Here is a 226,564-nt window from a genome sequence, read left to right as displayed (position 1 = left end):
CGGTAATGCGCCCAGCCGAGCGAATCGATGATGTAGCCATCGCGCGGCCTGAGTTCGACGGCGCGGCGCAGCATACCGAGCGCCTCGTCGAGTTTCAGGTTCCGGTCGACCAGCGAATAGCCGAGATAGTTGAGCACGAGGGCACGCTCGCGGCCGAGCGCCTCCGGCATCAGCTCCAGCGCCTTGCGCAGGTCCGTCTCCGCCTCGGCCCAGCGCTTGGTGCGCTCATAGGCGATGCCGCGCGAGTAGAAGAGATCCCAGTTCGAACGTCCGGGCGAGGCGAGCTTCGCGATCGCCTTGTTGTAGGCTTCGGCCGCCTCCTCGAAACGCTTGCGCGAGCGATAGATGTTGCCGAGTGCCGAGAGCGCCTCGATATCGTCGGGACGCGCCGCGATCAGCATCTCCATCTGCTTCACGGCCTCGTCGGTCTTGCCGAGCGCCTCGAGACCGAGCCCGACCTGGATGTCAGCGACAGGGCGCAGCGCCGAAGTCTCGGGCATGCGACGATAGACGTCGACCGCGTCCTCGGTCTGCTTCGCACGCTCGAGGATGTCGCCCAGCGTCAGTACGGCGAGATCGTGGCCGGGATCGAGATAGACGGCGAGCCTGAGATAAAGCAGCGCGGTGGCCTCGTCGCCCTGGAGAATACCGGCGCTGGCAAGGCCATAGAGCACCTCGGCCGCGCCCTGCTGGGCGTTACCGACGATGCGGGACAGAGGGTCTTTGGCGGAGACCTTGGCGATCGCGTCGCGCACCACCGGATGGTTCGGGCGGACGCGCTGCTCGAACTCGTTGAGCGTCGCCAGCGCCGCGTCGCGGTCGCCGGCGCGCGCCTGGTGGCGAGCCCAGAGGTCGACCAGACGCAGATTGGTCTTCTCGGCGTCGTAGGCGGCCTTCAGCCGGCGGGTCGAATCGGCCTTGCGGCCGGCAATGTCGAGGATCAGGCCGGCGTGATAGTCGCGGAACCGGTCGAAGGTCGGTTCGCCGCGCAGCCGCTCCAGAGTTTCGAGCGCGCGCTTGGTGTCGCCCGAACCGGAATAGGCCCAGGCCGCCAGCAGCGTTGCCGTGATGTCCGCCGAGCGGCCGCGACCGCCGCGCTGGAGATGGTTGCGGGCGGAGGCGTAGGATTTCTGCTTCAGTGCCCGCACACCGAGCGCAAGCTGCGCCAGCCCATTCGAGGCATCGCGCTGCACCAGCTTCTCGGCGGCGCGGAACGTGTCGCCCATCGCGCCGTCGGCAAGGAAGGCGACGAAGCCACGCTCCAGCAATTCGCTGTTCTGCGGGTCATCCTTGATCGCCTCGCGCAGATAAACCGAGGCGGCTCCGAGATCGCGCCCCGAACCTGCGACCACGGCCGCGAGATAATTGCCCTCAAGGCTCTCTGCCGGCTCGAACTTCTCGATCGGGCGCGCTTCCGCGCGCGCCGAGATCGATGCGCCAGTCTGCAGAAAAGCCAGGAAAGCCAGCGCCAACACGGCGCCACGGCCGCGGCCGTCGCTCTGAAACGTCACGTTCGCCATTCTCCCTCGGTCCGCCCCTCGCCCGCCGCCGGGAGCCTGTCCGTGGACTGGACCGTGACCTGATCGGTTAAGCGCGCAACATGGCTGTTTCCGGGCGACCCGACAAGCCTGCCGCTGCATTGCAGAAGATGCGTCACGCTGTCGTGAAACGCCCGGTGCGAAGCGCTGTCGGTATTCCCGATAGATTTCGTGAAGAAGTCGGGCGTAGCCTCCAAACCGTCGCGGCCTTTCGCGACGATTCGTTTGGGATAGTTCAAATGAAGAAGGTCTCGCTTGCGCTTGCGGCCGTCCTCGCTCTCGCCAGCTTCGCTGGTGGCTGCGCGACGCCAGCCCCCGAAAAACCTGCTCCGGTCATCCGCAAGGGCTGATTCGCGGCGCCACCGTCGCTTCAAGGCCGCGCCGGTCCAGCCGGCGCGGCTTTTCTTATGTCGGGCGCAAACGCAAGGTTCTGCCCGGCGCAAACATCAGCCGCGCCGGAAATTGCGGTCCTTACATGTTGGAATAGTTCGGACCGCCCGCGCCTTCCGGCACCGTCCAGGTGATGTTCTGGGCGGGGTCCTTGATGTCGCAGGTCTTGCAGTGCACGCAGTTCTGCGCGTTGATCACGAAGCGCGGCTCCGTCTTCTTGTCGGGATCGGCGTAGACGACCTCGTAGACGCCGGCCGGGCAGTAGAGCCGCGCTGGCTCGCCATAGAGCGGCAGGTTCTGCAGCACCGGCACGTTCGGATCGGTCAGCTTCAGATGCGCCGGCTGATCCTCCTCGTGATTCGTCGCCGAGAGGAAGACCGAGGAGAGCTTGTCGAAGGAGATCTTGCCGTCCGGCTTCGGGTAGACGATCGGCGTGACGTCCCCGATCGGCTGCAGCGTGGCGAAATCAGGCTTGCCGTGCTTCATCGTGCCGAAAGGCGACCAGCCGAAGAGCTGGTTCAGCCACATGTCGACGGCACCGAAGGCCACGCCGCCGAGCGTGCCGAGCTTCGACCAGAGCGGCTTGACGTTGCGCACCGGCTTGAGGTCGCGACCGATCTCGGAGGCGCGCCAGCTGTCCTCGATGCCGTCGACCACGTCATGGGAGCGGCCCGCCGCCAGGGCCGGAACGAGATGCTCGGCCGCCAGCATGCCGGAGAGAATGGCGTTATGGCTGCCCTTGATGCGCGGCACGTTGACGAAGCCCGCCGAGCAGCCGATCAGCGCCCCGCCCGGGAAGGTCAGCTTCGGCACCGACTGCCAGCCGCCCTCGGTGATGGCGCGCGAGCCATAGGAGAGGCGCTTGGCGCCCTCGAAGACGTCGCGGATCATCGGATGGGTCTTGAAGCGCTGGAACTCGTCGAAGGGCGAGAGCGTCGGGTTCGTATAGTTGAGATGGACGACGAAGCCGACCGAAACCAGGTTGTCGTCGAAATGGTACAGGAAGGAGCCGCCGCCAGTCGACATGTCGAGCGGCCAGCCGAAGGAGTGCTGCACCAGGCCCTTCCTGAACTTCTCCGGCTTGACCTGCCAGATCTCCTTGAGGCCGATGCCGTATTTCTGCGGCTCGCGGCCCTCGTCGAGCGCGAAGCGCTTGATCGCGATCTTGGAGAGCGAGCCGCGGGCGCCTTCGCCCAGCAGCGTATAGCGGCCGCGCAGCTCCATGCCGCGGGTAAAGCGGTCCGAGACGCTGCCGTCCTTGGCGATACCCATGTCGCCGGTGGCGATGCCGGCGACCGAGCCATCCTCGTTATAGAGCAATTCGGCAGCGGCGAAGCCGGGATAGATCTCGACGCCGAGCGCTTCCGCGCGGGTCGCGAGATAGCGTGCGACCAGACCGAGCGAGCCGACGAAGTTGCCGTGATTGTTCATCAGCTTCGGCATGGCGAAGTTCGGCAGGCGGGCGCCGCCGGCCGGGCCGAGGAAGTAGAACACGTCCTCGCTGACCTGCGTATGCAGCGGGCGGGCCTCGTCCTCGCGCCAGTCGGGCAGGAGCTTGTCGAGGCCGATCGGATCGATCACCGCGCCGGAGAGGATATGGGCGCCGACCTCGGAGCCCTTCTCGACCACGACGACCGAGATGTTCTCGTCGAGCTGCTTCAGGCGGATCGCGGCGGCGAGTCCTGCGGGGCCGGCTCCGACGATGACGACGTCGTAGTCCATGCTCTCGCGCGGGGTGCTCTGTGCTTCCTCGAGTGTCATCCTGCCCTCCGCCAACGGCCCGCTCTGCCTCGATCCGCAGATTAGTTTATATATGAACTATCTGACGCGTCCGCTCAATACGGACCTTTATCGAGATTGGAACCCTTCTATCCGGGCGCATGCGTCAATTTGCAACTGCGAAAGCGGCAAATCCCGAATGCTGCGGCGCGTCCCAAAAGTCGCACCTCGGCAGATCGTCAGCCCCTGCCCGCCCGGCGGACAACGGCAGTTAGCCCTAGTCTGGATGCGGAGTGAGGCGACCATCGGATGGATTGAGGCAGACGGGTCGCCTGCGCCGCTGTTTCCGTGCTAGCTGACCCGATCATGTCGTCAGTCGAGCCACATCCCGCCGAGCTTATCGCCTGGTATGCCGAGATGGGCGTGACCGAGGCGCTCGACGAAACACCGCACGACCATTTCGCGGCGCCCCGTCCAGCCGCGCCGCCGCGCCCGGTGCTCGTGCCCGGGTCGGACCCGATACGCCGCGCCGCTCCCGGCGAGCTCGCCCCCCCGGACGAAGCGGCGGTCTCGGCCCGTGCTCTTGCGCGCGAGGCGACGACGCTCGACGAGCTCAAGGCCGCTATGGCGGGCTTCGAAGGCTGCGCGCTCAAGGCGACGGCCAAGAACCTCGTCTTCGCCGATGGAAACCCGGCCGCGCGGGTGATGCTGGTCGGCGAGGCGCCGGGGGCCGACGAGGACCGTGCCGGACTGCCCTTCGTCGGCCGCTCCGGGCAATTGCTGGACCGGATGTTGGCCGCGATCGGGCTGACGCGGGCCGAACATGTCTACATCGCCAATCTCCTGCCCTGGCGGCCGCCGGGCAACCGCACGCCGACGCCGCAGGAAGTGGCGATTTGCCAGCCCTTCATCGAACGCCAGATCGAACTCGTCGACCCCGATATCCTGGTCTGCGTCGGCCGGCCCTCGTCGATGGCGCTGCTCGACGTGAAGAGCATCATGGCCGCGCGCGGGCGCTGGCTCGAATACAACGGCCGGCGGACCATCCCCGCCCTGCCAATCCTGCACCCGGCCTATCTCTTGCGCAGCCCGCTCGACAAGCGCCTGGCCTGGCGCGACCTGCGCACGCTGAAGACGGCGATCGACGCGCTCTAAGCGGGAGCGGCATCACGCCGCTGCGTCATCGTCGGGCGCTGCCCTAGCCCCTCTCCTTGATTAATCAGCCTACAGAGTAGAACCTGTGGCCCGCAGGGTCTAACGGCCGTGATGCAGCTGGCCGGAATACCGGAGCGACGCGATGGAAATCGACGCCTTACTGCTGTCCCGCATTCAATTCGCCTTCACCATCTCCTTCCACATCGTCTTCCCCGCCTTCACCATCGGCCTGTCCGCCTATATCGCGACGCTGCTCGGCCTCTGGTTGAAGACGGGCGATGCCAAATTTCACCTGCTGGCGCGCTTCTGGACCAAGATCTTCGCGGTCTCCTTCGCCATGGGCGTGGTCTCCGGCATCGTGCTCTCCTATCAATTCGGCACGAACTGGAGCCGGTTCTCGGCCGTCACCGGCAATGTGCTGGGACCGCTGATCGGCTACGAAGTGCTGAGTGCCTTCTTCCTGGAGGCCTCCTTCCTCGGCGTCTTGCTCTTCGGCTGGAAGCGGGTGCCACCCTGGCTGCACTTCCTCTCGGCGGTGATCGTCGCCGGCGGCACGGCGCTGTCGGGCTTCTGGATTCTCTCTGCAAACAGCTGGATGCAGTATCCGGTCGGCCATGAGGTCCGCGACGGCATCGTCTACCCTGTAGACTGGATGAAGATCGTCTTCAGCCCGACCTTCCCGCTGCGTTACGCCCACATGATGACGGCGGCGTACCTCACCACCGCCTTCGTGGTGCTGGCGACCGGCGCGCGCCACCTCCTCGCCGGCCACCGCACCGAGTCGGCCAAGACCATGGTGCGGATGGCGATCCTGATGATCGCGCTGACCGCGCCGCTGCAGGCGCTGATCGGTGACTTCCACGGCAAGCAGACCGCTATCTACCAGCCGGCCAAGCTCGCGGCGATCGAGGCACATTGGGATTCGTCGAAGCCAGGCGCCCTCGTGCTCTTCGCCTGGCCCGACGAGAAAGCGGAGATGAACCGCTTCGAGATCTCGATCCCGGGCGTCGCCAGCCTGCTCACCCATGGCAGCATGGATGCGCTGTTCCCGAGCCTGAAAGACTTCAAGGTCGAGGACAGGCCACCGGTGCTGATCCCCTTCTTCGGCTTCCGGCTGATGGTCGGGCTCGGCGTCTGCATGATCCTGTTCGGCTGGGTCGGTGCCTGGCTCTGGTCGCGCGGCCGGATTTTCGAATCGCGGCGCTGGCTCTGGATCGCCCAGTACACCTGGCCCGCCGGCTTCGTCGCCATTCTCGCCGGCTGGTTCGTCACCGAGATCGGGCGCCAGCCCTGGGTCGCAACCGGCATCCTGCGCACCAAGGACGCGGTCTCGCCGGTGACCACGGCCGAGGTCGCGATCTCGCTGGCGCTGTTCGTCTTCGTCTATTGCGTGGTGTTCACGGCCGGCATCCTCCTGATCAACCGTCTGATCGCCAAGGGGCCGGACGAGATCAGTCATGAGGACCCGCCCGAGCAGCCCTCGAAGCGGACCTTGAAAGCCGCCCAGGCGCCGGCCTCCGAACTCTTCGGCGACGGCAAGCCCGGCGACGACAAGATCCAGCCGGCGCTCTGAGGAGAATCCAGATGGAATGGTATCTCCCCGTAATCTGGGCCGGACTGATCGGCACTGCCGTCATGCTCTATGTCGTGCTCGACGGCTTCGACCTCGGCATCGCGATCCTGTTCCCGACGACCGGAGACGAGGGCGAGCGCGACCAGATGATGAACTCGGTCGCTCCGTTCTGGGACGGCAACGAGACCTGGCTGGTGCTGGGTGGCGCCGGCCTCTGGGTTGCCTTCCCGCTGGCCTATGCGGTGATCATGCCGGCGCTCTATCTGCCGGTGACGCTGATGCTGCTGTCGCTGATCTTCCGCGGCGTCGCCTTCGAATTCCGCTGGGTCGCGAAGCCGAAGCACCGGATCTGGGACCTCGCCTTCTGGCTCGGCTCGACGCTCGCGGCCTTTTCGCAGGGCGTCATCCTCGGTGGGCTGATCCAGGGCATCAAGGTCGTCGACCGGCAGTTCGCCGGCGGCCCGTTCGACTGGCTGACACCTTTCACGCTGATGTGCGGGGCGGGGGTCGTGGTCGGCTATGCCCTGCTCGGCGCGACCTGGCTGGTCTTCAAGACCGAAGGGCCGGTCGCCGAGCGGGCGCGCCGTCAGGCCAAGGTGCTGTTGCTCGGCCTGCTCGCCTTTGCGGCGTTGGTCTCGCTGTGGACGCCCTTCGCCCATCCGCGGATCGCCGAGCGCTGGTTCACGCCCTCGAACCTCATGCTGCTCTGGCCGTTCCCGGTGCTCACCGCGTTCTGTGGCTACATGGTCTGGAAGCGACTGCACGGGAACCACGAGTTCACGCCCTTCGCCTTCACGATCGCGATCTTCGTGCTCTGTTTTCTCGGGCTTGCGATCTCAAACTATCCCTATCTCGTGCCGCCGGGGCTGACGATCTGGGATACGGCGGCAGCGCCGAGCTCGCACATCTTCGTGCTGATCGGCGTCAGCTTCCTCTTGCCGATGATCCTGTTCTACACCGCCTTCGTCTACTGGACCTTCCGCGGCAAGGTGAAGGCCGATAGCGGCTACCACTGAGCATAGCCGACGGGATCGGATTGGAGCCGGCGGCCGGCGCGGAATGAAGGCTTGAGTTCCGGCGCCGCCTCGCGGAAATTGGCAGCGCTGCAGCAAGGGCGTCGCGATGCGTTGGGAAGATTACCGCCAGTCCGAAAACCTCGAGGACAGGCGCGGCGGCGGCGGTGAGTTCGCCGGCCTCCCCGGCGGCCGCGGCGGCATCGGCATCGGCACCATGGTCGTGCTCGGGCTGGTCGGCTGGGCTCTCGGCATCGACCCGCGCATCCTGATCGGCGGCGCCGAGATGATCGGCGGCATTGGCGGGCGCAGTGCTCCGACGCAGGAGCAGCGCAAATCCGCCGGCCCGCCGAAGGACGATATGGGCCGCTTCATCTCGGCGGTGCTGGCGCAGAACGAGGACATCTGGTCGAAGGTTCTGCCGCAGCAGGCCAACCGGAAATACCAGCCGCCACGCCTCGTCGTCTTCGACGGCGTGACGCGCTCGGGCTGCGGCACCGCCCAGTCGGCGATGGGGCCGTTCTATTGCCCGAACGACCAGCGGGTCTATCTCGACACCTCCTTCTTCCAGGAGATGCAGCGCAAGCTCGGCGGCGGCGGCGACTTCGCCTACGCCTATGTGATCGGCCACGAGGTCGGTCACCACATCCAGAACCTGCTCGGCATCCTGCCCAAGGTGAACCAGATGCGCGAGCGGCTGTCCGAGCGCGAATCGAACCAGCTCTCGGTGCGTGTCGAATTGCAGGCAGACTGCTTCGCCGGCGTCTGGGCCTACAACATCAAGGCGATGGACCGTATCGAGCCCGGCGATGTCGAGGAGGCGATGCGCACAGCCGCCGCGATCGGCGACGACAAGCTGCAGCAGCAGGCCGGACGAGGCGCCGTGGTGCCGGATTCCTTCACCCATGGTTCGTCGGCACAGCGCATGCGCTGGTTCAATGCCGGCTTCAACTCGGGCTCGATGCAGGCCTGCAACACCTTCCAGACCGACCGGCTCTGACGAGCCGGTGCTGGCAGGTCCTACGCCTGCGCCCGCTCGCGGCGTACGGCGAGCCGGCGCGGCGAGGCCGGCAGGCGGCCGGAAAGCAGCTGCTTCTTCGGCGCGATCAACCCGGCCCTGACGCCGCGCGAGCGCAGCGAGACCGCACCCCATTCGCGTAGCGCGGCGATGCCGCGCAAGGGCATCAGCGCCGGCGTGGTCGCGGCCGTCATCAGATGCCGCTCGACGCCCTCGGCCCAATGCGGCTCCGGCAGATCGCCGGCTTCGAGCAGCAGCACCCAGTCGCCGCGCGCACGCTCGACGCCCGCGGCCCAGCTAGCGCCGTTGTGCGCCGCGACATAGCTCGCCCCGGTCACATCGGCGAGCCGCTCGGTCTCGGTATCGTCGCCAGCGCCTATCACGACGGCGTGGCCGATCGTGCCGCCCGCCACCGCGGGAATCAGAACCGACAAGGTCGCGGCGAGAGCTTCGGAACGGCCATTGGCGCGAATGACAGCTGTGAGCATGAGCCCAAGCCTATGACGCACCGCAACATGTCGCAATCCTGTCACTTGCCATATGTTCTCTTTTTGTTCACATTCATTCGTCGTGAAGCCGGCGATTCCGGCGAGGAGCCACCCGATGCGCCAAGCTCGACCTTCCGCACGGCCGCCGGCGACGCAGGCGCTGAAGCGCCGCGATGCCGAGCCGGCCTCGATCTCCGCCCGGATCGCACCGGTCGATCCGCTGGCCCATGCCGGCCACCGCATCGACCCGGAGCGGCGGCGCGGACGCGGCGCGACGATCAATCCCGGCGGGCGCTTCGAGGCCGAGCAGCGCTTCGACGAGGATGATGGCTGGGGCTCGCTCGGCGAATTGCCGCCCTTCAAGACCGAGGTCTCGATCGAGAAGCCGCGGACGATCATTACGCGCAATGACTCCCCGGATATCTCCTTCGACCGCTCGATCAATCCCTATCGCGGCTGCGAGCATGGCTGCGTCTACTGCTTCGCGAGGCCGAGCCATGCCTATCTCGGGCTCTCGCCCGGCCTCGACTTCGAGACCAAGCTGACGGCCAAGCCAGATGCGGCAGCGCTGCTCGAGAAGGAGCTCTCCTCGCCCAGCTACCAGCCGCGCACCATCGCGATCGGCACCAATACCGATGCCTACCAGCCGATCGAGAAGAAGCTGCGGATCATGCGCGGCATCCTGGAGGTGCTGGCGAAGTTCAACCACCCCGTCGGGATCGTCACCAAATCGGCGCTGGTGCAGCGAGACATCGATATCCTCGCGCCGATGGCCGAGAAGGGCCTGGTCAAGGTCGCGCTCTCGGTGACGACGCTCGACGCCAAGCTGTCGCGCGGCATGGAGCCCCGTGCCGCCTCTCCCGCCAAGCGCATCGAAACGATCCGCAAACTCTCGGAAGCCGGCATCCCGGTCACCGTGCTGGTCGCACCGATCATCCCGGCGGTGAACGAACACGAGATCGAGCGCATTCTCGACGCTGCCAAGGCGGCCGGCGCGCGCGAGGCCGGCTATGTGCTGCTGCGCCTGCCGCTCGAAGTGAAGGATCTGGTGCAGGACTGGCTCGTCACCCACCACCCCGACAAGATGCGCCATGTCGTCTCGCTGATCCGCTCGACGCGCGGAGGCAAGGACTATGATGCGGCCTGGGGCCAGCGGCAGGTCGGCTCCGGCCCCTATGCCTGGATGATCGGCCGGCGCTTCGAGATGGCGGCCGAGCGGCTCGGCTTCAACACGGCGCGGCTGCGGCTGCGCAGCGACCTCTTCGTCAAGCCGGAGAAGGAGAAGGCACAGCTCAGCCTGTTCTGAGCCCGCTTGCCGATACGGGCACTGTGGACGCCGGCAGTGCCGGGGCAGATTTCGTCGCCCCGATCTGGCATAGCCTGCCGCCATGTTCGCGGATTTCAGCCATGAGGCGCGCGCCATCGCGCAGGGATGCCAGCTCGTCGCCGGCGTCGACGAGGTCGGGCGCGGCCCGCTCGCCGGCCCGGTCGTGGCGGCAGCGGTCATTCTCGATCCCGGCGCGATCCCGGAGGGGCTCGCCGATTCAAAGCTCTTGAGCGCGGCCCGCCGCGATGCGCTGTTTGACATCATCCTCCAGCAGGGGCTCGGCATCGGTATCGGCAGCGCCTCGGCGCTGGAAATCGACCGGCTGAACATCCGGCAGGCGACGCTCCTGGCGATGCGGCGGGCGGTTGCGGCCCTGCCGCTTTCGCCCGGCCTCGTCTTCGTCGACGGCAACGACCCGCCCACCCTACCCTGCCCTTGCGAGGCGATCATCGGCGGCGACGCGCTGATCTCCTCGATCGCCGCCGCCTCGATCATCGCCAAGGTGACGCGCGACCGCATGATGGCGCGGCTCGGGCGGCATTACCCGGCCTATGGCTTTGCCGGCCATGCCGGCTACGGCACTGCCAAGCATCGCAGCGCCCTCAAGGAGCACGGCCCCTGCCCGGCGCATCGCTATTCCTTCGCACCGGTGAAGGGCGTCTGGACGCGGCCGGACTGAAGGCTTTCAGGCCACGCTCGGCCTACCCGGAACGGAGCGCGGTGAGGGCTCGGAACGCCCTCGAAGGCGGGCTGCCGGAAAGCCTCCTCCGGCGAGCGGCGACCCGCATGTCAAGCCCCAGCAGGGCGCTGTCCGCCGCGCCCCGGGGCGCTTACCCTTCCTTAACTTCCGTTACCGATTCATCAACACATTCAAAGGGCTAGGCAAAATCTGCAGCCCCAGAATGGGACGCATTTTTTTCAAGTCGGAAACCCGGTCTTTACCCTGACCGGCCCAAGATCATGACCGTTGAAGTTGCGTAACGGTCTGGGCGTCATGAGTATCTCGCGTACCGGGACCGCCAGTGCCGCCGTCCGGATTCAAGTCTCGCGTACCGGACGGCCCGCACTGGGGGCCCGGATGAAGGCCAAGAGCCTTCCATCCACAACGGGCCATTTCCCGGCACTACCCCTCGATCAGGTCATCGTCGGCGACTGCGTCGCGGCGATCGACTCGCTGCCTCCGGCCAGCGTCGACATGGTCTTTGCCGATCCGCCCTATAATCTCCAGCTCGGTGGCGATCTGCGCCGGCCCGACGACAGCCTCGTCGACGCCGTCGACGACGACTGGGACAAGTTCGCGTCCTTCGCCGAATATGACGCGTTCACGCGGGCATGGCTCACCGCCTGCCGCCGGGTGCTCAAGCCCGATGGCGCGCTCTGGGTGATCGGCTCCTATCACAACATCTTCCGCGTCGGCTCGATCCTGCAGGATCTCGGCTTCTGGATGCTGAACGACATTGTCTGGCGCAAGGCCAACCCGATGCCGAATTTCCGCGGCCGGCGCTTCACCAATGCGCATGAGACGCTGATTTGGGCGGCGCGTGGCGAAGCTTCGAAATACACCTTCCATTACGAAGCGCTGAAGGGCGGCAATGACGACCTTCAGATGCGCTCGGACTGGTATCTGCCGCTCTGCACCGGCGATGAGCGTCTGAAGGATGCGAGCGGCGCCAAGGTGCACCCGACCCAGAAACCCGAGGCGCTGCTGGCCCGGGTGATGCTGTCGGCCAGCAATCCCGGCGATGTCGTGCTCGACCCGTTCTTCGGCACCGGCACGACCGGGGCCGTCGCCAAGGCGCTCGGCCGGCGCTTCATCGGCATCGAGCGCGAGCAGTCCTATGCCAGGGCGGCGCGTGCCCGCATCGACGCGGTCGAGCCGCTGCCGCCGGCAGCCTTCGCCACGGCGCCGTCCAAGCGCAGCGAGCCGCGGGTGCCCTTCCTCAGCCTGGTCGAAGCCGGGCTGGTCAAGCCGGGCGAGCGGGTGTTCGACGTGAAGCGTCGCCACGAGGCGCTGATCCGCGCCGATGGCACGCTGCTGCTCGACCCGGTAGTTGGCTCGATCCACAAGGTCGGCGCGCTGGCGCAGGGCCTGCCGGCCTGCAATGGCTGGACCTTCTGGCATGTCGAACGCGAGGGCGCGCCGGTGCTGCTCGACTCGCTGCGCGGCGAGATCCGGGCGCAGCTCTCCGCAGCCTGACGGACTCCCCTAGCATCCGGCGCAGCAGCCAGCCGCGCCGGATGGCCGCCCATCAAGCTGGATCGGCGGACAGAGCACCGAGCCGTAAGAGCAGAACACGCAGCAATCGCCCGGCTTCGGCCGCAGCACCGCGCCGCAGCCCTCGCATTCGTAGAAGAACTGGCAGGCATCCTCCGGCATCGTCTCGATCTTCCGGTGGTTGCAGGCCGGGCAGACGATCTCGCTGCGAAGCTCAAGGCGCATGATCGGCTTGTCGGCTTCGGTCACCATGGTCTCCAGCATTTCGCCCGGCCGCGCCGGATAGCGCGCCCTGCCCTGCGGCAGCGATGCCGCCGCCGGAAGTAGAGCATGTGGTGACGGCACAGGCCACCGGCGGCTGCGCCATCAATGTCGCTGCAACCCTTCCAGCCCCGCCTCGAGCGCCTTGAGGAAGACGCTCGGAAAGGCTTCTTCCTTCAGCCTCGCGAAGGGGGTGAAGCGCATGCCCGCTGGCGCCTGCGCCTCCAATGGCAGCGCGGCGACGAAGATCGTCAATTCCAGCGGGAAATGCGTGAAGACGTGACGTACCGGCGCGATCAGCCGGCGCCACCCCGCCGGCAACGGCGCATCGCGCAGCGCCTCTCCCAGCGGATAGTCGGCCCGCCACTCGCCGCCGGGCACCTCGACCATGCCGCCGAGCAACCCCTTGGCCGGGCGGGTGCGCACCAGCACGGCGCCATCCTCGCGCTGCGCGACGAAGGCAGCGCCATAGCGGGTCTTGCCGGTCTTCTTCGCCGCCTTGCGCGGATAGGTCTCCTGCGTGCCGGCGATGCGTGCCCGGCAGGGCGCGCGCCAAGGACAGAGCCCGCAGGCCGGCGAGCGCGGCGTGCAGATCGTCGCGCCGAGATCCATCAAGGCTTGCGCGAAATCGCCGGGGCGATCCGGCATCAGCGCCAGCACGCGCTCGCGGACCAGCGGCTTGGCGCCGGGCATCTCCTCCTCGATCGCGAAGAGCCGCGTCATCACCCGCTCGACATTGCCGTCGACGGCCGCCGCCGGCCGGTCGAAGGCGATCGCGGCCACCGCGCCGGCCGTGTAGGCGCCGATGCCCGGCAGCTCCCGCAGGCTCTCCTCGGTGTCGGGGAAACGGCCGCCATGGTGCTCCGCGACAGCCTTGGCGCAGGCATGGAGATTGCGGGCGCGGGAATAATAGCCGAGCCCGGCCCAGGCTTGCATCACGCTTTCCGAAGGGGCGTCGGCAAGCGCCTCTACGGTCGGAAAGCGCGCCATGAAGCGCTCGAAATAGGGCTTCACCGCCGTGATGGTGGTCTGCTGCAGCATGATCTCGGAGGCCCAGACCCGGTAGGGATCGGCCTGTTCGCCCGGCAGGGCGCGCCAGGGCAGGACGCGGCGATGCCGGTCATACCAGGCGAGGAGATCGGCGGCCCTGGGTTGGGGAGCGGTGGCGTCCATGGCACCGGTTTAACGCGCCGCGGGCCGGCTGCAAGTGCGCGCACCGCTAGGGCTCAGCCGGAATTGCCAGTGGCGGCGCATTGCGCCGGCGCCCGGTCTGGTGAAATCTCCCGCTCCGGTTCCGAAGGGCGCGCCGACGCCCGCTCGTGGCGTCATGCAGCGGCACGGAACCGGCAGCGGGGCTTCCGGGCGAGCAGGGAGCAGCATGATGTCGTCGAGCTTCAATGTCCGCAGCGCCGCCGGCTATGACCGCCTCATGGGCCGCTGGAGTCGCTTGCTTGCCGAGCCTTTCATCCGCTTCGCCGGCCTCGAGGATGGCGAGCGGGTCATCGATGTCGGCTGCGGCACCGGCAGCCTCACCTTTACGCTGCCGCAGGCAGCCGAGATCGGCGAGATCGCGGCGATCGATTTCTCTCCGATCTTCGTCGAGGAGGCGCAGCGGCGCAACACCGACCCGCGCATCGCGATCAGGCAAGGCGATGCCACCGCCATTCCCTTCGAGGATGGGCGCTTCGACCGGGCGCTCTCGCTGCTGGTGCTGCATTTCGTGCCCGAGGCCGACAAGGCGGTGGCCGAGATGCGCCGCATCGTGCGGCCCGGCGGCGTCGTCGCCGCGGCGGTCTGGGACCATCTCGGCGGTATGGCCGTCATGCGCATGCTCTGGGATACGGCGGCAGCGATCGACGAAGGCGCAGGCGAGGCGCGCAGCGAGTACTGCTTCCGGCCGATGACCGGGCCGGGCGAGATGCGCCGGAGCTTCCTCGCCCAGGGCCTGCGCGACGTCACCGAAAGCTCGCTGACGATCCGGATGGATTACGAGAATTTCGCTGATTACTGGGAGCCGATTTCGGCCGGTGAGGGACCGATCGGCAAGTACGTCGCCGGGCTCGACGAGCCACGCCAGACCAAGCTTAGAGAGGCCGTCAGGGCCGCCTATGAAGCCGGAAAGCCGGACGGCCCTCGCTCGTTCGCATCCGTCGCCTGGGCCTGCCGCGGCGTCGTGCCCTGAGGCTGGTGAGAATGCGAAGTTCGCCGGCTCTGCACGCTTTGCAGGAAGCAGCGTCCTGCGCGTGGGGCGCGCTGGTTTCGCCAAGTGTCAGCCACTAGCGTCGCAGCAACGATTCGCCGAGGGAACGGCGACGTCGCGGCGAGGGGCAGTGACTATGATTCGGCTAAAAGGAACCCGGCGGAGAGCGCCCGGGTTGTGGGCAGCGCGGGCTCTTGCCGCGTTCGGCATTGCCGCTTGCGGCGTATTGAGCCCCGGAGCGGTGCAGGCAGCAGAGAACGGCACCGGCTTCTACCTGCTCGGCGGCCGCGGGCCGATGGCGGGGTTTCTTCCGCCGCCCGGCTTCTATTTCGAGAGCGACACCTACTCCTACGACGCGAAGCTCGATGCCCGGAAATCGCTTCCGGCGGGCGGCAGGGTCGTCGCGAATGTGCGAAGCCAGGCTCGCGCCGACTTCCTCAACGGGACATGGGTGACGCCCTGGGAGGTTTTCGGCGGCAATTTCGCGGTAGGCGCCGTCCTGCCGGTCGGCCGCGTCGCGGTCTCGGCCGGCGTCGAGCTCGACTCGCCACGCACGAACACCATCATCGGGCGCTCGCTCCGCGACAAGGCGACCATCGTCGGCGATCCCGTCCTGTCCGCCACCTTGGGCTGGCATTCGGGCAAATTCCATTGGAGCACGACCGCCTTGGTCAATGTCCCGGTCGGCGATTATCGCGACGGGCAGCTCGCCAACCTCGCCTTCCACCGCTGGGCGAGCGATCTCTCCGGCGCGCTGACCTGGTTCGACCCCGAAACGGGCATCGACCTTTCGACCGCAGTCGGCGTGACCTTCAACGGTATCAACCGCGCGACCGATTACCGGACAGGGACCGAATTCCATGTCGAATGGGCGGCCTCGAAGGCCCTGACCAGCGCTCTCTCGGCGGGGCTGATCGGCTATCACTACCAGCAGGTCACGGGCGACAGCGGCGCCGGCGCGCAGCTCGGTCCATATAAGGGCCGAACCACCGCCCTGGGCGGAACGGTCGCCTACAATTTCCAGGTCGGCAAGACGCCGATCTCCACCCGCATCAAGGTGCTGCGCGAATTCAGCGTCGAGAACCGCGCGCTCGGAACCGTGGGACTGCTCACGGTCTCGCTTCCCCTGTCGGCAACGCCATGACCGATTGACCAACGGCCGCGCTAATCTTGCCAGCGCGGCCGCTCAGAACGTCGGTTTCGCTTTGGCCCCGTCGGCCGGTGCCGCCGCCGCGCCCGAGCCGATGCGGCCCGCTACGGCTTGGCGAATTCCAGCGGCGGCGGTGTCAGATTGACCTTGAACGGCGCGACGCGCAGCCCCTTGGCATCGAGATCGAAGCTGGCGAGATCGACCATCCGCAGCACCTGATCCCTGTAGCCCTTGATGTAGTACTTCTTGGCCCGCAGATCGGCGACCGAGGTCCACTGCGTATATTCGAGCTCGCCGCCCTTCGCGGCCGAATCGATGAAGCCGATCGGGATGTCGAAATTGTTCATGATGTGCTCGACGAGGCGCACGGTCTGCGGGCCGTCGGGCTGCTGCTTGGCCGAGGCGGCATAGCCGAGGGCGCGAATGAAACGCGAAGGCGGCGTCGGATCGCCGGGGATGCCGAGCAGGCCCGAGCCCTGGCCGAACGGCGCGAAGGTCTGTCCACCGAGCTTCAGCGGATCGGCCGCGACCGGCGACATCTTCACGTAGTTGCGGATGTTGTTGAGATGCCAGTCGAAGGGCGGGGAATTGGTCAGGACACCGGTCGGGTTGTCATAGACCTTCAGCTTCCCGTCGATCGGCTCGATGACGATCGAGGCACCTGTCGCATCATGGATCGGGAAATGGAAAGGCAGGGTGAAGTTCACCATCGGCGCCGGCAGATCGACGATCACTGCCTTGTCGAGTGCGGCCTTCACCTCGGCGACGGTCGCGAAATTCGACAGGACCCAGCTCAGGAACTCCCAGGGGGCGAGCGCGGTATTCGGGTCGGCCTTGGCCGGCGGCGTGTAGCTGGCAAAATCGGGGAAATATAGCGCGCCGCCGGCCAGCCCCTTTTCGTTCATGCCATCCGACACGAAGGGCTGACCGAAGCTCATGACACCGACGAAAGCGTAGCGCGAGGTCCATTTGGCGCCCGGCCCATTGTTCGGGCGCGTGCCGACGAACTGGTGGTTGCGCGGCACGACGACGACGTCGGACTGGGTTTCGAGGGCGTATTCCAGCGTGCGGCCATAGACCGGCGTCCCATCCGCCGCCATCAGCAGAATATTGGTGCAGGCCTGAGCCGGCATGACGCCGGCCGCCCAGCCCGCCAAGACCACCGCGGTAGCCCGCTTGGCGAGGCCTCGAACCCATAGGCGCATACGATGTTTCTCCGTGTTTGATGCACGGCCATTTCCTAACGGCAACATCTGCAACAACCGTGAATGGCACGCCGCGGGGATCTGAAAGATGCGGCGAAAAGCGAAGCCTCGGTAAATTACCCTTTAATGGCTCGCGCCCAGGTCCTAAGCCACTCACCCGACGCGCTCCCGGTCGCCGCCGGAGGGTCGCTTAAACGGCCCGGTTGCTAACCGAGCGTTTGGATAGGGAGGCGCTACGAGCGCCCCTTCAAGCCAGCTTGCGGCTGAGGAAGAGCCCGGTCTGCTTTTCGGCATCGAGCACGCCGCCGCCCCGCCAAAACGCCTCGGCGATCGCATGGCGAAGACTGGCGAGCTTGGCCTCGCCGGCGATGTCGCCCGGTGGATAGGAGGTCAGCGCCAGAAACACATCCTCCGGATCAGTGATCCGCAGTCGCGCCGGGTGCTGCGCCATCGTTACATCGCCGAACCGCGCCGACATCAGCCGCTCAGCGGTGTCGTATCCGAAGGCGAGCGCCGAAGGGTCGGCAGGGGCCGAGCCGAGCGTCGTCGCAAGCTGATAGAAGTCGCGCATGTTGCCGATGCCGTTGGTGGTCACGGCGAGATGGCCGTCCGGCTTCAGCACACGATGCATCTCGGCGATCCCACGAGCCGGATCCGGCAGATGATAGAGCATGTGCATGGCGACGACCGTGTCGAAGCTGCCGTCTGCGAAAGGCAAGGCGATGGCGTCCGCCTGCTCGGCACGCAGGACTGCGAAGGGGCCGGCCCGGCAGCGCTCCTGCGCCTCCGCGACTATGCCCGGCGAGAAATCCACAAGCGTGAGATCCAGCCCTCGCGGCAGACTTTCGGCAACGGCAGCCCAGAACCAGCCGGGCCCGCAGCCGATATCGAGCACACGCTGGCCGGTCGCAAGCGGCAGGCGTTCGCCCACCCAGGGGAACCAAGCCTGCTCGGCGACCATGTACTGCGTATGCAGGCGCGCCCGCGCAGCCAGCTTGCGGCTATCGCCGTACTGGCTGGCATTATCCTGCGCCGACACCGGCATTCCGACCTGCTCCTTGCCCGAGGGCTACCCGGCTTGAGGACACTTGCCGGAGCTTGCCATGCCGGCGGCTGCTCGCGCAAAATAGGTGATGGCCGCAAAACCCCTCGCCGAACTGATCGATGACTGCCTTGCCCCGGCGCTGGCGGCGCAGGGCTTTGCCGGGCGCTCTGTCGTGACCTTCTGGCCGGAGATCGTCGGCGAGCGCCTGGCCGAGCGGACGCGGCCGCTCAAGATCGACTGGCCGCGCAGGCGCAACGCGCCAGGCGAAACGGCCGACCCGGCGACGCTGGTGGTGCGCGTCGAGGGGGCCTTCGCGCTGGAGATGCAGCAGCTCGGGCCGATCGTGCTGGAGCGGGTCAACACGCATCTCGGCTGGCGCGCCGTCGGCAAGCTCGTGCTGAAGCAGGGGCCAGTCGCCCCGCCGCCCCGCCCCAAACCTCCGGCGCCGCCGGACGCAGCCACCCTCGCCCGGATCGCGGCGCAGGTGGCAGGGGTCGAGGATGACGGCCTGCGCGAGGCGCTGGCGCGGCTGGGACAGGGAATCGCACAGCGCCGCCGGGACGCCCGCGACGACACGGCTTCGTGAGCGAAGCAACCGCAGCGTGAACCGGTCTTGCCACAATCCTCGTGGCCATTATGGTCCGCACCCTGTCATTGCCATCAAGGAATTACCCATGACCAGCCGCCGCCAAGTGATGCTCGGCACCGCCGCCTTGGCACTTTCTCCCCTCCTGGCCGGCCACGCTGCGCAGGCTCAGGACGTCGGTGTCGCAAGCCCTCTCGGCGATGTCTGGCTTGGCAAGCCCGACGCCAAGGTCTCGATCATCGAATACGCCTCGCTGACCTGCGGCCATTGCGCCACCTTCCACCGCGACACCTGGCCGGCGCTGAAGGCCAAGTACATCGACACCGGCAAGGTGCGCTTCCTGCTGCGCGAATTCCCGCTCGATCCGCTGGCCACCGCCGGCTTCATGCTGGCGCGCTGCAACGGCAACGACAAATACTACCCGATGACCGACCTGCTGTTCGCGCAGCAGCGCAACTGGGCCTTCACCGAGAAGCCGGTCGATGCGCTGTCGACCATGGTGAAGCAGGCCGGTTTCACACAGGAATCCTTCGAGGCCTGCCTGAAGCGGCAGGACATCTACGAAGCCGTCAATCAGGTTAAGGAGGGCGGCGCCAAGGCCGGCGTCGACTCAACCCCGACTTTCTTCATCAACGGGCAGAAGCGTTCCGGTGCACTCAGCATCGCCGAATTCGAGAAGATCATCGAGCCGCTGCTGGGCAGCTGATTTCCCGGCCAAGCCTGAGGCGCGCCAATGCATCTGACGCGCCTCAAGCTCGCCGGCTTCAAGACCTTCGTCGAGCCGACAGAGTTCCTGATCGAGCCGGGCCTGACCGGCGTCGTCGGGCCCAATGGCTGCGGCAAGTCCAATCTCGTCGAAGCCCTGCGCTGGGTGATGGGCGAAAGCTCGTTCAAGAACATGCGCGGCTCGGGCATGGACGACGTGATCTTCGCCGGCTCCTCAGAGCGGCCGGCGCGGAACATGGCCGAGGTCGCGCTCACCCTCGACAACAGCGACCGCAAGGCGCCAGCCGCCTTCAACGATGCCGAAGTGTTGGAAGTGACGCGCCGGATCGAGCGCGAGGAAGGCTCGACCTATCGCGTCAACGGCAAGGAGGTCCGGGCCCGCGACGTCCAGCTGCTCTTCGCCGACGCCGCAACCGGCGCGCGCTCGCCGGCCTTGGTCCGCCAGGGCCAGATCAGCGAGATCATCGCCGCCAAGCCGCAATCGCGCCGGCGCATCCTGGAGGACGCCGCCGGCATCGCGGGGCTGCACAGCCGCCGCCACGAGGCCGAGCTGCGCCTGCGTGGCGCCGAGGACAATCTCACCCGGCTGGAGGACGTGCTCGCCGCGATCGACGGCCAGGTCGACGCCCTGCAGAGGCAGGCGCGGCAGGCCTCGCGCTATCGCAGCCTCGCCGCCGACATCCGCCGTGCCGAGGCGGTGCTGGCGCTGATCGCCCATAGCGAGGCGCGCGAGCAGGATGCGCTCGCCGAACGCGCGCTCCAGGGGGCGGTGCGCGAAGTCGCCGAGCGCACCAGTGTCCAGGCCGAAGCCTCGCGCCTTCAGGCGATCGCCGCCCACGCCCTGCCGCAACTGCGCGAGAACGAGGCCGCGGCGGCCGCCGCCCTCGTCCGGTTGAAGCGGGGGCTCGACGAGCTCGAAGCCGAGAACCGCCGCGCCAAGCAGCGCAGCGAGGAGCTCGGCAGGCGCCTGACCGAATTGCAGGCAGATCTCGGCCGCCAGGAGAATCTCGGCAAGGACGCCACGCAGTCGCTGGCGCGCTTGACCGAAGAGGACGAAGCCCTGCGCCAAGAGACGGAGGCAGCCGCAACTGCCGGTCCATCGGCAGAGTCCGGGCTGACTGCTGCAGAGATGCGGCTGGGCGCAGCCGAAGCCGAACATGCCGCGGTCCAGCAGCGCCTGTCGGAACTGACGGCGCGGCGCGGCGCGCTCGAGCGCGCAATCCGCGAAGCCCGGGAGCGTGAGGCCCGCCATGCCGCCGAACGCGACCGGCTGCTGCGCGACCAGGCGGCGCTCGATGAGGACGGTACGGCGGCGACTCTGGACGGGCTGCGCCGCGAGGTCGCCACCGGCGAGACGGCGATGCGGGCTGCCGATCGCGCCGCCGCCGCGGCGCGCGCAACATTGGCAGCGGCGCGCGACGAGGAAGCGCGGCTGCGCACGCCTTTGGCTGACGCGGACCGTGCGGCGCAAAGGCTCGAGACCGAGACACGAACGCTCCAGAAGCTGCTCGCACCGGCGAGCGGCGGCAGATGGCCGGCGATCCTCGACGTGGTCACCGTGGCCAAGGGTTACGAGGCAGCCCTTGCCGCCGCTCTGGGCGACGACCTCGACGCCTCGGCCGACCCTGCGGCGCCGGCGCATTGGGACGATACCGGCGCCGGCGATTCCGACCCCGCCTTGCCCGACGGGGTGGAAAGCCTGAGCCGGCATGTTCGCGGCCCCGCCGCCCTGCTGCGCCGGCTGCGCCAGATCGGCCTCGCCACCGCGAGCGACGGAGCCCGCCTGCGCGCTCTGCTGCTGCCGGGTCAACGTCTGGTCTCGCGCCAAGGCGATGTCTGGCGCTGGGACGGGCTGACAAGCGCAGCGGAGGCCCCTTCGCCCGCAGCCCGCCGGCTCAGCGAGAAGAACCGGCTCGGCGACCTCGAAATCGAGGTGCAACGTGCCCGCGAAGCCGTCGAGCAGGCCCGCGCCGGGCTCGACGCCGCGACGGAACAGGCCCGCAGCGCCGGCCAAGCGGAGACGAAGGCGCTCGAATCGGTGCGCGAAGCCCGGCGCCGACTCGACCAGACGCGCGAGCGCGCCGCGGCGGCCGAGCGCAAGGCGAGCGAAACGGCTTCGCGCCGCTCGGCCTTGACCGAAGCCATAGGCCGGCTCGGCCAGAACATCGGTGATGTCGGCGCCCAGGCCGAAGCTGCGGCCAAGGACCTTGCCGCGCTGGCCCCGGCAGTTGAGCTGGAGAATGCCTTGCTGACGGCCCGGGCCGAGCTCGCCGAACGCCGCACCGCCGCGTCGGAAGCGCGCGCATTGGTGCAGACCCGGGCGCGCGAGGCGGAGCTGCGCGCCCGCCGACGCGAGACGATCGCACAGGATATCCGCGCCTGGCGCGAGCGGGCCGGTGCCAGCGCACAGACCGCCGCCGAGACCCGACGCCGAATCGCGGCGGCAACAGCCGAGCGCCAGACCCTGCTCGACGCTCCCGACACCTTCCTGGTCGAGCGCCGGCGCCTCCTCGCCGAGATCGAATCGGCGGAACAGGCGCGCAAGGCCGAAGCCGACAAGCTCGCAGCAGGCGAATCGGCGCTCGCCGAAGCTGACAGGCAGGCACGTGCAGCGCTCGAAGGTCTTGCAGGCGCCCGCGAAGGCCGGGCCAGCGCCGAAGCCCGGCTGGAAGCGGCCAGACAGCGCCTCGCCGACATCTCCCGCCAGATCGTCGAAGGGCTCGACACCGATATTCCCGGCCTGCGCGCTCTTGCGGGAATCGCGCCCGGTGGCGCCCTGCCCGAGGCGGAGGGCGTCGAGCGCCGGCTATCGGGTCTCAAGGCCGAGCGCGAGCGCCTCGGCGCCGTCAATCTGCGGGCCGAGGACGAGCTTTCGGAGGTCCAGGGCAAGCGTTCCGGCCTGGCGAGCGAACGCGACGACCTGACCGAAGCGATCAGGCGCCTGCGGCAGGCGATCGGCGCGCTCAACCGCGAAGGCAGGGAGCGGCTTCTTGCCGCATTCGAGGTCGTCAACGGCCATTTCCAGCATCTTTTCGGCGTGTTGTTCGGCGGCGGCATGGCCGAACTCTCGCTGGTCGATTCGGAAGACCCGCTCGAGGCCGGACTCGAGATCATCGCCCGGCCGCCCGGCAAAAAGCCGCAGGTCATGACCCTGCTCTCAGGCGGCGAGCAGGCGCTGACCGCGACCGCGCTGATCTTCGCGGTGTTCCTGACCAATCCCTCGCCGATCTGCGTACTCGACGAGGTCGACGCGCCGCTCGACGACGCTAATGTCGAGCGTTACTGCGACCTGCTCGACGAGATGGCGCGCAACACCGCGACGCGCTTCATCCTGATCACCCACAACCCGATAACCATGGCGCGGATGGACCGTTTGTTCGGCGTCACAATGGCCGAGCGCGGGGTCAGCCAGATGGTCTCGGTCGACCTCGATACCGCCGAGCGCATCCGCGAGGCCGTCTGAATTCGGGCAGAATCCGTGCCACAATGCAGCAAAAATGCCGCACCCCGGCAAAATATATAATTACTTCAATTAGTTGAATGCCAAAGCCCCGCCTTGACAGCGGTATGGGGGGCCAATAAAGGAGGCCGTGCTGACGACGGCTCGGTGATCGGGCCGGGAAGGGTGTGCGAAGGTTTTTGGCGTGACCGTGCCGAATTCACGGTCAAACGAAGAGGCCCGGCATGTCCGAACCGGACAAGACACCTGGTGATCCTGAGTTGCGCACGAGACTGGAATCGCTCTCCGCCGCCTTGCGGCAGACCGGCAAGGCCGAAGAGGCCAAGGTCGAAGCGGAGAACAGGGACAAGGTGCTTGCGGGCGCGATGTCCTCCGGCTTTCGCGCTGCGACGGATCTCATTGGCGGCGTCATCGCAGGTGGCCTGATCGGCTATCTGGGCGACCGGTGGCTGGGAACCTCGCCGTTCCTGCTGATTGCCTTCCTGGTAATCGGCACCATCGCCGGTTTCCGGTCAGTCTATCGACTGGGAGCGCGGCCGACCTCCGGACGGGCGCAGAACGCTCCCAAGGATTGAGTTTTTCGCGGCCCAGTGCCGCATTGAGAGGGTTGAGAGAATGGCGGCCGGCGGCGGTATCGATCCGATCCACCAATTCGAGATCAAGCCGATCGTCGGCCTGAAGCTCTTCGGACTCGACCTTTCCTTTACCAATTCCGCGCTGTTCATGGTGCTGACGGTCGCCGTCATCGCGCTGATCACGCTGTTCGGCTCGCGCCAGCGCGCCACCGTGCCCGGCCGGCTGCAGTCGCTCGCCGAGATGTCCTACGAGTTCGTCGCCTCGACGCTGACGGGCGTGATGGGCAAGGAAGGGATGCGCTTCTTCCCCTTCGTCTTCTCGCTGTTCATGTTCGTGCTGACCGCGAACCTGCTCGGCATGATCCCCGGCTCGTTCACCGTCACCAGCCATATCATCGTCACCGCCGCCTTTGCCTTCCTGGTGATCGGCGTGGTGCTGGTCTACGGCATCGTCAAGCATGGCAGCCACTTCTTCGGCCTGTTCGTGCCCAAGGGCGCACCGGGCTGGCTGCTGCCCTTCATGGTCCTGATCGAGGCCGTGTCCTTCGTTTCCCGCCCGATCTCGCTGTCGCTGCGTCTGTTCGGCAACATGCTGGCCGGCCACGTCGCGCTCAAGGTGTTCGGCGGCTTCGTGGTGATGATGACCGGCACGATCGGCGTCGGCATCGTGCTCGCCCCGCTGCCCATGCTCCTGGCGATCGCGCTCACTGCGTTCGAGTTCCTCGTCGCTTTCCTGCAGGCCTACGTCTTCACGATCCTGACCTGCGTCTATCTCAACGATGCCCTGCACCCCGGCCACTGAGGCCAGCAGGTATCGCGAGAGTTAAACACCCCCTACCGCCCTAAGTTCACTCGGAGAAAGACCATGGATTTCACTGCCGCCAAGTACCTCGCCGCCGGTATCGCCTGTCTCGGCATGGGCCTCGCGGCCATCGGCGTCGGCAACATCTTCGGTCAGTTCCTGTCGGGCGCCCTGCGCAACCCGTCGGCCGCTGACGGCCAGTTCGGCCGCGCCTTCATCGGCGCCGCGCTCGCCGAAGGTCTGGGCATCTTCGCGTTCGTCGTGGCCCTGATCCTGCTGTTCGTGGTCTGAGGACGACGACTTCATCCGCTCCCGCAGGGCCTTCGCGTCCGGCGGGAGCGTGTCTAATCCGATCAGCCTGAAAGGCGTCGTGATGCATATCGGCATTGCCACGAACCTCCTCCGGACGACGGCTGCGACGGCGCTGGTCGTTGCGGCTTTCGCCCTGCCGGAGGTCGCGCTCGCGGCGAGCGATACCGGCGCTGCCAAGGGCGCTTTCCCGCCCTTCGACAGCAAGACCTATCCCGGCCAGCTCTTCTGGCTCGCCGTTTCCTTCGGCGCGCTCTACTGGCTGATGTCCAGGGTGGCACTGCCGCGCATCGGCGGCATCCTCGCCGACCGCGCCGCGGCACTGTCGCGCGATCTCGACGAGGCCGCCGGCGCCCAGGCGAAGGCGGAAGCCAGCGCGAAGGCCTATGAGCAGGCTCTGGCGCAGGCCCAGTCGCGTGCGCAGGGCATCGCCCAGACCGCCCGCGAGACCAGCGCCAAGCAGTCGGACGAGCGCCGCAAGGCGGTCGAAGCCGAGCTCTCGGCGAAGGCCAGCCAGGCGGAGGCCTCGATCGCCGCCGCCAAGGCGAAGGCGATGGGAAGCGTCCGCGATCTCGGCGCCGAGACGGCGGCTGCGATCGTCGAGAAGCTGACCGGCAAGGCGCCCAGCGCGGCCGAGGCGGCCAAGGCCGTCGACACCGCTCTGGCGCGCTGAGGAGGAACAGATGGATACTTTCTGGGTAGGCATCGCGTTCTTCATCTTCATCGCGATCGTCGTCTATGTCGGCGGTCACAAGAAGATCCTCGCCGGGCTCGATGCCCGCGGCGAGCTGGTCGCCAAGGAACTGGCCGAGGCACGCCGCCTGCGGCACGAGGCCGAGCAGCTGCTCGCCGAGTACGAGTCCAAGCGCAAGGCCGCCGAGGCCGAGGCCGAGACCATCGTCGCCAACGCCAAGGAGGAGGCCGAGCGCCTCGCCAAGGACGCCGAGGCGAAGCTGGCGGAATTCGTGACCCGGCGGACCAAGTCTGCCGAGGACAAGATCGCCCAGGCCGAAAGCCAGGCGACCGCGGAAGTCCGCGCCGCTGCCGCCGAGGCCGCCACCCAGGCTGCCGAGGTCATCCTGCGCGGCCAGGTCGCAGGCAAGGCGGGCGCCGATCTCGTCGCCGCCGGTCTCAAGGACGTCAAGGCCAAGCTCAACTGAGCCAGCCTCGCGCAAGCGACTGAAAGAAAAGAGAACGCCGCGGTCCAAGGACCGCGGCGTTTTCGTTTGGGCAGGTGCTTTTCCTTGGCTCGGGCCTCGCTCGTCATCCGCCGGCGAGCGCGCGAAGCAACGCATCTTCAAACGTCCGCCGCAGGCGTTTGCTGCTGCGCTGGAAACGGAACTTCGTCCCAATGGGCCGTCATTCCGGACAAGCCGCAAAGTGACGCAGCTCCAGTATTCCATCCTGGAGCCGTGGAGCCAACGATAGCTTCCGGCATTCCGCTTCACTCCCGCCGAAATGACGAGCACTTAGCTCGAGCGGAGCGCAACTGGTTGGAAATGGAAGCCTTCCCACGCGGCGCGCAGGCGCCCTGCCCTTGCTCCTACTGGATCGCTACGGCCGTCGGCACGATCGGCCGGGGCGCCGGGATCGGCGTCACCGCCGGCCGCGGTGCGACGGGCTTTGCCGCGGCGGCAGGCACGGCCGCCGGCTTGGGCTTCGGCTTGCGCGGCTGGATCGTCGAGGTGACGATGCCTTGCGGGGTATCGAGCCCATAGATGTCGTCACGAAACTGCACCAGCCCCGCGGCATCCTGCCAGCCGGTCATGTAGACCCAGGCGACCGGCACCGGCTTCTTCAGCACGATGTTCTTGCGCTCGCCCTTGGCGATCTCGGCCTCGATCGCCGGCAGATTCCACTCCGTGCCCTCGAGCAGCCAGCTCGCGAGATCGCGCACGCCCTCGATGCGGGCGCAGCCCGAGGAGTTGAAACGGACATCGTTGCGGAACAGCGTCTTCTTCGGCGTGTCGTGCATGTAGACCGCCTCGCCATTCGGCATGTCGATCTTCATCTGGCCGAGCGAGTTGGTCGGGCCGGGCTCCTGCCGGACATAGAAATAGGGGTTGGTCAGGCTGGCCCAGTTGACGCTCGCCGGGTCGATCTCTCGGTTCTCGGCGCCGAGCAGCTTCATGTTCGACTTGGCGATGAAGCTCGGGTCCTTGCGCATATGCGGGATGATGTCGGCCTTCACGATCGACATCGGCACCGTCCAGTACGGATTGAGGTTGACCGAGGTGATGCTGGTCTGGAGCACCGGCGAAGGCCGGTCCGGCCGACCGACGATGGCCAGATGCCGGCGCTGGACGATGCCGCCCTCGACCGCCTCGGCGCTGGCGCCGGGGATGTTCACCACGACATAGCGCTCAGTGAAGTTGAACCCATTGCCCTTGAGGCGTTCCAGCGTCGCGGTGAGCTGGTTGAGGCGGACCTCGACCGGCACGTTCAGCGCCTTCAGAGTCAGCCGGCCGACGGTGCCGAGCTCCGAGAGCCCGTGGCGTTTCTGGAAGCGCTTCACCGCCGTGACCACCGCCTCGTCATAGATATCGCCCGGCAGCGAGGCGGGCGGCAGGTCGCCGCTCAGCATCAGGCGCTGCTTCAGCAGCGCGACATCGGGTCCTTGCGAATCCGGCTTCAGCGCGGTCGCAGCCCCGGGCACCTTCGGCCAGCCGCCGCGATTGGCGATGTCCTCATGGGTGATCAGAGCCTCAAGCGTGCGGTCATAGGTCTTCGGACCGTAGCCCGGCTCCTCGGCCCGCGAAGCCGTCAGCATCGCCGCAAAGGCAACGGCGGCGGCGAAAGAATGGCGAAGGCGAACGCACTGCATGAGCCGATCCCAGCGTGCGAGAATACGCACGGAACCAAGCATTCCTCGCACATGGTCAAGGAAGCCTTAAGGCAGGCGCAAACAGGTTACGAAAGGGCAGAGGCGGGAGCGCCTGGCCCCCGCCTCTGAAAAATCTACTCCGCGGCTTGCTTGACCGGCGCGGGCTTTTCCCATTTCAGCACCGGCTGGCGGGCGGCCCTGGTCTCGTCAAGACGGCGGATCGGGGCGTGGTGTGGCGCCGCGGTGAAGCGGCTCTTGTCGTTGCCCTTGGTCGCGATGGCGAGATCGCGCAGGGTTGCGACAAAGAGATCGAGCGCCGCCTTCGATTCCGACTCGGTCGGCTCGATCAGCATGGCGCCATGGACGACGAGCGGGAAATACACCGTCATCGGATGGTAGCCCTCGTCGATCATCGCCTTGGCGAAATCGAGCGTCGAGACGCCGGTGCCCTTCAGCCACTCATCGTCGAACAGCACCTCGTGCATCGAGGGGTGGTCCGGGAAGGGCAGCGACATCAGATCGGACAGGCTGGCGCGGATGTAGTTGGCGTTTAGCACGGCATCTTCCGAAGCCTGCTTCATGCCGTCGGCGCCATGGCTCAGCATATAGGCGAGCGCGCGGACATACATGCCCATCTGGCCGTGGAAGGCGGTCATCCGGCCGAACGGGTCGTTGCCTTCAGGCGCCTCCGACTTATGCTCGACCAGGCGCGGGCTGCCGCCCTCGACATGGATGAACGGCACGGGCGCGTAGGGCGCCAGCCGCTCCGAGAGCACGACCGGACCAGCGCCCGGTCCACCGCCGCCATGAGGGGTCGAGAAGGTCTTGTGCAGGTTGATGTGCATGGCGTCGACGCCGAGATCGCCCGGCCGCGCCTTGCCTACGATGGCGTTGAAGTTGGCGCCGTCGCAGTAGAAATAGGCGCCGGCATCGTGCAGCGCCGCGGCGATCTCGACGATCTCCGGCTCGAAGATGCCGCAGGTGTTCGGGTTGGTCAGCATGATCGCCGCGACCTCGGGGCCAAGCAGCGCCTTGACGTCCTCGACCGCGACGGTGCCGTCGGGACGGGCCGGCACAGCCTTGACCGAGAAGCCGATCAGCGCGGCCGTCGCCGGATTGGTGCCATGCGCCGATTCCGGCACGAGCACGACGTTGCGGGTCGCGCCCTCGCCCTTGGCCTCGATAGCGGCCTTGATCGCCATCATGCCGCAGGCCTCGCCATGGGCGCCGGCCTTCGGCGAGAGCGCCACCGCCGGCATGCCGGTCAGTGTCATCAGATAGCGGGCGAGCTCCAACATCAGCTCGAGCGCGCCGGGCACGGTCGAGGTCGGCTGCAGCGGGTGCACGTCGGAGAAGCCCGGCAGCCGCGCCACCTTCTCGTTGAGGCGGGCATTGTGCTTCATCGTGCAGGAGCCGAGCGGGAAGAGCCCGGTATCGATGCCGTAGTTCTTCTGGCTGAGGCGCACATAATGGCGCATCGCCTCGGGCTCGGAGAGACCAGGCAGACCGATCTCGCCCTGGCGAGCGTGCTTGCCAAGGCGGCTCTTGAACGGCGCCGGCTTCTCGATGTCGACGCCGGTCGACTCGTGATGGCCGATCTCGAAGATCAGCGGCTCGATCTGCTGCAGCGCGCGGTTGCCGGTGAAAGTCTCGTGGCTGCGGCTCTCGGCCTCGCCGGCGGCAGTCGGGCGTCCCTGACGGTTCAACATCACAGCACCTCCACGAGCGCCGCCACGAAGGCCGCCCGGTCCTCATCCGTATTCACTTCGGTATTGGCGACGATCAGGAGATCGTCGAGCCCGGCGCCCGGCAGCAGGCGCGAGGCCGGCACGCCGGCCAGGATGCCCTTGGCGGCGAGCGCCTCGACCACCTCGGCAGCTGGCTTGGCGAGCTTCAACGTGAACTCGTTGAAGAAGCTCTCGTTCAGGACCTCGACGCCCTTCACCTTGGCAAGCGCATCGGCGAGCTTCACGGCATTGGCGTGGTTGACCTCGGCCAGCCGGGTCAGGCCAGCCTGGCCGAGCAGCGTCATGTGGATGGTGAAGGCCAGCACGCAGAGGCCGGAATTGGTGCAGATGTTCGAGGTCGCCTTGTCGCGGCGGATGTGCTGCTCACGGGTCGAGAGCGTCAGCACGAAGCCGCGGCGGCCATCGGCGTCGACCGTCTCGCCGCAGAGCCGGCCAGGCATCTGGCGGACATATTTCGACTTGGCGGCGAAGAGGCCGACATAGGGACCGCCGAAGTTCAGGGCGTTGCCTATCGACTGGCCCTCGCCGACGACGATGTCGGCGTCCTGGGCGCCCGGCGGGACGACCGCACCGAGCGAGACGACCTCGGTGAAAACAGCGATCAGGAGCGCGCCATGGGCGTGGGCCTTGTCGGCGATCGGCTTGAGATCACGCAGGTTGCCGAAGACGTCGGGCGACTGGACGACGACGCAGGAGACGCTGTCGTCGATCGCAGCGAGAATGTCCTCGGTGGCGCGGACGTCGGGCTTCAGCGCCACGACCTCGTCATTGGCCATCTCGGAGAGCGTCTCGACGACCTGGGTGTAGTGCGGATGCAGGCCGCCCGAGAGCACCGCCTTGCGCCGCTTGGTGACACGATGCGCCATCAGCACCGCCTCGGCCGTGCCGGTCGAGCCATCATACATCGAGGCGTTGGCCACCTCCATGCCGGTCAGCGCCGCCACCTGCGTCTGGAACTCGAACAGGTATTGCAGCGTGCCCTGGGCGATCTCAGGCTGGTAGGGCGTGTAGCTGGTCAGGAATTCCGAACGCTGGATCAGATGGTCGACCGTCGCCGGGACGTGGTGCTTGTAGGCCCCTGCCCCGACGAAGAACGGCACCGCGCCGGCCGCCGTGTTCCTCGCCGACATCCTGCCAAGAATGCGCTCGACCTCGAGCTCGCCCTTGGCGCGCGGCAGGTCGAGCGGCTCCTTGAGCAGCTTGCCCTTGGGCACATCGGAGAAGAGCGCATCGACATCGGGCACGCCGATGCGCGCCAGCATGTCCTCGCGGTCGGTATCGGTCAGGGGCAGATAGCGCATGGAGGTTCCGTTCTCTACGGTCGGGGACCGTTCAAAACTGCGTGGTCGTCCCGGGCGACCGGAGGGAGACCTGGGACCCATGCCGGAATCGTTCAGGCATGGGCCCCGGATCGACGCCGCTACGCGGCTTGTCCGGGACGACTCGGTGAGGTTCAGAGCGTCTTGACGTAGTCCTGGTACTCGGCCTCGCTCAGCAGGCCCGCGAGCTCGGCCGGATCCTTGAGCTTGATCTTGACGAACCAGCCCTTGCCGGCGGGGTCCTCGTTGACCGTGCCGGGAGCGGCTTCGAGTTCGCTGTTGACCGCGACGATCTCGCCGGAGACCGGGGCATAGACCTCGGACGCCGCCTTGACGCTCTCGACGACCGCGGCCTCGGCACCCTTCGCCAGCGTCTTGCCGATCGCCGGCAGCTCGACGAAGACGACGTCGCCGAGCTGGCCCTGGGCGAAGTCGGAGATGCCGACCGTGCCGGTGTCGCCCTCGACGCGGATATATTCGTGGTCCTTGGTGTAACGGGTCTCGGCCATGGTTTCCTCCGGCGAAATGGTGTGAAGCTCAGCGCTTGTAGTGGTTGGGAACGAAGGGCATTGCGGCGACGGTGGCCGGCAGCGGCTTGCCGCGCACGATCAGATCGAGCCTGGTGCCGGGAGCCGAATGCTCCTTGGCGACATAGCCCATGGCGCAGGGGCCGTTCAGGGTCGGACCAAAGCCACCCGAGGTGACCTTGCCGACGATGGTGCCGTCGGCGAGCGCGATCTCGGCACCTTCACGGGCAGGAGCACGCCCTTCCGGCAGCAGGCCGACGCGAACGCGCGCCGTGCCTTCGGCGAATTCACGCTGGATGCGGGTCGCACCCGGAAAGCCGCCCTCCTCGCGCCTGCGCTTCTGGATCGACCAGTTCAGCCCGGCCTCGACCGGCGAGGTCTCGGTGTCGATGTCATGGCCGTAGAGGCACAGGCCCGCCTCGAGGCGCAGCGAATCGCGGGCGCCGAGGCCGACCGGCTTGACGCTGGCGTCGAGCAGGAGCGCGTCCCAGAGCTCGCCGATCCGATCAGCCGCAGCGGAGATCTCGTATCCGTCCTCGCCGGTATAGCCGGAGCGGGTGATGTTCGCCTTGACGCCCCCGAGCTTCAGGGTGCGCGCCGACATGAAGCTCATCTCGGCGACTTCGGGGTTGAGCGCCGCCAGTGCAGCCTCGGCCTTCGGCCCCTGGAGTGCGATCAGGCCGCGATGCTCGGCCCGGATCAGCTTCACATTGGCCGGCAGGCGCGCCTCGATATGAGGATAGTCGGTCAACTTGCAGGCGGCGTTGACGACGAGCAGCAGCGCACCATCCTCGTCGGAATCGGCCGAGCGCGTCACCATCAGGTCGTCGAGGATGCCGCCTTCCTCGTTCAGGAGCTGCGAATAGCGCTGCTTGCCGGGCTGGAGGTTGACGATATCGGCGGGGACCAGCGCTTCGAGCGCGCGCGCCGTGGTCTCGTGATCGGGCCCGATCAGGAAGGCCTGGCCCATATGGGAGACGTCGAAGAGCCCGGCATTCTCGCGAGTCCAGACATGCTCGGTCAGGATGCCGCTCGGATATTGCACCGGCATGTCGTAGCCGGCGAAAGGCACCATGCGGGCGCCGAGCGCGACATGGCGAGCATGAAGCGGCGTCCTGAGCAGCGGCTCGGTGCTTGCAGTCTCGGCTTCGGCAGCCATGGCATCCCCTCAACAGAATCGAGCGCGAGCCCCGGACGGAATCGTCCGGAGCGCGCCCCCTCTGTCTCGGGACCTGAGAGATTTCCCCGCCGGCATCAGGCCGGAAGGTTACCCCCGTCGGTGGGCGAGCCAAGTCGGCCCGCCGCTTTCCAGAGCGCCAATTCCCACGCGGTCCGTTTGCCTGAGCGTTTCCGGGGCGGTTGCGCCTTCGGCGCCGGGTCCGGACAAGTCCGATCCCGGTCTCTCCCGCGGGGATGATGCGGCTGAAGCAGCAATAGCCGAGAGCGCTTCTAAGTCAATCGAGACAAAGCGCGGCGGCCAGCCTGTCCACGATCGCGCTGAAGCACTGCCATACCGGCGAGAGTATCGGGCCGAGGCGTGGTAACCACGCCTCGGCCCGATATTTGAGCATAGTGATGGATCGTTTGCTCGCGCGCCCTACTGGACGCGCGGAGCCTAGCGGCGACGGCGGCGGACCGGATCGGCTCCACCCGTGCCGAGCGAGACGACGATCTCGGTCTCGCCGGAACCCGGCGGCACGACGATGTTGTCCTCGACATGTGTGAAATCAGCACCCGTCTGGTTGGACGAGAGCGTCGCGCCGACACGCGCGGCGCGCCGGGCCAGAACCTGGCCATTGCGGATCACCTGCGTCGTCAAGGTCGCACTATGGCTACCCGAACCGCCGGCCGGCCCCGCCAGCACGCGCCCCTCGACGCCGACCTTGAGGGTGAAGCCGCCGCCCGGACCCGTGGCCTTGCATTCGCGGGCGACCGTCTGGATCGAGATCTGATGGCGCAGGCTCCCGCTGTCGGGGCCGGACTGCGCCCGGATCGCAGCGCCGCCATCGGCAATGATGACGGCCGGGCAGATCAGCTCCTCTTCCGGATCGGTCGGAAGCTGGTTGACCGGCGGCGGCGTCGTCGACTGGAAGGCGATGATGTTGCCGAATTTCTGCATAGTACTCGGCTCGCCGGTGGAGCTCGACGAACCGCAGCCCGCCAGCGCGGCGGCAAGCACAGGCATAACAAGCCAGGCCTTGCGGCCAGAAAGCATATCAATCACGGCAGGGCCTCCACGCCGGGGCCGAATCCATTCAGCGAAACCGGGATACCGACGCCTTCCTCCGGCGTCTGGAAGACAATGAATGTCGCGCTCTTGCCGCCCTTGAGCTGGCCTAGCAGCGTATCGTCGATCACCACCTCGGCGACGCAGCCGGTGGTCAGGCAGCGCACGAAGCCGGCGCGGCCGATATCGTTGTTGTCGATCTTGAGGCCAAGGCCGGACGGCAGCAGCACGCCGAGCGGCGCGACGACGCGCAACAACCGGCTCTTCTGATCGGCGGTCTTGAGCACGATCACCAGCAGCGTCAGATTCGGCCGATCCTCGGCCGCGACGTTCTGGACCAGCGCGCATTGCTCGGTCTTGGCGCCCGGAGGCACCTCGCAACGCATCTGCCAGTCGCCATGCGTGGAGCGCACCGCGCCCTGCGCCTGCGCCGGCAGCGCCGTGGCGCATAGCCAGCCAGCGGCCGCCAGGGCTGCGGCGGCGAGGCCAAGAAATTGGCGCATCCCTGTCATTCCTCTCTATCGGGGCGCCGCGCGCGTAAGCGGCGACGGCGGCCGGGAGATCTCTTCAATGGCGACGTGCGTTGGGACCATGTGGCCCCTTCCCTGTCAAGAAGGAGCATGCTTTCGGCGGCCGAAGCCCACTGACGAAAGCGGATCTGAGCGATGACGGACGGGCCTGTGGCCCTGCGCCTCGCGTACTTATGCCGCACGGCCCTTGCACCAGCCTATCATTGCCCCACTGGCGCAAGCGTGATCTTTGATTTATCGCAATGCCGAAGAACAAGGGGCGGCCCGCAAGGGCTGCCTGTACGCGTGCAAGCCGACCCAGGCGGAACCGAGGGCCGGCACGGCATCACAGGAGCTATGTCGGACCGATGCGATTTGTGACCTCGACCCTCAGGGACGCTGCCGCGGCGCTCGCCGTGATGCTGATTGCGTTCTTCCCGGCCGCCGCATCGGCCCAGAACGGCATGCCGCAGCCCTGGCAGATGAATTTGCAGCCTGCCGCGACCGAGGTCGCGACCTACATTCATTGGTTCCACGACTGGATCAACGTCCTGATCTTCGTGATCTCGATCTTCGTCCTGGGGCTGCTGGTCTACGTCGCCTACCGCTTCAACGAGCGCCGCAATCCGGTGCCGGCCAAGACGACGCACCACGCTTTGCTCGAGGTGGCCTGGACCATCATCCCGGTCCTGATCCTGGTCGTGGTCGCGATTCCCTCCTTCCGCCTGCTGAAGCTGCAGCTCGAGGTTCCGAAGGCCGACATCACCGTGAAGGTCACCGGCAAGCAGTGGTACTGGTCCTATGAGTACCCGCAGGACGGCGGCGCCTTCGGCTTCGATTCGCTGATGCTCGACGAGAAGCAGCGCGCCGAGGCGATCCAGTCCAAGAAGATCGCCGAATCCGAGGCGCCTCGCCTGCTCGCCGTCGACAACGAGGCGGTGGTTCCGGTCGGCAAGATCGTTCGCGTGCAGGTCACCGCCGCCGACGTCATCCACAAGTTTACGGTTCCGGCCTTCGGCGTGAAGATCGACGCCATCCCGGGCCGCCTCAACGAAACCTGGTTCCGCGCCGATCGCGAAGGCATCTTCTACGGCCAGTGCTCGTTCATCTGCGGGCAGAACCACGCCTATATGCCGATCGCCTTCCGGGTCGTCAGCGCCGAGCGCTATGCCGCCTGGCTCGCCGAGTCGAAGCAGAAATTCGCCAATGCGGCCGACGCCGCCGGCAAGGTCGCCGACGCGACCCGCTGAACCCGATTGACTTGAACTCACGCGAACTTATTTCGCAGGAGGAGACGAACCTCATGGCCACCTCGGCTCCCCACGCCCAGGGTTACGGGCACGACGACGCCCACGCACACGCCCATCCGACCGGATGGCGGCGCTGGCTGCTCTCGACCAACCACAAGGATATCGGGACGCTCTACCTGATCTTCTCGATCTGCGCGGGTCTGATCGGCGGCTTCCTGTCGATCATGATGCGCATCGAGCTCCAGGAGCCGGGGCTGCAGATCTTCGCCAACGGTCAGAGCTACAACGTCTTCGTGACCGGCCACGGCCTGATCATGATCTTCTTCATGGTCATGCCCGCGGTCATCGGCGGCTTCGGCAACTGGTTCGTGCCGCTGATGATCGGCGCGCCGGACATGGCCTTCCCGCGGATGAACAACATCTCGTTCTGGCTCACGGTCTCCGGCCTGGTGCTGCTGCTGATCTCGCTCTTCGTCGAAGGCGCGCCCGGCGCGCGCGGCGCGGGCACCGGCTGGACGGTCTATCCGCCCTTCTCCTCCTCTGGCCATCCCGGCCCGTCGGTCGACTTCGCGATCCTATCGCTTCACCTCGCGGGTGCGGCTTCGATCCTCGGCGCGATCAACTTCATCACCACGATCCTCAACATGCGCGCTCCCGGCATGACGCTGCACAAGATGCCGCTCTTCGCCTGGGGCGTGCTGGTGACTGCGTTCCTGCTGCTGCTCGCCCTGCCGGTTCTGGCCGGCGCGATCACCATGCTGCTGACCGACCGTAACTTCGGCACGACCTTCTACGATCCGGCCGGCGGCGGCGACCCCGTGCTCTACCAGCACCTGTTCTGGTTCTTCGGTCACCCCGAGGTGTACATCATGATCCTGCCGGCCTTCGGCATGATCAGCCACATCATCTCGACCTTCTCGAAGAAGCCGATCTTCGGCTATCTCGGCATGGCCTACGCCATGGTCGCGATCGGCGTCGTCGGCTTCATCGTCTGGGCCCACCACATGTACACGGTCGGCCTGTCGCTCAACACGCAGCGCTACTTCGTCTTCGCGACGATGGTCATCGCGGTGCCGACGGGCGTGAAGATCTTCTCCTGGATCGCGACGATGTGGGGCGGCTCGATCCGCTTCACCGCCCCGATGGTCTGGGCGATCGGCTTCATCTTCCTGTTCACCGTCGGCGGCGTCACCGGCGTCGTGCTGGCCAATGCCGGCCTCGACCGCTCGCTGCATGCGACCTACTACGTGGTGGCCCACTTCCACTACGTGCTGTCGCTCGGCGCCGTGTTCGGCATCTTCGCGGGCTTCTACTACTGGTTCCCGAAGATGAGCGGCTACATGATGCCCGACTGGGTCGGCCATGTGCACTTCTGGATCGCCTTCATCGGCGCGAACCTGCTGTTCTTCCCGCAGCACTTCCTCGGGATCGCGGGCATGCCGCGGCACTATGTCGACTATCCCGATGCCTTCGCCGGCTGGCACTTCTGGTCGTCGATCGGTTCCTACATTTTCGCGGCCGGCCTGCTGGTCTGGATCTACGGCGTGATCGTCGCCTTCGCCCGGAAGGTTCCGGCCGGTGACAATCCGTGGGGCGAAGGTGCAACGACGCTGGAGTGGACCCTGTCCTCGCCGCCTCCGTTCCACCAGTTCGAGACCCTGCCGCGCATCACCGGCTCCGACCACTGAGAATAAAGCGGCGGCGGGCCAGTCCCGCCGCCGCCCTTCTCCCGAGCGCCTCGAGCGAGGCGTTCCGGAGGCGGGCGGCAAGCAGCCACCCCAACCTTTAGAGATCACCGTCCGCTGTTGCGGGCCTTCAGAAAGACGAAGACCGAGTATCGATGTCTGCTGCGTTCGATCAGATCGCCCCGCACCGTGACGGCGCCGCTCCGACCTCCACCGGCGAGGCCAGCGATTTCTTTGCGCTCTTGAAGCCGCGGGTGATGTTCCTCGTCATCGTGACGGCGCTCGGCGGCATGGTCGCGGCACCCGGCTCGGTCAATCCGATCATCGGCTTTGCCGCCCTCCTCGCCATCTCGGTCGGTGCCGGTGCTTCGGGCTGCCTCAACATGTGGTGGGACGCCGATATCGACGCGGTGATGACGCGCACCGCCAACCGGCCGATCCCGGCCGGGCGGATCCTGCCCTCGGAGGCGCTCGCCTTCGGGCTCACGCTCTCGGTCGGCTCGGTGCTGGTGCTCGGCCTCGTCGCCAACCTGCTTTCGGCGTCGATGCTCGCCTTCACGATCTTCTTCTACGCCGTGGTCTATTCGATGTGGCTGAAGCGGGCGACGCCGCAGAACATCGTGATCGGCGGCGCTGCCGGCGCTTTCCCGCCGATGATCGGCGAGGCCGTGGTGACAGGCGATTTCGGCATCACCTCGATCGTCCTCTTCGCCATCATCTTCCTGTGGACCCCGCCGCATTTCTGGGCGCTGGCCCTGGTCAAGTCGGGCGACTACGCCCGCGCAGGCATCCCGATGCTGCCGAATGTCGCCGGCCCGGCCGCGACCCGGCGCCAGATCGTCGCCTATACGCTGGTGCTCGCCCCGGTCGCGGTGCTGCCGGCACTGATGGGCTTCGGCGGGATGATCTACCTCGCCGTCTCGGTCGTCACCGGACTGATGATGATCGCGCTCTCGCTGCGCGTCCTCAAGGTCACCGAGGGCGACGCGGCCTACAAGGCGGCCTATCAGCTCTTCGGCTTCTCGATCCTCTACCTCTTCCTGCTCTTCGCCGTCCTGCTGGCGGAGAACGGACTCGGCCTGATGTGGGCCCTGCCGAAGGTGCTGTGATGAGCGAGAACCCGCAGCGCCAGGACCCACCGTCCAAGCCCCAGCCGCCCGCCGCCTTCTCGCCGGAGGATATGGCAAGGCGCAACCGCCGCTCGATCGCGCTGGCACTCGTGCTCGCCGGCCTCGTCCTGTTCTTCTTCGTGGTGACCCTGGCCAAGACCGGCCCGGCGATCCTCAACCGTCCCCTGTGATGCGATGACCGACGCAGCCGCCAAGAACCGCCGCATCGTGCTGATCTGCAGTGGCGTGGTGCTGGGCATGACCGGCCTCTCCTTCGCCGCCGTGCCGCTCTACGACATGTTCTGCAAGGCGACCGGCTTCGGCGGCACGCCGATGATCGGCACGGCCGGCGCGAGCCGCGTCATCGACCGGACGATCGCAGTGCGCTTCGACGCCAATGTCGCGCCGGCCCTGGGCTGGCGCTTCGAGGCCGAGCAGACCGAGGTCAACGCCCGCGTCGGCGAGACCCAGACGGTGTTCTACAAGATCACCAACACCTCCTCGCGGCCGGCCACCGGGATCGCGACGTACAACGTCCAGCCGTCCCAGGCGGCGGCGCATTTCGTCAAGATCCAGTGCTTCTGCTTCACGGAGAACACGCTGCAGCCCGGCGAGAGCATCGAGGCGCCGGTCGTGTTCTACATCGACCCCGAAATCGAGGCGAACCGCGAGCTCGCGAGCCTGAAGTCCATCACCCTGTCGTACACCTACTTCCCGTCGAAGTCCGGGCAACCGGTCGCGGAAAGCAAGGGTGACGCAGCCAAATCAAGCCTATAAGCAGCTAGCCAGCGCGCTGCACTTCTATCGGACGCGGAGACGACCACGATGGCCGAGGCCCATACCAAGAACCACGACTACCACCTGGTCGATCCGAGCCCGTGGCCGCTTGTCGGCTCCATGAGCGCGACGATCATGGCGATCGGCGCCGTGATGTGGATGAAGCACCTGCCGGTCGCCGGCATGCAGATCGGCCCGCTGGTCTTCGGCGCCGGCACGCTCGGCGTGCTCTACACCATGCTGGCCTGGTGGATGGACGTCGTCCGCGAAGCCGAGCATGAGGGCCACCACACCCGCGTCGTGCAGATCCATCACCGCTACGGCATGCTGATGTTCATCGCCTCCGAGGTGATGTTCTTCGTCGCCTGGTTCTGGGCCTTCTTCGACGCCAGCCTGTTCACCGGCGAGACCATCCAGTACGCCCGCGCCGAATTCACCGGCGGGCATTGGCCGCCGAAGGGCATCGAGACCTTCGATCCCTGGCACCTGCCGCTGCTCAACACACTGATCCTGCTGACCTCGGGCACCACCGTGACCTGGGCTCACTATGCGCTGATCCAGAACGATCGCGCCGGCCTGAAGCAGGCGCTCTGGCTGACCCTGATCCTCGGCGGCATGTTCACCATCGTCCAGGGCTATGAGTACGCGCACGCCTCCTTCGCCTTCGCCGGCAACATCTACGGCGCGACCTTCTACATGGCGACCGGCTTCCACGGCTTCCATGTCATTATCGGCACGATCTTCCTGGCGGTCTGCCTGTACCGGGTCTATCTCGGCCACTTCAAGCCGAACCAGCATCTCGGCTTCGAGTTCGCCGCCTGGTACTGGCACTTCGTCGACGTGGTCTGGCTGTTCCTGTTCGCCGCGATCTATGTCTGGGGCGCCGGCACGCCGGCCGCACACTGAGACGGGACCCTTCGCGGTCGCAGATCCCGAGGGCGGCCGCGAGGCCGCCCTTTCCGTTTGAGGAGAAGCGCATGACCGAGCAGCGGGCCCACCAGCCCTCGCCATTCTCGACCGGCCTCGCCGGCCGCTGCCCACGCTGCGGCGAAGGCAAGCTCTTCGACGGCTACCTGAAACTCCGGCCGCGCTGCGCCGCCTGCGGGCTCGACTTCGCCTTCGCCGATTCCGCCGACGGCCCGGCCGTGTTCATCATGCTGATCGCGGGCTTCTTCGTGCTCGGCCTCGCGCTCTATGTCGAGATCGCCTACGAACCGCCGATCTGGCTGCATCTCGCGCTTTGGCTGCCGCTGGCGCTCGTCACCTGCCTTGGCCTGTTGCGGCCGATGAAGGGCATCGCGGTCGCACTGCAATATGTGAACCGGGCGCAGGAAGGCAGGATGAAGAAGTGACCATGCCCACCACCGTCTCGCCGCCACGACAGAAACTGCTCCTGCCCACCCTGCTCACCGTCATCGGCGTCGGCGTGCTCTGCCTGCTCGGCAGCTGGCAGCTCCAGCGCATGGTCGAGAAGCACGCCTTCATCGAACGCCTGCAGGCGCAGGCCGGCGGGCCGCCTTCGGCCATCCCGCCTTCGGCCGAATGGCCGCGCCTTGATCCGAGCCGCCTCGACCTGCAGCGCGTCGAGGCCAGAGGCACCTATCTCGACAACGGTATCGCCGGCGTGCGCACGACCATCGCCGCCGGACCTCCGGGCACGCGCCAGCTCTCCGGCTTCGGCCGTTGGGTCTTCCAGGGTTTCCGCCTCGAGGATGGGGCGACGATCCTGGTCAATCGCGGCTTCGTGCCGGAAGGCCGCTATGCCAGCATCACGCCGGCCAGCGGCCCCGCGACCGTCGCGGGCTTCCTGCGCGCGCCGGAGGCGCGCAACAGCTTCACCCCGGCAGACCTTCCCGGACAGCGCGAGTTCTACACGCGCGACCCCGCCGCGATCGCCGCCTCGCTCGGCCTGCCGGGCGCGCCGTTCTATCTCGAGGCCGAGCGCAGCGGCGATGGCATGACCCCGCCGGCAGGCGTCGACGTCAAGGAGTTGATCGCCCGCATCCCCGACAACCACCTGCAATATGCCGTGACCTGGTTCGGGCTGGCGCTGACGCTTGTGGGTGTGTTCACCGTCTTCGCGTGGCAAAATCGCAGGCGGCGGCAAAGCGCCTGACCGCGCGCGCCCGGCGGCGGGGGGGAATTTTCCTGCGCCATGCTCCAATGCACTCCGGCAGCGCGGTCCTTTGCTTTTGCCCTCCCCCGCCAACGGGCCTATAGGATCAGGCACAACCTCGAAACGGAACCGTCGTGCTGCATATCTCGACCCGGGGCGATGCGCCCTCGCTCTCCTTTGCCGATGCTCTTCTCGCCGGGCTTGCCCGCGATGGCGGCCTTTACCTGCCGAAAGCCCTGCCGCGCCTTTCGACGGCGGAGATCGCAGGCTTCGCCGGCAAACCCTATGCGAGCGTCGCAGAGCAAGTCGTCGGTGCTCTCGCCGATGGTGACATCGAGAGCAGCGCACTGAAGGCGATGATCAGCGAGGCCTATGCCAGCTTCCGGCACCCGGCCGTCTGCCCGCTCGTCCAGCTCGGCGACAACCTGTTCTCGCTCGAACTCTTCCACGGTCCGACGCTCGCCTTCAAGGACGTGGCGATGCAACTGCTCGGGCGCCTGATGGACCATGTCCTCGCCCAGCGGGGCGAGCGCGCCACCATCGTCGGTGCCACCTCGGGCGACACCGGCGGCGCCGCGATCGACGCCTTCAAGGGCCTGGAGCGGGTCGACATCTTCATCCTCTATCCGGAAGGCCGCGTCTCGGACGTGCAGCGCCGGCAGATGACCACGGTCGATGCCGCCAACGTCCACGCCATTGCGGTCGAAGGCACGTTCGACGACTGCCAGAACCTGGTGAAGGCGCTGTTCAACCATCACCGCTTCCGCGACGAGCTGCGCCTCTCCGGCGTCAACTCGATCAACTGGGCAAGGATCGCGGCGCAGGTCGTCTATTACTTCACAGCCGCCAGCGCGCTCGGCAGCCCGCACCGGCCGGTTTCCTTCGCCGTGCCGACCGGTAATTTCGGCGACGTGCTCGCCGGCTGGATCGCCAAGCAGATGGGCCTGCCGATCGGCCGGCTGGCGATCGGCACCAACAGCAACGACATCCTGGCCCGGACGCTCGAGACCGGCGTCTACGAGATGCGCGGCGTCAGCGCCACGAGTTCGCCCTCGATGGACATCCAGATCTCCTCGAATTTCGAGCGCCTGCTGTTCGAGGCGCATGAGCGCGACAGCGAAGCGGTGCGCCGGCTGATGCAGTCGCTGCAGCAATCCGGCCGCTTCGAGATCGCCGCCGGCCCGCTCGCCCGGATCAGGGCCGATTTCGACGCGGCCGCGATCGACGAGGCGGCGGTCGCGGCCGAGATCGGCACGACCTGGCGCGGTGCCGGGTACCTGCTCGACCCGCACAGTGCCATTGGCGTCCAAGCGGCGCGTGCGGCGCTGAAGGCCGATCCGGCGACGCCGGTCGTCGCGCTCGGCACGGCGCATCCGGCCAAGTTCCCGGCCGCCGTCGAGGCGGCGAGCGGTGTGCGCCCGGCGCTCCCGGCCCATCTCGCCGATCTGATGGAGCGCAAGGAGCGCTCCAGCCTGTTGCCCAACGACCAGGGCAAGCTCGAACGCTTCATCGCCGAGCGTGCAAGAGCCGTACGGAGCGCCGCGGCATGAAGACGCTCAACGCCCGGACCGGCAAGCCGAAGCCAGCCAAGCGCGAGGAAGAAGCCCTCGCGCATGACCCGGCGGTCAGCCTGACCACGCTGCCGTCGGGCTTGCGCATCGTCTCCGAGCACATGGCCCATGCCGCGACCGTCTCGCTCGGCATCTGGATCGGCGCCGGCGCGCGCGACGAGCTGCCGCACGAGCACGGGCTCGCCCATCTGCTCGAGCATATGGCGTTCAAGGGCACGGCGCGGCGCTCGGCCCGCCAGATCGCCGAGGAGATCGAGAGCGTCGGCGGCGATCTCAATGCCGCGACATCGGTCGAGTACACCTGCTATACCGCCCGCGTCCTCGGCCAGGACCTGCCGCTGGCCGTCGACATCCTCGCCGACATCCTGACCGAGCCGGCCCTGACCGAGGAGGAGCTGGCGCGCGAGAAGGGCGTCATCCTGCAGGAGATCGGCGCCGTCCAGGATACGCCGGACGATCTGGTCTATGATCGCTTCCTGCAGGCCGCCTTCCCGGACCAGCCGCTCGGCCGGCCGATCCTCGGCACGGCGCAGACGGTAAACAGCTTCACGCCCGAGGCGATCCGCGCCTATCTCTCGCGGCATTATCATGCCGGCAACATGGTGCTGGCCGCCGCCGGCGCGGTCGACCATGCAGAGCTGGTGGCGCTCGCCGAGAAGGCGCTGGCCAAGCTGCCGGCCCGCCCGGCCGGTCCTGCGCCGGGCCGCGACCTCGCAGTGTACCGTGGCGGCGAGGCGCGCATCGACGGCGACGAGGAGCAGGTCCATGTCGTGCTCGGCTTCCCCGGCAAGCCGTTCAAGGATGGTGCGCATTATCCGCTGCAGATCTTCTCGGCCGTGCTCGGCGGCGGCCTGTCCTCGCGCCTCTTCCAGGAGGTTCGCGAGCGCCGCGGCCTCGCCTATGCGATCGACGCCTTCCACTGGCCCTTCTCCGATTGCGGCGTCTTCGGCATCAGTGCCGGCACCGCGCCGGAGGATGTCGGCGAGCTCGTCGACGTCGCCTTCGACTGCCTCAGGCAGGCGGTGCGCGATGTCAGCGAAGTCGAGATGGCGCGTGCCCGGGCGCAGATGAAGGTCGGCCTGCTGGCCTCGCTCGAAAGCCCCGGCGGCAAGCTAGAGCAGATGGCACGGCAGGTGCTGGTCTTCGGCCGCGCGATCCCACGCGAGGAGCTGGCGCGCCGGCTCGATGCGGTGAGCCTCGCCGATGTCCGGGCGGCCGGCCGCAGCCTGCTAAAGGGCCACGCCACGGTGGCGGCCGTCGGGCCGCTCGACGATCTTGCGCCGGCTGACGCCCTGCGCGCCGCCCTCGCCCGCCCGGCCTGACCGCCATGGCCCTGTTCCGCTTCGCGACCGACCCGCCGACGCGGCCGCTGATCCGGACCAAGAACCTCGTATTGCGCCCACCGCTGGCCAATGACTATTCCGCCTGGGCGGCGCTGCGGCTGGAAAGCCGCGAATTCCTGACCCCGTGGGAGCCGGTCTGGAGCGAGGACGACCTGACGCGGAACTCGTTCCGGCTGCGGGTGAAGCGCGCCGCCCGCGAGATCGCGACCGACGAAGCCTACTGCCTGTTCGTCCTCGATGCCGGTACCGAAACCCTGTTCGGCGGGCTGACCCTGGGCCTGGTGCGGCGCGGCGTGGCACAGGCCTGCACGCTCGGCTACTGGATGGGCGAGCGTCATGCCGGCAAGGGCCATATGACGGAAGCCGTGCGCGGGGCGCTCGGCTTCGCCTTTTCCGAACTTGCTTTGCACCGTGTCGAAGCCGCTTGCCTGCCGCACAATGCCCCATCCCGCCGGCTGCTGGAGCGCGTCGGCTTCCACCCCGAAGGCGAAGCGCGCGGCTATCTGCGGATCAACGGCGTCTGGGCCGACCACCTGCTCTACGGCATGCTCGCAGCCGATCTCCGCAAGGCTTGAGGAAGACGCCGACGGCTGCCTTGCCCTCGCCACGCCCGGCCGGTACGACTGACCGGACAATTTTAAACATTCAGACCCGCCCGAAAGACCGAGCCCACCTTGTCATCGACGCAGCGTTTCCTCCGGCTCGGCATCGCCATCTCTGGCCTCCTGGTGCTGACCCTGCTCTCGGCGCTGCGCCCGGCGCTGGCGGTCGAGGCGCAACGCGTCCCGGTCGATGTGCCGGTTCTCGACCTCACCGACGTGGTCGAACGCAACAAATCCGACGGCGACGTCATCCAGATCTCGACCGCGCCCGGGCCGGACGGCATCGTCCGGCGCATCGCGGTCAGGGCGCGTGAATCCGGTGCAAGGCCGGACTGGATCGTCTTCGCGCTGACCAATGATTCCGACGAGCAGATCGACCGGCTGCTGGTCGCCCCCTTTCACCGGCTGATCGGCTCCGGCGTGATCTGGCCCGATCTCGGCGACCGCCGGATCGAGGCGATCACCGCCAGCCAGGGCCTGCGGCCGGAGCGCGAGGATTCGCCCGACGCCGACGTCTTCCAGATCACGCTCGACCCCGGCACCACCGTCACCTTCGTCGCCGAGTTGAAATCGCCGAACCTGCCGCAGCTCTATCTCTACGAGCCGGAAGCCTATCGCCAGAAGACCAATGGCTTGACGCTCTACAAGGGCATCATCATCGGCATTGCCGGCCTGCTCGCGTTGTTCCTGACCATCATCTTCGTGGTCAAAGGCGCGGTTATCTTCCCGGCTGCGGCCGCACTCGCCTGGGCGGTCCTCGCCTATGCCGGGCTCGATTTCGGCTTCTTCCAGCGCATATTCCCGCTGACGCCGGCGATCGAGCGAATATATCGCGCCGGCGCCGAGGTGGTGCTGGCGGCGACCTTGCTGGTCTTCCTCTTCGCCTATCTCAATCTGTCGCGCTGGCATGTGCGCTACAGCCACATCACCCTGGTCTGGATGCTCGGGCTCGCCGGGCTCGTCGGTCTCGCCGTGATCGACGCGCCGATGGCGTCCGGCGTGGCGCGCATCTCCATCGCGGCGGTCGCCGCCGTCGGCTTCGTGCTGATCCTGCATCTCGCCACCCATGGCTATGAGCGGGCGGTGATGCTGATCCCGACCTGGTTCCTGCTGGCGGTCTGGGTCACTGCCGCCGGCTTCACGGTGACCGGCCAGCTGGCACGCGATCTCGTGCCTCCGGCGCTGATCGGCGGCCTCGTACTGATCGTGCTGCTGATCGGCTTCACCGTGGTGCAGCACGCCTTCGCAGGTGGCGCGCTGGCGCAGGGACTGGTGTCCGACACCGAGCGGCGGGCGCTCGCCCTCTCCGGCTCTGGCGATCTCGTCTTCGACTGGGACGTCACGGCCGACAAGATCTTCGTCTCGCCACAGACCGAGATCCTGCTCGGCCTGCCCAAGGGCGCGCTCGAAGGCTCGGCCGCGCGCTGGCTCGAATACATGCACGTCGCCGATCGCGACCGCTATCGCGTCACGCTCGATGCGGTGATCGAGCAACGCCGCGGCAAGCTGCAGCTTGATTTCCGGCTGCGGGCCGGCAATGGCGCCTATCACTGGTTCAGTCTGAAGGCGCGCCCGGTGATCGGATCCGATGGCGAGGTGATCCGGGTGATCGGCACGCTCGCGGATGTCACTGAGCAGCGCACCGCGCAGGAGCGCATGCTGCACGACGCCGTGCACGACAACCTGACCGGCCTACCCAATCGCGAGCTCTTCCAGGACCGGCTCGCCGCCGTGTTCGGCTTCTGCCGGGCTGATGAGAGCATCCGACCGACGGTGATCGTCATCGACATCGACCGCTTCAAGCAGGTCAACGAGTCCGTCGGCTTCTCGGCCGGCGATTCCATCCTGCTTACGCTGGCGCGGCGCCTCGGCCGCCTGCTGCGGGCGCAGGACACGCTGGCGCGCATCGGCGGCGACATCTTCGCTATGATCCTCGTTTCCGAGCGCGAGCCCGAGCGCATCCTGGCGCTGGCCGAGCTCGTACGCCGCGCCGTCTCCACGCCAGTCACCTTCGCCGAACGCGAAATCGTGCTGACGCCGTCGATCGGCCTCGCGCTGTTCGACGGCACGCCGACGGCGCGCAAGGACGACGCGCTGAAGAATGCCGAGCTCGCCATGGCCCATGCCAAGAACCAGGGCGGCAATCTCGTCGAGGTCTTCGTTCCGGCGATGCGCAACGACCGCAACGACCGGCTGGCGCTGGAGAGCGATCTGCGCCGGGCGATCGAGCGCGGCGAGATCCAGGTGATGTACCAGCCGATCGTGCGGCTGGAGGACCGGACCATCGCCGGGTTCGAGGCGCTGATGCGCTGGGACCATCCGCGCGAGGGCCGGCTGCTGCCGCAGGACTTCCTCTCGATTGCCGAGGAAACCGGGTTGATCGTCGATCTCGGCGTCTATGTGATGGACCGCACCGCGCGCGAGCTCGCGGCCTGGCAGGCGGCGCTCGAGGTCGAGCCGCCGATCTTCGCCAGCGTCAACGTCTCCAGCCGCCAGCTGCTGCGCCACGACCTGCTGCGCGACGTCAAATCCGTGCTGGCGCGCCGCCGGGTGCTGCCGGGCACGCTGAAGCTCGAGATCACCGAGAGCCTGGTGATGGAGAATCCGGAATACGCCGCGCAGATGCTGTCGCGCATCCGCGATCTCGGCGCCGGGCTCTCGCTCGACGATTTCGGCACCGGCTACTCCTCGCTCTCCTATCTGCAGCGCTTCCCCTTCGACACGATCAAGATCGACCAGAGCTTCGTGCGGCAGATGGGCAATGGCCGGCCGCCGGTGATCCTGCGCTCGATCGTCCAGCTCGCCGCCGACCTGCGCATGGATGTGGTGGCGGAAGGCGCCGAGACCGAGTCGGATGCGATCGAACTCTACCAGCTCGGCTGCCAGTACGCGCAGGGCTACACCTTCGGGCAGCCGATGACGGCAGCGGAAGCGCGGCGGCTGGTCGGCGCATCGAGCGCATCGACCGAGGCGGCGTAGTTACACGCATCTGCGGTCATTCCGGGGCGCTGCGAAGCAGCGAACCCGGAACCCATGACCACGACACAGCCGGACGCCGCGCCGGGACCCGCCAGTATTCTTCGCAATCACGGTGTTCATGGGTTCCGGGCTCAGGCCTGTCGGCCTGCTCCGGAAAGACGGCGCGGTTCGCCTTCAGGCGTGTCCGGCCTGGTTCGAGAGGAAGGCCGGATCAATGCCGAGCTTGCTCAGCGCCCGCGCGTATTTGGTGTCGAGCCCGTCATCGAAGAGCAGGTCGAAATCGGCCTCGCAATGCAACCAGCCATTGGACTGGATCTCGGCCTCGAGCTGGCCCGCCCCCCAGCCGGCATAGCCGAGCGCCAGCACAGCGTTCTCCGGCCCGCTGCCGAGCGCCATGGCCCGCAGAATGTCGAGCGTAGCCGTCAGGCAGATGCCGTCATCGATCGGCAACGTCGCCGATTCCAGGAAGAAGTCGGCGCTGTGCAGCACGAAGCCGCGCTTGGTCTCGACCGGGCCGCCGCGCAGCACCTGGACGCGCTCGACCTGGCTCGGCAGGAGGATCGCCTGGTCGGGCGGAATCACGTCGAGCTGCACCAGCAATTCGGGGAAGCGCGTATCGGCAGCCGGCTTGTTGACGATGATGCCCATCGCCCCATCCTCGGAATGGGCGCAGAGATAGACCACGGTCCGGGCGAAGCGCGCATCGCTCATCCCCGGCATCGCGATCAGGCACTGCCCGTCGAGATAGCTGCGGCCGCTGACGCGCTGGTTCGATCCGATCTTCATGGCGCCATGCTAAGCCTTTGCGGGCGCGCTGGGAACGGGGGTGCGCTGCCAAATTATCGCGTCCCGCTCGCGCCGCATTCGCCTGCCAGGGAGGGCCGGTTCCCGCCTAACGCAAATGTTTGAGGTCGCGACTGCGTGTTTCTCGCTATTCTCTCCCGGATCGCCTAAATCAGCTGTCGTGAAATTTCTCGCCGCCCTCTTTTCGGCTGCCCTGACGCTCGGCACTCCCGCCGGGGCGCAGGAAGCGGCCGTTTCGCTCTGGTCGAAAAGCACCCATTCCTCGATGCGGCTGATCGCCGGAGCCACGGCCGCCTCGGGCAAGCAGCGCGTCGGCGTCGAGATCGTGATGGCGCCCGGCTACAAGACCTATTGGCGCAGCCCAGGCGACTCCGGGGTTCCGCCGGTCTTCGACTGGAGCGGATCGGAGAATGTCGGCGGTCTCGACGTGCGCTGGCCGGCCCCCGAGCGCTTCGAGGACGCGAACGGCTTCGGCATCGGCTATGTCGGCGAGATCGTCGTGCCGGTCTCGGTCCAGCCTGTCGACCCGACGCGGCCGGTGACCGTGGCGCTGAAGCTCGACTATGCCGTCTGCGACAAGATCTGCGTGCCTGCCAGGGGCGAGGCCCGGCTCTGGCTCGAACCCGGCGTGACCTCGGTGACTTCGCCGCGGCTCGAGGAGTTCGAGGCGCGTATCCCGCAGCCCGTCAAGCTCGGCCTCGCACGCGACCGCCTCTCGATCGTCGAGGTCACGCGCGGCGAGAAGGAAAGCGAGCATGCGCTCAAGCTGATCCTGAAGGCTCCGGAAGGCGGCGCGATCGACGATGTCTTCGTCGAGGGCGCCGGACAATGGTCGTTCGGCCGCCCACAGCTCACCCCCCTCCCCGACGGCAGCATCTCGGCCAAGCTCAAGATCGTCGACCGCCCGAAGGGAGCCAGCGGCCTCACCCCCTTCATCGTGACGCTGAGCGGCAAGCCGGCCGCGGTCGAGACGCGGCTGGAACTCGACATCGGCGCCGGCAAGCCGTAACCCTGCCAGCGGGGCGGCCATCGGCCGCGAGCATGTTCCACGGAAGCGGACACCACTTTCGTGATCAGGACATGCTCCACCAATAGTCAGCTAGCGCGCATTCTGGTCGTTCGGCCATGCCCGGCCGAACGAAGAGCGCGAGGATGGAGAACGGCACGATGGCGATCAAGGTCGGTGACAAGCTTCCGCAGGCGACGTTTCGGGTGATGACGGCCGAAGGCCCGGCCGCGAAGACGACAGAAGACCTGTTCAAGGGCCGCAAGGTGGTGCTGTTCGCCGTGCCCGGCGCCTTCACGCCGACCTGCCACAAGAACCACCTGCCGGGCTTCCTCGCCAAGGCCGGCGAGATCAAGGCCAAGGGCGTCGAGGAGATCTTCGTCACGGGCGTCAACGACGTCTTCGTGATGGACGCCTGGGCGAAGGCCAGCGGCGGCGCCGGCGTGATCGGCTTCCTCTCCGACGGCAATGCCGATTTTGCCAAGGAGATCGGCCTGTCGATGGACGGCTCGGGCTTCGGCCTCGGCACGCGCTCGCAGCGCTATTCGATGGTCGTCGAGGACGGCGTGGTCACGGCGCTCAACGTCGAGGAGGCGCCCGGCAAGGCCGATGCCTCCGGCGCCGAGGCACTGCTCGCCCAGCTCTGAGCCGCAATCCCGGCCCAGCTGGCTTTTTAAGCCCGTGCCATCCCGGCGCGGGCTTTTTCTATTGGGCGGGAGGCATCCGGGCGCCTGATGTGGCGAATATTCGAGAGGGGTGATGCGCTGACCTCCCGGACCATCGCAACAAATCCCGCTTTCGGGACTCATAGCAGAGAACACCATAGGCGGCCACGAACGGCCCCTCTCAGTGCCCTCAAACGGTCAGCACGCTCCAGAAACCGAATTCGTTTCACATCGAATCCGGAGCGGCGTATAAGAAAATAGAGTTATTGACCGCCGATCCTGAAAAATATTCCCTGCGACAGCCTCCATAAATGCTGAGGTCAATCACTCACGCCTGCACCAACACGCTCAAGAAGCACAGTTGTCTTTTGGCAGATCAGATCAAGATCTGAACATGAAAGACTGCTTACTGACATCAGCAGATTGTCTTTCTCCATCAGATCTCAGATCAAGGCAATGTTGGAGATGACAATGGCACCTCAAAATGAGATGCGTGGCCTTACCGGCTTCAAGAACTTCTGCCGGCACGCGCTTTCTGGCTGGCATGAACAAGTCCGGGCAGCTCTGCTTGGCGCCACAGCGCTCATTGGCGCTGCGGCGCTTGCACCAGCCGAAGGACAGACGCCGCCCCCGGTACAGTCCCGCCCCAACATCCTCTTCATCATGGGCGACGACATCGGCTTGATGCAGACGAGCATCTACCACCGTGGCCTTATGGTCGGAGAGACGCCCAATATCGACCGCATCGGGCAGGAAGGCGCACTCTTCACGCACTACTACGCCGAACAGAGCTGCACGGCCGGCCGCAACGCCTTCTTCACCGGCATGCATCCGCTGCGGACGGGGATGATCCCGCCGCAATTGCCCGGCAGCCCATCTTATCTGCGGCCCGGAACCCCGTCGCTTGCGAAATTCCTGCTGGATCTCGGCTACAACACCGGCGAATTCGGCAAGAACCATCTCGGCGACCACACCGACGCGTTGCCGACCGCCCATGGCTTCCAGGAATTCTGGGGCTACCTGTACCACCTCGATGCGATGCAGGGCGTGAGCTTCCCAGACATCAATAGGAGCTCCACCCAGCAGACCGTCGCTCCGCCGTGCGCAAACACGCCCATTCCGGGTCTTCTCCCGGTGACCGGCGCGCTCGACCCGCAAACCACGGTTTGCCTGATGCCTCCACGACCCATGCTGGCCTGCAGCTCATCCAACGGCACCGCTGCCAACCAGACCTGCCGCGACGAAGGTCCGCTGACCCTGGAACGCTCGAAGACTGTGGATGAGGAAATCTCGGCCAAGGTTGTCGACTTCCTTGAGCGCAACGACCCGAGGCGGACCAACAAGCCGTTCTTCGCCTGGTACAATCCGGCGCGCATGCACATCACGACCGTCCTCTCGCCGAAATACGAGGCGATGATCGGGGAACCCGGCGGCAAGGACTGGGGCCTGAACGAAGCAGGCATGAAGCAGCTGGATGACAATGTCGGCCTCGTGCTGAAGAAACTCGAGGAGATGGGCCAGCTCAATAACACCATCGTCGTCTTCACCACCGATAACGGGGCCGAGACGATCACCTTCCCGGACGGCGGCACGACGCCCTTCAAGGGTGGCAAGCTGAGCACATGGGAGGGTGGCATGCGCGCACCGCTTCTGGTGCGCTGGCCGGCCGGCGGCATCCGCGCGGGCACCGTCAAGAACGAGATCTTCGCAGCGCTCGATTGGCTGCCCACGCTGGTCAACCTCGCGGGCGGAGACAAGGGCGACGCACTGAACCAGCGCATTATGGCGGGCAGCTATCCCGGCATCGTCAAGACCAAGCTCGACGGCGTCGACCAGGCCGAATACCTCCTCGGGCGGTCAGACAAATCGGCACGCGACACGTTCTTCTACTATTCCGGCAAGGACCCGTCGGCGGTTCGCTACAAGAACTGGAAGATCTACTTCGCGATGGTGTCGGACTCGCCGGCCGGCTTCATCTCGGGCGTCCTGCCCTTCCACTGGGCCCAGGTCGTCAATATCAAGCGCGATCCGTTCGAGACCTCGATCGGCTCGCAGTACAAGACGCTCATGGGCATGGGCGGCACGATCGGCTCGCCTTCCACCGCCTATGTCTACGATTGGAACATGCTGCCGATCGGTCAGGCGCTGTGGATGAAGGAGTTGTTGTCCTACAAAGACTTCCCGCCGATGCAGGATCCGGCCAGCTACAACCTCGATCAGGTCATCAATCAGATTAAGAACACCAAAGGCCGGTCCGACTGAGTGTTTTGACAGGCATTGAGGCGGGCACCGCGATCGCGGGGCCTGCCCTCTTCATCAGGCTTGCGACATACCCGCCGGCGGGCACCAGATGAACTTCGCTATGGACTAGGGGCCGAGGCCAACGCCCGCAACGGGTCGTGAGCGTCCCGTTCCACCGGTGCCTGGCTCCTCGCCGAAGTATGCGTGATGGCCGCCTCGTGGTTGGATGCGACCAGTGGCGGATAACTCTTTCCTTTGCGCCCGCCTCGTAACTCGCCCGCGCCGGCTCACGCCATCAGCCGATAGCCAAGCGCCCCGGAAAGGCGCAACATCCACGCGGAGCCGACGCTGCCGCCATGCCTCTGGGACGCCCGGGGACCATGGGCCCCGGCTCTCTGGACGAGCGCCCACCGTGAACAGGAACCGCGTCGCACAGGCGCAGCAGGTCGAACGCAAGCTCACCGCGATCCTTGCTGCCGATGTCGTCGGCTATTCGCGCCTGATGGGTGTGGACGAGGCCGGTACGGTCGCGCGACTCAAGGCGCTACGGGCCGAGGCGGTGGAGCCGTGCATCGCGCGGCGCGGCGGGCGGACCGTCAAGCTGATGGGGGACGGCGCGCTCGTCGCGTTCGCGAGCGTGGTCGAGGCGGTCGCCTGCGCCGTCGAGATCCAGCAGGCCATCGCGGCGCATCAGGGCGAGGTGGTGGCGGAACGGCGGTTCGCCTTCCGCCTCGGCGTCAATCTCGGCGACGTGATCCTCGACGAGGGCGAGTTCTACGGCGACGGCATCAACCTCGCCGCCCGGCTACAGGCCCTGGCGGAAGCCGGCGGGCTCTGCATTTCCGGGATGGTGCATGAGCAGGTCCGGGACAAGCTGCCCTATCCCTTCGAGGACATCGGCGAGCAGCAGCTGAAGAATCTGACGCGCCCGGTGCGCGCCTATGCGCTCTCGCCGGCCAGCATCGCGGCGCTCGCGCAGGGCGAGCCGGCACCGGGGCAGAGCTGCAATGCCCCGCCGCCCCTGCCCGACGCGCCCTCGATCGCCGTCCTCGCCTTCACCAATATGAGCGGCGGCCCCGAACAGAGCCATTTCGCCGACGGGATCAGCGAGGACATCATCACCGGCCTCTCGCGCCTGCGCTGGCTTTTCGTGATCGCCCGCAACTCCAGCTTCGTCTACCGGGACAAGGCGGTGGATGTGCGCCAGGTCGCCCGCGAATTGGGCGTGCGCTATGTGCTGGAAGGCAGCGTGCGGGCCGCCGGCGGGCGCATCCGCGTCGTCGTCCAGCTGATCGACGCCGGCACCGGCAAGCATATCTGGGCGGAAAAATACGACCGCGAACTTGCCGACATCTTCGCCGTTCAGGACGAGATCACCGAGCATGTCGTCGCGGCGATCGAGCCGCGTCTCTATGCCGAGGAGGGCGTGCGGGTTTCGGGCCGGCCGCCCGGCAGCGTCGATGCCTGGGGCCTGGTGGTGCGGGCGATGGGGCTGATCAGCAAGGTCGGGCGGCGCCAAAGCGATGAGGCGCAGGCGCTGCTGCACCAGGCCATCGCCATGGACCCTACCTATGCGCGAGCCCATGCGCTGCTGAGCTGGGCGCTCTGGTGGGCCTCGCTCTGCTACTGGGTGCCGGACACGCGCGAGGGCTACCGGCAGGCGGCGCAGCATGCCGAGGACGCGCTCGCGCACGATTCCAGCGATCCTTGTTCGCGGATGACTCGCGGCCTCAGCCTCAGCACGGCGGGACAGCACGACAGAGCGCTGGTCGAGCTCGAAGCGGCGCTGGCGCTCAATCCAAGCTTTGCGCTCGGCCGCTCTGCCCATGGCTGGGCGCTACTCCGGGCAGGACGATACGACGAGGCGATCGCCGAGACCGGCAAGGCGGTGCGCCTGAGCCCGGCCGACAGCTTCGCCGGGATCTACACCGCCATTCACGGCCTCGCTCTGCTCGGAGCAAGGCGCTTTGCGGAAGCACTGCCGCATCTGCGCGCCTCGGTCTCCGCCTTCGCGGAGTATTCCGGGCATTACAACACGCTGATCAGCTGCTGCGGCCATCTTGGCCTGATCGACGAGGCACAGGAGTTCATCGCCGCCCGCGCCCGCGTCGGCCCGCCCCTGCACCTCTCGGTGCTGCGCGAGAACCTGCGCCACTACGCGCATTGCGAGGTCTTCGTGGAAGGGATGCGCAAGGCCGGCGTTCCCGAGTAGCGCACGAGCCCGGCGCGGACGTCGACCCCACAGGGATGCTGATCGAAATCATGACGCTTGGTCATGAGACAGGCGCGCCCGGCTCGCGCTAGCCTCCGGCCCATTCATGGAGGAACCCTTGTCCGAGATCACCATCCGCCCGCTCGTTGCGAGCGACCGCGCCGCCTGGGAGCCACTCTGGCAGGGCTATCTGACCTTCTACAAGGCATCGCTCGCTCCCGAGACGACCGATACCACCTTCGCGCGCCTCACCGGCGGCAGCGAGCCGATGGGCGGCTTCATCGCCGAACGCGACGGCAAGGCGATCGGCATCGTCAACTATGTGCTCCACCGCACGACCTGGAGCCCGAAGGAAATCTGCTATCTGCAGGACCTGTTCACCAGCGAGGAGGCGCGCGGCGGTGGCGTCGGGCGCAAGCTGATCGAGGCCGTCCGGCAGATGGCGGAGAAGAAGGGCTGCTTCCGCGTCTACTGGCAGACACATGAGAGCAACGTGCAAGCGCAGGAGCTCTACGACAAGGTCGCGCAGAAATCGGGCTTCATCGTCTACCGGCAGCCGCTGGGCTGAGGTGGGCGCTGGTCGTGCCGGCGGCCGGCGGCGCTGCCAGAGCGGCGCAGTCATTCCTGAAAGCGACCACGACGATCAGGCGGGACGGCGCCTCAGCCGGCCCCGCATCTTCAGGCCATCGCGCATGTTCAGTCCGAGAAGCGCGATGTTGAGTGCTCCCGCGACCAATTCCAGCGCCTGAACCGCATAGAAGGCGCCGTCGAACTCGGCGCGCCCGGCCTTCTCGGCAAGGAACAGCGCCGCCGGGATGAGAATCAGGATTCCGTTCGCCGCGATGACCGGCATGCGCTTGATCTTGCCTCCGACCAGCCCGGCGCGGCGTCCTTTTGCCAATGCGAACCCCGATCCCCCTGCTGCGGCCAGCATCGGCACGAGGAGAAGCAAGCCCCAGGGAATGGCCATTTTGATCGCAACCAGGGTCGCCTCGGAAGCGAGCAGTTCGGCCAAGACTGTCGAGAGCCAGAAGGTCGAGATCGTCAGCAGCGCGACCGTACCTGCGACGGGGTGCATGATCGTGATCATGGCGGCATCACCTCATAATGACATCATAATGTCAATTTGACGCTACGCTGCCTATATCATTTGACATCACGATGTCAAATCGTTTCTAAGATGCCTTATGAGCGAGACACGGAACCTCCCCGCCCGAGACGCCCTGACCGGGCTCATCCTGACACTGTTCCGGGTGAACAACCTGACGCTGAGCTGGGGCGACAAGCTCGTGGCCCCTTTTGGCCTGACCAGCGCGCGCTGGCAGATTCTCGGCGCGATCGTCTCCTCGGAGAGGCCTCAGCCGGTCTCGTGGCTCGCCCGAGACCTCGGCGCCAACCGCCAGAACGTTCAGCGCATCGTCAACGACCTGCACAAGGACGAGCTGGTCATGTTCGCGCCGAACCCGCACCACCGACGCGCCCAGCTTGTCTTGCTCACGGAGAAGGGGCGACAGGCCTACGACGCCGCGGTGGAAACCTACTATCCGCAGGCGGACATGCTGGCAGAGGGACTTTCAGAGGCAGAGCTCGCGACCGCCCACCGCGTCATGGTTGCATTGCGAGACAAGCTCGAACGAGAGAACGATGCCGAAGAGCGGGCGTGAGCGCGAGATCGATGCGTGCCCGGCGGGTGTAGGTAGAGGCTCCGTCTCGGGGTAGAAGCAAAGCGTTCCTTCCGGAAAAGCGGACGCCACTTTTCGGCCCGTCGCGCCGGCCGGCCGAGATTGCATCGGGACATTCGCCCGCGTGCATGAACGCCAAGGCGAAGCCGCAGAGCGCACCTATATCAGGGACAAGCACGCCCGACGGCGCCGGCCGCCCGGGCGTTTTCCTTTGCGCGGAACGGTTCCGCGCTCGCGGTCATCTACAGGCGCTGCACAATGAAGAAGCTCGGCTTCCTTTCCTTCGGCCACTGGTCCCCCTCCCAGCAATCGCAGACGCGCTCAGCCGGCGACACGCTGCTGCAGTCGATCGATCTTGCCGTGGCGGCCGAGGAACTGGGTGCCGACGGCGCCTATTTCCGGGTGCATCACTTCGCCCGCCAGCTCGCCTCGCCCTTCCCGCTGCTGGCCGCGATCGGCGCGAAGACCAGCCGCATAGAGATCGGCACCGCCGTGATCGACATGCGCTACGAAAACCCGCTCTACATGGCGGAGGATGCCGGCGCGGCCGATCTCATCGCCGGCGGGCGCCTGCAACTCGGCATCAGCCGCGGCTCTCCCGAGCAGGTCATCGATGGCTGGCGCCATTTTGGCTACGAGCCGCCGGACGGTCAGAGCGACGCCGACATGGCGCGCCATCATGCCGAAGTCTTCCTCGACGTGCTGCGCGGCGAGGGTTTTGCACGTCCGAACCCGCGCCCGATGTTCCCCAACCCGCCCGGCCTGCTGCGGCTCGAGCCGCATTCTGAGGGCCTGCGCGAGCGCATCTGGTGGGGCGCTGCCTCGGACTCGACTGCCATCTGGGCGGCGACGGCCGGCATGAACCTGCAGAGCTCGACGTTGAAGACCGATGAGAGCGGCGAGCCGTTCCATATCCAGCAGGCGAAGCAGATCCGCGGCTACCGGGAGGCCTGGAAGGCGGCCGGCCATCAGCGCGAGCCGCGCGTCTCGGTCAGCCGCAGCATCTTCGCCTTGGTCGACGACCGCGACCGGGGCTATTTCGGCCGCGACGGACAGGGCAGTGATTCGATCGGCTATATCGACGACAGCACGCGCGCCATTTTCGGCCGCTCCTACGCGGCCGAGCCCGACAAGCTGATCGAGGAGCTGAAGAGGGACGAGGCGATCGCCGAGGCCGACACGCTCCTGCTGACGGTGCCGAACCAGCTCGGCGTCGACTACAACGCGCATGTCATCGAGGCAATCCTGAAGCATGTCGCGCCAGGGCTGGGCTGGCGCTGAGGAAGGCGCTTCGGGCTTTGGATGAAATCGCCTCTGACTCGCCGCTTCAACTGAGCGGAGCGCGCCGAGCCGGCGGACGGTTCAGCTTTCGGGCTAAGAGCCAGAGTCCGCTGATGACGGACAATGGCGACGCGCGACTTCCAATCGCCCGCCGGCATGCTCTAACTGTGACATGCCGCAAGAGCCCGCCACGCAGACCACGGCCGAGACCGCCGAAGCCGACCTCGCCGCCGCGGGTCTAAAGCCTCATGACGGGCGCTACTCGGCCTTTGCGCCGTTGCGCCAGCCGATATTCCGCGCGGTCTGGATCGCAAGCCTCGCCTCGAACTTCGGCGGTCTCGTCCAGATGGTCGGCGCCGCCTGGCTGATGACATCGCTCTCCGATTCGCCGGACATGGTCGCGCTCGTACAGGCTTCGACCGCGCTGCCGGTGATGATCTTCTCGCTTGCCGCCGGCGCGATCGCTGACAACTACGACCGCCGCCGCATCCTGCTGACGGCACAGGGCTTCATGCTCGCCGTCTCGATCATCCTGGCGGTCTTCGCCTGGTACGGCCTGCTCTCGCCCTGGCTGCTGCTCACCTTCACCTTCCTGATCGGTTGCGGCAACGCGCTCAACAACCCGGCTTGGCAGTCCTCGGTCGGCGATATGGTGCCGCGAGCCGAGGTGCCTGCGGCGGTGACCCTGAACAGCGTCGCCTTCAACATCGCCCGCAGCGTCGGCCCGGCGATCGGCGGCGCCATCGTCGCCGCCTTTGGCGCCGTCGCCGCCTTCATCGTCAATGCCTTCAGCTATGTCGGCCTGCTCGTCGTGCTGACCCGCTGGCAGCCGCCGCGCGTCGAGCGGCTGCTGCCGCGCGAGACGCTCTGGCTCGCGATGGGCGCAGGCCTCCGCTATGTCGCGATGTCGCCCAATATCCGCGCCGTCATCCTGCGCGCCTTCCTCTTCGGCTTCGGCGGCATCGTCGGCCTCGCTTTGATGCCGCTGATCGCACGTGATCTCGTGCGCGGCGGCCCGCTGACTTTCGGCATCCTGCTGGGAGCCTTCGGGGCCGGCGCGGTCGCCGGGGCCTTCGTCAGTGCCCGGCTGCGCCGCCGTTTCAGCACCGAAACCCTCGTTCGGCTGACCTTCCTGGCCTATGCGGGTGCGGCCCTGGTGGTCAGCCTGAGCACGACCATGTGGCTCACCATGCCGGCGCTCGCTGTCGGCGGCGCCTGCTGGGTGCTGGCGCTCTCGACCTTCAATTCGACGGTGCAGTTCTCGGCGCCGCGCTGGGTGGTGGGACGCGCCCTCGCGCTTTACCAGATGGCGACTTTCGGGGGCATGGCCGCGGGCAGCTGGGCCTGGGGCTGGGTCACCGTCCATTCCGGCCCAGCCGGGGGTCTTACCGCGGCGGCGGTTGCGCTCGTCGTCGGCGCGGCCGCCGGGCTGCGGTACCGGCTGCCGCCGCTCGAAGCGCTCAATCTCGATCCGCTCAGCCGTTGGCGCGAGCCCAACGTCGCGGTCGACATCGAGCCGCGCAGCGGCCCGGTCTTCGTCACCATCGAATGGCGGATCCGGCAGGAGGACGTGGTCGAGTTCCTGAAGGCGATGGAGGAGCGTCGGCGCATCCGTCGCCGCGACGGCGCCCGCCACTGGTCGCTGCTGCGCGACCTGACCGATGCCGAACTCTGGATTGAGCGCTATGACAGCCCGACCTGGGTCGAATATGTCCGCCAGGCCCAGCGCGCTACCCAGGCTGACGCCGAAATCGGCGACCGGGTCAGGAGCCTGCATATCGGTCCTGAGCCTCCGGTCGTGCACCGCATGGTCGAGCGCCAGACCGGCGTGCTGCCGCGCGAGGTGCTGCGCGCGACACGGCAGACGCAGGCGTCGCCCTGAGCGGCGGCGACGAAGCTGCTCAACGCCGCGACCACGCGCACGAAAACCTTCATGTGATTACTGCGCGCTCGGCGTGGGCAGACGCGTAACATTCTGGAGCCTTGGCGCCGCGGGTCGAACCTCCTGAGCGCGCGTCGATCGCCTCGGGCCAATTATTGGTGTGGCGTCGAGTTTGACGAAGCTCTGCGCAGCGCTCCGGCCCTGTCTGCTCGCGGCGGGTCATCCAATGTCTGCACGTGGCGCATTCGATCCGGCCGGCGAGTTGCCGCGAGCATCCGCCCCCAAGCTTCCGCCTACCGCCCAGGCTTGAACGGCGCCATCCCTGCCCTAGCGAGCGCGTCGGCGCGCTCGTTCATCTCGTCGCCCGCGTGGCCCTTGACCCATTTCCACTCGATCTTGTGCTGCTTGAGGGCAGCGTCGAGGCGCTTCCAGAGCTCCTCGTTCTTGACCGGCTTCTTGTCGGCGGTCTTCCAGCCGTTCTTCTTCCAGCCATGGATCCAGGCGGTGATGCCCTGGCGCAGATACTGGCTGTCGGTGTGCAGCGCGACGGTGCAGGGCCGGGTCAGCGTCTCCAGTGCCGAGATCGCCCCCATCAGCTCCATGCGGTTATTGGTGGTCAACGGCTCGCCGCCGGAAAGCTCGCGCTCCTTGCCCTTGTAGCTGAGGATCGCCCCCCAGCCGCCGGGGCCCGGATTGCCCGAGCAGGCGCCGTCCGTCCAGACTTCGACGACGTCGCTCATCGGCGCAGCCCGTACTCGCGCGCGTCCGTGACGCGCTGGTGGAAGGCGAGCTTGCGGTCGTATTCGAGCGGGTCGAGCGGCTTGACGAAGGCGCCCTCGGGCACGTTCAGCCAGTCGACCAGACGGGTCAGCAGGAAGCGCAGGGCCGAGCCGCGGCAGAGCACCGGCAGGGCCTCGACCTCGGCAGCCTCGAGCGGCCGGACGCTCTCATAGCCGGCGAGCAGGGCCTGGCCCTTGGTCAGGTTGAACGAGGCGTCGGCCTCGAAGCACCATGAATTCAGACAGATCGCGAGGTCGTAGGCGAAGGCGTCGGTGCAGGCGAAATAGAAGTCGATCAGCCCCGAGAGCTGGTCCTTGATGAAGAAGACGTTGTTGGGGAAGAGGTCGGCATGGATGATGCCGCTCGGCAGCCCCTGCGGCCAGTTCCGCTCATGCGCTTCGATCTCGGCGAAGATGCGCTTCGACAGCCCCGGCAGAACCGTGTCGGCCTCAGGACCCGCCTGCTCGGCGAGCGGGCGCCAGCCGGGAACGGAGAGGACGTTGGCGCGCTGCATGCCGAAATCCCGGCCGGCCTCGTGCAACAGCGCGAGCCCGCGCCCGACCTCGCCGCAATGCGCGGCCGTCGGCCGGCGGACGGAAAGACCGTCGAGGAAGGTGACGATCGCGGCCGGGCGCCCGGCGAGACGGCCGACGGCGGCGCCGTCCCCGGTCCGCAGCGGCTGCGGGCAGATCAGCCCGCGCTGCGCCAGATGCTCCATCAGCCCGATGAAGAAGGGCAGGTCATCGGCGCAGACCCGCTCCTCATAGAGCGTCAGGATGTAGAAGCCCTGCGTGGTGTGCAGCAGGAAATTCGAGTTCGAGACGCCCTCGGCGATGCCCTTGGCCGACAACAGGTCGCCAATGCCATAGCCCGCCACGAAGGCAGCCATCTCGTTATCGGGTACTTCGGTATAGACGGCCACGATCAGCTCACTCGGCCGGGGTCGAGGCCGGCTCGCCGCGCAATTCGCGCGGCAGGGGGAAGAAGACGCTCTCATCGGCGGTCGAGACGGTCTCGACCGTGACGTCATAGCGTTCGGCGAAGGCGTCGATGATCTCCTCGACCAGAACTTCCGGCGCGCTCGCGCCGGCGGTCAGGCCGAGCCGGCGGATATTGCCGAATTGCGACCAGTCGATCTCGTCGGTGCGCAGCACCAGGCGCGCCACCGGGCAGCCGGCACGCTCGGCGACCTCGCGCAGGCGCTGCGAGTTCGAGGAATTGGGCGAGCCGACAACGATCAGCCCGTTGACCAGCGGGGCGACGCGCTTGACCGCCTCCTGCCGGTTGGTAGTGGCGTAGCAGATATCTTCCTTGTGCGGCGCGATCAGCTGGGGGAAGCGCGCCTGCAGCGCCTCGACGATACCGCGGGTGTCGTCGACAGAAAGCGTCGTCTGCGTGACATAGGCCAGCGGCTTGCCCTCGGGCGGGGTCAGCGCCGCGACGTCCTCGAGCGTCTCGATCAGGGTGATCGCGCCCGGCGGCAACTGCCCCATGGTGCCGATCACCTCGGGATGGCCGGCATGGCCGACAAGCAGGATGTGCCGGCCGCGCTTATGGTGGACCTCGGCCTCGCGATGCACCTTGGTAACCAGCGGACAGGTTGCGTCGATGGCAAAGAAATTGCGCGCCTGCGCCTCTGCCGGCACCGACTTCGCAACACCATGGGCCGAAAAGATCACCGGGCGCGTCGCATCCGGGACCTCGTCGAGCTCGGCGACGAAGACCGCGCCCTTCCGCTTCAGCGACTCGACCACGTATTTGTTGTGCACGATCTCGTGGCGGACATAGACCGGCGCGCCATGCAGCGTGAGCGCCTTCTCGACGGCGTCGATCGCCCTAACCACGCCGGCGCAGAAGCCGCGCGGGGCGCAGAGCAGAATGTCCAGCGGCGGTTTCGGGGCGGCGGTCACGAAGTTTCAGAGGCTCCGGCGAGGGCTGCGCCTTCTTTCGGTCTCACGCGAATGATGTCAAGGAAGCGGCTCGCCGCAGGCCGCAGGAGCCCCCTGCATCTGCCGCCCTCCCCGGCGCGCCGGACAACGCCTAAATAGCCCCGATCGACCCCGCGCTCGCGCCCGGCCGCTCCCGTCAGCACGGATTCCTCATGGCCGATGCCACCCATGCCAGTTATCTGCCGCCGATCCTGACCTTCTGTGCCGGCGCCGTCGTTGCGGTGCCGCTGTTCCGGCGCTTCGGGCTCTCGGCAGTTCTCGGCTACCTCGCTGCCGGCATCGCGATCGGCCCCTCGCTGCTTGCCCTGGTCAAGGATCCCGACGCCATTCGCAGCATCGCCGAGCTCGGCGTCGTGCTGCTGCTCTTCCTGGTCGGGCTCGAATTGCAGCCCTCGCGCCTCTATTCGATGCGGCGCGACATCTTAGGCACCGGCCTCGCCCAGATGGTGCTCAGCGCGGGCGTGATCGGCGGCATCGCCTGGCGGCTCGGGCTCAGCCCGGCCGGGGCGGCCGCGGTCGGCCTTGCGCTCGCCCTCTCCGCCACCTCGATCGCCCTGCAGTTGCTCGAGGAGCGCGGGGACGGAGCCGAGCGCTATGGCCGGCGCTGCTTCTCCGTGTTGCTGTTCCAGGACATCACGATCGCGCCGATCCTCGCGGTGCTGCCGCTGCTGGCGACGACCAGCGCGGCCAATGAAGAGAACGCGATGCAGGCCCTGGCCGGCATCGGTGCGGCGCTGCTCGCAGTTGCGGCACTCGTCTTCGCCGGCCGCTACGCGCTGAACCCATTCTTCCGGCTGCTCGCCAAATCCGGCGCCCGCGAGGTGATGACCGCAGCTGCGCTGCTCGTCGTGCTCGGCGCGGCGCTGGTGATGGAACAGGTCGGCCTCTCCATGGCGATGGGCGCCTTTCTCGCCGGCGTGCTGCTGGCCGACTCGCATTTCCGGCATGAGCTGGAAGCCGATATCGAGCCCTTCCGCGGCGTGCTGCTCGGCCTGTTCTTCATGGCGGTCGGCATGTCGATCGACCTGAAGCTGGTGCTCGACAATGCGCTGCTGCTCGCCATCGCCGCGCCGGCGCTGGTGCTGTTCAAGATCGCCGTCGCCGCCGCGATCCTGCGCGCCTCCTGCTCGACCTGGACCGAAGCGATCCGGGCCGGAGCCCTGCTGTCGCCGGCTGGCGAGTTCGCCTTCGTGATGCTGCCGATGGCGGCTTCGCTCGGCCTGCTGAGCGAGCATCACGGCGCCATCGCCACGGCGCTGGCCGCACTCAGCATGCTGATCGGCCCGATCCTCGCCAAGCTGATCGACGCCTGGCTGCTGGCGCGCGCCGCCCCGCCGGAGGAGATCGAGGAGGATTTCAGCGGCACCACGCCTTCCGTGCTGGTGATCGGTTTCGGCCGCTTCGGCCAGGTGGTGACGCAGGCGCTGCTGCTGCAGCATATCGACGTGACCGTGATCGATTCCGATGTCGAGCGCATCCGCTCCGCCGCGAAGTTCGGCTTCAAGATTTATTACGGCGACGGCACGCGGCTCGACGTGCTGCGCGCAGCGGGAGCCGGCAAGGCCAGGATCGTGTGCATCTGCATCGACAATCGTGAGGCGGCGCTGCGCATCGTCGAGATGGCCAAGGCCGAGTTCCCGACGGTGCGACTGCACGCGCGCGCCTTCGACCGCGTCCACGCCATCGACCTGATGCGCGCCGATGTCGACTTCCAGATGCGCGAGACCTTCGAATCGGCGCTCGGCTTCAGCCGGGTGACGCTGGAGGGACTCGGGCTCGACTATGAGGAGGCGAGCCTGGTGATCGAGAACGTGCGCGAACGCGACGCCCAGCGCATGGAGATCCAGTTCAGCGAGGGCATCGCCGCAGGCCTGCAGAAGGTGCCGCGCGTCTCGCCCGAGCCGCTGGTCAAGCCCAAGGCCAAGTCGAAGGCGCTCTCCGAGGAGACGCGCGAGGTCATCGAGGATGGCGGTGCCGAGGTCGCCGTCGGCGGGGTCGGAGAACCTGCCGAGTGAACGCACCCAGCAAAAGCCCTGCCGTGTTCGTCACCGGCTCGACCCTGCGCCATGTCGCGGTGATGACCGCGACCGCTTCCGTCGGCCTGATGGCGGTGTTCGTCGTCGACCTCTTGTCACTGCTCTACGTCTCGCGGCTGGGGCGTCCTGCGGCGACGGCCGGCGTCGGCTACGCCACCATCGTCCTCTACCTCGTCGTCTCCTTCAATGTCGGCCTGATGATCGCGGTGACCGCCCTGACGGCGCGCGCGCTCGGCGCCGGAGATCGCTCCGCCGCGCGCCGGCTCGCGGGCTCCTCGCTTGCGCTGATGGCCGTCGCGGCCTTCGTGCTGAGCGCGCTGATCCTGCCGCTGCTGCCATGGCTCCTGACCAAGCTCGGCGCGCGGGGCGAGGCCTACGCCGTCGCCCACTCCTTCCTGTGGATCACCTTGCCGTCGAATGTGCTGATGGCGCTCGGCATGGGCTTTTCCGCCGTGCTGCGCGCCGTCGGCGACGCCAAGCGGGCGATGTATGTCACATTGTCGGGCGGCATCGTCATCGCCGGCCTCGACCCGCTGCTGATCTTCGGCCTCGGCCTTGGACCGGACGGTGCCGCCATCGCCACCGTGATCTCGCGGCTGATGCTCGTCGCGGTTGGCTATCATGGCGCGGTCAAGGTGCACGGCATCGTGGCGCGGCCGACATTCGCGGCAGTGCGCACCGATGCCGGGCGGGCCTTCGCCATCGCCGCCCCGGCGATCCTGACCAATCTCTCCGCGCCGATCGCGAACGCCTTCTTCGCCAGCGTCATCGCCCGCTTCGGCGACCAGGCGATCGCCGCCACCGCGATCATCGACCGGCTCGTCCCGGTGGCGTTCGGCGCATTGTTCGCGCTGTCCGGCGCGATCGGGCCGATCCTCGGCCAGAACTGGGGCGCGCTGCGCTTCGACCGGATGCGCCGGGCGCTGACCGACTCGGTCTGCTTCGCCGCCGGTTGCGTCGCCGTCGCCTGGCTGCTGTTGGTGCTCCTGCGCCACCCGCTGACGACCCTATTCGACGCGAGCGGCGAGACGGCGGAGATCGTGGTGTTCTTCTGCCTGATCTCGGGGCCGATGTGGCTGTTCGTAGGCGCGCTCTTCGTCGCCAACGCCGCCTTCAACAATCTCGGCATGCCGCTTTACTCCACCGTGTTCAGCTGGGGCCGGGCAACCCTCGGCACCGTGCCGATGGCGTTCATCGGCGCACACTATGCCGGGCCGAAAGGAGCGCTGGCCGGTGTGGCGCTCGGGGCGGTGCTGTTCGGCGTGCTGGCGCTGGTCTTCGCCTACCGCGCCATCGGCAGGCTGGAGCGGCAAGCGACGGCGCAAGCGGCCTCGCTTGCCTGATGCCGCCCGGCTGATATCGTCGGGTGAATGGCTGGCGCGCTCCGGTGGTTCGACCGATTCCGGCCGAACGGAAGGCGCGCCGATGGCGGGACCGAGCCCGCAAGGGAGCATGCCATGATGAACCTTTTCGAGATGATGCAGACGGCCCAGAATGGCCAGGCCATGCAGAATCTGGCGCGGCAATACGGTCTCTCCCAGCAGCAGACGCAAGCCGCGCTCGATGCGCTCTTGCCGGCCTTCTCGATGGGCCTGCAGCGGCAGACGCAGAACCCCTACGCCTTCGGCAATCTCGCCCAGATGATGACGGCGACGCCCTTCGGCCAGATGTACGACACCGATGGCGACGGTATCCCTGATTCCGCGACGCCGATGGGCAAGGACGTGCTGAGTCAGCTCTTCGGCTCCAAGGAGGTCAGCAACGCCATAACCGCCCAGGCGGCCGCGACTAGCGGCGTCGGCCAGGCGATCCTGAAGCAGATGCTGCCGGTGATCGCGGCGATGGTGATGGGCGGATTGTCCAAATCGGCCGGCAATCAGGGCCTCGGCGGCATTCTCGGCCAGTTCGCCGAAATGATGAGCGGACAGGCCCCGAACCAGCCGAAGCCAGGCATGCAGGCCAGCCCCGGCAATCCGCTCGAAGCCATTCTCGGCGGCTTGTTCGGCGGCCAGCCGCCCGCGACCGGACAGGCTCCGGGCAGCGGCCCGTTCGGCGGCGCGCCTATGCCGGGCAACCCGGCCGATATGGGCAACATCTTCGGGCAGATCCTGACCGGCATGTTCGGCGGCGGCCAGCCGCCACAGGAGGGACCCAAGCCAGCGCCGCAGCGCCGCCAGCCCGAGCCGGCACCGGAGCCCGAGCCGCAGCAGCCCGCGCCTTCCGGCGAGACCAGTCCGGGCTCGATCGGCCTCGATGCGCTCAACCAGATGTTCGAGCATGGCCGCAAAGTGCAGGACAGCCATCAGGATGCGTTGAAGTCGATCTTCGACGCAATGCTCGGCGGCGGCCAGCGCCGCGCCTGAGGCTTGCTGCAAGGCCGGCTCCGTTCGGGGGCCGGGCCGCCTCACCTTCTCGGCGGACAGGGCGCAAGAAAAAGGGCGGCGGCCGAAGCCACCGCCCGCAGGAACGCGTCACGCCAAGGGGTCAGGCGTTGCACGCGATCTCGATGGTCCGCGCGGACGGCGCGGCGGCCGGCTGGGCTACGGCATGTCGAAGACCAACCTCTCGGCGGCGCGCGGCGGCCGACTGCTGCTGCGCCGAGCGGGCCGAGAGGACGGCGGAGGGATCGCGCAGCCAGGAGGTCGCCAGCGCGCCCTCGACATCGGAACGCACGAGGCCGATATCCTTCAGGCCGCGCTCGTCGAGTTCGCTGAGCTGCAGCACTTCGCGGCGATGCACCCAGGCGCGGATCAGATTTTTGAAACCGGTGACCGTCTGGATGGCGGCACGCGTCGCGCTGCCGCCAAGGGCAGACGTGGACTTCGCGGCATAGGTCATGAGCAGCATGACGGCCTCCTCGGGTTGAACGGCGGATCGGATTTTCCGGGTCCGCTGGACACGCCATGACAGGAACCGGAAAGTGCCCCAAAGGTAACTCCCCGCTGGTCATCAGCCAAACGAATGGTTATGATGTTTGGCACAACCAATTTTGATATTCCTCCGGGGGGATGCCGGCATGGCTCATGTGCTCGACGCCGACCAGCTCAAGACCTTCGTCGCCATCGCCGACACCGGCTCCTTCACCCGCGCCGCCGAGATCGTCTTCAAGACCCAGTCCGCTGTCTCGATGCAGATGAAGCGGCTCGAGGAGCGGGTTGGGCGCCCCCTGTTCGGCCGTGACGGGCGCCATGCCAAGCTGACCGAGGATGGCGAGCGCCTGCTCGACTATGCCCGCCGGATCGTGCGCCTGAACCTGGAATGCGTCGCGAGCTTCACAGAGGCCGATCTGAAGGGCCGGATCAGGCTCGGCGTGCCCGACGACTATGCGGACCGCTACCTGCCGGAGATCCTGGCGCGCTTCGCCCGCTCGAACCCGCGCACCGAAGTCACCGTGGTCTGCGAGCCGACCCCGATGCTGGCTGAGCGCATCGCCACCGGCGACATCGACCTTGCGATCATCACCCATGTCGAGGGCCGCGGCCAGGGCGAGATCATCCGCATCGAGCCGCTGCTCTGGGTGACGTCGGCCCGCCATTGCGTGCATGAGGAGGACCCGCTGCCGCTGGCGCTCGGGCGGCCGACCTGCAACTGGCGACAGGCGGCGGTCGAGGCGCTGGAGAACAAGGGGCGGCGCTTCCGCGTGCTCTATGCCAGCTGGAACTCGACCGCGGTCGGTGCGGCGGTGGTCGCCGGACTCGCCGTCTCGGTGCTGCCGGAGAGCGCGGTCAGGCCCGGCATGCGCATCCTCGGCGCATCGGAAGGCTATGCCAGCCTGCCCTCCTGCAAGATCGGCCTGCTCAGGACCCGGCACGACCCGTCGATCCTCTCGAACGCGCTTGCCGAGCACATCATCCAGAGCCTCGACAATCTGCAGAGCTTCAAGACCGCGGCGGAGTAGGCGAACGCGTGGCGCGTCAGGAGCGGGAAGAAAGAACCACGCGGGCCGAACGGAAGTTCTTGGTGGTGAATCCCCAGTCGTCTGCAAGACCAAGAATGATCGGCGTATGGGTGTAAGTCGCGAGCACCGCCACGCCCCTGTCTCCCTCCGCCATCCTCGCCATGGCCTCGGTATTCATGTCGGTGGGAAGATAAGTCATCGTGCCGACGATATCGTCGGCCCTGTTGTTCTTCTTCATGAACGTCGCCATGCCGAGCTGTATCGTCGCGAGTTTCGGCGCGATATTCGCCTGCCTCAGCCGGATCGCATCCATCGCAGAAATGGAGCAGCCCGAAGCTCCCTTGCAGGCGATCGCGATTGACTGAGCGATCTCAACCGTGAGGCGGTTGAGATCGCGCTGGATGGTGACCGCCTGGGTCGCATCCACGGCGGCTGACAACATCGCGAACATCACCGTGCTGATCAGCGCGAACTCCACGGCGGCGACGCCGCTCTGGTCGCGGACAAGGTCACGCCGCTTCGCATTCCGAAACAGTCTGGCGATAGGCTTCATCACGGCCTCGTATAGAGCGCGGCGGAAGAGACGTGCAGCGTCGGCAGCCCCGGCACGAAAGTGATCACCGGCGCCCGGGCGCGCATCATCATCAAGGTACCGGAGGGTCCGGCAACGAAGGTCGCCCCGGTGATCGGCTGGGCGGTCACCGCGTAGCTCGACAACGGCTGGGTCTCGAGCCGCAGATTGCCGCCGCAGTTCTCGAGCGCGATCATCCGCGCGCAAATCTGCTGCGCCACTTGTGCGCGGTTGCCGGCGTAGGTGCCGGCAGTGCGCCCGGTCGCCGCCTCGGCAACCGCATCATGGATGTACATCTGCGCCAGGAAAGCGAGAGCGAACTGGAGGATGCTGAGCAGCAGGACCATCGACGTCAGGCCGATGAACGCGAACTCGACCGCGACCGCGCCCTTTCTGTCGCGACGGAAGGCCCGGAGACATTCCGCAAGGCGCCTCGCTTCGACCAATGAGCCACCGATCCGCATCGCCTCAGCACTCCATCACGGGCAGTTGCCGCTGCAGAACCGGATGTAGTCGATCAGCCCACCATAGGTATCTTCCCGGCCGGCGGCCTGGAAGAAGATGCGGTAGGTCCCTTTCGTCGTGACCTTCAGCGGAATCTTGCGCTCGGTCCACTTGTCGGTGTGCACACAGACGTCGACTTGGTCGGTGGCCTTGTCCACGTCCTTGGAGGGCGTGGCATAGGAGCTCGCCTTCTTCTGAAAGAAGACCTCGATGCGGTTGGTCTGCTGGCTCCAGGTCGCAGCCTTGACCTCATCCCACTTCGCTTTCACGTCGGTACTCAAGGCACAATAGGTCTTGCCGGCATAGGCCGGATTCCGCTCGCGCGAAATGTACCAGTAGCTCAGCTCGTAATCACCAACCTCGAGGTTGGTGAACTCGCGCCACATGCTGGAATTGGTCTTGCAGCCCGAGGTATAGCAATGCGAATCTAGCTCGGCGAAGAAGTTACCAAAGCGTATTTCGTTTGCGGCGAGCGACGGGATACCGTTGATCTCGATACCGCCCTGGCTGCTCTGGGTGGTCCAGCCGTTCCAATTCTTCAGCACCGTCCAGCTGTTCGAGGCGACGTTATGGCCGGTCTCGAAGGACTCTGCGAACAGGACCTTGCCGGGTCCGGTGGTGGGCGGCGTCCCCGGAGTTCCCACGACGTAGTCGCATCTGCGCTCGACACGAAGCGAAACTGTTTCATAGCCCAGAATGCCGCTGAAGGCATTGGCACTCGCAGCCGTCGCAGTCGCGGTGATAACGTTGCTCGACAGCCTAGTGTCCACAACGACACCACTGACTCCGGGCTGGGAGAGCTTGCTGACTGCATCGTTGATCTTGGTCTTCGCGAACGAGGTATAGTCCCTTTTGGGGTCGGCACCGGTCTTTCGCGATTCGACGTTGATGTCGAGGGCGGCCTCCCGACAACTCAGCTCGACAACGCTGGCGATTGCCTGACGCCGCGCGGCCGCCTGGCTGTAGTCGATGCCGCCGCCGACGGCGAGCGCGAGCACCGGCAGGCTGAGGGCGAACATCAACGCGGTCGAACCGCGAGCATCCTTCAGGAAGGTGCGAAACAGGGGCGTCATTCCAAAGCCTCGCGGAAAGCGCCGAAAACACAGCGCGACAGTGCGAAAACCGTACGCGGCGGCGGATTGACAAAATCTTGCGCGGGCTGGTGAAAACCGGGGGTATCGGCGGATGAGCGGGTGCGAAAGGCCCGATCAGCCCGATCATGGTAAAATTTGATGAAAGTATCCCGCGCGATTTCGGGCCGATCCCTGCGGCAGACGCCGGCGCGCCGAGCCGGCGCTTCGGCAGCACGGGCGGTCGTCGATCAGGGATTGAAGCCGGCGGCCGCCTGCTGGAAGAAGCCGAGCACGCTCTGCCCCATCGTCGTCGCCGCTGTGACGCAGGCCAGCGAGATCATCGCGGCGATCAGGCAGTACTCGACGGCCGTGGCACCACGGTCATCATGCAGAAAGTCGCGAGCAAGGGCGAAAATCGGCTTCATGCCGCTATTGCTAGCGGCAAGCTGCGGAGAATTCGTTAATTCGAAGCCCCAAATTCGGGGGTAAGCGCAATTATCGGCGCGAAGCCGTCGCGCATGCCCTGTCCGCCCTGCCCCAGCGCCTCACAGCACCAGTTCGGTAAAGACCGGCTCGATCCGCCCGCCCCAGGCACCCTGCTGGCGTACGGCGAGTCGCTCGGCCAGGCTGCGGCCGCTGTCGGCGATGGCCATCACCGGCTCGAGATGGCGGGTTTCGTCGCGGCCCTGCGCATCAGGGCGGGCGCGGCGCGCCAGACCGGCGCGCGACAATTCGACGACCTCGCGCGCGATGTCGCGCAGCGGACGGCCGCCGATCCTGGCATTGAGGCCTGCCTTGGGCACGTCGTCGCGCAGCCGCTGGCGCTCTTCTGCGCTCCAGCCACGGACAATGTCCCAGGCGGCAGCCAGCGAGGCCTCGTCGTAGAGCAGCCCGACCCAGAAGGCCGGCAGCGCGTTCAGCATCTCGACCGGGCCGGCATCGGCGCCGCGCATTTCGATGTAGCGCTTCAGCCGCACCTCCGGGAACAGGGTGGAGAGGTGGTTGGCCCAGTCCGACATGGTCGCGTGCTCGCCCGGCAGCTGCGCGAGGCGGCCGGCGAGGAGATCGCGGAAGGAGGCGCCGGCGACGTCGTGATAGACGTCGCCGCGCTTGACGAAATACATGGGAACGTCGAGCGCCCAGTCGACATAGGCCTCGTAGGACATGCCGGCGTCGAAGGCGAAGGGCAGCATGCCCGAGCGGGCATTGTCGGTGTCGCGCCAGATCTCGGAGCGCATCGACTGCAGGCCGTTGAGCTTGCCCTCGCTGAACGGGGACGCGGCGAAGAGCGCGGTCGCGAGCGGCTGCAGGGCGAGGGAGACGCGCAGCTTCGCGACCATGTCGGCCTCGCTGGCGAAGTCGAGGTTCACCTGCACGGTCGAGGTGCGGAACATCATGTCGAGCCCGCGCGTGCCGACCTTCGGCATGTAGTTCGCCATGATCTTGTAGCGCCGCTTCGGCATCATCGGCGTTTGGGCGAGCGTCCAGAGCGGTGAATGGCCGAGGCCGAGGAAGCGGATGCCATGCGGCTCCGCCACCGCGTAGAGATCGGCAAGATGGGCGGCGAGCTCGCCCGCGGTCTCGTGCACGCTCGCGACCGGCGCGCCGGACAGTTCGAACTGGCCACCCGGCTCCAGCGAGATCGCGCCGCCGCCATCGGGCCCTGCGAGGCCGATGATGTAACCGTCGTCGAGAATCGGCTCCCAGCCGAGCCGCTGCTGCATGCCCTCGAGCAGATGGCGGATGCCGCCGCGGCCCTTCGCGCCCTCATAGGGCACCGGGCTCAGATCATCGGCATAGAACGGGAACTTCTCGTGCTCGGTGCCGAGCCGGAATGCGGAAGCCGGTTTCTCGCCTTCGGCGATCCAGCCGATCAGTTCGGCCTTCGAGCTGATCGGAGTGGAATCGGACACGTCGCGGGCCATCAGGCGCTCCGGCAAGGAAGGCTTCGGAGCGCCAGACATAGGCGAGCGCCGCCATGACCACAACGATCACGGATGCGGGGGTGTGGTCACAATCTTGCCGAAATGCATGATCCGCGGATCAAGCCGCGCCGCGCATAGTCGTGCCGGCCTGCCCGTTGCCGCCTGCGCGGGTCTGCGCCGCCAGCCAGTCGACCACGGCGCGCATGCCGGCCTCCTGGCCGCCGCTGCCGGCGCGCGCCTCCTCGAAGATGGCGAGCTGCATGTCCGCGCTGGTGCCGCCGGCGACGATACCACGGCAAGCAGCGAGGTCGCCGCCGCAACCCAGCGCCGCGGCATCCTCGGCCAACATCGCCAGCACCTCGTCGAGCACTTCGGCGACCGGGCGCATGGCACGCCGGGCTTCGCAGACGAAACCGCCATGCAGCCCATAGCGCTGCGCCCGCCAGATGTTCTCGGCTGCGATGGCGCGCGAGGCCGCGGTAAGCTTGCCGTTGAGCTCGGGTTTGCGGGCGAGATGGCGCACCAGGCAGCGATAGAGCGCCGCTATGGCGAGGGTATCGTCGAGCCGGGTACAGCTGTCGGCGACCCGCAACTCCAGCGTCGGGTGCTTCTCCGAAGGGCGGATCGACCACCAGATGAAGCTCGAATCGCGAATCGCCCCGGAGGCGACCATGGTGTCGATATAAGCGCGGTAGTCAGCCGCGCTGGTGAAGAGCTCCGGCAGGCCGGTGCGCGGCAATTCTGCATAGGCGCACAGGCGATAGCCCATCAGCCCGGTGCGGCGCCCTTGCCAGAAGGGCGAGGAGGTCGACAGCGCCAGCAACAGCGGCAGAAAAGGCAGCATCCGCACCATGATGCCGATGCGTAGGTCTTCCTCAGGCACCTCGACATGAACGTGCAGGCCACAGAGCTGGTTGCGGCTGCCGAGCATCTGCAGATCGCGCATGATGCCGTCGTAGCGCTTGGCCTCGGTGGCGCGCTGGCGTGCCCAGGCCGCACTCGGATGCGTGCCACAGGCCAGCAGCAGCATGTCGTGGTCGAGCGCGATCGCCGCGAGCCCGGCGCGCAGCCGCGACAGCGACAGCCTCGCCTGCGCCATGTTCTCGCAGACCGGCGTCATGACCTCGATCTGGGATTGCAGCATCTCGCGCTGCAGCTCGTTCGGGAAAGCCGCCTGAGCCGCCTCGATGAACTGTGGAGAAATCTTGCGCGCGATGCCACGGCTCTCGGCGTCGGACAGGAAGTACTCCTCCTCGATTCCGAAGCGATAGGTCTTGCTCGCCATGTTCACCCTCCCCCTGGCCGGCGCCTCCTCGGCGCGGCGCCAGACTGCCCGTCATTGAGTCGGAACTGCGACCGCGGTCCTCATTCCCTGTGCTCAACTCGGCAGGAGACAGCCGCGTTCCGCGACGCCGGCGGGGCATCGCCTGACGCAAACTCCGGGAGCTATTGGCTTATCCAGTCACCGAGTGTCGCTTGGACGAGGGCGAGCGCGGCAACCGCAGCCGTATCGGCGCGCAGGATGCGCGGGCCGAGCGAAAGCCGCAGAGTGGGCTCGCGCGCGAGCACGAGCGCGCGTTCTGATTCGTCGAAGCCACCTTCCGGGCCGATCAGCACCGCGACCTTCCCGCGCGGCGCGGACTGGAGCGCCGCGACCGGCCCGTTTGGCGCAAGCGCCTCGTCGCAGAAGACCAGCAGACGGTCGGGCTCCAGCCCGGCGAGCGCCGCCGCCAGCGGCAACTCCGGCCGGATTTGCGGCAAAGATAGAATGCCGCATTGCTCGGCTGCTTCGAGGGCATTGGCTGCGAGCCGCTCGAGATTGAGACGCGAAACCTGCGTGTGGCGGGTCAGCACCGGCTGGAGCACGCCCGCGCCCATCTCGACCGCCTTCTGCGCCATATAGTCGAGGCGCGCATGCTTCAGCGGCGCGAAGAGATAGACCAGATCGGGCGTGGGCGGCTGGGCTCGCATTTGCCGCAGGGCCTCGAGCCGGGCCTGCTTGCGCCCCTCGGCCCTGACCGCGCAAAGCCATTCGCCGTCACGCCCGTTGAAGACCAGGATGTTGTCGTCGCTGCGCAGACGCAGGACATTGAGCAGGTAGTTCGCCTGCTCCCGGGCGAGCTCGATCGACGCCCCAACGGCAAGCGCCGCGTCGCAATACAGCCTGTGTTTCGAGAAATCGCGCATGCGCCGTCGGTCCGCGTTGCTGGGGCGCCGCCTATCGGCCGGAACGGCCGCGTCAGCCAAGGCGCGCGAGATCACATAGTCGGCCAGGCGCCCGATCGCAAAAACCCGTCCATGCGGCGGCGGGACACAAGGGGACACCGCCTATCCGGATGCGAAAACCGCCACAATCGGCAGCTAGTAGCAAGCAAATCTCTGACCAAAGCGAGTCGACACTTTGCGGTGTGCGGCTGTGGCTGTTATGGACATGCGGCGCCGGGACGGCGCGGATGGTGAAGAATGCGGAGCGGGACGATGCGGCGATACGCTACCCTGAAGCTGGCGGCGTTGGCAGGCGCAGGTTTGATGGGTGCAAGCCTGGCACAGCCGGCGCTGGCACAGTCGCCTTCCGGTTGCGAGAACATGCAGAAGCTTCTGCAGGAGCGCCAGTCGATCGTGCAGAGCCTGAACGCTTCCAGCAAGGCGAAGCGCAAGCTGACCCCGCAGCAAGCCTGCAGCACGCTCGGCCGCCTCGTCAGCAATGGCAACGCCACGCTCAAATTCGCGAGCGCCAACCAGGATTGGTGCCAGATTCCGCCGAGCTTCATCGACGGCATGAAGGCCGACAACGACAAGGCTGCGACGATCCGCAACTCGGCCTGCAATGCGGTGAAGCAGCATGAGGCGATGCAGCGCAAGGCCCAGCAGCAGGCACAGCAGCAGCAGGGCGCGAACCCGTTCGGCGGCTCCGACTCGCTGACCGGCGGCCCGATGCGTGTCCCGCAAGGGGCGCTCTAACCCGAAAGCCCGATTGCTATGGCGCCTTCGCCCGAGCTCGCCGACGCGCCGCTGCCCGATGCGCTCCGCGGCCACTGGGTCGACACGCGCGCGCCGCGTCAATTGCGGCCTTATCTGAAGCTCGCCCGGATCGAGCGCCCGATCGGCTGGTGGCTCCTGCTTCTGCCATGCTGGTGGGCGGCCGGCCTCGCGGCGATCGCGGCAGGCCTGCCCTACCCGAATCCCTGGCATATCCTGCTCTTCCTGGTCGGCGCGATCGTGATGCGGGCCGCCGGCTCGACCTTCAACGACATCGTCGACCGCAAGCTCGACGCGCAGGTGGCGCGCACGCGCGGCCGGCCCCTCCCCTCGGGCCAGGTCAGCCCGCGCGCCGCCGCGCTCTTCATGGTCGGCCTGTCGCTGATCGGCCTCATCGTACTGCTGCAGTTCAACGCCTTCACGATCGCGGCCGGTATCGCCTCGCTCGGCATCGTCGCGATCTATCCGTTCATGAAGCGCATCACGAACCTGCCGCAGTTCGTGCTCGGCCTCGCCTTCTCATGGGGCGGGCTGGTCGGCTGGAGCGCGGTGTTCGGCCGTCTCGATCCGCCGGCCTTCCTGATCTACTTCGCCGCGGTGTTCTGGACCATCGGCTACGACACAGTCTACGCGATGCAGGACATCGAGGACGACGTCATCGCCGGCATCAAGTCGAGCGCGCGCTATTTCGGCCGTTACACGCAGCAGGCCGTCGGCCTGTGCTATGCGGTCGCAGTCCTCCTGGCGTGTCTCGCCACCTGGCTTGCCGGTGGCGGCCTCGTCGCCTTCGCGGGACTTGCCCTGTTCGCGCTGCATCTTGGCTGGCAGGTCCGCCTGATCGGCAGCGCCGACGGGCCGACCGCGCTGATGCTGTTCCGCTCGAACCGCAATGCCGGCCTCATCCTCGCCGCCGGCTTTGCGCTCGACGCAGCGGCCAAGGCGGCGCTGTAGGATCAGCTACTCTTCGCGGGCCGATGCGTCTTTCACCGACGACCGCCGATAGGCCGAGTTAGGAAGTGCAGCGCGCTCGGACTGAGCGGAGCAGTCGCCAGCGGACAACACTCTTAAGTCAGCCTAAACAGATCAGGCCGAGGCTCGCGATGCGGACCCCGGCCTAGCTATCTGTTTCGTCGCGACCGACGCGGCTGATTTCAGCCCGACAGGATCTCGCCCTGGATAACCACTGGGCGCTCCGTGAAGCGGCCAGTCTTGCGGCGGGTCAGGAAGCGCGGTCGCCGGCCGGCCAGCAAAGCGTAGCGGCGCCGGATGCGGACCGGCCCAAGCGCGAGCCGGCCGAGTTGCGGAAAGGGCTCGGTAATGACGCCGTCGGTGGATTCGAGCAGCAGCGGCAAGCCGCTGGAGCGCCCGAAATCACGCCAGGTGGCGACCGCCTCATCCTCACCGAGGACCGCGACCGTAACCGAGCGGCCGTCGCCGGCCGTGAGGGCGAGCTGAAAACGGGCGTCCTCACCCTCGCTGCTGATTAGACGCAAGGCGATGCCGCGCCAACCGGCACTGCCGCGCAGGATGCGAACAGGTCCGAGCCGCTCGATCCGCGGCGCCTCCGCCTGCTGCGACGGGGCCCCTTGCGTCCTGAAGGGCTGTCCATTGTAGTTGCTGGAGCCACCGGGGCAGGCTGGCTGGAAGCCAGTTTCCCCGGCGGCTGGCGTGACGCTTGCCATGGATTTAACGCCTCTCTTAATTCCCTGCTGCCCGGAACCCTCTGTCGAATGCGGGGTTCTCGTGCTTGCCGGGTGAGATTGCGTCCCGGGTCTGTCCGAGCGCTTAAGAGCTTCGGTTAAACAAAGGTATCGCGTGCCTTTTCGGGGCCGATCCGGCCCCTTTCCGACCTGATGCTTGACGAAATCTTTCCCTGGCGCGCGGCTTTTTCCTTGTTCCGCCATCTGCGGCAGTCATAACGGGGCATCATGCATCCCATATCCCCGCCCCACGCCAAGGATCTCCTGCCCGCCATTCGCGCTGCCTGCGCCGAGGCCGGCCAGCTCGCGCTCGACCTGTTCCGCCCCGGCGAGAAGACGGCAGCGCGGACCTGGGCGAAGGCCGGCGGCTCGCCGGTGACGGAGGCCGATATCGGCGTCGACACCTTCCTGCACATCCGCCTCTCGGCGCTGCTGCCCGAGGCCGGCTGGCTTTCGGAAGAGACCGCCGACGACGCCATCAGATTGTCGCGCCGTTACGTCTGGGTCGTCGACCCGATCGACGGCACACGCGCCTTCATGAGCGGCTCACCGGACTGGGCGGTCTGTGTCGCGCTGCTCGACGACGGCCTCCCGATCGCCGGCGTGGTCCATGCCCCCGCCAGTGCCGCGAGCTATTCGGCGCTGCGCGGCGGCGGCGCGTTGCGCAATGATACGCCGATCCGCACGAGCGGCGTCAGCGATCTCGCACAGGCCCGCATCGCCGGGCCCAAGCCGATGCTCGATGCGCTGGCCCGGCAGCATAGTTTCGTCGCCGTCGACAAGATTCCTTCGCTGGCGCTCAGGCTGACGCGGATCGCCGATGCCAGCATCGATGCCGGGCTGGTCTCACCGGATTCGCGCGACTGGGATCTCGCCGCCGCCGATCTCGTGCTGAGCGAAGCAGGCGGAAAGCTGACCACAGCCGAAGGCGCGCCGGTGCGCTACAACCGCGAGAGCCCGATCCACGGTATGCTGGTCGCATCCGGCACGGAGCTGCTTTCGCCGCTCGACCGGGCGCTGCGCCGCATGCGCGAGAGCGCACCGCAGCGAGGCTGAGCGCCGCTCGATGGCGCAATGCGACTATTGGCGCGTCATTGCGTACAAAAATGCTCGAAATCGGCGCTCGCGCGCGCGACCCGAATGGCTTAACTGAACGCGCGGCGCGCATGGCGCACGGTCGCCCGGAGCGGTTTTCGGGCGGCGCCATGAGCCTGCTCTCGCTGGAGAGCCCGCAACCCGGAACCGGAGGGAGTCGATGAGCGAGAGCCAGGAAAACAAGCAGCTTCTGCATCTGGTGATCGGCGGAGAACTGAGCGCCCTCGACGGTGTCGAGTTCAAGGACCTCTCGAAGCTCGACATCGTCGGTGTCTACCCGAACTATGCCGCTGCCCATGCCGCCTGGAAGGCCAAGGCACAGGCGACGGTCGACCAGGCGCAGACCCGCTATTTCGTCGTGCACCTGCACCGCCTGCTCGACCCCTCGACGGCGCAGCGCTGAGCAGAGGCGACCTCGCACCGTTCAATGGGTTTCTCGCTGCTCAAGACGCGATTTGCACAGGAGGCGCTGGGGCGCAGCCTGGCCTGGTATCTGCGCCTGGTGCGCCGGACGAACCGCTTCGTCGTCGAGCCGGCCGACATCTATGAGCGCGTGCGTCCGGACCTGCCGCTGATCATCGCGATGTGGCATGGCCAGCACATCATGATCCCGTTCGCGCGGCCGGACTGGATGCCGGCCTGTTCGCTGGTCTCGCGCCATGGCGATGGCGGGTTCAACGCGGTCGCGCTGCGCGAGCTCGGCATCGGCGCGATCCGCGGTTCGGGTGCGATGGGCAAGAAGGTGCGGGAAAAGGGCGGCGCGCCGGCCTTCCTCGCGATGATGCGCCGGCTCGCGGCCGGCGAGACCATGGTGCTGACCGCCGACATCCCCAAGCGCGCCCGCGTCTGCGGCGCCGGAATCGTCGCGCTGGCGCGTGCATCAGGCCGGCCGATACACCCGATCGCCGTGGTGACCAGCCGGCGGATCGACTTCAACAGCTGGGACCGGGCCTCGATCGGCCTGCCCTTCGGCCGTGGCGCCATCGTCGTCGGCGAAGCCGTGACCGTGGCGCGCGATGCCGACGAAGCGACCTGCGAGGCGGCGAGGCTCGCCGTCCAGGCCGGGCTCGATGCCGCGCATGAGCGGGCCTATGCGCTGATCGGCGCGCGCGATCCCGGCGCCGGCCTGCGCGAGGCCGCAGCCGCCAAGGACGCCGCGACCGCGGCGGCGAAGGCGGCGACGCCATGATCGGCCGCAGCCTGATCATCAGCACCTACCGCACGCTGACGGCCCTGCTAGAGCCTGCTGCCGCTGGGCTCCTGCTCTGGCGCCGGCGTCGCGGCAAGGAAGATCCGGCACGCATTGCCGAGCGGCGCGGCTATCCGAGTGTAGACCGGCCCGACAAGACCCTGGTCTGGCTGCATGGCGCCAGCGTCGGCGAAACCGTGACGCTGCTGCCGCTGGTCGAGCGCCTGCAGCGCAGGGGCCTCGCGGTGCTCGTCACCTCCGGCACCGTGACCTCGGCGCGGCTACTGGAGCAGCGCCTGCCGGCCGGCGCGATCCATCAGTACCTACCGCTCGACGTGCCGCGCTATATGCGCCGCTTCCTCGACTATTGGCGCCCAGATCTCGGCCTGGTCTGCGAGTCCGAGATCTGGCCGAACCTGATGATCGAGGCCGGCAAGCGCGGCATTCCGCTGGTCCAGGTCAATGCCCGCATGTCCGAGCGCTCCTTCCGGCGCTGGTACAAGTTCCCGAAGACCTCGCGCTATCTGCTCTCCGGCTTCGAGCGCTGCCTCGCCCAGTCGCAGGAGGACGGGCAGCGCCTCGCCCAGCTCGGCGCCCCGCGCGTCAGCATCGCCGGCAATCTGAAGTTCGACGTGCCGGCGCCGCCGGCCGATCCCAATACGCTCGCCCTGCTCGATGGCCTGATGGCCGGCCGCCCGGTCTGGGTCGCCGCCTCGACCCATCCAGGCGAGGAAGAGGACGTGCTCGCCGCCCATCTCGGGATCAAGGCGCATCTGCCGAAGCTCCTGACCATTGTCGCGCCGCGCCATCCCGACCGCGGCGACGAGGTCGAGGCGCTCGCCCAGGCGAATGGTGTCGTCAGCGCGCGGCGCTCGCGCGGGCAATTGCCGGAGCGCGAGGTCGAGTTCTATGTCGCCGACACGCTCGGCGATCTCGGTCTGTTCTATCGGCTGGCGCCGGTTGCCTTCATCGGCGGCTCGCTCGCCCCGATCGGCGGCCACAATCCGATCGAGCCGGCCAAGCTCGGCTGCGCCCTGCTGCATGGGCCGCTGGTCCACAAATCCGCCGATCTCTTCGCCGCCTTCGACGCCGGTGGCGGCGCCCGCCAGGTCGCGGACCGGCAGGAGCTCGCCGGCGCCGTGCATCGCTGGCTCAGCGACCCCGCAGCCGCCCGCCAGGCAGCCCGCGCCGCCGCTCAGACCAGCACCCAGCTCGGCGGCGCGCTGGAGCGCACCGTGCAGGCGCTGGAGCCCTTGCTGATGCGCGTCGCGCTCGGCCAGCGCGAGACGGCGCCATGATGTCAGCGCCGGGCTTCTGGTGGCGGACGCCACCGGCCGTCCCTGCCCGGCTGCTGCAACCTCTCGGCGCTCTCTACGGAGCGGCCACGCTCTCGCGCATGCGCCGCCCCGGCGCCGATGCCGGCATCCCGGTGATCTGCGTCGGCAACTTCGTCGCAGGCGGGGCAGGCAAGACGCCGACCGTTCTCGCGCTGGCGGAGCGGCTCACCGCCATCGGCGAAAAGCCCTTCGTGCTGTCGCGCGGCTATGGCGGGCGCGAGGCCGGCCCTCTGCGTGTAGAGCCTGCGCGCCACGGTGCGGCCGATATCGGCGACGAGCCCCTGCTGATGGCCGGGCATGTCCCGGTGATCGTCGCCCGCGATCGGCCGGCCGGCGCGGGTCTGGCACGCGCGCAGGGCGCCAGCCTGATCGTGATGGATGACGGGCTGCAGAACCCTTCGCTGCGCAAGGATCTGCGGCTCGCCGTCGTCGACGGCGCCGCCGGCATCGGCAACGGCTTCTGCTTTCCGGCAGGGCCGCTGCGGGCCCCGATCGAAGGGCAGCTCGGAGAAACCGATGCGGTCATTGTGATCGGCGCCGGCGAGCCGGGAGAGGCTGTCGCGAGGAGAGCTCAGGCGGCGGATCGCCAGGTGCTGCGCGCCGCGCTTTCGGTCGCGCCGGAGGTTCGGGCCCGCATCGCGGGGCTTTCGGTCCTCGCCGCCTCAGGGATCGGCCGGCCAGAGAAGTTCGCGGCAACCCTGCGCGAGAACGGCGCGAGCGTCGTCCGCGAGCGTCGCTATGGCGACCACCACCCCTATGCCGCGAGCGATGTCGCGGCGCTGATCGCGGACGCAAAGGCGCAGGGCTGCGTCGTCGCCGTCACCGAGAAGGATATGGTCAAGCTGGCGCCGCTCTGGCCTGCCGAAGAGCGCGAACGCCTGCTCGCGGTGCCTGTCAGGCTCGGCTTCGAGGACGAGAACGCGCTCGCCGCGCTGCTACGGCAGGCGATGTCCGACTCAGGGGCGGCCGCCGCGGCGCACCCTTAGCTGCACCGCCTCCGGCGAGACATAGGCTTCCTGCCACTCGACCGACCAGTAGCGCAGATCCTCAAGCCGGATCGGCGCTCCGGTGACGGCGCAGCGCACGAAGGCACCCGGGCGCACGACACGAAATTCGCCATGACCGTAGTCGAGCAGGGCCTCGGAGCCGGCGGACGGCAGGCGCTCATTGATGTTCATGACGGATCCGGTCTGCGGTGATGCGACAGGCACCGCCGCGGCCATTGCCACGGGGCGCAGAGACAAGTGTATGAATAAATTGCCTGATCATGGCGCTCTTGTGTTAACGTTCCGGCCGATGATGTCCAGTCTGGTCCGTATCCTGCTCCTCGCGGCAGGGCTGCTGCCCTGCCTTGCCGCCGCCGCAGGGGCCGGGGGCTATGAGCGTGTGCGCATCGCGCTCGACGATGTCCAGCTCAATGCCGTGCTCTACCGGCCGCAGGGACCGGGCCCTTTCCCGGCCGTGGTAGCACTGCATGGCTGCGGCGGCCTCTGGCGCGACAAGGACAAGCTCTCCACCCGCCATAGCGATTGGGGCGAGCGATTAGCCGCCGCCGGCTTCATGGTGCTGATGCCGGACAGCTATGGCTCGCGCGGCCTTGGCTCGCAATGCGGCGTCAAGGAGCTGACCGTGCGGGCGAGCCGCGAACGGGTGATCGACGCGGTCGCCGCGCGGCACTGGCTGCAGAGCCGCACCGATGTGCGCGCGGAGGCGATCTCGCTGCTCGGCTGGTCCGGCGGCGGCTCCACCATCCTCGCCGCGGTCCGCACCGACCGGAGCCCGGCCGACAAGCAACTGGATTTCAAGCGTGCGGTGGCCTTCTATCCGGGCTGTCGCACGCAGCTGGAATCACGCAGCTTCGCCGCGCGCCTGCCCGTGCTGATCCTGATGGGCAGTGCCGATGACTGGACCCCGCCGGCGCCCTGCGACTATCTGGCGAAGGCCGCCCGCGCCCGCGGCGAGTCGGTCAATCTCGTGGTCTACGAGGGCGCGGTGCATGATTTCGACCATCCGCGCCTCGATATGAAGCAGCGCGACGACATCGCCTATTCGGCGACGGGCACGGGCAAGGCGACGGTCGGCACCGATCCGGCGGCGCGCGAGGACGCGATCCGGCGCGTCAAGGAATTCCTGGCAGGGAAGTGATCGATGGCTCGCGCTCTCGGGGCGACTGCCCCGGAGCGAGCTTTCAGCGCGCGGTCGAAGCGAGCGTCACGCCGGGCGCCCGCTCGAGCAGGGATTGGGCGATATCCTGCGCGAGGCAGGAGTAGCCGGCATCGCTCATGTGGAAACGGTCACCCGCGAGCGCCGCCATGAAGCCTTCGGCGTCGCGCTGATACCAGCCCGACATAGCCGCAAAGCGCGACAGCACAGGCACGCCATTGGCACGGGCGATCTCGGCGATCGCGTCGACATAGGCGCGATAGCGCGCCGTCTCCTTGATGCCCGGATAGAACTGCGGATCGAGGATGGCGAGCCGGGTCTGCGCCTGGCGGGCCGCGGCGATCCCATCGGCAATGAGCGCGCGAAAGGCCTGAAGATCGCCGCCGGTGACGGCATCATTGGTGCCGACCTGCCAGATCACCAGATCGTAGCGCGTCTCGGCCAGCGCCTTCTTCAGGCGCTGCAGGGTCTGAGGCGCGATCTCGCCACCGATGCCGGCATTGACGATCTCGACCGGCCGACCGGAGAGCCCCTGACGCAGCAGGGCGGCAAGCCGCGCCGGATAGGTCCGGTCCTTGGCGCTGGCACCGACGCCTTCGGTCGAGGAGGAGCCGATCGCGAGCAGGCGCAGCGGCCCGTCGCCCTTGCGCCAGAGCGCAGCGAAATCCGGGGCAGCAGCGGTGGTGATGAGCGAGGTTGGCCTGCAGACGAACTCCGAGGCCTTCGCCGGCGCAAGCGCAAGGCCCGGCAGGGAAAGCAACGCCAAGGCGCAGGCATAGGCCGTCCGGATCCGAATCCGCATCAGGCACCCCCAACCGTCGATAGATTGCGGTTAGCCGGCGCTTGCTGAACGCTGCCTGAACGGTAGCGCGGCGATACTATTTCAGAAGAGATCCCCCTGCCCGCCGGGAGCCGCGGTCTTCCGCGGCGCCGGACGCGGCGTCGCACCACCCGGGACGACGGCGCCGAAGCTGCCATCCGCGAGCGTGACCTGCAGGGCCATGCCCGGCCGCGCCGCCGCCGCCTGCCGCAGCAGCACGCCGTTCTCGTCGCGCACCAGCGCGTAGCCGCGCGCCAGCACAGCCTGCGGACCGAGCGAGGCGGCAAGCGACCAGAGGCCGCCCAGCCGATCGCGGCGGCGCTGGACGAGGCGCGCGAAGGCTGCCTGCGCCCGGGCGAAGACAGCCTCCAGCCGATCGTTGGCACGGGCGATGCGCTCGCGCTGCCGAAGCACGACATTACCGCGGGCAAGGACGAGCCGTCCGCCCAGGCTGTCGAGCTTCACCGCCAGCGTCGCCAGTCGCGCCGCTGGTGACTGTACGTGCAGGCGGCGATCAAGCTGGGCAAGCCGCTGTTCATAAGCGCGGGCGTTGCGCGCCAGCGCGGGACCAAGCCGCGCAGCTGCGAGATCGAGCCGCTGGCGCGGGCCGGCGAGCAGGTTCTCGGGCGTCGGCAAGGCACGGCCGAGCGCGCGCAGATCGCTGCGGCGGCGGTCGAACAGGCGCAAGGTCGCGCCCGCATGGCGGCGCGACAGGTCGGTGACCTGCGCCAGCAATTCGGCCCGCACCGGCACGACTTTTTCGGCCGCGCCGGTCGGCGTCGGCGCACGCAAATCGGCGGCGTGGTCGATCAGGGTCCAGTCTGTCTCGTGGCCGACGGCGGAGACCAGCGGGATCAGCGAGGCGGCGGCGGCACGCACCACCGCCTCCTCATTGAAGCCCATCAGATCCTCGAGCGAGCCGCCGCCGCGTGCGACAATGATCACGTCCGGGCGCGGGATGCGGCCCCCCTCCGGCAGCGCGTTGAAGCCGTTGATGGCGTTGGCGACCTCGGCGGCGCTGGTCTCGCCCTGGACACGCACCGGCCAGACCAGCACGCGACGCGGAAAGCGCTCCTCCAGCCGATGCAGGATGTCGCGGATGACGGCGCCGGTCGGCGAGGTGACGACGCCGATCGTCGCCGGCAGATAGGGGATGAACTGCTTGCGGCCTTCGTCGAACAGGCCCTCGGCGGCGAGCTTCTTGCGGCGCTCCTCGAGCAGCGCCATCAGCGCGCCGACGCCGGCCGGCTCCAGCGAATCGATGACGATCTGGTAGCTCGACTTGCCGGCGAAGGTGGTGATCTTGCCGGTGGCGATCACCTCCAGCCCCTCCTGGGGCCTGGTCTTCAGGCGGCCGAAGACACCCTTCCAGATCACCGCGTCGATCTTGGCGTTGACGTCCTTCAGCGAGAAATAGACATGGCCGGAAGAGACCGGACCGCGATAGCCCGAAATCTCGCCGCGCACGCGCACGAAGCCGAAAGCGTCCTCCAGCGTGCGCTTGAGCGCGCCGGAGAGGTCGGAGACCGACCATTCGGGGGCATTGCCGGCAGGCTGAGGCGATTCGTTGTCCATGGTGCGGACCTTACCGGCGCCCGCGCGATAGCTGAAGCGTTGCCCCGCCGGTCCGCGAGGGTTATTGCGCCCTGAGCAAGCGGAGACGGCGCAATGAACATCCTTCTGATCGGCTCGGGCGGACGCGAGCATGCCCTGGCCTGGGCGATCTCGGCCTCGCCGCTCTGCGACAAGCTCTTCATCGCGCCCGGCAATCCGGGCACGAGCGAATGCGGTGAGAACGTCGTGATCGACATCGCCGATCATGAGGCGGTCGCCAATTTCTGCAAGCTGCAAAGGATCGGCCTCGTCGTGGTCGGGCCGGAAGGTCCGCTGGTCGAGGGCATCGTCGACGATCTCGCGGCGGCCGGCATCAAGGCATTCGGCCCGTCGAAGGCGGCGGCCCAGCTCGAAGGCTCGAAGGCCTTCACGAAGGAACTCTGCGCCGAGTTCGGCATTCCGACCGCGAGCTTCGCCCGCTTCGACGATCCCGACGCCGCCCGAGCCTATGTGGCGAAGCATGGTGCGCCCTTGGTGATCAAGGCGGACGGGCTCGCCGCCGGCAAGGGCGTGGTGATGGCCGAGACGGTCGAGCAGGCCAATGACGCGATCGCGATGATGTTCTCCGGCGGGCTCGGCGCCGCCGGCGAGGAGATCGTCATCGAGGAATGGATGATCGGCGAAGAGGCGAGCTTCTTTGCGCTCTGCGACGGGCTGCATGCCCTGCCGCTCGCCTCGGCGCAGGACCATAAGCGCGCCTTCGACGGCGACACCGGGCCCAATACCGGCGGGATGGGCGCCTATTCGCCGGCCCCGGTGATGACGAAGGCGATGGAAGCGCGCGTCATGGCCGAGATCATCCAGCCGACGCTCGCCGGCATGACGCGGCGCGGCTCGCCCTTCAAGGGCGTGCTCTTCGCCGGGCTGATGATCACAGCCGAAGGGCCGAAGCTGATCGAATACAATGTCCGCTTCGGCGATCCCGAATGCGAGGTGCTGATGCCGCGCCTGAAGAGCGATATCGTACCCGCCCTGCTCGCCGCCTGCGACGGCGTGCTCGATGCTTTCGACCTGCGCTGGTCCGACGAGGCGGCACTGACCGTCGTGCTGGCGGCGAAGGGCTATCCCGGCACACCGGAGAAGGGCAGCGTCATCGCCGGCGTCGAGAAGGCGGCGGCGCAGGACGGCGTGCTGATCTTCCACGCCGGCACGCAGGACAAGGAAGACAAGCTCGTCGCCAATGGCGGACGCGTGCTCAACGTCGTCGCCCTAGGCAAGAACGTCAGCGAGGCGCAGGCGCGCGCTTATGCGGCTGTCGACCTGATCGACTGGCCGGGCGGCTTCTGCCGCCGCGACATCGGCTGGCAGGCGGTGAAGCGCGAGCGCGAAGGCTGACAGAACCGGGTACGCGGCCTAGATAGGCTGTGACGGCCGAATGCTCTCGGCTGCCGGGCCTGCGGAGGACGCGCCATGACCAATATCGACTCGCTCTTCCCCGGCTTCACCTCGCACTGGATCAACGGCCCGGTCGGCAAGATCTTCGTCCGCGTCGGCGGCGAAGGCCCGCCGCTGGTGCTGATCCACGGCTTCCCGCAGACCCATGCCGAATGGCACGCGATCGCGCCGGAACTGGCGAAGAGCCACACCGTGATCTGCCCGGACCTGCGCGGCTATGGCTGGTCGGCCGCCCCGCATGGCGATGGCGGCCAGCAGACCTACAGCAAGCGCGGGATGGGCGAGGACATCGTCGCTGTCATGGACGCGCTCGGCCATGTCCGCTGCGCGGTCGTCGGCCATGATCGCGGCGCGCGCGTCGCCTATCGCCTGGCGCTCGACCATCCCGGCCGGGTCGAGCGGCTCGCTTTGCTCGACATCCTGCCGACGCTCTCGATGTGGGAGGGCATGAACGCCGCGCGCGCCATGCAGGTCTATCACTGGACCTTCCTGGCGCAGCCCGAGCCGGTTCCGGAAAACCTGATCAAGGGCGATCCTGCCGGCTGGCTCGACCATACGATCGCGAGCTGGACGCGGGCCAAGGAGCTGAAAGCCTTCCATCCGCTGGCGCTCGCCTCCTATACGGAGTCGTTCAACGATCCCTCGCGCATCCACGCCGCCTGCGAGGATTACCGCGCCGGCGCCACCACCGATCTCGCCCAGGACAAGGCCGACCTTGCGGCCGGCAAGCGGATTCTCTGCCCGGTTCTGGCGCTGTGGGGCGATGGCGGCATTCCGGCCAAGGGCGCAAGCCCGCTCGAGATCTGGCGGCAGACCTTCGCGCCCCAGGCCGAGGGCCAGGCCATCGCCAGCGGCCACTTCCTGCCCGAGGAAAACCCGCAGGCGACCCTGGCTGCCCTGAAGCCGTTCCTGGCCCGGCCCGCGGCATGACCGCCTCGCCTTCTCCCGCCCCGGCGAGCCCGCCGGAGCTCGTCCTCGTGCTCGGCTCCGGCGGGGCGCGCGGGCTCAGCCATATTCCCGTACTCGAAGCGCTCGACGAGCTCGGGATCAGGCCCGCTTTGATCGCCGGCTCCTCGATGGGTGCGATCATCGGCGCCGCCTATGCCGCGGGTCTCGCCGGCGGCGAGTTGCGCGAGCATGTCGAGAAGACCTTCCGCGACCGCGCAAAGGTGGTCACCCGGCTGCTCGACGCCCGGGTCGGCAAGTTCGCCGATCTCTGGCGCGGCTTCGGCAATCCGGTACTGCTCGATGGCGAGCGCCTGCTCGACCTGTTCTGGCCAGAAAAGGTGCCGGACCGCTTCGAGGAGCTCGGCATCCCCTTCCTCTCGGTCGCGACCGATTACCACCTACATGAGGAGGTCGTGCTCGGTAATGGCCCGCTGACCCCAGCGGTCGCCGCATCGCTGGCGATCCCCGGGTTGATCCGGCCGGTGACGATCGGCGGGCGGGTGCTGATCGATGGCGGAGCGATCAATCCCCTGCCCTATGACCGGCTGCTCGCCCCGCATCGCATCGTGCTCGCCATCGATACCAGCGCCCCGGCCATGGTTAGCGACAGCCGCGTGCCAGAGCCGCTCGAAGCCCTCGTCGGCGTCTCGCAGATCCTGACCCGTGCCCTCGTCCAGCGCATGGTCGAGCGCCAGCCGCCCGACATCCTGATCCGCGCCGGCGGCGACGGCTTCGGCGCGCTCGACTTCTTCAAGACGCAGGCGATCCTCGACGCCGCCGCGCCGGTGAAGGAGGAGGTCAAGCGGAAGCTGTCGCAGGCGCTCGAACAACGGGCTTAGGCTGCTCCGGCGCATCGCAACGGAAGCCGGGCAGACCCGCCTCCAGCGCCTCTCGGCCCGTATCGGTCAGCTGCACGGCGCGGCTGTCCTTGATCCGCCGGACCCAGCCGGCCTCGAAGCAGCGACAGGCGAGCGCGGCCGCGAGCGAGCCGGCAAGATGCGGGCGGCGCTCGCTCCAGTCGAGGCAGGGCCGCAGCGGCGCGCGCCGGCTCTTCTGCGCGGCAGCGAGATCGATACCGAGCCCGGCGAAGATCGCGACGCCGGAACGGGTCAGGCCATAGCCGCCTTCCGAAACCGAGAGATGCCCGCCCTCGACCAGCGCATCATGGATGGCGATGCCGAGCCGGCCGGCGAAATGGTCATAGCAGGTACGTGCCTCGGCGAGATCGGCCCCGACGCGCGAAGGCAGGCGCCGGCTGGTCGGCTGGCCACTGGAGAGCACCATCAACCCCTCCAGGGTTGCGGCGACATCCGGCCCGGCGAGACGGTAATAGCGGTGGCGCCCCTGCACGGCGACGCCGAGCAATCCGCCCTGCAGCAGCTTGGCAAGATGGCCGCTCGCCGTCTGCGGCGCGACGCCTGCAAGGAAGGCGAGTTCCTTGGCGGTGAGCGCACGGCCATCCATCAGCGCGTGCAGCATGTTGGCGCGCGCGGGATCGCCGATTAGATGCGCGATCTCGGCGAGATAAGGTCCGTTCATGGCCATGGCCGAGCCTCCAATTGCTCGCACATCATCACCCGCACGGCACAGCAGGCAAGCAGCGACACTACGGCCACGACCGTAGTGTCGGGGCGCGACAGCGAGCCGCCGGACTGCCACAAGCGGTCAATGGCAACCGACTGACAGGCCCGGCCGCATCATGGACCAGACGACGCTGTTTCTCTTCATCGCCGCGACCTTCGTGGTCGCCGGCTTCGTCAAGGGCGTGATCGGGCTCGGCCTGCCGACTATCGCGGTCGGCATTCTCGGCGTGGTGATGGCGCCGGCGCAGGCGGCGGCGCTGCTGGTGATCCCCAATCTGGTGACCAATAGCTGGCAGCTCTCCGGCCCGAAATTCAAGGCGATCGCGCTTCGGCTCTGGCCGATGTTGGCCGGCACCTGCCTCGGCACATGGGCGGGGGCCGGCCTGCTGGAAAAGGCCAAGGACGGCTCGGCGACGCTCTGGCTCGGCATCGCGCTCGTCCTCTATGCGTTGGTCGGGCTAAAGGCCGCGAAGCTGCGCGTGCCGGCCGCTCACGAAGGCTGGCTCGGACCGGTCGTCGGCGTGCTGACGGGCGTCTCCACAGCAGCGACCGGCGTCTTCGTGCTCCCGGCGGTGCCCTATCTACAGGCGCTCGGCTTCGAGAAGGAGGAGCTGGTGCAGGCGCTGGGCCTCTCCTTCATCGTCTCGACGGTCGCACTCGCCTTCGGGCTCGTCGGCGCCGGCGCGCTCGACTGGACCATCGCCGGCGCCTCGCTGCTGGCGCTGCTGCCGGCGCTGGCTGGCATGGGCGTCGGTCAGGCGATCCGGCAGCGCATCTCGGCCGCGACCTTCAAGCTCTGCTTCTTCGCCGGGCTGCTGGCGCTGGGATGCTATCTGGTGCTGCGGACGATGGGCTGAAGCCCGTGAAAGCCATGGCCTACAGCATTCCGATCCAGTCATGGCCGGGATACGTCGCTGCGAGGCTCTTCTTCAGCCAGGACCGCTCGCGCGCCGGCAGCTTCGGTAATGCGTTCTGGAAGTCGGCTTCGTCCTTTGGCCTGCGATGCTTCGCCTTGAACAGCAGTACGCCCGCAGGTTTCAGGTAAGGCACGCCGTCGACCGTGGTCTCGACCATCTCGGCGCGTGAACGAACGAGGCCGGGATCGCGCTTGTAGGCCCAGATTTCCGGCGTCCCCGGCTCGATCATCATGTCGGCGCGCCAGCTCTGCGCGACCACATCCTGGCACCAGACCTGCCAGATCGAGACCGCCGGCTCCTGATGGTCGGGCAGGTACGCAACGATGCCGCTATCAGCCGTATAGAACGCCATGCCGCGCAGAGCCTGTCGGAACCTGCGGAAGTCGCCGCGCAGGATCGTGAATTCGAGATCCTCATGCTCGCGGGTCTGATATCCCAGCCAGAGATCCAGCGCCCAGCCGCCGACAACGCACCAGGGCAGCGAGACATCTGCCAGCCGGCGTGCCAGCTCGGACGGATGCCAGGCATCCCATGCCTCCTGATCCGGCTCTTCCCCCGAATTCATCGAAGCATCCTGCAGGGCGGCCCGCCCGGTCGAAAAGACATCCCGAGACGCACCTCTCACAACCCGAAGGCCGGCGGATAGGCCACGGTTCCCGCTTGCCCCGCCAGCGCTCCCGGCACAAGTTCAAGCGCCATGAAGGCCTCGCCTGAGAAGGGCGCAGCCAGCTTGCGCGCCAACGCCGCTGAGAAGCCGAAGCGCGGATAGTAGTCGGGATGGCCGAGGACAATCACCGCCGCGTATCCGAGGCGGCGCGCCTCGTTCAAGGCCGCCTCGATGAGGCGCCCGCCGATGCCCTTGCCTTGCCGGCCGGGCAGGACGGCCATCGGTGCCAGGGCCAGCGCGCTGACCGGGCGACCGTCCATGGTCGTGGGCAACGCGCTCAACAGGATATGGCCGATGATCGCCCCGGCCCGAACTGCGACCAGTTCGACGGCGACGAGATCGTCGCCCCGCAGGCGCTGAATGATGCCGACCTCCTCATCACTGCCGAAGGCGGCGCGGTTGAGCGCGGCGATGGCGTCATGGTCGGCAGCCGTCGCAGCGCGGATGTCGACCGCCTCGCCACCCCCCGGCATCAACGTCGCTCCTTGAAGAAATCGCGCAGCAGGGCCGCGGCCTCGCTTTCGCTCAGCCCGCCATAGACCTCTGGTGCATGGTGGCAGGTCGGGCTGGCATAAAGCCGGACGCCACTCTCGACCGCGCCGCCCTTGGGATCATAGGCGCCGAAATAGAGCCGGCGGAGACGGGCGAAGGAGATCGCCGCCGCGCACATCGGGCAGGGTTCGAGCGTGACGTAGAGGTCGCAATCGATCAGCCGCTCGGAGCCGATCACCTGGCAGGCGATGCGGATCGCCAGCATCTCGGCATGGGCGCTCGGATCCTTCAGCTCCAGCGTACGGTTGCCGGCGCTGGCGAGCACCTTTCCATCCCGCACGACGACCGCACCCACCGGAACCTCGCCGCGCAGGGCCGCGGCGCGCGCCTGCGCCATCGCAAGCGCCATCGGCGCGGCGGACGTCCCAGCGTCGGGCGTCTCGGACATGGGCGTCTGGGACATGGGCTCGATGCGCCCTGCGTCGACAGATGTCATCGAACCCTCATCATTGCCGCTCGCGGCGCGCCGCCGGCCCTGCTACAAGCGCCGGCTACGACCAATTTGGAGACGGCTTGCCTCGCGGCCCCTGCGAACCCCATCGCGGCCGACGACGAGACTGCTCTTGGAGCCATTATGAGCGACGACAACAACCAGAAAAACCGCGGCCCGCGCAAGGGCGGAAGCGGTGGCCACGGCGGTGGACGCGATGGCGGCCCGCGCGGCGGCAGGCCTCAAGGCCGCGGCGCGGGCAAGCCGCCCTTCCGTTCGCGCGAAGGCGATGAGCGCCCGCGGCGCGCTCCCGCCGAAGGTGCCGAGCGTCGCTTCGAGGGCGAACGCCCGGCCAAGCGCTTCGAGAAAAAGCCCTTCGAGAAGAAGCCGTTCCGCGAGCGCCCGAGCGGCGAGCGCCCGGCCCGCGAGGGCGGCGAGCGCCCCTTCCGCGAGCGCAGCGGCGAGGAGCGCTTCTCCAGCCGTCCGCCGCGTGAGGGCGACAGGCCCCGCGGCGACAGGCCGGCTCGTTTCGAGCGGCCCGGCCGCGATGCCGGATCACGCCCGCCCCGCGAAGGCGGCGAGCGGCCGTTCCGCGAGCGCGGTAGCGAGGACCGCTTCGCGAACCGGCCACCCCGCGAGGGCGACAGGCCGCGCAGCGAAAGACCCACCCGCTTCGAGCGCCCCGACCGCGACGGCGCGCCGCGCCCGCCCCGCGAAGGTGGCGAGCGGCCTCGCGGCGAAAGGCCGGCAGGCAAGAGCTTCGGCGAACGGAGCTTTGGCGAGAAGCGCTTCGGCGGCAAGCCGGGCGAAGGCAGGGGCGGCGAGGGCCGCAGCTTCGGCGGACCGCGCTCCGGCGGCAAGCGCTTCGATGCGCCGCGGGGCAGCAACCCGACCCATAGCCGGCCCGACCGGGCCCATCGCAGCGCCGCCGCGATTGCCGAGGCAGTCGGCCCGACCATTCTTCCGTCGCTTCTGGAGCCCGAGCGCATCGCCAAGGTGATGGCGCGCGCCGGAGTCGCCTCGCGCCGCGATTGCGAGGCGATCATCGCCGAGGGCCGCGTCACGGTGAACGGCCAGGTGATCGAGAGCCCGGCGCTGGATGTCAGCCCTTCCGATGTCGTGCTGATCGACGGCGAGCCCTTGCCGGCACGCGAACGCACCCGGGTCTGGCTCTACCACAAGCCGCGTGGGCTGGTGACGACGAACCATGATCCCGAAGGGCGACCGACGGTGTTCGACGCGCTGCCGGAGGATTTGCCGCGCGTGCTCTCGATCGGCCGGCTCGACATCAACACCGAAGGGCTGCTGCTGCTGACCAATGATGGCGGCCTCGCGCGGATGCTGGAGCTGCCCGAGACCGGCTGGCTCAGGCGCTACCGCGTGCGTGCCTTCGGCCATGTCACGCAGGAGCGGCTCGACACGCTGAAGGACGGCGTCACCATCGACGGCGTCAATTACGGCCCGGTCACCGCCCGCTTCGAGCGCGAGCAGGGCGCCAACACCTGGCTGATCGTCGATCTGCGCGAGGGCAAGAACCGCGAGGTCAAGAACCTGCTCGAGCATATCGGCCTGCAGGTGAACCGGCTGATCCGGATCTCCTTCGGCCCGTTCCAGCTCGGCGACCTGCCGGAGGGCGAGGCCGACGAAATCCGCTCCAAGGTACTGAAGGACCAGCTCGGCACCGAGCTGATGGCCAAGGCCGGCGTCGATTTCGAGGCGCCGCGCCGCGACGAACTGCCGGCGGGCGAGCGCCCTGCCCGCCCCCGGGCTCCAGCCGGCGACGACCGGCCGCGCCGGCGCCCGCGCGAGGACGCCGACGGCATGCCTTTCGTCCAGCGCACGCCCTCGCAGGACGACCGTAGCGACAAGCCGTGGAAGCGCACCGTCTGGCGCGACGAGGACGCCGAGCCGCAGCGCGAGCGCCGCGCCGCGCCGCGCCGGGGCGCCGACCCAAAGGAGGAGCGCCAGGCCCGCGAGGCGAGCGGTAAGGTGGTGCGCGTGCGCGACAAGGCGATCGAGGATCCGAGCGGCCGGCGGGTCAAGGTCGAGCGCGTCCGCGCCGCCGCCCCCGCGGAAGAGCCGCGCGAAGCCGGCCTGAAGCCGCGCGCGCCGCGCGGCGAGCGTCCGTCGCGGGCACCGCAGGAGGCGTTCGGCCCTGATCGCAGCGGCGAATCCCCCTGGAAGAGCAGCGGCGACTGGGCCGAGGGTCCGCCGCGCGGCAAGCGCCCGCCGCGCGCGGGCGGTGATGAGGCGACCTCCGAACGCCCGTTCCGCGAAAGACCCGCGGGCGACAAGCCGGCGGGCCGCAAATCCTTCGGCGGCAAGCCCTTTGGTGAAAGGTCCGGCGGGGGAAAATCGTTCGGCGAGAGGTCCGGCGGTGGCAAGCCGTTCGGCGGCAAGTCTTTCGGTGACAGGCCCGCAGGCGACAGGCCGGGCGGCCGCGGCCCCCGCCCCGGCGGCGGCAAGCCGGGTGGCAAGGGCGGCCCGCGCTCGGGACCGCCGCGTTCAGGCGGCGGCGGGCGCGACCGCCGTGGCTGAGGCAGGCATGATGCCGAAAAGCGGAAACCGGCTCTCGGGTGAGATCATGCCCGCCCGAGACGAGACGAACTGATGCGGATCGTCGGCGGCCGCTTCGGCGGGCGACCTCTCGCCAGCCCGAAGCCGGGTATCGGCGCGATCCGCCCGACCTCGGACCGGTTGCGGGAATCGCTCTTCAACGTGCTGGCGCATGGCTATGACGACGCCGTCGCCGGAGCGCGGGTGGTCGACCTGTTCGCGGGCACCGGCGCGATGGCCTTCGAGGCGCTGTCGCGTGGCGCCGCCTTCGCGCTCCTGGTCGATGACGGCGCCGAGGCGCGCGGCCTGATCCGCGAGAACCAGATGAATTTCGGGCTCGCCGGAGTCAGCCGGATCTTCCGGCGCGACGCGACGAAGCTCGGGCCGATCAGCGCAATGGCGCCCTTCGACCTCGTCTTCTGCGACCCGCCCTATCGCAAGGGGCTGGGCGAGAGGGCCCTCGCCTCGGCGCGCGAAGGCGGCTGGCTGGCGAAGGACGCACTTGTTCTGTTCGAGGAAGCGTCTGGTGCGGAATTCGCCCTCCACGAGGGCTTCGAGGAGCTCGACCGCCGCGACTATGGCGAGACGCAGGTGCGGTTCTTGCGGGTGGTGTGAAGACATCAAGGGGGCGCTACGTCCCCGGACCGGTGGCGAAGCCGCGTAGCTCCGGGACGAGCTGTGGTCGTCAGTCAGCCTCGCAATATCCACCGCCCTGAAGAAGCGTCGCTGACAAGCCGCGCGCGGGGATAGTCCGGGAGCTTATACCCGTCGTGATCTTCGCGCTTAATCTCCGTGTCCGTCGCGGAGATGCGCACGGATGCTTCCCAAACACCCTTCTTCCCAACCAGGACGCGCAACGCGGCTGAACGCGCCCGCTCTGACCTGCCACTTGGCGGGCCAGCGCATGATGGCGGCCTTCGCCCGCTTCCAGGCACTTGCCGAGAAGGCTGGCTTCAACCCCGACCAGCCGCGCGTACCGGCCGGAAATCCCGATGGTAGCCAATGGGCGGGCAGCGATGGAGCGGCCGGCAGCCGCCGGCATCGGCGACAATGGCGGGCCTTCGCTTGACCCACCCGAGCCTCCGAAGGAGCCATCGCAGGACAAGCCCTCGCGCACGCAGGCCGCCAAGGCGCTGGCGAAGCAGTTGGCGCTCCAGGCTCTACGCCGAGCCGGTCCTGTCGGGGTAGCGGTCCTGGCGATCGAAGCGGGGCACTGGCTCTACTCCGAGTCCCCTTCGATCAGATCCTATCAGGACGAGCCGAAGACGTTCGCCGAACTGCAGCAGCATGCAAGCAAAAGGCGACCGGGGTATGAGGACCACCACATAGTCGAGCGAGGCGCCGGCGGGCGCGAAGGATTCTCACGCGCGCAAATCGACGGCGCGGACAATGTCGTCAGCGTGCCCAAATACAGGCATCATGAGATTACGGGATGTTATGCGAAGAAAAATCCGCAGTTCGGTGGTCTTTCGCCGCGCCAGTATCTGCAAGATCGAAGCTGGGCTGAGCAGGTCCAGATAGGTCATTATGCACTGAGACGATTTGGAGTGCTGAAATGAAGTCCTCCCTCCTGGTCAAGCTCTCCACAGCGGAACTCAAGGCTCTCTTCGAGAAGCTGTGCATCGAGCAGTACGACGCTTTGGAGCGTAATGAAATCGCGATCTTCAACCGTCGATATGACAAAATCCAGGCCATCCAGGACGAGTTGAAATCACGCCCCGGGGACCAACGTCGAGTTCTCATGCAGTTATTCGGCCACTCTAACATGCAAGCGCGCCTTACGGCCGCTCATGCCACGCTTACGATCGACTATCTGGCCGCCCGTCGCGAGCTTCGGGCTATTGCCGACTCGAAATGGTATCCACAGGCAGCAGATGCCGGAATGGCGCTCGATAGCCTCGACAGCGGGTTCTACAAGCCGACCTAGCGTGGTCGTCGCCCCTACCTTCGCCCAAACAACTTCTCGATATCGGCGAGCTTGAGCTCGACATAGGTCGGGCGGCCGTGATTGCACTGGCCGGAATTCGGCGTCGCCTCCATTTCGCGCAGCAGCGCGTCCATCTCCTCCGGCCGCAGGCGGCGCCCTGCCCTGACCGAGTTGTGGCAGGCCATGGTCGCCAGCACATGGTCGAGCCGGCGCTCCAGCGAGCCGGCATCGCCATGCTCGGCCAGCGCGTCGGCGACGTCGCGGACGACGCCCTGGAGATTGCCGCCGGCGATGGCGGCGGGCGCCTCGCGCACCAGCACGGCGCCGGGGCCGAAACTCTCGATGACGAGGCCGAGCGAGGCAAGATCGGGCGCCGCCGCGTTCAGCCGGTCGGCATCGACCGGATCGAGCTCGACCACCTCGGGCAGCAACAGGGGCTGGCGAGCGATGCCGCTCTTCTCGCGCTCGGCCTTGAGGCGCTCATAGACCAGCCGCTCATGTGCGGCGTGCTGGTCGACGATGACCATGCCGTCGCGCGTCTGGGCGATGAGATAGGTACCGTGCACCTGGGCGCGGGCGGCGCCGAGCGGCCGGTCGAGCGCATCCTGCGCCGGCTCGGCGAGATGCGCGCGGGCATCGGCCGAGGGCATGGCGAAATCGGAAAAGCCCGACTGGAGCGGCTCCGCCCGTGCGGCCGGCTCGGGCATGCGCCAGTCTGCGACACTGCCGAAGTTCGGCCGCTGGATAGAACCAGCACCGCCGCCTGAGCCGCCGCCCGAGAAGACGGCGCGGAAGGCTTCGAGGGTGCGGGCGCCACCGGTCGAGGTGGCGCGGTGGCCGGCGCTCGCCAGCGTCGCCTTGAGGCTGGAGACAACGAGGCCGCGCACCAGGGCGGGATCGCGGAAGCGCACCTCGCTCTTCGCCGGATGGACGTTGACGTCGACGGCGGCGGGGTCGCAGAGCACGTCGAGATAGAGCACCGGGTGCCGGTCCGAGGGCACGACGTCGGCATAGGCGCCGCGCACCGCCGAAAGCAGCAGCTTGTCGCGCACCGGGCGCCCGTTCACCGCCATGTGGACGCCGGCCGAGGTGCCGCGATGAAAGGTCGGCAGGCCGGCGAAGCCCGAAAGCCTGACGCCCTCGCGCTCGGCCTCGACAGGCAGCGCATTCTCCGGGAAGTCGCGCCCGAGCGCCCGGCCGAGACGGCGCAGGCGCCCTTCCGCGCCGATCGGCTCCGTCGGCCAGTCGAAGGCGCTGACATGCTCGCCCTCGAGCGAGAAGCGCACTTCGGGATGGGCGATGGCGAGGCGGCGCAGCATGTCGGAGACGGCCTGCGCCTCCGCCCGGTCGCTCTTCAGGAACTTCAGCCGCGCCGGGGTGAAGATGAAGAGGTCGCTGACCTCGATCCGGGTGCCGAGGGCTGCTGCCGCCGGCCGCACCGGCCCCTTGACGCCGGCCTCGACCACCAAGGCTACGCCCTGCGCCGCCTCGCGCCGGCGCGTCGTGATCGAGAGCCGTGCCACCGAGCCGATCGAGGGCAGGGCCTCGCCACGGAAGCCGAGCGAGCGGATGGCGAACAGGTCGCCATCGGGGAGCTTCGAGGTGGCGTGGCGCTCGACCGACAGCGCGAGGTCTTCCGGCGTCATGCCGGCGCCGTCGTCGACGACGCGGATCAGTTCGCGCCCGCCAGCGGCGATGGTGACCGCGATCGAGCGGGCACCGGCATCGAGGGCGTTCTCGACCAGCTCCTTCGCGGCGGCCGCCGGCCGCTCGATCACCTCGCCTGCGGCGATGCGGTCGACGAGGACAGGGTCGAGGCGGCGGACGGTCATGGTGCCACCGTCATTCCGGGATGGCGCGAAGCGGCAGGCCCGGAACCCACGAACACGACAGAAAAGCGCGATACGCCGACATCAAGAACCATGACAGACCTGTGTTCATGGGTTCCGGGCTCGCACCTGCGGCGCGCCCCGAAACGACGGCGCGCCGCAAATCGCTCAGCCGCGCCCTTCGGCAAGATAGCGCTTGGCGAGGATCTTCGCTTCCTCAACCGCCGGCTGGTCGAAGGGATCGACACCCATGGCGTAGCCGGTGAGGATGGTTTCCAGCATGAAGTGCATCAGAATCTCGCCATGGCTGGCCTCGTCGACCACGTCGACATGGAGCTTGCGCACCGCCCTGCCGTTCTTGGCGAAGGTGTCGATCATGGCAAGGCCCTGCGCCGCGACGAGGTCGCCGATCGTCTTATCCGCGAAGTCACCTTCGCCGATCTGCTTTGCCAGCGCGGCGTCGATCGCCGGGCCCTTGCCCTTGTTGGCGACGGTCAAAACGGTGAAGAGCCTGTCCTTGGGACCGGCGAGATAGAGCTGCTGCTGCGAATGCTGGTCGACCGGGCCGAGCGCCCCGACCGGCTGGGTGCCCTGCCCGTCCTTGCCGAGGCTCTCGGCCCAGAGCTGCATCCACCAGCGGGTCAGCAGAGCGAGCTTGTCGGCATAGGGCATCAGCACCGCGATGTTCTTGCCAGTGCGCATTGCTGCGAGGTTGATGGCGGCGCCGAGCGCGGCCGGGGTCTCCTTGACGCCCTTGCCGGCGAGAACCGGGGCAAGCGCCTTGGCGGCGCCCTGGCGCAGCGCGACGATGTCGAGGCCAAGCACCGCCGCCGGCAACAGGCCGCAATTTGTCAGCACCGAGTAGCGCCCGCCAACGCCAGTGTGGTGCTCAAGGAAGGGCACGCCGAACGGCTCGAGCAGCGCCCGCAGCGCGTGCAGCTTACCGGGCTTGGCCGGTTCTGACAGGCCCTGGAAATGCCAGCCGATCCTGTCCTCGGCGATGCCGGCGCCGCGCAGCGCGGTGATCGCGGCAATGGTCTGCAGCAGGGTCTCGCCGGTGCCGCCCGATTTCGAGATCGAGACGAATTTCGTCGTCTTCAGCGGCAGCGTCTTCAGCAGCGCCGCGAAGGTCAGCGGGTCGAGATTGTCGATGAAATGGACACGCGGCTCCGGCAGGAAGGCCGAGAGCCCGGCCGTGCCGTAGCCGGTGAGCTGCGCCAGGGTCTGGCCGCCGAGGCTGGAGCCGCCGGTGCCGAGCACGAGCACGTCGCTGGCGCCCTCACGCAGGCGCTCGGCGGCGGAACGCACAGGCTCGAGATCGGCAGTCTCGGCGGGAAGGCCGAGCAGCGGCAGGGTCTTGGCCTCGCCGGCGAGCCGGGCCAGAGCCGGAGCGAGATCGGCGACAGCCTGGTCGAAGGCTGCGTCGGGAATGCCGCCCTCGCCGACACCGGAGACGAGCGCGAGATCGAGGCTTTGCTGGAGCATGGATCGGATCCGGAAGGCTTGAGGAAGGAAGGCGACGCTCAGGCGAGCCCGACCGGGCGGCCGACAGCCTGCACCAGCAGGCGGCCATCACCGAACAGCCGCGCCGCAACGCGCCTGACGTCGGCGAGCGTGACCTCGGCGAAATGCCGGTTGCGCTCGGCCAGGAATTCCGGCTCGAAGCCGACTACAGCCAAGCCGAGCAGTTCGGCGGCGATCTTGGGCGAAGTGTCGAAGCGCAGCGGGTACGAGCCGATGATGTAGCGCTTGGCTTCCTCGACCTCGTGCTCGCTCGGCCCCTCGGCAGCGAGCTTGGCGATTTCCTCGCGGATCACCGTCATCGACTCCGCGACGCGGTCATTGCGGGTCGAAGTCCCGCCGATCAGGAAGCCGCTCTGGCGCAGCGGCATCAGGCTCGAGGAGACGCCATAGGCGAGGCCACGCTTCTCGCGCACTTCCATGAAGAGCCGCGAGGTGAAGGCCGAGCCGCCGAGGATGTGGTTCAGAACGGTACCGGCGAAGAAATCGGGGTCATGCCGCATCAAGCCGGGGCCGATGAAGCGCAGCACGGTCTGAGGCACGTCGAGGTCGACGATGCGGGTCTCGCCGAGGCTGGCGATCGGCAGGCCGGCCTCCGGCATGACGCGCGGCTGCCCAGCCGGGAGCTTGGCGAAAAGATCATCCAGGCGCTGCACCAGCTCGGCGGCGGTGATGTCGCCGACCGCGACGAATTTCAGGCCGCCACGGCTGAGAAGCTGACGCGAGAGCCCTTTCAACGCGTCCGGCTGCAAGGCACCGACGCTGGCGACGTCGCCGCGTTCCGGCCGGCCATAGGCGTGGCCGGGAAAGGCGGCGGCGAAGAGCGCGTTGCGGCAGAGCGTGTCGGGGTTCTGAGCCTGGCGCTGCAGGCCCGCGATCACCTGCGCCTTGACGCGCGCAACCGCGTCGGCGTCGAAGCGCGGCGCATTGACGGCGAGGCCGAGCAATTCGAAGGCGACATCGCGATGACGCGACAGGGTCTGCACCTGGCCGTGGAAATCGTCGCGGCGGGCATCAAAGGAGAGGCTGATGGCATGGTCGGCCATGCGGCCCTGGAAGGCCTCGGCGTCGAGATCGCCGGCACCCTCGTCGAGCAGGCCGGAGATCAGATTGACGCTGCCGGCGGCGTCGGTGGGGTCGCGGTTGGCACCGCCGTCGAAGGCGAAATCGAGCGCCAGTAGGGGCAGGCTGTGTTCCTCGACGAGCCAGGCCTCGACACCGCAGGAGGCGGTGACGCGCTGCACTTCAAGCGCAGGGCCGGGTGCGGCAAGGGCAGGTATGATCGGCGCGTTCATGACATTCCCTGACGGCGTGACGCCTAACGCCCGCCTGCTGGTGAATCAGGCGGCGGGCAGGAGCAGGCCGGTGACCGAGCGGTCGGGCCTGAGATAGAGGCGCACCGCCTCGACGACCTGCTCGCGGGTGACCGCCTCGACGCGTTGCGGCCAGAGCTGCACGTCCTCGACGGTCTCGCCGACGGCAAGAGAAGCGCCGAAGATGCGCGCCAGCGAGGACTGGCTGTCGCGGGCGAAGATCGTCTCGGCGACGAGGCGAGTGCGCGCGCGGGCGAGCTCGAGCTCGGTCGGCCCGTCGGCGATGAAGGCGGCAAGCGTCGCATCGAGCCCCGCTTCCAGCGTCGCCATCTCGACGCCGGGACGCGGGCTCACCGACACCTGGAAAGCGGAACGGTCGACCATCGAGCCCATGAAATAGGCGCCGGCCCCGGCCGCAAGCTCCTGCTCGACGCAGAGCCTGCGGTAGAGCCGCGAGGTGGTGCCACCGCCGAGGATCTCGGCCGCGAGCTCCAGCGCGAAAGCATGGTCGCGCTGATCGGAGAGATAGGTCGGAGTCAGCCAGGCGCGGCGCAGCGAAGGCTGCTGGACGCGCGGATCGGAGAGCGAGACCCGGCGCGCGGCGCGCGGATCAGGCTCGGCCGGCCGGTTCCGGCGCGGCGGCTCGCCGCGCGCAGGAATGGAGCCATAGGTCTCCTGCGCCAGGCGCAGCACCTCGGCCGGCTCGACATCGCCGGCGACGACGAGGATCGCGTTCTCCGGCGTGTAGAAGCGCTGGTAATAGGCGAAGGCATCGTCGCGAGACAGCCCTTCGATCTCATGCTCCCAGCCGATGATCGGCGTGCCATAGGGGTGATGGACGTAGAGCGCGCTGGAGAACTCCTCGCCGAGCTGGGCTGCGGGGTCGGCGTCGACCCGCATGCGCCGCTCCTCGAGCACCACGTCGCGCTCCGGCCCGACCACGCTCTCGTCGAAGGCGAGGCCCGTCATCCGGTCCGCCTCGTAATCCATCATCGCGCGCAGATGCTCCTTCGGCACGCGCTGGAAATAGGCGGTATAGTCGAAGGAAGTGAAGGCGTTCTCCTGGCCGCCATAGCCGGCGACGATCTTGGAGAACTCGCCGGCCGGCCATTTCGCCGTGCCCTTGAACATCAGATGCTCGAGGAAATGGGCGATACCGGACTTTCCGGCCGGATCGTCGCCCGAGCCGTTGCGATACCAGACCATGTGGGTCACGACCGGAGCCCGGTGGTCGGGAGCGACCACGACCTCGAGGCCGTTGGAGAGCCGGAAGGATTCGACCGTGCTGGCGACGCTGCTCGGCGGCGTGTGAACCGTCATGGGGCTGGTCGGTCTCCTGCGACAACGGGACGGGAAGCCAGCCCGGGCAGCCTTGGAGGCCCGAGCCGGTAATGGGCTCCACCGGAAGATAGGCCTGCGCGTCGCCGGAAACCAGCCCGCGCGGTTGCCGCAAAGGCGCGCCGTACCAGCGCGCCTCGGGCCGCTACCGCATCGGCGTGGTGCCGGTCAGGAACTCGCGCTGGCCGACGGCCTGCTTGTCTTCCTGCGGGCCGGAAGCGCCCGGGCCGAGCGGGGCCGTGCCCGCCGGCCGGCGATAACCGACCGGCGGCTCGAAGAGGTAGTTCCGCGCCGGCTCGCTGCCATAGGTCAGATTGTTGGTGTCGGTCTGGGCCTGGCGCGCCGCCATCTCGCGGCCGATACGGATCGGCGCGATCTGGTTGTTGTAGTTGTTGTGATCCGGAACGATCCCATCCGGCCCATTGGCACGCCCGGCGACGCGGCCACGGCGAAGCTCCTGCTGGGACATTTCCGGCCGGTTGTTGGCGCGATAGGCCTCGGTGCTGGCGAAGGGCGAGCGGCTGGCGTCGCGCTCGGCCTTGCGGCGGGCGACATCCGGATCATCCGGCCACGCGGCGGTGCGCGTCGCGCCGGGCTCCTGCGGCTTCGGCAGGGTCGTGGACGGCGGCACGACCAGAGGCGCGCGCTGCTTGTAGTCGATATCGTCCTTGTCGCTGCCGAAAAGCCCCATGCCTTTCACCAGGTTCTGGAAGAGCATGCCTTCCTGGGCAAAGGCAGGGGTCGCCGCCAGCAGCAGGCCGCCAGCGAGCAGCATGCGCGAGGCGCGGATCCGATGAGCCATGTCCATTCTCCGTCCCAGGGCACGTGACCCCGTCATGATCGATCGGCGCGGCAAAACCATGGCAAGCAAACTAGTGCGAAACGGCTTTACCGGCGCCCGGCCGGAAGGACTCATACAGAAGCCCGGCCACGCCGACAACGATCGCTGCATCGGCGATGTTGAAGATATACCAGCTGAAGCTGCCGAAATGCACATGGACGAAGTCGACGACGGCCCCGAAGACGGCCCGATCGATGCCATTGCCGAGTGCGCCGCCGATGATCAGGGCAAGGCTCGCGATCGTCAGCCGGTCGTCCGAACGCCACATCCAGCGGCCGAGCCAGATCGGCGCCAGGAAGGAGACGGCAACCAGCAGCCAGCGACCGATATCGGTCGACTGCTGGAACAGGCCGTAGGAGATGCCGCGGTTCCACGCGAGCACGAACTCGAGGAACGAGGTGATCTGGAACGGTCCCTCCTCGGCAATGCGGGCACCGAAGAGCAGCCAGAGCTTGCTCGCCTGGTCGAGCAACAACACGACCACGGCGAGGATGACGCCGAAACGGCGCAGCGGCGTCAGGCCGGCGCCGGCCGGCAGCGCGTTCGGCTCCGGCTGGCTCATGCGGCGCGGCTGAGCTCGCGCAGCGCCTTGGCGTCGCGCGGGGTGACGTCGGGATAGTCGGGCTCGGCCGTCGCAGGGTCGAAGTACTTCCACGAGCGGGCGCATTTCACCCCGGAGGCCCGCGCCGGCACGACCGAGACGCCAGGCACGTCGGCGAGGCGGAAGGCGTCTTCCGGCCCCTCGACATCGCTGATCCTGGCGCCGGAGGTGATGCAGATCTCGGCGAGGTCGAGCCCGCTCACAGCGGCGCGCAGATCCGGGTCGGCGATATGGACGACCGGCGCCGCCTCCAGCGAAGAGCCGATGCGCTTGGCAGCGCGCTCGAGCTCCAGCGCGCCGGTGACGACGCGGCGGACGCGACGGACCTTGGCCCAGCGCTCGGCGAGCTCGGGATCGAACCAGCTCTCCTCGACCGCGGCGAAGAGCTCGAGATGGACCGAACCCTCGCCGGCCTTGGCCTGCGGATAGCGCTCGAGCCAGGCCTCCTCGGCGGTGAAGACCAGGATCGGCGCGAGCCAGGTCGTCAGGCAGCGGAAGAGATGATCGACGACGGTGAGCGCGCTCCTGCGGACATGGCTGGAGGTCGGATCGCAGTAGAGCGCGTCCTTGCGGACGTCGAAATAGAAGGCCGAGAGCTCGGTGTTCATGAACTGCGAGAGCAGGTTCACGACCTTCTTGTAGTCGTAAGTCCGGTAGGCCTCCTCGACCTGCGGGCCGAGCTCGGCAAGGCGGTGCAGCATCAGCCGCTCCAGCTCCGGCATCGCGGCCGGCTCGGCGACGCGGATCTCCTCGCTGAAATGCGCGAGCGTGCCGAGCATCCAGCGCATGGTGTTGCGCAGCTTGCGATAGGTCTCGACGAAGGTCTTGAGGATCTCCTTCCCGATGCGCAGATCGTCGGAATAGTCGGCCGCCGCGACCCAGAGGCGCAGGATGTCGGCGCCGCTGTCCTTGATCACGTCCTGCGGGGCGGTGACGTTGCCCTTCGACTTCGACATCTTCTCGCCCTTCTCGTCGAGGCAGAAGCCGTGGGTCAGGACGACGTCATAGGGCGCCCGGCCGCGCGTGCCGCAGCTTTCGAGCAGGCTCGAATGGAACCAGCCGCGATGCTGGTCCGAGCCTTCGAGGTACATCACCTTGTCCTTGCCGCCGTCGACGATGCGATGCGTCTTGAGGTCGGCGCGCTTCTCCAAAGTGAAGGCGTGGGTCGAGCCGGAATCGAACCAGACGTCGAGCACGTCGGTGACGCGCTCATACAGCGCCGGGTCGTAGCCGAAGGGCTTCAGGAAGCGGGCGCCGTCGGTGTCGGTGAACCAGGCATCCGCCCCTTCGGCCTCGAAGGCCTCGGCGATCGCGGCGTTGACCTTCGCGTCGACCAGGACCTCCTTGGTCTCCTTCTCGACGAAGACGGTGATCGGCACGCCCCAGGCGCGCTGGCGCGAGACCACCCAGTCGGGCCGGTTGGCGATCATGCCGTTGATGCGGTTCTCGCCGGCGGCAGGAACCCATTCGGTATCCTTGATCGCCTTCAGCGCCCGGTTGCGCAGCGTGTCGGCATTGCCGCCCGCCGTCGGCGCGGGAGCCGCCGGATCGGGCGCGCCGGCATCGCCATAGGGCTTGTCCATGGCGATGAACCATTGCGGCGTGTTGCGGAAGATCACCGGCTTCTTCGAGCGCCATGAATGCGGGTACTGGTGCTTCAGGCGGCCGCGCGCGACGAGATGGCCGGTCGCCGCCAGCGCCTTGATGACGACGTCGTTGGCGTTGCCCTTCTCGCCCTTGTCGGTGATGACCTGCGCGCCCTCGAAGCCCGGCGCCTCCTTGGTGAAGCGACCATCGGCGTCGACGGTGTAGGGAATGCGGGTCTCGATACCGCGCTCGGCCAGCATCCGGCCATTCGCCATCCAGACGTCGAAGTCCTCGCGGCCATGGCTCGGCGCGGTGTGGACGAAGCCGGTACCCGCATCGTCGGTGACATGGTCGCCATCGAGCAGCGGCACGTTGAAATCATAGCCCTGGCCGCGCAGCGGATGGGCGGTGGCCGCCGCTTCGAGCTCGCTGGCGGCGATGTCGCGAACGAACTCGTAGGCTTCGACCTTCGCGGCCTTGAAGACGGATTCGGCCAGGTTCTTCGCGAGGATATAGGTCGCCCCGACCTTGGCCCAGTTGTTCTCCGGCGCCGCGCTGACGCGGTAGAGGCCGTAGGCGACCTTGTGGTGGAAGGAGATCGCCCGGTTTCCGGGGATCGTCCAGGGGGTCGTGGTCCAGATCACCACCGAGGCCCCCGCGAGCGACCCCGAGCCGAGAACCGGGAACGCGACATGGATGGTGTCGCTGGTGTGCTCCTCGTACTCGACCTCGGCCTCGGCGAGCGCGGTCTTCTCGACCACCGACCACATCACCGGCTTGGAGCCGCGGTAGAGCATGCCGTTCTCGGCGAACTTCATGATCTCGCGGGCGATCTGCGCCTCGGCCGGATAGGCCATGGTGAGATAGGGATCGGACCAATCGCCCTCGACGCCGAGGCGCTTGAACTCGGTGCGCTGCACGTCGACCCAGTGCTCGGCGAAGGCGCGGCATTCCTTGCGGAACTCGACGACCGGGACATCGTCCTTGTTCAGGCCCTTGGCGCGATACTGCTCCTCGATCTTCCACTCGATCGGCAGGCCATGGCAGTCCCAGCCCGGCACGTAGTTGGAATCGTGGCCGAGCATCTGCTGCGAGCGCGTGACGAGGTCCTTCAGGACCTTGTTGAGCGCATGGCCGATATGGATGTTGCCGTTCGCATAGGGCGGGCCGTCATGCAGGACGAAGCGGTCGCGGCCTTTGCCGGCCTCGCGCAGCTTGCGGTAGAGGTCCATCTTGGCCCAGCGGGCGAGCAGTTCCGGCTCGCGCTGCGGCAGGCCGGCCCGCATCGGAAACTCGGTCTGCGGCAGGAACAGGGTCTGCGAGTAATCCTGACCCTTGGCATCCTGGGCTTTGGCGTCCTGGGCGGCGGTCTTGTCGTTCATGATCCGGCTCTGGCGGTTCGGACAGGCGGGCCAGATCGGTCTGGCGCTGCGCTCTTGTCCGCGGAAACTGGGAAAGCGGTCGAAATCCCGGACTGCGCAGGCGCCCGCGCGTCAGCGCAGGGCGGCAGCCGGGCTCGTAATTCGCCGGGACAGTGCGATGATCGTGGCGCGGAAAGCGGACATGAGCGGCTTCTAGCAGGCGTTGCCTAGGGAAGGAAGGGCGGCGTCCGGCCGAGAATGTCGCGCGCCTGTAGGCTGTCGGCGTCCATCTGCGCGATCAGCGCCTCGAGCGAGTCGAACTTCGCCTCGCCGCGGAGCCAGGCGACGAGGGCGACATCGACGGTCTTGCCGTAGAGATCACCCGAGAAATCGAACAGGAAGGTCTCGAGCCGCGGCGCACCATCGTCGAAGGTCGGGCGGCTGCCGAAGCTGGCGACGCCGTCGCGCCAGATGCCGTCGACGCGCATCCGCACCGCATAGACGCCATAGCGCAGACGACAATCGCGGGGCAGATGCATGTTGGCGGTGGGGTAGCCGAGCTCGCGCCCGCGCTTGTCGCCATGGGCGACCACGCCGCGCACCAACCAGGGCCGACCCAGGAATTCGGCGGCACGGGCGACGTCGCCCTGCTCCAGCGCCGCGCGGATCAAGGTCGAGGAGACCGGCTCGCCCTGCCAGGAATAAGGCGCGACCACTGTCACCGGCACACCCGCCGCGCAAGCCCGCGCCTGCAACATCTCCGGCGAACCGGTGCGGCCCGCGCCGAAATGGAAATCATAGCCGCAGACCAGGCCGGATGCGCCGAGCCGGCCGAGCAGCAATTCGTCGATGAAGGCCTCGGCCGCGACCGCGGCAATCTCACGGTCGAAGGGCACAACGAAGCTCGGCGCGAGCCCTTCGCCGGCGAGCAATTCGACCTTGAGCGCCGCCGGGGTCAGCCGGAACACCGGCTGGTCCGGCCGGAAGACCGAGCGCGGATGCGGCTCGAAGGTCAGAGCCGCCGCCTGGCCGCCGTGCGCTGCCGCCATCTCGTTCGCGACCCGCGCCAGCTCGGCATGGCCGCGATGGACGCCGTCGAAATTTCCGAGCACCAGCACCCGCCCGCGCAAGGCGTCGGGCACGGGCTTTCCCGGTTCGAGGATGAAGGCAGCCGGCATATCGGGGCGCGGCGCTTCGGCGGATGAGGTCATGGAGCGCAAGCGTCCGGGCGCCGGGACCATCCGGCGGGGCGTGTTTGGCCCCAAGCCGGCGGAAGCGTCAAGACTTCCCCGTCAGGCTTTCGCTGCCGCCTTCGGCAGCGCCACCCAGGCCTCCCCTTCGAGAACCGCCTTGCCGTCGACCAGGCATTCGCAGAACAGGCGGGCGCGGCGGCGCTCGGCCACGAGCTCGACAACCTCGACCCGGGCGGTGACGACATCGCCGATCTTGACCGGGGCGAGGAAGTTCAAGGTCTGCGAGAGATAGACCGCACCCGGCCCCGGCAGGCGAGTGCCGAGCAGGGCCGAAACCAGACTGGCCGTCAGCATGCCATGCGCGATGCGCTGGCCGAACTTCGTGCCGGCCGCGTAGCGGTCGCAGAGATGGATCGGGTTGGCATCGCCGGAGAGGTCGGCGAAGAGCGAGATGTCGCGCTCCATCACGGTGCGCATCAGGCTTTCGCGCTGGCCGATCGCCAGATCCTCGAAGGCATGAACCTGATAGAGCGTGCTGGTCATCATCGGTCGTTTCGCGTGCGCAGCAACGGTGGGAATGCCGCTGCCGCACGAGACAGGGGATGGCAGCGTTTCACAATTCGCTGCATTGCACCATAGAACTTTCGTGCCTGTGCGTGGTCGCCTTTCGGATGATGACGCTGCGTCAGTTTTCGATCGAATTAACCGCTTTGAAACGCGGCTTCGCTATCAGGATTGCCCCATGATTGCCGCTCTGAGAGAGCGGCCAGCGCATCGGCATGGCCGGTGCGTACTTGCATGCTCGGAGTTCCACCATGGCCCTTGACCCGTCGATGCCGATCCTGGTGGTGGACGATTACCAGACCATGGTGCGGATCATCCGCAACCTCCTGAAGCAGCTCGGCTTCGAGAATGTCGACGATGCCTCGGATGGCAGCAGCGCCATCGCCAAGATGCGCGACAAGAAATACGGGCTGGTGATCTCGGACTGGAACATGGAGCCGATGACCGGCTTCGAGCTGCTGCGCCAGGTCCGCAACGAGGAAGAGATCGCCGCGACGCCGTTCATCATGGTCACAGCGGAGTCGAAGACCGAGAATGTCATCGCCGCCAAGAAGGCCGGCGTGAACAACTACATCGTCAAGCCGTTCAACGCGCAGACGCTGAAATCCAAGATCGAGTCGGTCTGCGCCGCCTGAGTGCCGGGCACCAGCTGAACTGAGCCCTCATCCTGAGGAACCGCTCCGTAGGGAACGGCGTCTCGAAGGATGGTTCAGGGGGCTCAGCTGGAGCATCCTTCGAGACGCGCCCATGGCGCTCCTCAGGATGAGGCCGGGAGCTTCCAAAGAAACTCTGAGTGCCGGGGCTGTTGGCCCTTTCAACCGCTTACCAGGCCAGCTGCGGCATCGCGTAGTCGGGGCGATGGCTCTGGCGAGCGAACCAGTCCTCCAGCTCCGTCGGCGAGAGTTCACCAGTCTCCTCGGCGTGAATCCCGCCCAGGCACATCAGCGATCCCAGACCGTAGTGCACGGCGCCGGCGATATCGGTGCGGATCGCGTCGCCGATGGCGAGGATGCGCGACCTCTCGACATTCTCGCCGCGCAGCTCCTGGCCCTGGCGGATCGCCAGCTCGTAGATCGGGGCATGCGGCTTGCCGGCATAGATCGCGCGGCCGCCGATTTGCTCATAGGCAAGCGCGATCGAGCCGGCGCAGGGCACCATGCGGCCGCCGCGGTCGACCACCAGATCGGGATTGGCGCAGATCAAGGTGAGGTCGCGACGGGCGAAATCGGCGAGCTGCTCGGCATAGGTTTCCGCCGTCTCGGTCTCGTCGTCGAACAGGCCAGTACAGACCACATAGCGCCCCTCGGCGGCCGAGACGCGCGGCGCATCGAGCCCCGCGAGCAGCGGCAGGTCGCGATCCGGGCCGAGATGATAGAGCGGATCGCCGGCGCGATGGGCGATCAGGTCGCGGGCGACGTCACCGGAGGTGACGATCGCGTCGAAGGCATCGCCCGGCACACCGAGACGGCCGAGCTGGATCGCGATCTCGGAGCGCGGGCGGGGCGCGTTCGAGACGAGCACGACGGTAACGCCGCCGGCCCGCATCTTCGCCAGCGCAGCGCAGGCCTCGGCATACGGCGCAACGCCGTTATGGACGACGCCCCAGATATCGCAGAGGCAAAGCTCATACTGGCCGATGATCGGCGCAACGCCGGAAAGCAGGCGGGTGGAAGTCGGCACAGGCGGGCTCCGGCTTGGAGTGGGCGGCGACTGGCGCCACGGCATAGCGGTTCGGCTTGCGGGCTCAATACGCCGCCGGTCGCCGGCCGGCCAGCCCTGTCACGGCATAACGCGCAGGCGTCGGGTCCGGTTCAGGCGGTCGCGCGTCGCAGGACGTCGCGGAAGGGCACGCGCGTCGGCGTGGGCGGCGCAGCCGGAGCCTGAGGCGGAGACGGATAGTTGACGACCTCGGCAGCGGGCTGCGGTGCCGGCGCAGGAGCCGCTGGTGCGGGTGCCGCCGCCTCGGGCTCGGCGAAGACCTCCGGCCGCACCGGGCGCGGCGGCGAGAAGACGTCGCCCTGGCCGTAGCCGACACCGAGATCGAGCATGTCGGCGACCATCGGATCGTCCTCGACCTCGTCGGCGACGAGCTGGATCGCGCCGCGGGCGAGATGGGCGGCAAGGTCACCGGTGGCGATATCGGTTACCGCAGCTCCCCTCGCCTCCGCCAGGAGGAGCGAGGCCGGCACCTTGACGAAGCGGATGCCGCGATCGTGCAGCGAGATAGGATCGAGGCGCAGATCGGCGACATGGTCGAGCGCGAAGCGCACGCCATTGGCCGACATCGCCCCGAGCAGGCCAAGGCTCGCCGGCTCGAGCGTGCGGAAGACGCGCTGCGGCATCTCGATGACGAGATTGCCGATATGGGCGTGGTACTTTTCGAGGATGCGCGCCAGCGCCGCCAGGGCCCGCGACGAGCCCCAGGTCGCGCCGCTGAAATTGCAGGAGACGAAGAGCCCGCCTTCCTTGGTGCCGAGATGGCGGGCGATCGCCAGCGCACGGGTCAGGACGAGCGCATCCAGCGTCGGGCCGAAGCCGCGCTGCTCGATGGTCTCCATGAACTCGGTCGGGAGCAGCAACGTCTTCTCGTCGAGGCGCAGCCGCACCAGCGCCTCATAGCCGCGAGTCCGGCGCTGCGGCAGCTGGACGATCGGCTGGAGATGGACCTCGACCTGGCCGCTGGCGAGGGCATCGCTGATCCTGGCGACGCGCTCCTCCTGCGCCCGCGCCTGGGCAATCTCCGCCGGAGACTGCCGGACAGCGACGAGTGGCTCGGCCGCACGCAGGGGCGCACGTTCCGCCACCACCGCAACTGTCCGCACCGGCGGCTGCGGCGGCGCGGCGAGCTTGTCCTGAACCACCCGCAACTGATCGTCATGGTCGCCGAGAGTCGTCGCGACCTGCTGCAGGAGATCGCCGAGCAGGCCAACCTCGGCGGTGAGCTCGTTCAGCATCGCCCGGGCCGGCGCAGCATCGCCCTCGCTCATCGGCAACTGGTCGATGCGCTTGCCCATCGCATCGAGGCGGATGGCATTGGTCGCCAGCCTAACCTTGACCTCGCCGAGCCCAGCCAGGAGCTGCTCGCGCTCTGCTGCCCAGTTCCGGCGAACCAGCGCTGCCGAACCGGCGAGTCCCAGCCCGGCCGAGAGTAGGCCGACCGCATTGGCCAGCCCGCCCGGGAGCAACAGCATGGCCGCGGCGCCCAGCGAAAAACCGGCGACGCTGCTGGCGGCCGGTGGGAGTGCGCTGAGGCGGATGCGAGCCAAGGGCAGGATCACGCAAAAAGAGGGTGGGCGGGAACGCGAAAGCGGCGAATCACCTGCCGCGCCCGCAGGATAGCCGGGGGCGCCTGCTGCCGCGAGGGCCGGCGCGCCGGGAGCCGCATTCAATGCGCGGAAATCCCGCATTGGCGGCCCAGAAGCCCCGGCCTTCTAGCGCGGGCGCAGTCCGCCGGAATTGATTACGGCGAGAATCCGCTCGGCGACCTCCGTGGAGAAGCCCCGGCGGGCGAGATAGAGCCGCGCATCGAGATCGAAGAGCGGCACCTTCTGCCGCAAGGTTTGAAGCGCATGTTCCTGCGCAAAGCCGTCACCACTCGCCGCAGCTGCCATGGCGCGACCGATCAGGCCGAGCGGCGTCTCCTCGGCATTGATCAGGGCCGCGTGTGCTTCTGCGAGCCTGGTCGCGCCGGTGAGATAGGCCGCGAGATAGAGATAAAAGTCGTACCAGGGCGGCCGGCCATTGCTGAGCGCGACGGCCCGCTCGAGCAGAGGCAGGCCTTCCGCCGGCCGATTGAGCTGGACATAGCGTGCGCCGACGGAAGCCAATACGTCGGGGTCATAGGGATTGCGCGCCAGGGCCTCCTGCCCGGATTTCAGCGCATCCTCGACCGCGCCGCGCAGGAACAGGGCGTCCATCATCACCTGATGCGCGCGAGCGCTCGCGGGGGCGAGCCTAACGGCGGTCACTGCGGCGGCAAGCGCCCGGTCGAGCGCGGAGCCCGGCCGCGCGTTGAAGTCGGAAGAATACTCGTCGAGGGTCAGCAGCGCGAGCTGCGACCAGGCCGGGTGGAACTCCGGATCGCGGGCGACGACACCCTCCAGGCAAGTGCGGGCCGCCAGATGGTCCTCCGGCTTCATAGTGCGACGCAGGTTCACGGCGAGGTACAGACAGCCGGCCTCGAGCGTCGGCGGCGACTGACGGGCATCGGCGTGCAACACGCCGAATGGCTGCGCCAGCCGGATCGCCAGCTGCTGCGCCGTGTCACGCAGCCTCGCTGCGTCATTGAAATCGCCAATGCTGCGCTCGCGCGAGGTGGTCCAGACGACGCGGCCGCCCTTGGCGGTGCTGAGCCGTGCATGGCCCTCGATCGCGTCGCCGACCCGCGAGAAGCTGACCGTCAGGACATAATCTGCGCCCTCACCCGAACGCGTCATCGGCTCCGGCAGCTTGACGACCACGAGATCGTCGAAGCGCGCCATCGTGTCCGCGACCTGGCGCACGAAATTGCGCGTGAGGTCGTCGAGCGAAGGATCGGTCACCGCCTCCGCAATCTCGACCGAGACGACGGGCAGGCGCGCCTTGACCGGGATCACCGCCTGGACCGTCGGCAGCGGCGCCGAGCGCGGTGCGGCGGGAGGCGGTGGCAATTGTGAGGCGAGGTCGGGCAATTGGGCCGCGATCTTCCCCGCGCCATGTGCCGTGCGCCAGTACCAGAAGCCGATCGCGGCAAGGCCGAGCAACAGCCCGAGGCCGGCGACATAAAGCCAGTAACGCGAAGGCCGGGCAGCGGCAGCGCCGTTCTCGACCGACGCCGGCCTCTCTTCTTGCTCCTCCTGCACAGCAGGGCCGTCCTGTGCGGGAACCTCCTCTTCCGGAGGCGCCACCGTCGCGACGCGCTCGAAGGCCGGGACATAGGCGCCGACGGGAACGGTGATCCGGACGGGATCGGCGACACCATCGGCCGCGAAATAGAGATTCAACGCCTTGCGCAGGCGCCCGGCCTCGACGCGGACGATCGGGTCTGTCTGCGGATCGAAATCGGGCGAACGGCCGAAGGCCTCGACGGCGATCGTATAGCCCTTCAGCTCCCCGGCCCGGCCGGCCAGGGTCTGCTCGACGATGTAGCCCAGAAAGGCGGTCAGCTGTGGCGCGGCACGGAAGATATCGGAGGCGAGCACGCGTTCGAGCTGCGCGCGGATCTCATCCGGCGAGAGCCCGTCGTCTCTGTCCAGAGCTGAGGCGCGAACGACCATTGGGGCGTGGTCCAGTGTTCTCCCCTCCTCGAAACTACGCCAGAAACGACGTTACGTCACCCGCGCAAACGCCCCTCGTCGCTCGCGCGACGCAGGGATGCCCCGCCCGACCGCGGATTTACAGCCCGTAGCACGCTGCTAGGCTGAGGAGGTTTTAAAAAACTAAAGGGATCGGATCATGACCTCCGCGACGGGCGCGATCGCCACGCCGAACGACCTCGAAGCCTACTGGATGCCGTTCACGGCGAACCGCTCGTTCAAGCAGAACCCACGCATGGTCGCCCGCGCCGAGGGCATGTTCTACTACACGCCGGAGGGCAAACCGGTGATGGACGGCACTGCCGGGCTGTGGTGCTGCAATGCCGGCCACGCCCGCGAGCCGATCATCCAGGCGATCCAGGCGCAGGCGCGCGAGCTCGATTACGCCCCGTCCTTCCAGTACGGCCATCCCAAGGTCTTCGCAGCCGCCGCGCGCATCGCGGCGCTGGCGCCCGGCGATCTCGACCATGTCTTCTTCGCCGGCTCGGGCTCGGAAGCGGCCGATTCAGCGCTGAAGATCGCCCTCGCCTATTGGAACGTCTCGGGCAAGGGGTCGAAGACCCGGCTGATCGGCCGCGAGCGCGGCTATCATGGCGTCGGTTTCGGCGGCATCTCGGTCGGCGGCATGGTCAACAACCGCAAGTTCTTCGGCGGTCTCCTGACCGGCACCGACCACATCTCGCACACCTATGACCGCGAGAAGCAGGCCTTCAGCAAGGGCGAACCGGAATACGGCGCGCATTTCGCCGATGATCTCGAGCGCGTCGTCGCGCTGCACGACGCCTCGACCATCGCTGCCGTGATCGTCGAGCCGATGGCCGGCTCGACCGGCGGGCTGCCGGCGCCGAAGGGCTATCTCAAGCGCCTGCGCGAGCTCTGCGACAAGCACGGCATCCTCTTGATCTTCGACGAGGTGATCACCGGCTTCGGCCGCCTTGGCTTCGCCTTCGCAGCCGAGCGCTACGGCGTGATCCCCGACATGATCACCTTCGCCAAGGGCGTGACCTCGGGCGCGGTGCCGATGGGCGGCGTGATCGTGCGCAAGCACATCTACGACGCCTTCATGAACGGGCCCGACAACGTCATCGAACTGTTCCACGGCTACACCTATTCCGGCCACCCGCTGGCAGCGGCGGCCTGCCTCGCCACGCTCGACATCTATCGCGACGAGGGCTTGTTCGAGCGCGCCCGCGCCATGGAGCCGATGTGGGCGGATGCGGTGATGAGCCTGAAGGGCGAGCCGAATGTCGTCGACATCCGCACGGTCGGCCTGGTCGGCGCCGTCGACCTCGCACCGCGCGCCGACGGTGTCGGCAAGCGCGCCTTCGAGGCGATGGACCGCCTCTTCCGCGAGGAAGGGCTGATGGTCCGCACCGCCGCCGACACGATCGCCTTCTCGCCGCCGCTGATCATCACCGAAAGCCAGGTCGAGGAGCTGATCGGCAAGCTGCGCCGGGCGATCCGGGCCGTGGCGAACTGAGCGGCCAAACGCCATGGACCGGCGCGCCTTTCTCGCTGCGGCAAGTGCCATGCTACTGGCGCACCCCGCCGCAGCGCAGACCCAGGCGCGCCAATGGCATGAACTCTCGCTCGCCGAAGCAGGCTTCCTGCCTGATGCCGGCGAGCGCATCGACAGGGCGTTCGCCAGTGGAGAGTTGAACGGCCTGCACGGGCTTGTCGTGCTCCGGCACGGCAAGATCGCCCTGGAGCGCTATTTTTCCGGCGCGGACGAAATCTGGGGCGACAGCCGCGGCGTCATCGCTTTCAACGCCGACGAGTTGCACGATCTGCGCTCGGTATCGAAGAGTATCGTCGGCCTGATCTATACCATTGCCCTCGCCGATGGGCTGGTCCCGAAGCCGGAGGCGCCGCTCCTGGCGAGCTTTCCGGACTATCCCGACCTCGCCGCCGACCCGGAACGGCAGCAGCTCAAGGTCGCTCACGTCCTGACCATGACCATGGGCCTCGCCTGGGACGAGTCGCTGCCCTACAGCGATCCGCGCAACAGCGAGATCGCGATGGAGTACGCCCCGGATCGCTATCGCTTCGTGCTCGACCGACCGATAGCGCGCCCGCCGGGCGAGGCCTGGGCCTATAGCGGCGGCGCAACGGCGTTGCTAGGGCACCTGATCGCCAAGGGCAGCGGCAAGCGGCTCGGCGAGTTCGCCAGGGAACGCCTGTTCGCACCGCTGGGGATCGATCGCTTCGCCTGGACGAACGGCCTCGATGGCCGCGAGGCCGCCGCATCGGGCCTGCGCCTGCGTCCGCGCGATCTCGCCGCGATCGGGCAATTGCTGCTCGACAAGGGTAGCCATGCCGGCCGGCAGATCGTGCCCGCCGACTGGCTGGAGCAGTGCCTGACGGCGCAGACGCAGACCAAGGACGGGCTCGGCTACGGCTATCAGTGGTATCTCGGCCGTGACCGCGCCGGCGAGCCCTGGTTCGGCGCCTTCGGCAATGGCGGCCAGCGCCTCATCGTCTCGCCCAGGCAGCAGCTCGTCATCGCCATCGCCGCGGGCAATTACAACAAGCCCGGCGGCGAGCGAATGTCGGCCAAGCTCGCGAACGAGTTCGTCTTCGGCGCCCTGGCGCAGTGATCGCCGCTTGCGGCCGATCAGGGAGAAGAAATTTCCCCTTTCGACAGCCTCGACGACCGGTACCATCTCTTTGAATCCGGTTGTTCAGCGGCTCGTTCTTATTTGTGCACTGCGGTATTGACCGCATGACAAAGCGAAACCTAAGGCTCTGCAAATCCTCGCAGTTTCTCTTGGGATCGACGATGTCGCTTCGCAGCATTTCCGCCGGGCTGGCCGCCCTTCTCACGCCCTTCCTGCTCGCTCCCGCCCTTGCCCAGACGCCGAAGCCGCTGCGCATCGGCGTGCTCAACGACATGGCCGGCATCTATGCCGACATGGCCGGACCCGGCTCGGTGATCGCGGCCCAGATGGCTGTCGAGGATTTCGGCGGCAGCGTGCTCGGCCGGCCGATCGAGATTCTCGCCGGCGACCACCAGAACAAACCCGATATCGGCTCGGCCTTGGTCAATCGCTGGATCGACGAGGACGGCGTCGACGTGATCGCCGACATCCCGACCTCCTCGGTGCTGCTGGGCATCCAGGAGATCGGCCGGCGCAAGAACAAGCTCGTGCTCGCCTCCACCGGCGGCTCCTCGGACTTCACCGGCAAGTTCTGCGCCCCAACCGGCATCCACTGGACTTACGACACCTATGCGCTGGCGGTCGGCACCGGCCTGCCGCTGGCCAAGGATGGCCCCTGGTATTTCATCACCGCCGACTACGCCTTCGGCCATGCGCTCGAGCGCGACACCTCGGACGCGGTGAAGAAGGCCGGCGGCAAGATCATCGGCGGCGTCAAGCATCCGCAGGGCACCACCGACTTCTCCTCCTATCTGCTGCAGGCCCAGAGCTCCGGCGCCAAGATGGTCGGCATCGCGAGCTCCGGTTCCGACCAGATCGCCACGATCAAGCAGGCGACGGAGTTCGGCCTGCCGCAGAGCGGCGTCAAGCTCGCCGGGCTCTACCTGCACATCACCGACATCCACGCGATCGGTCTGCAGGACGCGCAGGGGCTGATCCTGACGCAGGCCTTCTACTGGGACCTGAACGAGGAAACCCGCGCCTGGTCGAAGCGCTTCTTCGAGCGCCACAAGGCGATGCCGACCATGGGCCAGGCCGGCACCTATTCCTCGATCCTGCACTATCTCAAGGCGGTGAAGGCCGCCGGCACGGCCGAGACCGAGAAGGTCGCCGCGCAGATGAAGGCGACACCGGTCAACGACTTCTTCGCCAAGAACGGCGTGATCCGCGAGGATGGCCGCATGGTGCACGACCTCTATGTGCTCGAGGTCAAGAAGCCCGAGGAATCCAAGTACCCTTGGGATTATCTCAAGCTGATCCGCACCATCCCGGGCGAGCAGGCCTTCCGCCCGCTTGCCGAGGGCGAGTGCCCACTGGTCAAGAAGTGAAGCTGCCGGCTCCTAAAGCCGCCGCAGCTTGTTGTAGCGGGCAACCAGCCTGTCGCGCTTGAGGCGCGACAGGCGGTCGATCCAGAAGATGCCGTCGAGTTGGTCGATCTCATGCTGATGGCAGATCGCGAGCAGGCCGTCGGCCTCCTCGCTCCGTTCCTTCCCGTCAAGGTCCTGATAGCGCACGCGCACGCGGGCATGGCGTTCGAGCTCGTCGGTCACCCCCGGCATCGAGACGCTGCCCTCGGTGTGGCGGATGGTCTCGCGCGAAACCTGGTCCAGCTCCGGATTGACATAGATGCGGACGTCGCCGGGTGAGAGTTCGAGCACCACGAGCCGCGACAGGACGCCGATATGCGGCGCGGTGATGCCGATGCCCGGCGCTGCCCGCATCGTCTCGAGCAGATCGTCGGCGAGCGCTCGCAGATCGGCGTCGAAACGCAGGACGGGGCCCGCGGTCAGGCGCAGACGCGGGTCGGGAAAACTCAGGATCGGTCGGAGAGGCATGAATTCAAGTCTTCCCTGATCCGAAACCAAACGAGCCTAGCCCCACTCCGCTCCATGCGGCCATAGGGGGAAGGCCTGAATTCACCGCTGCCGAGAAGCCGTGGGTAGGCTGTCGCTGACGAACGAAGCCACCGATCAGCGCGCGATGCGCCAGGCGACGAGAGCCGCGAGCGCGACCGGCACCAGGAAGACCACGGCAAGGATCGGCAGTTCCTCGCGCACCGAACAACCGGCCTTGGTGACGCCGACCCACATGTTGACCAAGGCGATCGCGAGCCAGGCCGGCACGAACAGTTTTGCCGCCATTGCGAAGGCCGGCTCGGCCCCGCCCCAGAGTTTTCCGAAGAGCAGGAACAGGCCGAGCAGCACAACGCCGCCGCCGATCACCATCGCCATGTGCATGCTGTCTCTCCGCGCGGGAAACGCGTTCCGTATCGTCTCGATACCTTCGCCAGGGTGGACGGGAGCTGAATGAACGCTTCAGCTCCCGGCAAGGAAAGCGGCCGGCCAGCTCGGGAATATTAGCCGGCCGTACCTCACTTCGTCGTGTAGCCGCCGTTCACCAGAATGGTCTGGCCGGTCATCCACCACCCCTCGGAGACGAGGAAGCGGATGAAGGGAACGATGTCCTCGATATGGGTCAGGCCGGTCGGCGAGAACTTCGACAGGGCTGCGGCGGTCTTGTGATAGGCGACCGCATCCGCACCTTCTGCCGGGTAGAAGAACGGCGTGTCCATCGGACCGGGCCCGATTGCGGTGACCGAGATACCGCGCTCGCCGAACTCCTTCGAGGCGGCGCGGGTGAAGTGCTCCACCGGCGCCTTCATGCCGGCATAGGCGGCATAGAACGGCGTGAAGGCCCCGAGCAGCGAAGTCACTACGGTGGTGATCTTGCCGTTATCGTTCAGCGCCCTGCCGGCCTCCTTGAGGAAGAAGAAGGCGGACTTGGAATTCACCGCGGCCATCTCGTCGTACTCGGCCTCGCTGATCTCGGCCATCGGCTTCTTCAGCACCTTGCCGACAGTGTTGATCGCGATATCCGGCTTGCCGAGTGCCGCGGTCGCGTCGGCGAACAGCTTCTCCACCGCGCCGGCGCTGGTCAGATCGGCCTGGAAGGCGACGGCCTCGGCCCCCGTGGCCTTGACGGCGGCGATGGTCGCCTCGGCATCGGCCCGGGAGGCGGAGCTGTTGTAGTGAATCGCGACCGCCCCGGCGCCGTGCGCGGCAAGGTCGCGTGCGATGAGCCCGCCGAGGTTCTTGGCGCCACCGGCGATGATGACTGTCTTGCCCTTGATGCTGTGGTCGGCCATGACCTCGTCTCCTGTCGTCGTCGCGAGTTCGCTTCGCCCGCCAGCAAGGTAACCGGCCGATTGTCTCGATAAAGCTGGATAAGCTGACATGACTTGTCAGCCCTGGCGAACAATCCCACTGTGCGGCGATGGACCGGATCGATCTCTTCGCCATCTTTGCCCGCGTCGTCGAATGCGCGAGCTTCACGCGTGCCGCCGCGACGCTGGGCCAGCCGCGCTCTTCGGTGTCGGCGGCGATCCGCCTGCTTGAGGACAGGCTGGGCACACGGCTGCTCCACCGCACCACGCGCCATGTCGCACCGACGCAGGACGGGCTCGCCTTCTATGAGCGCTGCCTGAGACTGATCGCCGAGGTCGAGGAGGCCGAGACGCTGTTCCGCAGCGCTGTCGACGGGCCCGCCGGCAAGCTCCGGGTCGACGTGCCCGGCCGCATCGGCCGGCTGATCATCGCCCCTGCCTTGCCGGATTTCCTGGCGCGCTATCCGGATATCGCGATCGAACTCGGCGTCACCGACCGGGCCGTCAATCTCGTCGAGGACAGCGTCGACTGCGTGCTGCGCGTCGGCCCCCTCAGCGATTCCAGCCTGATCGCCCGCAATCTCGGCGAGCTCGGCCTGATCAATGTCGCGAGCCCGGCCTATCTCGCGCGTCACGGCACGCCGATCGTGCCAGGCGACCTCGCCGGGCATTTTGCGGTCAACTACGCCTCGCCATCGAGCGGGCGGGTCGACGACTGGCAATGGCTGGAAGCCGGGCGCGTCCATAGCCTCGCACTGCCCGGACGCGTCACGGTCAACAGCGCCGAGGCCTACATTGCCTGCTGCCTCGCCGGACTCGGCCTGATCCAGATCCCGGCATATGACGTCGCCGCCGAGATCGCGGACGGTGCGCTGGTAGAAGTCATGCCGCAAGTTCGCGCCGAGCCGATGCCGGTCGCGCTGCTCTACCCGCACCGGCAGCATCTCTCGCGCCGCCTACGCGTCTTCATCGCATGGCTGGAGCCATTGCTGCGGGAACGGCTGCTGCTGTGATGGCGCGCGGAAGCTCGGCTCTGTCAGGCAGCCGAAGCGACGCGCCGGGCGCGAAAGCCACGGAATTCGTAGGCGTAGGGCACGAGGCCGTCAGCCCGGGCGAGCTCGGCCGCCGTCCCGAGCAGGATTTCGCGCGCCTTCTCCGCTCCCAATGCGGCGATCGCCGGCACAGCATGCGAAGATGACAGGACGAGCCGGACGTAACGCTCCGGCTCGAGCAGCAGGGCCGCATGCTCGCGATAGGCCTCCGTCTCCCCGAAACCGGGCGCAGCGGCAAGCTCGGCGACATAGTCCGGTCGCTCATAGACGCGCGGCCCGCCATGATCGCGCAGGAAAGCGGTCGCGGCGGCGACGGCCGCATTGGTCTCGTCGCGAACATAATCGGTGATGCCGATGACCCCGCTAGGAGCAAGCACACGCGCCGCCTCTGCGAAGAAGGCCAGGCGGTCGAACCAATGCGCCGCCGTGGCAGCGAAGACGGCGCAAACAACGCCATCCTGCAGCGGCAGTGCCTCGGCCGTGCCCTCGCGATAGTCGAGCTTCTCGCCGGCCAGGATGCGCCCGCTCGCCTGCGCACGCATGTCGGCAGCAGGCTCGACACCGATCACCGCGATGGCGGGCGCGAGTTCCTGCCGGAGCTGGCGGGTGAAGATGCCGGTGCCGCTGCCGACATCGACGACGACCTGCTTCTCTTCGGCACGCACGGCGCCGCAGAGCCAGCGCAGCAGCGCCGGCGGGTAGTTGGGGCGCGCCGCCGCGTAATCGTCCGCGACGGCGTTGAAGCGGGTCTTGCTGTCGGCGACCACGGTTTCTCCGATCAGGCGGCCTTCTTCTCCGCCGAGCCGTAGAAGCTCTCGCCGGTCTTGGCCATACGCTTCAGGAGCCGGTTCGGCTTGAAGCGCTCGCCATGCTTCTTTGCGAGACTCTCGCAGAGCTTCACGAAGGCGGCCGCGCCCATATTGTCGATATAGCTCAGCGTGCCGCCGCTATAGGGAGCGAATCCGAAGCCGATGATCGAGCCGACATCCGCCTCGCGCGGATCGGTGACCACACCTTCCTCGTAGGTCTTCGCCGCTTCGAGCGCCTGCGTGACCAGGAGGCGATGCTTCAGCTCCTCCATGTCAATCAGCTCGGGCTCGAGCCGGTTCGCCGTCAGCTCGGCAAGGCCGGGCCAGAGCCGCTTCGGGCCGGCTTCCGGATAGTCGTAGAAGCCCTTCTTGTTCTTGCGGCCGAGCCGGCCATGCTTCTCGACCATGTCGGAGAGCAGCTTCTCCTGCGCCGGGTCGACCGAAGTCTCGCCGAGCTGCGCCTTCGTCGCCTTCAGCACTTTCCAGGCGAGGTCGACGGCAACCTCGTCGTTGAGCGAGAGCGGGCCGACCGGCATGCCGGCCTGCTTGCCGGCCGCCTCGATCATCGCCGGCGGCACGCCTTCCATCAGCATGAGGTGGCCCTCCCGGATGTAGTTGCCGACGCAGCGATTGGCGTAGAAGCCGCGGGTGTCGTTGACGACGATCGGCGTCTTCTTGATGGCCCGGACATAGTCGAGCGCCATGGCGAGCGCCTTGTCGCCGGTCTTCTTGGCCTTGATGATCTCAACCAGCAGCATCTTCTCGACCGGCGAGAAGAAGTGGATGCCGACGAAGTTCTTCGGCCGCTGGGAATGCGCGGCAAGGCCGGTGATGGGCAAAGTCGAGGTGTTGGAGCCGAAGATCGTCTTGGGGCCGACCACGGCCTCGACCTTGGCGATGACCTCGGCCTTGACCTTCGGGTCCTCGAACACCGCCTCGATGACGAGATCGCAGCCCTTAAGATCGGCATAGTCTGCGCTGGGCTTGATACGCCCGAGCAGCGCATCGCGATCCGCGGTCTTGGCGCGGCCCTTCATGATCTGGTCTGAGACCAGCTTGTGCGAATAGGCCTTGCCCTTCTCGGCCGCTTCCATGTCGCGGTCGACGAGCACGACATCAAGCCCAGCGAGCGCCGTTACATAGGCGACGCCCGCGCCCATGAAGCCGGCGCCGACGATGCCGACCTTCTTCAGCTTGCTCGGTGGGACCTCGGCCGGGCGGCGGGCCCCCTTGTTCAGCTCCTGCATCGAGACGAACAGCGAGCGGATCATCGAGGCCGCCTCCTTCGTCCGCAGAATCTTCGCGAAGTAGCGGCTCTCGACCTTGAGGGCGAGGTCCATCGGCAGCTGGAGGCCTTCATACACCGCGCTGAGGATGGCGCGGGCGGCCGGGTAGTTGTCGTTGGTCTCGCGGCGATAGATCGCGTTGGCCGGCGGCCAGATCTGCATGCCGGCCGGCGAGTGGACCTTGTTGGAGGGCAGCTTGAACTTGGGGTCCTCCCAGGGCTGCTTGGCCTGCGGATTGGCCTTCAGCCATTCCTTGGCGGCGGCGACGATCTGGTCACGCGGCAGCACCGCATGGACGAGGCCCATATTGCGGGCCGGAAGCGCCTTGATCTGCTCGCCCTTGAACATCATCTGCAGCGCGTCGCCGGTCTGCATCAGGCGCGCGACACGCTGGGTGCCGCCGGCGCCGGGGAAGAGGCCGACCTTGATCTCGGGCAGGCCGACGCGGGTCGAGGGATCATCCGAGACGACGCGCAGCTGGCAGGAGAGCGCGAGCTCGAAGGCGCCGCCGAGACAGACGCCGTGCACTGCCGCCGCGAACGGCTTCCCGCAGGTTTCGAGCTTGCGGTAGAGCAGCGAGAGCTTGCGGCTCTCGTCGAAGAAGCGCTGCATCGCGACCTGCTCGCCCTGCTCCTTGGCCAGCCCGACATAGAGGTCGCGCAGGCCCTGCAACATGGTGAGGTCGGCGCCGCCGGAGAAGCTCTCCTTGCCGGAGACGATGACGCAGCCCTTGATCGCCTCGTCCGAGGCGACCTTGTCGACGACCTGGTTGAGCTCTTCCATCACCTGCGGGGTGATGACGTTCATCGAGCGCTCGGGCATGTCCCAGGTGAGGGTCGCGATGCCGTCGGCGTCTGTCTCGAAGCGGAAATTGGTGAGGTTCATCGCTTCTCTCCTCAAACGCGCTCGATGATGGTGGCGACGCCCATGCCGACGGCGACGCAAAGCGTCACCAGGGCGGTCTGCTTGTTGGTGCGCTCGAGTTCGTCGAGCACAGTGCCGAGGATCATCGCGCCGGTGGCGCCAAGCGGGTGGCCCATGGCGATGGCGCCGCCATTGACGTTGAGCACGGCGTCATCGATGTCGAAGGCCTGCTGGTAGCGCAGCACGACCGAGGAGAAGGCCTCGTTCAGTTCGAACAGGTCGATGTCCTTCGGCGTCATGCCGGCCTTCCTCAGGACGAGCTCGGTGACGTCGACCGGGCCGGTCAGCATCAGCGCGAGATCGGAGCCGGTGGTGGCGAAGGCCTTGATGCGGGCGCGCGGCTTCAGGCCGGCTGCCTTGCCCGCACGCTTCGAGCCGACCAGCACGGCAGCGGCGCCATCGACGATGCCCGAGGAATTGCCGGCATGGTGGACGTGGTTGACGAACTCGACATCCGGATGCGCGGCGGTCGCGACCGCATCGAAGCCACCCATCTCGCCCATCTGGACAAAGGAGGCTTTCAGCGCGGCGAGCGCCTGCATGTCGGTGTTCGGGCGGATGGTCTCGTCGCGATCGAGGATGACGAGGCCGTTGACGTCGGTGACCGGGATCACCGAATTCTTGAAGCGCCCCTCCTCCCAGGCCTTGGCGGCGCGCTTGTGCGAGCGCACGGCATAGGCGTCGACATCGTCGCGCGAGAAACCGTACTTGGTCGCGATCAGATCGGCCGAGACGCCCTGCGGCATGAAATAGGTGTCGATCGCGACTGACGGGTCGACCGCGATGCCGAAGCCCGAGGCGCCCATGCCGATGCGGGACATGCTCTCGACGCCGCCGCCGATCGCCATCTCCTTCTGGCCGGACATGACCTGCGCCGCGGCGAGGTTCACCGCATCGAGGCCCGAGGCGCAGAAGCGATTGATCTGCACGCCCGGCACTTCCTTGCCGTAGCCGGCCTTCAGCGCAACCGTGCGGGCGATGTCGGCGCCGGCCTCGCCGACCGGGTCGACGCAGCCGAAGACGACGTCTTCGACCAGCTTCGGATCGAGCTTATTGCGCTCCTTGATGGCGCGCAGGGTCTGCGTGCCCAGCTCGATCGCGGTGACTTCATGGAGCGAACCGTCGGCCTTGCCCTTGCCGCGCGGCGTCCGGACGTGATCGTAGATGAAGGCTTCAGCCATTTCATTCCTCCAGAGCCAAGGTCGCGCCAAGGCATATTCAAGAACGTCGACGACGCTAGTTTCGGTGGCAGTTGCCGATCAGGTCGACCTCCGCCCGGTTCGACCGCCATTCGTAGTCCCTCGGCAGGTCTCTCGCGTGCATAAAGGCCTGGAAGATATCGATCACGTCTTCCAGGAACAGTACCTCGTTGGTCCTACAATCCACCTTGAACCCGTTCGTCTTGACGGAGGTCTCGGTAGCGGCGCCGTCATGGCGATGACCTGCAATGAGATGGTCATAATCATAAGGCGATACGATTCGATCGTCATGCGATCTCGCGTAAATCCTACGCTCGAGACAGTACCTCTTATCATTAGCCTCGGGATCGTAACCGCCCGCCACTTGCACGTAATCGCCGAAGTCCCCGATCTCGGCCAGGCAAGCGAAGCCAGTCCCATCGGCTGGATCGAGCTCGAAAAGCAGATTCAAGGTATCGTCCAGGTTCGGGCTGTTCACCGTACCGCAATCCTCCCCAGACAAGACCAGCTTCAACGCGGCAGGCCGATCCTTAGTGGGCATGGCCATAGCGCACCCTGCAATCAGAACTGCTCGGCGCTCAGCGCCATGGTGGCGTCGGCGCCGGAGGTAATCCGAGCCAGATGCGCCGCGGTCTCCGGCAGCGAACGCTCCATGAAGAAGCGGGCGGTGACGAGCTTGGCGTTCATGCGCTCGGCCTGGCCATTGGCGCCGGCCTTGAGCTTGTCCTGCGCGACCTTGGCGATCTTCGCCCACATGTAGCCGAGGCAGACTAAGCCGAGCAGGTGCATGTAGTCATGCGCGCCGGCGCCGGCATTGTCGGGCTTGGCGAGCGCGTTGTTCATGAACCACATCGTCGCCTGCTGGAGATGGCCGAGCGAAGCGGCGAGCGAAACCAGGAGCGGCTTCAGCGCCTCGTCGCCCTCGTTCTCCTTCACGAAGGCACCGACCTCGTTGAAGAAAGCCATGATCGCGCGCCCGCCGTCGCGGCCGAGCTTGCGGCCGACGAGGTCCATGGCCTGAACGCCGTTGGCGCCTTCGTAGATCATGGCGATGCGGGCATCGCGCACGAACTGCTCCATGCCGTGCTCGGCGATGTAGCCGTGCCCGCCATACATCTGCTGGGCCTTCACTGCGTTGTCGAAGCCGACATCGGTGAGCACACCCTTGAGCACCGGGGTCATCAGGCCGAGTTGGTCGTCGGCCGCCTGGCGCTCGGCGGCGTCGCCCGAGCGATGGGCAACGTCGGACTTGATCGCGTTCCAGAGCACGAAGGCGCGAGCGGCCTCGTTGAAGGCCTTGATCGACATCAGCGTGCGGCGGACGTCCGGATGGACGAACAGCGGGTCGGCCGGCTTGTCGGGGTTCTTGGCGCCCGTCAGGGAGCGGCCCTGCAGGCGGTCCTTGGCGTAGGCGACGGCGTTCTGGTAGGCGACCTCGGACTGGGCCAAGCCCTGGATCGCGACGCCGAGGCGCGCCTCGTTCATCATCACGAACATGGCGTTGAGGCCCTTGTTCTCGGTACCGATCAGCCAGCCCTGCGCGCCGTCATAGTTCATCACGCAGGTCGAATTGGCATGGATGCCCATCTTGTGCTCGATCGAGCCGCAGGAGACCTTGTTGTTGGCTCCGACCGAGCCATCGGCAGCGATCTCGTTGCGCGGGACGACGAAGAGCGAGATGCCCTTGACGCCGGCCGGCGCACCTTCGATCCGGGCGAGAACGAGGTGGATGATGTTCTCGGTGATGTCCTGCTCGCCAGCCGAGATGAAGATCTTGGTGCCGGTGATGGCGTAGGAGCCGTCGCCGTTCGGCACGGCCTTGGTCTTGATCAGGCCGAGATCGGTGCCGCAATGCGGCTCGGTCAGGTTCATCGTGCCCGACCAGGCGCCCTCGATCATCTTCGGCAGATAGGTGCGCTTCACCTCGTCGGAGCCATGGACATAGAGCGCCGCGATCGCGCCCATGGTCAGGCCGGGATACATGGCGAAGGCCATGTTGGCGGCCGAGGCGTACTCGTTCATGACTGCGCCGAGCGTATAGGGCAGGCCCTGCCCGCCATATTCCGGGTCCATGGCAAGGCCGATCCAGCCGCCCTCGGAATAGGCGCGATAGGCTTCCTTGAAGCCTTTCGGCGTCGTCACCGAACCATCGGCGTTGCGCTTGCAGCCTTCCTGGTCGCCGGAATGATTGAGCGGCTGCAACACCTCCTCGCAGAGCTTTGCGCCCTCGCCCAGCACGGCCTCGACGAGATCAGGCGTCGCATCGGCGAAGCCCGGCAGGTTGTTGTAGCGCTCGAACTGGAAGACATCGTTCAGGAGGAACAGCGTGTCCTCAACGGGGGCCTTGTAGACCGGCATCGCATCCTCCCTGCAGATGGTCGCATTCTGGCGAGACTGCCTGCCGGCTCAAGATGGCGGCAGCGCCCCAAGATAGTTCATATATAAACTATTAGGCCGACCATTGCCAAGGGGGAGTGCAGGATTTTTAGGCCGCCGGCCCGCTGCCCGGGCGCAGGCTATCCAGCTTCACGCGACCGGCAAACCAAAAACGCCCCGGACCTTGGGGTCCGAGGCGTCGCAACGATGGCTGGCGGCCAATGGCCGCAGCGCGGCAGATCAGGCGCCGAGGCGGGCGAGCGTGCCTTCGAGCTCGGCGATCGCGGTCTCGATCTCGGTGCGCTGGGTGCGCAGCAGCTCGAGCTGCTCGGCGATCTGAGTGCGGGTGAGCTGGAGGCCCCCGACCGAGGCCGACTTCTCCTGGCCCTCGGTGCCCTTGCTCTCCTCATTGGCGAGCATGGCGCGGATCTCGACGAGGGTGAAGCCGAGCTGCTTGCCCTTGAGAATCAAAGCGAGGCGGGCGCGGTCGCGGCCGGAATAGATCCGGGTCATGCCGGAGCGGGCCGGTGAGAGCAGGCCACGCGATTCATAGAAGCGCAGCGTGCGCAGGGTCACGCCGAAATCGCGGGCGAGGTCGCTGATGGTGAAGCCTCCGGCAGCGTCGTTGGACACCTCGGCAGCAGGAATCGGGTTACGGCCGTCATGAACTGAAGCGGCCGCCAGAGCGGAGCTTTGGCGCGACATATGTGATCCTCGAAGGACGTTTTGGGGCAACGGCGCTGGGCGGCTGCGATGGCTGCAGCGATCCGTATTGCGGCGGGACATAAGGCGCAACACTCCCTTACGTCAGGTAATTTCCCCCTCTCCGTAGGTAAGTTACCGTTACGTAGACCGCCCAGGCGGCCTTTTTCGGGGGCTGTTTCCAGAAAATTAACCTCCGTGGCCGGTTTCTTAACCGTCCGTTTACCGTGACTGCGAAAAGTCGGTAGCGCGACCATGACGAATGCCCGCGGCAACCGGACATTCACGTTTCATGGTGTCGCGAAGGGAAGCTGCGGCGCAGGGGGCTGCGCATCCCGGAGTGAGGACCGGCCCCGTAGGCGAGCGTGACAATGGCGACTAGCCTGCCCTGGAGCGTGAAGGGCGTTGATCCGCGCACCCGCGACGCGGCGAAGGCCGCTGCGCGTCGCGCTGGCATGACGCTTGGCGAATGGCTCGACAACAAGATCCGCGACGAGGCGGAGAGCGACGCAGCCCCGCCGCCCCAGACCGAGCAACTCGACATCGCCGCGCTCTCGGAGCGCCTCGCCAGGCTCTCGCAGGGCGAGATGCAGACCGCCAGCACGCCCACGCCCGCCCCCACCCCTATCCCGAAGGCGGCCCCCGAGTTGTCGCGCGAGCGGATCGACGCATTCATCACCCAGGCCGCGATGGCCGAACGCCTGACGCGTGACACCGGCACCAAGACGGCCGGCGCCCTCGATTCGATCGCGAAATGGATCGAGAAGACCGAAAGCCGCCTGTCGATGGGTGAGCGCGCCACCGCCGAACGGCAGGAGCGCGCCACCAACGTCATCGCCGACGCGATCAAGACGATGGGCGAGCGTATCGCCGAGATCGAGCGCAAGACGGCGGAAGCCAGCCGCAAGGCTGCCGCCCCCACGCCGCCGCCCGCCGCCCAGAATCGTCCCTTCCTGAGCCGCGACGGGCTGGCAGCAGCCGTTTCCGACATCCGCTCCCGCCAGCGCACGCTCGACGGTGAGCCGGACGCGCCTGTGACCCATGAGCGCGGCATTCATGACCGCGGCAATGCGGCGCAGACGCTTGCCGGGTTGCGTGAGGACCTGCGCAACCTCAGCGCCCGCATCGCCCCGGCCCAGCCCGTGGTCTCGCCGGCCGTTCGGATCGAGGAGCAACGTGCCGCCTTCCAGCCACTCGAACGTGCGATCGGCGATCTCGGCTCGCGGCTCGAACGGCTCGACGGCCGCGACCGGCTCGACCCCGTCCTGAAGCCGCTGGCGCGGATCGAGGCCGAGATCGCGCGCATTTCCGACAACCGCTCGCAGGACGGGCTGAGCCGCTTCGAGCTCGAGATCGCGCATCTCGCCGCCAAGGTCGATGCCCTCGTCGCACGCGGCGGCGATCGTGCCGCGATCGCGCCGGTGCTGCGGGAAATCGCGGAGCTGCGCGACTTGATGGCAGCCGGCTCCGACGGCCGGCGCCTCGACGACCTCTCGCAGCAGCTCTCCTCGCTGTCCTCCGAGATCGGGCGCCTGCGCGACGCACAGCCGGACGGGCGCGAGCTGCGCAATCTCTCGCTCGCCATCGAGGACGTGCGCGACAGTCTGCTGAGCGACCGCTCGCGCGAGCGATCCGGCGACAATGCCCCGCTGCTCGCGCTTTCGCGTCAGGTCGAATCGCTGGCGCAGAAGATCGAAACGCTGCCTTCGATGAAGGCCTCGGTGATCGACAGCCAGGTCAACCAGCTGATCGCCCGCCTCGACGAGCTCGATGCCATGGGCCGTCCGGCCTCGAACGAGCTCTCGGGCCGCATCGAAGCGCTGGTGATCCGGCTGGAGAGCCTCGCGGACCGCTCCGCGAACCCGCTCGACGAACGTATCGACGTACTTCAGCAGCAGCTCGAAACCATCGCCCGTCAGGGCCCGTCGAATGTCGAGAAGCAGATCGAGGCCCTCGCCGGCCGGATCGACGCGCTCGCGGCCTCCAGCAACCTCTCCCGCATCGTCGACGATGGCGGCGTGCCGGTGGCGCAGGTCGACATGCGGCCGGTCGAGGACATGCTGCGTCAGCTCGCCGGCAAGATCGACGAAGCCGGGCGCCCCGGCGCCGGTGCCGATTCCTTCGACGCGCTCGAGCAGCAGATCGCGGGCCTGGCCCACCGGCTCGACGAGGCGGCGGCCACCCGCTCGGCCGAGACCGGGATCGAGCGGACCCTGCAGGACCTCGTCGTCCATCTGCAGAGCATGCGCGAGGACACCGCTGCCGCGGCTGAACGCGCCGCCCGCGCGGCGATGGCCGACATGGCACCACCGCGCGGCGCGGGCTTCGCCGAACTCAGCAGCCTGGTCACCGGCCTGCGCGACACCCACGCCTCCTCGGGCCGCCAGACCCAGGATGCGATCGGCGCCGTTCACCAGACGCTCGAAACGGTGATCGCCCGGCTCGCGAGCCTGGAGGCCGAACTTGGCAGCGAACGTGGCCAAGGTGGGCGCAGCACGCCCCCACTGCCGCCGCGCGCCAGGACGATCGAGACGGCGACCTTGCCGCCCGCGACCCAGCTCGGCGCCAAGGTTGAGGAGCGCCTCGTTGCCTCGCGCGGGCCCGCCGCCGCCTTCGACGTGCCGCTCGAGCCGGGCTCCGGTCGCCCGCGCGTCGAGACGGCCTCAGCCCCGGGCGATCAGCAATCGGTGCGCCAGAGCCTGATCGCCGCAGCGCGGCGCTCCGCCAAGGCAGCCTCGGAAGCGGCCAGCGCCGCGCCCGTCGTGGCGCCCGAGCCTGCCAAGCCCGGCAAGGCTGCCCCGACCGGCGGGCGCCTCAAGGAGATCATGGAGAAGCGCCGCCGGCCGCTGCTGCTCGGCCTGGCCGCGGTCATCCTCGCCATGGGCGCCGCCCATGTGCTGTCGGGGCCGCCGGCCGGCGATACCAAGAAGCACGTCGCAAACGCTTCTGCGCAAATCACGCCGCCCCCCGCGACAGCGGAGAAGGACAGCGTCGAGACGACTGCCTCGGCAGCGCCGAACAAGGACCAGAACGCCATCCTGGCGCCGATGCAGCTCGGCACCACCCAGGCCCTGGCCGCGCCGCAGGCCAGCCTGGCACAGCAGCCGGAAGCCAGTGTGGCGCCCGCACCGATGGTCGCGGCATTGCCGCCCGCCACTGCCGCCGAGCCGCCCGAAAGCGTAACCGGGCTCAACGAGCTCCCGGCGACGCTGGGAACGAGCGGCATGCGCAAGGCGGCGCAGTCGGGCGATGCCCGTGCCGTCTACGAGCTCGCCGCCCTCGCGGTCGACAAGCCCGGCGCCGGCCGCGATCCGAAGCTCGCACTGCACCTGTTCGAGCGTGCCGCCGTAGCGGGGCTGGCTCCGGCGCAGTTCCGCCTCGGCAACATGTTCGAGAAGGGCATCGGGACGAACCGCGACATTTCACTCGCTCGGCTCTGGTACTCGCGTGCCGCCGAACGCGGCAACGCCAAGGCGATGCACAATCTCGCCGTGCTCTACGCCGAGGGCGCCAACGGCAAGCCCGACTATGGGACCGCGACGGAGTGGTTCCGCCGGGCCGCCGAATTCGGGGTTCGCGACAGTCAATACAACCTCGCCGTCCTCCTCGGACGCGGGCTCGGAGCCCCGGCCGATCTCGGCCTGTCCTATCGCTGGTTCGCCATCGCGGCGGCGCAGGGCGACGAGGATGCCGGCCGCAAGCGCGACGAGGTCGCCGGCCGCCTCTCCGCGGCCGATCTCGCCACCGCAAAATCCGCGGTCGAGGTCTGGAAGCCGAAGCCGCTGGAGGCGCTCGCCAACGAGGTCGCAGCTCCGGCCAAGGGCTGGGAAGACAGCCCGGCCGCGGCAGCCAGAAAACCGGCGAAGCCGACGCGCGGCTGAGGCGCGCGCGAACGAAGCGCGCCTCAGCCGAGCGAAATCTTCTCAGAGCGAAGCAATCTGAAAGGGATTTTGCTCTAGCGTCACCGTTTCGACGCCTTCGCATGGGAAGCGTCGCGCCGGCTGACAAGGTTGAGAAGGGTGCAGATTTATCTTCCGATCGCAGAGTTGCCGATCAGCATCCTGCTCGTGCTGGGCCTGAGTGGCGCGGTTGGCTTCATTTCCGGGCTGTTCGGCGTCGGCGGCGGCTTCCTGCTGACCCCGCTGCTGATCTTTCTCGACATCCCGCCGGCCGTGGCCGTCGCGACCGTGGCGGCCCAGGTCGCGGGGTCGTCGATGACCGGCGTGCTGACCTATTGGCGACGAAACGCGCTCGATCTGAAGCTAGGCAGCGTGCTGGTCGGCGGCGGTATCGTCGGCACGGTCCTCGGTGTTCTGTTCTTCAACTCGATGCGCCGGCTCGGCCAGCTCGAGCTGGTCATTACCCTCGCCTATGTCACGCTTTTCACTTGCATTGGCGGCCTGATGCTGTTCGACGCGGTGCGGGCGGCCTTGCGCGACCGCAAGGGCAAGCCGGCGCGCCTGCGCAGGCGTGCCGGCATGCATCCAGCCTGGATGGGCCTGCCCTGGCGCATGCGCTTCTATCGCTCGCAGCTCTATGCCAGCGTGATCCCGATCGCGGGGCTCGCGATCGTCATCGGTTTCATCGGCGCCGTGCTCGGCGTCGGCGGCGGCTTCATCCTCGTGCCGGCGCTGCTCTACTTCTTCCGGGTCCCGCCTGCCGTCGTGGTCGGCACCTCGCTGTTCCAGATCCTCGTCACCATGACAGGCGCGACGGTGCTGCACGCCGTCACCAACCAATCCGTCGACATCGTGCTGGCGATCCTCCTGCTGATCGGTGGCGTGATCGGCGCGCAGTTCGGCGGACGGGCGGCGCGCAACCTCAATGTCGGCTCGTTCCGGCTGCTGCTGGCCCTGCTGATCCTCTCGGTCGGGCTGCGCTTCGCCATCGAACTCTTCCTGCCCCCGGCCGAGCCCTTCTCGGTGGTCATGCCGGAGAGCGCACGATGAAGCGGCTCGGCAACGCGCTTCTCGCCGCTGGCTTCGGCCTCCTCGCCGGCCTGCCGGCCAAGGCCGAGACGTTGATCGCGGCGCTGTCAACGCACCAGATCGCCATTACCTCGAACTATACCGGCGACCAACTGACGGTCTTCGGGCTGGTCGAGCGCGAAGGCCGCACCGCAGCGCGTGCCGACCCCTACGACATCGTCGTCACGGTGCGCGGCCCGCCGCGGATGCTGATCGTACGTGAGAAGGAACGCGTCGGGCCGCTGTGGATCAACCGCCAGCAACGCCGTTTTCCCGAACGCCCGGTGTTCCTGACCGTCTCGACCAACCGGCCAATCTCCGAGATCCTGTCGGACGAAGCGGCGCGGCGCGAGCGTGTCGGGCTGGCGAACGCGCAGAGAACCGCAGCCACCAACGCCTTCGAGTTCGGGATCGGGCCCTATCGCGATGCGCTGATTCGCATCATGGAAGACAAGGGGCTCTACGCCGAGAACGAACGCGGCGTCACCTTCCTGTCGCCGACGCTGTTCAGCGCGCCGATCAACGTCCCGGCGACCGCGCCGACGGGCTCCTACGAGATCGAGATCGTGCTCTATGCCGGTGGAGCGGCACTGGCGCGCCAGACCACCAATTTCGAGGTGGTCAAAACCGGTATGGAGCAGAGCCTGGCTTCGGCCGCGCATGAGCGGCCATTGCTCTACGGCCTCGCCACGGCGGCGCTCGCGCTGCTCTTCGGCTGGCTGGCGACGACGATCTTCCGCCGCGACTGAGCGGGGTGGCCCGCCGGCGCGGCGGGCACCTCTCAGCCGGTCAGGAGATCATAGGCGAAGAAGGGCGCGATCGTGCCCGCCGTCACGGAGGTCAGCTCTTCGGCGAGCTCCACCAGCCCGTCTGTCTCGGTCAGCGAGGTCAGGATGCCGGCGCCGTCGCGCGGGTGCTTGCTGGCCACCGCGATGCCGTCGGCGCCCGGTGCCAGCGAGACCCGGACATATTCGCGCCGGCCAGCCTTCTTGCGATAGGGAAATGCCAGCCTGACCGGCAGCGCCCGCGGGCGGGCCGGCGTCGTTCCGGCGAGCAGCGCGATCACCGCGCGCGCGACGAAGGCGAAGGTGACAAAGACCGCGACAGGGTTGCCGGGCAGGCCGAGGAAGGGTTTTCCGTTGATCAAGCCCATGGCGACCGGGCGACCGGGCTTGATACCGATGCGCCAGAAGGCGAGCTCGCCGACCTCCGCGACCGCTGTCTTGACGTGGTCCTCCTCGCCGGTCGAGACGCCGCCGGAGGTCAGGATCAGGTCGCAATCGCGCGCCGCGGCGCGCAGGCGCTCGCCCAAGCTGGCCGGCTCGTCGCGGAGGATGCCGAGATCGACGACCTCGGCGCCGGCCCGCGCCACCAGGGCCCGCAGCACGCTGCGATTGGCGTCATAGATTCCGGCGGGCGGCAAGGGCACGCCGGGCTCATTCAATTCGTCGCCCGTGGAGAACACGGCGATCCTGACGCGGCGGCGCACCGCGACCTCGGTGAGGCCGAGAGCGGCGAGCAGGCCGAGATCCTGCGGCCGCAGGCAGCGACCGGCCGCGAGCACCGGAGCGCCGTTGGCGACGTCCTCGCCGGCCGGCCTTGCATTGGCGCCTGGCTTCAACCCGGCCGGGAGACGCACGAAGCCATCCTCCAGCGCGACATCCTCCTGCATGAAGACGGTGTCGGCGCCACCGGGCATCGGCGCACCGGTGAAGACGCGCACCGCGAAGCCGGCGACGGCGAGACCCGCCGCATCCGCCCCCGCCGCGACCCGGCCCGAGAGCGGCAATCGGGTCTCGCCTTCCGGTGCGAGATCGGAAAAGCGCACCGCGTAGCCATCGACGGCCGAGTTGGCGAAAGGCGGCAGGTCGCGTGGCGCGGCGATATCGGTCGCCAGCACGCGGCCATCCGCGCCGGCCAGCGGCACGGTCTCGATCTCCCGGACGGCACTGATGCGCTCGGCGGCGAGCGCCGCCGCCTGCTCGATGGTCATCAGCGGCCCGAAGACCTTGGCATCCTCGCTAAGCTGCGCCATCTCAAGCCTCCTCGCGCGCCCGCGCCAGCACCTGCGCCAATGGCTGGGCGCGGGCGAACAGAAGATCGGCGATGCTCGGGATATCGTCGAGCCCAAGCACGGGTCGGCCCGCCTGCGGGAAAGGCGTATCGCTCGCCACTGCGACGATGCTGTCGTCCTGCGGGTACAGTGGCGGCTTACCGTTCGCGGCGCGATAGACTTCGAGCTTGGCGTGCGGATCGCGCTTGAAGCCCTCGACGATGACGAGGTCGACCGGCGAGAGGCGGGCGAGCAATTCGGGGAGCTTGGCCTCCGGCTCGTCCCGCAATTCGTGCAGCAGCGCCCAGCGCCTTGCCGAGGAGATCAGCACCTCGGCAGCACCCGCCTCGCGATGCGCCCAGGAATCCTTGCCGGGCGTGTCGAGATCGAAGGCATGGTGGGCATGCTTGATGGTCGAGACGGCGATGCCGCGGCCAGCGAATTCCGGGATCAGCCGGGTGAGAAGGGTCGTCTTGCCGGCTCCGCTCCAACCCGCCAGCCCGATCACGCGCATCGAAAACGACATCTCCAAAACAGAACCGGGCGCAAAGCGCGCCCGGTTTTCATCCTGCAGATCGACCTTGCGGGTCAAGCGCGCCGATTGTCACTCCGCCGGCTGCAGCGTGGCGCCGGGCGCGCGGCCCTTCTCGATCTCCTCGGCGACCCAGAGCGCATGATGCTCCTTCGCCCAGTTGAGATCGACCTCGCCGGAGCCCATCGCGTCGAAGGCGCCTTCCATGCCGATCGAGCCGATATAGATGTGCGCCAGCATCACCGCGATCATCAGCACGGAAACGATGCCATGGACGACGTTCCAGAACTGCATGTCGAGCACGCCGCCCGAGAAGCTCGGATACAGCATGTAGATGCCGGAAACCGAGAGCGCCGCCCCGCCGAGCACCACCGCCCAGAAGACCACCTTCTGGCCGCCATTGAAGCGCCGGGCCGGCGGCGCATGGCCCTTGCCGATCAGCCCGCCGCCCGCGAGGAACCAGCGCAGATCGCCCAGATTGGGGATGTTGTCCTTGATCCAGACCAGGAACATCAGCGCCACGCCGAGCATGAACGGCCAGGCCAGGAAGTTATGCGACCATTTGGCTGCCACCGAGAGATTGGTGAAGGCCTGCGGCCCGATGAGCGGCAGCAGTAGCGCCTTGCCGAAGGTGACGTTCAGCCCCGACAGCGCCAGGATGATGAAGCAGCCGGCGGTGAGCCAGTGCATGAAGCGCTCGAAACCGTTGAAGCGCGTGATCGTCTGGCCGGAAGGGCCGGCCTCGATCCTGATCCGACCGCGGAACAGGTAGAAGGCGGTCAGCACGACAAGCATGCCGAGCACGGCGACGGCGCCGATGCGCACCATGGTGCCCTGGTGGAAGGTGCGCCAGTCGCGCCCGGCCGGACGCTCGAGCGTGGCGGCCCTAGTATCGGGAATGGAGATCCGGCCGCGCAGCTCCGCGGACGGATTCTGCTTCAGCGCGTCGAGGAATTGCTGTTCCCGGACCGAGTTCGCGGTCGGGTTGATCTGCTGGGCCCCGGCTGGAGCCGCGACGGCGAGCGCCAGCGCAAGCAGGAGCCCGCTGAGCAGGAAGCGGAGATGAGCACCGAACGACATTGCGGCGTCCTTTCGCGAAGGCATGCGGAACTGCGAGGGAACGCACCCGACCTTTCCGGCCGTGGCGCGCCCCTCCCCCCCAGAAGTCAGATGGCGATGGTTTCCCGATAGGCGGTCTGCCATCCCCAGGCGCCGGAACCGTAGCCGCGCTTGACCACGCGCTCCTTGTAGATCTGCGCGATGATCTCACCGTCGCCGGCGAGCAGCGCCTTGGTCGAGCACATCTCGGCGCAGAGCGGCAGCTTGCCCTCAGCCAGTCGGTTCGAGCCGTATTTCTGGAACTCGGCCGGCGAGAGATCAGCCTCCGGACCACCGGCGCAATAGGTGCACTTGTCCATCTTGCCGCGCGAACCGAAATTGCTGAGCTTCGGATATTGCGGCGCGCCGAACGGGCAGGCGTAGAAGCAATAGCCGCAGCCGATGCAGAGGTCCTTGTTGTGCAGCACCACGGCATCCGCCGTGGTATAGAAGCAGTCGACGGGGCAGACCGCCGCGCAGGGCGCGTCGGTGCAGTGCATGCAGGCCATCGAGACCGAGCGCTCGCCTGGCTTGCCGTCGTTGATGGTGACGACGCGCCGGCGGTTGATGCCCCAAGGCACGTCGTTCTCGTTCTTGCAGGCGGTGACGCAAGCGTTGCACTCGATGCAGCGGTCAGCGTCGCAGAGGAATTTCATCCGGGCCATGGTTCAGTGCCTCCTCACGCCGCCGCGATCTGGCAAAGCGTAACCTTGCCTTCGTGCATGCCCGTCACCGGGTCGTAGCCATAGGTGGTGACCGTGTTGACGGACTCGCCGAGCACGATCGGGTCGGTGCCGGGCGGATAGTTCCCGCGCTGGTCGGCGCCCTGGAAGAAGCCGCCGAAGTGGAAGGGCATGAAGGCGACGCCCTTGCCGACACGGTCGGTGACCAGTGCCTTGACCCTGGCCTTCGAGCCGTTCTCCGGACCGGAGACCCAGACGAAGGCGCCATCCCGGATGCCGCGATCGCTGGCGTCGGCCGGGTTGATCTCGACGAACATGTCCTGCTGCAGCTCGGCCAGCCATTTGTTCGAGCGCGTCTCCTCGCCGCCGCCCTCGTATTCGACGAGGCGGCCCGAGGTGAGGACGATCGGGAAGGACTTGGCGATGCCCTTCTCGACCGCCGCCTTCTGGATCGAGGTGTGCAGGTTCGGGATGCGCAAGGTGCGCTCGTCGGGACGGGCCGGCCATTTCGCCACCAGATCGACGCGCGGCGAGTAGATCGGCTCGCGATGGGTCGGCACCGGGTCGGGCAGGTTCCAGGCATTCGCCCTCGCCTTGCCGTTGCCGTAGGGCACGCAGCCATGCTCCATCGCGACGCGCTGGATGCCACCGGAGAGGTCGGTCGACCAGCTGACGGCATCGATGTTGTTGCCGCCGATGCCGGTGATGACCTCGAGCTCGGCCGGGCTCAGGTCCTTGTCCCAGCCGAGCTTCTTCAGCACGCCCATGGTGAACTCGGGATAGCCGTCCTTGATCTCCGAGTTGAGCGAGAACGAGCCGCCCTCGGCCAGGAGCGTGTCATTGACCTTGCTGCCATCGGGCAAGGTGCGCTCGCGGGTCAGGCCGAAGCGCGGACGGAAGGTGCCGCCACCATCCCTGGCCTCCAGCGAGGTGTTGTAGAGGATGTGCGTGCCGGGGTGCTTGAACTCCGGCGTGCCCCAGCACGGCCAGGGCAGGCCGTAGAAGTCGTTCTCGACCGGCGAGCCCTTGGCGCCGCGCAATGTCACCAGGTCGAACTTGTCCTGGTTGGCCATGTGCAGCTTCAGCCGCTCCGGCGACTGGCCGGTATAGCCGGTCGACCAGCCACCCCGGTTGATCTCCTTGAGGATCGACTCGGCGGTCGGCTCAGGGCCGATCTTGCCCTGGACCATCTCATAAGGCTTGAACATAGCCTCGGCGAAGCCAAGCTTCTGCGAGAGCTTGTAGATGACCGCGTAGTCGCTGGCGGATTCGAAGATCGGCTCGACGACCTTCTCGCCCCATTGCAGCGAGCGGTTCGAGCAGGTGCGCGAGCCCGAGGTCTCGAACTGGGTGCAGATCGGCAGGACATAGGTGCCGTTCTTGCGGCCGCCCAGCGAAACGAAGTTGGTCGGGTGCGGATCGCAGACGACGAGGAGGTCGAGCTTCTCCAGCCCCTTCACCGCATCGGGCATGCGCGGGATCGTGTTGCCGCCATGGCCCATGACGAACATGGCCTTGAGGTTGTCCATCTGGTCGACCTGCTCGGCCGGCAGATTGGCCGCGTCGAACCAGCGGGTCGAGGTGTGGCCGGAGGTCTCCATATTGGCCTTGCGCGTGCGCGCCGGCCGGCCGCCCTTGGCCGGAACCTCGTCGAAGCGGGAGACGAAGTAGTCGTAATCGACGTTCCAGACCCGGGCCCAATGACGCCAGGCGCCCTCGACCAGCCCGTAATAGCAAGGCAGGTTCGAGACATCGAGGCCGAAGTCGGTGGCGCCCTGCACGTTGCAGTGGCCGCGGAAGATGTTGGCGCCGGTGCCGCTGGAACCGACATTGCCGGTCGCGAGCAGGAGGTTGCAGATGGCGCGCACGTTCGCCGTGCCGACCGAATGCTGGGTGACGCCCATGCACCAGACGAAGGTGGCGGGCTTGACCGTCGCGAAGGTCTGCGCAGCGCGCTTCATCTGCTCGGCGGGAACGCCGGTGATGTCCTCGACGGTCTTCGGATCGTATTTCTCGACCTCCTTTCGGACGTCGTCCATGCCGTGCACGCGGCTGGCGAGGAAGGCCTTATCCTCCCAGCCGTTCTGGAAGATGTGCCACATCAGCCCCCAGATCACCGCGATATCGGTGCCGGAGCGGAAGCGGACATAGTCGGTGGCGTGCGCCGCGGTACGGGTGAAGCGCGGATCGAAGACGATGACGTTGGCGCGCTGCGTCTCCTTGCCGGCCAGGATGTGCTGCATCGAGACCGGATGCGCCTCGGCGGCGTTCGAGCCCATGAAGAGCACGGTCTTCGAATTGCGGATGTCGTTGTAGGAGTTGGTCATGGCGCCGTAGCCCCAGGTGTTCGCGACGCCCGCGACCGTGGTCGAGTGGCAGATGCGCGCCTGGTGATCGACGTTGTTGGTGCCCCAGAAGGCCGCGAACTTGCGGAACAGGTAGGAGCCTTCGTTGGAGAACTTGGCCGAGCCGAGCAGATAGACGGAATCCGCGCCGGACTTGGCCCGGATCTCCATCATCTTGTCGCCGATCTCGCTGACCGCCTGATCCCAGGACAGGCGCTGCCATTTCCCGTCGACCAGCTTCATCGGATACTTGATGCGCCGGTCGCCATGGACGAGCTCGCGCACCGAGGCGCCCTTGGCGCAGTGCGTGCCGCGGTTGATCGGGCTTTCCCAGGCCGGCTCCTGGCCGACCCAGACGCCGTTGGCGACTTCGGCCTTGACCGTGCAGCCAACCGAGCAATGGGTGCAGACGTTCTTGACGATCTTGGTGCCGGTCGCCGGGCCGGGGCTCGCGGCCTCGGCCTTGCGGACGGCACCGATCTGCAAGGTACCGGCAGCCGCGACGCCACCCGCGACGAGGCCGGAACGGCGCAGGAAGGAGCGGCGGTCCATCACCCCGGCGGCGAGGCCACCGAGAGCGGACTGGAGACGGCCGCGCTGGACATCGGCGGATTTGCGCTTGATCAGCATGACGCCAGCCTCCTCAGTAGCGGTTGGTGCGGTAGTAGTTCTTGACGTGGTCGGTCTCGCGATAGCGAGACTTCGTCTCTTCCTTGCCAGGGTCGACGGCAGCGGCCGGCGTCACGGCGACGGGCGCGACAGCCGCAGTGGCGCCAGCACCGAGCGCCTTGAAGAAGTTGCGGCGGTCGAGCCCCGTTTCCTTGCTCTTTTGCGACATCGTCGTCTCCTCCGCGCCGGGCTTCATCATGCGGGCAGGCTCGCGGCCTGCGTCTCGATCGAAAGGTAGAGGCTGCCGACCCGGCCGACAGCGCGGTAGAAACGCGCCGTCCTGGCAACCTCGAGATCAGCGAAAAAGCGCTCGCCCCAGGGCTGGATGTGGCGCTCGAAGAAGGAGCGCTCATCGACGCCCTCGCCGGCGGCCTCGCCGCGGATCAGCTGCGCCTGGATATCCATCAGCACGGCGATGTGGTCCTCCGGCTCGCCGGCTCGCTCGTCGCGGGCGAGACCGAGCCGGCCCATATCCTCGCGCACCTGCGCCAGCGGGCGCTCATGCAGGAAGCCGGTCATGTAGTAGGAGGCATAGGGCAGGAGCTCGCCGCGGCCGACGCCGATGAAGAGCTCAAAGAACTCGTCGCGCACCGCCTCCGGCGTCGTCTCTCCTGCGGCTTCAGCCAGAGCGAGATGGGCCATGCCCAGCGGCGAAGCGTCGCCGCGCAGGCCCTGCAGCGCCGCCAGCGTTTCGGCCGTCGGCGCGCGCCAGAGCAAGGCACCGATCAGCTCGCATTCATTGGCCCGGGCCGCATCGATCTCGTCTAGCTCAGGAACGTCCTTCGGGACGATGATCGGCTCTTGCGGATAAAGGTCGGGCCGAAGCTCGCCGCGCGGGACGCCTGTGCTGGCTTCGACCGAGAGCACCCGGTCGGCCGGAACGCGCTTCCAGCTCGAGATCGCCGGCTGCGAGACTCCGAGCGCACGCGCCAGGGCTCTCACCCCGCCTGCCGCTCCGATTGCCCGTTCAAGAGCCTGATCCCGCATGGACGATGCCACCTCCCCTGCTCGCGCGTCTTCAGGCGCGTTCGAGCGCCGGTGATAATGCTCCCTTATCACCGCAGATTTCAATTGTTCTCAACTGAAACTTAGAGCGGCGTCGCTCCGCCACCGCGTCGGCGCGGCCGGGCCGAAGGTGGCTGCGACCAGGGCTCATCCCGCACCGCAATAGAAACCTCTGTCGTTGGCGAGGGCAGTTCGGAGGCATTTTCTGCAGTTTTTATCGTTTCCGGCGCATCACTGCGGCGAACGGGCAGAGGCTGCTGCGACGGCTCGGTCTCTTCCTGCTGCAGCGCACCCAGAGCTTCAGCCTCGCCCTCATTAGACGAAAGTCGACCATCTGCGGCAACATCACGCACCGCCGCTGGATCGGAAACAGCCGCTTCGGCTGGCGGCTCGGGCTGCTTGCCGAAGATGTTGGCGATCATCTCCTCGACATTGTCGGAGGCCGAGAGCGGACCGTAGCCCGGCGCGCCGCCCGGCGTGTTCCAGTCGAGCGCGTAGTCGCGCGCCGGGTCGAGATAGCCCGAGATCGCCGGATCGCTCTCCCAGGCGCGGCGCAGCGCGGCGCGCTTCCAGCTCTCGGGAACGTTCTGCTTAAGCCAATGGGCGAGGTCGAAATCCTTGTCGACCAGATCGAGCGCGGGCGGCTCGACCATTTCGGGCTCGGCCTCACGCGGCAAGGCGGGGTCCGGCGCGGCCTTCGGCGCCGGCTGCGGCGCAACCGATGGCGCTGCCTGCTCGATGGCGGCGGCGCGCTTGCGGCGCGACCAGCGGCCGAGGAAGCCATCATCGCCGTCATCCTCGCCGCGGGCGGACATCAGTCCCCTCCGCGTTCGAGGCCGGGACGCGGCCGGGGGCCACCCTTGCGCGGGTCATGCTCGGAGCGCTTGCGCTTGACGAATTCGCGCTCGACATGGTGCTCCTCGAAGAAGGCCAGCACCAGCCGGGCGATCGCCGCCGGCATCGGCACGGCTTCGACGACATCGTCGACATTCTCGCAGAAGACCTCGCCCTCGAACGGGTCGGCGGTGACGCCAACCATTTCGAGCGCCGGCTCGATCCCGGTAGGCCGGACCGAGACCCAGAGCTTGGCCTGGCCGCTCTCGAAATTCTCGCGGAAATGCGCGGTGTCGACCGAGTGCAGCGTCAATGTCGCCGGGCCGAGATAGAATTGCTGTCGCTCCGGCGTGCCGGTGAGCTTCGCCCAGGGCGCGAGGTCCGGCGGCTCGGGTAGCACCGCGATCGGCGCCCAGGCATGGTCGGCCCAGGGCGAGTCGATGGAGCGGCGCTCCACGACGATGCCGACCTCATGGTAAAGCTGGGTCATCGCCGCCTCCTCAGTTCGCCATCTCGTGCTCGGCCAGGGGCAGGCCGACGACGAGATTCTGCGGCTTCAGGCGCAGCACCTTGTCCTGCCCCATCGCCGCCAGCAGATAGACCGGCCGCCCCTTCGCCGCCGGCACGACCGGGATCTCGGCCGGCAGGTCGAGCCGGTAGAGCGCGATCAGCCGCGACGCCGATTCCGGCTCCAGGCTCTCGCCCCGCCAGAGCGCATTGCCGACCGCCGTCGCCTGCGCATCGAGGCCGACGAACCAGCGCCAATCGGCATCCTTGACGCTTTCGACCGCCTCGATCGCGACGTCGAAGCCGTGGATCTGGCGGATCCAGTGGCGCAGGGCCTGGCCGAGTGCGGCGCGTCCCGAAGGCTTGCCGCCGAGATCGAGCACCATGTCGAAGGCGTCCGAACGCTGCCAGTATTGCGCCGAATTGGCGCTTTTGAGGAGATCGAGCGCGGTCGCAGCCGGCCCGCCCAGCATGGCGAGCAGCGGCGAGGCGTGCCGGTCGGCCTCATGCCCCTCGATCATCTCGGCATCGGCCAGGAGGATGGTGTTCTCGTGGAAGGTGACGCGCTGCGGCCGGAACAGGCACTCGGCGGCCCGGACCACGAAAGGATCGTCCTCCTCGTCGAGCGCAGCGCGCAGGATGACGTGCACGAGCTGGTCGAGAAACAGCGGCGGCACGCCCGAAACACCCTTGCGAACGATGCCGGCATAGGCGGCTTCCAGCGTCGGCGCCGCCAGCAGCCGGTCGCGCCAGCCGAGCAGGAAGCGCCAGTTCTCGCGTGCATCGGCATCGGCGAGGGCCGCAATCTCGCGCTCGCCGACATCCGCCTGTGGCGAAGCCATCAACCTGGCGTGCAGCATCCGCTCGGCATCGCAAGCCTCCTCCGGCGGAAGCACTTCCGGCCGCGCCAGATAGGCTTTCAGGAAATCATCGGTGACCACGAGGCCGCCGCCCGGCTCGCGATCGAGCAGGAGATGGCCTGAGCTCGCCCAGAAATGCGTCATGGCGTGCCGCCCTTACCGAGATTCATCAGGTCGACCCGCTCGACGACCTCGTCCTCGCCCTCCACCTCGACGAACTCGAAGGCCCGGAAGGCGTCCTTCGGCCGGTCGTCGCGCGGTAGCAGGACCCGGAAGCGCTCGCGGATCGCGCCATCCTCCAGCGTCCTGTGCAAGGCGAGGAGCGTCTGGGCGGGATGATCGCAGAGCGAGGCGGCAAAGGCGAGTTCCTCGCCGGCCGCAGCCCGTGCGGCAGGAAGATCGGGAGCGCCGAGCCTCTCGACGAAGCGCCCGGCGAGCAGCGCCAAGGCCTGGTCATATTCCTCCGCCGTCGCTTCCGTGACGACCGCGAGCGTGCTCCAGCCGAAACTGTCGATCCCGAGGAAGCCGGAGCGGAAGGCGGCGCGGCCCTTGGCATCGAGCTCGGCGACACGCTGCGGATCGAACAGAAAAGAGCCGCTGACGAGCCATTCGCCGGGCCCGGCGGCGCGGCGGAAGACGAAACCGTCGGAAGGATCGAGCCTGATCGCCCGCGGCAGCTTGAGAGGCGCGCTCACGACGAAACCCTCATCTTGAGGAGCGAACACGAGGCCTCGCGGCCATTGCCCGTCACAGCTTCGGTGCTCCGTTCTCGCGGTCCAGCCAGTCGACCCTGGCCAGCGCCTCGACGAGGCCCTTGCGCTCGTCGCCATGCTGCGAGGTCGCGACCAGATCGCCATTGGGCTCGATGCCGTGGCGCACGCCGGTCACCTTCTCCAGCCGGTCGAGCCAGCGGCGGACCGCCGGCTTCGCCCCCTCCTCCTGCCAGCGGCTGACGCCGAGCATGAGATGGCGCGCAAAGGCCTCGATCAGGTCTACAGCATCGACCTCCTCGAAGCCCTCCTCGGCCATGCCGACGCCGGTCTGCCCGGGTTGGAAGGGCGACATGGTGGTGGCGCGGACCATGGCGCCGAAGACGAGCCAGTCCGGCACATGGTTTTCGGGACAATCGGCCGGCCAGGCCAGCCGCCCGCCACCGATCAGGCCGAGATCATAGGTCAGCGCGTCGGGCCAGCGGAACAGCACTGGGCGCTCTGGCGGCGAATAGATGGCAAGCGCGTCGGCGAGGGCGTTCATCGCGAGGTAGTGGGCGAGCCGCGCCTCGGCGAGAATCGCATCGGGCTCCAGCACCACCGCGAATTCGATGATGTCGAAACGTCGCACCCAGACCAAGGTCGCAGCACCCGCCTCGGCGGCGATCGTCTGGGCATGGCCGAAGGCGTCGCCGGATTCGCGCAGCGTTACCAGCGAAAACCCCGGCGGAAGCACCGGTTCGCGCCTGAGATCGTCCGACCTAGCCACCCCTGCCGCCATCTCCTCCGCACTCCCGCGACCCGTTCGAAGCGGGCTTGCTTCTTTGGAGTCGTTCCAATTCCATATAAGCATGGATTATCGCAAGGGCGACGAAAGACGCGCTCGCCAGCCTTTGAGGACAACGCGCCCAATGACCGAAGTCGCACGCACGCTGATGGTCTGCTCCTGCGAGGACACGATGCCCCTCGACGGTGCCGCCCTGCAGCGCGGCTGCAAGGGCGCCGGCATCAGCCAGCACCGACATCTCTGCCGCAGCCAGATCGAGCGTTTCCAGGAGATGCTCGCCAAGAGCGAGGCGATCACCGTCGCCTGCACGCAGGAAGCGCCGTTGTTCGAGGAGGTGGCGGCCGATCTCGACTACGCGGGAGACCTCGTCTTCGCCAATATCCGCGAAAGTGCCGGCTGGTCGACCGAGGCCAGGGCCGCGGGTCCGAAGATGGCGGCGCTGCTGGCCGCCGCGAGCGAGCCGATGCCGCCGGCCAGCTTCACCACGCTCGCCAGCAAGGGCGTGGCGTTGGTCTATGGCCGCGACGAAAGCGCGATCGCCCTGGCGCAGCGCCTCGCCGAACATCTCGACGTCACCGTGCTCCTGACCAGGCCGGGCGAGATCGCGCCGCCCCGGCTCGACGGCTTCCCGGTGCTGAAGGGCACGATCGGACGCGCCACAGGCTGGCTCGGCGCCTTCGAGCTCAGCGTCGACGACTATGCCGCGCCTGCCCCATCCTCGCGGGCCAAGCTCGTCTTCGAAGCGCCGCGCAACGGCGCGGTCTCGCATTGCGACATCGTCATCGACATCAGCGGCGGCACGCCGCTCTTCCCCGCCGGAGACCTGCGCGCCGGCTATCTGCGCGCCGACCCGCGCGATCCCGCCGCGGTCGAGCGCCTCGCCTTCGCGGCGACGCAGCTCGTCGGCGAATTCGACAAGCCGCGCTATGTCGCGTTGAATGAAGGGCTCTGCGCCCATTCGCGCGCCAGCCGGACCGGCTGTACGCGCTGCCTCGAGCTCTGCCCGACCGGCGCGATCACCCCGGCCGGCGACCATGTCGCGATTTCCGCCGAGATCTGCGCCGGCTGCGGTGCCTGCGCCGCAGTCTGCCCGACCGGCGCGGTGACCTATGCCCTGCCGCCGACCGACGCGCTGCTGCGCAAGCTGCGGACCTTGCTCGTCACCTATGCCGAGGCGGGCGGGCATGAGCCCGTCGTGCTGCTGCATGACGCCGATCACGGCGAGCCGCTGATCGACGCGCTGGCGCGCCATGGCGACGGCCTGCCGGCGCGCGTCCTGCCGCTGCGCGTCAACGAGGTCACCCAGATCGGCATGGAGACCTTCGCGGCCGCGCTCGCCTTCGGCGCGGCGGCGGCGCGCGTGCTCGGACGGGCGAAGCCGAAGCACGACCTTTCCGGTCTCACGCGCAATCTCGACTACGCCAATGCGCTCGCCGGTGCGCTGGGCTTCGGCGAGGCCCGCGCCGCCCTGATCGAGACCGACGATCCCGAGGCGCTCGCTGCGGCGCTGACGCGGGTCGCGCCGGGCCGGACGGCGCCGATCCCGGCGCGCTTCCGGCCGATGGGCGACGGGCGCCCGCTGCTGCACCAGATCGTCGGCGAATTGCACGCGGCGGCGCCCGAGCAGGTCGGCAGCGTGGCGATGCCGGCCCGCGCCCCCTTCGGCACGGTCAATCTCGACGCCGATGGCTGCACGCTCTGCCTCGCCTGCGTCTCCGCCTGCCCGGTCGGGGCGCTCGGCGACGATCCCGAGCGGCCGACGCTGAGCTTCCAGGAGGACCTTTGCGTGCAATGCGGGCTCTGCGCCGCGACCTGCCCGGAAAAGGTGATCACGCTCGAACCGCGCATCGACTTCGACGCCTGGAAGTCCGGCCGCCGCGTCCTCAAGCAGGAGGAGCCGTTTCACTGCATCGCCTGCGGCAAGGCCTTCGGGGTCAAGAGCACAATCGAGAAGATCGCCGCCAAGCTGGAGAACCGGCACTGGATGTTCGCCGGCGAAGGCGCCAAGCGCGCCTCGATCCTGCGCATGTGCGAGGATTGCCGGGTCGAGGTCGTGGTCAATGAGAGCTTCGACCCGCATCTGGCGCCGCAGCGCCCGCCGGTCCGGACCACCGACGATTATCTGCGCGAACGCGCCGAACGCGGCGAGGACCCGCTGCAGTAGCCGACCCGCGCCGCCTGCAACGCATCAGGCGCGCCAGGCGGGAGACGCGGCCCGGCAATCGCCGTCGAAGAGCCGACCGCCATGCGGCGCCATCTCCTCTTCGGCCAGCGCCATGACGAGGTCGCTGGCTCCCGACCGGAACAGGGCGCGAAAGGCCTCGTCGAAGCGCTCGGCGAGGCCGGCATCGGCCGCCGCGAGCAGCCGCGGCGCCCATTTCCCCGTGCCATTCCAACGGCCCCGGCCGCGCAAGGCAAGCTCCACCAGCCGGGGATGCAGCACGGCGCCGATCGCCATGATCTCGCTTGGGCTGCGTTTGCCGCGAAGATCGTCGACCGCGTCGGTGATCTCGTAGCGGAGCACATTGAGCCGGCCCGGAGCCAAGGGCGGCGGCCCCTCGGCCAACCGCCGCGCGACGTCGCGCTGCACAGCCTCGGCGCGCTCCTGAGCGCTCCCGATGATCGCCCCCTCAGCCACCATGTTGAGAATGCTCGGGCAGCCGCGCGCCACATCGGCATCGACGAACCAGGCCAGCGTTTCCGGATCGTGCACGAAGGCTTCGATCGGCACGCCATCGACTATGAAGGATTCTCGCCTAGCGGCTTCCAGATGGTCGTAGATCACCACGAGATCGATGTCGGAAAGCCAGGTCCCCTCCCCGCGCATGATCGACCCCGCCGCGAAGGCGAAAGCGGCGTCCGGATAGCGCGAGGCAAGCACCGTCTTCGCAATGGCCAGTGCCTCGGGCGGTGTGGGGCAGTTCGAAACCATCATGTACTCCGATCGAGCCCCGGTGATAGCCGCTGTTCGCGCGAATGTCCGCCTGCGGCTTAGAGACGACGCGTGGCGGACTACCTTCCACTTCCATCAGGCTCGGTATCGGCAATTTCCGATACCGCAGCCGGCCGGAGCGATTCGAGGAGGTCGCTGCTGATTCCGGCCTGCCTTGGGCTGCACCGATTCACGCCGACCGTGCCCCGAGTAAGCTCGACCGAGATCGACGAAAGCTCACGCAAGCCGCTGCAAATGCTTGCCCGCGCAGCACGATTGCGCGCTCACTGAGCACCGGCCCAAGGAAGCGTCCGGGGGAGGCGGCCCGGAGCATTTCAACAGGGCGGCAAGCCATTCTTATCATACTGATAAGAAATGCTTTTCTGCTCTAAGGCGCGATCTCTGGCGAGCGCCTCCCGATAGGTCAGCCCGAAAAGCTTTACCGCTTGTTAACCATTCCCTGGCTACATCCGGGAAACGCAAAATTAACCAAGATGACCAACGTGTTAACCCAATCTCGGCCGATACGCCTCAAGGGGCGGTCCTATCTCGCGCTGACGCTGAACCCGGAGCTTCCCTTCGAGGATTGGCTGGCGCGGCTCGACGATCTCGCCGGCCGTTCCGCCGGGTTCTTCCTGCGGCGCCCGGTGGTGCTCGATCTCGAAGGGCTCGAGATCGATCGCCAGCAGCTTCGCGAGCTGGTCGCCCAGCTTTCGACGCGCAAGGTGCGGATCATGGGCATCGAGGGCGCGCGGCCGTCCTGGCTGAGCCCGGACCTGCCGCCGGCGATGTCGGGCGGGCGCGAGGCATCGGATTTCGAGGCCCCGACCGCCGAGCCGGTCCAGGAAACCGCGGTGGCGGAAAGCGCGGAACCCGCAGAGGCCGGGGCTCCCGCCGAGCCGCAGCCCGTGAAGGCGACGCCCTCCATCGTCATCACCCAGCCGGTGCGCTCGGGGCAGTCGATCATTTTCACCGAGGGGGACGTGACCATCGTCGGCTCGGTCGCGTCGGGCGCCGAGGTCATAGCCGGCGGCTCGATCCACATCTACGGCACGCTCCGCGGACGGGCGATGGCCGGCACGATGGGCAACGCCTCGGCGCGCATCTTCTGCCGCAAGCTCGAGGCGGAGCTCGTCGCGATCGACGGCTACTACAAGACGGCCGAGGACCTGGAGGCCGACCTCCACGGCAAGACCGTCCAGTTCTGGCTGGAAGGCGAGACATTCAAGGTCGGATCACTCGCCTGAAATGACGGCGCGTCCACATCAACGGGAGAGGTCAATGGGCAAGGTCATCGTAGTCACATCGGGCAAAGGCGGCGTCGGGAAGACGACGTCCTCCGCCGCACTCGGCGCCGCCCTCGCGCAGAACGGCGACAAGGTCGTGGTGGTGGACTTCGACGTCGGCCTGCGCAATCTCGACCTCGTCATGGGTGCCGAGCGGCGCGTGGTCTACGACCTCGTCAACGTGATCCAGGGCGAAGCCAAGCTGGCCCAGGCGCTGATCCGCGACAAGCGAGTCGAGACGCTCTACCTGCTCGCGGCCTCGCAGACGCGCGACAAGGACAATCTCACCCAGGAAGGCGTCGAGAAGGTCATCGCCGCGCTGAAATCCGCCTTCGACTGGGTGATCTGCGACAGCCCAGCCGGCATCGAGCGGGGCGCTACCCTCGCCATGCGCCATGCCGACGTCGCCATCGTCGTCACCAACCCGGAAGTCTCCTCGGTGCGCGATTCCGACCGCATCATCGGCCTGCTCGATTCCAAGACGCTCAAGGCCGAGAATGGCGAGCGCATGGAGAAGCACCTGCTGCTCACCCGCTACGACCCCGTCCGGGCCGAGCGCGGCGACATGCTGAAGGTCGACGACGTCCTCGAGATCCTCTCCATCCCGCTGCTCGGCATCATCCCCGAGAGCATGGACGTGCTGCGCGCCTCCAATGTCGGCTCGCCCGTCACCCTGGCCGATAATCGCAGCGCCCCGGCGATCGCCTATTTCGAAGCGGCCCGCCGCCTCAAGGGCGAGACCCTGCCGATCGCCGTTCCCGGCGAAAAGCGCAGCTTCTTCGGCAAGATCTTCGGAAGGAAAGCGGCATGAACTTCCGTCGCCTGTTTTCCCGCTCCCAGTCGGCCCCTGCCGCGCGCGATCGGCTGCAGGTGCTGCTCGCCCATGAACGCGCCACAGTCGGCGGTTCGGACCTCGTCACCAAGCTGCGCGAGGAGATCCTGCGCGTCATCGCCAAGCATGTGCAGATCGATGACGAGAAGGTCACCGTCAAGATGGAGCGCGGCGCGAAGGTCTCGACCCTCGCCGTCGACATCGAGATCCCGTTCGACGCGGGCAAGAAGGCGGCCTGAGGGCCGCCTTTTCTTTTGGCTCAGCGCGTGACCTTCTCGAGCCAGTCGACCAGCGCCTGCCGGTCAGCCGCCGAGCCGATGGTCTGCTCCGGCATCTTGGTGCCGGGCGTGTAGGCATTGGGACCGACCTCGAACAGTTTTGACACCGTCTCCTTGCTCCAGACGATGTCCATGTCCTTCAGCGCCGCCGAGAAGGCATAGCCCGGAGCGGTGGCGATGCGGCGGCCGAAGATGCCGTGCAGTGTCGGCCCGGCCCGGTTGCCATCGACAGGGGTCAGCGTGTGACAAGCGGCGCAGGCGCGGAAGACCTCGGCTCCGCGCTCGCCCTTGAAGGCCGCGAGCGTGTCCTCCCCGGCCCGCGGCACGACCGTGCCGATATGCTCGCCTGTCACCGCGTTCCAGCGCCTGACCAGCCGGTCGGCCCCACCGGAGAGAAGCTCGCGCCCATCGGGCAGGAAGGCGAGCGACCAGACCGGCAGCCCCGGCCCGATCAAGGTGGCGCGGATCGCCCGTGTCCGGCGCTCGACCAGCGCGACCTGGCCGCGCAGCCCGCCGACCGCGATCGTCGCGCCATCCGCGGAGATGGCGAGCGCGATCAGCGGCGTCTCGCCGATGACGATCTCGGCCCGCGCCGCGCCGTCCGGTCCGAAAAGGCGCAGGCGGCCATCGGCGGCGGCGACGGCGATCTCGCCATCGGGCGCGACGACGACGCCGTTGAGTGGCGCCGGCACGGTCACGACGACAGGCACGCCGCCATCGGCCGGCCAGATCCGCAGCGTCGCGTCATAGCCCGAGGAGACGATCCCGCCGCCCGGCAGGAAGGCGACGCCGTTGAGCGGCCCCTTGTGACCTTCGAGCACCCGCACTGCGCCATCGGCGAGCGAGGTGATCCGCACCGTCTCGTCCCAGGAGGCGGAAGCGAGCAGCGCTGCGTCAGGCGAAAGCGCCAGCGCCGCAACCGGCCCCTTATGCCCGTTGAAGACCTTCGCCGGCTCGGCGGCGGCGCCCTGCCAGAGCGCGACCTTGCCGTCCTCGCCGCCGGTCGCGAAACCTCGCCCTGCGATCGCCACCGCGGCATTGATCGCACCCTGATGGAAGCGCAGCACCTTTTCGGCGCTGCCGCTGGCGAGGTTCCAGAGAATCGCCGACTGGTCGAAGGAGCCGGTCAGCGCCTGCCTGCCATCGGCCGAGACGGCGACGGCCCGCACCGGGCCGCCATGGCCGCGCAGTTCCTGCGCGGGGGCGCTGGCAGGCAGGAGGGCAAGCAATCCGAAAAGGGCGGTCCAAAGCGTTCTCATGCTGCGATCATGTCGCAGCTTGCGGCCTTGGCAAGGCATGTCCCGCACGCAGCCACAGCGGAGAGATAAACCGCCGCAGTTGCCCCCGCGCAAAAAGCCGTCATATGAAATGCATCGTTTTCGACAGGCTGCGCCGATGACCTCGATCCCGCTCAATCTGCGGGGCCTCAAATGCCCCCTCCCCGCTCTGCGCGTGCGCAAGGCGCTGAAAGGGGCCGAGCCCGGCGCGCTTTTCCTGGTCGAATGCACCGACCCGATGGCGGCGATCGACATCCCGAACCTGATGCGCGAGACCGGCGACACCATCGAGCAAAGCAGCGCCGAGGACGGCCTGCTCGTCTTCCATATCCGCAAGGCCGCGGCCTGACGCCGCCAGCCTGCAGCAACCGGAGCCCGCAACCGTGGTCCTCTCCAGAAACGACATTCTGCGCGCGCTCGAACTGGTGAAGCTGCCGGCGAGCGGGCAATCGCTCGCCGCATCAGGCCGGATCGGCGATGTGCTGATCGACGACGGCAAGGTGATCTTCGCCATCGGCATCGACGCGACCGAGGCAGCGGCGATGGAGCCCGTGCGCAAGGCTGCAGAAAGCGCGGTGAGCGGCCTGCCGGGTGTGCGGCAGGTGCTCGTCGGCCTGACCGCCGACAAGGCGCCCTCGGCTTCGGCATCGGCTGCGACGCAGGCACGCCGCCAGGCGCAGGCCGGGCCGGGCGGCGCCGTGCCGAAGGCCGCCGGTGTACCCGGCGTCAAGCAGATAATTGCCGTCGCCAGCGGCAAGGGCGGCGTCGGCAAGTCGACGACCACCGCCAATCTCGCTGTGGCGCTGGCGACGCTCGGCCTCAAGGTCGGCGTGCTCGATGCCGACATTTACGGCCCCTCGGTTCCGAAGATCTTCGGCATCTCCGGCAAGCCGCGGCTGGTCTCGGGCCGGACGCTGGCACCGATGGAGGCCTATGGGCTGAAGATAATGTCGATCGGCTTCCTGATCGACGAGGAAACGCCGATGATCTGGCGCGGGCCGATGGTGATCTCGGCGATCACCCAGATGCTGCGCGAGGTCGCCTGGGGCGAGCTCGACGTGCTCGTCGTCGACATGCCGCCAGGCACCGGCGACGCCCAGCTCACCATGGCCCAGCAGACCCCGCTCGCCGGTGCCGTGATCGTCTCGACGCCGCAGGATCTCGCTCTGCTCGATGCCCGCCGCGGCGTCGCCATGTTCAGGAAGGTCGAGGTGCCGATCCTCGGCATCGTCGAGAATATGAGCTATTTCGTCTGTCCGGAATGCGGCCATCGCTCCGACATCTTCGCCCATGGCGGGGCGCGACACGAGGCGGAGCGGCAAGGCGTGCCCTTCCTCGGCGAGATCCCGCTGGCGATGCCGATCCGCGAGACCTCCGATGGCGGTCGCCCGATCGTCGCGAGCGACCCGGACAGCGCCCATGCCAAGGCCTATCTCGCGATCGCGCGGCAGGTCCGGGATGGGCTGAGCGGGCCGGTGCGGGCGGCACCACGCATCGTCATCGAGTAGGCGCAGCGGTCACTGCGACCGCGTCACCAGCACCTCGACGCGCTGGTTGCGGGCGCGGCCATCGGCCGTGGTATTGGCGGCAATCGGCTCGCTACCACCGCGACCATCGGCGCCGAGGCGGGTCTTGTCGCTCAGGCCTTTGCGTAGCCAGTCGGCGACAGCCACCGCCCGCGCCGCCGAAAGCGCCTGATTGTCCTTGAACTTGCTGCCTCGGGGCGGAGCGCGATCATCGGTATGGCCGACGACGCGGACAATGCCCGGTTCTCGCTCCAGGATCGCGGCGAGGCGTTGTCCCAGTGTGGCGAAACCGGGAAGCAGATCGGCGCGGCCCGGCTCGAAGCTAAGTGGGCCAGCGATGCGGATCGCTACGAAGCCGCCGAAGCGGTCGACGGTGAGCAGACCGCCGGCGATCTCCGCGGCGAGCTCCGCCCTGATCCCTTGCAATTGATTCGGCCGCGGCGCGGAGGCCGGCGCGAGCGAGCGCACAGGGGTGGATTGGGAGGTAAGGGCCGGCGCCTCGGACGGGTGAAGGAGTGCGGCTGGCGGCGGAACCGTCTGGGGCACCGGCACCGGGAAGAAGAGGTCCAGCAGCCAGAGCGTCAGCGCCGCCACGAGCAGTACGCCGGCGGTCAGCGCCGCGCCGTAGCCGGCGATCCGGACGATCTTCCTCGAGGCGTCGGCAGTGTCGCTCATCGGGCCAGCCTTCGCTCTCCTTCCCCGTTACCGCTCCCGGCCGCGGCCATGCGCGTTGCACGGGTCTAGCCTGCGGCGAATCCGGCGGAGCGAACCGGACCATGCCGCCGCGCGGCATGCAAGTTCCCAGCGGCGCGCCTCTGGCAACGTAAGGTCAAACCCACCAACGTTCACTATATGTTCCATCGAAAAAGGAAAAGTATCCATGACTGTCCAGCCGGCGCGCCATATCGGCATCGGCATCGCATGCCCCTTCGCGGAGGCCTACGAGTTCCTGGCGGAGCCGGCCAATTTTCCGCAATGGGCGTCAGGGCTAGGCCATTCCTTCGAGCCCGCGGGCGGGCTCGACTGGCGGGCGCAGACGCCGATGGGGCCGATGACGCTGCGCTTCAGCGCCCGCAACGCGCATGGCGTGCTCGACCACAGCGTCATCCCCGACAATGGCGCGCCGATGCACAACCCGATGCGCCTCCTCGCCAATGGCGAGGGCTGCGAACTGGTGTTCACGCTCTATCGGCGCGGTGGCGTGACGGATGAAGAGTATGAGCGCGACGCGGCCTGGGTCGCGCATGATCTTGCCAGGTTGAAGGCCCTGCTGGAGGGCCGCTGCGGCCTCAGAGCCTGACGCCGCTGGTCGCGAAGGCCACCTCGACGGGGCGCTGGAAATTGGCGAGCACGAGGCTGGCCGCATAGGCGGCCGTGACGGCGAAAATGACGGCGATAACGAAGGACTTCATGCTGTTTCCCCCAAATAGCATGCCGATAGGCAGAGCTTATTGCAGGAAGCTAGTCACTCCGTCGGAGGCGATCAAGCCGCGCCCAGCAGGACATGAAGTCGCTCCGCCTCGGCGAGGTCCTCCGGGCGGTTGGCATTGAAGAACGGGTCGACCGGCTCGGTCGCCCATTCGGCACTGGCGATGCCGTGGCGGGCGGTCCAGCGGTCGATCTTGCGCTCATCCTCGACGGTCAGCGCATGGCGCAACTTAGCGCGCAGCGAGACCGGCCAGAGCCCGATCACCGGATGAGTCCAGCCGCCCGAAGCGGCACAAGCGAGCGGCACCCCCGCGGCAAGGCGCACGGCGTGCAGGCGCGCGACGAGATCGCGCGGGATGAAAGGCGTGTCGGCGGCGACGCTGACCATCCAATCGACGCCCGGACGGTTCTCCGCCAGCCAGTCGAGGCCGGCGAGGATGCCGGCGAGCGGCCCGGCGAAATCCGGCACGCTGTCGCCGGCGACCGGCAAGCTGTAATCGGCAAAGCGCGCCGGGTCGCCATTGGCGTTGATCAGCAGCCCGTCGCATTGCGGCGCCAGGCGCTCGATCACATGGGCGAGGATGGTGCGACCGGCGATGGTGCGCAGCGGCTTGTCGCCGCCGCCCATGCGACGGGCGAGCCCGCCCGCCAGCAGCAGGCCGAGCGTCCCCGGCCGCGCTTCATCTGCCGGCTCAGTCATCGCCGCCGGCTCCCTTGCGACGGTGCTTGCCGCCCTCGTCCTCGACGCTTTCCGGGTCCTGATCGAAGACGATGCGATCCTCGCCCGAGAGCGCAATGAAGCGCTTGCCGCGTGCGCGACCGATCAGGGTCAATCCCGCCTTGCGGGCGAGCTCGACGCCCCATTCGGTGAAGCCCGAGCGCGACACCAGGATCGGAATGCCCATGCGCACCGTCTTGATCACCATTTCCGAAGTCAGGCGGCCGGTGGTGTAGAAGATCATGCTGCCGGGATCGACATCGTGACGGAACAGCCAGCCCGCGACCTTGTCGACGGCATTGTGGCGGCCGACATCCTCCATATAGACCAAGGGCTTGTCCTGCTCGCAGAGCACGCAGCCATGGATCGCGCCGGCCTCAAGATAGAGCGAAGGCGTGGTGTTGATCTTGCGGGTCAGCGCATAGAGCCAGCTGGTGCGGAGTTCCGCCTTCGGCAGCTCGATCTCGTCGATCGCCTCCATCAGGTCGCCGAAGGCGGTACCCTGGGCGCAGCCGGAGGTCAGCGTCTTCTTCTTCAGCTTCTGCTCGAAATCGGTGCGCTCGGGCGTGCGCACCACAACGACCTCGAGCTCCTCGTCATAGTCGACCGCCTCGACGAGATCGCCGCGCTTCAGCATGTTCTGGTTGAGCAGATAGCCGAGCGCCAGATAGTCGGGATGGTCGCCGATCGTCATCATGGTGACGATCTCCTGGGCGTTCAGATAGAGCGTCAGCGCCCGCTCGGTGACGACCCGGGTTTCGACCGCAGCTCCTGTCTGGTCGATGCCGCGCACGGTGGCGCCGAGCCGTGCCGCCGCCGGGTCCGGGCGGACGAGATAGTCGTCGAGGAAATCGCCACCGGTCGGCAAGGTTGCTCTAAGCTCCGCGCAGGCGATCAGGCGGGCTGGCGCAGGCAGGACAGCGCCCAGCCCTCGATGGCGGCACGTTCCGGCGGCAGGCGCTGCCAGGCCTCGCCGACGAACTCGGCCCAGGCACCCAGCATGTCCTCGCGAACCGCGGTCAGGAGCGGCAGCCCGCTGAGGAAACCGGCCGCGATTTCGGCGCGCAGGCCCTGGCCGAGCGCTTCCTGCTTGCCGAACTTGTTGATGATCAAGAGATCGACGGTTCCGTCGATAGCGCTCGCCACCGCGCCGCCCGCAGCGGCGAGCCCGGCAGCATCGAGCCGGCAACCGGTCGCTCCCGCACCACGGTCCTCGCTGATCGCGAAGATCCGACCCGACGCGAGATCCTCCAGCGCCATGGCGGCACAACCGCGCTGGCAATCATCCTGATTGTGCTGGACCACGCCACCGAGCCGCACGGCCTCCTGCCGGAGGCGGCCGGCGACCTCCGCCATCAACTCGTCGATGGGGAAGCCGGAGGCATAGACGATCGCGGCGAGTGGAGCGCTCATGTCTCCCTTCATCTCATGGAATACCGGTTGCGGCCAGTGGGCTTTCGCCGCACCCGGCAACGCTTCCGCAACGAGATGCCGCGCCAGTGTTGCGCCGCACCTACAGCCGCCGGCCCCGGTAGGCGCTAGGGTGGCGAGGGCTGGCGCCGGCGATCCCTCCGGAGAAGCGGCCTCGTGCCCGAACGCGTACCATCGATGATCCGCCCGAACGCCCCGACCCCGCTCGACCCTGCTGCCTCCTCGGCGCTGCTGCTGCGCCGCATCGGCTTTGCGACACTGGCGCTCGCCTTGCCGCTGGCCTCGCTGGTCTCGCGCCGCGCCGCGGTGGTGCTGGCACCGATCGGCGTCGTGCTGCTGGTGATCGCCGCGTTGATCGAGAACCCTTCCGAGTTCGGCGACAACCTCAAGAGCTCGCTCTCCGGCTTCGCCGGCTTGACGCTGCTGGCGCTCGTAGCCTGGGCGGTGCTGTCGCTGGTCTGGAGCCCCTATACCGGCTCGGCCAGCGAAAAGGCCGCCAATCTCTTCCTCGCCGTCGTGCTCGGCTTTGCCGGCGCCGCGGCCCTGCCCGAGCGAATGCGCGCCTCGAACCTGAACCTCGCGGCGCTGGGTACCGGCCTCGCCGCCCTGCTGGCGCTCGGCCTGCTGTTGACCGAGGCGCTGACCCCGGCCGGCTCGCGCGCCGCCAACGAGGCCGGCAGCGTCGAGCGCGGCGTCAGTGTCGTCCTGATCATGTCCTGGCCGGCACTGGCCTGGCTCCTGTCGCGCGAGCGTGGGCTGACGGCGCTCGGGCTTGCCCTCGTCGTCGGCCTCCTGGCGCTGACACGCTTCGAGGACGGAGAAGCGGCAGCGATGCTGTTCGGCGCCATCGCCTTCGGCGTGGTCAGCGCCAACAGGCGCTTCGGTGCGAGGCTGGTCGGCGGCGTCTGCGCCGGGCTGATGCTGCTGGCACCGCTCTTGCCCTTCCTGCTGGCGCCGCTCCTGCGGCTGTCGCCGAACGCCTTCAGCACGGTTGCCGTCGGGCTCGACATCTGGGCCGACATCATTTCGAGCCGGCCGATTCAGCTGATCACCGGTCACGGGCTCGACACCGTGCTGCGCGGGCGCATTACCGGCGCCCTGCCGCTCGAAGTGCCGACCACGATCCTGTTCGAGACCTGGTACGAACTCGGCCTCGTCGGAGCGACGACCGCGGCGCTCGCCCTTTATTTCGCGATCAGCGCCGCCGGGCGCATGCCGGGCGCGCTGGCTGCTGGCGGCGTCGCCGCCTATGCCACCGCCTTCTCGTTGGCGGCGCTCGGCTTCGCCTCGTTCCAGACCTGGTGGCTGATGACGCTGACCGCCGTCGCCCTGCTCTTCACCGCGATCGCGCGCGGCCAGTACCGGACTGAGCGGCCGGTCGCGCCGCTAAGCCGGCGGCCGAAGGCGCCGACCCTTCCTGCAGGGCAGTAGGTCGCAGCAGCGTCATTCCGGAGCAGGCCGCAGGCCTGAGTCTGGAGCCCAGAACCAATGTGCCTTTGGACGAGGCTCAGGCACGACAGCGCTTCCGCGGCGGCGTTCGCCGCTGCTGGGTTCCGGGCTCGCCGCTGCGCGGCGCCCCGGAAAGACGGTGTTCCGTTTGCTCCTAAGCCGCCGCCCTGCCCTGGTTCACCGCATGACAGGCGACGCCGTCGATCACCGGCGGGTTCTCGACCCGGCAGCGATCGAAGACCAGCGGGCAGCGCGGGTGGAAGGTGCAGCCCGAAGGCGGGCTGATCGGGTTCGGAATCTCGCCCTTCACGCCCTCGCGGGCCTTGCCGACCATGGCGAGATCGGGCACCGCATCGAGCAGCATCTTGGTGTAGGGGTGACGCGGCGCGGAGAAGAGCTGCTTACCTTCCGAGACCTCGACCAAGCGGCCGAGATACATCACGCCGATCCGCGACGCCATGTGTCGGACGACGGCGAGGTTGTGCGAGATGAACAGGTAGGTCAGGCCAAACTTCTGCTGCAGATCGCGCATCAGGTTGAGGATCTGCGCCTGCACCGAGACGTCGAGCGCCGAGGTCGGCTCGTCGCAGACGATGAACTCGGCATTGGAGGCGAGCGCACGGGCGATCGCGATGCGCTGGCGCTGGCCGCCGGAGAATTCGTGCGGGAACTTCTTGCCGTCGTCGGGGTGCAGGCCGACCAGGCTGAGCAATTCGCCGACGCGCCCCTCGATCTCGCGGTCGCCCTGAATGATGTCGAAGGCGCGGATCGGCTCGGCGATGATCCGGCCGACACGCCAGCGCGGGTTCAGCGAGGCATACGGGTCCTGGAAGATCATCTGGATGCGGCGGCGCAGACGCTGACGTTCCTGGGCAGCGGCGGCATCGGTCATCGAGACGCCGTCGATCGAGACGGTGCCGCCCGATGGCGGCAGCAGGCCGACGACCATGCGCGCCACAGTCGACTTGCCGGAGCCGGACTCGCCGACCAGCGCGAAGGTCTCGCCCTTGCGGATGTCGAAGGAGACGCCGTCGACCGCCTTGAGATACTGCTTCGGGGCACTCTCGATCACCCGGTTGAGCCAGGGCTTCGAGACGTCGAAGACGCGTTTCAGGTCACGGACCTGGACGAAGGGTGCCTTGGAGACGTCCTGGGTCACGCGGCGATCTCCGCTTTGTCGGTCGGGCTTTGGCCAGTCGGAGCCTTCGACTGGTCGTAGAGGTGGCAGGCGACCTGGCGGCCGCCGACATCGATCAGTTCCGGCCGCTCGACGAAGCAGCGGGCGAACGCCTTGGAGCAACGCGGATTGAAGGCGCAGCCCTTGGGGATGTTGGAGAGGCGCGGCATCGAGCCGGGAATCTGGACGAGCCGTTCGGCATCGCCCTCGATCGAGGGGATCGCGCCCATCAGGCCGACCGCATAGGGGTGGAGCGGCTGCTTGACCACGTCGCGGACCGGACCGATCTCGGCGACGCGGCCGGCATACATCACCGCGACGCGATCGGCCGTCTCGGCGATGACACCCATGTCGTGGGTGACGAGCATCACCGAGGTGCCACGTTCCTTGCAGAGCCGCTTGATCAACGCGATGATCTGGGCCTGCACGGAGACGTCGAGCGCCGTCGTCGGCTCGTCGGCGATGATGAATTCGGGCTCGGCGCAGAGGGCGAGCGCAATCACCACGCGCTGGCGCATGCCGCCCGAGAACTCGTGCGGGTAGCCGTCGATGCGGCGCTCCGGCGCGGGGATGCCGACCTCGTCGAGCAGGGCGATGGCGCGCTTGCGGGCGTCGGCCGCGTTGAGATCGGTATGGGTCTGGATCGTCTCGATCAGCTGTTCGCCGACCCGGTAGAGTGGGTTCAGGCTGGTCAGCGGATCCTGGAAGATCATGCCGATGCGCTTGCCGCGGATCTTGCGCATCGCCTCGGGCGGAAGATTGTCGACGCGCGCGCCGGAGAGCAGGACTTCGCCGCCGGCGATACGACCGGGCGGATCGATCAGGCCGATGATGGCCGAACCGGTGACAGACTTGCCGGCGCCGGATTCACCGACTACGCCGAGCACCTCGCCGCGGGCGACGTCGAACGAGACCTTGTCGAGGGCGCGCAACGTGCCGCGCCGCGTCACGAATTCGACGGTCAGTTCGTTCACGGAAATGACGGGCTGGGTCATCGCTGCTCCGAAGGCCTGGACTTGAACGGGGTGCGGTTCATCTCTCACCTCAGCTTCGGATTCAGTGCATCGCGCAGCCAATCACCGAACAGGTTGATCGACAGCGCGAGCAGGATCAGGACGAGCGACGGGAACAGCAGGATCCACCACTCGCCGGAGAACAGGTATTGCTGGCCGAAGCGGATCAACGTGCCGAGCGAGGGCTGGGTCGGCGGCATGCCGACGCCAAGGAAGGACAGCGTCGCCTCCTCGATCACCGCGAGCGCAAGGTTGATCGTGGCGATGACCAGCACCGGCCCGGCGACATTGGGCAGGACGTGCTTCAGCATCACCGGCCAGGCCTTGAGGCCGATCAGGCGGGCGGCGTCGACATAGACCTTGTTCTTCTCGACCAGGGTCGAGCCGCGCACGGTGCGGGCATATTGCGCCCAGTTTGCGAGGCCGATCGCGATGACGAGGACGAGCAGCGTCGCTTGCTCCTGCGCCGCCGGGGGGATCAGCCCGCGCGCCACGCCGAAGACGAGCAGCGCTACCAGGATCGCCGGGAAGGAGAGCTGGATGTCGGCGATGCGCATGATCAGCGCCTCGGTGCGGCCGCCGACATAGCCGGCGACGAGGCCGAGGCCGACGCCGAGGATCAGCGAGAACACGACCGAGGCCGCACCGACCAGAAGCGAGACGCGCGAGCCGTAGAGGATGGCCGAGAAGATATCCCGCCCCTGCCCGTCCGATCCCAGCCAGAACACCTTGCCGGTAATCTCATTGGGCTGCATCGGGCGCGAGAACCCGTCGGAGAGGTCGAGCGAGGCCGGATCGAACGGATCATAGGGCGCGATCAGCGGCGCGAAGATCGCGGCGAGCACGAGCAGGAACGCCATGACGCTCGCCACCACCGTCACCGGCGAGGAGCGGAAGGAATAGACCAGATCGGAGTCCCAGAACCGGGCGAGACGGCTGGGCGGGATCACAGGCAGAGGTTCGTCGCTCATCGCCGCCTCACTTCGCCGGAACCGCGGAGCCCGACCGCAGACGCGGATCGAGCGCGACATAGACAAGGTCGACCAGGAGCGAAGTCACCACGAAGACGAAGGCGACGAAGAGCAGATAGGCCGACATCACGGGAACGTCGACGAACTGCACGGCGTTGACGAAGAGCGCGCCGAGCCCCGGCCACTGGAACACCGTCTCGGTGACGATGGCGAAGGCGATGACCCCGCCGAGCTGGAGACCGGCGATGGTGATGACCGGGATCATGGTGTTGCGCAGAGCATGGCGGAACTCGATGCGGCGCTCGGGAATGCCGCGCGCGCGGGCGAAACGGATGAAATCGGCCCGCATCACCTCGAGCATTTCGGAACGGACGAGCCGCATGATCAGGGTGAGCTGGAGGAAGCCGAGCGTCAGCACCGGCAGGACCAGCGATTTCAGCCCGCTTACGGTCAGCAGGCCGGTACTCCACCAGCCGATCTTGACCGTATCGCCGCGCCCGAAGGAGGGCAGCCAGCGGAGCTCGACAGCGAAGATGTAGATCAGGCCGATGCCGATCAGGAAGGTCGGCAGGCTGACCCCGATCAGCGAGACCGACATGATGAGATTGGCGACCCAGCCATCGCGGCGGATCGCGGCGTAGACGCCGAAGCCGATGCCGACGATGAAGGCGAAGACCGCCGAAAGCACGGCGAGCTCGACCGTCGCCGGCAAGCGCTCGAGGATCAGCTCGGAAACCTTGCGGCCCTGGCGATAGGAGATGCCGAAGTCGCCGCGCGCCGCATCGGCGACGAAGCGGGCGAACTGCACGGGCACGGGATCGTTGAGGCCGAGGCGCTGCGTCAGCTCGGCGCGGTCCTGCAGCGTCGCCTCCTGGCCAAGCATGTTGACCATGGGATCGCCGACGAAACGGAACATCGAGAAGGCGATGAAGGCGACGGCGAGCATCACCACCAGCCCCTGCATCAGCGAGCGCAGGATATAGGCGAGCATCGCGTCTTGAACCCCTTATAGAAACGAAGGTCGCGGGGGCCGTCTTGATGCGGCCCCCGCGACAGGATGCCGGCTCTACGAGCCCTTGAACGAAACCATCTTCAGCTTCGGCTGGTTCTGAACGTCGACAGGCACGTCGAGCGTCGAATTCATGCCGTAGCTGAGCGTCTGGTGGTGGATCGGCAGGTAGATCGTCTCGTCCTTCACCTTCGCCCAGATCTTGGCGATGGCGGCGTCGCGCTTGGCGATGTCGATCTCCTTGGAGAGCGACTGGATCTGCGCATCGACATCCTTGTCGGAATAGCCGGTCGCGTTCCAGCTACCCTGCGAACCGGTGCGGGTGTGGTACATGTAGGAGAAGACGTAGTCGCTATCGAAGGTCGGGACGCCCCAGCCGACGAGATAGAACTCGGTCTCCGGCGGGTTCTTCTGGATCAGGTTGAAGTGGATCGACTTCGACTGCGAGACCAGGTTCACCTTGACGCCGATCTGGCCGAACATGCCGACCGCCGCCTGGCAGATGCCCTCATCGTTGATGTAGCGATCATTCGGGCAATGCAGCGTCACCGAGAAGCCGTTCGGATAGCCGGCCTCGGCCAGCAGCGCCTTGGCCTTGGCGACATCGGTCGCCGGCGCGGCGTCGAGTTCCTTGGTCCAGCCATTGGCGAAGGGCGGCAGGATGATGCCGGTCGGGATCGACTCGCCGCGCATCACGACGCGCTGGATCGCGCCGCGGTTGAGCGCCATATTCATCGCCTGGCGGACGCGCTTGTCGGCGAAGGGGTTCTTGCCCTCGACATTGTCGCCCTTCAGGTCCTTGGACGCGACGTCCATGCCGAAGAAGATGGTGCGGTTCTCAGGTCCGGTGGTGACGCGGACCTTGGGCTGGCTCTTCAGCCGGGCGATGTCCTGCACCGGCACGTCCTGGACGAGATCGACCTCGCCGGAGAGCAGCGCCGCGATGCGGGTCGCATCCTGCTTGATCGGCACATAGGTAAGCTCGGTGATCTCGAGCGGCACCTTTGCCTTGGCCCAGTAATTGTCGTTGCGCTTCATCACCGTCTTCACGTCGGATTCGCGCGAGACGAGGATGAAGGGGCCGGTGCCGTTGGCGTTGCGAACGGCGTAATTCTCTTCCTTGTTCTTGAAATCCTGCGCCTTGGTGGCGTTGTTCTTCTCCGCCCAGGCCTTGCTCATGATGCGGATGGCGGAGGTGTTGTTGACCAGGAGCGGGTTCGGCCCCTTGGTCTTGATCCGGACCGTCAGGTCGTCGACCTTCGAGACCTTCTCGACCGAGGTGAGGTAGCCCTTGAAGTCCGAGGTCGGCTGCATGGCGCGCTCATAGGAGAACACCACGTCGTCGGCGGTGAAGGGCGAGCCGTCATGGAACTTGACGCCCTCCTGCAGCTTGAATTCCCAGGTCGTCGGATCGTCCGCGAGCACCTTCCAGGACGAAGCGAGCAGCGGGTGAAGCTTGCCGGCATGGTCGCGCTCGGTCAGCGCCTCATACATCTGCTGGTTGACCGTGGTGGTCAGGCCCTCGTTCTGGCCATGCGGATCGATGGTCAGGGCATCGCCTGCCGAGGCCCATTTCAGCGGCCTTGCCTCGGCGGCGCCGAGCGCCAGCGCGGAGACCCCGATCAGCGCGGCTGCGAAGGCAAACATACGCGGTTTCATGATAACGAACCTCCCGGTCGCGGCCCTGCTCCAGGGCCGGTAAAGGACGAGATGTTAGGGCTGGGCCCCTTGTCTGTCACGGGTCTAATCTGCGCGAAACACATAGCGGAAAGTGGCACTTGCCTCTCTCGCAGGCACCGCGCGCAGGAGATTTCCGCTCATCTCAGCCTCGGATTGAGGGCGTCGCGGAGCCAGTCGCCGAGCAGGTTCACGGCGAGCACCAGGATCGCCAGCGTCAGGCCCGGGAAGGCGACGATCCACCAGTCGCCCGAGAACAGGTAGCGGTTGCCGATCGAGATCAGCGTGCCGAGCGAAGGCTGGGTCGGCGGCAGGCCGACGCCGAGGAAGGACAGGGTCGCCTCGGTGATCACCGCCAGCGCCAGGTTGATTGTCAGGATAACCAGCACCGGGCCGATCACGTTCGGCAGGACATGGCGCAGCATGATCAAGGGCGCCGGCAAGCCGACGAGGCGCGCCGCCTGGACATAGTCCTTGTTGCGCTCGACCAGGGTCGAACCGCGGATGGTGCGGGCGTATTGCACCCAGAAGCTGAGGCCGATCGAGATCACCAGCACGTAGAGCGCCGTGTCCTCGCGGTTGGCGCCCTTGAAGATGCCGCGCACGACGCCGTCGATCAGCAACGCGATCAGGATCGCCGGGAAGGTGAGCTGGACATCGGCGATGCGCATGATCAGCGAGTCGACGCGGCCGCCGAGATAACCGGCGAGCAGGCCGAGCGTGATGCCGATCGTCGCGGCGAGCGCGACGCCGAGGCCGCCGACGATCAGCGAGACGCGCAGGCCGTAGAGGATCGCCGAATAGAGATCGCGGCCCTGGTCGTCCGTGCCGAAGATGAACTTGGGATCGCCGCCAGCCTGCCAGGCCGGCGGGATGTTGGCATCGGAAAGAAAGACCGTGGCCGGGTCGAACGGGTTGGTCGGCGCGATCCAGGGCGAGAAGGCCGCGCCGATGAACATCAGGAGCACGATCACCGCGGCGACCATGGTCACCTTGGAGCGCAGGAAGCTGGCGAGGATGTCGCTGTCGAGGATGCGGGCCCAGAGCGAGGGCGGCTTGGTCGACGGGGCGACGGGGGTAGAGGACGGGGTCTGAGCGGTCATGGCTTGTCTCCCGCCTTCAATGCGCGCCGATCGTCGCGCGCAGGCGCGGGTCGACCGCGGCGTAGAGCAGGTCGACGATCAGATTGATGCTGACGAACAGGAACGAGATCAGGATGAGATAGGCCGCCATGATCGGGATATCGACCTGCTGCACCGCCTTCAGGAAGAGCAGGCCCATGCCCGGCCACTGGAACACCGTCTCGGTGATGATGGCGAAGGCGATGATCGAGCCGAGCTGAAGGCCGGCGATGGTGATGACCGGCACCAGCGTGTTCTTCAGCGCATGGCCGAAATGGATGGCGCGGGTCTTCAGGCCGCGCGCCCTCGCAAACTTGATGTAGTCGGTGCGCAGCACCTCCAGCATCTCGGCCCGGACGAGGCGCATGATCAGCGTCATCTGGAACAGGCCGAGCGTGATCGAGGGCAGGATCAGCGCCTTCCAGCCGGAGGCGGTGAGCAGGCCGGTGGTCCACCAGTTGCCGATCTTGACGACCTCGCCGCGCCCGAAGGAGGGCAGCCAGCCGAGCGTGACCGAGAACAGGTAGATCAGCAGGATGCCGATCAGGAAGGTCGGCAGGCTGATCCCGACGAGCGAGACGGTCTGGAAGAGCTTGGCGAGCCAGCTGTCGCGCCGCAATGCGGTGTAGACGCCCATCGGAATGCCGACGAGGAGCGAGAACAGCGCCGACATGAAGGCGAGTTCGAGCGTCGCCGGGGCGCGTTCGCCGAGCAGCGAGATCACCGGCAGGCGGAACTGGTAGGAAACGCCGAATTCGAGCCGCACCGCATTGTAGATGTAGCGGGCGAACTGGACGACGACCGGCTCGTCGAGCCCGAGCGACTTGCGGATCTGCGCGACCTGCTCCTGCGGCGTGTCGAGCGAGACGAGCTGGTTCACGGGATCGCCGACGAAGCGGAACATGGCGAAGGCGATCAGCGCCACCGCCAGCATGACGAGAAGCGACTGGAACAGCCGACGCAGAATGAAAGCGAGCATGGCCGCCTTTACGAGGAATCTATGAGGGCGGGAGCTCCACCGGAACGCCCGTCTATGCCAACAAGCCCGTCAGTCCCTGCCGCGCCGTGAGGCGGCCCGGCAGGGCTAAGATGCTTCGACGTGGAACGGACGCGGTGCGCGAGCCTTGGCCCGCACACCGCGCGCCATCACTCCTTGGTGGCGTAGTAGAGCAGCACCGAATTGTCGGCGCGCTGGGCGAGCTTCACCTTCTTCGACACGCCCCAGGCCAGCGCCTGCTGATGCAGCGGGATGTAGCCGAATTCGTCGACCGAGATCTTGTAGGCTTCCTTGATCATCGCGTCGCGCTTGGCGGTGTCGGACTCGACAAGGATCTTGTCGGTCAGCTCGTCGACCTTCTTGTTGCAGTAGTTGCCGAGATTGGACTCGCCGCGCGAGGAGCCGGCGACATCGCGGCAGCCGATGATGTCGTGCAGGACGTTGTGGCTGTCGAAGGTGCCGGGCGTCCAGCCGAGCAGGTAGAACGAGGTCTTGTAGCCGCCGGACTTCAGCACCTTGGCGAAATACTGGCCCTTCGGCTGGGCGTTCAGGTTCACCTTGATGCCGGCGCGCGCCAGCATGCCGACGACGGCCTGGCAGATCTGGCCGTCATTGACGTAGCGGTCGTTCGGGCAGTCCATGCCGATCTCGAAGCCGTTCGGGTAGCCGGCTTCGGCCAGCAGCTTCTTCGAGGCCTCGGTGTCGAACTTGGCACGGGTGAAGCCCGCATGCGGGAACAGCTCCGGCGCGATCATCAGGGCCGAAGGCGTCGAGAGCCCGCGCATGACGCGGCTCTTGATCGTCTCGATGTCGATCGCCTGGAAGAAGGCCTGGCGGACACGGACGTCCTTGAAGGGGTTCTTGCCCTTGACGCTGGATTCCAGCAGCTCGTCGCGGGTCTGGTCCATGCCGAGGAAGATCGTGCGCAGTTCCGGCCCGGTGAGGACCTGGGCGTTGCCCGAGGCGTTGACGCGCTGGATGTCCTGGATCGGAACCGGCTCGATCACGTCGACTTCGCCGGAGAGCAGCGCGGCGACGCGCGTGGCGTCAGAGGCGATCGGCGTGAAGACGATCTCCTTGATGTTGCCTTCGATCTTCTTCCAGTAGTTCTCGTTGAGCTTGAAGACGGTCTTCACGCCCGGCTGGTGGCTCTCGATCTTGTAGGGGCCGGTGCCGTTGGCGTTGAGCGCGGCATAGCTCGGCGTGGTCGCAGCTGCCGGGGTCGGAGCGACGGCGTTGTTCGCCTCCGCCCACTTCTTCGACATGATGTACCAGGTGTCCCACTGCGCGTTCAGGATCGGGTTCGGCGCAGTGAGGACGACATCGACCGTGTGGTCGTCGACCTTGACGAACTTGGCGCTGGTCGGGATGCGTGTGGTGAAGTTCGAGCCCTGGGCGCGGACGCGCTCGGCGGAGAAGATCACGTCGTCGGCGGTGAAGTCCTCGCCGCCATGGAACTTGACGCCCTTGCGCAGGAACAGGCGCCATTTCAGGCCGTCATCGGAGACCTCCCACTTCTCGGCGAGGGCGGGCTCGATCTTGAGATCCTTGCCGCGCGCCGTCAGCCCCTCATAGGGGTGGCCGATATGGGCGTTCGTGGTGGTTTCGTTGACGGTGTACGGGTCGAGCGACTTCAACTCGCCCTGGTTGGCATAGCGCAGCGTCTGCGCCTGAGCCGTACCGCACATCAGAGCCAGCGCCGCTACGGCTGCCAGGCAATGGGTCTTGAAGGACATGAAGAACGTTCTCCCGATTGGTTATTCCCACTCCTCCCCAGGAGCGGCGCCCGGACCGCCACGTACATTGGCGACGATCCGAGGAAGGCGGCAGATTAGAGGTGCTTCGAAGTCCGCGTCCAGTGCGGGCCGCGCGCTTCCCCCGAGATCGAACTTTATTGCATATACTAATCACCCTGCGCACGTTCATGCGAGCACAGGGTGACTTTCCGATGCAAAGGCGCTCCGCCCTGCGCCGTCAGCGGGCCAGGTCCGCGATCAGCGCACGCACGAACGATGAGCCGGCATCGAGCTGGGCCACGGTGATGAACTCGTCCGGCTGGTGCGCCTGGGCGATATCGCCGGGCCCGCAGACCACGGTCGACCAGCCCGCCGCCTGGAACAGGCCGCCCTCGGTACCGTAGGCGACGACATGGCTGGCATTGTCGCCGGTGAGGCGGCGCGCCAGTTGCTCGGCCTCGCCCTCCTTCTCCGGCGCGAGCGGTGGGGTGTAGGAGGTGATCTCCATGACGATGCCGGTCTCTGGCGCGATCGCCTTCATCGGCGCCTCGAGCTCCGCCATCTTCGCGCGATAGCGGGCGACATAGTCGGCATCGTCGCCCGGCATGACGCGGACCTCATGGCTGAAGGCGCAATGCTCGGCAGTGATGTTGACCGCGGTGCCGCCTTCGACGACGCCGACATGCAGCGTGGAATAAGGCGGCTCGAAGGGAATGCCGGCTGTCGCCTTCGCCTTGTTCTCGTCCATGACCTCGTCATGCCACGCGATCAGCTTGCCGGCGACCATCACGGCGGGCACGCCGATGTCGACGCGGCTGGAATGCACGGCATGGCCGCGGACGGTCGTGCGCATCCGGGTGCCACCCTTATGGCCGGTGACGACCTGCATCATCGAGGGCTCGCCGACGATCACGGCCGAGGGCTTGACCCCGGCCGCGGACATCGCGTCGATCAGGTAGCGAGCACCAATGCAGCCGACCTCCTCGTCATAGGACAGGGCGATATGAACCGGCCGCTTCAAGCCGGCCGCGAGCATCTCCGGCACCAAAGCGAGCGCGATGGCATCGAAACCCTTCATGTCGCAGGAGCCGCGGCCATAGAGCTTGCCGTCGCGCTCGGTCAGCGTCCACGGGTCCGAGCTCCAGTCCTGGCCTTCGACGGGGACCACGTCGGTATGGCCGGAGAGGACAACGCCGCCATCCACCTTGGGGCCGATGGTGGCGTAGAGATTGGCCTTGAAGCCGTCCGGACTCGGCACCACCGTGCTCTCGACGCCATGAGCGGCGAGATAGTCGCGGCAGAAATGGATCAGTTCGACATTGCTGCGCTGCGATTCGGTGTTGAACGAGACCAGCTTGGCCAGCATTTCCTTCGGGGTGTAACGCACGGGCAGATTTCTCCAGAGACTGGCCGACAGGCATGATCCGTGCCGGCAGGCTAAGCTCACGCCGCAGGAGGTCAATCACCGGCCGTGGTGCGCCGGCGCCCGAGCCAACGCATGACGGCCACTGCTCCCGGCATCGACGGCGGGACTTCCGGTTGCGCACGCTTGTCCAAGGGTCATGCGCGCACCGCGCTTGACCCGGCCGCACCCGGCGCGCTGTTGTGCCGACCGAACCGAGCTTTCCCTGTGAGTCCGCCATGTCCTTCGACGTCACCCTCGCCGACATCCAGGCCGCCGCCAGCCGCATCGCGGGCAAGGTGAGGCGTACCCCGACCTTCCTCAGTGCTGGGCTCTCCCAGCGCCTCGGCGTCGAGACGGTCGTCAAGGTCGAGAGCCTGCAGCTCGCCGGCTCGTTCAAGGTGCGCGGCTGCTACAACAAGCTGCTCGGCCTGTCGGACGCGGAGAAGGCCCGCGGCGTCGTCACCGTCTCCGGCGGCAACCACGCCATCGCCGTCTCGCTGGTGGCGAGCATGCTCGGCATCAAGGCACTGGTGCTGATGCCGAAGAACGTCGCACCGCTGAACATCCGCCTGACCAAGGAGGCCGGCGGCGAGGTCGAGCTCTGCGAGGATTCGATCGCAGCCTTCGCCAAGGCCGACGAATATGCCGCCAAGGGCATGACCAATGTCCACTCCTATGATGATCCTGCGATCATCGCCGGCCATGGCACCGTCGGCCTCGAGCTCGCGGCCGATGCCGGCGGCCGGCTCGACCATGTCTTCATCTCGATCGGCGGCGGCGGCTTTTCGGCCGGCGTCGGAGCGGCCCTGAAGGGGCTCGATCCGGCCGTGCGCATCCACGGCGTCGAGACCGAGGGCGCGACGACGATGACGCAGGCGCTCGAGGCCGGAAAGCCCGTACCGATCCGCCCGACCTCGATCGCGCGCACGCTGGGCGCGCCCTTCGCGACCGAACGGACCATGGCGGCCGCCCGCGAGTTCCTCGAAGAGATCGTGCTGGTGCCGGATGCGGACGCCGTGCGCGAACTGCTCTGGGTGCTGCAGAACGGCCGCGTGCTGCTCGAGCCGGCCGCCGCCTGCACGGTCGCGGCAGCTCTCGCCCGCAAGGACAGCTTCAAGCCGGGCGAGCGCGTCGCGCTGGTGCTCTGCGGCTCCAATGTCGCGCTCGAAGATATCGAGAGCTGGCGCCAGCAGTTCGGGCTCTGAGCAGAACGAGATCGGGCGCGCAGCACTACTGCGCGCCCTTCGGGGCCGCTCCGAGTAAACCTATGGGATCACGGCTCCGCGAGCCCGCCCGCCGGCGACGCTGCATGAGCAGCCGCTGCCGACTTCCGCGACATTGATCAGTTGGCAGGTGCGGACCGGCGTGCTGCAATAGCCGCCTATTCCCGACGAGACCGGAGCGGCATAGACCGGCGCCGCGTAATAGGGCCGCGCATAGTAGGCTCCGCTGTAATAGTCGCCGCCATAATAGCCGGGCGTGTCGTAGTAATAGGACGAGCCGTAATAGGGATAGGCCGCTGCGGCGCCGATGACCGCCCCGGCGGCGAGGGCTCCGGCGCCCCAGCCCCAGTTGTTGTAGTAGCCGCGCCGCCAATAGGCTCCGCGTCCGTAATAGCCGCCCCAGCGATTGGGTCCCCATCCCCAGCCGCCGCCACGGTAGAAGCCAGCGCGATAGACGCCACCGCGGTAGCCGAAGCCCGCGGCCCTAACGCCGCCGCCACGATAGCCGAAGCCCGGGCCGGCGAAGGCCCGGTTCATGCCGATCCCTCCGGCGCGTATGCCGCCACCTTGGAACCCGCCGCCATGGAAGCCTCCGCCGCGGCCGCCCCAGCCGCCGCGCCCCTGGGCATCGGCTTCGCTGGCCATGAAGGGCGCGACAAGGAGGAAGGACGCGGCAAGAACGATCAGGCGGCGCATGGCGGCCTCCCATTCAAAGCGATGGCGGTACACCCCGAACGCGCGAAGGTGACGCACGTTCCATCCTTTCGAAAGCGGCCGCCGAAAACTCGGAAGCAGCTCCCGAATTCAGCGACGATACTGCTCTTCCGTAACGTGATCCAGCCATTTGACAGTCTCGCCGTCGAGGCGCTCCTGCAAGGCGATATGGCTCATCGCCGTGGTCGCGGCGGCGCCATGCCAATGCCTTTCGCCGGGCGGGAACCAGACGACGTCGCCGGCCCGGATCTCCTCGACCGGGCCGCCCTCGCGCTGCGCCCAGCCGCAGCCTGCGGTGACGATCAGCGTCTGGCCGAGCGGGTGGGTGTGCCAGGCCGTGCGCGCTCCCGGCTCGAAGGTGACGAGGGCGGTCGCGATGCGCGCCGGCTCGGGCGGGTTGAACAGCGGGTCGATCCGCACCTGACCGGTAAAGTAGTCGGCCGGGCCCTGGCCCGAAGGCTGCGATCCGCTTCGCTTGATCTCCATGATGGTCCTCGCAAGTTCGTGGCGCATGAGATGTCGCCAGGGGCGCTGCCCCAGTCTAGCGCCCGCAGACGGCGGGGGTCACTGCCCCAGCGGCGCATCGCCATTCCCGCGCTTCCTCCCCCTCATGCCGCAATCGGCTTGGACAGGGTGCGCCCGCTCGGGCTAGCTTGCCGCATCAGGCAACCCGATTTCTGCGAAGTTGCACCAAACGGCCCGAGGATACGATGCCCAAATCCGAACTCATCGCGGCGATCGAGCCCGAGATCACCGCGATCCGTCGCGACTTCCACCGCCATCCCGAGCTGCTGTTCGATGTGAACCGCACAGCCGGCATCGTCGCCGACAAGCTCCGGGAATGGGGCGTCGACGAGGTCGTCACCGGCATCGGCCGCACCGGCGTGGTCGGCGTGATCAAGGGCAAGGGCCAGAATTCCGGCAAGGTCATCGGCCTGCGCGCCGACATGGATGCGCTGCCGATCCATGAGGAGACCAATCTCGAGCATCGCTCGACCGTGCCCGGCAAGATGCATGCCTGCGGACATGACGGCCATACCGCCATGCTGCTCGGCGCCGCCAAGTACCTGGCGGACACCCGCGATTTCGACGGCACCGCCATCATGATCTTCCAGCCGGCCGAAGAAGGCGGCGGCGGCGGCCGGGAGATGTGCAAGGACGGGCTGATGGAGCGCTTCGGCGTGCAAGAGGTCTACGGCCTGCACAACATGCCCGGCCTGCCCGTCGGCCAGTTCGCGATCCGCAAGGGGCCGATGATGGCGGCAGCAGACCGCTTCCTGCTCAAGCTCGAGGGCCGCGGCGGCCATGCCGCCAAGCCGAACGAGACGGTCGACCCGCTGGTCGCAGCCTGCCAGCTCGTCTCCTCGCTGCAGACCATCGCCTCGCGCAATGCCGACCCGCTCGATTCCGTCGTCGTCTCGGTGACAGCGCTGCAGGCCGGCGAGGCCTTCAACGTCATCCCGCAGCATGTCGTGATCAAGGGCACGGTTCGCTCGCTCTCGCCGGAGATGCGCGACCTCGCCGAAAAGCGCTTCCGCGAGATCGTCGCCGGCACGGCCCAGGCTTTCGGCCTGACCTTCGAGATCGAGTACGAGCGCGGCTATCCGGTGACCTTCAACCATGCCGGCCAGACCGATTTCGTCACCAGCGCGACGAAGAACGTCTTCGGCAAGGAGGCGATCGACACCGAGGTGCCGCCGACCATGGGCTCGGAAGACTTCTCCTTCATGCTCGAGGAGCGGCCCGGCGCCTATATCTTCATGGGCAATGGCGACTCCGCCGGGCTGCATCACCCGGCCTACGAGTTCAACGACAAGGCCCTGCCCGTCGGCATGACCTATTGGGCGAGCCTGGTCGAAATCGCCATGCCGCAACGGGCTGGCTGAGCACGGATCGCATGAGCGACATCGACTGTCTCGTCATCGGGGCCGGCGTCGTCGGCCTCGCGACAGCGCGTGCGCTTGCGCTCGCCGGCCGCGAGGTCGTGATCGCCGAGGCGGCCGAAGGCATCGGCACCCAGACCTCGGCACGCAACAGCGAGGTCATCCACGCCGGCATCTACTATCCGCCGGGCTCGTTGAAGGCCAAGGTCTGCGTCGAGGGCCGCAAGCTGCTCTACGACTACCTTCGCGAGCGCGGCCTGCCGCACAGGGCCTGCGGCAAGCTGATCGTCGGCACCCATGCCGGCCAACGCCCGGCGCTGGAGACGATCGCGGCGCGCGCCGAAGCCTCCGGCGTCGCCTCGTTGCGCTGGATCGACGCCACCGAGGCCAGGGCGCTGGAGCCCGAGGTCACCTGCGAGATCGCCCTACTCTCGCCGGAGACGGGCGTCGTCGACAGCCATGCGCTGATGCTCTCGCTGCTCGGCGAATGCGAGGCGGCGGGCGGCTCGCTTGCGCTCAACACGCCGATTCTGGCCTGGCGCCGTGAGGCGGATGGCTTCAGCGTCGATTTCGGCGGCGAGGACCCGGCGAGCTATTCCGTGACGACGGTGGTGAACGCGGCCGGCCATGGCGCGCCGCGCCTGCTCGGCAGGCTCGAAGGCTTTCCGGCGGAGCATGTACCGAAGCAGTACTTCGCCAAGGGCAATTACTTCTCGCTGCTCGGCAAGCAGCCCTTCAGCCATCTGGTCTATCCGATCCCGGAAGCGGCCGGCCTCGGCATCCACGCGACGATCGACATGGCGGGCCGGGTCAAGTTCGGCCCCGATGTCGAATGGGTCGAGCACGACCAGGACCTCGTCGTCGATCCCGCGCGGGCGGAGAAGTTCTATGCGGCGATCCGGACCTATTGGCCGGGTCTTCCCGATGGCGCGCTCGTCGCCGACTACGCCGGGATCAGGCCGAAGCTACACGGGCCGACCGAGCCGATGCCGGATTTCCGCATCGACGGCCCGGCCGTGCATGGCGTGCCGCAACTGGTCAACCTGCTCGGCATCGAGAGCCCAGGGCTGACGAGCTCGCTGGCGATCGCGGACATGGTGGTCGAGCGGCTGGCGCACTGACGCCGTTCTCATGGTCGGGCTTGTCCCGTGGTCGGGCTTGTCCCGACCATCCATGTCTTCGTTCGGCAAGTGCGGTGTTCAAGACGTGGATGCTCGCCACAAGGGCGAGCATGACGGAGCGGGTCTCACAACCCCTCCGCCCCCAACTCCGCGCGCCAATGCGCCAGCCGCGCCTTCATGACCCGCTCACGGCCGGCCTCCAGCGCCTTCTCGTCCAGCCGCTCGATCTCCTCGAACGAGAATGCGCCCTCGCCCTGCGCGTTCCAGGCAGCCTGCAGGCTGCGCTGGCGGTGGCTGCCATGGCGCAGCGTGAACCAGACGCGGTTCCGGATGGTCGAGAGATCGGGCGCCTGTCCCACCCAGCGCTCGCCAGTGGCGAGGCAGTGGACCTGATAAATGCCCGCGACAACCTTGCGCTCCTTGTAGGCCGCCACGGCCGCCTTCCTGTCCTCGTTCAGCATCCAACTCTCCTGTCGCAATCGAACGGCGCAAATATCACCCGGGCGATATTGACTCAACAAATTTTATCCGGGTAATTAGATCGCAACACAGGAACCCGGATATGACCGACACCGCCGACCGCCCTTGCACTGCCTTCGATGGCGAGACCCTGCTGGCGCGCGGGCCGCTTGCCGCAGTCGCGCTCGCCGTGCAGGCACGGCTGGCCGAGCGCCCGGATGCGAGCGTACTGACCTTCGATGATACGACGGGACGAGTGGTCGACCTTGATCTGCGGGGGTCCGAGGCGGAGATCGTCGCGCGGCTCGGCGGTTCGGAGCCGCGCGGGCGCGGCCGACCGAAGCTGGGTGTGGTGGCGCGGGAAGTGACCCTGCTGCCACGACATTGGGACTGGCTTTCGGCCCAGCCGGGCGGAGCCTCGCAGGCGCTGCGCCGGCTCGTCGACGAGGCACGACGCGGCGATGGCGGACAGACGCAGGCCCGCATCGCCGCCGAGAACGCCTACCGGTTCATGGCGGCGCTGGCCGGCAACCTGTCCGGCTTCGAGGAGGCGTCACGCGCCCTGTTCGCCGGCGACGAGGCCGGCTTCGGGGAGCATGCAGCAGGCTGGCCCGCCGATATCAGGACCTATGCGCAGGAACTGGCCTGGAGCCGCCTGCGTGATCGGGACTAGCCGCGCAGCTCCGCGACCTTCTCGCGCGCTTCGCGGGCGAGCTTCGTCACCTGCGCCCAGTCGCGATTCTTCACGGCATCCGCCGGAACGAGCCAGGAACCGCCGACGCAGAGCACCTGCGGCAAGGCGAGGTAATTGCCGAGATTGCCGAGCGAGACGCCGCCGGTCGGGCAGAACTTCATCTGCGGAAACGGGCCGGAAAGCGCCTTGAGGCCGGGCACGCCGCCGGCCTGCTCGGCCGGGAAGAATTTGCAGTGCAGGCGGCCCGCCGAGACGGCGCGCATGCAGTCGGAGGCTGTCGCGACGCCGGGCAGCCAGGGCAGGCCGGTCTTGCGTAGGGCCTCGTCGACGCTCTCGGTAAAACCTGGGCTGACCACGGCCCGGGCACCGGCATTCTGTACCTCGGCCGCCTGTGCCGGCGTCACCACCGTGCCCGCAACCGGCAGGATCTCCGGCAGGTCGCGCGCCACCTTCTCCAGAGCGGCCATGGCAGCCGGGCGACGCAGGGTGATCTCGATCACGTCGATGCCGCCGGCGAGCAGGGCCTCTGCCAACGGCACGGCGATCTCCGCCTCGTCGATGACGACGACCGGCACGACGCCGCAGGCGCCAAGGCGCGCGATCTCGGGGGCGGTGGACATCGACATCTCTCCTGATCTCTCCCTCAGCCCTCATCCTGAGGAGCGCTCTGCAGGAGCGCGTCTCGAAGGATTCTCCAGAGGTTCCGAAGACAACTGGAGCATCCTTCGAGACGCCGCTTCGCGGCTCCTCAGGATGAGGGCTGAGGATGTTCGCTGCTTCTCTAGGAGCCCGGCTTAAGCCTTCGCCCAGTAGACGTCGAGCCCCTGCGGACGGCCGAGCAGCAGGCCGACCGGGAAAGCCCCGGGCAGCTCGGCGGCCGAAGCCAGAACCCGCTCCTTGTCCTGGCCAGAAATCAGCAGGCAGGCATGGCCGGCATCGCGCAGCCGCGCCGGAGAGAGCGACAGCCTCGGCGGCAGGTCGGGCGGGCTCGCCGCGATGGCGTGGACGCCCGGCCCTGCCGACAAGCCGCGCTCGTCGCCAGGAAAGAGCGAGGCGATGTGACCGTCCGCCCCCATGCCGCTGACCAGGATGTCGAGCGCCGGCAGGCCGGCGAGCAGCCGGTCGAGGCTGGCGGCCGCGGCGGCGAGATCATCGCCGCAACTGTGAAAGGAGACGAAGCCGGCGCGCCCGTCGCGCAAGGGCGCGAAGGCGGCACGGATCATCCGCTCGTTCGAGGCCGGGTCGTCCGGGGCTACGAAGCGCTCGTCGGTCGGCAGGACCGTGACACTCTCCCAGGGCAGCTCGTGCTCGGCGAGGGCGGCGAGGAAACGCGCCGGCGTCGTGCCGCCGGGCACGGCGAGAAGCGCCCTGCCCCGCTCGTCGACGCAGGCGCGCAGCCTGACCGCGACGGCCTCGGCCAGCGCCGCGGAGGCATCGGCCAACGTCTCGAAACGATGGCGCAGCAACGGGCCGGCAGCGGTCATTCGCCGAACTCCGGATCGGCCCAGGAGCGGCCCTCGCGCTCGATCAGCCCGATCGCCTGCGACGGGCCCCAGGAGCCGGCGGCATAGCGATGCGGCTGGGGATAGTATTCCTGCCAGCCGGCAAGGATCGGGTCGATCCAGGTCCAGGCCTGCTCGACCTCGTCGCGGCGCATGAACAGGGTCTGGTCGCCGCGGATCACGTCGGTCAGCAGACGCTCATAGGCGTCGGGCGTGCGCACGTCGAAGGCGGTCTCGTAGCGCAGGTCGAGCTGGCGCGGCACGATCTTGAGCTTGCCAGAGCCCGGAACCTTCATCATCAGCTGCATCTGCACGCCGTCATTGGGCTGCAGGCGGATGACGAGGCGGTTGGCATCGAGGCGGCCGCAATCGCCCGGATTGCCGAAGATCGAATGCGGCACCGGCTTGAAGGTGACGGCGATCTCGGAATAGCGCTGCGCCATGCGCTTGCCGGTGCGCAGATAGATCGGGACGCCGGCCCAGCGCCAGGTGTCGAGCTCGCAGCGGATCGAGACGAAGGTCTCGGTGTTGCTGGCGTGGCCGAGCTCGTCGGCATAGCCTTTGACGCGCTGCCCCTCGATCACGCCCGGCCCGTACTGGCCGCGCACGGTCCAGCGCTGGACATCGGGGCCGACGATAGGTCGCAGCGCCTTCAGCACGCGGACCTTTTCGTCGCGCACCGCATCGGCCTCGAGCAGGTTCGGCGGCTCGATGGCGAAGAGGCAGAGCAGTTGCAGGACATGGTTCTGGACCATGTCGCGCAGGTGCCCGGCCTTGTCGTAATAGCCGGCGCGCGATTCGAGCCCGACCGTCTCGGCCACGGTGATCTGGACATTATCGATGTCGCGGCTCGACCAGGAACGCTCGAACAGCGTGTTGGCGAAGCGCAGGACGAGCAGGTTCTGCACCGTCTCCTTGCCGAGATAATGGTCGATCCGGTAGGTCCGGCTTTCCGGCAGGATGCGCGCGACGGCGTCGTTGATCGCCCGCGCCGAGTGAAGGTCGCGCCCCAGCGGCTTCTCCAGGATGACGCGCGAGGTCGGCGTCAATATGCCGGCAGCTGCGAGGTTCTCGCAGATCGGGATGAAGAGGTCCGGCGGCGTCGAGAGATAGAAGGAGCGGACATGCTCGGACTCACCGAGCGCCTCCTTCAACGCGCCATAGGTCTCGGGCTTGACCGCATCGAGCATGACCATGGTCAGCCGGCGCTGGAAGGCCGCGATGCGCTCGGGCGAAAGCCCGGCCGCGGCGAGCTTGCCGGCGATCTCACGCGGAATGCCCTCGAGATCCTCCTGCTTGCGGACGATGCCGAGGATGCGGCTTTCGGCCGGCAGCACGCCCTCCTCGTTGCGCTGGGCCAGCGCCGGAAAGAGCTTGCGCAGGGCAAGGTCGCCGCCGGCGCCGAAGATCACCAGGTCGAAGGGCGGCACCGGCGTGCGCTCAGGCGCAGCCTCCGGCTTCAGAAGGCGTTCGGCGATGGCATCCATGACGGCGTACTCCTGGGCGGCCCGAGCTTCAGTCGAACCGAATCCTGCGACGACAATGCGACCAAGCACGCAGCTTGCCAAACGCTTTGGGCGGCGGGATGGCGCGGCCTGTCCCCTCTCCCCTTGCGGGAGAGGGTTAGGGTGAGGGGTCGCGCGACGCTTCACCGTCATGGTCGGGCTTGTCCCGACCATCCACGTCTTCGCTGGTCGAGTGCGGTGTTCTAGACGTGGATGCTCGCCACAAGTGCGAGCATGACGGAAAGGTCAGAGCGACCCCTCATCCGGCCCTTCGTTCCACGTTCTCCCGCAAGTGGGAGAAGGTGAGGACGCCCCTACCCCGCGCGGCGAAAGCCCTCGCTCGCGATCAGCAATTGCCGGGCATAGTCCGTCTGCGGCGTGCGGGCGGCGAGCGTTTCGGCGCTCATCTCCTCGACACCGCGGCCGAACTGCATGACCAGTAGCCGCTCGCACATATGGCCGACGACGGCGAGATCGTGGCTGACCAGGATGTAGGTGAGCTTGCGCTCCTGGCGCAGCGCCTGCAGCAGGTTCAGCACCTCGGCCTGGATCGAGACGTCGAGCGCCGAGGTCGGCTCGTCGAGCAGGAGGATCGTCGGCTCCAGCACCAAAGCGCGGGCGATGGCGACGCGCTGGCGCTGGCCGCCGGAGAGCTGATGCGGGAAGCGGAAGCGGAAGGAGGACGGCAGGCCGACATCCGCCATGGCGCGGGTGATCTTCGCCTCGGCATCGCGGATGCCATGGATGGCGAGCGGCTCGGCCAGCGTGTCGTCGACGGTCTTCTTCGGGTGCAGCGAACCGTAAGGGTCCTGGAAGACCATCTGAACGGCCCGGTAGAACGCCTTGTCGCGGATCTTGGGCTGTCGCTTGCCGAGAATGTCGACCTCGCCGCTCCAGTCGCGATTGAGGCCAGCGAGCACGCGCAGCACGGTCGACTTGCCGGAGCCGGACTCGCCGACGATGCCATAGCTCTCGCCGGGCGAGACGGCGAAGGAGAGGTCCTTCACGACATGGGAATCGCCGAAGGAAACGTTGAGCTTCTCGGCGGTGATGGCGTGTTGTGTGCTCATGCCAGCCATGCCGGGTCGCGGGTCAAGGTCGCGAGCTTCTCGCGGGGATGGTCGAGATCGGGCAGGCAGCCGAGCAGCCCACGGGTATAGGGGTGCTGGGCCCGGTCGAGTTCCTGCGCCGGTAGGGTCTCCATCGCCTTGCCGCCATACATGACGATGACGCGGTCGCAGAACGACTTCACCAGATGGAGATCATGGCTGATGAAGATCAGCCCCATGCCGCGGCTGGTGACGAGATCGTCGAGGATCTTGAGGATCTGGAGCTGGACGGTGACGTCGAGCGCCGAGGTCGGCTCGTCCGCGATCAGGATCTCCGGCTCGGCGATCAGCATCATCGCGATCATGACGCGCTGCCCCATACCGCCCGAGACCTCGTGCGGGTAGAGATCGTAGACGCGCTGGGGCTCGCGGATCTGCACGGCCTCCAACATGGCAAGACTGCGCTCCTTCGCCTGCCGCGCGCTCGCCTTGTGGTGGACGCGATAGGCTTCGGCGATCTGGTCGCCGACGGTCTGGACCGGGTTCAGCGAGAACTTCGGATCCTGCATCACCATCGAGATATGGCGGCCGCGCAATTTGCGGCGGCTGCCCTTGTCCATCGCCGCCAGATCCTTGCCGCGAAATTCCATCCGTTTTGCCGTGACCACCCCGGGATGCGGGATCAGGTCGAGGATGGCGCGACCGGTCATCGACTTGCCGGAACCGGATTCGCCGACTATGCCGAGCCTTTCGCGGCCAAGCGTGAAGGAAAGCCCGCGCACCGCGTTGACGATGCCGGTCGGGGTGTGGAAGTCGACGCGCAGTTCGTCGAGCGTCAGCAGAGGTGCATCAGAGGTTGCGGTCATCTTGGCGCTCACCTCGCATCCAGAACGTCGCGCAGGCCGTCGCCGAGCAGGTTGAAGCCGAGGGCCACGACGCAGATGGCGATGCCCGGGAAGGTCGCGACCCACCACTGGTCGAAGATCTGCTCGCGGCCGGTCGAGATCATCGCGCCCCATTCCGGGATCGGCGGCTGGGCGCCGAGGCCGAGGAAGCCGAGGCCGGCGGCGATGATGATGACGCCGGCCATGTCGTAGGTGGTGCGCACGATCAGCGAGGGAACGCACATCGGCACGACATGCTTCAGCACGATCCGCATCTGGCTTGCGCCTTGCAGGCGCATCGCCGAGATGTAGTCGGCATTGCGGATGATCATCGTCTCCGCCCGAGCGACGCGGGCGTAAGGAGGCCAGGCGGTGAAGGCGATCGCGATGACCGCATTCTCCAGGCCAGGGCCCAGCGCGGCGACGAAGGCGAGCGCCAAGACGAGGCGCGGGAAGGCGAGGAAGACGTCGGTGATGCGCATCAGCACGGTGTCGACCCAGCCGCCGAAATAGCCGGCGGCGCAGCCGATCAAGAGGCCGAGCGGCCCAACCGTGATGACGACGAGCATGACGATCACCAGCGTGACGCGGGTGCCGTAGACGACGCGGCTGAAGATGTCGCGGCCGAGTGCGTCGGTGCCGAACAAGTGCTTGGCGGACGGCGCCAGCAGACGCTGATCGAGCGCCTGGGCGAGCGGATCGTGCGGCGCAACCAGCGGCGCGAAGGCTGCGAGCAGCAGCAGGGCGAGCACGATCAAGAGGCCGACCATGGCGGCCGGGTTCTTCCTGAAGGCGAGCCATTGCCGGTAGAGCTGGCCGAGCCGGGCCTGCCGGCGCGATTCCGGCGAGGTCGTGGTCAGCCAGGCCTGCCAGGTGACGGGGGCGGAGGCGTGATCGGTCATGGCCATCCTCCTCAGCGCGCCCGCGGATCGGCCAGCCGGCCGAGAATGTCGGAGAACAGGTTGACCGCGATGAAGACGGCCCCGACCACCAGCGTGGCACCGAGCACCGCGTTCATATCGGCGTTGAGCAGTGCATTGGTGAGATAACGGCCGAGCCCCGGCCAGGCGAAGATCGTCTCGGTCAGCACCGAGCCTTCGAGCAGGTGCATGTAGGACAGCGCGATCACGGTGACGAGCGGCACGAAAGCGTTGCGCAGTGCATGGCCGCAGACCACCCGCCATTCCGAGAGCCCCTTCACCCGCGCGGCGACGACATATTGCTGCTGCAGCTCGGTGATCATGAAGCTGCGGGTCATGCGGCTGATATAGGCGACGGAGAGCAGGCCGAGCACGGAAGCCGGCAAGATGAGATGCCAGAAGGCGTCGACGACCGCCTCCCATTCGCCCTGCATCGCGGCATCGAGCATGACGATACCGGTTATCGGCGTGACGAAATCCAGATAGGCGATCGAGAGCCGGCCCGGGCCTGCGACCCAGCCGAGCTTGGCGTAGAACAGCAGCAGGCCCATCAGGCCGAGCCAGAAGACCGGGATCGAGTAGCCGATCAGGCCGATCACGCGGGCGACCTGGTCGATCCAGCGGCCCTGGTTGACCGCGGCGAGGATGCCGAGCGGAACTCCGAGCGCGACGCCAATCAGCGTGCCGAGCGTCGCCAGCTCCAGCGTCGCCGGGAAGACGGTCTTGATATCGTCCGTGACCTTCTGCGCGGTCAGGACCGAGGTGCCGAGGTCGCCCGTGAAGACCTTGCCGACATAGATGGCGAACTGTTCCCAGAGCGGCTTGTCGAGGCCGAGCTCGAGCCGCGCCTTGTCGTAGACATCGGCGGGCGCCCGGTCGCCGACCACGGCCAGGACCGGGTCGATCGGCATGACGCGGGCGATCAGGAAGGTCACCAGCAGCAGGCCGAAGATGGTGATCGCGACCGTGGTCAGCTCGCGGCCGAGGAGCCTGCCCCAGCGCAGGGCACGGTTTCCGGATCGGGATGCGGCAGGCGGTGTCGATGCGGTAGTCGAGGCCATGGGGCGGCTCCGTTTCTTGTTGTTCTTGGCTCTTCTTGTTGTTCTTGGGCTTTCGCTGGCGCCGCCTCGCGTCAAAGCAGAAAACCCGCCGCAGCCTCCTATCGGGCTACGGCGGGTTGCGGCGGCGACAGACGCCTCAGTTCTTGGCGATCGGCGCGTAGAAATTGGTGTCGGAGCTCGGTCCGATCACCCAGTTGTCGACATTCTTGCGCTGCGCCGAGACTTCGACCTGCTGGAACATGATGACGAAGGGCGAGACCTTCTGGTGCTCGCGCTGCAGATCGCCATAGACGGCGGCGCGCTTGGCCGCGTCGGTCTCGAGCACGTTGGCCTGGGTGACCTTGGTCATGTCCGGGATGTCCCAGGCATTGCGCCATGCCAGCGTCTTCGACTTGGCGTCCTCGCCATTGTTCTCGTTGATGGCGAAGGTCTCGGCATTGGTGTGCGGGTCGAGATAATCCGGGCCCCACTGGCCGATATAGATGTCGTGGGTGCGGGCCCGGTACTTGGTCAGCGTCTGCTTGCCGTCGCCCGGGATGATCTCGAGCTTGATGCCGGCCTGAGACCAGGTCGACTGGATCGCCTGGGTGATGTCGGTGATCGGGTTGACCGAGCGGGTGTCGATCGTGACGGTGAAGCCGTTCGGCAGGCCGGCCTTGGCGAGCAGCTCCTTGGCCTTGGCGACGTCGAGCTTGTAGGGCTTGTCGTCGATCGCGCCGAGGAAGCCCTTGGGCAGGAAGGCCTCGTGGCCCTTATAGGTGCCCTCGACGATGTTCTTCTCGATCGCGTCGTAGTCGACCAGCCATTTCAAGGCTTCGCGTACCTCGGGCTTGGCGAGGTTCGGGTTCTTCTGGTTCAGGCCGAGATAGAGGATGTAGCCCTTGTCGCCCTGGACGATCTCGACATTGGCGTTGCCCTTGACCGCGGCGAGCTGGTCCTTGGAGAGGTTGCGGGCGATGTCGATGTCGCCCTTCTCCAGCAGCAGGCGCTGCGAGGCCGGCTCGGCGACATGGCGGACGATGACGCGCTTGGTCTTCGGCGCGCCCTTGTACCAACCCTCATTGGCGTCGAGCGCATATTGCTCGTTCGGGCGATAGGCGCGGACCTTGTAGGCGCCGGAACCGGCCGAGGCCAGCTTCAGCCAACCATTGCCCCAGTCGCCATCCTTCTCATTGGCCTTGACCAGCTTGGAGTCGACGATCGAGGCGACGCCGGAGGTCAGGCAGTTCAGGAAGAAGCTCGGCGCGAAGGGCTTGGAGACGGTGATGACGACGGTCTGGTCGTCGGCGGCCTTCACCTTGTCGAGCACCGTGTCCTTGGTCAGGCCGAACTGGGTGAGGATGAAGCCCGGCGACTTGTTGAGCGTCACGGCACGCTGGAAGGAATAGACCACATCGGCGGCGGTCAGCGGATTGCCCGAATGGAACTTGACGCCGGGCCGCAGCTTGAAGGTGTAGGTCAGGTTGTCCGGGCTGACGGTCCAGCTCTGGGCGAGCTCGCCGATAAGCGCGTTGTTGTTCTTGAGGTCGACGCCGATCAGCTTGTCATAGAGGTTGGTGACCACCTCGACGCCGGAGAATTCGAAGGCCTCGGCCGGATCGAGCGTGATAATGTCGTCGATCTGCTTGGCCATGACGATGGTGTCCTTCGGCGTCTGGGCCTGGGCCGTCGAGGCCATCAGGACGGCGAAGGCCGAAGCCGCCATCAATTTCGCGACATGACGCATGGAAATCCCCATTGTGCAGTTTTGCGGGCGCTGCGGCGCCCGTTGCGGCGCAATGTGGCGCCAGAGCGGGGCGGATGTCCAGCGCCTCGCAACGCGTCCCAAAAGCCCTGCCCGGACTGCTCGCTTCTTGCGCAAACGGAGCGGGTTTCCGGCGCATTCTTGCGCAAGGACGGGCTTGCTCCGGTCCACTCCCCGATTATCGTGGACAGGTCAGGCCGCCCGGCCCGGCGAACCCTGAACGCAGGCGCCCGCCCTTGGCCATCATCGCTGCTCTGCATCACGTCACGCATTACCGCTACGACCGGCCGGTCACGCTCGGGCCGCAGATCATCCGGCTTCGTCCGGCCCCGCATTGCCGCTCGGCGGTGCAGAGCTATTCGCTCAAGGTCACGCCGGCGCAGCATTTCGTGAACTGGCAGCAGGATCCGAACGGCAACTGGCTCGCGCGCTACGTCTTCCCTGAGCCCGTCAGCGAATTCCGCATCGAGGTCGACCTCGTCACCGAGCTCTCGATCATCAACCCCTTCGATTTCTTCGTCGCGAGCGAAGCGGAGAATTTCCCCTTCGCCTACCCCGAAGAGCTGCATGACGAGCTCGCCCCCTATCTCGTCACCCAGCCGGCGGGACCGCTGCTGAGCGAGCTTCTCGCGACGATCCCGCGCGAGCCCACCAACACCGTCAACTTCATCGTCGACCTCAACGCACGTCTCCAGACATTGATCGCCTATGGCATCAGGATGGAGCCCGGCGTGCAGGAGCCCGAGCAGACTCTGGCACTGAAGGCCGGGTCCTGCCGCGACAGCTCCTGGCTCTTGGTCCAGATCCTCAGGCATCTTGGCCTCGCGGCGCGCTTCGTCTCCGGCTACCTGATCCAGATGAAGGCGGACATCGACCCGCTGGAAGGGCCGCGCGGCACCGACAAGGACTTCACCGACCTGCACGCCTGGGCGGAGGTCTACATCCCCGGCGCCGGCTGGATCGGGCTCGACCCAACCTCGGGCCTGCTCACCGGCGAGGGCCATCTGCCGCTGGCGGCGACTCCGCATTACCGCTCGGCGGCGCCGGTCAGCGGCATGGCGAGCTATGCCGAGACGCAGTTCGACTTCGAGATGGAGGTGACGCGCGTCCATGAGGCGCCGCGCATCACCCTGCCCTTCTCCGACGAATCCTGGATGCGGCTCGATGCGCTCGGCGAGCAGGTCGAGGCCGACCTTGCAGCCCAGGATGTCCGCCTCACCATGGGCGGCGAGCCGACCTTCGTCTCGATCGACGACCAGTCGGGCGAGGAATGGAACACTGCCGCCGTCGGGCCGACCAAGCGCCAGCGTGCCGATGTGCTGATCCGACGGCTACGCGAGCGCTTCGCGCCAGGCGGCATGCTGCATTACGGCCAGGGCAAATGGTATCCTGGCGAAAGCCTGCCGCGCTGGGCCTTCGCCCTGTACTGGCGCCAGGATGGCGAGCCGATCTGGCGCAATGCGGCTCTGATCGCGCGCGAGCCCGGCGCCCTCACCGGCAGCGACCGCGAGCATGAGGTCGTACCGACACCGGCAGCCGTCGAGACGCTCGCGGCCGGCCTCGCCGAACGGCTCGGTATCGGCCCCGATCATGTCCTGCCGGCCTATGAGGATACCGGGCACTGGCTGGCCAGGGAGGGGCAGCTGCCGGCCAATGTCGACCCGCTCGATCCCAAGCTCTCCGACCCCGAGGAGCGCGCCCGCATGGTGCGGGTGTTCGAGCGCGGGCTCGACAAGCCGAGCGGCTATGTCATCCCGGTGCAGCGCTGGCAGGCAGAAGCCAACGACCGCCGCTGGCGCTCCGAGAAATGGAAGCTCCGGCGCGGCAGGCTCTTCCTCGTACCGGGCGACTCCCCGGTCGGCTATCGCCTGCCGCTCGGCTCGCTGCCGCATCTGCCGAAGAGCGCCTATCCGCACATCCACCCGCAGGACCCGCTGGAGCCGCGCGGCCCTCTACCGGGCTCCTCCGCCGCGGCCCCGCCTCCGCCGGCGGGAATCAGTGCCGTCGCAGCTGCGCCTCCCGCGAGCCCGATCCAGCCGTCCCGCCCCGTCACGAGCGCAGACCCGGCCGCACGGCAGGACGTGGTCGAGCAGGACCTCACGGCCGACGCGGTGCGGACCGCGCTCAGCATCGAGGTGCGCGACGGGGTGCTCTGCGTCTTCCTGCCGCCGGTCGAGCGGCTGGAGGATTATCTCGACCTGATCGCCAGCATCGAGGCGGCGGCCGAGGCGGGCGGACAGCCGGTGCATATCGAGGGCTATGCGCCGCCGCATGATCCACGCCTCAATGTGATCAAGGTGACGCCAGATCCAGGCGTGATCGAGGTCAACGTCCATCCGGCGAGGAACTGGGCGGAGGCGGTCGCGATCACCCGCGGCGTCTACGAGGAGGCCAGGCAATCGCGGCTCTGCGCCGAGAAGTTCATGGTCGACGGTCGCCATACCGGCACCGGCGGTGGCAACCATGTCGTGCTCGGCGGCGTCACGCCGGCGGACAGCCCTTTCCTGCGCCGGCCGGACCTGCTCAAGAGCATCGTGCTCTACTGGCAGCGGCATCCGTCGCTGTCCTACCTGTTCTCCGGACTGTTCATCGGCCCGACGAGCCAGGCCCCACGCATCGACGAGGCACGGCACGACCAGCTTTACGAACTCGATATCGCGCTGGCGCAGACGCCCGGACCGGGCGAGCCGGCGATCCCGCTCTGGCTGGTCGACCGGCTCTACCGCAACCTGCTCGTCGACGTCTCCGGCAACACCCACCGCACCGAGATCTGCATCGACAAGCTCTATTCGCCGGACGGGCCGACCGGGCGGCTCGGGTTGATCGAGTTCCGCTCCTTCGAGATGCCGCCGGACGCGCGCATGTCGCTCGCCCAGCAATTGCTGATCCGGGCGCTGGTCGCCTGGTTCTGGCGCGCGCCGCAGCGCGGCAGGCTGGTGCGCTGGGGCACGGCCCTGCACGACCGGTTCATGCTGCCCGAGATGGTGGCGCAGGATTTCCGCGAGGTGCTCGATGACCTCGCCGGCGCCGGCTATGCCTTCGATCCCAGCTGGTTTGCCGCGCAGCAGGAGTTCCGCTTCCCGTTCTTCGGCAAGGTCGCCCAAGGCGGCGTCGAACTCGAACTGCGGCAGGCGCTGGAGCCCTGGCACGTCATGGGCGAGGAAGGCGCGATCGGCGGCACGGTGCGCTATGTCGACTCTTCAGTCGAGCGTCTGCAGGTCAAGGCGAGCGGCCTCGTGCCCGGCCGACACGTCATCACCTGCAACGGACGGGCGCTGCCGATGAACGAGATCGCCTCCGGGGTGAGCCTCGCCGGCTTGCGCTTCAAGGCGTGGCAGCCGGCCTCCGGCCTGCACCCGACGATTCCCGTGCATGCGCCGCTGACCTTCGATATCGTCGACAGCTGGGCCGGCCGTTCGCTCGGAGGCTGCGTCTACCATGTCGCCCACCCAGGCGGGCGGAACTACGAAACGCCGCCGGTGAATTCCTACGAGGCCGAGGCGAGAAGACTCGCCCGTTTCGAGGCGATCGGCCATAGTCCCGGTCCCCTGGCGATTCCCGCCGAAGAGCGCAATCCGGAGTTCCCCATGACCCTCGATTTGCGTCGCCCGATCGGGGTTTAGTTCGCGCCATGGCGCAGCACGGCAGATTGAACTCGGCGCGGACACGGGGTGAGCGGCGCAATGCGCTGCTGGCGGGCTATCGTCCGCTGCCCGGCGCCTATGACGAGTTGATGGCTCCCGACGGAACCGTGCGCCCGCAATGGGAGCCGTTCCTGTCCGAGTGGTCCGGTCTCTCCGCCGACGAACTGCAGCGCCGCTTCGGCCTCGCCGACCGGCATGTCCGCGACACCGGCGTATCCTACCGTGTCCACGGCGACGTCGATGCCAACGACCCGCTCGCCGGCGAGCGGGCCTGGCCGCTGAACCATGCCCCGCTGGTGATCACCGGCGCCGAATGGCAGGTGATCGCGGCGGGCGTCGCCCAGCGCGCGCAACTGCTCAACGCCTTGCTTGGTGACATCTACGGGCCGGGCCGGCTGGTCCGCGAAGGCGCGCTGCCGGCAGCGGCGATCACCGGCAGCCCCGATTATCTGCGGCCCCTGCAGGGAACGAACGGCGCCGGCCAGCTCCAGACCTACGCCGCCGATCTCGGGCGCGGGCCGGATGGGCGCTGGTGGATACTCGGCGACAAGACGCAGGCGCCGTCGGGAGCCGGCTACGCGCTGGAGAACCGACTGGCGCTCGGCCGTGCGTTCCCCGATCTGTTCCGGACGATGAATGTCGAGCGGCTGGCGGCCTTTTTCCAAAGCTTCCGGACCGGACTCGTCGCCCGCGCCAAGCGCGTCGAGCCACGCATCTGCCTGCTGACCCCGGGCCAACTCAACGAGAGCTATTTCGAACAGGCCTATCTCGCGCGCTATCTCGGCTTCCTCCTGGTCGAGGGCGGCGATCTCGTGATGCGCGACGGGCTGGTGCATGTGCGCACCATCGCCGGCTTCAAGCGCGCCGACGTGATCTGGCGCCGCATCGACGGCGACTTTGCCGACCCGCTCGAACTCAACGCCGCCTCGGCGCTCGGCGTGCCCGGCCTCGTCGAAGCGATCCGCCAGGACAATGTCGTCGTCGCCAACGGGCTAGGCTCGGGCGTGGTCGAATCCCGCGCCCTGATGAGCTTCATGCCGGCTCTGGCGCGCAACATCCTCGGCGAGGAGCTGATCCTGCCGAACATCGCGACCTGGTGGTGCGGCCAGCCGCACGAGCGCCGGATCGTGCTCGACCGGCTCGACGAGATGAGCATCGCGCCCGCCTTCCGCGCCAATGGCGGAAGCCTCGACGATCAGCCGCTCCTGGTCGCCGACCTCGACGGCGCCGCGCGCGAACGGCTGCGTGCCGCGATCGAACAGCGCGGGCTCGACCATGTCGGACAGGAGGTGGTGCGGCTCTCGACCATGCCCGTCCTGCACGACGGCCGGCTGGAACCGCGCCCGATGACGCTGCGGGTCTTCGCGGCGGCGACGCCGGAGGGCTGGCAGGTGATGCCGGGCGGTTTCTGCCGCATCTCCGACGAGGCCGATGCGCGCGCCGTGACGATGCGCTCGGGCGTGCGCTCCAGCGATGTCTGGGTGACCTCGGACAGGCCGGTCGAGCCGGTAACGCTGCTGCCGAGCCCCGACAAGATCGCGATCCGCCGCATCGTCGGCATCCTGCCGAGCCGCGCGGCCGACAACCTGTTCTGGCTGGGGCGCTATCTGGAGCGAACCGAGGCGACGCTAAGATTGGTACGCGCCGTGCTCGGCCGGCTGATCAACGCCGACGACCAGGCACCGGGTCATGCCGAGACGATCAAACGCCTCGCCAACCTGCTGGTGGCCTGGGGCGCTGCTCCGTCCGGCCGCGGAAAGGCCATCGCCAGCCAGGCGACCAGCGCCCTTTTCGGGCTGGACGAGTACGGCTCCGCTGCGGCGTCCGTACGCGAAGCGCGCCGGACCGCCTCGGTGATCCGCGAGCGGCTCTCGGTCGATGCCTGGCGCCTGTTCGGCGACCTGCAGCGCCAGCTCACGGCGCCGCGCAAGCCGGTGAGCGAGGGCGAGGCCTTCGAGGTCGCCGACAGCGCCCTGAAATCGCTCGCCGCCTTTTCCGGCCTGTCCCAGGAGAACATGGTGCGCGGCGCCGGCTGGCGTTTCCTCGATATCGGCCGTCGGCTCGAGCGCGGCGTCACCACCTGCCGCTATGCCCGGCATTTCGCCGAGAGCGGCACGCCTGGAAACTGCCTCGACGCCCTGCTCGACCTGACGGATTCGCAGATCACCTATCGCTCGCGCTATCAGCTCGGCGCGGCGCTGCAGCCGGTCCTCGATCTCGTCATGCTCGACCCCTACAATCCGCGCTCGGTCGCCTTCCAGGTGGAGCGGCTCGACCAGGAGATCGCGGCGTTGCCGACACTCAGCGACGACGGCATGCTGGAAGAGCCGCGCCGGCTGGCGCTGAGGCTTGCCGCCGAATGCCGCACGGCCGAGGCGAGCCGGCTCGACCGCGCCAGCATCCTTCTGTTCGAGCAGTTGCTGATGGGGCTGTCGAACGCCGTCGCCGACCGCTACTTCCTGCAGAACGCGCATCCCGAAGGGTCGCGGATGACGCAGCTCGCATGACGGCAGCCGAGTGATCTACGAAATACGACATCTCACCAGCTACGCCTATGCGCGGCCGGTACCGTTCGCGCGCTGCATCCTGCGCGTACTGCCGCGCGAGGGCGACGGCCAGCACGTCGTCGCAAGCGAGCTCAGCGTGACGCCACGCTCCGTCGAGCGGCATGACGGGATCTGCTTCTTCGGCAACCACACGACCACGCTGACCATCGCGAAGCCGCACCGCGAATTGCGGATCGAGACCAGATCGCGGGTCGAGGTGAACCGCGCCGCCGCACCATTCCCGGCGCTGACGCGCAATTGGGAGGAGGTGACGGCCCTGGCCCAGGGCGCACAGAGTCTCGCCCCGGATTCACCGGCTCAGTATATCTATCCCAGCCGGCTGGTGCCGACCGTCGACGAGATCACCGCCTATGCGCAGGAGAGCTTCCAGGCTCGGCGCCCGGTGTTCGAGGCGGCCCGCGAGCTTATGGGCCGGGTCCGCCGGGATTTTACCTACGACCCCGAAGCGACCGAGGTCTCGACCCCGATCCGCGAGGCCTTCGCGCAGCGCCACGGTGTCTGCCAGGATTTCGCGCACATCATGATCGCCGGGCTCAGGGGGCTCGGCCTGCCGGCGGCCTATGTCAGCGGCTATCTGCGCACCATCCCACCGGCGGGCCAGCCCCGCCTCGAAGGCGCCGACGCGACCCATGCCTGGGTGATGATCTGGTGCGGGCCGGAGACCGGCTGGATCGGGCTTGACCCGACCAACGACCTGATCGTCGGCGACGACCACATCATCACCGCCACCGGCCGCGACTATGCCGACGTCTCCCCACTCGACGGCGTGCTGGTCGGGCCGGGCAGCCAGAAGCTCGACGTCAAGGTCGACGTGATCCCCGTCTCATGAGCGCGCGTCGAGCGATACGCGGCATCCTGTTCGACAAGGATGGCACGCTGCTCGACTACCAGGCGAGCTGGGCACCGATCAATCTGCGCGCCGGCCGGCTTGCGGCTCAGGGCGATGCGGCGCTCGAAGACCATCTGCTGCGGCTTGCCGGGGTCGACCCGGCCACCGGATTCTCGACCTCGGACGGCCTGCTCGCGGCGGGCAATACGCAGGAGGTCGCACAAGCCTGGCATAGTGCGGGCAGCAAGTTCGCCGTCGCAGAGCTGACGCTACGGCTCGACGCCCTGTTCCAGGCCGGCGTCGCCGGTGTCGTGCCGGTCTGCGACCTCACCGCCCTCTTCGCCGGACTTTCCGGTCGCGGTCTCGCGCTCGGCATCGCCTCGAGCGACAGCGAGGCGGCCGTCTCCGCCACCGCCGAGCGCTTCGGCATCGCAGGGCGGCTCGACTTCCTCTGCGGCTACGATTCCGGCCATGGCGCCAAGCCCGAGCCCGGCATGGTCGAAGGCTTCTGCCGCGCGACCGGACTGACGGCGGATACGATCGCGGTGATCGGCGATTCCGCTCATGACATGCATATGGCGGCGGCGGCCGGGGCGGGCCTGCGCATCGCCGTGCTGACCGGCGCCGGCAGCGCGGAGACCCTGCGCCCGCTCAGCGATCTCCTGCTGCCGAGCGTCACCGAGCTGGAGCAGGCGCTGTTCGACTAGTCGCGCACCCGGAAAGTCAGGTTTCGAGATCCATCGTCCGTCATCCCGGACGACCCGTTCTTTTTCCAGAAGCGCAAGAACAGGCCTCAAGGGATACTCGATCCGCCACGAAAAAAGGCCGCGCCTCGCGGCGCGACCCCAATGTTCCGGATGACGCCCTGGATCAGGCGAGCGTGTAGGCGGTCTTCACCGTGGTGTAGAACTCGCGGGCGTAGGCGCCCTGCTCGCGCGGGCCGTAGCTGGAGCCCTTCCGGCCGCCGAACGGCACATGGTAGTCGACGCCCGCCGTGGCGAGGTTGACCATCACCATGCCGGCCTCGCTGTTGCGCTTGAAATGCGTCGCATGCTTCAGCGAGGTCGTGCAGATGCCGGCGGAGAGACCGAAATCGGTGTCGTTGGCGAGGGCGAGCGCCTCGTCATAGTCCTTGACGCGGATGACGTTGGCGACCGGCCCGAAGACCTCCTCGCGCGAAATCCGCATGGCGTTGCTGGTCTCGGTGAACAGCGCCGGCTGGAGATAGAAGCCGGGTGTCTCGCGATTGAGCAATTCGCCGCCCCAGGCCAGCTTGCCGCCCTCGTCGCGGGCGATCTGGATGTATTTCAGGTCCTGGTCGAGCTGGCTCTGGTCGACGACCGGGCCGATATGGGTGCCGGCCTTCAGCGCGTCGTCGATCGACAGGCCCTTGAGGCGCTCGATGCAGGCCTCGACGAAGCGGTCATGGATGCCAGCCTGGACGATCAGGCGCGAGGACGCCGTGCAGCGCTGGCCGGTGGAGAAGAAGGCGCCCTGCACGGCCGCCTCGACCGCGACCTTGAGGTCTGCGTCGTCGAGCACCACGAGCGGGTTCTTGCCGCCCATCTCGAGCTGGACCTTCTTCATCGGGTTGGAGGCGATGCAGGCAGCCGCGACCTTGCGGCCGGTCGAGACCGAGCCGGTGAAGGAGATGGCGTGCACGTCCTTGTGCTCGAGCAGTGCCTGGCCGACGACCGAGCCGCGGCCCATCACCAGGTTGAGCACGCCCTTGGGCAGGCCGGCGCGCTGGATGATGTCGACCAGTGCCCAGGCCGAGCCCGGCACGAGATCGGCCGGCTTGATCACGACGCAGTTGCCATAGGCCAGGGCCGGCGCGATCTTCCAGGCCGGGATCGCGATCGGGAAGTTCCAGGGCGTGATCATGCCGACGATGCCGACCGGCTCGCGGGTGACCTCGACGCCGACGCCGGGACGCACGGACGGGATGCTCTCGCCGTTCAGACGCAGGCACTCGCCGGCGAAGAAGGCGAAGATCTGGCCGGCGCGGCCGGCCTCGCCGATGCCCTCGGCGAGCGTCTTGCCCTCCTCACGCGACAAGAGGCGGCCGAGCTCCTCCTTGCGGGCGAGGATCTCGTCGGAAGCCTTCTTCAGGATCTCGTAGCGCTCCTGCGGCGTGGTCCGGCTCCAGGCCGGGAACGCGGCCTTGGCAGCGGCGACGGCGTTGTTGGCGTCCTCGACGGTCGCCTGGGCGTACTCGCCGACGACCTCATTGGTGTTGGAGGGGTTGATGTTGCGCGAGGCGTTCTGCGAGCCGGTCCACTCGCCGGCGATCAAATTCTTGAAAGGAGCATTCATCGAGAAACCTCGCGCCTGATCAGAAGAGGTCCCGGTCTTAACGCCTTTGGCCAGCCAAGGCCATGCCGCAGCACGTACCGAAATGCCCGGCGGTCGCGCCGTCAGCGCATGCTTGGGCCACGACGAGATCGGCCATGGTAGAGAGGAGCTTTCGTCGAAACGCGACAGTTGGCCTTAACCTTTTGCGGGCACGGTTCGAAGCGATATGACCGTAGGCCGGGACCCATCCCCTCCGCGTGAAGCCAGCGCCGCCGTTTCCGGCCAGACCGCATCTCCGGCCGTCCTGGTCCTGCGCCACGCCGCCTTGCTCGCGGCCATGGCGTTCGGAGCCGCGCTGTTCGGCCATCTCACCCGCCCCGTCGGCTTCCTCGCCTCGTTCTGGGTCGCAAACGCGCTGCTGCTGGGTATCCTCGTCCGCGCCCCGCAGCTTGCCACGCCGTCGGGCTGGCTCGCCATTGCCGCGGGATATCTCGCCGCCGATTTCGCCATGGGCGGCGGGCTCCTGCTGACGTTCTGGCTGACCGCGGCCAATCTCGCCGGCGTCGTCGCTGGTTTCCTGCTGTTTCAGCGGATCGACCCGACAGATCGCAGGCTCGAACGGCCGCAATCACTGCTCTTCCTGCTGCTGATCAGCGCAGCCGCCGCAGGTGCGGCGACGATCGTCGGCAGCGGCAGCATCATCATCTTCTTCGGCGGGAGCCTGCGGCACGCCGTCGAGCTCTACCTGACCAGCGAGCTCGCCAGCAATCTCGTGGTGCTGCCGATGGTGCTGACGGCGCCGCCGCTACGGGCCCTGCGCCAGCATGCCAATGCGCTCGGCCGCTCGGTCCGCCCCCTCCTGCCGGTAGCTGCGCTGCTCATTTCGATCGCGGCGGGGAGCATGATCGGCGGATCGGGCGCCATCTCGGCCCCGATGCCCGCCCTGCTCTGGTGCGCGCTGAGCTATGGCGTGTTCCCGACGGCGGTGCTGACCTTCGCCACCGGCCTCTGGCAAGGCACGGCTCTGGTGACCAACCTGCCGCCGAGCGCGGCGGAGTTCCTGCCCGCGGTCATCGCGCATCGTCTCAGCCTCGCCCTGCTGGCGCTCGGGCCGATCATGGTTTCCAGCATCAACAGTGCGCGCAGCGAGTTGGTGAACGAGCTGAACCGCGCCGCCAACGAGGATTCCCTGACCGGGACCCTGTCGCGCAGGGCTTTCATGCAGCGCAGCGAAGCCGTGCTGGCGGAAAGCGCCCACCGGGGCGCCAACCTCGCCCTCCTGATGCTCGATGCCGATCAGTTCAAGCGCATCAATGACGAGCACGGTCATGCCGCCGGCGATGCCGCGCTGGTCGCGCTGACCGGGCAGATCGGCGCGCTGCTCAGACCACAGGACCTGTTCGGGCGGATGGGCGGCGAGGAGTTCGCGATCGTCCTGCCGGAGATCGAACCGGCCGACGCCCTGGCCGTGGCAGAGCGCCTGCGCGAGGCCTGCGCCAACATCGAGCTTACGCTCGATAATGGCAGGCCGATCCGCATCACGATGAGCATCGGCCTGATCTGCTGTCCCGCTACCAACGCCTCGCTGCAGAGCCTGTTGAAGCAGGCCGACGAGGCGCTCTATGCCGCCAAGCGGGACGGGCGCAACCGCGTGGTGCAGGCCACGCCGCTCGCGGCCTGAGCAGCCTTACTTCTCCTTGATCGAGAGCCCGTTCTTGCCGACCGAGATCTCGACGCCTTCCGGCTGCTTCTTCTCCTGATAGAGCGCGTAGCTAGTCGCGGCGAGACCAGCGATGAGCAGGCCGACGAGGAGGAAGAGCAGGTTGCGCGAGATGGTCATGAAATAGAACTCCAGTCATGAAAAAGCGCCGCTCTCGCGCGGCGCCATGACTGAAACGCGTTTATTCGCGCGCGGTTCCCACAGACAGGCCGAGCCCGGCGGCTGCGCCAGCCTCGCGCGCCTCGGCGTCGGCCGCGAGCCGGCCGAGCCAGGCGACCGCGACGCTCGACCAGGTGATGCCGAGGCACCAGCCGCCGAGCACGTCGCTCGGCCAGTGCACACCGAGATAGATGCGACTGACGCCGATCGCGATGATCAGGAGCCAGGCGACCCAGAGACAGATCCGCGAGATATCGGCCCGGCGCGAAGCGATGCCGACGAAGCCGGCAATGCCGAGCAACACGACCGCCGAGAGGAAGGCATGCCCGCTCGGGAAGCTCGCGGTGAAGGTCAGGGCCGCATGCTCGACGATGTCGGGGCGTTCGCGCCCGATCGCGATCTTCAGAAGCGTGCTGGCCGCCACCCCCGACAGCACCGTGACGATGAGCCCGAGCGCCAGGCGCCAATGGCCGCAGAGCCGTAAAGTGAGGGCCGCCACCACCGTCATCGTGCCGAGTGCGACGAAGCTGCCGAGCGCGGTGACATCGCGCATCATCTCTCGGAACCAGGCCGGGCCGAGCGGGGTCGACGGGTCGGCTGCGTCGCGAAACAGCATCACCAATCTGGTGTCGAAGGCGAAATCCCGGCCGGCGATGACGAAGATCGCGAGGCCGAGGAAGCCGAAAGCCGCGGCGGTCGGCAGGAGGAAACGCGGCTGCAGGAGGAACATCGAGAGCTATCCAGGCGGGAGTGGCGGCTGCCTATGACGAAAGCATGTTCAGATTTCGGCCGGCCGCGCAGCGATGACCTGCAGCGCGGCCGGCAGCAACCGGTATTCGAGCGAGCCGGCGCGGCGCTCGACTTCGCCGTCGAAGGTGACATGGCCGCGCCTCTTGTCGCGACGGGTCAACGTCACCGTCTCGGCTGTCAGCGAGACGAGGTTGTGTGAGGTGCGCCAGCTGCCGGTCAGCATGGAAAGCGCGGCCTTGGCGCGCGAGAGCAGGCCGCCGGTATCGAGGATGTGCACTTCAAGCTGGCCGCCATCGAGCCGGTTGCGACGCCACTCCGCGCCATCGAACTGGTTGACGGTGACCAGCACGGCGTCGGCCTCGACCTGGCGCTGCTCGCCGCCGATCTCCATGGCGACGCGGATCGGCCGGGTGAACAGGATCGAGCGCGTCGCCGCGAAGGCGAAGGCGATGGTGCGGCTGAAGGGAAAGCGCCGGCGGGCATGCTCGCGCTCGCGGGCCATCAGGCTGAAAAAGCCCATACCGGAAATCGAATGGAACGGTCGCCCATTGATGCTGCCGAGGTCCATGGCCACCGGCTCGCCCCTGCACAGCGCCGCGACCCGCTCCTCGATAGTGCCGAGGAGGCCGAGATCGCGGCCGAGCACGTTGACGGTGCCGAGCGGCAGGATCCCGACCGCCCGCTTGCAACCGAGTAGCACGGGCAAGGTACCGTTGACGGTGCCATCGCCGCCGGCGATCACAGGAATGATGCTCTCGTCCTCGATCGCTGCGCGCAGGCGCTCCTGAAGCTGGCGCGGCGGCAGCAATTCGATCTCGGCCCGGCAGCCGGCCGCGGCGAAAGCCTGCTCGAGACGGTGCGAGAAATTATCGGCGCCGGCCTCGAGCACGGTACCGGCACGCGCATTGGCGATCACCCGGAAGCAGCGGAGCTGCGCCCTCGCCTCAGGCTCGACCGATGGTTCCGACAGATCCGGCATGGCTAGGCGGCGATATGGGCACCGCTTTGCTCGGGCACAAGGCACGGCCGCGGCGACGAGGCGCGCAGCGAAATCTCCTCGAAGACCTCCTCGGTGACCACTTCGAAGCGCTGCAGCATGTGGGAACCGAAGGAGTTCAGCATCGGGACGTCGGTGGCGTCCCGGCCACGGGCGATGACGATCCGGCCGATACGGGGCTGGTTGTGCCGCGCGTCGAGCGTGTACCAGCGCCCATCCAGCCAGACCTCGAACCAGGCGTTGAAATCCATGGGTGCCGGATTCAGTGGCACGCCGATGTCGCCGAGATAGCCATTGCAGTAGCGGGCGGGGATGTTGAGGCAGCGGCAGAAGGCAACCGCGAGATGCGCGAAATCGCGACAGACGCCGATGCGCTCCTCGAAGGCCTCGGCGGCGGTGCGGGTGCTGCGTGCGAAGGCGTAGCCGAACGTCAGGTGGTTATGGACGAAATCGACGACCGCCTGCGCCCTGCTCCAGCCCGGCTCAAGGTGGCCGAACAGGTTCCAGGCCGTGTCCATCAGCTTGTCGGTCTCGCAGTAGCGGCTGCCGAGCAGGAAGACCATGAGATCGGCGGGAAGCTCGGCCGGTGACTGCTGGCGCGCTGACGGTGCGACCACGTCAGGCCTGCCGCCATCATAGATCAGGCCGTTCGCTTCGAGCCGAACGCCGCCTGCCGGCGCCACCATGCGGCGGCAGATGTTGCCGAACGTGTCGAAATGCCGGTCGACCGGCAGCGGAACGCCGCTGTCCAGCAGGCTGGTGGCATGCATCTCGTCCGGCTCGAGCCGGTCGTGGCGCCGCGAGGGATGGACGTCGAGCATGGTCACCAGCGCGGTCGGCCGGTCACAGACGATCTCGATGCGATAGCCGTAGCGGATCTGCATTCCAGGCTCCTCGATCACTGTGGAACTCGCCGGTCACCGCCGATTTGCGGCCTGAACCGACGTCGGCATGAGCAGCAGCCTCGACACGGGCACCTGCCCTAAAAAAGATGCGGGCCTTTCGGCCCGCATCACGCTGTCGCAGCGATCCGGCTGGGGGGATAGCAATCGCCGCGACCTGCGCCTTGGAGAAGCGAAAGCCGCAGGGGCCGTCACATCATCCAGTAGGGCATGGTGCCGTAGTAGTCGTGCACGCGCTTGCCATAGTCCTTGTCGTGCCAGTCGGGCTCGCCGTCGCTGCCGTACATCGGCGCGGCCTCGAGCTTCTCGCGGGTCAGCGGCACGACATAGCCACCACGATCGACATCGTAGTCGAGCATGCTCCACGGGACCGGGTGATACTTCTCACCGAGGCCGAGAAAGCCGCCGAACGACATGATGGCGTAGGCGACCTTGCCCGTGGCCTTGTCGAGCATCACGTCATAGATCGAGCCGAGATGCTCGCCAGTGGCGTTGTAGACATCTGTTCCCGCGACGCGGGCTCCGGCGATCAGCGGGTTGGCAGCGGCTGCCGCCGCGGTCATCGTTGCGCTCATCTTTTTCCCTCCGTCGAATTCACTGGGCCAGTTCGACCGGCCTGCCAAACCAACGCCGCAATGCGGTCGCTGTTCCACGGCAAGACAGACAAATTCGACGAGCCTCGCCGGCTGGGCGATCATGGCTGCTGCAGGTGGTCACATCCGGATTTCAGACCCGTCGCCCACGGGCCTGGTCCCGATCCGGAACCTTCGCCGGCGCGCCTCGTTGATGCCGCAGGTGATGGGCCGTCGCCGCCTCCTGCGGTGGCTGCCCGGAGCGTGTCGGATCATGCCCCGGCGAATGACGACCCAGCCGAGGAGGCGAGGCAGCCCCTCCCCGCCTCCGGCTCAACGCGAGGACTAAAGCCATGAAAAAACTCATCATCGTCGCCCTGGCCGCCGCGTCCCTCGGCGCCTGCACGGCGCGTGAGGAGAACACGGCGACGGGCGCCGTGATCGGCGCCGGCACCGGCGCCCTTATCGGCGGGCTCGCGACCGGCCGCGCCGGTGGCGCGGTGGCGGGCGCTGCGATCGGCGGCGTTGGCGGCGCGATCATTGGAAATGCGACCACGCGCGACCGGGTCTGCGTCGGGCGGGACGAGTGGGGCCGCCGCGTCAGCTACGCCTGCTGAGCAGGCCTGATTGGATGATTTCGATGACGAGGGTCGGCGCGGCCGCCCTCGTCGGTGGTCAGACGTTGCCGTAAGGCCCGAAGCGGCCGACGAAGCGATGACGGCCGCCGGGATAAAGCAGGCGCACCGCCGTGACGGGATCGCCCTGGTTCCAGGTGCGCCGCTCGACGAGAAGGCAGGGCTCGCCCTCGCCGATGGCGAGCAATTTGGCCTGATCGGCCTCCGCGGCGACAGCGCTGATCGCGTGCTCGGCCTGTGACCACAGGCTGTTCTGCAGCAACCAGTCGCCCGGCGGGATCGCGACGAACTGCTCCTGCTCCGCCGCCGGCACGGTGGCCAGATGGATCACCCGCTCTTCCAGCACATGCGGCACGCCGTCGGCATAGTGCAGCACCGTCAGACGCACCACTTCGACGGCACGACCGAGCTCAAACAGCGCGACCACCGGCCGTAGCGCGCGACCATCCCGCCGCGCCAGGATCCTGTAGGAATACTCATGCCCAAGCCCGCGCACCTCTTCGGGAATGGAGAGGATGTCGAGCATGGCATGGCTGGCCGGCGGGCTCGCGACGATCGTGCCGGAGCGGCGTCGGCGCGTGATCAACCCCTCGCGCGCAAGCTGGCCCAGAGCGCGGTGCACCGTCATGCGGGAGGCACCGAGGCGCTCCATCAGGGCATGTTCGGGCGGCACGACCGTCCCCGGCGGCCAGGCGCCGTTGAGGATCAGGTCGCGGATGGCGCGCCGGATCTGGTCATAGAGCGGACCGGCGCCATCGAGAGCTACGGCGTCGATCTGGCTTGCGGACATGGACTCTTTCCGGCTCAGGCGAGCAGATTTAGGATGACCGTGCCATAGCGCGCGGCGATGCGGGCCCGGTCAATGTGCCGGCCGCCGCTGACCACAGGCTTTCCACCGACGATGACGCTTTCGACTGGCAAGGCGGGGGCTGCGAAGACCGCACTGTCGAGCGCGAAATCGCCGGCCTTGCCGATCAACGCCGGATGGTTGCTATCGAGCGACACCAGATCGGCCCTCGCTCCCGGCGCGATGACGCCGATCGCCCGCCCGCAGGCCTGAGCGCCGCCGGCGCAGGCATCCTGCCAGAGGCGGGCGCCGGCCGAGGTGCCCGGTTCGGCCCAGAGCGCGCGGCGCCGGTCGCGCAGGCGCTGCGAATACTCCAGCATCCGCAATTCGCCGGCCGCACCGATCTCAATGTTGGAATCGCTGCCGACGCCGATGCGTCCTCCGGCGGCGCGATAATGGACCCCGTCGAAGATGCCGTCGCCGAGATTGGCCTCCGTGATCGGGCAGAGTCCGGCGACTGCGCCACTGCGCGCGATGGCGTCGCGCTCGGCCTCGCTCAGATGCGTGGCGTGGATCAGGCACCAGCGCTCGTCGACCTCAGCGTTCTCAAGCAGCAGCTCCACCGGCCTACGGCCGGTGATCGCGATGCTGTCCTCGACCTCGCGCATTTGCTCGGCGACATGAATGTGAATCGGCGTTTCAGGCCTGAGCGCCGCGATCCACGGCAAGTCGTCGAGTGCCACAGCCCGGAGCGAATGGGGAGCGACGCCGACGCGCGCATCCGGCAAGGATGCAACCGCCTTCTCGCTGCCTGCGAGAAGCCGCAGATAGGCGTCGCGGTCATTGAGGAAGCGGCGTTGGCCGGGCGCCGCCGGCGCAGCGCCGAAATTGCCATAGCGATAGAGCACCGGCAGCAGGGTCAGCCCAATGCCGCTCTCCTCCGCCGCGGCCGCGATCGCCTCGGCCATGCGGGCGATCCCGGCATATTCGCGGCCGTCCTTGTCGTGATGCAGATAGTGGAACTCGGCGAGCGCGGTGAAGCCGCCTTCGAGCATCTCGACCATGGCCTGAGCGGCGATGGCCTGGACATCGTCGGGGTTCAGCCGGTCGAGGAAGCGGTACATCACCTCGCGCCAGGTCCAGAACGAATCCTCGGAAGCGCCGCGCCGCTCGGACAGGCCGGCCATGCCGCGCTGGAAGGTGTGGCTGTGCAGATTCGGCAGGCCGGGCAAGGTCAGCCCCGGCAGGCGGGTCGCTCCCGTCGGAGCCGCGCCATCACGGGAGACCGAGGCGATGACGCCGTCCTCGACATGCAGCGTGACGCCGCGTGCGAAGCCTTCAGGCAGCAACACTTCCTCAAGATACAGTTCCTGCCTGGCCGCCATGCCATCCACCTCTTCAATTGCATATGCAATTAAACGCTTGCCTTTTGCATATGCAATTGGCTAGCTTACCCGGAACGAAAGCGAAGTCGAGAGGGTACGAGGGGCAATGGTGGCGGAAGCGTCTTTGAGCTGCGACCGGCTCTGGCTGAATGCGCGCCTGGCGACGATGGCGGCAAACGCCCATGCGCCCTATGGCGCGATCGAGGACGGGGTCATCGCGGCACGCGACGGGCGCATCATCTACGCCGGGCCGCGCAGCACGGCGCCCGCCTTCTCGGCAGCCGAGACCATCGATTGCGAGGGCCGCTGGATCACGCCCGGCCTGATCGATTGCCACACCCATCTCGTCTATGGCGGCGACCGCGCCCATGAGTTCGAACTGCGTCTGAAGGGCGCGAGCTATGAGGAGATCGCCCGCGCCGGCGGCGGCATCGTCTCATCAGTCAAGGCGACCCGCGCGGCGAGTGCGGACGAGCTCTTCGCCAGCGCCGACAAGCGCCTCGCCGCGCTGATCGCAGAGGGCGTCACCACCGTCGAGATCAAGTCGGGCTACGGGCTCGACACCGCAAGCGAGGTCAAGGTGCTCGCCGTCGCCCGCCGGCTCGGCCGCGAGCGCCCGGTTCGGGTCGTCACCACCTTCCTCGGCGCCCACGCCGTGCCGCCCGAGTTCAAGGGCCGCTCCGGCGACTATATCGGCCTTGTCACCGGGCCGATGCTCGATGCCGTTGCGGCCGGCGACCTCGCCGACGCCGTCGACGTATTCTGCGAGGGCATCGCCTTCTCGCCCGAGGAGACCGCGCGCGTCTTCGCCGCGGCTAAGGCGAAGGGGCTTGCGATCAAGATCCACGCCGAGCAGCTCTCCAATCTCGGCGGGGCAGCGCTCGCCGCCGGCATGGGCGCGCTCTCGGCCGATCATCTCGAACATCTCGACGAGGCCGGTGTCGTCGCCATGGCCAGGGCCGGCACGGTCGCGGTGATCCTGCCCGGCGCCTTCTACTTCCTGCGCGAGACTGTGAAGCCGCCGATCGAGCTCTTGCGCCAGCACGGCGTGCCGATCGCGCTCGCGACCGACGCCAATCCCGGCACCTCGCCGCTGACCTCGCCGCTCCTGACCATGAACATGGGCTGCACCCTGTTCCGGCTGACGCCGGAGGAGGCGCTGGCCGGCATGACCCGAAACGCCGCCCGCGCGCTCGGCCTTCAGGACGAAACCGGCACGCTGGAGGCCGGGAAAGCCTGCGATCTCGCGATCTGGGAGATCGAGCGCCCGGCCGAGCTCGCCTATCGCATCGGCTTCAACCCGCTTTACGCCCGCATCCGGAACGGACAATGACCACGCTCTCCCTCACCCCCGGCGAGGCCCGCCTCGCCGATTGGCGCCATGTCCTCGACGGCGCCACCGTCACCCTGACCGGGACCGGCGCGATCGCCGGCGCCCAGGCGATCGTCGACGACATCGTTGCCGCCGGCACCGTGACCTATGGCGTCAACACCGGCTTCGGGAAGCTCGCCAGCGTCCGCATCGCCGATGCCGACCTTGCGACGCTGCAGCGCAATCTCATCCTCTCGCATGCGGTCGGCACCGGTCCGGACCTGCCCGACGAAGTCGTCGCCCTGATCCTCGCCATGAAGGCGGCGAGCCTGGCGCGCGGCGCCTCGGGCGTGCGGCCCGTCGTGGTCAAGGCGCTGGTCGGCGCGCTCCGGGCCGGCGCGCTTCCGGTCGTACCTGCCAAGGGCTCGGTCGGCGCCTCCGGCGACCTCGCCCCGCTCGCCCATCTGACCGCCGCGCTGATGGGCGTCGGCGAGATCAGGCTGAAGGGCGAGGTGCTGCCGGCCGCCGAGGCGCTGAAGCGCATCGGCCAGGCGCCGCTCGCGCTCGGCGCCAAGGAAGGCCTGGCGCTGATCAACGGCACGCAGGTCTCGGCTTCGCTGGCCCTCGCCGGGCTCGCCAGCATCGCCCGCGTCTTCGATGCGGCGCTGATCGCTGGCGCGCTCTCGGTCGATGCGCTGAAGGGCTCCGACACGCCTTTCGACCCGCGCATCCAGAAACTGCGCGGCCAGCCCGGCCAGATCAAGGTCGCGGCCTTGCTGCTCGACCTCGTCGCGGGCAGCGAGATCCGCGAGAGCCATCGCTTCGGCGACAGCAAGGTGCAGGACCCCTATTCGCTGCGCTGCCAGCCGCAGGTGATGGGCGCGGTGCGCGACCTTCTCGGCAACGCCGCCGCGACGCTGGCGATCGAGGCCAATGCCGTTACCGACAACCCGCTGGTTTTGGGGCCGGGCGAGATCGTCTCGGGCGGCAATTTCCACGCCGAGCCAGTCGCTTTTGCCGCCGACATGCTGGCGATCGGCGTCTGCGAGATCGGCAATCTCGCCGAGCGCCGGATCGCGCTGCTGGTCGACCCCGTGATGAGCGGGCTGCCGCCCTTCCTCGCCCGCGATGCCGGCCTCAACTCCGGCTTCATGATCGCGCAGGTGACCGCCGCGGCGCTGGCCTCCGAGAACAAGCAGAAGGCCTATCCGGCTTCCGTCGACACCATCCCGACCTCGGCCAACCAGGAAGACCATGTCTCGATGGCGACGCATGGCGCCTTCCGCCTGATCGAGATGGCGAAGAACGCGGCGAGCATCGTTGCGGTCGAGCTGATGGCCGCGGCCGAGGCGATCGAGCATCATCGGCCGCTGAAGACCTCGCCGCGGCTTGAGCCGGTGCTGGCGCTGATCCGGGCCAAGATCGCCCCGCTGACGGAAGACCGCTATCTCGCGCCCGACCTCGCGGCGGCGACGGAGCTCGTGCTCTCGGGGGCGCTCGGCAAGGCCGCGGGGGTGGATAGCTTCGCGGAGCTTTCGGCGTGAGGAGCGCGCCCTTGCCGTCATCTTCGGGCTTGTCCCGACCATCCACGTCTTCGCTGGGCGAGCGTGGTGTTCAAGACGTGGATGCTCGGCACAAGGCCGAGCATGACGCGGGAGACAACCCATGAGCGCCGACATCGTCTCCGTCACGCGCGGCTCCTCGCCGCTCGTCCTGTCGATGCCGCATCCCGGCACGGCTCTGCCGGCCGGGGTCGCGGCACAGCTCAACGCGCGCGGAATGCTGGTCGAAGACACCGACTGGCACATGCGCCAGCTCTATGGCTTCGCCGAGCGCTTCCAGCCGACCATCGTCGAGGCGCAGCTGTCGCGCTTCGTCATCGACCTCAATCGCGACCCGGCCGGCGTCTCGCTCTATCCCGGCCAGGCGACGACCGAACTCGTGCCGACCACCACCTTCGACGGCACGCCGATCTGGAAAGCGGCTCCCGACGAGGCGGAAATCGCGCGCCGGCGCGGCGCCTATTTCCACCCCTATCATCAGGCACTCGCCGCCGAGATCGCGCATGCCAAGGCGCAACACGGCTTCTGCCTGCTCTGGGACTGCCATTCGATCAAATCGGTGATCCCGCGCCTGTTCGAGGGCACCCTGCCGACGCTCAATCTCGGCACAAATTCCGGGCTGAGTGCTGCACCCGCGGTGGAGGCGGCGGCCGTCAAGGCGATGGCCGGCAGCGCCTTCACCCAGGTCGTCAACGGCCGCTTTAAGGGCGGCTGGATCACCCGCCACTACGGCCATCCGGCCGACCATGTGCACGCGCTCCAGATGGAGATCGCGCTCTCGGCCTACCTCGAAGACGAAGCTGCGCCCTGGACCTTCGACGCCGCCCGCGCCGCCAGCCTGCAATCCGCCCTCTCCGCCATGATCGAAGCCGCGCTCGCAGCGGCCAGCCAAATCGAACGGACGAAGTCATGACCCGCATCGACAACAGCCGCGTCATCCGCAGCCCGAGAGGCACCGACCGCACCGCCAAGTCCTGGTTGACGGAAGCGGCGCTGCGCATGCTGATGAATAATCTCGACCCGGATGTCGCCGAGAAGCCGGGCGAGCTCGTGGTCTATGGCGGCATCGGCCGCGCCGCCCGCACCTGGGAGGATTTCGACCGGATCGTCGGCGCCTTGCGCGGACTCGAGGCCGACGAGACCCTGCTGGTCCAGTCCGGCAAGCCGGTCGGCATCTTCAGGACGCACCCCGACGCGCCACGCGTGCTGATCGCGAACTCCAACCTCGTGCCGGCCTATGCCAACTGGGAGCACTTCCATCATCTCGATAAGGCCGGGCTGATGATGTACGGCCAGATGACGGCCGGTTCCTGGATCTATATCGGCACGCAGGGCATCGTTCAGGGCACCTACGAGACCTTCGTTGAGGTCGGCCGCCAGCACTATAATGGCAGCCTCAAGGGCAAGTGGATCCTGACCGGCGGCCTCGGCGGCATGGGCGGCGCCCAGCCGCTCGCCGCGACCATGGCCGGTGCCTCGATGATCGCGGTCGAGTGCAAGCCGTCCTCGATCGAGTTCCGCCTGCGCACCCGCTATCTCGACGAGAAGGCCGACAGCGTCGACGAAGCCCTAGAGATCATCGAAGCCGCCCATGCCAAGGGCAAGGCCGTCTCAGTCGGCGTGCTCGGCAATGCCGCCGAGATCTTCCCCGACATGGTCCGCCGCGGCATCCGCCCCGACGTCGTCACCGACCAGACCTCGGCCCATGACCCGCTCAACGGCTATCTGCCGGCAGGCTGGACACTGGAAGAATGGGAAGAGCGCAAAGAGCGCGATCCGGCCGGCACGATCGAGGCCGCCAAGAAGTCGATGGCCGAGCACGTCAAGGCGATGCTCGACTTCCAGCGCATGGGCGTGCCGACGCTCGACTATGGCAACAATATCCGCCAAATGGCCAAGGACATGGGCGTCGACAATGCCTTCGATTTCCCGGGCTTCGTGCCGGCCTATATCCGCCCGCTGTTCTGCCGCGGCATCGGCCCGTTCCGCTGGGCCGCGCTCTCCGGCGATCCGGAGGACATCTACCGCACCGACCAGCGGGTCAAGGAGCTGCTGCCGGACGACAAGCACCTGCACAACTGGCTCGACATGGCGCGCGAGCGCATCCAGTTCCAGGGCCTGCCGGCGCGGATCTGCTGGGTCGGCCTCGGCGACCGCCACCGGCTTGGCCTCGCCTTCAACGAGATGGTGGCGAAGGGCGAGCTCAAGGCCCCGGTCGTGATCGGCCGCGACCATCTCGATTCCGGCTCGGTCGCCTCGCCCAACCGCGAGACCGAGGCGATGAAGGACGGCTCGGACGCGGTCTCCGACTGGCCGCTGCTCAACGCCCTGCTCAACACCGCAGGTGGCGCGACCTGGGTCTCGCTGCACCATGGCGGCGGCGTCGGCATGGGCTATTCGCAGCATTCGGGCGTCGTCATCGTCGCCGATGGCACTCCGGAAGCGGCCAAGCGCCTGGAGCGCGTGCTCTGGAACGACCCCGCCACCGGCGTGATGCGCCATGCCGATGCCGGCTACGACATCGCGCTCGACTGCGCCCGGGAGAAGGGGCTGAAGCTGCCGGGAATTCTGGGCTGACGAACCTCTACGTCTTTCCGGGGCGGCGCATCAGCGCCGAGCCCGGCCCCCATGAACACCGCCCCTCCCTGTCATGGTCGGGCTTGTCCCGACCATCCACGTTTTCGCTTCGCGATCGCAGTGGTGCTCACGACGTGGATGCTCGCCACAAGGGCGAGCATGACGAACTGGAGCAACGTCGTGGCCATGGGTTCCGGGATCAGGCGTTTCGGCCTGCCCCGGAATGACGGCGTCTGTGAACTTCAAGGTCGAGGCCCCTCATGCGCATCATCCATGCTGCCGACTGCCTGGTCATGCCGTGGAAGAACGGTGGCGGGACGACGACCGAGATCGCGGTGGCGCCCCAAGGCGCCTCGCTCAACGATTTCGACTGGCGCATCAGCATGGCCCATGTCGGGCAGGACGGGCCATTCTCGTCCTTCCCTGGCATCGACCGGACACTGTCAGTCCTGGCCGGCTCGGGCATTACCCTGGCCTTCGGCGATGGCGAGCGCGTGCACCTCGACCGCAGCAGCGCGCCCTACCCCTTCGCCGCCGACCGGGCAGTCGACGGCGCGCTGGTCGATGGCCCGATCGACGACCTCAACGTAATGAGCCGGCGCGGTCGCTGGCGGCACCTTGTCGAGCGGCTCTCCGGTGCCCGCTCGCTCACTGCGACTGAGGGCCTCCTGGTGCTGGTCACCCGCAAGGGCGACTGGCTGGTGAACGACGCGAGCTTAGCCTCCGGAGACAGTGCGATCCTCGACGCGCCGGGGCGTGTCGAGCTGGTTGTCAGTGGCAGCGAGGTGGAACTCTATGCGATCCGCCTCACACCAGGAGCCTGACGTCTCACGCCGCCCGCAGCGGCTGCGGGCCGACATAAACCGATTGCGGCCTGATCAGGCGGCCCGTCTCGATCTGCTCGCGGGCATGGGCGAGCCAGCCTGTGGTGCGGCCGAGCGCGAAGACGCAGGTGAAGGCCTCCGGCGGGAAGCCGAGCGCCTCAAGCAGCAGCGCTGTGTAGAACTCGACATTGGTTTCGAGCGAACGGCCGGGCTTGCGCTCGCGCAGGATGGCGAGCGCCGCCTGCTCGACCGCCTCGGCATGGCGCAGGCGCCCGGCATCGGCGCCGAGCTTGGCGATCGCCTGTTTCAGCGCATCGGCGCGCGGATCGCGGACGCGATAGATGCGATGGCCGAAGCCCATCAGCCGCTCGCCGCGATCGAGCGCACCCTCCAGCCAGGCGCGGGCATTGGCTGGCTCGCCGATCGCATCGAGCATCTCGATCACCGGCCCGGGCGCGCCGCCATGCAGCGGGCCCTTCAACGCGCTGATCCCGGCGAGCACGGCCGAGACCAGCCCGGCCCGGGTCGAGGCAACGACGCGCGCGGCGAAGGTCGAAGCGTTGAGGCCGTGATCGGCGACAGTGACGAGATAGGTGTCGAGGGCGGCAGCCTGGGCCGCGGTCGGCGCTTCGCCGCGCAGCATGCGCAATGTGTCGGCCGCCTGTGATAGCGCCGGATCAGGGGCGATCGGGGCAAGGCCGCGCCCCTTGCGGACGGCGGCGGCGGTGAAGACGGCCGGCGCGGCGAGCAACTTGAGCGCAGTGTCGGCTCCCTCGCCATCGGCGATCTGCGCCGTCCAGGCGCGGATCGCCTCGACCGGGCCCAGACCGTCCGAGAGCGCAGTGCGCTCGACGATGCCGAAGAGGTCGGCGCGGGCCTTGGCGAGCGCCGCCGAGAGCTCGCGGCCCTGCGGCAGACCGGGCAGCAAGCCGTCGAACATCAGCGCCGCCATCTCCTCGAAGCTGGTGCGGCCGGCGAGCTCGGCGAGACTATGGCCGCGGATCACTAGGCGGCCGGCCGCGCCGTCGACTTCGGAGAGCACGGTATGAGCGGCGACGACGTCATCGAGACCATCGGACATGTCAGGAACTCCTCAAAAGCGTTCGTCTCGAAAATCGGCTCTCGCATTGCTACAATCAATCTTGAACAATATAATCAATGTATCGGATGGAGGAGCGATGCAGGACTGGCTGACGGCTCAGGAGGCGATGGCGCGGCTGCGCCTGAAGCCGCAGACGCTCTACGCCTATGTCAGCCGCGGGCTGATCGAGGCGCGCAGCGATGCCGGAGATTCGCGCCGCAGCCTCTACCGGGCCGAGGACGTCGCCCGGCTGGAGCATCGCAAGGCGCGCGGCCGTCGTCCGGCCGCGATCGCGGAGGATGCGATCGCCTATGGCGAGCCGGTGCTGGCCTCCGCCATCACCACGATCGAGCGCGGCGGCCTCTGGTATCGCGGGCAGGATGCGGCGCGCCTCGCCGAGAACGCCAAGCTGGAGGATATCGCCCGCCTGCTCTGGGATTGCGGCTCCCAACGCTTCCCGCCGCAGGCGACGATCGTGCCGCCGGGCGAGCCGCTGGCGCGGACATTCGCAGTGATCGCTGCACGGGCCGCGAGCGACCGGCCGATGGCCGGGCGGGCCAAGAAGGCGCTCTATCTCGAAGCCGCCGCCGTGCTCGACGCGCTGGTCGACGCCATCGCCGGCGAGCCGGGCGAAGGGCCGATCCATGCGAGGCTGGCGCGAGCCTGGGGCTGCGAAGTGGAAGGCGCCGAGCCAATCCGGCGCGCGCTGGTGCTGCTCGCCGACCATGAGCTCAACGCCTCGACCTTCGCGGCCCGCGTCACCGCCTCGACCGGGGCCTCGCTCGCCGCCTGCGCGATGGCGGGCCTCGCCGCGCTCTCCGGCCCCTTACATGGCGGCATCGCGCCTCGGGTGCTGGCGCTGATGCGGGATATCGCGCGCGACGGCCTGGAGACGACCCTCGCGGCGCGGCTGGAGACCGGCGCGGGGCTGCCGGGCTTCGGCCACCCGCTCTACACCGACGGAGATCCGCGGGCGCGGGTGCTGCTGGAAGCCTTCGCGCTGCAGCCCGCCTATGCGCGGGCGCAGGCCGCCATCGCTGCGCTGACCGGAGAAGAGCCGAACATCGATTTCGCGCTGGCCGCGCTCGCTGCGCGGTTCGGCCTGCCGGCGGACGCGCCCTTCCAGATCTTCGCAGCCGCGCGCTGCTCCGGCTGGCTCGCCCATGCGCTGGAGCAGAACGAGACCGGAAGACTGATCCGGCCGCGTGCCCGCTATGTCGGCCCCGCCCCGGCGGCGACGCCCGGCACCATGTAGTCGCGCGTCATCGGCAGCGTATCGAGGCGCTTGGCGAGCTGGAGCTGGAAGACGACCAGCCCGTCATAGCGGAAGCTCGCCTCGGAGGCCGCGAGATAGAACTCCCACATCCTGGCGAAGCGCTCGTCATACATCTCGACAGCCTCGCCGCGGCGCGCCAGGAAGCGCTCGCGCCAGGCCTTCAGCGTCTGCGCATAGTGCAGGCGCAGCACCTCGACATCGGCGATGACCAGCCCTTCCTTCTCGACGGCGGCCGATATCTCCGACAGGGCCGGGATATAGCCGCCCGGGAAGATATGCTTGGCGATGAAGGGATTGGTGGCGCCGGGCGGCGTGGCGCGCCCGATCGTATGGATCAGCGCGACGCCGTCATCGACGAGCAGCTCCGAGATCTTGCGGAAGTAGTCACGGTAGTAGCCGACGCCGACATGCTCGAACATGCCGACCGAGACGACCCGGTCGAAGCGCTCCTTCACGTCGCGATAGTCCTGCAGGCGGAACTCGACCGGCAGGCCGGACTCCGCCGCGCGCTCGCTGGAGCGGGCGAACTGCTCCTCCGAAAGCGTGATGCCGGTGACGTGGCCGCCGGTCTGGCGCGCGATGCTCAGGCCGAGCCCGCCCCAGCCGCTGCCGATGTCGAGAACCCGCTGGCCTGGCTCCAGCGCCAGCTTCGCGGCGATCCGACGCTTCTTGGCCTCCTGCGCCTCCTCCAGCGTGGCGTCCGGCCGCTCGAAGAAGGCGCAGGAATATTGCTGGTCGGCGTCGAGGAAGAGCTCGAAGAAGGCTCGCTTGAGATCGTAGTGGTGGTGGACGTTGCTTTTCGCCCAGCTCGGCGTGTTGTGCTGCTTTATGCGGCGGAGCGAAGCCCGCAGCCGCCCCAAAGCCCCGGCCCAGGCCGAGGGCGGCTGGCGCGACAGCCCGCAGACCAAGGCTTCGAGCAGCTGATAGAGCGTGCCGCGCTCGACGATGACGCGGCCATCCATCACCGCCTCGCCAAGGGCAAGCTCGGGATCGAGCGCGAGCCGCCATTCGGTCTCGCGATCGGCAATCCTCAGCCGCACGGCCGGGGTCGTGCCCGACCCGGCCGAATGCAGCGATCCATCGGCGAAGACGACGTCAATCCTGGGTTCCCGGACCAACCGGGACAGCATCCTTGCAATCAGTGCGCGCATGGCCCCACCTCATGGCAGTGCCCCTTTGCAGGCAAAGATGGCAATGGCGCCCCGCCTTGCGGCAGATGAGCCAATGCAATTCCGCCCTAAGCGGACCGCATATCGCGGCGGTCAGCCCCATTTGCAGGAAAGATGGGGTTTCACCCTAGCGGCCGCCAGTGCCGCCGGGCCCGTCCCAGCATGCAACCGCAGCGCGGTGCCGCTGCGGCACCCACCTCAGTGTCCCTCGGCCGCCAGCACGGCCTCGACGCGGATCTCCTCGACCAGCCGCTCCTTGAGCGCGACGAAGTCCGGCGTGGTCTTGATCGTGTAGGGCCTGGGATGCGGCAGGTCGATGGCGATGTCGGCCTTGATCCGGCCGGGCCGCGCGCTCATCACCACCACGCGCGAGCCGACGAAGATCGCCTCCTCGATGTCGTGGGTGACGAAGAGCACGGTCTTCTGCTCGCGCTCCCAGATGCCGAGCAGCATTTCCTGCATCAGCGCGCGGGTCTGGTTGTCGAGCGCGCCGAAGGGCTCGTCGAGCAGCAGGATCTTCGGATCATTGGCGAGCGCTCTGGCGATCGCGGTACGCTGCTGCATGCCGCCGGAAAGCTGTTTCGGGAAATGATCGACGAAGCCGGCGAGCCCGACGCGCTCCGCCCATTTGCGGGCGATGTCGAGCCGTTCGCGCTCGGATACGCCCTTCTCGCGCAGGCCGAAGGCGATGTTCTGGACCACGGTCAGCCAGGGGAAGAGCGTGTAGCTCTGGAAGACGAAGCCGCGATCGGCTCCCGGCCCGGTGACCGGCGCACCGTCGAGCAGGATCTTGCCCTCGCTCGCCGTCTCCAGCCCGCCGATGATGCGCAGGAGCGTAGACTTCCCGCAGCCGGAGGGCCCGAGGATGGTGATGAAGTCGTTGTCGGCGACCTTCAGCGAGGTCGGCATCAGCGCGCGCGTGGGCTGGCCCTTGCCGCGCGCCGGGAAGACCTTGCCGACCTGGTCGATCAGAAGCTTGCTCATGCCTGCGCCCACGGAAACAGGCGCTGGTTGACCGCCTTGAACAGGAAATCGGAGATCAGGCCGATCAGGCCGATGACGATGATGCCGAAGATGATCTGCCCGGTGTTGAGCAGCGCCTGGCTGTCGACGATCATATGGCCGATGCCGGAGGACGAACCGATCAGCTCGGCGACGATGACATAGGTCCAGGCCCAGCCGAGCACGAGGCGGAAGATCTCGGCGATCTCGGGAGCTGCGTTCGGCAGCAGCACCCGGCGCACCACCGAGGAATCGCTGGCACCCAGCGTATAGGCCGCATCCACCAGATCACGCCGGATCGAGCCGACGGAAACCGCGATCATCAGGATGATCTGGAAGACCGAGCCGATGAAGATGACGAGCAGCTTCTGGGTCTCGCCGATGCCGGCCCAGAGGATCAGCAACGGAATGAAAGCCGAGGCCGGCAGATAGCGCGCGAAGGAGACGAAGGGCTCGAGGAAGGCCTCGATCGGCTTGTAGGCGCCCATCAGGATGCCGAGCGGCAGCGCGACGAGCACCGCCAGCACGAAGCCGCCGAGCACGCGCCAGATCGTCATGCCGATATCGAACATGAAGCCGTGGACGGTGAGCAGGTTCCAGCCTTCCGCCATCATGGTCAGGGGATCGGCGAGGAAGAGCTTCTGGACATAGCCGCCGAAGGTCGCGACCGACCAGAAGGCGACGAAAAGCGCGAAGAAGGCGACGCCGTAACCGATGCGGACGCCGCCGGAGACCGGCTGGAGGGGTTTCATCGTCAGAAACTTGTTTCTTTCACGAGAGCGGCGAGTTCACGCCAGGGCTCGATGGACCAGTAGCCGGAGGCCGCCCCGGAGGTTGAGGGCAGGATGAAGACGCGGCTTCCTACAAGGCGAGAGGGCTGGAGACCATAGGCGAGCCCATGTCCCCTTTCCTCCCCCAGCGCAGCCTGAGCAGCACGCTTGCCGTTGAACGCGATGATCGACGGAGCATGCACATGAAGCTTCGCCAGGAAGCCCGCGATATCGAAATGCTGCCGCGTCAACGCCGAGTCGGGCCCCGACGTCGCTTTCGCGACGTCGGTGAAGCCGATGCCGTATCGCGGCAAATCCGGGAAATCCGAAGGACCCAGCGGCTGAGGAATCAGCCCTGTATCGAACAGCGTCTTCCAGAACTTGTTGCCGGGGCCGGCATAGTAGGCGCCCCGCCGGGCGGAGGCCGCTCCGGCCTGCGTGCCGCAGAAGACGACACGCAGGCCGGGCGTCAGCACATCCGGCAGGACATCATCGCTCACTTGCCGGCGACGTACTTCGTCTCGACCAGCGTGTTGATGTCCGGCTTCGTCTTGATCAGGCCGATCTCGAGCAGGAGGTCGGCCGCCTTGTTGGTGAAGGCCTGCCAGTCGCCGGCGAAGAACGTCTTGTTGCCCTCGGCATCGGACCAGCGCAGGAAGCCGGCCGACTTGCCGAACTGCTCGCCCGACTGCTTCACGTCGGCGCCCATGATCGTATAGGCCTTGTCCTTCTCGGCCTTGATCATCTCGAGCGCTTCGAAATAGCTCTTGGTCAGCGCCTGCGCTGCGGCATCGTTCTCGCTCAGGAACTTCGGCGTGCAGCCGAAGGTGTCCATCACCATCGGATAGTCGAGCGTGGTCGCGATGATCTTGCCGGAATCGGGCTTGTCGCGCACCGCCGAGAGATAGGGCTCATAGGTCATCGCCGCGTCGTTCTGGCCGGCGATGAAGGCCTGCGCCGCCGGACCCGGCTCCATGTTCACGACATTGACGTCCTTCACCGACATGCCGTTCTCCTTGAGGAACCAGGCAAGGGCGAAATAGGGCGAGGTGCCGGGCGCAGAGGCGGCGACCGTCTTGCCCTTGAGATCCTTGATCGAGCCGGTCGCGGAACGCACGGCCATGCCGTCGGCGCCGTAGCTCTTGTCGAGCTGGAAGATCTGCTTGGTCTTGATGCCGGCGGCATCCCAGACGATCCAGGTCTCGACCGTAGTCGCGGCGCACTGGATGTCGCCCGAGGCGATGGCGAGATGGCGGTCCTTCTGCGGAATCTTCTTGATCGTCACGTCGAGGCCGTTCTTGGCGAAGATGCCGGCTTCCTTGGCAAGCGTGAGCGGCGCGAAGCCGGTCCAGCCGGACATGCCGATCGTCACCTTGGTCTGCGCCTGGGCGGCGCCCGCCGCCAGGAATGCCGCAAGCCCGAGGCCTGCCGCCGCTCCGATACGCTTGATACCCGTCATCCGAAACCCTTCCCCTGATATCTGCGCCGGCCTCGCGCGGCGGAGCTCAAAACAGCCTCGTCGTGGCACGATGCAACCTTTGTTCCAAGGCAGGTTAAATGCCTATGCAAATCAGTCAAGCCGGCATCAACGCCGCTGGGGGAGGCAATGAATTTCTCTTGTTTGACAGCAAAGGGGATATCTCTTCCCCTCGCCTCCCCGGCGCGGAGCGCCATCTGGACGAGGTTTCCCGAATGAACGGCGCCGACCGCCTCTGCGACACCCTCCTCATCAACGGCGTCGACGTCTGCTTCGCCAACCCCGGCACCTCCGAAATGCATTTCGTCGCGGCGCTCGACCGCAAGCCCCAGATGCGCTGCGTGCTCGGCCTGTTCGAGGGCGTGGTGACCGGCGCCGCCGACGGCTATGCCCGCATGGCCGACAAGCCCGCGGCGACGCTGCTGCATTGCGGGCCGGGCATGGCGAACGCGCTCGCCAACATGCACAACGCCAAGCGTGCCCGCACGCCGATGATCAATGTCGTCGGGGATCACGCGACCTACCATCTCCAGCACGACGCGCCGTTGACCAGCGACATCGAGGGGCTGGCCTGGCCGATGTCGCATTTCGTCCGCCGCATCGAGAACCCGGAGGATGTCGGCCCGGCGATCGGCGAGGCCTATGCCGCCTCGCTCTCCCTGCCCGGCGTCACCACGGTGATCCTGCCGGCCGACTGCGCCTGGGGCAGCGTCGAGCCCGCGGCGCTCGCGGCGACCAAGGTTCCGGCCCTGAAGAGCGCCGACCCAGCCCGGGTGCGGGACATCGCGGCGCTGCTGCGCAAGCACGGCTCGCGCGCCGCGCTGATGATGACCGGCCTGGCACTGCGCGAGGATCCGATGGAGATGGCCGCGCGGATCTGCGCGGCGACCGGCGCGCGCGTCTTCGGCCAGATGTCGAACGGACGCATCGAACGCGGCGCCGGGCGCGTCGCGCTGCCGAAGGTGCCCTACCCGATCGACATGGCGCTGAAGCAGCTCGAGAACGTCGACCTTCTGGTGCTGGTCGGCGCGCAGGTGCCGGTCGGCTTCTTCGCCTATCCCGGCAAGCCCGGCCGGCTCGTCCATGACGCCTGCCAGGTCGAGACGCTCGCAGCGCCCGGCGATGACCTGTCCGGCGCGATCGCGGCGCTGGCGGACGAATTGTCGGCCCGCGCCATCGCCCCGGCCTTCATCGCCGAAGCCGCCCCCGCGAACGGAACGCTCCCGACGGGCACGCTCGACGCCGACAAGGTCTGCACCATCGTCTCGACCCTGCTGCCGGAGAACAGCATCATCTGCGACGAGTCGATCTCGTCGGGCCGGATGTTCTATGCGCAGTGCCATCACGCGCCGCAGCACGACTATATACAGCTCACCGGGGGCGCCATCGGCGAGGGCATCCCGCTGGCGATCGGCGCGGCGGTCGCCTGCCCGGATCGCAAGGTCATCGGCATGCAGGCCGACGGCTCGGGCATGTACACGGTCCAAGGCCTGTGGACGCAGGCCCGCGAGAACCTCGACGTCGTCACCGTGATCTTCGCCAACCGGACCTATGCGATCCTGCATGGTGAGATGCGGGCCGTCGGCGTCAATGATTTCGGCAAGAACGCCACGCAGATGCTGAACATCGACCAGCCAGCGCTCGACTGGGTGGCGATGGCGAAGAGCATGGGTGTCGAAGCCGGGCGCGCCAGCACGGCCGAGGAATTCACCAGGCTGTTCAAGGGCGCGCTCGGCCGGAAGGGCCCGTTCCTGATCGAGGCGGTGATCTGAGTTCCCGGGTCCGTGACGGCTGAAGGACGTGGCTCAAGCCGAAACCCGGCGGCCGTCTCCGGGCGGCCGCCTGATGCGATCACCGTTGCCAACCGTAACCAAACGCGGTGACGTGGCGAATTCGCCTGTCGATGCTTATCTCGGCGCAATCAAGGAGGTTTGACATGACCGAACGTGCTGTACTCGCAGGCGGCTGCTTCTGGGGCATGCAGGACCTGATCCGCAAGCTCCCCGGCGTCGAGACGACCCGCGTCGGCTACACCGGCGGCGACGTGAAGAATGCGACCTATCGCAATCACGGCAGCCATGCCGAGGGTATCGAGATCGTCTTCGACCCCGCCAAGATCGGTTACCGGCAGCTGGTCGAGTTCTTCTTCCAGATTCATGACCCGACGACGCTGAACCGCCAGGGCAACGACCTCGGCACCAGCTACCGATCCGGCATCTACTATGTCGACGAGGCGCAGAAGAAGGTCGCCGAGGAGGTGATCGCCGAGGTGAACACGTCGGGCCGCTGGCCGGGCAAGGTCGTCACCGAGGTGAAGCCCGAGGGCGATTTCTGGGAGGCCGAGCCCGAGCACCAGGATTATCTGGAACGCTATCCGGCCGGCTATACCTGCCATTGGGTCCGGCCGGACTGGGTGCTGCCGCGGCGCGAGGCGGCGGAGTAACGATCCGCGACACAGCCCCTTCTCCCCTCGCGAAGCGCTGACGGATGAGGGAAGGGTCGCGCGAGCGCCCCTTCTCCGTTTCACCCAGTCAAAGCGCCCTCATCCCCCTGCCGGGACCTTCTCCCCCGAGGGGAGAAGGAAGCCCTATTTGAACCCGCCCAGGAAGGCATCGAGGCACTCGCCGATCGCCTCGATGGCGTAGCCGCCCTCCTGCACCACTAGCGTTGGCAGGCCCATCGCCTTGACCTGGCGGCCGATCGTGCCGAAATCGGCGGCTTCCAGCTTCAGCACCCCGATCGGGTCGTCCTTGTGCGCATCGTAGCCGAGCGCCAGCACGAGGGCGTCTGCGCCGAACTCGCGGATCGCCCGTCCGGCCCGGTCGACCGCTGCCTCCATTTCCGGCCCGCCAGCACCGTGGACGAGCGGCAGGTTGAGGTTGCAGCCCTCGCCCGGCCCGTTGCCGCGCTCATCGTCATAGCCGGTGAAGAACGGGTAGTAGTTCGAGGGGTCAGCGTGGATCGAAACGGTCAGCACATCGTCTCGCCGATAGAAGATCTGCTGCGTGCCGTCGCCATGATGGGCATCGACATCGAGGATAGCGACCTTGCCGAAGCGGCTGCGCAGGCGCTGCGCGGCGATCGCGGTGTTGTTGAGGTAGCAGAAGCCGCTGGCGCGGTCGGCGCGGGCATGATGGCCGGAAGGGCGGCACAGTGCATAGACAGCCCGCTCGCCGGCGAGAACGGCCTCGGCGCCGGAGACCGCCGTCTCGGTCGAGCGCAACGTCGAGAGCCAGCCATGCTCGCCGATCGGCACCGAGAGATCGCCGAGGTACCAACCGAGCTGGCCGAGGAAGCCACTCGGGCGGCAAGGCGGGCGTTTGTCCTCGTCCGGCCTGCCACTCCAATAGGGGAAGGTCGCAGGCCAGACTTCCGGCCCGCGCTCGGCCGGCAGCTCCTGCCAGCGCGCCCAGGCGGTTTCAAGGAACTGGACGAAACCCTCGTCATGGACGGCCAGGATCGGCGCCGTGCCGTGCAACTGCGGAGTCTCGGGCGAGATACCGTGGCGCGCGAGCGCGGCGAGCAGCTTTTCCGTCCGCTCCGGCAGGTCCTTCGGCGCGACGACGCGGCCGAAACGCATATATTGCTGGGGATCGTGGAGCGATTGCTCGGGATGATAGAAGGCACGCATGCGGGTTCGACTCGCTTCAAAGCTCGGATGAACGCCATTCGGCCATGAAAAGTGCGGCGCCACCAGCGCGCAGGATCAGGCGGCGGCGCTGTCGTCACGCATGGCGGAGGCGCCGGGGAACAGGTTTGGCTGCTGCAGGAGCAAGGGGACACGCGCCGCCGCGACCGGGCGCGCATAGCGGTAGCCCTGTGCGAGCCCGCAGCCATGCCGGCGCAGGAAGGCCTCCTGTCCCGGCGTCTCGACGCCTTCCGCGACGATGCCGAGGCCGAGATCGGCGGCGAGGCCGATCATCGCCCGGACGATCGCCGCATCGTCGCCCTCTTCCTCGACCTGGCTGACGAAGCCGCGATCGAGCTTGATCGTATCGACCGGAAAGCGCTTGAGATGGGTGAGCGAGGCGTAGCCGGTGCCGAAATCATCGAGCGAGACATGCAGCCCCGCAGCCCGCAGCGCCTGCAAGGTCCGCTCGGCCTCTCCGGCGCTTCGGGTCAGGAGCACGCTCTCGGTGACCTCGAGGCCGAAACAGCGCGCGGGAACTCCGGCCGTCGCGAGCTTGCCGAGCAGGCGCTCCGGCAGCTCCGGATCTCGGAAGATGCCGGCCGATAGGTTGACCGAGACCACGCCCGGATCAAGGCCGGCATCGAGCCATTGGCGCAGGTCGCGCAGGACGGCGCGAACGATCGCGTCGCCGATTCCGGCGGCGATTTCGACATCCTGGAAGGCTTCCTGGAATGCCGCTGCGGGGATGATGCCGCGTTCCGGGTGGCGCCAGCGCGCCAGCGCCTCGAAGCCCGCGATCTTGCCGTCCGCGAGCGAGACCTGCGGCTGGTAGAAGGGCAGGATCCGGTCCTCCCGGAGAGCCTCCGCCAGGTCGCGGCAGATCGCGACGCGCCGAATCATCGCAGCCCGCATCAAGGGCTCGTAGACGACGGCGATGTTGCGGCCCCTGGCTTTGGCCCGATAGAGGGCGAGATCGGCATCCTTCATCAGTTCGCCGCCATCCAGATCGTGCTCCGGCGCCAGGGCGATGCCGAGGCTGGCACGGGCGCTGATCATCTGGCCGGCATGCTCGAAGGGCTCACGCAGCGCATCGAGCAGGATTGCGCCCTTGAGACGGGCCCCGTCGATGTCGAGCGCCTCCTGCGAGAGCACGACGAACTCGTCGCCGCCGAGGCGGGCGACCATGTCGGCCGGGCCGATGGCTCCGGCGAGCCGTGCTGCCGCCTGGAAAAGCAGCTCGTCGCCGGCATCATGCCCGAGCGTGTCATTGACCGATTTGAAGTCGTCGAGGTCGATCAGGAACAGGCTGACAGTGCCGCCGGCTTCGGCCATGACGTCGAGCGCCTGCTGCAGCCGTTCCTGGAACAGCAGGCGGTTCGGCAATCCGGTCAGGGCGTCATGGGTCGCCTGCCGCCTTGTGCGAGCCTCCGCCGCCTTGCGATCGGTGATATCGACAATGCCGGCGACGACGGCGAGGCCGCCATCGATCGGCACGCCGGTCGCGGTGATCAGCACGTCGCGCCGGACGCCATCACCGCCGCGCATCTGCGCTTCGTAGCCGGCGATCTGGTCCTGGCGCTCGAGCTTGAGCAGGATCTCGCGCCGGTCGCGCTCCGCGAACAGGATGTCGGAAACCCGCGCCGTGGCGAGCTGCTCGCGGCCGAAATAGCGCTTGGCCGCATCGTTGCTGCGCAGGAAGCGGCCATCTTCGCGGGAGGCGACCACGAGCGGGATCGGCACCGCCATGAACAGGCGCTCGATCATCGCCTGGCTGACGCCGAGCGCATCCTTGGCCTGGCGCTCGGCCTGGGTCGCCGTCCATTCGAGCCGGCGCAGGCGGTTGCCATGGATCACCACCAGCCCGAGCGCAAAATTCAGCATGACCAGGACGAGGACCAGCCCCGGCAGGGTCGTCGGGAACGGACCGCGGCCGAGATAACCGGCGAGCATCAGGACGCTGCAGCCTATCCCCAGCGCGATCGTCCAGCGGAAGGCGGTCGGCGCGACCAGATAGAAGATCGAGGGCAGCATCAGGACGACGAAGAGCGCAAGATCGCTGCGCGAGGAGACGAGCAGTGCCACCGCCAGTGCGGTCGCGACCTCCCAACCGATCAGGATGGTCTGCGCCTCGTCGAAGCGCGTCGCCTTACGTACCAGCGCGTAGCAGAGCAGCGAAGCAGCGACCACGAGGAGCCGGGCCGGAACTGCGACGAAGAAATGCGAGGTGCCGTAGAAGCGCCAATCGCTCGCCAGGAACAGCGTGTTGAGGACCGCGGAAACCAGGAAGATCAGGCGGCACTGTCGCAGCGTTTCGGCAAGGCGCGCCTGCCGAAACGTCGCCTCGCGGGCGGAATCGAGAAACTCGCCACCGAATCGAAACAGGTTGTCGCGCGCCATGCGCCATCGTTGCCGGCGAACCTCAAAGCGAGGTTAAAGCCGGCTGCTGCCTTCAACCGAAAATGGCAGAAAACGACGCTAACTCGCTATGCCTTGACCATCGGGCGCGACCAGTGCCGCAAATTCACGGGAAAGCACACCGATATCGAAGCGCTCGGGCCGATACCAGTCGATCGAGCCGTTCATCGCGCCGAGCAGGAAGAGGCGCAGCGCCTCGGGCGAACGCCCCGGCGCGATCGCCCCCGCCTGCTGCAGCTCGGCGACGAGGCCGCGCCAGACATCCTCGTAGAGCCGGCGCGACAGGCGCACGCCCTGCGGCGTCGGCCCGCTGCCGAAGGTGAAGACCTTGATCGCCGCGCTGGTATAGTCGCCATGGCCGTGCAGGGCGGAAAGATGAGCGGCGACCGCCGCCTCCAGCCGCTGGCGTGGCCCGGCCTGCACCGCCGCCTCCAGCGCCGCCGCGACCGCCTCGTGAACGAAGCGTACGCCATCGGTGACCACGGCCTCGACGATCTCCTCCTTCGAGGCGAAGTGGTGATAGAGGCTGGCCTTGCGGATGCCGACCGCCTCGGCGATCTCGCGCAGCGTCGTCTGGTGGTAGCCGCCGGAACGCAGCAGCCGCGCCGCCATGTCGAGGATCAGCCGGCGGGAACCGCCCTCCGACACTGCCCGCCCGGATCGGATCGCTGGCGCCGTCACAGCCGTTTCGCCACCTCTTCCAGCATCACCTCGGTGGCGCCGCCACCGATCGCCTGGACGCGGGCATCGCGCGCCATGCGTTCGATCGCGCTCTCGCGCATGAAGCCCATGCCACCATGGAACTGGACGCAGGCATACATGACTTCGTTGACCAGCTCGCCGCAATAAGCCTTGACCATCGAGACCTCGCGCGTCGCATCGAAGCCCTGCGCGTCGAGCCAGGCGGCATGGTAGACGAGCTGGCGCCCGGCCTCGACCTTGGCGGCCAGCATGGAGAGCTTCTGGCGGATCGCCTGCTTCTCCCACAGCGGCGCGCCGAAGGCCTTTCGCGTGCGGACATGCTCGAGGGTCAATTCGATGGCGGCCTGCGCCTCGCCCATCGCCATGGCGCCGATCACGGTGCGCTCGTTCTGGAAATTGCTCATGATCGCGTAGAAGCCGCGCCCTTCGCCGCCGAGCAGGTTTTCGGCAGGCACACGGCAATCCTCGAAGACCAGTTCGGCGGTGTCGGAACAGCGCCAGCCATGCTTGTCGAGCGCGCGACCGACGCGAAAGCCCGGCGTGCCCTTCTCGACGAGGAACATCGAGACCGACTGCGATGGCTTCGCCGAAGCATCGGTCTTGGCGGCGACGCAATAGAGATCGCCATGGACGCCGTTGGTGATGAACATCTTGGCGCCGTTCAGCACGTAATGGTCGCCGTCGCGCCGCGCCGTGGTGCGGATGCCTTTCACATCCGAGCCCGCATCCGGCTCCGTGACGGCAACCGCGCAGATCGCCTTGCCGGCGACGACGTCAGGCATCCAGCGGTCGCGCTGCGTCTTGCTGCCGGCATTGAAGAGATGGACCGAGGCCATGTCGGTGTGGACCAGCGCGGTGATAGCGAAGCCCGAGAAGGTCGAGCGACCGAGCTCCTCGGCCAGGATGACGGTCGCGAGCGTATCCATCTCCGCCCCGCCATACTCGGCGGGGTAGCGGATGCCGAAGAAGCCGAGCGCGCCCATGCGTTCAAGCACGGCGCGCGGCACCATACCGGCCTCTTCCCAGGCGAGCCCATGCGGCTTGACCTCGGTCTCGACGAAGCGGCGGATCTGGTCGCGCAGCGCCTCGTGCTCCTCGCTGAAATAGGGCGAGCGCCGCTGCACCATGTGCCCTGCCCCGAAGCTCTCCGCTGCCGTCATCGCGATCCTCCCGGGCACCGTCTGCGCAGTGCCTTCCATTCGACTACCTACCGGACGGTAGGTAGTCGAATGGAAGGCATCCGGCAAGAAGGAGTTTGGACAGTCGCCAGCAAAAAGGGCGCGGCGCCGAAGCGCCACGCCCTGAAATGTAGAAGCCTTGTCATCCCGGGCGACCGAAGGGTGCCCAGGGGTGGCAGTCGAGAAGAAATCAGGCGAGCTTGCCGCCGACCGCCTTTTCGAGGATCGCCCAGGCCTCATCGCCGTACTTGCCCTTCCATTCGGCGTAAAAGCCGGCCTTCTGGAGCGCCGCGCGGAATTCGTCGGGCTTGGTCTCGTTGATGACCATGCCCTTGGAGGTCAGTTCGGCCTGCAGGCCGGCATTGAGCTTGGCGACGTCGGCGCGCTCGTTCATCGCGGCAGCGTCGATGTTCTTGGCGACGATCGCGCGCAGGTCCTGCGGCAGGCGCTCCCAGGCGCGGCGGTTGGCCAGGAACCAGAAGCCGTCCCACATGTGGTTGGTCAGCGAGAGATACTTCTGGACCTCGAACAGCTTGGCGGTCGCGATGATCGCGAGCGGGTTCTCCTGGCCGTCGACGATCTTGGTCTGCAGCGCGGTGTAGACCTCGGCGAAGTTGATGCTGGCCGGGGCGGAATCGAAGGCCTTGAACATCGAGGTCCAGAGCGGCGAAACCGGCACGCGAATCTTGAAGCCCTTGAGGTCAGCCGGCGAATTGATCGGCCCTTTAGACGAGGTCATCTGGCGGAAGCCATTGTCCCAGATCTTGTCCATGACATGCAGGTTCGCCTTGGCGATCTGGCCGCGGACATAGGCGCCGAGATCGCCGTCCATCGCCTTCCAGACCGCGTCATAGTTCGGGAAGGCGAAGCCGATGCCGCTGACCGAGGCGTTCGGCACCAGGGTCGAGAGGATCAGCGGCGACAGCGTGAAGAACTCGACGCCGCCGGAGCGGACCTGGTTCAGCATGTCGGTGTCGGAACCGAGCTGGTTGTTCGGGAAGATCTGGATGACGACGCGACCGTTGGTCTCGGCCTTGATCTTCTCCATCGCCTCGGCGGCGCGCACGTTCATCGGATGCGCGAGCGGCAGGTTGTTGGCGTACTTGTAGGTGAATTCGGCGCTCTGGGCGCGGGCGATCGAGAAGGTCCCGATCGTGGCAGCGGCGGTCGCGCCCTGCAGGATGGTGCGGCGTGAAATCGACATTGGTGTTTCCTCCGGGAGCGTTGTTATCGATGGCGACGGTCTGCGCCGTCACTGGGGGCGAAGCGAAGCAATCCGGCGGGGCTTGTGCAATCCCCCCGCATCGCCTCTTCGACTGAAGTCTGACCGCGAGGGCGACGCGTCGGCATTGCAGCGTCCTCGCCCACGCGCAGCATCACAGGAACATGGTCGAGAAGGACGGCACATAGGCGATGATCAAGAGGCCCGCGATCAGCGCCAGCAGATAGGGCCAGATCGCCCCCATCGCCTCGTCGGGCTGCACATTGCCGATCTTGCAGGCGATGTAGAAGCCGATGCCGATCGGCGGGGTCATCAGGCCGATATTCATCGCGGTGACCACGACCATCGAATAGTGCACGTCGTTGATGCCCAGGCTCTTGGCGATCGGGAACATCAAAGGCGCCATCAGCACGATCGCCGGCAGGCCTTCGAGCACGCAGCCGAGGATCATGAAGACCACGATGGTGACGGCCATGAAGGTCACCCAGCCGCCGGGCAGGCCGGTCATCAGCGTCGCGAGATCGCGTGCGAAGCCGGTCTGCGTCAGCGCCCAGGCCATGGCCGAGGCGGTACCGAGGATCATCAGGATCGCGCCGGAGAGCGCCGCGGTCTCGACGAGCATCCCGTAGAACTTGCGCCAGCCGATGCCGCCATAGAGCACGACGCCGACGATCAGCGCATAGAGCACGGCGATGGTCGAGACCTCGGTCGCGGTCGCAACGCCGCCACCGACCGCACCGCGGATCAGGAAGGGCAGAACCAGCGCGGGCGTCGCGATCAGCGCGGTCTTGCCGATGACCGCGAGCGGCGCGCGGCGCACGCCCTTGAGCACCTCGCCCCGGGCCTTCCAGCGCGCCAGGATGGCGAGCACCAGCAGGAGCACGGTGGCGACGACGAGGCCGTTGGTGAAGAGACCGGCGATCGAGACGCCGGCCACCGAGCCGAGCACGATCAGGACGATCGAGGGCGGCACCGTCTCGGCCATGGCCGCGCCGGTCGAGAGCAGCGCGATCAGCTCCTTCGGCTGGTAGCCGCGGCGCTTCATCTCCGGGAACAGCGCCGGGGCGACCGTCGCCATGTCCGAGACCTTCGAGCCGGAAATGCCCGAGACCAGGAAGAGCGAGCCGAGCAGCACATAGGACATGCCGGCGCGGATATGGCCCAGCATCGAGGCGAGGAAATCGACGATCGCCTTCCCCATGCCGGTCGCGTCGAGCACGCAGCCGAGCAGCACGAAGATCGGCACCGAGAGCAGGATCAGGCTCGACATGCCCTCGTCCATGCGGCCGATCATCACGAAGATCGGCACGGAGGTGCTGAAGGCGAGGAAGCAGAGCGCGCCCATGCCGAAGCAGAAGGCGATCGGGATGCCGGCGACGAGGCAGAAGCCGACGACGCCGATCAGGAAGATCAGGATGTTGAGATAGCCGAGCGTCTTGAAGACCGGCGTCATCAGATAGCAGATCGCGGCAACCGCAGCGATCAGCAGGCCCGCCATCAGGAGGTCGCGGAAGCTGCAGACCCGCACGGCATAGCTCAGCACCAGTGCCAGCATCGCGATGATGCCGAAGGCGATGGCCGAGACGCGCCAGCTCGCGGGAATGTTGAGCGCGGCAGTGGTGACGTAGGATTCCTCGATGACGTAGTCGATCGCCGGCCAGGTCATCACCAGCAGGAAGGTCGCGACCACCAATAGGCCGAAGGCGTGGACCGGACCCCGCCATTTCTCGGGCAGCATGCCGACGAACAGCGTCAGGCGCAGATGCTCGTTGCGGTCGATCGCGATGGCGGCGCCGAGCATGGCAAGCCAGAGGAAGGAGATCGAAGCGGCCTCGTCGATCCAGACGACCGGGATCGAGAGCACATAGCGCGAGGTGACGCCGCCGAGCAGCAGGGTGATGATGATGACCAGCAGGGCCGCCGCGACCATCTCGAGCGGCCGCACCAGCGGCGAGCCGGTGCGCGCCGGCTCGTGATCGAGACTATCCAGGACGGCGGCGGCGCCGTCACTCGTACCCGTATCGGCCATCCGGCCGTCCTCCCATTCACCCGATCCGCCGAATCTAGCGCCGGCTGCAGGTCCATATCATGGCCTTTTCGGCCATTGTTTCCGGCTGGACCATACACGGATCGAGGGTCGTTGCAATCGTAACCGCGTCGAACTACAGATTTAAGGGCAAATTGAAGGTCCGCATAATGGACCCATGAGTGCGAGGAAATGCGAGCAGGAGCCATGCCGACGCCAGATTTGCAGGGCTCGCAAAGCGTCGACCGCGCCTTGCGCCTGCTTTCGCTCGTCGGCCGCGAGAGTGCAGCCGGCCTGCCACTCAGCGAGATCGTGGTCGAGACCGGGCTGAGCAAGCCGACGGTGCGGCGCCTGCTGCTGGCGCTGATGCGCGCCGGGCTCGTCGAGCAGGCGGACGCGACCAAGCGCTATCATCTCGGCGAGGAGGCCTTCGTGCTCGGGCTGCTCTCCGGCAGCCGGCACGGCCTGCTCGATCTCGCCATGGCGAGCCTGCGCCGGCTCTCCGACACGACCCAGGACACCAGCTTCTTCTCGGTCAGGCGCGACCGCTCTGCCGTCTGCCTGCATCGCGAGGAAGGCACCTGGCCGGTCCGGACCCATGCGCTCCAGGCCGGCGACCAGCACCCGCTCGGCATCGGCGCGGGCTCGCTCGCCATGCTCGCCGCTCTCACCGACGACGAGGTCGAGGCGATGATCGAGGCCAATCGCGCCATCCTGGTCGAGAGTTATCCGAGCTATACGCCGGCAAGCATCCGCACCGATGTGGCGCAGGCCCGCGAGCGGGGCTTCTCGCTCAACCCCGGCCGCATCGTCGCCAGTTCCTGGGGCATCGGCGTCGCCGTCCGCTACCCCGACCGGCGCGTCGCCGGCGCGCTCAGCATCGCCGCGATCGACGCCCGCATGCGGCCGCAGCGCCAGGAAGAGCTCGGCGCCACGCTGCGGCACGAGGCGAAACAGGTCGAGCAACGCCTCGCCGGCATGCTGAGCCGGCAGCAATTCCAGCACGTGCCGCCAGATGCACCGGCACGCGCCCCGAAACAGGCAGCGGAGACGAGTTGATGACGACATCCGGAGAGGCCTCCGGCCCGCTCGGCGGGCTGAAGCCCGTCTCGACGCGGGTGATGAACCTCGCGCATTTCCTTACCCGCAATGGCCGGCGCTTCGCCGACAGGCCCGGGCTGATCTGGGGCGAGCGGCAATGGAGCTGGGCCAGGATCGACGCCGCCGTGCATGCGCTCTGCGCGGCGCTGTCCGCCCGCGGCATCGGCAAGGGCGACCGCATCCTCGTGCATTCGAAGAACTGCGACGAGATGTTCTTCTCGATGTTCGCCGCCTTCCGGCTGGGTGCCGTCTGGGTGCCGACCAATTTCCGGCTGATGCCGGACGAGGTCGCCTATCTCGCGACCTCCTCGGGCGCCAAGGGCTTTCTCTGCCATGGCGATTTCCCTGAGCATGCGGCGGCCGTCGCCAAGGAAAGCAAGGCCCTGCAGTTCACCTGGCGAATCGGCGCCGGCGATTTCGGCGAGACGACGGTCGGCGAAGCCATCGCCGCGCATGAAGGCGCGCGCGTCGCCGACGCCATGGTCGAGCGCGACGATCCCTGCTGGTTCTTCTTCACCTCCGGCACGACGGGGCGTTCAAAGGCGGCAGTGCTGACCCATGGCCAGATGGGCTTCGTGATCACCAACCACCTC

The 226,564-nt window shown here is 67.6% G+C and carries 206 protein-coding genes, 2 pseudogenes and 1 riboswitch (2 of these 209 cut by a window edge); of the genes and pseudogenes, 93 read left to right on the top strand and 115 right to left on the bottom strand.

Going from position 1 to position 226,564, the window contains the following annotated elements; genetic code table 11:
* Both DK26_RS03175 and DK26_RS03165 read right to left on the bottom strand, forming a co-directional pair.
* On the bottom strand, positions 1–1,511 hold the 5' portion of the coding sequence (locus tag DK26_RS03175; RefSeq protein WP_248309852.1) for a tetratricopeptide repeat protein. The gene continues 262 nt to the left of window position 1, outside the view; 1,511 of the gene's 1,773 nt are visible here — the first part of the coding sequence; the start codon lies at positions 1,509–1,511; the stop codon falls past the left edge of the window.
* 498 nt (positions 1,512–2,009) lie between these two features.
* Positions 2,010–3,689 carry an electron transfer flavoprotein-ubiquinone oxidoreductase gene (locus tag DK26_RS03165; RefSeq protein WP_066468196.1) on the bottom strand — a complete coding sequence of 560 codons (1,680 nt, stop codon included), beginning with the start codon at positions 3,687–3,689 and terminating at the stop codon, positions 2,010–2,012.
* Positions 3,690–4,013: 324 nt separating this feature from the next.
* Here DK26_RS03165 and DK26_RS03160 point away from each other — a divergent pair, with 324 nt between their 5' ends.
* The 4 genes from DK26_RS03160 (at position 4,014) to DK26_RS03145 (ending at position 8,388) form a co-directional block, all read left to right on the top strand.
* Complete coding sequence (locus DK26_RS03160; RefSeq protein ID WP_066468194.1) at positions 4,014–4,802, top strand: uracil-DNA glycosylase; 789 nt, start codon at positions 4,014–4,016, stop codon at positions 4,800–4,802.
* A gap of 142 nt (positions 4,803–4,944) precedes the next feature.
* Positions 4,945–6,375 (top strand): cytochrome ubiquinol oxidase subunit I, encoded by a 1,431-nt coding sequence (locus DK26_RS03155; protein ID WP_066468192.1) that lies wholly within the window; start codon positions 4,945–4,947, stop codon positions 6,373–6,375.
* Positions 6,376–6,386: 11 nt separating this feature from the next.
* A complete protein-coding gene (gene cydB, locus DK26_RS03150) occupies positions 6,387–7,391 on the top strand; it encodes a cytochrome d ubiquinol oxidase subunit II (RefSeq protein ID WP_066468190.1) in 1,005 nt (334 codons plus the stop codon).
* Between the two features lie 106 nt (positions 7,392–7,497).
* The gene (locus DK26_RS03145; RefSeq protein WP_066468188.1) at positions 7,498–8,388 is read left to right on the top strand and encodes a neutral zinc metallopeptidase; all 891 of its coding nucleotides are present in this window, start codon (positions 7,498–7,500) and stop codon (positions 8,386–8,388) included.
* 20 nt (positions 8,389–8,408) lie between these two features.
* Here the strand turns inward: DK26_RS03145 and DK26_RS03140 are convergent, their stop codons facing one another.
* Complete coding sequence (locus DK26_RS03140; RefSeq protein WP_066468186.1) at positions 8,409–8,894, bottom strand: hypothetical protein; 486 nt, start codon at positions 8,892–8,894, stop codon at positions 8,409–8,411.
* Between the two features lie 229 nt (positions 8,895–9,123).
* Here DK26_RS03140 and DK26_RS03135 point away from each other — a divergent pair.
* The 3 genes and pseudogenes from DK26_RS03135 to DK26_RS03125 all read left to right on the top strand — a co-directional run.
* Positions 9,124–10,200, top strand: a pseudogene (locus DK26_RS03135) (PA0069 family radical SAM protein); the annotation flags it as partial.
* An 82-nt stretch (positions 10,201–10,282) separates the two neighbouring features.
* On the top strand, positions 10,283–10,900 hold the full coding sequence (locus DK26_RS03130; protein WP_066468185.1) for a ribonuclease HII: 618 nt from the start codon (positions 10,283–10,285) through the stop codon (positions 10,898–10,900).
* A 399-nt stretch (positions 10,901–11,299) separates the two neighbouring features.
* On the top strand, positions 11,300–12,418 hold the full coding sequence (locus DK26_RS03125) for a site-specific DNA-methyltransferase (protein WP_066468184.1): 1,119 nt from the start codon (positions 11,300–11,302) through the stop codon (positions 12,416–12,418).
* 9 nt (positions 12,419–12,427) lie between these two features.
* Here the strand turns inward: DK26_RS03125 and DK26_RS03120 are convergent, their stop codons facing one another.
* Both DK26_RS03120 and mutY read right to left on the bottom strand, forming a co-directional pair.
* A complete protein-coding gene (locus tag DK26_RS03120) occupies positions 12,428–12,661 on the bottom strand; it encodes a GDCCVxC domain-containing (seleno)protein (protein ID WP_066468763.1) in 234 nt (77 codons plus the stop codon).
* Positions 12,662–13,870 (bottom strand): annotated as a pseudogene (gene mutY, locus DK26_RS03115) (A/G-specific adenine glycosylase); the annotation flags it as partial.
* 208 nt (positions 13,871–14,078) lie between these two features.
* Here mutY and DK26_RS03110 point away from each other — a divergent pair.
* Positions 14,079–14,879: a class I SAM-dependent methyltransferase gene (locus DK26_RS03110; RefSeq protein WP_066468760.1), complete on the top strand. Its 801-nt coding sequence runs from the start codon at positions 14,079–14,081 to the stop codon at positions 14,877–14,879.
* A 259-nt stretch (positions 14,880–15,138) separates the two neighbouring features.
* Complete coding sequence (locus tag DK26_RS03105) at positions 15,139–16,041, top strand: transporter (RefSeq protein ID WP_248309851.1); 903 nt, start codon at positions 15,139–15,141, stop codon at positions 16,039–16,041.
* 110 nt (positions 16,042–16,151) lie between these two features.
* Here the strand turns inward: DK26_RS03105 and DK26_RS03100 are convergent, their stop codons facing one another.
* Both DK26_RS03100 and DK26_RS03095 read right to left on the bottom strand, forming a co-directional pair.
* Entirely contained in the window at positions 16,152–17,252 is a 1,101-nt protein-coding gene (locus DK26_RS03100) for a choloylglycine hydrolase family protein (protein ID WP_066468177.1), read from the bottom strand.
* A 247-nt stretch (positions 17,253–17,499) separates the two neighbouring features.
* Positions 17,500–18,297, bottom strand: a complete 798-nt coding sequence (locus DK26_RS03095) for a class I SAM-dependent methyltransferase (protein ID WP_066468169.1) — start codon at positions 18,295–18,297, stop codon at positions 17,500–17,502.
* A gap of 85 nt (positions 18,298–18,382) precedes the next feature.
* Here DK26_RS03095 and DK26_RS03090 point away from each other — a divergent pair, with 85 nt between their 5' ends.
* The 8 genes from DK26_RS03090 to DK26_RS03055 all read left to right on the top strand — a co-directional run bounded on the left by DK26_RS03090 (position 18,383) and on the right by DK26_RS03055 (position 25,915).
* The gene (locus tag DK26_RS03090; RefSeq protein WP_157089486.1) at positions 18,383–18,883 is read left to right on the top strand and encodes a DciA family protein; all 501 of its coding nucleotides are present in this window, start codon (positions 18,383–18,385) and stop codon (positions 18,881–18,883) included.
* Positions 18,884–18,971: 88 nt separating this feature from the next.
* The gene (locus tag DK26_RS03085; protein ID WP_066468165.1) at positions 18,972–19,589 is read left to right on the top strand and encodes a DsbA family protein; all 618 of its coding nucleotides are present in this window, start codon (positions 18,972–18,974) and stop codon (positions 19,587–19,589) included.
* Between the two features lie 27 nt (positions 19,590–19,616).
* Positions 19,617–23,072, top strand: a complete 3,456-nt coding sequence (locus DK26_RS03080) for an AAA family ATPase (RefSeq protein WP_066468162.1) — start codon at positions 19,617–19,619, stop codon at positions 23,070–23,072.
* A 221-nt stretch (positions 23,073–23,293) separates the two neighbouring features.
* Positions 23,294–23,644: an AtpZ/AtpI family protein gene (locus tag DK26_RS03075; protein WP_066468160.1), complete on the top strand. Its 351-nt coding sequence runs from the start codon at positions 23,294–23,296 to the stop codon at positions 23,642–23,644.
* Between the two features lie 40 nt (positions 23,645–23,684).
* The gene (locus tag DK26_RS03070; protein WP_066468157.1) at positions 23,685–24,446 is read left to right on the top strand and encodes a F0F1 ATP synthase subunit A; all 762 of its coding nucleotides are present in this window, start codon (positions 23,685–23,687) and stop codon (positions 24,444–24,446) included.
* A gap of 63 nt (positions 24,447–24,509) precedes the next feature.
* Positions 24,510–24,737 carry a F0F1 ATP synthase subunit C gene (locus DK26_RS03065; RefSeq protein WP_066468155.1) on the top strand — a complete coding sequence of 76 codons (228 nt, stop codon included), beginning with the start codon at positions 24,510–24,512 and terminating at the stop codon, positions 24,735–24,737.
* A 49-nt stretch (positions 24,738–24,786) separates the two neighbouring features.
* Positions 24,787–25,428 (top strand): F0F1 ATP synthase subunit B', encoded by a 642-nt coding sequence (locus DK26_RS03060; RefSeq protein ID WP_248309850.1) that lies wholly within the window; start codon positions 24,787–24,789, stop codon positions 25,426–25,428.
* Between the two features lie 10 nt (positions 25,429–25,438).
* A complete protein-coding gene (locus DK26_RS03055; RefSeq protein ID WP_066468152.1) occupies positions 25,439–25,915 on the top strand; it encodes an ATP F0F1 synthase subunit B in 477 nt (158 codons plus the stop codon).
* Positions 25,916–26,298: 383 nt separating this feature from the next.
* Here DK26_RS03055 and DK26_RS03050 read toward each other — a convergent pair whose 3' ends face one another.
* The 7 genes from DK26_RS03050 to DK26_RS03020 form a co-directional block, all read right to left on the bottom strand.
* Entirely contained in the window at positions 26,299–27,579 is a 1,281-nt protein-coding gene (locus DK26_RS03050) for a L,D-transpeptidase family protein (protein WP_066468150.1), read from the bottom strand.
* A 134-nt stretch (positions 27,580–27,713) separates the two neighbouring features.
* Positions 27,714–29,288 (bottom strand): aminomethyl-transferring glycine dehydrogenase subunit GcvPB, encoded by a 1,575-nt coding sequence (gcvPB, locus tag DK26_RS03045; protein ID WP_066468148.1) that lies wholly within the window; start codon positions 29,286–29,288, stop codon positions 27,714–27,716.
* The gene (gcvPA, locus tag DK26_RS03040; protein WP_066468147.1) at positions 29,288–30,628 is read right to left on the bottom strand and encodes an aminomethyl-transferring glycine dehydrogenase subunit GcvPA; all 1,341 of its coding nucleotides are present in this window, start codon (positions 30,626–30,628) and stop codon (positions 29,288–29,290) included. Before gcvPA ends, gcvPB begins: the two co-directional genes overlap by 1 nt.
* Positions 30,629–30,780: 152 nt before the next feature.
* On the bottom strand, positions 30,781–31,155 hold the full coding sequence (gene gcvH / locus DK26_RS03035; RefSeq protein ID WP_066468145.1) for a glycine cleavage system protein GcvH: 375 nt from the start codon (positions 31,153–31,155) through the stop codon (positions 30,781–30,783).
* A gap of 28 nt (positions 31,156–31,183) precedes the next feature.
* Positions 31,184–32,332 carry a glycine cleavage system aminomethyltransferase GcvT gene (gene gcvT / locus DK26_RS03030; protein ID WP_066468143.1) on the bottom strand — a complete coding sequence of 383 codons (1,149 nt, stop codon included), beginning with the start codon at positions 32,330–32,332 and terminating at the stop codon, positions 31,184–31,186.
* A gap of 159 nt (positions 32,333–32,491) precedes the next feature.
* Positions 32,492–32,591: riboswitch (glycine riboswitch) on the bottom strand.
* A 197-nt stretch (positions 32,592–32,788) separates the two neighbouring features.
* Positions 32,789–33,292: a hypothetical protein gene (locus DK26_RS03025; protein WP_157089485.1), complete on the bottom strand. Its 504-nt coding sequence runs from the start codon at positions 33,290–33,292 to the stop codon at positions 32,789–32,791.
* 101 nt (positions 33,293–33,393) lie between these two features.
* Positions 33,394–33,903, bottom strand: coding sequence for an invasion associated locus B family protein (locus tag DK26_RS03020; RefSeq protein WP_157089484.1), 510 nt, complete (start codon positions 33,901–33,903; stop codon positions 33,394–33,396).
* Between the two features lie 425 nt (positions 33,904–34,328).
* Between DK26_RS03020 and coxB the strand changes: the two genes are divergently transcribed.
* From coxB to DK26_RS02960, 12 genes are all read left to right on the top strand, one after another.
* Positions 34,329–35,159 carry a cytochrome c oxidase subunit II gene (coxB, locus tag DK26_RS03015; protein WP_248309866.1) on the top strand — a complete coding sequence of 277 codons (831 nt, stop codon included), beginning with the start codon at positions 34,329–34,331 and terminating at the stop codon, positions 35,157–35,159.
* Positions 35,160–35,212: 53 nt separating this feature from the next.
* The gene (gene ctaD, locus DK26_RS03010; protein ID WP_066468134.1) at positions 35,213–36,847 is read left to right on the top strand and encodes a cytochrome c oxidase subunit I; all 1,635 of its coding nucleotides are present in this window, start codon (positions 35,213–35,215) and stop codon (positions 36,845–36,847) included.
* A gap of 152 nt (positions 36,848–36,999) precedes the next feature.
* Positions 37,000–37,953, top strand: a complete 954-nt coding sequence (locus tag DK26_RS03005) for a heme o synthase (protein WP_066468133.1) — start codon at positions 37,000–37,002, stop codon at positions 37,951–37,953.
* Positions 37,953–38,144 (top strand): hypothetical protein, encoded by a 192-nt coding sequence (locus DK26_RS03000; RefSeq protein ID WP_066468132.1) that lies wholly within the window; start codon positions 37,953–37,955, stop codon positions 38,142–38,144. The genes DK26_RS03005 and DK26_RS03000 overlap by 1 nt, the downstream gene beginning before the upstream one ends.
* 4 nt (positions 38,145–38,148) lie before the next feature.
* Positions 38,149–38,730, top strand: coding sequence for a cytochrome c oxidase assembly protein (locus DK26_RS02995; protein WP_066468127.1), 582 nt, complete (start codon positions 38,149–38,151; stop codon positions 38,728–38,730).
* A 48-nt stretch (positions 38,731–38,778) separates the two neighbouring features.
* Positions 38,779–39,636 (top strand): cytochrome c oxidase subunit 3, encoded by an 858-nt coding sequence (locus DK26_RS02990; RefSeq protein ID WP_066468126.1) that lies wholly within the window; start codon positions 38,779–38,781, stop codon positions 39,634–39,636.
* Between the two features lie 71 nt (positions 39,637–39,707).
* The gene (locus tag DK26_RS02985) at positions 39,708–40,082 is read left to right on the top strand and encodes a DUF983 domain-containing protein (RefSeq protein WP_066468125.1); all 375 of its coding nucleotides are present in this window, start codon (positions 39,708–39,710) and stop codon (positions 40,080–40,082) included.
* A gap of 2 nt (positions 40,083–40,084) precedes the next feature.
* On the top strand, positions 40,085–40,846 hold the full coding sequence (locus tag DK26_RS02980; RefSeq protein WP_066468124.1) for an SURF1 family cytochrome oxidase biogenesis protein: 762 nt from the start codon (positions 40,085–40,087) through the stop codon (positions 40,844–40,846).
* A gap of 134 nt (positions 40,847–40,980) precedes the next feature.
* Entirely contained in the window at positions 40,981–42,396 is a 1,416-nt protein-coding gene (gene thrC, locus DK26_RS02975; protein ID WP_066468123.1) for a threonine synthase, read from the top strand.
* Complete coding sequence (locus DK26_RS02970; RefSeq protein WP_083532931.1) at positions 42,393–43,739, top strand: pitrilysin family protein; 1,347 nt, start codon at positions 42,393–42,395, stop codon at positions 43,737–43,739. Before thrC ends, DK26_RS02970 begins: the two co-directional genes overlap by 4 nt.
* Positions 43,740–43,744: 5 nt before the next feature.
* Positions 43,745–44,335: a GNAT family protein gene (locus DK26_RS02965; protein WP_066468122.1), complete on the top strand. Its 591-nt coding sequence runs from the start codon at positions 43,745–43,747 to the stop codon at positions 44,333–44,335.
* A 99-nt stretch (positions 44,336–44,434) separates the two neighbouring features.
* A complete protein-coding gene (locus DK26_RS02960; RefSeq protein ID WP_066468121.1) occupies positions 44,435–47,341 on the top strand; it encodes an EAL domain-containing protein in 2,907 nt (968 codons plus the stop codon).
* Positions 47,342–47,515: 174 nt separating this feature from the next.
* Here the strand turns inward: DK26_RS02960 and DK26_RS02955 are convergent, their stop codons facing one another.
* Positions 47,516–48,127 (bottom strand): YqgE/AlgH family protein, encoded by a 612-nt coding sequence (locus DK26_RS02955; protein WP_066468120.1) that lies wholly within the window; start codon positions 48,125–48,127, stop codon positions 47,516–47,518.
* 178 nt (positions 48,128–48,305) lie between these two features.
* Here DK26_RS02955 and DK26_RS02950 point away from each other — a divergent pair, with 178 nt between their 5' ends.
* The 5 genes from DK26_RS02950 (at position 48,306) to DK26_RS02930 (ending at position 54,837) form a co-directional block, all read left to right on the top strand.
* Positions 48,306–49,154, top strand: a complete 849-nt coding sequence (locus DK26_RS02950; protein ID WP_066468118.1) for a protein-disulfide reductase DsbD domain-containing protein — start codon at positions 48,306–48,308, stop codon at positions 49,152–49,154.
* Positions 49,155–49,312: 158 nt separating this feature from the next.
* Positions 49,313–49,798, top strand: coding sequence for a peroxiredoxin (locus tag DK26_RS02945; RefSeq protein WP_066468756.1), 486 nt, complete (start codon positions 49,313–49,315; stop codon positions 49,796–49,798).
* Positions 49,799–50,287: 489 nt separating this feature from the next.
* The gene (locus DK26_RS02940; protein ID WP_282568021.1) at positions 50,288–52,078 is read left to right on the top strand and encodes an arylsulfatase; all 1,791 of its coding nucleotides are present in this window, start codon (positions 50,288–50,290) and stop codon (positions 52,076–52,078) included.
* A gap of 391 nt (positions 52,079–52,469) precedes the next feature.
* Positions 52,470–54,269 carry an adenylate/guanylate cyclase domain-containing protein gene (locus DK26_RS28405; RefSeq protein WP_198162265.1) on the top strand — a complete coding sequence of 600 codons (1,800 nt, stop codon included), beginning with the start codon at positions 52,470–52,472 and terminating at the stop codon, positions 54,267–54,269.
* Between the two features lie 118 nt (positions 54,270–54,387).
* On the top strand, positions 54,388–54,837 hold the full coding sequence (locus DK26_RS02930) for a GNAT family N-acetyltransferase (RefSeq protein WP_248309849.1): 450 nt from the start codon (positions 54,388–54,390) through the stop codon (positions 54,835–54,837).
* Between the two features lie 75 nt (positions 54,838–54,912).
* Here DK26_RS02930 and DK26_RS02925 read toward each other — a convergent pair whose 3' ends face one another.
* On the bottom strand, positions 54,913–55,359 hold the full coding sequence (locus DK26_RS02925) for a hypothetical protein (RefSeq protein ID WP_066468114.1): 447 nt from the start codon (positions 55,357–55,359) through the stop codon (positions 54,913–54,915).
* Positions 55,360–55,456: 97 nt separating this feature from the next.
* Here DK26_RS02925 and DK26_RS02920 point away from each other — a divergent pair, with 97 nt between their 5' ends.
* From DK26_RS02920 to DK26_RS02910, 3 genes are all read left to right on the top strand, one after another.
* Positions 55,457–55,933, top strand: coding sequence for a MarR family winged helix-turn-helix transcriptional regulator (locus DK26_RS02920; protein WP_066468112.1), 477 nt, complete (start codon positions 55,457–55,459; stop codon positions 55,931–55,933).
* A 276-nt stretch (positions 55,934–56,209) separates the two neighbouring features.
* Positions 56,210–57,232 (top strand): LLM class flavin-dependent oxidoreductase, encoded by a 1,023-nt coding sequence (locus DK26_RS02915; protein ID WP_066468109.1) that lies wholly within the window; start codon positions 56,210–56,212, stop codon positions 57,230–57,232.
* A 172-nt stretch (positions 57,233–57,404) separates the two neighbouring features.
* On the top strand, positions 57,405–59,114 hold the full coding sequence (locus DK26_RS02910) for an MFS transporter (protein WP_083532927.1): 1,710 nt from the start codon (positions 57,405–57,407) through the stop codon (positions 59,112–59,114).
* 293 nt (positions 59,115–59,407) lie between these two features.
* Here DK26_RS02910 and rnhA read toward each other — a convergent pair whose 3' ends face one another.
* The 3 genes from rnhA to ispH are packed head-to-tail and all read right to left on the bottom strand — an operon-like array spanning position 59,408 to position 61,804.
* On the bottom strand, positions 59,408–59,854 hold the full coding sequence (gene rnhA, locus DK26_RS02905) for a ribonuclease HI (protein ID WP_083532926.1): 447 nt from the start codon (positions 59,852–59,854) through the stop codon (positions 59,408–59,410).
* Positions 59,851–60,816, bottom strand: coding sequence for a homoserine kinase (locus tag DK26_RS02900; protein WP_066468105.1), 966 nt, complete (start codon positions 60,814–60,816; stop codon positions 59,851–59,853). Before DK26_RS02900 ends, rnhA begins: the two co-directional genes overlap by 4 nt.
* Positions 60,817–60,823: 7 nt before the next feature.
* Complete coding sequence (gene ispH / locus DK26_RS02895) at positions 60,824–61,804, bottom strand: 4-hydroxy-3-methylbut-2-enyl diphosphate reductase (protein WP_066468103.1); 981 nt, start codon at positions 61,802–61,804, stop codon at positions 60,824–60,826.
* A 191-nt stretch (positions 61,805–61,995) separates the two neighbouring features.
* Here ispH and DK26_RS02890 point away from each other — a divergent pair, with 191 nt between their 5' ends.
* From DK26_RS02890 to DK26_RS02880, 3 genes are all read left to right on the top strand, one after another.
* Positions 61,996–63,858: a monovalent cation:proton antiporter-2 (CPA2) family protein gene (locus DK26_RS02890; RefSeq protein WP_066468099.1), complete on the top strand. Its 1,863-nt coding sequence runs from the start codon at positions 61,996–61,998 to the stop codon at positions 63,856–63,858.
* On the top strand, positions 63,855–65,222 hold the full coding sequence (locus DK26_RS02885) for an MATE family efflux transporter (RefSeq protein ID WP_066468097.1): 1,368 nt from the start codon (positions 63,855–63,857) through the stop codon (positions 65,220–65,222). The genes DK26_RS02890 and DK26_RS02885 overlap by 4 nt, the downstream gene beginning before the upstream one ends.
* 114 nt (positions 65,223–65,336) lie before the next feature.
* Positions 65,337–66,242, top strand: a complete 906-nt coding sequence (locus DK26_RS02880; protein ID WP_066468095.1) for a DUF937 domain-containing protein — start codon at positions 65,337–65,339, stop codon at positions 66,240–66,242.
* A 121-nt stretch (positions 66,243–66,363) separates the two neighbouring features.
* Here DK26_RS02880 and DK26_RS02875 read toward each other — a convergent pair whose 3' ends face one another.
* Positions 66,364–66,726, bottom strand: coding sequence for a DUF1127 domain-containing protein (locus tag DK26_RS02875; protein ID WP_066468093.1), 363 nt, complete (start codon positions 66,724–66,726; stop codon positions 66,364–66,366).
* A gap of 169 nt (positions 66,727–66,895) precedes the next feature.
* Between DK26_RS02875 and DK26_RS02870 the strand changes: the two genes are divergently transcribed.
* A complete protein-coding gene (locus DK26_RS02870) occupies positions 66,896–67,777 on the top strand; it encodes a LysR substrate-binding domain-containing protein (protein ID WP_066468091.1) in 882 nt (293 codons plus the stop codon).
* A gap of 16 nt (positions 67,778–67,793) precedes the next feature.
* On the opposite strand, the gene DK26_RS02865 is transcribed toward DK26_RS02870, so the two are convergent.
* The 7 genes from DK26_RS02865 to DK26_RS02840 form a co-directional block, all read right to left on the bottom strand.
* The gene (locus DK26_RS02865) at positions 67,794–68,330 is read right to left on the bottom strand and encodes a TadE/TadG family type IV pilus assembly protein (protein WP_066468090.1); all 537 of its coding nucleotides are present in this window, start codon (positions 68,328–68,330) and stop codon (positions 67,794–67,796) included.
* The gene (locus DK26_RS02860) at positions 68,330–68,794 is read right to left on the bottom strand and encodes a TadE/TadG family type IV pilus assembly protein (protein ID WP_184231596.1); all 465 of its coding nucleotides are present in this window, start codon (positions 68,792–68,794) and stop codon (positions 68,330–68,332) included. Before DK26_RS02860 ends, DK26_RS02865 begins: the two co-directional genes overlap by 1 nt.
* 33 nt (positions 68,795–68,827) lie before the next feature.
* Entirely contained in the window at positions 68,828–69,925 is a 1,098-nt protein-coding gene (locus tag DK26_RS02855) for a pilus assembly protein TadG-related protein (protein ID WP_066468085.1), read from the bottom strand.
* 248 nt (positions 69,926–70,173) lie between these two features.
* Positions 70,174–70,350 (bottom strand): Flp family type IVb pilin, encoded by a 177-nt coding sequence (locus DK26_RS28400; protein ID WP_083532924.1) that lies wholly within the window; start codon positions 70,348–70,350, stop codon positions 70,174–70,176.
* 120 nt (positions 70,351–70,470) lie between these two features.
* Positions 70,471–71,850, bottom strand: coding sequence for a glutamate--cysteine ligase (locus tag DK26_RS02850; RefSeq protein WP_066468082.1), 1,380 nt, complete (start codon positions 71,848–71,850; stop codon positions 70,471–70,473).
* Between the two features lie 118 nt (positions 71,851–71,968).
* Complete coding sequence (locus tag DK26_RS02845) at positions 71,969–73,135, bottom strand: carboxylate-amine ligase (protein WP_066468081.1); 1,167 nt, start codon at positions 73,133–73,135, stop codon at positions 71,969–71,971.
* Between the two features lie 161 nt (positions 73,136–73,296).
* A complete protein-coding gene (locus DK26_RS02840) occupies positions 73,297–74,037 on the bottom strand; it encodes a 16S rRNA (uracil(1498)-N(3))-methyltransferase (RefSeq protein ID WP_066468079.1) in 741 nt (246 codons plus the stop codon).
* A gap of 291 nt (positions 74,038–74,328) precedes the next feature.
* On the opposite strand from DK26_RS02840, the gene DK26_RS02835 reads away from it, so the two are divergent.
* The gene (locus DK26_RS02835) at positions 74,329–74,811 is read left to right on the top strand and encodes a hypothetical protein (protein ID WP_157089482.1); all 483 of its coding nucleotides are present in this window, start codon (positions 74,329–74,331) and stop codon (positions 74,809–74,811) included.
* An 18-nt stretch (positions 74,812–74,829) separates the two neighbouring features.
* Positions 74,830–75,780, top strand: a complete 951-nt coding sequence (gene ubiA, locus DK26_RS02830; RefSeq protein ID WP_066468076.1) for a 4-hydroxybenzoate octaprenyltransferase — start codon at positions 74,830–74,832, stop codon at positions 75,778–75,780.
* Positions 75,781–75,980: 200 nt separating this feature from the next.
* Here the strand turns inward: ubiA and DK26_RS02825 are convergent, their stop codons facing one another.
* A complete protein-coding gene (locus DK26_RS02825; RefSeq protein WP_066468074.1) occupies positions 75,981–76,511 on the bottom strand; it encodes a DUF6101 family protein in 531 nt (176 codons plus the stop codon).
* Positions 76,512–76,757: 246 nt separating this feature from the next.
* Between DK26_RS02825 and DK26_RS02820 the strand changes: the two genes are divergently transcribed.
* The 5 genes from DK26_RS02820 to lpxK all read left to right on the top strand — a co-directional run bounded on the left by DK26_RS02820 (position 76,758) and on the right by lpxK (position 81,136).
* Entirely contained in the window at positions 76,758–77,585 is an 828-nt protein-coding gene (locus DK26_RS02820; protein WP_066468072.1) for a 3'(2'),5'-bisphosphate nucleotidase CysQ, read from the top strand.
* A gap of 199 nt (positions 77,586–77,784) precedes the next feature.
* Positions 77,785–78,027: a DUF4170 domain-containing protein gene (locus DK26_RS02815; RefSeq protein WP_066468071.1), complete on the top strand. Its 243-nt coding sequence runs from the start codon at positions 77,785–77,787 to the stop codon at positions 78,025–78,027.
* 24 nt (positions 78,028–78,051) lie between these two features.
* The gene (locus DK26_RS02810) at positions 78,052–78,813 is read left to right on the top strand and encodes a lysophospholipid acyltransferase family protein (RefSeq protein ID WP_083532923.1); all 762 of its coding nucleotides are present in this window, start codon (positions 78,052–78,054) and stop codon (positions 78,811–78,813) included.
* Positions 78,810–80,111 (top strand): 3-deoxy-D-manno-octulosonic acid transferase, encoded by a 1,302-nt coding sequence (locus tag DK26_RS02805; RefSeq protein WP_066468070.1) that lies wholly within the window; start codon positions 78,810–78,812, stop codon positions 80,109–80,111. The genes DK26_RS02810 and DK26_RS02805 overlap by 4 nt, the downstream gene beginning before the upstream one ends.
* Complete coding sequence (gene lpxK, locus DK26_RS02800; RefSeq protein ID WP_349236317.1) at positions 80,108–81,136, top strand: tetraacyldisaccharide 4'-kinase; 1,029 nt, start codon at positions 80,108–80,110, stop codon at positions 81,134–81,136. The genes DK26_RS02805 and lpxK overlap by 4 nt, the downstream gene beginning before the upstream one ends.
* Here lpxK and DK26_RS02795 read toward each other — a convergent pair.
* A complete protein-coding gene (locus DK26_RS02795; RefSeq protein ID WP_066468068.1) occupies positions 81,107–81,328 on the bottom strand; it encodes a DUF2093 domain-containing protein in 222 nt (73 codons plus the stop codon). The two genes, lpxK and DK26_RS02795, sit on opposite strands and share 30 nt — an antisense overlap.
* Before the next feature lie 118 nt (positions 81,329–81,446).
* Here DK26_RS02795 and DK26_RS02790 point away from each other — a divergent pair, with 118 nt between their 5' ends.
* The gene (locus tag DK26_RS02790) at positions 81,447–82,295 is read left to right on the top strand and encodes a dienelactone hydrolase family protein (RefSeq protein ID WP_066468066.1); all 849 of its coding nucleotides are present in this window, start codon (positions 81,447–81,449) and stop codon (positions 82,293–82,295) included.
* Between the two features lie 43 nt (positions 82,296–82,338).
* Here DK26_RS02790 and DK26_RS02785 read toward each other — a convergent pair whose 3' ends face one another.
* Together DK26_RS02785 and xseA are read right to left on the bottom strand one after the other, a co-directional pair.
* On the bottom strand, positions 82,339–83,115 hold the full coding sequence (locus DK26_RS02785; RefSeq protein ID WP_066468064.1) for an SGNH/GDSL hydrolase family protein: 777 nt from the start codon (positions 83,113–83,115) through the stop codon (positions 82,339–82,341).
* 81 nt (positions 83,116–83,196) lie between these two features.
* The gene (gene xseA, locus DK26_RS02780; RefSeq protein WP_066468062.1) at positions 83,197–84,708 is read right to left on the bottom strand and encodes an exodeoxyribonuclease VII large subunit; all 1,512 of its coding nucleotides are present in this window, start codon (positions 84,706–84,708) and stop codon (positions 83,197–83,199) included.
* Positions 84,709–84,801: 93 nt separating this feature from the next.
* On the opposite strand from xseA, the gene purD reads away from it, so the two are divergent.
* The 3 genes from purD (at position 84,802) to DK26_RS02765 (ending at position 87,929) form a co-directional block, all read left to right on the top strand.
* A complete protein-coding gene (purD, locus tag DK26_RS02775; protein ID WP_066468056.1) occupies positions 84,802–86,082 on the top strand; it encodes a phosphoribosylamine--glycine ligase in 1,281 nt (426 codons plus the stop codon).
* 75 nt (positions 86,083–86,157) lie between these two features.
* Positions 86,158–87,072, top strand: coding sequence for an alpha/beta hydrolase (locus DK26_RS02770; RefSeq protein ID WP_066468054.1), 915 nt, complete (start codon positions 86,158–86,160; stop codon positions 87,070–87,072).
* Positions 87,069–87,929 carry a patatin-like phospholipase family protein gene (locus DK26_RS02765; protein WP_066468052.1) on the top strand — a complete coding sequence of 287 codons (861 nt, stop codon included), beginning with the start codon at positions 87,069–87,071 and terminating at the stop codon, positions 87,927–87,929. The genes DK26_RS02770 and DK26_RS02765 overlap by 4 nt, the downstream gene beginning before the upstream one ends.
* Here DK26_RS02765 and DK26_RS02760 read toward each other — a convergent pair.
* Positions 87,889–88,635, bottom strand: coding sequence for a helix-turn-helix transcriptional regulator (locus DK26_RS02760; RefSeq protein ID WP_083532922.1), 747 nt, complete (start codon positions 88,633–88,635; stop codon positions 87,889–87,891). The two genes, DK26_RS02765 and DK26_RS02760, sit on opposite strands and share 41 nt — an antisense overlap.
* Before the next feature lie 154 nt (positions 88,636–88,789).
* Here DK26_RS02760 and DK26_RS02755 point away from each other — a divergent pair, with 154 nt between their 5' ends.
* Complete coding sequence (locus DK26_RS02755) at positions 88,790–89,530, top strand: sulfite exporter TauE/SafE family protein (RefSeq protein WP_066468049.1); 741 nt, start codon at positions 88,790–88,792, stop codon at positions 89,528–89,530.
* A gap of 19 nt (positions 89,531–89,549) precedes the next feature.
* Here the strand turns inward: DK26_RS02755 and DK26_RS02750 are convergent, their stop codons facing one another.
* The 3 genes from DK26_RS02750 to DK26_RS02740 are packed head-to-tail and all read right to left on the bottom strand — an operon-like array spanning position 89,550 to position 91,158.
* Entirely contained in the window at positions 89,550–90,155 is a 606-nt protein-coding gene (locus tag DK26_RS02750; RefSeq protein ID WP_066468048.1) for an amino acid transporter, read from the bottom strand.
* Positions 90,156–90,211: 56 nt separating this feature from the next.
* Positions 90,212–90,730 (bottom strand): N-acetyltransferase, encoded by a 519-nt coding sequence (locus tag DK26_RS02745; RefSeq protein WP_066468047.1) that lies wholly within the window; start codon positions 90,728–90,730, stop codon positions 90,212–90,214.
* A complete protein-coding gene (locus DK26_RS02740; RefSeq protein WP_184231615.1) occupies positions 90,730–91,158 on the bottom strand; it encodes a nucleoside deaminase in 429 nt (142 codons plus the stop codon). Before DK26_RS02740 ends, DK26_RS02745 begins: the two co-directional genes overlap by 1 nt.
* Before the next feature lie 225 nt (positions 91,159–91,383).
* On the opposite strand from DK26_RS02740, the gene DK26_RS02735 reads away from it, so the two are divergent.
* The 4 genes from DK26_RS02735 (at position 91,384) to DK26_RS02720 (ending at position 95,722) form a co-directional block, all read left to right on the top strand.
* Entirely contained in the window at positions 91,384–93,777 is a 2,394-nt protein-coding gene (locus tag DK26_RS02735) for a pseudouridine synthase (RefSeq protein ID WP_066468045.1), read from the top strand.
* 72 nt (positions 93,778–93,849) lie between these two features.
* On the top strand, positions 93,850–94,410 hold the full coding sequence (rsmD, locus tag DK26_RS02730) for a 16S rRNA (guanine(966)-N(2))-methyltransferase RsmD (protein ID WP_066468043.1): 561 nt from the start codon (positions 93,850–93,852) through the stop codon (positions 94,408–94,410).
* Between the two features lie 377 nt (positions 94,411–94,787).
* Entirely contained in the window at positions 94,788–95,354 is a 567-nt protein-coding gene (locus DK26_RS02725) for a hypothetical protein (RefSeq protein WP_066468041.1), read from the top strand.
* Positions 95,351–95,722 carry a DUF2019 domain-containing protein gene (locus DK26_RS02720; RefSeq protein ID WP_066468040.1) on the top strand — a complete coding sequence of 124 codons (372 nt, stop codon included), beginning with the start codon at positions 95,351–95,353 and terminating at the stop codon, positions 95,720–95,722. The genes DK26_RS02725 and DK26_RS02720 overlap by 4 nt, the downstream gene beginning before the upstream one ends.
* Before the next feature lie 14 nt (positions 95,723–95,736).
* On the opposite strand, the gene mutL is transcribed toward DK26_RS02720, so the two are convergent.
* From mutL to DK26_RS02675, 9 genes are all read right to left on the bottom strand, one after another.
* Positions 95,737–97,554 carry a DNA mismatch repair endonuclease MutL gene (gene mutL / locus DK26_RS02715; protein WP_066468038.1) on the bottom strand — a complete coding sequence of 606 codons (1,818 nt, stop codon included), beginning with the start codon at positions 97,552–97,554 and terminating at the stop codon, positions 95,737–95,739.
* A 165-nt stretch (positions 97,555–97,719) separates the two neighbouring features.
* Entirely contained in the window at positions 97,720–99,036 is a 1,317-nt protein-coding gene (locus tag DK26_RS02710) for a glucose-6-phosphate isomerase (RefSeq protein WP_066468036.1), read from the bottom strand.
* Between the two features lie 38 nt (positions 99,037–99,074).
* On the bottom strand, positions 99,075–100,367 hold the full coding sequence (locus DK26_RS02705) for a pitrilysin family protein (protein WP_066468035.1): 1,293 nt from the start codon (positions 100,365–100,367) through the stop codon (positions 99,075–99,077).
* A gap of 45 nt (positions 100,368–100,412) precedes the next feature.
* Positions 100,413–101,705 carry a pitrilysin family protein gene (locus tag DK26_RS02700; protein ID WP_066468033.1) on the bottom strand — a complete coding sequence of 431 codons (1,293 nt, stop codon included), beginning with the start codon at positions 101,703–101,705 and terminating at the stop codon, positions 100,413–100,415.
* A gap of 163 nt (positions 101,706–101,868) precedes the next feature.
* Complete coding sequence (locus DK26_RS02695; protein WP_066468031.1) at positions 101,869–102,525, bottom strand: hypothetical protein; 657 nt, start codon at positions 102,523–102,525, stop codon at positions 101,869–101,871.
* 70 nt (positions 102,526–102,595) lie between these two features.
* Complete coding sequence (gene lspA / locus DK26_RS02690; protein WP_157089481.1) at positions 102,596–103,126, bottom strand: signal peptidase II; 531 nt, start codon at positions 103,124–103,126, stop codon at positions 102,596–102,598.
* Positions 103,123–106,134: an isoleucine--tRNA ligase gene (gene ileS / locus DK26_RS02685; RefSeq protein WP_066468030.1), complete on the bottom strand. Its 3,012-nt coding sequence runs from the start codon at positions 106,132–106,134 to the stop codon at positions 103,123–103,125. Before ileS ends, lspA begins: the two co-directional genes overlap by 4 nt.
* A gap of 206 nt (positions 106,135–106,340) precedes the next feature.
* Entirely contained in the window at positions 106,341–107,324 is a 984-nt protein-coding gene (locus tag DK26_RS02680) for a bifunctional riboflavin kinase/FAD synthetase (RefSeq protein WP_248309848.1), read from the bottom strand.
* Between the two features lie 81 nt (positions 107,325–107,405).
* Entirely contained in the window at positions 107,406–107,849 is a 444-nt protein-coding gene (locus DK26_RS02675; protein ID WP_066468747.1) for a MaoC family dehydratase, read from the bottom strand.
* 272 nt (positions 107,850–108,121) lie between these two features.
* Here DK26_RS02675 and DK26_RS02670 point away from each other — a divergent pair, with 272 nt between their 5' ends.
* Entirely contained in the window at positions 108,122–108,505 is a 384-nt protein-coding gene (locus tag DK26_RS02670) for a response regulator (protein ID WP_066468028.1), read from the top strand.
* A 187-nt stretch (positions 108,506–108,692) separates the two neighbouring features.
* On the opposite strand, the gene DK26_RS02665 is transcribed toward DK26_RS02670, so the two are convergent.
* The 3 genes from DK26_RS02665 to DK26_RS02655 all read right to left on the bottom strand — a co-directional run bounded on the left by DK26_RS02665 (position 108,693) and on the right by DK26_RS02655 (position 113,125).
* Complete coding sequence (locus DK26_RS02665; RefSeq protein ID WP_066468027.1) at positions 108,693–109,550, bottom strand: TIGR01459 family HAD-type hydrolase; 858 nt, start codon at positions 109,548–109,550, stop codon at positions 108,693–108,695.
* A 131-nt stretch (positions 109,551–109,681) separates the two neighbouring features.
* On the bottom strand, positions 109,682–111,061 hold the full coding sequence (locus DK26_RS02660) for an EAL domain-containing protein (RefSeq protein WP_184231597.1): 1,380 nt from the start codon (positions 111,059–111,061) through the stop codon (positions 109,682–109,684).
* Between the two features lie 240 nt (positions 111,062–111,301).
* On the bottom strand, positions 111,302–113,125 hold the full coding sequence (locus DK26_RS02655) for a hypothetical protein (protein WP_066468023.1): 1,824 nt from the start codon (positions 113,123–113,125) through the stop codon (positions 111,302–111,304).
* A 178-nt stretch (positions 113,126–113,303) separates the two neighbouring features.
* On the opposite strand from DK26_RS02655, the gene DK26_RS02650 reads away from it, so the two are divergent.
* From DK26_RS02650 to DK26_RS02640, 3 genes are all read left to right on the top strand, one after another.
* Positions 113,304–114,644: an aspartate aminotransferase family protein gene (locus tag DK26_RS02650; protein WP_066468021.1), complete on the top strand. Its 1,341-nt coding sequence runs from the start codon at positions 113,304–113,306 to the stop codon at positions 114,642–114,644.
* Between the two features lie 49 nt (positions 114,645–114,693).
* Positions 114,694–115,761 carry a serine hydrolase gene (locus DK26_RS02645; protein ID WP_157089480.1) on the top strand — a complete coding sequence of 356 codons (1,068 nt, stop codon included), beginning with the start codon at positions 114,694–114,696 and terminating at the stop codon, positions 115,759–115,761.
* A gap of 182 nt (positions 115,762–115,943) precedes the next feature.
* Positions 115,944–117,149 carry an ABC transporter substrate-binding protein gene (locus tag DK26_RS02640; RefSeq protein WP_066468019.1) on the top strand — a complete coding sequence of 402 codons (1,206 nt, stop codon included), beginning with the start codon at positions 115,944–115,946 and terminating at the stop codon, positions 117,147–117,149.
* Between the two features lie 12 nt (positions 117,150–117,161).
* Here DK26_RS02640 and DK26_RS02635 read toward each other — a convergent pair whose 3' ends face one another.
* From DK26_RS02635 to DK26_RS02625, 3 genes are all read right to left on the bottom strand, one after another.
* Positions 117,162–117,656 (bottom strand): peptide deformylase, encoded by a 495-nt coding sequence (locus DK26_RS02635; RefSeq protein WP_066468018.1) that lies wholly within the window; start codon positions 117,654–117,656, stop codon positions 117,162–117,164.
* Between the two features lie 135 nt (positions 117,657–117,791).
* Positions 117,792–118,058 (bottom strand): hypothetical protein, encoded by a 267-nt coding sequence (locus DK26_RS02630; protein WP_066468012.1) that lies wholly within the window; start codon positions 118,056–118,058, stop codon positions 117,792–117,794.
* 134 nt (positions 118,059–118,192) lie between these two features.
* Positions 118,193–118,966, bottom strand: a complete 774-nt coding sequence (locus tag DK26_RS02625; protein ID WP_066468010.1) for an SDR family oxidoreductase — start codon at positions 118,964–118,966, stop codon at positions 118,193–118,195.
* Positions 118,967–119,094: 128 nt separating this feature from the next.
* On the opposite strand from DK26_RS02625, the gene DK26_RS02620 reads away from it, so the two are divergent.
* Positions 119,095–119,997: a LysR family transcriptional regulator gene (locus DK26_RS02620; RefSeq protein WP_066468008.1), complete on the top strand. Its 903-nt coding sequence runs from the start codon at positions 119,095–119,097 to the stop codon at positions 119,995–119,997.
* 23 nt (positions 119,998–120,020) lie between these two features.
* Here the strand turns inward: DK26_RS02620 and DK26_RS02615 are convergent, their stop codons facing one another.
* From DK26_RS02615 to DK26_RS02590, 6 genes are all read right to left on the bottom strand, one after another.
* Entirely contained in the window at positions 120,021–120,803 is a 783-nt protein-coding gene (locus DK26_RS02615; protein ID WP_066468002.1) for a class I SAM-dependent methyltransferase, read from the bottom strand.
* Between the two features lie 11 nt (positions 120,804–120,814).
* Complete coding sequence (locus tag DK26_RS02610) at positions 120,815–123,016, bottom strand: 3-hydroxyacyl-CoA dehydrogenase NAD-binding domain-containing protein (protein WP_066468000.1); 2,202 nt, start codon at positions 123,014–123,016, stop codon at positions 120,815–120,817.
* 11 nt (positions 123,017–123,027) lie between these two features.
* Positions 123,028–124,236, bottom strand: coding sequence for an acetyl-CoA C-acetyltransferase (locus DK26_RS02605; RefSeq protein WP_066467999.1), 1,209 nt, complete (start codon positions 124,234–124,236; stop codon positions 123,028–123,030).
* A 55-nt stretch (positions 124,237–124,291) separates the two neighbouring features.
* Positions 124,292–124,801 (bottom strand): hypothetical protein, encoded by a 510-nt coding sequence (locus DK26_RS02600; RefSeq protein ID WP_066467997.1) that lies wholly within the window; start codon positions 124,799–124,801, stop codon positions 124,292–124,294.
* A gap of 14 nt (positions 124,802–124,815) precedes the next feature.
* On the bottom strand, positions 124,816–126,612 hold the full coding sequence (locus tag DK26_RS02595) for an acyl-CoA dehydrogenase C-terminal domain-containing protein (protein WP_066467995.1): 1,797 nt from the start codon (positions 126,610–126,612) through the stop codon (positions 124,816–124,818).
* 258 nt (positions 126,613–126,870) lie between these two features.
* Complete coding sequence (locus DK26_RS02590) at positions 126,871–127,263, bottom strand: MerR family DNA-binding transcriptional regulator (RefSeq protein WP_248309847.1); 393 nt, start codon at positions 127,261–127,263, stop codon at positions 126,871–126,873.
* Between the two features lie 440 nt (positions 127,264–127,703).
* Here DK26_RS02590 and DK26_RS02585 point away from each other — a divergent pair, with 440 nt between their 5' ends.
* The 3 genes from DK26_RS02585 to DK26_RS02575 all read left to right on the top strand — a co-directional run bounded on the left by DK26_RS02585 (position 127,704) and on the right by DK26_RS02575 (position 133,048).
* Complete coding sequence (locus DK26_RS02585) at positions 127,704–131,213, top strand: SEL1-like repeat protein (protein WP_066467994.1); 3,510 nt, start codon at positions 127,704–127,706, stop codon at positions 131,211–131,213.
* Positions 131,214–131,351: 138 nt separating this feature from the next.
* Positions 131,352–132,281 carry a sulfite exporter TauE/SafE family protein gene (locus DK26_RS02580; RefSeq protein ID WP_066467993.1) on the top strand — a complete coding sequence of 310 codons (930 nt, stop codon included), beginning with the start codon at positions 131,352–131,354 and terminating at the stop codon, positions 132,279–132,281.
* Positions 132,278–133,048, top strand: a complete 771-nt coding sequence (locus tag DK26_RS02575; protein WP_066467991.1) for a TIGR02186 family protein — start codon at positions 132,278–132,280, stop codon at positions 133,046–133,048. The genes DK26_RS02580 and DK26_RS02575 overlap by 4 nt, the downstream gene beginning before the upstream one ends.
* 32 nt (positions 133,049–133,080) lie before the next feature.
* Here DK26_RS02575 and glp read toward each other — a convergent pair whose 3' ends face one another.
* The 12 genes from glp to DK26_RS02515 all read right to left on the bottom strand — a co-directional run bounded on the left by glp (position 133,081) and on the right by DK26_RS02515 (position 144,364).
* A complete protein-coding gene (glp, locus tag DK26_RS02570) occupies positions 133,081–134,334 on the bottom strand; it encodes a gephyrin-like molybdotransferase Glp (RefSeq protein WP_066467989.1) in 1,254 nt (417 codons plus the stop codon).
* A gap of 1 nt (position 134,335) precedes the next feature.
* Positions 134,336–134,866: a molybdopterin-guanine dinucleotide biosynthesis protein B gene (gene mobB / locus DK26_RS02565; RefSeq protein WP_066468740.1), complete on the bottom strand. Its 531-nt coding sequence runs from the start codon at positions 134,864–134,866 to the stop codon at positions 134,336–134,338.
* A 90-nt stretch (positions 134,867–134,956) separates the two neighbouring features.
* Positions 134,957–135,964 (bottom strand): formate dehydrogenase subunit gamma, encoded by a 1,008-nt coding sequence (locus DK26_RS02560; RefSeq protein WP_066467987.1) that lies wholly within the window; start codon positions 135,962–135,964, stop codon positions 134,957–134,959.
* Positions 135,965–136,050: 86 nt separating this feature from the next.
* On the bottom strand, positions 136,051–136,647 hold the full coding sequence (gene fdh3B / locus DK26_RS02555) for a formate dehydrogenase FDH3 subunit beta (protein ID WP_066467986.1): 597 nt from the start codon (positions 136,645–136,647) through the stop codon (positions 136,051–136,053).
* Between the two features lie 14 nt (positions 136,648–136,661).
* Positions 136,662–139,640: a formate dehydrogenase subunit alpha gene (locus tag DK26_RS02550; protein ID WP_066467985.1), complete on the bottom strand. Its 2,979-nt coding sequence runs from the start codon at positions 139,638–139,640 to the stop codon at positions 136,662–136,664.
* Positions 139,641–139,653: 13 nt separating this feature from the next.
* On the bottom strand, positions 139,654–139,848 hold the full coding sequence (locus tag DK26_RS02545) for a hypothetical protein (protein ID WP_066468738.1): 195 nt from the start codon (positions 139,846–139,848) through the stop codon (positions 139,654–139,656).
* 26 nt (positions 139,849–139,874) lie between these two features.
* The gene (locus DK26_RS02540) at positions 139,875–140,666 is read right to left on the bottom strand and encodes a Cro/CI family transcriptional regulator (protein WP_066467983.1); all 792 of its coding nucleotides are present in this window, start codon (positions 140,664–140,666) and stop codon (positions 139,875–139,877) included.
* Between the two features lie 101 nt (positions 140,667–140,767).
* Entirely contained in the window at positions 140,768–141,499 is a 732-nt protein-coding gene (locus DK26_RS02535) for a DUF3306 domain-containing protein (RefSeq protein ID WP_066467981.1), read from the bottom strand.
* Positions 141,499–142,008, bottom strand: a complete 510-nt coding sequence (locus tag DK26_RS02530; RefSeq protein WP_066467979.1) for a DUF3305 domain-containing protein — start codon at positions 142,006–142,008, stop codon at positions 141,499–141,501. The genes DK26_RS02535 and DK26_RS02530 overlap by 1 nt, the downstream gene beginning before the upstream one ends.
* A 10-nt stretch (positions 142,009–142,018) precedes the next feature.
* Positions 142,019–143,029, bottom strand: a complete 1,011-nt coding sequence (locus tag DK26_RS02525) for a DUF6352 family protein (protein WP_066467978.1) — start codon at positions 143,027–143,029, stop codon at positions 142,019–142,021.
* On the bottom strand, positions 143,026–143,580 hold the full coding sequence (locus DK26_RS02520; RefSeq protein ID WP_066467977.1) for a DUF6505 family protein: 555 nt from the start codon (positions 143,578–143,580) through the stop codon (positions 143,026–143,028). Before DK26_RS02520 ends, DK26_RS02525 begins: the two co-directional genes overlap by 4 nt.
* 52 nt (positions 143,581–143,632) lie before the next feature.
* Complete coding sequence (locus tag DK26_RS02515; protein ID WP_248309846.1) at positions 143,633–144,364, bottom strand: biotin/lipoate--protein ligase family protein; 732 nt, start codon at positions 144,362–144,364, stop codon at positions 143,633–143,635.
* A gap of 142 nt (positions 144,365–144,506) precedes the next feature.
* Here DK26_RS02515 and DK26_RS02510 point away from each other — a divergent pair, with 142 nt between their 5' ends.
* The gene (locus DK26_RS02510) at positions 144,507–146,546 is read left to right on the top strand and encodes a 4Fe-4S binding protein (RefSeq protein WP_066467975.1); all 2,040 of its coding nucleotides are present in this window, start codon (positions 144,507–144,509) and stop codon (positions 146,544–146,546) included.
* A 24-nt stretch (positions 146,547–146,570) separates the two neighbouring features.
* Here DK26_RS02510 and DK26_RS02505 read toward each other — a convergent pair whose 3' ends face one another.
* On the bottom strand, positions 146,571–147,317 hold the full coding sequence (locus DK26_RS02505; RefSeq protein ID WP_066467974.1) for a nucleotidyltransferase domain-containing protein: 747 nt from the start codon (positions 147,315–147,317) through the stop codon (positions 146,571–146,573).
* A 491-nt stretch (positions 147,318–147,808) separates the two neighbouring features.
* Here DK26_RS02505 and minC point away from each other — a divergent pair, with 491 nt between their 5' ends.
* Genes minC through minE form a run of 3 tightly spaced genes read left to right on the top strand, consistent with a single transcriptional unit; the run spans position 147,809 to position 149,671 of the window.
* Positions 147,809–148,561: a septum site-determining protein MinC gene (minC, locus tag DK26_RS02500; RefSeq protein ID WP_066467973.1), complete on the top strand. Its 753-nt coding sequence runs from the start codon at positions 147,809–147,811 to the stop codon at positions 148,559–148,561.
* A 34-nt stretch (positions 148,562–148,595) separates the two neighbouring features.
* Positions 148,596–149,411: a septum site-determining protein MinD gene (minD, locus tag DK26_RS02495; protein ID WP_066467972.1), complete on the top strand. Its 816-nt coding sequence runs from the start codon at positions 148,596–148,598 to the stop codon at positions 149,409–149,411.
* Positions 149,408–149,671, top strand: coding sequence for a cell division topological specificity factor MinE (gene minE, locus DK26_RS02490; protein WP_066467971.1), 264 nt, complete (start codon positions 149,408–149,410; stop codon positions 149,669–149,671). Before minD ends, minE begins: the two co-directional genes overlap by 4 nt.
* Positions 149,672–149,691: 20 nt before the next feature.
* Here the strand turns inward: minE and DK26_RS02485 are convergent, their stop codons facing one another.
* Positions 149,692–150,969 (bottom strand): c-type cytochrome, encoded by a 1,278-nt coding sequence (locus DK26_RS02485; RefSeq protein ID WP_083532916.1) that lies wholly within the window; start codon positions 150,967–150,969, stop codon positions 149,692–149,694.
* A 136-nt stretch (positions 150,970–151,105) separates the two neighbouring features.
* Here DK26_RS02485 and DK26_RS02480 point away from each other — a divergent pair, with 136 nt between their 5' ends.
* Entirely contained in the window at positions 151,106–151,336 is a 231-nt protein-coding gene (locus tag DK26_RS02480; RefSeq protein ID WP_066467968.1) for a sulfurtransferase TusA family protein, read from the top strand.
* A gap of 34 nt (positions 151,337–151,370) precedes the next feature.
* A complete protein-coding gene (locus DK26_RS02475) occupies positions 151,371–152,495 on the top strand; it encodes an Mrp/NBP35 family ATP-binding protein (RefSeq protein WP_066467966.1) in 1,125 nt (374 codons plus the stop codon).
* 9 nt (positions 152,496–152,504) lie between these two features.
* Here DK26_RS02475 and DK26_RS02470 read toward each other — a convergent pair whose 3' ends face one another.
* Positions 152,505–153,188 (bottom strand): OmpA family protein, encoded by a 684-nt coding sequence (locus DK26_RS02470; protein WP_066467965.1) that lies wholly within the window; start codon positions 153,186–153,188, stop codon positions 152,505–152,507.
* A gap of 205 nt (positions 153,189–153,393) precedes the next feature.
* Here DK26_RS02470 and DK26_RS02465 point away from each other — a divergent pair, with 205 nt between their 5' ends.
* Complete coding sequence (locus tag DK26_RS02465) at positions 153,394–153,813, top strand: hypothetical protein (RefSeq protein ID WP_066467964.1); 420 nt, start codon at positions 153,394–153,396, stop codon at positions 153,811–153,813.
* Here the strand turns inward: DK26_RS02465 and DK26_RS29810 are convergent.
* The 4 genes from DK26_RS29810 to DK26_RS02450 all read right to left on the bottom strand — a co-directional run bounded on the left by DK26_RS29810 (position 153,803) and on the right by DK26_RS02450 (position 156,072).
* Positions 153,803–153,925: a hypothetical protein gene (locus DK26_RS29810; RefSeq protein ID WP_282568020.1), complete on the bottom strand. Its 123-nt coding sequence runs from the start codon at positions 153,923–153,925 to the stop codon at positions 153,803–153,805. The two genes, DK26_RS02465 and DK26_RS29810, sit on opposite strands and share 11 nt — an antisense overlap.
* Before the next feature lie 71 nt (positions 153,926–153,996).
* Positions 153,997–154,641: a molybdenum cofactor guanylyltransferase MobA gene (gene mobA, locus DK26_RS02460; RefSeq protein ID WP_066467963.1), complete on the bottom strand. Its 645-nt coding sequence runs from the start codon at positions 154,639–154,641 to the stop codon at positions 153,997–153,999.
* Positions 154,634–155,527 (bottom strand): formate dehydrogenase accessory sulfurtransferase FdhD, encoded by an 894-nt coding sequence (locus DK26_RS02455; protein WP_066467962.1) that lies wholly within the window; start codon positions 155,525–155,527, stop codon positions 154,634–154,636. The genes mobA and DK26_RS02455 overlap by 8 nt, the downstream gene beginning before the upstream one ends.
* A gap of 26 nt (positions 155,528–155,553) precedes the next feature.
* The gene (locus DK26_RS02450) at positions 155,554–156,072 is read right to left on the bottom strand and encodes a DUF2478 domain-containing protein (protein ID WP_184231598.1); all 519 of its coding nucleotides are present in this window, start codon (positions 156,070–156,072) and stop codon (positions 155,554–155,556) included.
* A gap of 174 nt (positions 156,073–156,246) precedes the next feature.
* Between DK26_RS02450 and DK26_RS02445 the strand changes: the two genes are divergently transcribed.
* Complete coding sequence (locus DK26_RS02445; protein ID WP_184231599.1) at positions 156,247–157,521, top strand: peptide ABC transporter permease; 1,275 nt, start codon at positions 156,247–156,249, stop codon at positions 157,519–157,521.
* Between the two features lie 172 nt (positions 157,522–157,693).
* On the opposite strand, the gene DK26_RS02440 is transcribed toward DK26_RS02445, so the two are convergent.
* From DK26_RS02440 to argE, 9 genes are all read right to left on the bottom strand, one after another.
* Positions 157,694–158,698: an oligopeptide/dipeptide ABC transporter ATP-binding protein gene (locus DK26_RS02440; protein WP_066467956.1), complete on the bottom strand. Its 1,005-nt coding sequence runs from the start codon at positions 158,696–158,698 to the stop codon at positions 157,694–157,696.
* Positions 158,695–159,711 carry an ABC transporter ATP-binding protein gene (locus DK26_RS02435; RefSeq protein WP_066467954.1) on the bottom strand — a complete coding sequence of 339 codons (1,017 nt, stop codon included), beginning with the start codon at positions 159,709–159,711 and terminating at the stop codon, positions 158,695–158,697. Before DK26_RS02435 ends, DK26_RS02440 begins: the two co-directional genes overlap by 4 nt.
* Before the next feature lie 44 nt (positions 159,712–159,755).
* The gene (locus DK26_RS02430; RefSeq protein ID WP_066467952.1) at positions 159,756–160,700 is read right to left on the bottom strand and encodes an ABC transporter permease; all 945 of its coding nucleotides are present in this window, start codon (positions 160,698–160,700) and stop codon (positions 159,756–159,758) included.
* 7 nt (positions 160,701–160,707) lie between these two features.
* On the bottom strand, positions 160,708–161,691 hold the full coding sequence (locus DK26_RS02425; RefSeq protein WP_066467950.1) for an ABC transporter permease: 984 nt from the start codon (positions 161,689–161,691) through the stop codon (positions 160,708–160,710).
* A gap of 75 nt (positions 161,692–161,766) precedes the next feature.
* A complete protein-coding gene (locus tag DK26_RS02420; RefSeq protein WP_066467948.1) occupies positions 161,767–163,368 on the bottom strand; it encodes an ABC transporter substrate-binding protein in 1,602 nt (533 codons plus the stop codon).
* 158 nt (positions 163,369–163,526) lie between these two features.
* On the bottom strand, positions 163,527–164,489 hold the full coding sequence (locus DK26_RS02415) for an ABC transporter permease (RefSeq protein WP_066467946.1): 963 nt from the start codon (positions 164,487–164,489) through the stop codon (positions 163,527–163,529).
* 16 nt (positions 164,490–164,505) lie between these two features.
* On the bottom strand, positions 164,506–165,486 hold the full coding sequence (locus tag DK26_RS02410) for an ABC transporter permease (protein ID WP_066467944.1): 981 nt from the start codon (positions 165,484–165,486) through the stop codon (positions 164,506–164,508).
* Positions 165,487–165,653: 167 nt separating this feature from the next.
* Positions 165,654–167,192 carry an ABC transporter substrate-binding protein gene (locus DK26_RS02405; protein ID WP_248309862.1) on the bottom strand — a complete coding sequence of 513 codons (1,539 nt, stop codon included), beginning with the start codon at positions 167,190–167,192 and terminating at the stop codon, positions 165,654–165,656.
* Between the two features lie 286 nt (positions 167,193–167,478).
* Positions 167,479–168,627, bottom strand: coding sequence for an acetylornithine deacetylase (gene argE / locus DK26_RS02400; RefSeq protein ID WP_349236316.1), 1,149 nt, complete (start codon positions 168,625–168,627; stop codon positions 167,479–167,481).
* Between the two features lie 254 nt (positions 168,628–168,881).
* Here argE and DK26_RS02395 point away from each other — a divergent pair, with 254 nt between their 5' ends.
* A complete protein-coding gene (locus tag DK26_RS02395; RefSeq protein ID WP_066467942.1) occupies positions 168,882–169,850 on the top strand; it encodes a pyridoxal-phosphate dependent enzyme in 969 nt (322 codons plus the stop codon).
* 60 nt (positions 169,851–169,910) lie between these two features.
* On the opposite strand, the gene DK26_RS02390 is transcribed toward DK26_RS02395, so the two are convergent.
* Positions 169,911–170,564: a hypothetical protein gene (locus tag DK26_RS02390; RefSeq protein ID WP_083532958.1), complete on the bottom strand. Its 654-nt coding sequence runs from the start codon at positions 170,562–170,564 to the stop codon at positions 169,911–169,913.
* A 108-nt stretch (positions 170,565–170,672) separates the two neighbouring features.
* Positions 170,673–171,068 (bottom strand): cupin domain-containing protein, encoded by a 396-nt coding sequence (locus tag DK26_RS02385; RefSeq protein ID WP_066467939.1) that lies wholly within the window; start codon positions 171,066–171,068, stop codon positions 170,673–170,675.
* A 224-nt stretch (positions 171,069–171,292) separates the two neighbouring features.
* Between DK26_RS02385 and DK26_RS02380 the strand changes: the two genes are divergently transcribed.
* Together DK26_RS02380 and DK26_RS02375 are read left to right on the top strand one after the other, a co-directional pair.
* The gene (locus DK26_RS02380) at positions 171,293–172,468 is read left to right on the top strand and encodes a M20 aminoacylase family protein (RefSeq protein WP_066467937.1); all 1,176 of its coding nucleotides are present in this window, start codon (positions 171,293–171,295) and stop codon (positions 172,466–172,468) included.
* Positions 172,469–172,479: 11 nt separating this feature from the next.
* On the top strand, positions 172,480–173,586 hold the full coding sequence (locus DK26_RS02375) for an NAD(P)/FAD-dependent oxidoreductase (protein ID WP_066467935.1): 1,107 nt from the start codon (positions 172,480–172,482) through the stop codon (positions 173,584–173,586).
* 125 nt (positions 173,587–173,711) lie between these two features.
* Here the strand turns inward: DK26_RS02375 and DK26_RS02370 are convergent, their stop codons facing one another.
* Positions 173,712–174,047 carry a GIY-YIG nuclease family protein gene (locus DK26_RS02370; RefSeq protein ID WP_066467933.1) on the bottom strand — a complete coding sequence of 112 codons (336 nt, stop codon included), beginning with the start codon at positions 174,045–174,047 and terminating at the stop codon, positions 173,712–173,714.
* Positions 174,048–174,148: 101 nt separating this feature from the next.
* On the opposite strand from DK26_RS02370, the gene DK26_RS02365 reads away from it, so the two are divergent.
* Positions 174,149–174,718: a DUF2239 family protein gene (locus tag DK26_RS02365; RefSeq protein ID WP_066467928.1), complete on the top strand. Its 570-nt coding sequence runs from the start codon at positions 174,149–174,151 to the stop codon at positions 174,716–174,718.
* On the opposite strand, the gene eda is transcribed toward DK26_RS02365, so the two are convergent.
* The 8 genes from eda to DK26_RS02325 all read right to left on the bottom strand — a co-directional run bounded on the left by eda (position 174,715) and on the right by DK26_RS02325 (position 183,398).
* Positions 174,715–175,359, bottom strand: a complete 645-nt coding sequence (gene eda / locus DK26_RS02360; RefSeq protein WP_066468730.1) for a bifunctional 4-hydroxy-2-oxoglutarate aldolase/2-dehydro-3-deoxy-phosphogluconate aldolase — start codon at positions 175,357–175,359, stop codon at positions 174,715–174,717. The two genes, DK26_RS02365 and eda, sit on opposite strands and share 4 nt — an antisense overlap.
* Before the next feature lie 174 nt (positions 175,360–175,533).
* Positions 175,534–176,223: a 6-phosphogluconolactonase gene (pgl, locus tag DK26_RS02355; protein ID WP_066467926.1), complete on the bottom strand. Its 690-nt coding sequence runs from the start codon at positions 176,221–176,223 to the stop codon at positions 175,534–175,536.
* The gene (gene zwf, locus DK26_RS02350) at positions 176,220–177,728 is read right to left on the bottom strand and encodes a glucose-6-phosphate dehydrogenase (protein WP_066467924.1); all 1,509 of its coding nucleotides are present in this window, start codon (positions 177,726–177,728) and stop codon (positions 176,220–176,222) included. Before zwf ends, pgl begins: the two co-directional genes overlap by 4 nt.
* Before the next feature lie 332 nt (positions 177,729–178,060).
* The gene (locus DK26_RS02345; RefSeq protein ID WP_066468727.1) at positions 178,061–178,816 is read right to left on the bottom strand and encodes an ABC transporter ATP-binding protein; all 756 of its coding nucleotides are present in this window, start codon (positions 178,814–178,816) and stop codon (positions 178,061–178,063) included.
* Positions 178,813–179,661 carry an ABC transporter ATP-binding protein gene (locus DK26_RS02340; RefSeq protein WP_066468722.1) on the bottom strand — a complete coding sequence of 283 codons (849 nt, stop codon included), beginning with the start codon at positions 179,659–179,661 and terminating at the stop codon, positions 178,813–178,815. The genes DK26_RS02345 and DK26_RS02340 overlap by 4 nt, the downstream gene beginning before the upstream one ends.
* Positions 179,662–179,669: 8 nt before the next feature.
* Positions 179,670–180,581 (bottom strand): nickel transporter permease, encoded by a 912-nt coding sequence (nikC, locus tag DK26_RS02335; RefSeq protein ID WP_066467922.1) that lies wholly within the window; start codon positions 180,579–180,581, stop codon positions 179,670–179,672.
* An 11-nt stretch (positions 180,582–180,592) separates the two neighbouring features.
* Positions 180,593–181,660 carry an ABC transporter permease gene (locus DK26_RS02330; protein WP_066467920.1) on the bottom strand — a complete coding sequence of 356 codons (1,068 nt, stop codon included), beginning with the start codon at positions 181,658–181,660 and terminating at the stop codon, positions 180,593–180,595.
* Between the two features lie 136 nt (positions 181,661–181,796).
* Positions 181,797–183,398 (bottom strand): ABC transporter substrate-binding protein, encoded by a 1,602-nt coding sequence (locus DK26_RS02325; protein ID WP_066467918.1) that lies wholly within the window; start codon positions 183,396–183,398, stop codon positions 181,797–181,799.
* A 242-nt stretch (positions 183,399–183,640) separates the two neighbouring features.
* On the opposite strand from DK26_RS02325, the gene DK26_RS02320 reads away from it, so the two are divergent.
* The 4 genes from DK26_RS02320 to DK26_RS02305 are packed head-to-tail and all read left to right on the top strand — an operon-like array spanning position 183,641 to position 191,151.
* Positions 183,641–187,027, top strand: coding sequence for a transglutaminase family protein (locus DK26_RS02320; protein WP_066467916.1), 3,387 nt, complete (start codon positions 183,641–183,643; stop codon positions 187,025–187,027).
* Positions 187,028–187,035: 8 nt separating this feature from the next.
* Positions 187,036–189,555 (top strand): circularly permuted type 2 ATP-grasp protein, encoded by a 2,520-nt coding sequence (locus tag DK26_RS02315; protein WP_066467914.1) that lies wholly within the window; start codon positions 187,036–187,038, stop codon positions 189,553–189,555.
* Positions 189,556–189,565: 10 nt separating this feature from the next.
* Complete coding sequence (locus DK26_RS02310) at positions 189,566–190,444, top strand: transglutaminase family protein (protein ID WP_066467912.1); 879 nt, start codon at positions 189,566–189,568, stop codon at positions 190,442–190,444.
* On the top strand, positions 190,441–191,151 hold the full coding sequence (locus DK26_RS02305; protein WP_066467911.1) for an HAD-IA family hydrolase: 711 nt from the start codon (positions 190,441–190,443) through the stop codon (positions 191,149–191,151). The genes DK26_RS02310 and DK26_RS02305 overlap by 4 nt, the downstream gene beginning before the upstream one ends.
* A 163-nt stretch (positions 191,152–191,314) precedes the next feature.
* Here the strand turns inward: DK26_RS02305 and DK26_RS02300 are convergent, their stop codons facing one another.
* Positions 191,315–192,760: an aldehyde dehydrogenase family protein gene (locus DK26_RS02300; RefSeq protein WP_066467909.1), complete on the bottom strand. Its 1,446-nt coding sequence runs from the start codon at positions 192,758–192,760 to the stop codon at positions 191,315–191,317.
* Positions 192,761–193,076: 316 nt separating this feature from the next.
* Here DK26_RS02300 and DK26_RS02295 point away from each other — a divergent pair, with 316 nt between their 5' ends.
* Positions 193,077–194,420, top strand: a complete 1,344-nt coding sequence (locus tag DK26_RS02295; RefSeq protein WP_184231600.1) for a GGDEF domain-containing protein — start codon at positions 193,077–193,079, stop codon at positions 194,418–194,420.
* Between the two features lie 6 nt (positions 194,421–194,426).
* Here the strand turns inward: DK26_RS02295 and DK26_RS29265 are convergent, their stop codons facing one another.
* The 5 genes from DK26_RS29265 to DK26_RS02275 all read right to left on the bottom strand — a co-directional run bounded on the left by DK26_RS29265 (position 194,427) and on the right by DK26_RS02275 (position 197,842).
* On the bottom strand, positions 194,427–194,579 hold the full coding sequence (locus DK26_RS29265) for a hypothetical protein (RefSeq protein WP_184231601.1): 153 nt from the start codon (positions 194,577–194,579) through the stop codon (positions 194,427–194,429).
* A gap of 61 nt (positions 194,580–194,640) precedes the next feature.
* Positions 194,641–195,348, bottom strand: a complete 708-nt coding sequence (locus DK26_RS02290) for a phosphatase PAP2 family protein (protein ID WP_066467904.1) — start codon at positions 195,346–195,348, stop codon at positions 194,641–194,643.
* A gap of 48 nt (positions 195,349–195,396) precedes the next feature.
* Positions 195,397–196,347: a diacylglycerol kinase family protein gene (locus DK26_RS02285; RefSeq protein ID WP_066467902.1), complete on the bottom strand. Its 951-nt coding sequence runs from the start codon at positions 196,345–196,347 to the stop codon at positions 195,397–195,399.
* Between the two features lie 2 nt (positions 196,348–196,349).
* The gene (locus tag DK26_RS02280) at positions 196,350–197,249 is read right to left on the bottom strand and encodes a transglutaminase family protein (protein WP_066467899.1); all 900 of its coding nucleotides are present in this window, start codon (positions 197,247–197,249) and stop codon (positions 196,350–196,352) included.
* A gap of 209 nt (positions 197,250–197,458) precedes the next feature.
* Positions 197,459–197,842: a PRC-barrel domain-containing protein gene (locus tag DK26_RS02275; RefSeq protein ID WP_066467897.1), complete on the bottom strand. Its 384-nt coding sequence runs from the start codon at positions 197,840–197,842 to the stop codon at positions 197,459–197,461.
* A 350-nt stretch (positions 197,843–198,192) separates the two neighbouring features.
* Between DK26_RS02275 and DK26_RS02270 the strand changes: the two genes are divergently transcribed.
* Complete coding sequence (locus tag DK26_RS02270; protein ID WP_066467896.1) at positions 198,193–198,456, top strand: glycine zipper domain-containing protein; 264 nt, start codon at positions 198,193–198,195, stop codon at positions 198,454–198,456.
* A gap of 58 nt (positions 198,457–198,514) precedes the next feature.
* Here DK26_RS02270 and hutC read toward each other — a convergent pair whose 3' ends face one another.
* Positions 198,515–199,264: a histidine utilization repressor gene (gene hutC / locus DK26_RS02265; RefSeq protein ID WP_066467889.1), complete on the bottom strand. Its 750-nt coding sequence runs from the start codon at positions 199,262–199,264 to the stop codon at positions 198,515–198,517.
* 14 nt (positions 199,265–199,278) lie between these two features.
* The gene (locus tag DK26_RS02260) at positions 199,279–200,646 is read right to left on the bottom strand and encodes a formimidoylglutamate deiminase (RefSeq protein ID WP_066467883.1); all 1,368 of its coding nucleotides are present in this window, start codon (positions 200,644–200,646) and stop codon (positions 199,279–199,281) included.
* A gap of 124 nt (positions 200,647–200,770) precedes the next feature.
* Here DK26_RS02260 and hutI point away from each other — a divergent pair, with 124 nt between their 5' ends.
* The 5 genes from hutI (at position 200,771) to DK26_RS02235 (ending at position 206,921) form a co-directional block, all read left to right on the top strand.
* Positions 200,771–201,979, top strand: coding sequence for an imidazolonepropionase (gene hutI, locus DK26_RS02255; protein WP_248309861.1), 1,209 nt, complete (start codon positions 200,771–200,773; stop codon positions 201,977–201,979).
* Positions 201,976–203,502, top strand: a complete 1,527-nt coding sequence (gene hutH / locus DK26_RS02250; RefSeq protein ID WP_066467879.1) for a histidine ammonia-lyase — start codon at positions 201,976–201,978, stop codon at positions 203,500–203,502. Before hutI ends, hutH begins: the two co-directional genes overlap by 4 nt.
* 121 nt (positions 203,503–203,623) lie before the next feature.
* Positions 203,624–204,433 (top strand): N-formylglutamate deformylase, encoded by an 810-nt coding sequence (gene hutG / locus DK26_RS02245; RefSeq protein ID WP_066467877.1) that lies wholly within the window; start codon positions 203,624–203,626, stop codon positions 204,431–204,433.
* Entirely contained in the window at positions 204,430–206,097 is a 1,668-nt protein-coding gene (gene hutU, locus DK26_RS02240) for a urocanate hydratase (protein ID WP_066467875.1), read from the top strand. The genes hutG and hutU overlap by 4 nt, the downstream gene beginning before the upstream one ends.
* Positions 206,098–206,357: 260 nt before the next feature.
* A complete protein-coding gene (locus DK26_RS02235) occupies positions 206,358–206,921 on the top strand; it encodes a HutD family protein (protein ID WP_066467874.1) in 564 nt (187 codons plus the stop codon).
* Positions 206,922–206,925: 4 nt separating this feature from the next.
* On the opposite strand, the gene DK26_RS02230 is transcribed toward DK26_RS02235, so the two are convergent.
* The gene (locus DK26_RS02230) at positions 206,926–208,002 is read right to left on the bottom strand and encodes a citrate synthase/methylcitrate synthase (RefSeq protein WP_066467873.1); all 1,077 of its coding nucleotides are present in this window, start codon (positions 208,000–208,002) and stop codon (positions 206,926–206,928) included.
* Positions 208,003–208,099: 97 nt separating this feature from the next.
* Here DK26_RS02230 and DK26_RS02225 point away from each other — a divergent pair, with 97 nt between their 5' ends.
* A complete protein-coding gene (locus DK26_RS02225) occupies positions 208,100–209,257 on the top strand; it encodes a citrate synthase family protein (protein WP_066467872.1) in 1,158 nt (385 codons plus the stop codon).
* On the opposite strand, the gene DK26_RS02220 is transcribed toward DK26_RS02225, so the two are convergent.
* From DK26_RS02220 to DK26_RS02200, 5 genes are all read right to left on the bottom strand, one after another.
* Positions 209,215–210,429 carry a cyclopropane-fatty-acyl-phospholipid synthase family protein gene (locus DK26_RS02220; RefSeq protein ID WP_066467871.1) on the bottom strand — a complete coding sequence of 405 codons (1,215 nt, stop codon included), beginning with the start codon at positions 210,427–210,429 and terminating at the stop codon, positions 209,215–209,217. The genes DK26_RS02225 and DK26_RS02220 overlap by 43 nt on opposite strands.
* Before the next feature lie 216 nt (positions 210,430–210,645).
* Positions 210,646–211,431, bottom strand: a complete 786-nt coding sequence (locus DK26_RS02215; RefSeq protein WP_066467869.1) for an ABC transporter ATP-binding protein — start codon at positions 211,429–211,431, stop codon at positions 210,646–210,648.
* Positions 211,428–212,201, bottom strand: coding sequence for an ABC transporter permease (locus DK26_RS02210; protein WP_066467867.1), 774 nt, complete (start codon positions 212,199–212,201; stop codon positions 211,428–211,430). The genes DK26_RS02215 and DK26_RS02210 overlap by 4 nt, the downstream gene beginning before the upstream one ends.
* 2 nt (positions 212,202–212,203) lie before the next feature.
* Positions 212,204–212,695, bottom strand: a complete 492-nt coding sequence (locus tag DK26_RS02205) for a mismatch-specific DNA-glycosylase (RefSeq protein WP_083532957.1) — start codon at positions 212,693–212,695, stop codon at positions 212,204–212,206.
* Positions 212,696–212,715: 20 nt separating this feature from the next.
* Positions 212,716–213,678 carry an ABC transporter substrate-binding protein gene (locus DK26_RS02200; protein WP_083532915.1) on the bottom strand — a complete coding sequence of 321 codons (963 nt, stop codon included), beginning with the start codon at positions 213,676–213,678 and terminating at the stop codon, positions 212,716–212,718.
* A 233-nt stretch (positions 213,679–213,911) separates the two neighbouring features.
* Here DK26_RS02200 and DK26_RS02195 point away from each other — a divergent pair, with 233 nt between their 5' ends.
* Positions 213,912–215,468: an acetolactate synthase large subunit gene (locus DK26_RS02195; RefSeq protein ID WP_066467863.1), complete on the top strand. Its 1,557-nt coding sequence runs from the start codon at positions 213,912–213,914 to the stop codon at positions 215,466–215,468.
* 164 nt (positions 215,469–215,632) lie between these two features.
* The gene (msrA, locus tag DK26_RS02190) at positions 215,633–216,139 is read left to right on the top strand and encodes a peptide-methionine (S)-S-oxide reductase MsrA (protein WP_066467862.1); all 507 of its coding nucleotides are present in this window, start codon (positions 215,633–215,635) and stop codon (positions 216,137–216,139) included.
* 144 nt (positions 216,140–216,283) lie between these two features.
* On the opposite strand, the gene DK26_RS02185 is transcribed toward msrA, so the two are convergent.
* The 6 genes from DK26_RS02185 to DK26_RS02160 all read right to left on the bottom strand — a co-directional run bounded on the left by DK26_RS02185 (position 216,284) and on the right by DK26_RS02160 (position 224,873).
* A complete protein-coding gene (locus DK26_RS02185; RefSeq protein WP_066467857.1) occupies positions 216,284–217,327 on the bottom strand; it encodes a histone deacetylase family protein in 1,044 nt (347 codons plus the stop codon).
* A 75-nt stretch (positions 217,328–217,402) separates the two neighbouring features.
* Positions 217,403–219,724, bottom strand: coding sequence for a GGDEF and EAL domain-containing protein (locus tag DK26_RS02180; RefSeq protein ID WP_066467856.1), 2,322 nt, complete (start codon positions 219,722–219,724; stop codon positions 217,403–217,405).
* Between the two features lie 78 nt (positions 219,725–219,802).
* A complete protein-coding gene (locus DK26_RS29805) occupies positions 219,803–220,423 on the bottom strand; it encodes a TetR/AcrR family transcriptional regulator (RefSeq protein WP_157089476.1) in 621 nt (206 codons plus the stop codon).
* Positions 220,420–221,604: an acyl-CoA dehydrogenase family protein gene (locus tag DK26_RS02170; RefSeq protein ID WP_066467854.1), complete on the bottom strand. Its 1,185-nt coding sequence runs from the start codon at positions 221,602–221,604 to the stop codon at positions 220,420–220,422. Before DK26_RS02170 ends, DK26_RS29805 begins: the two co-directional genes overlap by 4 nt.
* 208 nt (positions 221,605–221,812) lie before the next feature.
* On the bottom strand, positions 221,813–222,826 hold the full coding sequence (locus DK26_RS02165; RefSeq protein WP_066467852.1) for a TRAP transporter substrate-binding protein: 1,014 nt from the start codon (positions 222,824–222,826) through the stop codon (positions 221,813–221,815).
* 172 nt (positions 222,827–222,998) lie between these two features.
* Positions 222,999–224,873 carry a TRAP transporter large permease subunit gene (locus tag DK26_RS02160; RefSeq protein WP_066467850.1) on the bottom strand — a complete coding sequence of 625 codons (1,875 nt, stop codon included), beginning with the start codon at positions 224,871–224,873 and terminating at the stop codon, positions 222,999–223,001.
* 204 nt (positions 224,874–225,077) lie between these two features.
* Here DK26_RS02160 and DK26_RS02155 point away from each other — a divergent pair, with 204 nt between their 5' ends.
* Positions 225,078–225,929 carry an IclR family transcriptional regulator gene (locus DK26_RS02155; RefSeq protein WP_066467848.1) on the top strand — a complete coding sequence of 284 codons (852 nt, stop codon included), beginning with the start codon at positions 225,078–225,080 and terminating at the stop codon, positions 225,927–225,929.
* On the top strand, positions 225,929–226,564 hold the beginning of the coding sequence (locus tag DK26_RS02150; protein WP_157089474.1) for an acyl-CoA synthetase. 1,008 nt of this gene lie beyond the right edge of the window; only the first 636 of its 1,644 coding nucleotides appear in the window; its start codon is at positions 225,929–225,931; the stop codon falls past the right edge of the window. The genes DK26_RS02155 and DK26_RS02150 overlap by 1 nt, the downstream gene beginning before the upstream one ends.

The sequence above is a fragment of the Allobosea sp. WAO genome (genome assembly GCF_001509835.1).
Taxonomy (GTDB): domain Bacteria; phylum Pseudomonadota; class Alphaproteobacteria; order Rhizobiales; family Beijerinckiaceae; genus Allobosea.
The sequence above is the reverse complement of the archived record's forward strand: the minus strand, read 5'-3'. Positions and strand labels throughout refer to the sequence as shown.

Excerpts from the sequence above, each read along its gene's own strand:
- DK26_RS03165 (WP_066468196.1), bottom strand. The coding sequence starts at position 3,689 with ATGACACTCGAGGAAGCACAGAGCACCCCGCGCGAGAGCATGGACTAC.
- DK26_RS03160 (WP_066468194.1), top strand. The coding sequence starts at position 4,014 with ATGTCGTCAGTCGAGCCACATCCCGCCGAGCTTATCGCCTGGTATGCC.
- DK26_RS03155 (WP_066468192.1), top strand. The coding sequence starts at position 4,945 with ATGGAAATCGACGCCTTACTGCTGTCCCGCATTCAATTCGCCTTCACC.
- cydB (WP_066468190.1), top strand. The coding sequence starts at position 6,387 with ATGGAATGGTATCTCCCCGTAATCTGGGCCGGACTGATCGGCACTGCC.
- DK26_RS03145 (WP_066468188.1), top strand. The coding sequence starts at position 7,498 with ATGCGTTGGGAAGATTACCGCCAGTCCGAAAACCTCGAGGACAGGCGC.
- DK26_RS03140 (WP_066468186.1), bottom strand. The coding sequence starts at position 8,894 with ATGCTCACAGCTGTCATTCGCGCCAATGGCCGTTCCGAAGCTCTCGCC.
- DK26_RS03130 (WP_066468185.1), top strand. The coding sequence starts at position 10,283 with ATGTTCGCGGATTTCAGCCATGAGGCGCGCGCCATCGCGCAGGGATGC.
- DK26_RS03125 (WP_066468184.1), top strand. The coding sequence starts at position 11,300 with ATGAAGGCCAAGAGCCTTCCATCCACAACGGGCCATTTCCCGGCACTA.
- DK26_RS03120 (WP_066468763.1), bottom strand. The coding sequence starts at position 12,661 with ATGCGCCTTGAGCTTCGCAGCGAGATCGTCTGCCCGGCCTGCAACCAC.
- DK26_RS03110 (WP_066468760.1), top strand. The coding sequence starts at position 14,079 with ATGTCGTCGAGCTTCAATGTCCGCAGCGCCGCCGGCTATGACCGCCTC.
- DK26_RS03100 (WP_066468177.1), bottom strand. The coding sequence starts at position 17,252 with ATGCGCCTATGGGTTCGAGGCCTCGCCAAGCGGGCTACCGCGGTGGTC.
- DK26_RS03095 (WP_066468169.1), bottom strand. The coding sequence starts at position 18,297 with ATGCCGGTGTCGGCGCAGGATAATGCCAGCCAGTACGGCGATAGCCGC.
- DK26_RS03085 (WP_066468165.1), top strand. The coding sequence starts at position 18,972 with ATGACCAGCCGCCGCCAAGTGATGCTCGGCACCGCCGCCTTGGCACTT.
- DK26_RS03080 (WP_066468162.1), top strand. The coding sequence starts at position 19,617 with ATGCATCTGACGCGCCTCAAGCTCGCCGGCTTCAAGACCTTCGTCGAG.
- DK26_RS03075 (WP_066468160.1), top strand. The coding sequence starts at position 23,294 with ATGTCCGAACCGGACAAGACACCTGGTGATCCTGAGTTGCGCACGAGA.
- DK26_RS03070 (WP_066468157.1), top strand. The coding sequence starts at position 23,685 with ATGGCGGCCGGCGGCGGTATCGATCCGATCCACCAATTCGAGATCAAG.
- DK26_RS03065 (WP_066468155.1), top strand. The coding sequence starts at position 24,510 with ATGGATTTCACTGCCGCCAAGTACCTCGCCGCCGGTATCGCCTGTCTC.
- DK26_RS03055 (WP_066468152.1), top strand. The coding sequence starts at position 25,439 with ATGGATACTTTCTGGGTAGGCATCGCGTTCTTCATCTTCATCGCGATC.
- DK26_RS03050 (WP_066468150.1), bottom strand. The coding sequence starts at position 27,579 with ATGCAGTGCGTTCGCCTTCGCCATTCTTTCGCCGCCGCCGTTGCCTTT.
- gcvPB (WP_066468148.1), bottom strand. The coding sequence starts at position 29,288 with ATGTTGAACCGTCAGGGACGCCCGACTGCCGCCGGCGAGGCCGAGAGC.
- gcvPA (WP_066468147.1), bottom strand. The coding sequence starts at position 30,628 with ATGCGCTATCTGCCCCTGACCGATACCGACCGCGAGGACATGCTGGCG.
- gcvH (WP_066468145.1), bottom strand. The coding sequence starts at position 31,155 with ATGGCCGAGACCCGTTACACCAAGGACCACGAATATATCCGCGTCGAG.
- gcvT (WP_066468143.1), bottom strand. The coding sequence starts at position 32,332 with ATGGCTGCCGAAGCCGAGACTGCAAGCACCGAGCCGCTGCTCAGGACG.
- DK26_RS03025 (WP_157089485.1), bottom strand. The coding sequence starts at position 33,292 with ATGCAGAAATTCGGCAACATCATCGCCTTCCAGTCGACGACGCCGCCG.
- DK26_RS03020 (WP_157089484.1), bottom strand. The coding sequence starts at position 33,903 with ATGCGCCAATTTCTTGGCCTCGCCGCCGCAGCCCTGGCGGCCGCTGGC.
- coxB (WP_248309866.1), top strand. The coding sequence starts at position 34,329 with ATGCTGATTGCGTTCTTCCCGGCCGCCGCATCGGCCCAGAACGGCATG.
- ctaD (WP_066468134.1), top strand. The coding sequence starts at position 35,213 with ATGGCCACCTCGGCTCCCCACGCCCAGGGTTACGGGCACGACGACGCC.
- DK26_RS03005 (WP_066468133.1), top strand. The coding sequence starts at position 37,000 with ATGTCTGCTGCGTTCGATCAGATCGCCCCGCACCGTGACGGCGCCGCT.
- DK26_RS03000 (WP_066468132.1), top strand. The coding sequence starts at position 37,953 with ATGAGCGAGAACCCGCAGCGCCAGGACCCACCGTCCAAGCCCCAGCCG.
- DK26_RS02995 (WP_066468127.1), top strand. The coding sequence starts at position 38,149 with ATGACCGACGCAGCCGCCAAGAACCGCCGCATCGTGCTGATCTGCAGT.
- DK26_RS02990 (WP_066468126.1), top strand. The coding sequence starts at position 38,779 with ATGGCCGAGGCCCATACCAAGAACCACGACTACCACCTGGTCGATCCG.
- DK26_RS02985 (WP_066468125.1), top strand. The coding sequence starts at position 39,708 with ATGACCGAGCAGCGGGCCCACCAGCCCTCGCCATTCTCGACCGGCCTC.
- DK26_RS02980 (WP_066468124.1), top strand. The coding sequence starts at position 40,085 with ATGCCCACCACCGTCTCGCCGCCACGACAGAAACTGCTCCTGCCCACC.
- DK26_RS02970 (WP_083532931.1), top strand. The coding sequence starts at position 42,393 with ATGAAGACGCTCAACGCCCGGACCGGCAAGCCGAAGCCAGCCAAGCGC.
- DK26_RS02965 (WP_066468122.1), top strand. The coding sequence starts at position 43,745 with ATGGCCCTGTTCCGCTTCGCGACCGACCCGCCGACGCGGCCGCTGATC.
- DK26_RS02955 (WP_066468120.1), bottom strand. The coding sequence starts at position 48,127 with ATGAAGATCGGATCGAACCAGCGCGTCAGCGGCCGCAGCTATCTCGAC.
- DK26_RS02945 (WP_066468756.1), top strand. The coding sequence starts at position 49,313 with ATGGCGATCAAGGTCGGTGACAAGCTTCCGCAGGCGACGTTTCGGGTG.
- DK26_RS02940 (WP_282568021.1), top strand. The coding sequence starts at position 50,288 with ATGGCACCTCAAAATGAGATGCGTGGCCTTACCGGCTTCAAGAACTTC.
- DK26_RS02925 (WP_066468114.1), bottom strand. The coding sequence starts at position 55,359 with ATGATCACGATCATGCACCCCGTCGCAGGTACGGTCGCGCTGCTGACG.
- DK26_RS02920 (WP_066468112.1), top strand. The coding sequence starts at position 55,457 with ATGAGCGAGACACGGAACCTCCCCGCCCGAGACGCCCTGACCGGGCTC.
- DK26_RS02915 (WP_066468109.1), top strand. The coding sequence starts at position 56,210 with ATGAAGAAGCTCGGCTTCCTTTCCTTCGGCCACTGGTCCCCCTCCCAG.
- DK26_RS02910 (WP_083532927.1), top strand. The coding sequence starts at position 57,405 with ATGCCGCAAGAGCCCGCCACGCAGACCACGGCCGAGACCGCCGAAGCC.
- rnhA (WP_083532926.1), bottom strand. The coding sequence starts at position 59,854 with ATGAGCGACGTCGTCGAAGTCTGGACGGACGGCGCCTGCTCGGGCAAT.
- DK26_RS02890 (WP_066468099.1), top strand. The coding sequence starts at position 61,996 with ATGGCCGATGCCACCCATGCCAGTTATCTGCCGCCGATCCTGACCTTC.
- DK26_RS02880 (WP_066468095.1), top strand. The coding sequence starts at position 65,337 with ATGATGAACCTTTTCGAGATGATGCAGACGGCCCAGAATGGCCAGGCC.
- DK26_RS02875 (WP_066468093.1), bottom strand. The coding sequence starts at position 66,726 with ATGCTGCTCATGACCTATGCCGCGAAGTCCACGTCTGCCCTTGGCGGC.
- DK26_RS02870 (WP_066468091.1), top strand. The coding sequence starts at position 66,896 with ATGGCTCATGTGCTCGACGCCGACCAGCTCAAGACCTTCGTCGCCATC.
- DK26_RS02865 (WP_066468090.1), bottom strand. The coding sequence starts at position 68,330 with ATGAAGCCTATCGCCAGACTGTTTCGGAATGCGAAGCGGCGTGACCTT.
- DK26_RS02855 (WP_066468085.1), bottom strand. The coding sequence starts at position 69,925 with ATGACGCCCCTGTTTCGCACCTTCCTGAAGGATGCTCGCGGTTCGACC.
- DK26_RS28400 (WP_083532924.1), bottom strand. The coding sequence starts at position 70,350 with ATGAAGCCGATTTTCGCCCTTGCTCGCGACTTTCTGCATGATGACCGT.
- DK26_RS02850 (WP_066468082.1), bottom strand. The coding sequence starts at position 71,850 with ATGGCCCGCGACGTGTCCGATTCCACTCCGATCAGCTCGAAGGCCGAA.
- DK26_RS02845 (WP_066468081.1), bottom strand. The coding sequence starts at position 73,135 with ATGGCGAGCAAGACCTATCGCTTCGGAATCGAGGAGGAGTACTTCCTG.
- DK26_RS02840 (WP_066468079.1), bottom strand. The coding sequence starts at position 74,037 with ATGCGCGATTTCTCGAAACACAGGCTGTATTGCGACGCGGCGCTTGCC.
- DK26_RS02835 (WP_157089482.1), top strand. The coding sequence starts at position 74,329 with ATGCGGCGATACGCTACCCTGAAGCTGGCGGCGTTGGCAGGCGCAGGT.
- ubiA (WP_066468076.1), top strand. The coding sequence starts at position 74,830 with ATGGCGCCTTCGCCCGAGCTCGCCGACGCGCCGCTGCCCGATGCGCTC.
- DK26_RS02825 (WP_066468074.1), bottom strand. The coding sequence starts at position 76,511 with ATGGCAAGCGTCACGCCAGCCGCCGGGGAAACTGGCTTCCAGCCAGCC.
- DK26_RS02820 (WP_066468072.1), top strand. The coding sequence starts at position 76,758 with ATGCATCCCATATCCCCGCCCCACGCCAAGGATCTCCTGCCCGCCATT.
- DK26_RS02815 (WP_066468071.1), top strand. The coding sequence starts at position 77,785 with ATGAGCGAGAGCCAGGAAAACAAGCAGCTTCTGCATCTGGTGATCGGC.
- DK26_RS02810 (WP_083532923.1), top strand. The coding sequence starts at position 78,052 with ATGGGTTTCTCGCTGCTCAAGACGCGATTTGCACAGGAGGCGCTGGGG.
- DK26_RS02805 (WP_066468070.1), top strand. The coding sequence starts at position 78,810 with ATGATCGGCCGCAGCCTGATCATCAGCACCTACCGCACGCTGACGGCC.
- lpxK (WP_349236317.1), top strand. The coding sequence starts at position 80,108 with ATGATGTCAGCGCCGGGCTTCTGGTGGCGGACGCCACCGGCCGTCCCT.
- DK26_RS02795 (WP_066468068.1), bottom strand. The coding sequence starts at position 81,328 with ATGAACATCAATGAGCGCCTGCCGTCCGCCGGCTCCGAGGCCCTGCTC.
- DK26_RS02790 (WP_066468066.1), top strand. The coding sequence starts at position 81,447 with ATGATGTCCAGTCTGGTCCGTATCCTGCTCCTCGCGGCAGGGCTGCTG.
- DK26_RS02785 (WP_066468064.1), bottom strand. The coding sequence starts at position 83,115 with ATGCGGATTCGGATCCGGACGGCCTATGCCTGCGCCTTGGCGTTGCTT.
- xseA (WP_066468062.1), bottom strand. The coding sequence starts at position 84,708 with ATGGACAACGAATCGCCTCAGCCTGCCGGCAATGCCCCCGAATGGTCG.
- purD (WP_066468056.1), top strand. The coding sequence starts at position 84,802 with ATGAACATCCTTCTGATCGGCTCGGGCGGACGCGAGCATGCCCTGGCC.
- DK26_RS02770 (WP_066468054.1), top strand. The coding sequence starts at position 86,158 with ATGACCAATATCGACTCGCTCTTCCCCGGCTTCACCTCGCACTGGATC.
- DK26_RS02765 (WP_066468052.1), top strand. The coding sequence starts at position 87,069 with ATGACCGCCTCGCCTTCTCCCGCCCCGGCGAGCCCGCCGGAGCTCGTC.
- DK26_RS02760 (WP_083532922.1), bottom strand. The coding sequence starts at position 88,635 with ATGGCCATGAACGGACCTTATCTCGCCGAGATCGCGCATCTAATCGGC.
- DK26_RS02755 (WP_066468049.1), top strand. The coding sequence starts at position 88,790 with ATGGACCAGACGACGCTGTTTCTCTTCATCGCCGCGACCTTCGTGGTC.
- DK26_RS02750 (WP_066468048.1), bottom strand. The coding sequence starts at position 90,155 with ATGAATTCGGGGGAAGAGCCGGATCAGGAGGCATGGGATGCCTGGCAT.
- DK26_RS02745 (WP_066468047.1), bottom strand. The coding sequence starts at position 90,730 with ATGCCGGGGGGTGGCGAGGCGGTCGACATCCGCGCTGCGACGGCTGCC.
- DK26_RS02740 (WP_184231615.1), bottom strand. The coding sequence starts at position 91,158 with ATGGCGCTTGCGATGGCGCAGGCGCGCGCCGCGGCCCTGCGCGGCGAG.
- DK26_RS02735 (WP_066468045.1), top strand. The coding sequence starts at position 91,384 with ATGAGCGACGACAACAACCAGAAAAACCGCGGCCCGCGCAAGGGCGGA.
- rsmD (WP_066468043.1), top strand. The coding sequence starts at position 93,850 with ATGCGGATCGTCGGCGGCCGCTTCGGCGGGCGACCTCTCGCCAGCCCG.
- DK26_RS02725 (WP_066468041.1), top strand. The coding sequence starts at position 94,788 with ATGGTAGCCAATGGGCGGGCAGCGATGGAGCGGCCGGCAGCCGCCGGC.
- DK26_RS02720 (WP_066468040.1), top strand. The coding sequence starts at position 95,351 with ATGAAGTCCTCCCTCCTGGTCAAGCTCTCCACAGCGGAACTCAAGGCT.
- mutL (WP_066468038.1), bottom strand. The coding sequence starts at position 97,554 with ATGACCGTCCGCCGCCTCGACCCTGTCCTCGTCGACCGCATCGCCGCA.
- DK26_RS02710 (WP_066468036.1), bottom strand. The coding sequence starts at position 99,036 with ATGCTCCAGCAAAGCCTCGATCTCGCGCTCGTCTCCGGTGTCGGCGAG.
- DK26_RS02705 (WP_066468035.1), bottom strand. The coding sequence starts at position 100,367 with ATGAACGCGCCGATCATACCTGCCCTTGCCGCACCCGGCCCTGCGCTT.
- DK26_RS02700 (WP_066468033.1), bottom strand. The coding sequence starts at position 101,705 with ATGACGGTTCACACGCCGCCGAGCAGCGTCGCCAGCACGGTCGAATCC.
- DK26_RS02695 (WP_066468031.1), bottom strand. The coding sequence starts at position 102,525 with ATGGCTCATCGGATCCGCGCCTCGCGCATGCTGCTCGCTGGCGGCCTG.
- lspA (WP_157089481.1), bottom strand. The coding sequence starts at position 103,126 with ATGAGCCAGCCGGAGCCGAACGCGCTGCCGGCCGGCGCCGGCCTGACG.
- ileS (WP_066468030.1), bottom strand. The coding sequence starts at position 106,134 with ATGAACGACAAGACCGCCGCCCAGGACGCCAAAGCCCAGGATGCCAAG.
- DK26_RS02680 (WP_248309848.1), bottom strand. The coding sequence starts at position 107,324 with ATGACCTCATCCGCCGAAGCGCCGCGCCCCGATATGCCGGCTGCCTTC.
- DK26_RS02675 (WP_066468747.1), bottom strand. The coding sequence starts at position 107,849 with ATGACCAGCACGCTCTATCAGGTTCATGCCTTCGAGGATCTGGCGATC.
- DK26_RS02670 (WP_066468028.1), top strand. The coding sequence starts at position 108,122 with ATGGCCCTTGACCCGTCGATGCCGATCCTGGTGGTGGACGATTACCAG.
- DK26_RS02660 (WP_184231597.1), bottom strand. The coding sequence starts at position 111,061 with ATGCTGTTGCTCCCGGGCGGGCTGGCCAATGCGGTCGGCCTACTCTCG.
- DK26_RS02655 (WP_066468023.1), bottom strand. The coding sequence starts at position 113,125 with ATGGTCGTTCGCGCCTCAGCTCTGGACAGAGACGACGGGCTCTCGCCG.
- DK26_RS02650 (WP_066468021.1), top strand. The coding sequence starts at position 113,304 with ATGACCTCCGCGACGGGCGCGATCGCCACGCCGAACGACCTCGAAGCC.
- DK26_RS02645 (WP_157089480.1), top strand. The coding sequence starts at position 114,694 with ATGCTACTGGCGCACCCCGCCGCAGCGCAGACCCAGGCGCGCCAATGG.
- DK26_RS02640 (WP_066468019.1), top strand. The coding sequence starts at position 115,944 with ATGTCGCTTCGCAGCATTTCCGCCGGGCTGGCCGCCCTTCTCACGCCC.
- DK26_RS02635 (WP_066468018.1), bottom strand. The coding sequence starts at position 117,656 with ATGCCTCTCCGACCGATCCTGAGTTTTCCCGACCCGCGTCTGCGCCTG.
- DK26_RS02630 (WP_066468012.1), bottom strand. The coding sequence starts at position 118,058 with ATGCACATGGCGATGGTGATCGGCGGCGGCGTTGTGCTGCTCGGCCTG.
- DK26_RS02625 (WP_066468010.1), bottom strand. The coding sequence starts at position 118,966 with ATGGCCGACCACAGCATCAAGGGCAAGACAGTCATCATCGCCGGTGGC.
- DK26_RS02620 (WP_066468008.1), top strand. The coding sequence starts at position 119,095 with ATGGACCGGATCGATCTCTTCGCCATCTTTGCCCGCGTCGTCGAATGC.
- DK26_RS02610 (WP_066468000.1), bottom strand. The coding sequence starts at position 123,016 with ATGAACCTCACCAATTTCCGCTTCGAGACAGACGCCGACGGCATCGCG.
- DK26_RS02605 (WP_066467999.1), bottom strand. The coding sequence starts at position 124,236 with ATGGCTGAAGCCTTCATCTACGATCACGTCCGGACGCCGCGCGGCAAG.
- DK26_RS02600 (WP_066467997.1), bottom strand. The coding sequence starts at position 124,801 with ATGGCCATGCCCACTAAGGATCGGCCTGCCGCGTTGAAGCTGGTCTTG.
- DK26_RS02595 (WP_066467995.1), bottom strand. The coding sequence starts at position 126,612 with ATGCCGGTCTACAAGGCCCCCGTTGAGGACACGCTGTTCCTCCTGAAC.
- DK26_RS02585 (WP_066467994.1), top strand. The coding sequence starts at position 127,704 with ATGGCGACTAGCCTGCCCTGGAGCGTGAAGGGCGTTGATCCGCGCACC.
- DK26_RS02575 (WP_066467991.1), top strand. The coding sequence starts at position 132,278 with ATGAAGCGGCTCGGCAACGCGCTTCTCGCCGCTGGCTTCGGCCTCCTC.
- glp (WP_066467989.1), bottom strand. The coding sequence starts at position 134,334 with ATGGCGCAGCTTAGCGAGGATGCCAAGGTCTTCGGGCCGCTGATGACC.
- mobB (WP_066468740.1), bottom strand. The coding sequence starts at position 134,866 with ATGCGCGTGATCGGGCTGGCGGGTTGGAGCGGAGCCGGCAAGACGACC.
- DK26_RS02560 (WP_066467987.1), bottom strand. The coding sequence starts at position 135,964 with ATGTCGTTCGGTGCTCATCTCCGCTTCCTGCTCAGCGGGCTCCTGCTT.
- fdh3B (WP_066467986.1), bottom strand. The coding sequence starts at position 136,647 with ATGGCCCGGATGAAATTCCTCTGCGACGCTGACCGCTGCATCGAGTGC.
- DK26_RS02550 (WP_066467985.1), bottom strand. The coding sequence starts at position 139,640 with ATGCTGATCAAGCGCAAATCCGCCGATGTCCAGCGCGGCCGTCTCCAG.
- DK26_RS02545 (WP_066468738.1), bottom strand. The coding sequence starts at position 139,848 with ATGTCGCAAAAGAGCAAGGAAACGGGGCTCGACCGCCGCAACTTCTTC.
- DK26_RS02540 (WP_066467983.1), bottom strand. The coding sequence starts at position 140,666 with ATGCGGGATCAGGCTCTTGAACGGGCAATCGGAGCGGCAGGCGGGGTG.
- DK26_RS02535 (WP_066467981.1), bottom strand. The coding sequence starts at position 141,499 with ATGTCCGCCCGCGGCGAGGATGACGGCGATGATGGCTTCCTCGGCCGC.
- DK26_RS02530 (WP_066467979.1), bottom strand. The coding sequence starts at position 142,008 with ATGACCCAGCTTTACCATGAGGTCGGCATCGTCGTGGAGCGCCGCTCC.
- DK26_RS02525 (WP_066467978.1), bottom strand. The coding sequence starts at position 143,029 with ATGACGCATTTCTGGGCGAGCTCAGGCCATCTCCTGCTCGATCGCGAG.
- DK26_RS02510 (WP_066467975.1), top strand. The coding sequence starts at position 144,507 with ATGACCGAAGTCGCACGCACGCTGATGGTCTGCTCCTGCGAGGACACG.
- DK26_RS02505 (WP_066467974.1), bottom strand. The coding sequence starts at position 147,317 with ATGATGGTTTCGAACTGCCCCACACCGCCCGAGGCACTGGCCATTGCG.
- minC (WP_066467973.1), top strand. The coding sequence starts at position 147,809 with ATGACCAACGTGTTAACCCAATCTCGGCCGATACGCCTCAAGGGGCGG.
- minD (WP_066467972.1), top strand. The coding sequence starts at position 148,596 with ATGGGCAAGGTCATCGTAGTCACATCGGGCAAAGGCGGCGTCGGGAAG.
- minE (WP_066467971.1), top strand. The coding sequence starts at position 149,408 with ATGAACTTCCGTCGCCTGTTTTCCCGCTCCCAGTCGGCCCCTGCCGCG.
- DK26_RS02485 (WP_083532916.1), bottom strand. The coding sequence starts at position 150,969 with ATGAGAACGCTTTGGACCGCCCTTTTCGGATTGCTTGCCCTCCTGCCT.
- DK26_RS02480 (WP_066467968.1), top strand. The coding sequence starts at position 151,106 with ATGACCTCGATCCCGCTCAATCTGCGGGGCCTCAAATGCCCCCTCCCC.
- DK26_RS02470 (WP_066467965.1), bottom strand. The coding sequence starts at position 153,188 with ATGAGCGACACTGCCGACGCCTCGAGGAAGATCGTCCGGATCGCCGGC.
- DK26_RS02465 (WP_066467964.1), top strand. The coding sequence starts at position 153,394 with ATGACTGTCCAGCCGGCGCGCCATATCGGCATCGGCATCGCATGCCCC.
- DK26_RS29810 (WP_282568020.1), bottom strand. The coding sequence starts at position 153,925 with ATGAAGTCCTTCGTTATCGCCGTCATTTTCGCCGTCACGGCCGCCTAT.
- mobA (WP_066467963.1), bottom strand. The coding sequence starts at position 154,641 with ATGACTGAGCCGGCAGATGAAGCGCGGCCGGGGACGCTCGGCCTGCTG.
- DK26_RS02450 (WP_184231598.1), bottom strand. The coding sequence starts at position 156,072 with ATGAGCGCTCCACTCGCCGCGATCGTCTATGCCTCCGGCTTCCCCATC.
- DK26_RS02435 (WP_066467954.1), bottom strand. The coding sequence starts at position 159,711 with ATGACCCAGCCCGTCATTTCCGTGAACGAACTGACCGTCGAATTCGTG.
- DK26_RS02430 (WP_066467952.1), bottom strand. The coding sequence starts at position 160,700 with ATGAGCGACGAACCTCTGCCTGTGATCCCGCCCAGCCGTCTCGCCCGG.
- DK26_RS02425 (WP_066467950.1), bottom strand. The coding sequence starts at position 161,691 with ATGCTCGCCTATATCCTGCGCTCGCTGATGCAGGGGCTGGTGGTGATG.
- DK26_RS02420 (WP_066467948.1), bottom strand. The coding sequence starts at position 163,368 with ATGAAACCGCGTATGTTTGCCTTCGCAGCCGCGCTGATCGGGGTCTCC.
- DK26_RS02415 (WP_066467946.1), bottom strand. The coding sequence starts at position 164,489 with ATGACCGCTCAGACCCCGTCCTCTACCCCCGTCGCCCCGTCGACCAAG.
- DK26_RS02410 (WP_066467944.1), bottom strand. The coding sequence starts at position 165,486 with ATGCTCGCTTTCATTCTGCGTCGGCTGTTCCAGTCGCTTCTCGTCATG.
- DK26_RS02405 (WP_248309862.1), bottom strand. The coding sequence starts at position 167,192 with ATGTGCGGTACGGCTCAGGCGCAGACGCTGCGCTATGCCAACCAGGGC.
- DK26_RS02395 (WP_066467942.1), top strand. The coding sequence starts at position 168,882 with ATGTCCTTCGACGTCACCCTCGCCGACATCCAGGCCGCCGCCAGCCGC.
- DK26_RS02390 (WP_083532958.1), bottom strand. The coding sequence starts at position 170,564 with ATGCGCCGCCTGATCGTTCTTGCCGCGTCCTTCCTCCTTGTCGCGCCC.
- DK26_RS02385 (WP_066467939.1), bottom strand. The coding sequence starts at position 171,068 with ATGGAGATCAAGCGAAGCGGATCGCAGCCTTCGGGCCAGGGCCCGGCC.
- DK26_RS02380 (WP_066467937.1), top strand. The coding sequence starts at position 171,293 with ATGCCCAAATCCGAACTCATCGCGGCGATCGAGCCCGAGATCACCGCG.
- DK26_RS02375 (WP_066467935.1), top strand. The coding sequence starts at position 172,480 with ATGAGCGACATCGACTGTCTCGTCATCGGGGCCGGCGTCGTCGGCCTC.
- DK26_RS02370 (WP_066467933.1), bottom strand. The coding sequence starts at position 174,047 with ATGCTGAACGAGGACAGGAAGGCGGCCGTGGCGGCCTACAAGGAGCGC.
- DK26_RS02365 (WP_066467928.1), top strand. The coding sequence starts at position 174,149 with ATGACCGACACCGCCGACCGCCCTTGCACTGCCTTCGATGGCGAGACC.
- eda (WP_066468730.1), bottom strand. The coding sequence starts at position 175,359 with ATGTCCACCGCCCCCGAGATCGCGCGCCTTGGCGCCTGCGGCGTCGTG.
- pgl (WP_066467926.1), bottom strand. The coding sequence starts at position 176,223 with ATGACCGCTGCCGGCCCGTTGCTGCGCCATCGTTTCGAGACGTTGGCC.
- zwf (WP_066467924.1), bottom strand. The coding sequence starts at position 177,728 with ATGGATGCCATCGCCGAACGCCTTCTGAAGCCGGAGGCTGCGCCTGAG.
- DK26_RS02345 (WP_066468727.1), bottom strand. The coding sequence starts at position 178,816 with ATGAGCACACAACACGCCATCACCGCCGAGAAGCTCAACGTTTCCTTC.
- DK26_RS02340 (WP_066468722.1), bottom strand. The coding sequence starts at position 179,661 with ATGACCGCAACCTCTGATGCACCTCTGCTGACGCTCGACGAACTGCGC.
- nikC (WP_066467922.1), bottom strand. The coding sequence starts at position 180,581 with ATGACCGATCACGCCTCCGCCCCCGTCACCTGGCAGGCCTGGCTGACC.
- DK26_RS02330 (WP_066467920.1), bottom strand. The coding sequence starts at position 181,660 with ATGGCCTCGACTACCGCATCGACACCGCCTGCCGCATCCCGATCCGGA.
- DK26_RS02325 (WP_066467918.1), bottom strand. The coding sequence starts at position 183,398 with ATGGGGATTTCCATGCGTCATGTCGCGAAATTGATGGCGGCTTCGGCC.
- DK26_RS02315 (WP_066467914.1), top strand. The coding sequence starts at position 187,036 with ATGGCGCAGCACGGCAGATTGAACTCGGCGCGGACACGGGGTGAGCGG.
- DK26_RS02305 (WP_066467911.1), top strand. The coding sequence starts at position 190,441 with ATGAGCGCGCGTCGAGCGATACGCGGCATCCTGTTCGACAAGGATGGC.
- DK26_RS02300 (WP_066467909.1), bottom strand. The coding sequence starts at position 192,760 with ATGAATGCTCCTTTCAAGAATTTGATCGCCGGCGAGTGGACCGGCTCG.
- DK26_RS02295 (WP_184231600.1), top strand. The coding sequence starts at position 193,077 with ATGGCGTTCGGAGCCGCGCTGTTCGGCCATCTCACCCGCCCCGTCGGC.
- DK26_RS29265 (WP_184231601.1), bottom strand. The coding sequence starts at position 194,579 with ATGACCATCTCGCGCAACCTGCTCTTCCTCCTCGTCGGCCTGCTCATC.
- DK26_RS02290 (WP_066467904.1), bottom strand. The coding sequence starts at position 195,348 with ATGTTCCTCCTGCAGCCGCGTTTCCTCCTGCCGACCGCCGCGGCTTTC.
- DK26_RS02285 (WP_066467902.1), bottom strand. The coding sequence starts at position 196,347 with ATGCCGGATCTGTCGGAACCATCGGTCGAGCCTGAGGCGAGGGCGCAG.
- DK26_RS02280 (WP_066467899.1), bottom strand. The coding sequence starts at position 197,249 with ATGCAGATCCGCTACGGCTATCGCATCGAGATCGTCTGTGACCGGCCG.
- DK26_RS02275 (WP_066467897.1), bottom strand. The coding sequence starts at position 197,842 with ATGAGCGCAACGATGACCGCGGCGGCAGCCGCTGCCAACCCGCTGATC.
- DK26_RS02270 (WP_066467896.1), top strand. The coding sequence starts at position 198,193 with ATGAAAAAACTCATCATCGTCGCCCTGGCCGCCGCGTCCCTCGGCGCC.
- hutC (WP_066467889.1), bottom strand. The coding sequence starts at position 199,264 with ATGTCCGCAAGCCAGATCGACGCCGTAGCTCTCGATGGCGCCGGTCCG.
- DK26_RS02260 (WP_066467883.1), bottom strand. The coding sequence starts at position 200,646 with ATGGCGGCCAGGCAGGAACTGTATCTTGAGGAAGTGTTGCTGCCTGAA.
- hutH (WP_066467879.1), top strand. The coding sequence starts at position 201,976 with ATGACCACGCTCTCCCTCACCCCCGGCGAGGCCCGCCTCGCCGATTGG.
- hutG (WP_066467877.1), top strand. The coding sequence starts at position 203,624 with ATGAGCGCCGACATCGTCTCCGTCACGCGCGGCTCCTCGCCGCTCGTC.
- hutU (WP_066467875.1), top strand. The coding sequence starts at position 204,430 with ATGACCCGCATCGACAACAGCCGCGTCATCCGCAGCCCGAGAGGCACC.
- DK26_RS02235 (WP_066467874.1), top strand. The coding sequence starts at position 206,358 with ATGCGCATCATCCATGCTGCCGACTGCCTGGTCATGCCGTGGAAGAAC.
- DK26_RS02230 (WP_066467873.1), bottom strand. The coding sequence starts at position 208,002 with ATGTCCGATGGTCTCGATGACGTCGTCGCCGCTCATACCGTGCTCTCC.
- DK26_RS02225 (WP_066467872.1), top strand. The coding sequence starts at position 208,100 with ATGCAGGACTGGCTGACGGCTCAGGAGGCGATGGCGCGGCTGCGCCTG.
- DK26_RS02220 (WP_066467871.1), bottom strand. The coding sequence starts at position 210,429 with ATGCGCGCACTGATTGCAAGGATGCTGTCCCGGTTGGTCCGGGAACCC.
- DK26_RS02215 (WP_066467869.1), bottom strand. The coding sequence starts at position 211,431 with ATGAGCAAGCTTCTGATCGACCAGGTCGGCAAGGTCTTCCCGGCGCGC.
- DK26_RS02210 (WP_066467867.1), bottom strand. The coding sequence starts at position 212,201 with ATGAAACCCCTCCAGCCGGTCTCCGGCGGCGTCCGCATCGGTTACGGC.
- DK26_RS02200 (WP_083532915.1), bottom strand. The coding sequence starts at position 213,678 with ATGACGGGTATCAAGCGTATCGGAGCGGCGGCAGGCCTCGGGCTTGCG.
- DK26_RS02195 (WP_066467863.1), top strand. The coding sequence starts at position 213,912 with ATGAACGGCGCCGACCGCCTCTGCGACACCCTCCTCATCAACGGCGTC.
- msrA (WP_066467862.1), top strand. The coding sequence starts at position 215,633 with ATGACCGAACGTGCTGTACTCGCAGGCGGCTGCTTCTGGGGCATGCAG.
- DK26_RS02185 (WP_066467857.1), bottom strand. The coding sequence starts at position 217,327 with ATGCGTGCCTTCTATCATCCCGAGCAATCGCTCCACGATCCCCAGCAA.
- DK26_RS02180 (WP_066467856.1), bottom strand. The coding sequence starts at position 219,724 with ATGGCGCGCGACAACCTGTTTCGATTCGGTGGCGAGTTTCTCGATTCC.
- DK26_RS02170 (WP_066467854.1), bottom strand. The coding sequence starts at position 221,604 with ATGACGGCAGCGGAGAGCTTCGGGGCAGGGCACATGGTGCAGCGGCGC.
- DK26_RS02165 (WP_066467852.1), bottom strand. The coding sequence starts at position 222,826 with ATGTCGATTTCACGCCGCACCATCCTGCAGGGCGCGACCGCCGCTGCC.
- DK26_RS02160 (WP_066467850.1), bottom strand. The coding sequence starts at position 224,873 with ATGGCCGATACGGGTACGAGTGACGGCGCCGCCGCCGTCCTGGATAGT.
- DK26_RS02155 (WP_066467848.1), top strand. The coding sequence starts at position 225,078 with ATGCCGACGCCAGATTTGCAGGGCTCGCAAAGCGTCGACCGCGCCTTG.